The sequence below is a fragment of the Pseudomonas sp. LY-1 genome (assembly GCF_053502595.1).
Map to the genome: position 1 here is coordinate 5372643 of NZ_CP094353.1, position 226895 is coordinate 5599537.

At 60.3% G+C, this 226895-nt stretch carries 207 protein-coding genes, 5 tRNA genes, 5 pseudogenes and 1 riboswitch (2 of these 218 cut by a window edge); of the genes and pseudogenes, 107 read left to right on the top strand and 110 right to left on the bottom strand.

Features of this window, described 5'->3' with window-relative positions; all coding sequences use genetic code 11:
* A protein-coding gene (locus tag MOQ67_RS24565) for a UvrD-helicase domain-containing protein (RefSeq protein WP_448675646.1) crosses the window boundary here: on the top strand, positions 1-2783 show its 3' portion. 67 nt of this gene lie to the left of the window's left edge; only the last 2783 of its 2850 coding nucleotides appear in the window; its start codon lies off the left edge, out of view; the stop codon is at positions 2781-2783.
* Between the two features lie 610 nt (positions 2784-3393).
* Here the strand turns inward: MOQ67_RS24565 and MOQ67_RS24570 are convergent.
* The 3 genes from MOQ67_RS24570 to MOQ67_RS24580 all read right to left on the bottom strand — a co-directional run bounded on the left by MOQ67_RS24570 (position 3394) and on the right by MOQ67_RS24580 (position 4759).
* Positions 3394-3774 carry a hypothetical protein gene (locus tag MOQ67_RS24570; protein ID WP_236454974.1) on the bottom strand — a complete coding sequence of 127 codons (381 nt, stop codon included), beginning with the start codon at positions 3772-3774 and terminating at the stop codon, positions 3394-3396.
* An 88-nt stretch (positions 3775-3862) separates the two neighbouring features.
* On the bottom strand, positions 3863-4309 hold the full coding sequence (locus tag MOQ67_RS24575) for a hypothetical protein (protein WP_329605977.1): 447 nt from the start codon (positions 4307-4309) through the stop codon (positions 3863-3865).
* Between the two features lie 54 nt (positions 4310-4363).
* Positions 4364-4759, bottom strand: a complete 396-nt coding sequence (locus MOQ67_RS24580) for a DUF6957 family protein (protein ID WP_236454978.1) — start codon at positions 4757-4759, stop codon at positions 4364-4366.
* A 186-nt stretch (positions 4760-4945) separates the two neighbouring features.
* On the opposite strand from MOQ67_RS24580, the gene MOQ67_RS24585 reads away from it, so the two are divergent.
* Positions 4946-5443 carry a helix-turn-helix domain-containing protein gene (locus MOQ67_RS24585; RefSeq protein ID WP_095039445.1) on the top strand — a complete coding sequence of 166 codons (498 nt, stop codon included), beginning with the start codon at positions 4946-4948 and terminating at the stop codon, positions 5441-5443.
* 339 nt (positions 5444-5782) lie between these two features.
* Here MOQ67_RS24585 and MOQ67_RS24590 read toward each other — a convergent pair.
* Positions 5783-5854: transfer RNA gene (locus tag MOQ67_RS24590), tRNA-Arg, on the bottom strand.
* Between the two features lie 547 nt (positions 5855-6401).
* Between MOQ67_RS24590 and MOQ67_RS24595 the strand changes: the two genes are divergently transcribed.
* The 3 genes from MOQ67_RS24595 (at position 6402) to MOQ67_RS24605 (ending at position 7536) form a co-directional block, all read left to right on the top strand.
* Positions 6402-6629, top strand: coding sequence for a hypothetical protein (locus tag MOQ67_RS24595; protein WP_017849198.1), 228 nt, complete (start codon positions 6402-6404; stop codon positions 6627-6629).
* Positions 6630-6640: 11 nt separating this feature from the next.
* On the top strand, positions 6641-6820 hold the full coding sequence (locus MOQ67_RS24600; RefSeq protein WP_126587263.1) for a PA3371 family protein: 180 nt from the start codon (positions 6641-6643) through the stop codon (positions 6818-6820).
* A 389-nt stretch (positions 6821-7209) separates the two neighbouring features.
* Positions 7210-7536, top strand: a complete 327-nt coding sequence (locus MOQ67_RS24605; RefSeq protein WP_017849200.1) for an Arc family DNA-binding protein — start codon at positions 7210-7212, stop codon at positions 7534-7536.
* Between the two features lie 102 nt (positions 7537-7638).
* Here the strand turns inward: MOQ67_RS24605 and mgtE are convergent, their stop codons facing one another.
* From mgtE to ltaE, 8 genes are all read right to left on the bottom strand, one after another.
* A complete protein-coding gene (gene mgtE, locus MOQ67_RS24610; protein ID WP_448675647.1) occupies positions 7639-9081 on the bottom strand; it encodes a magnesium transporter in 1443 nt (480 codons plus the stop codon).
* A gap of 336 nt (positions 9082-9417) precedes the next feature.
* A tRNA-Arg gene (locus MOQ67_RS24615) sits at positions 9418-9494 on the bottom strand.
* A 72-nt stretch (positions 9495-9566) separates the two neighbouring features.
* Positions 9567-9643: transfer RNA gene (locus MOQ67_RS24620), tRNA-Arg, on the bottom strand.
* 108 nt (positions 9644-9751) lie between these two features.
* A tRNA-Ser gene (locus tag MOQ67_RS24625) sits at positions 9752-9842 on the bottom strand.
* Positions 9843-9904: 62 nt separating this feature from the next.
* Entirely contained in the window at positions 9905-10093 is a 189-nt protein-coding gene (csrA, locus tag MOQ67_RS24630; protein WP_003175645.1) for a carbon storage regulator CsrA, read from the bottom strand.
* A 173-nt stretch (positions 10094-10266) separates the two neighbouring features.
* Complete coding sequence (locus tag MOQ67_RS24635) at positions 10267-11508, bottom strand: aspartate kinase (RefSeq protein WP_017849202.1); 1242 nt, start codon at positions 11506-11508, stop codon at positions 10267-10269.
* A 97-nt stretch (positions 11509-11605) separates the two neighbouring features.
* Positions 11606-14224, bottom strand: coding sequence for an alanine--tRNA ligase (gene alaS, locus MOQ67_RS24640; protein ID WP_198718212.1), 2619 nt, complete (start codon positions 14222-14224; stop codon positions 11606-11608).
* Positions 14225-14370: 146 nt separating this feature from the next.
* Positions 14371-15375, bottom strand: coding sequence for a low-specificity L-threonine aldolase (gene ltaE / locus MOQ67_RS24645; protein WP_079444548.1), 1005 nt, complete (start codon positions 15373-15375; stop codon positions 14371-14373).
* A 190-nt stretch (positions 15376-15565) separates the two neighbouring features.
* Positions 15566-15735, top strand: a riboswitch (FMN riboswitch).
* A gap of 113 nt (positions 15736-15848) precedes the next feature.
* On the opposite strand from ltaE, the gene MOQ67_RS24650 reads away from it, so the two are divergent.
* On the top strand, positions 15849-16358 hold the full coding sequence (locus tag MOQ67_RS24650; RefSeq protein ID WP_017849205.1) for a 6,7-dimethyl-8-ribityllumazine synthase: 510 nt from the start codon (positions 15849-15851) through the stop codon (positions 16356-16358).
* 132 nt (positions 16359-16490) lie between these two features.
* On the opposite strand, the gene astE is transcribed toward MOQ67_RS24650, so the two are convergent.
* The 7 genes from astE to MOQ67_RS24685 form a co-directional block, all read right to left on the bottom strand.
* Positions 16491-17495 (bottom strand): succinylglutamate desuccinylase, encoded by a 1005-nt coding sequence (gene astE, locus MOQ67_RS24655; protein WP_017849206.1) that lies wholly within the window; start codon positions 17493-17495, stop codon positions 16491-16493.
* 11 nt (positions 17496-17506) lie between these two features.
* The gene (locus tag MOQ67_RS24660) at positions 17507-17797 is read right to left on the bottom strand and encodes a topoisomerase II (protein ID WP_253398268.1); all 291 of its coding nucleotides are present in this window, start codon (positions 17795-17797) and stop codon (positions 17507-17509) included.
* 23 nt (positions 17798-17820) lie between these two features.
* Positions 17821-19167, bottom strand: a complete 1347-nt coding sequence (gene astB / locus MOQ67_RS24665) for an N-succinylarginine dihydrolase (RefSeq protein WP_247395953.1) — start codon at positions 19165-19167, stop codon at positions 17821-17823.
* 88 nt (positions 19168-19255) lie between these two features.
* On the bottom strand, positions 19256-20725 hold the full coding sequence (gene astD, locus MOQ67_RS24670; RefSeq protein ID WP_448675956.1) for a succinylglutamate-semialdehyde dehydrogenase: 1470 nt from the start codon (positions 20723-20725) through the stop codon (positions 19256-19258).
* Positions 20722-21747: an arginine N-succinyltransferase gene (gene astA / locus MOQ67_RS24675; RefSeq protein ID WP_247407690.1), complete on the bottom strand. Its 1026-nt coding sequence runs from the start codon at positions 21745-21747 to the stop codon at positions 20722-20724. The genes astD and astA overlap by 4 nt, the downstream gene beginning before the upstream one ends.
* A gap of 50 nt (positions 21748-21797) precedes the next feature.
* A complete protein-coding gene (gene aruF, locus MOQ67_RS24680; RefSeq protein WP_253398272.1) occupies positions 21798-22817 on the bottom strand; it encodes an arginine/ornithine succinyltransferase subunit alpha in 1020 nt (339 codons plus the stop codon).
* A 204-nt stretch (positions 22818-23021) separates the two neighbouring features.
* Positions 23022-24242: an aspartate aminotransferase family protein gene (locus tag MOQ67_RS24685; protein ID WP_253398274.1), complete on the bottom strand. Its 1221-nt coding sequence runs from the start codon at positions 24240-24242 to the stop codon at positions 23022-23024.
* A gap of 309 nt (positions 24243-24551) precedes the next feature.
* Between MOQ67_RS24685 and MOQ67_RS24690 the strand changes: the two genes are divergently transcribed.
* Positions 24552-30473, top strand: coding sequence for a dermonecrotic toxin domain-containing protein (locus MOQ67_RS24690; protein WP_448675648.1), 5922 nt, complete (start codon positions 24552-24554; stop codon positions 30471-30473).
* 15 nt (positions 30474-30488) lie between these two features.
* Here MOQ67_RS24690 and argR read toward each other — a convergent pair whose 3' ends face one another.
* The 7 genes from argR to acs form a co-directional block, all read right to left on the bottom strand.
* Entirely contained in the window at positions 30489-31469 is a 981-nt protein-coding gene (gene argR / locus MOQ67_RS24695; RefSeq protein WP_253398278.1) for a transcriptional regulator ArgR, read from the bottom strand.
* 132 nt (positions 31470-31601) lie between these two features.
* Complete coding sequence (locus tag MOQ67_RS24700; protein WP_247402131.1) at positions 31602-32366, bottom strand: ABC transporter ATP-binding protein; 765 nt, start codon at positions 32364-32366, stop codon at positions 31602-31604.
* 27 nt (positions 32367-32393) lie between these two features.
* Positions 32394-33506: a succinylglutamate desuccinylase/aspartoacylase family protein gene (locus MOQ67_RS24705; protein ID WP_448675649.1), complete on the bottom strand. Its 1113-nt coding sequence runs from the start codon at positions 33504-33506 to the stop codon at positions 32394-32396.
* Position 33507: 1 nt separating this feature from the next.
* Positions 33508-34206, bottom strand: a complete 699-nt coding sequence (locus MOQ67_RS24710) for an ABC transporter permease (RefSeq protein ID WP_247402126.1) — start codon at positions 34204-34206, stop codon at positions 33508-33510.
* A complete protein-coding gene (locus MOQ67_RS24715; protein ID WP_010566615.1) occupies positions 34203-34892 on the bottom strand; it encodes an ABC transporter permease in 690 nt (229 codons plus the stop codon). Before MOQ67_RS24715 ends, MOQ67_RS24710 begins: the two co-directional genes overlap by 4 nt.
* A gap of 91 nt (positions 34893-34983) precedes the next feature.
* Positions 34984-35769 (bottom strand): ABC transporter substrate-binding protein, encoded by a 786-nt coding sequence (locus tag MOQ67_RS24720; RefSeq protein ID WP_247402124.1) that lies wholly within the window; start codon positions 35767-35769, stop codon positions 34984-34986.
* Positions 35770-36337: 568 nt separating this feature from the next.
* Positions 36338-38293, bottom strand: coding sequence for an acetate--CoA ligase (gene acs, locus MOQ67_RS24725; RefSeq protein WP_253398282.1), 1956 nt, complete (start codon positions 38291-38293; stop codon positions 36338-36340).
* Between the two features lie 394 nt (positions 38294-38687).
* Between acs and MOQ67_RS24730 the strand changes: the two genes are divergently transcribed.
* The 9 genes and pseudogenes from MOQ67_RS24730 (at position 38688) to MOQ67_RS24770 (ending at position 48235) form a co-directional block, all read left to right on the top strand.
* Positions 38688-38957 carry a DUF2790 domain-containing protein gene (locus MOQ67_RS24730; protein ID WP_247402121.1) on the top strand — a complete coding sequence of 90 codons (270 nt, stop codon included), beginning with the start codon at positions 38688-38690 and terminating at the stop codon, positions 38955-38957.
* Between the two features lie 522 nt (positions 38958-39479).
* A complete protein-coding gene (locus MOQ67_RS24735) occupies positions 39480-40730 on the top strand; it encodes a ribonucleotide-diphosphate reductase subunit beta (protein WP_253398284.1) in 1251 nt (416 codons plus the stop codon).
* A gap of 225 nt (positions 40731-40955) precedes the next feature.
* Positions 40956-41501 (top strand): annotated as a pseudogene (locus MOQ67_RS24740) (transposase); the annotation flags it as partial.
* Positions 41502-42057: 556 nt separating this feature from the next.
* Positions 42058-43440, top strand: coding sequence for a saccharopine dehydrogenase C-terminal domain-containing protein (locus MOQ67_RS24745; RefSeq protein ID WP_448675650.1), 1383 nt, complete (start codon positions 42058-42060; stop codon positions 43438-43440).
* Between the two features lie 17 nt (positions 43441-43457).
* On the top strand, positions 43458-44189 hold the full coding sequence (locus MOQ67_RS24750) for a hypothetical protein (protein WP_448675651.1): 732 nt from the start codon (positions 43458-43460) through the stop codon (positions 44187-44189).
* Positions 44186-45097, top strand: coding sequence for an EamA family transporter (locus MOQ67_RS24755; protein WP_253398290.1), 912 nt, complete (start codon positions 44186-44188; stop codon positions 45095-45097). The genes MOQ67_RS24750 and MOQ67_RS24755 overlap by 4 nt, the downstream gene beginning before the upstream one ends.
* Positions 45098-46021: 924 nt before the next feature.
* Complete coding sequence (locus MOQ67_RS24760) at positions 46022-46666, top strand: HAD-IB family hydrolase (RefSeq protein WP_253400431.1); 645 nt, start codon at positions 46022-46024, stop codon at positions 46664-46666.
* Positions 46667-46749: 83 nt separating this feature from the next.
* On the top strand, positions 46750-47703 hold the full coding sequence (locus MOQ67_RS24765; protein ID WP_448675652.1) for a hypothetical protein: 954 nt from the start codon (positions 46750-46752) through the stop codon (positions 47701-47703).
* Positions 47704-47860: 157 nt separating this feature from the next.
* Positions 47861-48235, top strand: a complete 375-nt coding sequence (locus tag MOQ67_RS24770) for a helix-turn-helix transcriptional regulator (RefSeq protein ID WP_253398294.1) — start codon at positions 47861-47863, stop codon at positions 48233-48235.
* 64 nt (positions 48236-48299) lie between these two features.
* Here the strand turns inward: MOQ67_RS24770 and MOQ67_RS24775 are convergent, their stop codons facing one another.
* From MOQ67_RS24775 to MOQ67_RS24785, 3 genes are all read right to left on the bottom strand, one after another.
* Positions 48300-49805: an amidase family protein gene (locus tag MOQ67_RS24775; protein ID WP_448675653.1), complete on the bottom strand. Its 1506-nt coding sequence runs from the start codon at positions 49803-49805 to the stop codon at positions 48300-48302.
* Between the two features lie 139 nt (positions 49806-49944).
* Positions 49945-50598 carry a hypothetical protein gene (locus MOQ67_RS24780; RefSeq protein WP_448675654.1) on the bottom strand — a complete coding sequence of 218 codons (654 nt, stop codon included), beginning with the start codon at positions 50596-50598 and terminating at the stop codon, positions 49945-49947.
* Positions 50599-50795: 197 nt separating this feature from the next.
* The gene (locus tag MOQ67_RS24785) at positions 50796-51854 is read right to left on the bottom strand and encodes an MBL fold metallo-hydrolase (RefSeq protein WP_448675655.1); all 1059 of its coding nucleotides are present in this window, start codon (positions 51852-51854) and stop codon (positions 50796-50798) included.
* A gap of 124 nt (positions 51855-51978) precedes the next feature.
* Here MOQ67_RS24785 and MOQ67_RS24790 point away from each other — a divergent pair, with 124 nt between their 5' ends.
* From MOQ67_RS24790 to MOQ67_RS24800, 3 genes are all read left to right on the top strand, one after another.
* Positions 51979-52605 (top strand): TetR/AcrR family transcriptional regulator, encoded by a 627-nt coding sequence (locus MOQ67_RS24790; RefSeq protein WP_253398303.1) that lies wholly within the window; start codon positions 51979-51981, stop codon positions 52603-52605.
* 191 nt (positions 52606-52796) lie between these two features.
* A complete protein-coding gene (locus tag MOQ67_RS24795; RefSeq protein WP_321861751.1) occupies positions 52797-53855 on the top strand; it encodes a diguanylate cyclase in 1059 nt (352 codons plus the stop codon).
* 116 nt (positions 53856-53971) lie between these two features.
* A complete protein-coding gene (locus MOQ67_RS24800) occupies positions 53972-54496 on the top strand; it encodes a DUF1003 domain-containing protein (protein WP_253398308.1) in 525 nt (174 codons plus the stop codon).
* A gap of 28 nt (positions 54497-54524) precedes the next feature.
* Here MOQ67_RS24800 and MOQ67_RS24805 read toward each other — a convergent pair whose 3' ends face one another.
* Complete coding sequence (locus MOQ67_RS24805; protein WP_448675656.1) at positions 54525-55406, bottom strand: LysR family transcriptional regulator; 882 nt, start codon at positions 55404-55406, stop codon at positions 54525-54527.
* Positions 55407-55486: 80 nt separating this feature from the next.
* Here MOQ67_RS24805 and MOQ67_RS24810 point away from each other — a divergent pair, with 80 nt between their 5' ends.
* Both MOQ67_RS24810 and MOQ67_RS24815 read left to right on the top strand, forming a co-directional pair.
* Complete coding sequence (locus tag MOQ67_RS24810) at positions 55487-56194, top strand: CTP synthase C-terminal region-related (seleno)protein (RefSeq protein WP_321848749.1); 708 nt, start codon at positions 55487-55489, stop codon at positions 56192-56194.
* Complete coding sequence (locus MOQ67_RS24815) at positions 56191-56511, top strand: antibiotic biosynthesis monooxygenase family protein (RefSeq protein WP_253398314.1); 321 nt, start codon at positions 56191-56193, stop codon at positions 56509-56511. The genes MOQ67_RS24810 and MOQ67_RS24815 overlap by 4 nt, the downstream gene beginning before the upstream one ends.
* 58 nt (positions 56512-56569) lie before the next feature.
* Here the strand turns inward: MOQ67_RS24815 and MOQ67_RS24820 are convergent, their stop codons facing one another.
* Entirely contained in the window at positions 56570-56893 is a 324-nt protein-coding gene (locus MOQ67_RS24820) for a DUF2025 family protein (RefSeq protein ID WP_247407529.1), read from the bottom strand.
* Between the two features lie 232 nt (positions 56894-57125).
* Between MOQ67_RS24820 and MOQ67_RS24825 the strand changes: the two genes are divergently transcribed.
* Together MOQ67_RS24825 and MOQ67_RS24830 are read left to right on the top strand one after the other, a co-directional pair.
* Complete coding sequence (locus tag MOQ67_RS24825) at positions 57126-58277, top strand: glycerophosphodiester phosphodiesterase family protein (RefSeq protein WP_321848752.1); 1152 nt, start codon at positions 57126-57128, stop codon at positions 58275-58277.
* An 87-nt stretch (positions 58278-58364) separates the two neighbouring features.
* Entirely contained in the window at positions 58365-58673 is a 309-nt protein-coding gene (locus tag MOQ67_RS24830; RefSeq protein ID WP_253398317.1) for a PepSY domain-containing protein, read from the top strand.
* 57 nt (positions 58674-58730) lie between these two features.
* Here MOQ67_RS24830 and MOQ67_RS24835 read toward each other — a convergent pair whose 3' ends face one another.
* Positions 58731-59498 carry a methyl-accepting chemotaxis protein gene (locus MOQ67_RS24835; protein WP_448675957.1) on the bottom strand — a complete coding sequence of 256 codons (768 nt, stop codon included), beginning with the start codon at positions 59496-59498 and terminating at the stop codon, positions 58731-58733.
* A 165-nt stretch (positions 59499-59663) separates the two neighbouring features.
* Positions 59664-60359, bottom strand: a pseudogene (locus tag MOQ67_RS24840) (methyl-accepting chemotaxis protein); the annotation flags it as partial.
* Between the two features lie 259 nt (positions 60360-60618).
* On the opposite strand from MOQ67_RS24840, the gene MOQ67_RS24845 reads away from it, so the two are divergent.
* Entirely contained in the window at positions 60619-61641 is a 1023-nt protein-coding gene (locus MOQ67_RS24845) for a transporter (protein WP_253398321.1), read from the top strand.
* Between the two features lie 171 nt (positions 61642-61812).
* Positions 61813-63429 (top strand): inorganic phosphate transporter, encoded by a 1617-nt coding sequence (locus tag MOQ67_RS24850; RefSeq protein ID WP_448675657.1) that lies wholly within the window; start codon positions 61813-61815, stop codon positions 63427-63429.
* A 62-nt stretch (positions 63430-63491) separates the two neighbouring features.
* Here MOQ67_RS24850 and MOQ67_RS24855 read toward each other — a convergent pair whose 3' ends face one another.
* Genes MOQ67_RS24855 through MOQ67_RS24865 form a run of 3 tightly spaced genes read right to left on the bottom strand, consistent with a single transcriptional unit; the run spans position 63492 to position 66156 of the window.
* A complete protein-coding gene (locus MOQ67_RS24855; RefSeq protein ID WP_253398326.1) occupies positions 63492-64466 on the bottom strand; it encodes a 5-oxoprolinase subunit C family protein in 975 nt (324 codons plus the stop codon).
* Positions 64463-65341, bottom strand: coding sequence for a 5-oxoprolinase subunit B family protein (locus tag MOQ67_RS24860; protein ID WP_448675658.1), 879 nt, complete (start codon positions 65339-65341; stop codon positions 64463-64465). Before MOQ67_RS24860 ends, MOQ67_RS24855 begins: the two co-directional genes overlap by 4 nt.
* A gap of 56 nt (positions 65342-65397) precedes the next feature.
* Positions 65398-66156 (bottom strand): 5-oxoprolinase subunit PxpA, encoded by a 759-nt coding sequence (locus MOQ67_RS24865; protein WP_253398330.1) that lies wholly within the window; start codon positions 66154-66156, stop codon positions 65398-65400.
* A 104-nt stretch (positions 66157-66260) separates the two neighbouring features.
* Between MOQ67_RS24865 and MOQ67_RS24870 the strand changes: the two genes are divergently transcribed.
* Complete coding sequence (locus MOQ67_RS24870) at positions 66261-67178, top strand: LysR family transcriptional regulator (protein ID WP_321848759.1); 918 nt, start codon at positions 66261-66263, stop codon at positions 67176-67178.
* Here the strand turns inward: MOQ67_RS24870 and MOQ67_RS24875 are convergent.
* Positions 67175-68071: a LysR family transcriptional regulator gene (locus tag MOQ67_RS24875; protein ID WP_321848761.1), complete on the bottom strand. Its 897-nt coding sequence runs from the start codon at positions 68069-68071 to the stop codon at positions 67175-67177. The two genes, MOQ67_RS24870 and MOQ67_RS24875, sit on opposite strands and share 4 nt — an antisense overlap.
* Before the next feature lie 105 nt (positions 68072-68176).
* On the opposite strand from MOQ67_RS24875, the gene MOQ67_RS24880 reads away from it, so the two are divergent.
* On the top strand, positions 68177-68935 hold the full coding sequence (locus tag MOQ67_RS24880; protein WP_448675659.1) for an SDR family NAD(P)-dependent oxidoreductase: 759 nt from the start codon (positions 68177-68179) through the stop codon (positions 68933-68935).
* Here MOQ67_RS24880 and MOQ67_RS24885 read toward each other — a convergent pair.
* Positions 68834-69346 (bottom strand): multidrug/biocide efflux PACE transporter, encoded by a 513-nt coding sequence (locus MOQ67_RS24885; RefSeq protein ID WP_448675660.1) that lies wholly within the window; start codon positions 69344-69346, stop codon positions 68834-68836. The two genes, MOQ67_RS24880 and MOQ67_RS24885, sit on opposite strands and share 102 nt — an antisense overlap.
* An 88-nt stretch (positions 69347-69434) precedes the next feature.
* Between MOQ67_RS24885 and MOQ67_RS24890 the strand changes: the two genes are divergently transcribed.
* The 4 genes from MOQ67_RS24890 (at position 69435) to MOQ67_RS24905 (ending at position 72504) form a co-directional block, all read left to right on the top strand.
* Entirely contained in the window at positions 69435-70289 is an 855-nt protein-coding gene (locus MOQ67_RS24890; RefSeq protein WP_253398340.1) for a LysR family transcriptional regulator, read from the top strand.
* Between the two features lie 201 nt (positions 70290-70490).
* Positions 70491-71000: a GNAT family N-acetyltransferase gene (locus MOQ67_RS24895; protein ID WP_448675661.1), complete on the top strand. Its 510-nt coding sequence runs from the start codon at positions 70491-70493 to the stop codon at positions 70998-71000.
* 48 nt (positions 71001-71048) lie between these two features.
* Positions 71049-71303 (top strand): helix-turn-helix domain-containing protein, encoded by a 255-nt coding sequence (locus tag MOQ67_RS24900; RefSeq protein ID WP_253398345.1) that lies wholly within the window; start codon positions 71049-71051, stop codon positions 71301-71303.
* On the top strand, positions 71296-72504 hold the full coding sequence (locus MOQ67_RS24905) for a type II toxin-antitoxin system HipA family toxin (protein WP_253398347.1): 1209 nt from the start codon (positions 71296-71298) through the stop codon (positions 72502-72504). Before MOQ67_RS24900 ends, MOQ67_RS24905 begins: the two co-directional genes overlap by 8 nt.
* Before the next feature lie 83 nt (positions 72505-72587).
* Here MOQ67_RS24905 and MOQ67_RS24910 read toward each other — a convergent pair whose 3' ends face one another.
* Positions 72588-73067 (bottom strand): GyrI-like domain-containing protein, encoded by a 480-nt coding sequence (locus MOQ67_RS24910; protein ID WP_253398348.1) that lies wholly within the window; start codon positions 73065-73067, stop codon positions 72588-72590.
* Between the two features lie 195 nt (positions 73068-73262).
* Here MOQ67_RS24910 and alaC point away from each other — a divergent pair, with 195 nt between their 5' ends.
* Positions 73263-74480 (top strand): alanine transaminase, encoded by a 1218-nt coding sequence (gene alaC, locus MOQ67_RS24915; protein ID WP_253398350.1) that lies wholly within the window; start codon positions 73263-73265, stop codon positions 74478-74480.
* Between the two features lie 79 nt (positions 74481-74559).
* Here alaC and MOQ67_RS24920 read toward each other — a convergent pair whose 3' ends face one another.
* Positions 74560-75912 carry a GntP family permease gene (locus MOQ67_RS24920; RefSeq protein ID WP_321861768.1) on the bottom strand — a complete coding sequence of 451 codons (1353 nt, stop codon included), beginning with the start codon at positions 75910-75912 and terminating at the stop codon, positions 74560-74562.
* 84 nt (positions 75913-75996) lie between these two features.
* Positions 75997-76530, bottom strand: a complete 534-nt coding sequence (locus MOQ67_RS24925) for a gluconokinase (protein WP_448675662.1) — start codon at positions 76528-76530, stop codon at positions 75997-75999.
* A 213-nt stretch (positions 76531-76743) separates the two neighbouring features.
* Between MOQ67_RS24925 and MOQ67_RS24930 the strand changes: the two genes are divergently transcribed.
* The 5 genes from MOQ67_RS24930 (at position 76744) to MOQ67_RS24950 (ending at position 80627) form a co-directional block, all read left to right on the top strand.
* On the top strand, positions 76744-77775 hold the full coding sequence (locus MOQ67_RS24930) for an HTH-type transcriptional regulator GntR (protein WP_253400432.1): 1032 nt from the start codon (positions 76744-76746) through the stop codon (positions 77773-77775).
* A gap of 135 nt (positions 77776-77910) precedes the next feature.
* Positions 77911-78543 carry a glutathione S-transferase family protein gene (locus MOQ67_RS24935; RefSeq protein WP_321848771.1) on the top strand — a complete coding sequence of 211 codons (633 nt, stop codon included), beginning with the start codon at positions 77911-77913 and terminating at the stop codon, positions 78541-78543.
* Between the two features lie 188 nt (positions 78544-78731).
* Positions 78732-79160, top strand: coding sequence for a hypothetical protein (locus MOQ67_RS24940; RefSeq protein WP_321861771.1), 429 nt, complete (start codon positions 78732-78734; stop codon positions 79158-79160).
* Positions 79161-79383: 223 nt separating this feature from the next.
* Positions 79384-79887, top strand: coding sequence for a hypothetical protein (locus tag MOQ67_RS24945; RefSeq protein WP_448675663.1), 504 nt, complete (start codon positions 79384-79386; stop codon positions 79885-79887).
* Between the two features lie 323 nt (positions 79888-80210).
* Complete coding sequence (locus MOQ67_RS24950; protein ID WP_253398362.1) at positions 80211-80627, top strand: GNAT family N-acetyltransferase; 417 nt, start codon at positions 80211-80213, stop codon at positions 80625-80627.
* 34 nt (positions 80628-80661) lie between these two features.
* On the opposite strand, the gene def is transcribed toward MOQ67_RS24950, so the two are convergent.
* From def to MOQ67_RS24965, 3 genes are all read right to left on the bottom strand, one after another.
* On the bottom strand, positions 80662-81201 hold the full coding sequence (gene def, locus MOQ67_RS24955; RefSeq protein WP_253398364.1) for a peptide deformylase: 540 nt from the start codon (positions 81199-81201) through the stop codon (positions 80662-80664).
* A gap of 3 nt (positions 81202-81204) precedes the next feature.
* Entirely contained in the window at positions 81205-82155 is a 951-nt protein-coding gene (locus tag MOQ67_RS24960) for a YihY/virulence factor BrkB family protein (RefSeq protein WP_253398366.1), read from the bottom strand.
* A 181-nt stretch (positions 82156-82336) separates the two neighbouring features.
* On the bottom strand, positions 82337-82522 hold the full coding sequence (locus tag MOQ67_RS24965) for a CsbD family protein (RefSeq protein WP_448675664.1): 186 nt from the start codon (positions 82520-82522) through the stop codon (positions 82337-82339).
* Between the two features lie 198 nt (positions 82523-82720).
* On the opposite strand from MOQ67_RS24965, the gene MOQ67_RS24970 reads away from it, so the two are divergent.
* Positions 82721-83098 (top strand): hypothetical protein, encoded by a 378-nt coding sequence (locus MOQ67_RS24970; protein ID WP_247398473.1) that lies wholly within the window; start codon positions 82721-82723, stop codon positions 83096-83098.
* Positions 83099-83214: 116 nt separating this feature from the next.
* Here the strand turns inward: MOQ67_RS24970 and fadD1 are convergent, their stop codons facing one another.
* Entirely contained in the window at positions 83215-84906 is a 1692-nt protein-coding gene (gene fadD1, locus MOQ67_RS24975; RefSeq protein ID WP_321848779.1) for a long-chain-fatty-acid--CoA ligase FadD1, read from the bottom strand.
* Positions 84907-85290: 384 nt separating this feature from the next.
* Positions 85291-86979, bottom strand: coding sequence for a long-chain-fatty-acid--CoA ligase FadD2 (gene fadD2 / locus MOQ67_RS24980; protein WP_247398466.1), 1689 nt, complete (start codon positions 86977-86979; stop codon positions 85291-85293).
* A 210-nt stretch (positions 86980-87189) separates the two neighbouring features.
* Between fadD2 and MOQ67_RS24985 the strand changes: the two genes are divergently transcribed.
* Together MOQ67_RS24985 and MOQ67_RS24990 are read left to right on the top strand one after the other, a co-directional pair.
* The gene (locus tag MOQ67_RS24985; RefSeq protein ID WP_448675665.1) at positions 87190-88134 is read left to right on the top strand and encodes an alpha/beta hydrolase; all 945 of its coding nucleotides are present in this window, start codon (positions 87190-87192) and stop codon (positions 88132-88134) included.
* 57 nt (positions 88135-88191) lie between these two features.
* Positions 88192-88662: a MaoC family dehydratase gene (locus MOQ67_RS24990; protein WP_247407665.1), complete on the top strand. Its 471-nt coding sequence runs from the start codon at positions 88192-88194 to the stop codon at positions 88660-88662.
* Between the two features lie 54 nt (positions 88663-88716).
* Here MOQ67_RS24990 and MOQ67_RS24995 read toward each other — a convergent pair whose 3' ends face one another.
* The gene (locus MOQ67_RS24995; RefSeq protein ID WP_253398374.1) at positions 88717-89184 is read right to left on the bottom strand and encodes a ferritin-like domain-containing protein; all 468 of its coding nucleotides are present in this window, start codon (positions 89182-89184) and stop codon (positions 88717-88719) included.
* A gap of 207 nt (positions 89185-89391) precedes the next feature.
* Between MOQ67_RS24995 and MOQ67_RS25000 the strand changes: the two genes are divergently transcribed.
* Entirely contained in the window at positions 89392-89628 is a 237-nt protein-coding gene (locus MOQ67_RS25000) for a DUF3820 family protein (protein WP_003213031.1), read from the top strand.
* Between the two features lie 11 nt (positions 89629-89639).
* The gene (locus MOQ67_RS25005) at positions 89640-90815 is read left to right on the top strand and encodes an aminotransferase class V-fold PLP-dependent enzyme (RefSeq protein ID WP_448675666.1); all 1176 of its coding nucleotides are present in this window, start codon (positions 89640-89642) and stop codon (positions 90813-90815) included.
* 458 nt (positions 90816-91273) lie between these two features.
* Here MOQ67_RS25005 and MOQ67_RS25010 read toward each other — a convergent pair whose 3' ends face one another.
* Genes MOQ67_RS25010 through zwf form a run of 3 tightly spaced genes read right to left on the bottom strand, consistent with a single transcriptional unit; the run spans position 91274 to position 94123 of the window.
* Complete coding sequence (locus tag MOQ67_RS25010; protein WP_253398378.1) at positions 91274-91939, bottom strand: bifunctional 4-hydroxy-2-oxoglutarate aldolase/2-dehydro-3-deoxy-phosphogluconate aldolase; 666 nt, start codon at positions 91937-91939, stop codon at positions 91274-91276.
* A 17-nt stretch (positions 91940-91956) separates the two neighbouring features.
* Complete coding sequence (gene pgl / locus MOQ67_RS25015) at positions 91957-92670, bottom strand: 6-phosphogluconolactonase (RefSeq protein ID WP_253398380.1); 714 nt, start codon at positions 92668-92670, stop codon at positions 91957-91959.
* Positions 92657-94123 (bottom strand): glucose-6-phosphate dehydrogenase, encoded by a 1467-nt coding sequence (gene zwf, locus MOQ67_RS25020; RefSeq protein WP_253398382.1) that lies wholly within the window; start codon positions 94121-94123, stop codon positions 92657-92659. The genes pgl and zwf overlap by 14 nt, the downstream gene beginning before the upstream one ends.
* 219 nt (positions 94124-94342) lie before the next feature.
* Here zwf and MOQ67_RS25025 point away from each other — a divergent pair, with 219 nt between their 5' ends.
* Positions 94343-95203, top strand: a complete 861-nt coding sequence (locus MOQ67_RS25025) for a MurR/RpiR family transcriptional regulator (protein ID WP_253400433.1) — start codon at positions 94343-94345, stop codon at positions 95201-95203.
* A 132-nt stretch (positions 95204-95335) separates the two neighbouring features.
* Here MOQ67_RS25025 and MOQ67_RS25030 read toward each other — a convergent pair whose 3' ends face one another.
* The 10 genes from MOQ67_RS25030 to MOQ67_RS25075 form a co-directional block, all read right to left on the bottom strand.
* Complete coding sequence (locus MOQ67_RS25030; RefSeq protein WP_448675667.1) at positions 95336-96181, bottom strand: D-hexose-6-phosphate mutarotase; 846 nt, start codon at positions 96179-96181, stop codon at positions 95336-95338.
* Positions 96182-96284: 103 nt separating this feature from the next.
* Complete coding sequence (locus MOQ67_RS25035; protein WP_253398386.1) at positions 96285-97631, bottom strand: carbohydrate porin; 1347 nt, start codon at positions 97629-97631, stop codon at positions 96285-96287.
* An 84-nt stretch (positions 97632-97715) separates the two neighbouring features.
* Entirely contained in the window at positions 97716-98876 is a 1161-nt protein-coding gene (locus MOQ67_RS25040; RefSeq protein WP_253398387.1) for an ABC transporter ATP-binding protein, read from the bottom strand.
* Positions 98877-98878: 2 nt separating this feature from the next.
* Positions 98879-99724 (bottom strand): carbohydrate ABC transporter permease, encoded by an 846-nt coding sequence (locus tag MOQ67_RS25045; protein WP_046382285.1) that lies wholly within the window; start codon positions 99722-99724, stop codon positions 98879-98881.
* Positions 99717-100625 carry a carbohydrate ABC transporter permease gene (locus MOQ67_RS25050; protein WP_003175732.1) on the bottom strand — a complete coding sequence of 303 codons (909 nt, stop codon included), beginning with the start codon at positions 100623-100625 and terminating at the stop codon, positions 99717-99719. The genes MOQ67_RS25045 and MOQ67_RS25050 overlap by 8 nt, the downstream gene beginning before the upstream one ends.
* Before the next feature lie 77 nt (positions 100626-100702).
* Positions 100703-101989: an ABC transporter substrate-binding protein gene (locus tag MOQ67_RS25055; protein WP_253398389.1), complete on the bottom strand. Its 1287-nt coding sequence runs from the start codon at positions 101987-101989 to the stop codon at positions 100703-100705.
* 104 nt (positions 101990-102093) lie between these two features.
* Entirely contained in the window at positions 102094-103353 is a 1260-nt protein-coding gene (locus tag MOQ67_RS25060) for a D-mannose isomerase (RefSeq protein WP_448675668.1), read from the bottom strand.
* A gap of 113 nt (positions 103354-103466) precedes the next feature.
* The gene (locus tag MOQ67_RS25065; RefSeq protein ID WP_253398393.1) at positions 103467-104312 is read right to left on the bottom strand and encodes an ATPase; all 846 of its coding nucleotides are present in this window, start codon (positions 104310-104312) and stop codon (positions 103467-103469) included.
* Between the two features lie 126 nt (positions 104313-104438).
* The gene (locus MOQ67_RS25070; protein WP_253398395.1) at positions 104439-105437 is read right to left on the bottom strand and encodes an NAD-dependent epimerase/dehydratase family protein; all 999 of its coding nucleotides are present in this window, start codon (positions 105435-105437) and stop codon (positions 104439-104441) included.
* Positions 105438-105489: 52 nt separating this feature from the next.
* Positions 105490-106383 (bottom strand): LysR family transcriptional regulator ArgP, encoded by an 894-nt coding sequence (locus MOQ67_RS25075; RefSeq protein ID WP_253398396.1) that lies wholly within the window; start codon positions 106381-106383, stop codon positions 105490-105492.
* 100 nt (positions 106384-106483) lie between these two features.
* On the opposite strand from MOQ67_RS25075, the gene MOQ67_RS25080 reads away from it, so the two are divergent.
* From MOQ67_RS25080 to MOQ67_RS25100, 5 genes are all read left to right on the top strand, one after another.
* On the top strand, positions 106484-107086 hold the full coding sequence (locus MOQ67_RS25080) for a LysE/ArgO family amino acid transporter (protein WP_253398398.1): 603 nt from the start codon (positions 106484-106486) through the stop codon (positions 107084-107086).
* A 175-nt stretch (positions 107087-107261) separates the two neighbouring features.
* On the top strand, positions 107262-107858 hold the full coding sequence (locus tag MOQ67_RS25085) for a superoxide dismutase (RefSeq protein ID WP_017847176.1): 597 nt from the start codon (positions 107262-107264) through the stop codon (positions 107856-107858).
* Between the two features lie 127 nt (positions 107859-107985).
* A complete protein-coding gene (locus MOQ67_RS25090) occupies positions 107986-108198 on the top strand; it encodes a hypothetical protein (RefSeq protein ID WP_253398400.1) in 213 nt (70 codons plus the stop codon).
* A 187-nt stretch (positions 108199-108385) separates the two neighbouring features.
* Positions 108386-110437 carry a putative bifunctional diguanylate cyclase/phosphodiesterase gene (locus tag MOQ67_RS25095; RefSeq protein ID WP_253398407.1) on the top strand — a complete coding sequence of 684 codons (2052 nt, stop codon included), beginning with the start codon at positions 108386-108388 and terminating at the stop codon, positions 110435-110437.
* A 127-nt stretch (positions 110438-110564) separates the two neighbouring features.
* Positions 110565-111908, top strand: a complete 1344-nt coding sequence (locus MOQ67_RS25100; protein WP_448675669.1) for an imelysin family protein — start codon at positions 110565-110567, stop codon at positions 111906-111908.
* A 76-nt stretch (positions 111909-111984) separates the two neighbouring features.
* Here the strand turns inward: MOQ67_RS25100 and MOQ67_RS25105 are convergent, their stop codons facing one another.
* Complete coding sequence (locus MOQ67_RS25105) at positions 111985-116199, bottom strand: dermonecrotic toxin domain-containing protein (protein ID WP_448675670.1); 4215 nt, start codon at positions 116197-116199, stop codon at positions 111985-111987.
* A 157-nt stretch (positions 116200-116356) separates the two neighbouring features.
* On the opposite strand from MOQ67_RS25105, the gene MOQ67_RS25110 reads away from it, so the two are divergent.
* Positions 116357-117811 carry a TrkH family potassium uptake protein gene (locus MOQ67_RS25110; RefSeq protein ID WP_253400434.1) on the top strand — a complete coding sequence of 485 codons (1455 nt, stop codon included), beginning with the start codon at positions 116357-116359 and terminating at the stop codon, positions 117809-117811.
* Here the strand turns inward: MOQ67_RS25110 and MOQ67_RS25115 are convergent.
* A complete protein-coding gene (locus MOQ67_RS25115; RefSeq protein ID WP_253398413.1) occupies positions 117768-118826 on the bottom strand; it encodes an AraC family transcriptional regulator in 1059 nt (352 codons plus the stop codon). The genes MOQ67_RS25110 and MOQ67_RS25115 overlap by 44 nt on opposite strands.
* Before the next feature lie 160 nt (positions 118827-118986).
* Between MOQ67_RS25115 and MOQ67_RS25120 the strand changes: the two genes are divergently transcribed.
* The 3 genes from MOQ67_RS25120 (at position 118987) to MOQ67_RS25130 (ending at position 121145) form a co-directional block, all read left to right on the top strand.
* A complete protein-coding gene (locus MOQ67_RS25120) occupies positions 118987-119298 on the top strand; it encodes an Mpo1-like protein (protein WP_247403333.1) in 312 nt (103 codons plus the stop codon).
* Positions 119299-119662: 364 nt separating this feature from the next.
* Positions 119663-119845, top strand: coding sequence for a hypothetical protein (locus tag MOQ67_RS25125; RefSeq protein WP_247403331.1), 183 nt, complete (start codon positions 119663-119665; stop codon positions 119843-119845).
* Between the two features lie 103 nt (positions 119846-119948).
* Complete coding sequence (locus MOQ67_RS25130) at positions 119949-121145, top strand: MFS transporter (RefSeq protein ID WP_448675671.1); 1197 nt, start codon at positions 119949-119951, stop codon at positions 121143-121145.
* Here MOQ67_RS25130 and arfB read toward each other — a convergent pair.
* Complete coding sequence (gene arfB / locus MOQ67_RS25135; protein WP_016975416.1) at positions 121142-121555, bottom strand: alternative ribosome rescue aminoacyl-tRNA hydrolase ArfB; 414 nt, start codon at positions 121553-121555, stop codon at positions 121142-121144. The two genes, MOQ67_RS25130 and arfB, sit on opposite strands and share 4 nt — an antisense overlap.
* Before the next feature lie 110 nt (positions 121556-121665).
* Positions 121666-123087: an amino acid permease gene (locus tag MOQ67_RS25140; protein ID WP_448675672.1), complete on the bottom strand. Its 1422-nt coding sequence runs from the start codon at positions 123085-123087 to the stop codon at positions 121666-121668.
* A 646-nt stretch (positions 123088-123733) separates the two neighbouring features.
* Between MOQ67_RS25140 and MOQ67_RS25145 the strand changes: the two genes are divergently transcribed.
* Both MOQ67_RS25145 and MOQ67_RS25150 read left to right on the top strand, forming a co-directional pair.
* A complete protein-coding gene (locus MOQ67_RS25145) occupies positions 123734-123871 on the top strand; it encodes a hypothetical protein (protein WP_003175756.1) in 138 nt (45 codons plus the stop codon).
* A 73-nt stretch (positions 123872-123944) separates the two neighbouring features.
* The gene (locus MOQ67_RS25150) at positions 123945-124904 is read left to right on the top strand and encodes a leucyl aminopeptidase (protein ID WP_448675673.1); all 960 of its coding nucleotides are present in this window, start codon (positions 123945-123947) and stop codon (positions 124902-124904) included.
* A 56-nt stretch (positions 124905-124960) separates the two neighbouring features.
* On the opposite strand, the gene rluB is transcribed toward MOQ67_RS25150, so the two are convergent.
* The 5 genes from rluB to MOQ67_RS25175 all read right to left on the bottom strand — a co-directional run bounded on the left by rluB (position 124961) and on the right by MOQ67_RS25175 (position 129760).
* Complete coding sequence (gene rluB, locus MOQ67_RS25155) at positions 124961-126205, bottom strand: 23S rRNA pseudouridine(2605) synthase RluB (protein ID WP_276194599.1); 1245 nt, start codon at positions 126203-126205, stop codon at positions 124961-124963.
* Positions 126206-126495: 290 nt separating this feature from the next.
* Entirely contained in the window at positions 126496-127422 is a 927-nt protein-coding gene (gene scpB / locus MOQ67_RS25160) for an SMC-Scp complex subunit ScpB (protein WP_253398423.1), read from the bottom strand.
* A 12-nt stretch (positions 127423-127434) separates the two neighbouring features.
* Positions 127435-128133 (bottom strand): segregation and condensation protein A, encoded by a 699-nt coding sequence (locus tag MOQ67_RS25165; RefSeq protein ID WP_178115112.1) that lies wholly within the window; start codon positions 128131-128133, stop codon positions 127435-127437.
* A gap of 120 nt (positions 128134-128253) precedes the next feature.
* Positions 128254-128883, bottom strand: coding sequence for an L-threonylcarbamoyladenylate synthase (locus MOQ67_RS25170; protein ID WP_017847159.1), 630 nt, complete (start codon positions 128881-128883; stop codon positions 128254-128256).
* 13 nt (positions 128884-128896) lie between these two features.
* On the bottom strand, positions 128897-129760 hold the full coding sequence (locus MOQ67_RS25175; protein ID WP_247406132.1) for a PHP domain-containing protein: 864 nt from the start codon (positions 129758-129760) through the stop codon (positions 128897-128899).
* An 87-nt stretch (positions 129761-129847) separates the two neighbouring features.
* On the opposite strand from MOQ67_RS25175, the gene MOQ67_RS25180 reads away from it, so the two are divergent.
* From MOQ67_RS25180 to MOQ67_RS25210, 7 genes are all read left to right on the top strand, one after another.
* Positions 129848-130444 (top strand): septation protein A, encoded by a 597-nt coding sequence (locus MOQ67_RS25180; protein WP_253398425.1) that lies wholly within the window; start codon positions 129848-129850, stop codon positions 130442-130444.
* A gap of 1 nt (position 130445) precedes the next feature.
* Positions 130446-130745, top strand: a complete 300-nt coding sequence (locus MOQ67_RS25185; RefSeq protein ID WP_247406136.1) for a YciI family protein — start codon at positions 130446-130448, stop codon at positions 130743-130745.
* 106 nt (positions 130746-130851) lie between these two features.
* A complete protein-coding gene (locus MOQ67_RS25190; RefSeq protein WP_247406139.1) occupies positions 130852-131259 on the top strand; it encodes a translation initiation factor 2 in 408 nt (135 codons plus the stop codon).
* A gap of 7 nt (positions 131260-131266) precedes the next feature.
* The gene (locus MOQ67_RS25195; RefSeq protein ID WP_169883602.1) at positions 131267-131944 is read left to right on the top strand and encodes a response regulator transcription factor; all 678 of its coding nucleotides are present in this window, start codon (positions 131267-131269) and stop codon (positions 131942-131944) included.
* A 169-nt stretch (positions 131945-132113) separates the two neighbouring features.
* Entirely contained in the window at positions 132114-132581 is a 468-nt protein-coding gene (locus MOQ67_RS25200) for a Spy/CpxP family protein refolding chaperone (protein ID WP_448675674.1), read from the top strand.
* Positions 132582-132648: 67 nt separating this feature from the next.
* Complete coding sequence (locus MOQ67_RS25205) at positions 132649-133992, top strand: sensor histidine kinase (RefSeq protein ID WP_321861803.1); 1344 nt, start codon at positions 132649-132651, stop codon at positions 133990-133992.
* Between the two features lie 40 nt (positions 133993-134032).
* Positions 134033-135382, top strand: a complete 1350-nt coding sequence (locus MOQ67_RS25210) for a CoA transferase (RefSeq protein WP_448675675.1) — start codon at positions 134033-134035, stop codon at positions 135380-135382.
* Positions 135383-135441: 59 nt separating this feature from the next.
* Here MOQ67_RS25210 and arcD (MOQ67_RS25215) read toward each other — a convergent pair whose 3' ends face one another.
* Positions 135442-136869 (bottom strand): arginine-ornithine antiporter, encoded by a 1428-nt coding sequence (gene arcD / locus MOQ67_RS25215; protein WP_321848806.1) that lies wholly within the window; start codon positions 136867-136869, stop codon positions 135442-135444.
* A 448-nt stretch (positions 136870-137317) separates the two neighbouring features.
* Here arcD (MOQ67_RS25215) and arcD (MOQ67_RS25220) point away from each other — a divergent pair, with 448 nt between their 5' ends.
* The 12 genes from arcD (MOQ67_RS25220) to MOQ67_RS25275 all read left to right on the top strand — a co-directional run bounded on the left by arcD (MOQ67_RS25220) (position 137318) and on the right by MOQ67_RS25275 (position 151639).
* Positions 137318-138745 (top strand): arginine-ornithine antiporter, encoded by a 1428-nt coding sequence (arcD, locus tag MOQ67_RS25220; protein WP_448675676.1) that lies wholly within the window; start codon positions 137318-137320, stop codon positions 138743-138745.
* 24 nt (positions 138746-138769) lie between these two features.
* Positions 138770-140026 (top strand): arginine deiminase, encoded by a 1257-nt coding sequence (gene arcA, locus MOQ67_RS25225; RefSeq protein WP_253398437.1) that lies wholly within the window; start codon positions 138770-138772, stop codon positions 140024-140026.
* A 69-nt stretch (positions 140027-140095) separates the two neighbouring features.
* Complete coding sequence (locus MOQ67_RS25230; protein ID WP_253398439.1) at positions 140096-141106, top strand: ornithine carbamoyltransferase; 1011 nt, start codon at positions 140096-140098, stop codon at positions 141104-141106.
* A 175-nt stretch (positions 141107-141281) separates the two neighbouring features.
* On the top strand, positions 141282-142211 hold the full coding sequence (arcC, locus tag MOQ67_RS25235; RefSeq protein ID WP_253398441.1) for a carbamate kinase: 930 nt from the start codon (positions 141282-141284) through the stop codon (positions 142209-142211).
* A gap of 18 nt (positions 142212-142229) precedes the next feature.
* Positions 142230-142592, top strand: coding sequence for a DUF5064 family protein (locus MOQ67_RS25240; protein ID WP_253398443.1), 363 nt, complete (start codon positions 142230-142232; stop codon positions 142590-142592).
* A 104-nt stretch (positions 142593-142696) separates the two neighbouring features.
* A complete protein-coding gene (locus tag MOQ67_RS25245) occupies positions 142697-144205 on the top strand; it encodes a sigma-54-dependent transcriptional regulator (protein ID WP_253398446.1) in 1509 nt (502 codons plus the stop codon).
* Positions 144206-144516: 311 nt separating this feature from the next.
* Entirely contained in the window at positions 144517-144900 is a 384-nt protein-coding gene (gene gcvH / locus MOQ67_RS25250) for a glycine cleavage system protein GcvH (RefSeq protein ID WP_253398448.1), read from the top strand.
* Between the two features lie 10 nt (positions 144901-144910).
* Complete coding sequence (gene gcvP / locus MOQ67_RS25255) at positions 144911-147751, top strand: aminomethyl-transferring glycine dehydrogenase (RefSeq protein ID WP_448675677.1); 2841 nt, start codon at positions 144911-144913, stop codon at positions 147749-147751.
* Positions 147752-147900: 149 nt separating this feature from the next.
* Positions 147901-149277, top strand: a complete 1377-nt coding sequence (locus tag MOQ67_RS25260) for an L-serine ammonia-lyase (protein ID WP_253398452.1) — start codon at positions 147901-147903, stop codon at positions 149275-149277.
* A 39-nt stretch (positions 149278-149316) separates the two neighbouring features.
* Positions 149317-150441, top strand: coding sequence for a glycine cleavage system aminomethyltransferase GcvT (gcvT, locus tag MOQ67_RS25265; protein WP_253398454.1), 1125 nt, complete (start codon positions 149317-149319; stop codon positions 150439-150441).
* 388 nt (positions 150442-150829) lie between these two features.
* A complete protein-coding gene (locus tag MOQ67_RS25270; RefSeq protein ID WP_017847139.1) occupies positions 150830-151045 on the top strand; it encodes a cold-shock protein in 216 nt (71 codons plus the stop codon).
* A 105-nt stretch (positions 151046-151150) separates the two neighbouring features.
* Positions 151151-151639 carry an RDD family protein gene (locus MOQ67_RS25275; RefSeq protein ID WP_253398456.1) on the top strand — a complete coding sequence of 163 codons (489 nt, stop codon included), beginning with the start codon at positions 151151-151153 and terminating at the stop codon, positions 151637-151639.
* A 130-nt stretch (positions 151640-151769) separates the two neighbouring features.
* Here the strand turns inward: MOQ67_RS25275 and nadA are convergent, their stop codons facing one another.
* Positions 151770-152828, bottom strand: a complete 1059-nt coding sequence (gene nadA / locus MOQ67_RS25280; RefSeq protein WP_247400491.1) for a quinolinate synthase NadA — start codon at positions 152826-152828, stop codon at positions 151770-151772.
* A gap of 190 nt (positions 152829-153018) precedes the next feature.
* Positions 153019-153432: pseudogene (locus MOQ67_RS25285) on the bottom strand (lactate dehydrogenase); the annotation flags it as partial.
* A gap of 461 nt (positions 153433-153893) precedes the next feature.
* Between MOQ67_RS25285 and MOQ67_RS25290 the strand changes: the two are divergent.
* Complete coding sequence (locus MOQ67_RS25290; RefSeq protein ID WP_253398458.1) at positions 153894-154082, top strand: hypothetical protein; 189 nt, start codon at positions 153894-153896, stop codon at positions 154080-154082.
* Positions 154083-154259: 177 nt separating this feature from the next.
* Here MOQ67_RS25290 and MOQ67_RS25295 read toward each other — a convergent pair.
* The 18 genes from MOQ67_RS25295 to MOQ67_RS25380 form a co-directional block, all read right to left on the bottom strand.
* Positions 154260-154335, bottom strand: a tRNA-Lys gene (locus MOQ67_RS25295).
* 63 nt (positions 154336-154398) lie between these two features.
* On the bottom strand, positions 154399-155073 hold the full coding sequence (gene queC / locus MOQ67_RS25300; RefSeq protein ID WP_448675958.1) for a 7-cyano-7-deazaguanine synthase QueC: 675 nt from the start codon (positions 155071-155073) through the stop codon (positions 154399-154401).
* 16 nt (positions 155074-155089) lie between these two features.
* A complete protein-coding gene (queE, locus tag MOQ67_RS25305) occupies positions 155090-155737 on the bottom strand; it encodes a 7-carboxy-7-deazaguanine synthase QueE (protein WP_017847133.1) in 648 nt (215 codons plus the stop codon).
* Positions 155738-155901: 164 nt separating this feature from the next.
* Complete coding sequence (gene ybgF / locus MOQ67_RS25310; protein ID WP_046490075.1) at positions 155902-156726, bottom strand: tol-pal system protein YbgF; 825 nt, start codon at positions 156724-156726, stop codon at positions 155902-155904.
* Between the two features lie 6 nt (positions 156727-156732).
* Complete coding sequence (pal, locus tag MOQ67_RS25315) at positions 156733-157233, bottom strand: peptidoglycan-associated lipoprotein Pal (RefSeq protein WP_003209827.1); 501 nt, start codon at positions 157231-157233, stop codon at positions 156733-156735.
* A gap of 52 nt (positions 157234-157285) precedes the next feature.
* Positions 157286-158566, bottom strand: coding sequence for a Tol-Pal system beta propeller repeat protein TolB (gene tolB, locus MOQ67_RS25320; protein ID WP_174555573.1), 1281 nt, complete (start codon positions 158564-158566; stop codon positions 157286-157288).
* A 17-nt stretch (positions 158567-158583) separates the two neighbouring features.
* On the bottom strand, positions 158584-159657 hold the full coding sequence (gene tolA, locus MOQ67_RS25325) for a cell envelope integrity protein TolA (RefSeq protein WP_448675678.1): 1074 nt from the start codon (positions 159655-159657) through the stop codon (positions 158584-158586).
* A complete protein-coding gene (gene tolR / locus MOQ67_RS25330) occupies positions 159657-160109 on the bottom strand; it encodes a protein TolR (RefSeq protein WP_161630238.1) in 453 nt (150 codons plus the stop codon). Before tolR ends, tolA begins: the two co-directional genes overlap by 1 nt.
* A 23-nt stretch (positions 160110-160132) precedes the next feature.
* Positions 160133-160828 (bottom strand): protein TolQ, encoded by a 696-nt coding sequence (tolQ, locus tag MOQ67_RS25335; protein WP_017847129.1) that lies wholly within the window; start codon positions 160826-160828, stop codon positions 160133-160135.
* Position 160829: 1 nt separating this feature from the next.
* Entirely contained in the window at positions 160830-161285 is a 456-nt protein-coding gene (gene ybgC, locus MOQ67_RS25340; protein ID WP_247400512.1) for a tol-pal system-associated acyl-CoA thioesterase, read from the bottom strand.
* Positions 161286-161424: 139 nt separating this feature from the next.
* Positions 161425-162483, bottom strand: a complete 1059-nt coding sequence (gene ruvB, locus MOQ67_RS25345) for a Holliday junction branch migration DNA helicase RuvB (RefSeq protein WP_024077146.1) — start codon at positions 162481-162483, stop codon at positions 161425-161427.
* A complete protein-coding gene (ruvA, locus tag MOQ67_RS25350; protein ID WP_253398460.1) occupies positions 162484-163095 on the bottom strand; it encodes a Holliday junction branch migration protein RuvA in 612 nt (203 codons plus the stop codon).
* Between the two features lie 67 nt (positions 163096-163162).
* The gene (gene ruvC / locus MOQ67_RS25355) at positions 163163-163687 is read right to left on the bottom strand and encodes a crossover junction endodeoxyribonuclease RuvC (protein WP_448675679.1); all 525 of its coding nucleotides are present in this window, start codon (positions 163685-163687) and stop codon (positions 163163-163165) included.
* 157 nt (positions 163688-163844) lie between these two features.
* A complete protein-coding gene (locus MOQ67_RS25360; protein ID WP_253398462.1) occupies positions 163845-164591 on the bottom strand; it encodes a YebC/PmpR family DNA-binding transcriptional regulator in 747 nt (248 codons plus the stop codon).
* A 135-nt stretch (positions 164592-164726) separates the two neighbouring features.
* Positions 164727-166502, bottom strand: coding sequence for an aspartate--tRNA ligase (gene aspS, locus MOQ67_RS25365; protein WP_247401618.1), 1776 nt, complete (start codon positions 166500-166502; stop codon positions 164727-164729).
* Between the two features lie 109 nt (positions 166503-166611).
* Positions 166612-166833 carry an FmdB family zinc ribbon protein gene (locus MOQ67_RS25370; RefSeq protein WP_100938824.1) on the bottom strand — a complete coding sequence of 74 codons (222 nt, stop codon included), beginning with the start codon at positions 166831-166833 and terminating at the stop codon, positions 166612-166614.
* Positions 166834-167015: 182 nt separating this feature from the next.
* On the bottom strand, positions 167016-167357 hold the full coding sequence (locus MOQ67_RS25375) for a ribbon-helix-helix domain-containing protein (protein ID WP_247401619.1): 342 nt from the start codon (positions 167355-167357) through the stop codon (positions 167016-167018).
* A 181-nt stretch (positions 167358-167538) separates the two neighbouring features.
* A complete protein-coding gene (locus MOQ67_RS25380; protein WP_104902566.1) occupies positions 167539-168012 on the bottom strand; it encodes a Dps family protein in 474 nt (157 codons plus the stop codon).
* A 427-nt stretch (positions 168013-168439) separates the two neighbouring features.
* Here MOQ67_RS25380 and MOQ67_RS25385 point away from each other — a divergent pair, with 427 nt between their 5' ends.
* Positions 168440-169042, top strand: a complete 603-nt coding sequence (locus MOQ67_RS25385) for a cold-shock protein (protein WP_276194623.1) — start codon at positions 168440-168442, stop codon at positions 169040-169042.
* A gap of 70 nt (positions 169043-169112) precedes the next feature.
* Here MOQ67_RS25385 and MOQ67_RS25390 read toward each other — a convergent pair whose 3' ends face one another.
* Positions 169113-169319 carry a SlyX family protein gene (locus MOQ67_RS25390; RefSeq protein WP_017847119.1) on the bottom strand — a complete coding sequence of 69 codons (207 nt, stop codon included), beginning with the start codon at positions 169317-169319 and terminating at the stop codon, positions 169113-169115.
* Positions 169320-169322: 3 nt separating this feature from the next.
* Positions 169323-169748 carry an HIT domain-containing protein gene (locus tag MOQ67_RS25395; protein WP_321848831.1) on the bottom strand — a complete coding sequence of 142 codons (426 nt, stop codon included), beginning with the start codon at positions 169746-169748 and terminating at the stop codon, positions 169323-169325.
* Between the two features lie 172 nt (positions 169749-169920).
* Between MOQ67_RS25395 and MOQ67_RS25400 the strand changes: the two genes are divergently transcribed.
* Both MOQ67_RS25400 and MOQ67_RS25405 read left to right on the top strand, forming a co-directional pair.
* The gene (locus MOQ67_RS25400; RefSeq protein ID WP_448675680.1) at positions 169921-170205 is read left to right on the top strand and encodes a hypothetical protein; all 285 of its coding nucleotides are present in this window, start codon (positions 169921-169923) and stop codon (positions 170203-170205) included.
* Between the two features lie 286 nt (positions 170206-170491).
* Positions 170492-171790 (top strand): OprD family porin, encoded by a 1299-nt coding sequence (locus MOQ67_RS25405; RefSeq protein WP_448675681.1) that lies wholly within the window; start codon positions 170492-170494, stop codon positions 171788-171790.
* 191 nt (positions 171791-171981) lie between these two features.
* Here MOQ67_RS25405 and MOQ67_RS25410 read toward each other — a convergent pair whose 3' ends face one another.
* Both MOQ67_RS25410 and MOQ67_RS25415 read right to left on the bottom strand, forming a co-directional pair.
* Positions 171982-172824 carry a mechanosensitive ion channel family protein gene (locus tag MOQ67_RS25410; protein ID WP_253398469.1) on the bottom strand — a complete coding sequence of 281 codons (843 nt, stop codon included), beginning with the start codon at positions 172822-172824 and terminating at the stop codon, positions 171982-171984.
* Positions 172825-172959: 135 nt separating this feature from the next.
* The gene (locus tag MOQ67_RS25415; RefSeq protein WP_247401629.1) at positions 172960-173445 is read right to left on the bottom strand and encodes a YajQ family cyclic di-GMP-binding protein; all 486 of its coding nucleotides are present in this window, start codon (positions 173443-173445) and stop codon (positions 172960-172962) included.
* 123 nt (positions 173446-173568) lie between these two features.
* Between MOQ67_RS25415 and MOQ67_RS25420 the strand changes: the two genes are divergently transcribed.
* Genes MOQ67_RS25420 through MOQ67_RS25430 form a run of 3 tightly spaced genes read left to right on the top strand, consistent with a single transcriptional unit; the run spans position 173569 to position 177150 of the window.
* Positions 173569-174486 carry a putative 2-dehydropantoate 2-reductase gene (locus tag MOQ67_RS25420; RefSeq protein WP_448675682.1) on the top strand — a complete coding sequence of 306 codons (918 nt, stop codon included), beginning with the start codon at positions 173569-173571 and terminating at the stop codon, positions 174484-174486.
* A 46-nt stretch (positions 174487-174532) separates the two neighbouring features.
* A complete protein-coding gene (locus MOQ67_RS25425; RefSeq protein WP_253398473.1) occupies positions 174533-176569 on the top strand; it encodes a sensor histidine kinase in 2037 nt (678 codons plus the stop codon).
* A 2-nt stretch (positions 176570-176571) separates the two neighbouring features.
* On the top strand, positions 176572-177150 hold the full coding sequence (locus MOQ67_RS25430; protein ID WP_253398475.1) for a cob(I)yrinic acid a,c-diamide adenosyltransferase: 579 nt from the start codon (positions 176572-176574) through the stop codon (positions 177148-177150).
* A 115-nt stretch (positions 177151-177265) separates the two neighbouring features.
* Here MOQ67_RS25430 and MOQ67_RS25435 read toward each other — a convergent pair whose 3' ends face one another.
* The 3 genes from MOQ67_RS25435 to secA all read right to left on the bottom strand — a co-directional run bounded on the left by MOQ67_RS25435 (position 177266) and on the right by secA (position 182307).
* Positions 177266-178210: a Nudix family hydrolase gene (locus MOQ67_RS25435; protein WP_253398477.1), complete on the bottom strand. Its 945-nt coding sequence runs from the start codon at positions 178208-178210 to the stop codon at positions 177266-177268.
* Between the two features lie 19 nt (positions 178211-178229).
* Entirely contained in the window at positions 178230-179447 is a 1218-nt protein-coding gene (gene argJ, locus MOQ67_RS25440; protein ID WP_321848838.1) for a bifunctional glutamate N-acetyltransferase/amino-acid acetyltransferase ArgJ, read from the bottom strand.
* A gap of 124 nt (positions 179448-179571) precedes the next feature.
* Positions 179572-182307 carry a preprotein translocase subunit SecA gene (gene secA / locus MOQ67_RS25445; RefSeq protein WP_253398481.1) on the bottom strand — a complete coding sequence of 912 codons (2736 nt, stop codon included), beginning with the start codon at positions 182305-182307 and terminating at the stop codon, positions 179572-179574.
* A gap of 294 nt (positions 182308-182601) precedes the next feature.
* Here secA and MOQ67_RS25450 point away from each other — a divergent pair, with 294 nt between their 5' ends.
* Positions 182602-183057, top strand: coding sequence for a DUF721 domain-containing protein (locus tag MOQ67_RS25450; RefSeq protein WP_017847108.1), 456 nt, complete (start codon positions 182602-182604; stop codon positions 183055-183057).
* Positions 183058-183061: 4 nt separating this feature from the next.
* On the opposite strand, the gene MOQ67_RS25455 is transcribed toward MOQ67_RS25450, so the two are convergent.
* Positions 183062-184540, bottom strand: coding sequence for a helicase HerA-like domain-containing protein (locus MOQ67_RS25455; RefSeq protein WP_247399675.1), 1479 nt, complete (start codon positions 184538-184540; stop codon positions 183062-183064).
* A 264-nt stretch (positions 184541-184804) separates the two neighbouring features.
* On the opposite strand from MOQ67_RS25455, the pseudogene MOQ67_RS25460 reads away from it, so the two are divergent.
* A pseudogene (locus tag MOQ67_RS25460) lies at positions 184805-185278 on the top strand (HAMP domain-containing protein); the annotation flags it as partial.
* A pseudogene (locus MOQ67_RS25465) lies at positions 185271-185391 on the top strand (TIGR00374 family protein); the annotation flags it as partial. The pseudogenes MOQ67_RS25460 and MOQ67_RS25465, both read left to right, overlap by 8 nt.
* Positions 185392-185625: 234 nt before the next feature.
* Here the strand turns inward: MOQ67_RS25465 and purU are convergent.
* Positions 185626-186474, bottom strand: a complete 849-nt coding sequence (gene purU, locus MOQ67_RS25470; RefSeq protein ID WP_247399654.1) for a formyltetrahydrofolate deformylase — start codon at positions 186472-186474, stop codon at positions 185626-185628.
* A 345-nt stretch (positions 186475-186819) separates the two neighbouring features.
* On the opposite strand from purU, the gene mvaT reads away from it, so the two are divergent.
* Positions 186820-187194, top strand: coding sequence for a histone-like nucleoid-structuring protein MvaT (gene mvaT, locus MOQ67_RS25475; RefSeq protein WP_005790963.1), 375 nt, complete (start codon positions 186820-186822; stop codon positions 187192-187194).
* An 89-nt stretch (positions 187195-187283) separates the two neighbouring features.
* Here mvaT and sbcB read toward each other — a convergent pair whose 3' ends face one another.
* Positions 187284-188711: an exodeoxyribonuclease I gene (gene sbcB, locus MOQ67_RS25480; RefSeq protein WP_321848845.1), complete on the bottom strand. Its 1428-nt coding sequence runs from the start codon at positions 188709-188711 to the stop codon at positions 187284-187286.
* 167 nt (positions 188712-188878) lie between these two features.
* Between sbcB and MOQ67_RS25485 the strand changes: the two genes are divergently transcribed.
* From MOQ67_RS25485 to MOQ67_RS25510, 6 genes are read left to right on the top strand one after another with little or no spacing between them, the layout of a single operon-like run.
* The gene (locus tag MOQ67_RS25485) at positions 188879-189571 is read left to right on the top strand and encodes an RDD family protein (protein ID WP_253398491.1); all 693 of its coding nucleotides are present in this window, start codon (positions 188879-188881) and stop codon (positions 189569-189571) included.
* The gene (locus tag MOQ67_RS25490) at positions 189568-190548 is read left to right on the top strand and encodes a stage II sporulation protein M (protein ID WP_253398493.1); all 981 of its coding nucleotides are present in this window, start codon (positions 189568-189570) and stop codon (positions 190546-190548) included. Before MOQ67_RS25485 ends, MOQ67_RS25490 begins: the two co-directional genes overlap by 4 nt.
* Complete coding sequence (locus MOQ67_RS25495) at positions 190535-192064, top strand: DUF4129 domain-containing protein (RefSeq protein WP_448675683.1); 1530 nt, start codon at positions 190535-190537, stop codon at positions 192062-192064. The genes MOQ67_RS25490 and MOQ67_RS25495 overlap by 14 nt, the downstream gene beginning before the upstream one ends.
* Positions 192061-193218 carry a DUF4350 domain-containing protein gene (locus MOQ67_RS25500; RefSeq protein ID WP_448675684.1) on the top strand — a complete coding sequence of 386 codons (1158 nt, stop codon included), beginning with the start codon at positions 192061-192063 and terminating at the stop codon, positions 193216-193218. The genes MOQ67_RS25495 and MOQ67_RS25500 overlap by 4 nt, the downstream gene beginning before the upstream one ends.
* Positions 193215-194210, top strand: a complete 996-nt coding sequence (locus MOQ67_RS25505) for an AAA family ATPase (protein ID WP_448675685.1) — start codon at positions 193215-193217, stop codon at positions 194208-194210. Before MOQ67_RS25500 ends, MOQ67_RS25505 begins: the two co-directional genes overlap by 4 nt.
* Before the next feature lie 7 nt (positions 194211-194217).
* Entirely contained in the window at positions 194218-195549 is a 1332-nt protein-coding gene (locus MOQ67_RS25510) for a DUF58 domain-containing protein (RefSeq protein ID WP_253398499.1), read from the top strand.
* Between the two features lie 58 nt (positions 195550-195607).
* On the opposite strand, the gene MOQ67_RS25515 is transcribed toward MOQ67_RS25510, so the two are convergent.
* Positions 195608-195967 carry a PilZ domain-containing protein gene (locus tag MOQ67_RS25515; protein ID WP_448675959.1) on the bottom strand — a complete coding sequence of 120 codons (360 nt, stop codon included), beginning with the start codon at positions 195965-195967 and terminating at the stop codon, positions 195608-195610.
* Positions 195968-196194: 227 nt separating this feature from the next.
* Entirely contained in the window at positions 196195-196569 is a 375-nt protein-coding gene (locus tag MOQ67_RS25520) for a tetratricopeptide repeat protein (RefSeq protein WP_247399671.1), read from the bottom strand.
* A 172-nt stretch (positions 196570-196741) separates the two neighbouring features.
* Between MOQ67_RS25520 and pyk the strand changes: the two genes are divergently transcribed.
* A complete protein-coding gene (pyk, locus tag MOQ67_RS25525; RefSeq protein ID WP_253398501.1) occupies positions 196742-198193 on the top strand; it encodes a pyruvate kinase in 1452 nt (483 codons plus the stop codon).
* 92 nt (positions 198194-198285) lie between these two features.
* Here pyk and MOQ67_RS25530 read toward each other — a convergent pair whose 3' ends face one another.
* Positions 198286-199230: an iron-sulfur-binding ferredoxin reductase gene (locus MOQ67_RS25530; RefSeq protein WP_253398503.1), complete on the bottom strand. Its 945-nt coding sequence runs from the start codon at positions 199228-199230 to the stop codon at positions 198286-198288.
* Positions 199231-199448: 218 nt separating this feature from the next.
* On the opposite strand from MOQ67_RS25530, the gene MOQ67_RS25535 reads away from it, so the two are divergent.
* From MOQ67_RS25535 to MOQ67_RS25555, 5 genes are all read left to right on the top strand, one after another.
* Entirely contained in the window at positions 199449-200972 is a 1524-nt protein-coding gene (locus MOQ67_RS25535) for a fumarate hydratase (protein ID WP_253398505.1), read from the top strand.
* A 105-nt stretch (positions 200973-201077) separates the two neighbouring features.
* On the top strand, positions 201078-202844 hold the full coding sequence (locus MOQ67_RS25540) for an ATP-binding protein (RefSeq protein ID WP_321848856.1): 1767 nt from the start codon (positions 201078-201080) through the stop codon (positions 202842-202844).
* On the top strand, positions 202838-204163 hold the full coding sequence (locus tag MOQ67_RS25545) for a sigma-54-dependent transcriptional regulator (RefSeq protein WP_448675686.1): 1326 nt from the start codon (positions 202838-202840) through the stop codon (positions 204161-204163). The genes MOQ67_RS25540 and MOQ67_RS25545 overlap by 7 nt, the downstream gene beginning before the upstream one ends.
* 216 nt (positions 204164-204379) lie before the next feature.
* Positions 204380-205699, top strand: coding sequence for an MFS transporter (locus MOQ67_RS25550; RefSeq protein ID WP_321848858.1), 1320 nt, complete (start codon positions 204380-204382; stop codon positions 205697-205699).
* 189 nt (positions 205700-205888) lie between these two features.
* Positions 205889-206521: a flavin reductase family protein gene (locus MOQ67_RS25555; protein WP_448675687.1), complete on the top strand. Its 633-nt coding sequence runs from the start codon at positions 205889-205891 to the stop codon at positions 206519-206521.
* Positions 206522-206628: 107 nt separating this feature from the next.
* On the opposite strand, the gene MOQ67_RS25560 is transcribed toward MOQ67_RS25555, so the two are convergent.
* The gene (locus MOQ67_RS25560) at positions 206629-206907 is read right to left on the bottom strand and encodes a hypothetical protein (RefSeq protein ID WP_253398523.1); all 279 of its coding nucleotides are present in this window, start codon (positions 206905-206907) and stop codon (positions 206629-206631) included.
* 8 nt (positions 206908-206915) lie between these two features.
* A complete protein-coding gene (locus MOQ67_RS25565) occupies positions 206916-207257 on the bottom strand; it encodes an antibiotic biosynthesis monooxygenase family protein (protein WP_253398525.1) in 342 nt (113 codons plus the stop codon).
* A 327-nt stretch (positions 207258-207584) separates the two neighbouring features.
* Between MOQ67_RS25565 and MOQ67_RS25570 the strand changes: the two genes are divergently transcribed.
* Positions 207585-208514, top strand: a complete 930-nt coding sequence (locus MOQ67_RS25570) for an AraC family transcriptional regulator (RefSeq protein ID WP_247404449.1) — start codon at positions 207585-207587, stop codon at positions 208512-208514.
* Between the two features lie 130 nt (positions 208515-208644).
* Here MOQ67_RS25570 and MOQ67_RS25575 read toward each other — a convergent pair whose 3' ends face one another.
* From MOQ67_RS25575 to edd, 4 genes are all read right to left on the bottom strand, one after another.
* On the bottom strand, positions 208645-210072 hold the full coding sequence (locus tag MOQ67_RS25575) for an ATP-binding protein (protein WP_162231530.1): 1428 nt from the start codon (positions 210070-210072) through the stop codon (positions 208645-208647).
* Between the two features lie 31 nt (positions 210073-210103).
* Positions 210104-210838 (bottom strand): response regulator, encoded by a 735-nt coding sequence (locus MOQ67_RS25580; protein ID WP_448675688.1) that lies wholly within the window; start codon positions 210836-210838, stop codon positions 210104-210106.
* A gap of 123 nt (positions 210839-210961) precedes the next feature.
* Entirely contained in the window at positions 210962-211921 is a 960-nt protein-coding gene (locus tag MOQ67_RS25585) for a glucokinase (RefSeq protein WP_253398531.1), read from the bottom strand.
* Positions 211918-213744 carry a phosphogluconate dehydratase gene (edd, locus tag MOQ67_RS25590; protein ID WP_247406374.1) on the bottom strand — a complete coding sequence of 609 codons (1827 nt, stop codon included), beginning with the start codon at positions 213742-213744 and terminating at the stop codon, positions 211918-211920. Before edd ends, MOQ67_RS25585 begins: the two co-directional genes overlap by 4 nt.
* A gap of 221 nt (positions 213745-213965) precedes the next feature.
* Here edd and gap point away from each other — a divergent pair, with 221 nt between their 5' ends.
* From gap to MOQ67_RS25625, 7 genes are all read left to right on the top strand, one after another.
* Positions 213966-214967 carry a type I glyceraldehyde-3-phosphate dehydrogenase gene (gene gap, locus MOQ67_RS25595; protein WP_253398534.1) on the top strand — a complete coding sequence of 334 codons (1002 nt, stop codon included), beginning with the start codon at positions 213966-213968 and terminating at the stop codon, positions 214965-214967.
* A 199-nt stretch (positions 214968-215166) separates the two neighbouring features.
* Complete coding sequence (locus tag MOQ67_RS25600; RefSeq protein ID WP_253398536.1) at positions 215167-215685, top strand: RNA polymerase sigma factor; 519 nt, start codon at positions 215167-215169, stop codon at positions 215683-215685.
* 74 nt (positions 215686-215759) lie between these two features.
* Positions 215760-216728: a FecR family protein gene (locus MOQ67_RS25605; protein WP_448675689.1), complete on the top strand. Its 969-nt coding sequence runs from the start codon at positions 215760-215762 to the stop codon at positions 216726-216728.
* A 116-nt stretch (positions 216729-216844) separates the two neighbouring features.
* Positions 216845-219406 (top strand): TonB-dependent receptor, encoded by a 2562-nt coding sequence (locus MOQ67_RS25610; protein ID WP_448675690.1) that lies wholly within the window; start codon positions 216845-216847, stop codon positions 219404-219406.
* Between the two features lie 141 nt (positions 219407-219547).
* Positions 219548-220156: a biliverdin-producing heme oxygenase gene (locus MOQ67_RS25615; protein WP_253398543.1), complete on the top strand. Its 609-nt coding sequence runs from the start codon at positions 219548-219550 to the stop codon at positions 220154-220156.
* Between the two features lie 99 nt (positions 220157-220255).
* On the top strand, positions 220256-220657 hold the full coding sequence (locus tag MOQ67_RS25620; RefSeq protein ID WP_448675691.1) for a YbaN family protein: 402 nt from the start codon (positions 220256-220258) through the stop codon (positions 220655-220657).
* Between the two features lie 135 nt (positions 220658-220792).
* A complete protein-coding gene (locus MOQ67_RS25625) occupies positions 220793-222931 on the top strand; it encodes a methyl-accepting chemotaxis protein (RefSeq protein WP_448675692.1) in 2139 nt (712 codons plus the stop codon).
* A 91-nt stretch (positions 222932-223022) separates the two neighbouring features.
* Here MOQ67_RS25625 and MOQ67_RS25630 read toward each other — a convergent pair whose 3' ends face one another.
* Positions 223023-223586 carry an NAD(P)H nitroreductase gene (locus MOQ67_RS25630; protein WP_253398549.1) on the bottom strand — a complete coding sequence of 188 codons (564 nt, stop codon included), beginning with the start codon at positions 223584-223586 and terminating at the stop codon, positions 223023-223025.
* A 140-nt stretch (positions 223587-223726) separates the two neighbouring features.
* Between MOQ67_RS25630 and MOQ67_RS25635 the strand changes: the two genes are divergently transcribed.
* The 3 genes in view from MOQ67_RS25635 to MOQ67_RS25645 are tightly spaced (at most 31 nt apart) and all read left to right on the top strand, a layout consistent with a single transcriptional unit that may run on beyond the window.
* A complete protein-coding gene (locus MOQ67_RS25635) occupies positions 223727-225154 on the top strand; it encodes a di-heme oxidoreductase family protein (protein WP_321861841.1) in 1428 nt (475 codons plus the stop codon).
* 31 nt (positions 225155-225185) lie between these two features.
* Entirely contained in the window at positions 225186-226250 is a 1065-nt protein-coding gene (locus MOQ67_RS25640) for an imelysin family protein (RefSeq protein WP_321848873.1), read from the top strand.
* Positions 226251-226252: 2 nt separating this feature from the next.
* Positions 226253-226895 carry the 5' portion of a DUF1513 domain-containing protein gene (locus tag MOQ67_RS25645; RefSeq protein ID WP_253400437.1) on the top strand. 455 nt of this gene lie beyond the right edge of the window, so the window shows 643 of its 1098 coding nt (coding positions 1-643); it begins with the start codon at positions 226253-226255; the stop codon falls past the right edge of the window.

A 226895-nucleotide genomic window follows, 5' to 3' on the forward strand; every position in this document is an offset into this window, starting at 1 on the left:
CCATACAAAAAAACTCACTTATATGTTTAAATAAAGACACCTCATTCGAGTCTGATTTAATTTTCGACAGCACCGAGTTCGCAATATTTAAAAAGGGCTTTTGGGGTTGCACTCTAATAATTAACACTGGCATCTCCACTCTAAAATATCGCTTTCTTAAAAGCAACGGCTCCGATATATTTCTTGAAACGCTGAATACAATTATTGCTGAACACATAAGCGAACGCCTGGACAGGGTTTTCACCGAATTCAACACTTATGTAATTCGTGAGTATCCTAGGGACTCGCGAATAGACCTAATTTTCAACCTTTGCAAGACATTAAGCAGTCGTTACAGCGCTCAAGCTGATCTTTGGGACACCTTACTTAAACCAAACTATATAAGTAAGATCAAGGAGATAATTAGCTTTCACCCCGTCACTTCTGAGTTTCTTCGTCAGCACCACGAGAAAATTCAGTTGGAAAATCGAGCGGCGTTTTTTGATCTGGTTGAATCAAATCCTTTAACCCATGAGCAGCGCCTAGGTGTCTTACGCTCCAATGACAAGAATATGGTTCTGGCAGCTGCTGGAACTGGTAAAACCTCTGTCATGGTCGCTAAAGCACTAGATCTAATTGAACGTCAATTGGCGAAACCTTCGGAAATTTTGGTACTTGCATACAACCGATCTGCCGCTGAAGAGCTTAAAGAACGATTGAGTGATAAAGCTAATAAAAGCAATATTACGCTCGAGTCGCTTCCGCAAATATCAACTTTTCACGCGCTTGGAAGAAAGCTTCTTCGGGATTCAGGCATATCAACTCACATGAGCGCTTTCACTGAAGATGAAATAAAATTCAAGCAGTGGGTCACATCATGGCTGGAGACATATCTTAAGTCAGACAACTCAAGACTGCTTAACTTTGTTAACTTATTCCCTGAGCCAACGAACCCTTTCGATTTCAAGACTCAGGCTGAGTACGAGAGATATGTTAGGGACAATGAACTCAGAACACTTAACGGAGAGAGGGTTAAAGGCTATCAAGAGCTTTTAATTGCTAACTTTATGTACCTAAATGGAGTTGAATACACATACGAAGCACCTTACGTAAGTAAGCGACGTATAGAAATCGGCTTTGACTACCGCCCGGATTTTTACATCAAAGACACGAGCATCTACATAGAGCACTTCGGTGTAGATCGAAATGGTGGTACTCGACCCGACATTGATTCGGCAAAGTACAACGAGTCCATGCTTAGCAAGCGGGCACTGCATATCGAATGCGAAACAAATCTTATAGAGACGTTTCACTACGAGTGGATCGAAGGAACTTTGCTTGAAGGCTTGGAGGCAAGACTTACAGTGCACGGTATCGTTTGTAAGCCAAAGGATCCAGAAGAGATACTTAAAAAGCTTCGCGAGGAAGGGCGCATTGCAACCTGGAGTGACCTAATGACGAAGGCGCTGCAGGCAATTCGTGTGGAAAGGCTGACCAAAGAATCTATGATCGACAGATTCAACAAGGCAGGCATAGCCCAACCCAATCAAATCGCAGAAATATTAGATGCCATACACGCAGGATATATCCAGGAACTAAAAGATCAAAACGCTATCGATTTCGATGACATGATTATCCGTGCAATCCATTCTATCAATAGCGAACAATACATCCCCAAATGGAAGTATATTTTAGTAGACGAGTTTCAAGATATTTCAGTCGCGCGCATGGAGCTTATTACATCCCTTATCGAAAAAGGGCCACAACCGTCCCTGACCGTAGTAGGGGACGACTGGCAGTCTATCTATCGCTTCTCTGGCGGCAAATTAGAGCTGACCACTCGTTTTGGTGAGCTAGTCGGAAATTATACGGAGACAAAACTGCAAAAAACTTTCCGCTACAACAATAGCATCGCCAATACTGCAGGGCAGTTTATTATGGAGAACCCTGAGCAGTATAAGAAACATATCGAAACCCACATCAAGCTGACCCAGTCACAGGTATACTTACTTGACGACAAATCCACTGGAAAAGACGGCGTATACGAAAGAGTTAAAGAGGTGGTTCAAAAGATCAGAGCCAATGACACTAACGGCAGCATCGCAGTTATTGCTCGATATAACTATTTACTAGAATCCGCAAAATTAAATTTAACTAGCGCAAAACTCCAGGCAAATATTAGCTTCTGGAGCTTTCACAAGTCAAAAGGCCTTGAGGCCGATTACTGCGTACTGATTGGCTTCTTTCAAGGGCGCTTGGGATTCCCCAATGAAAACAAAGACGAAGCAATCATAGAGGCTCTACTCCCTTCGTTGGACTCGTTCCCTCATTCTGAGGAAAGGCGGCTACTGTATGTCGGAATTACGCGTGCCAAGAAGAAGCTGTACATAATTGCCGACCCACAAGCTCCTTCTGACTTTATTAGTGAGATGCTCAGCCCTAAGTACGAATTGAATATTGCATCCAACGCATTCCAAGATAAATACCGTAAAATCTTCAAATGTCCCAACTGTCAAGATGGATACTTCAGACTCAAAAATGGCGTGTACGGAGAATTCTACTTTTGTAGTACGGGCCGGGGTTGCCAGGTTGGAAAGGCAAGGGTTTGCTCTAATTGTCGCGCCCCCTCAGTTGACTCACGGAGTGCTAGCACCTGCAATAACGTAGCCTGTGGTCTCTCAATTAAAATATGTGAGAAGTGTGGGCGCCCCATGAAATTACGTAAAGGTGCATTTGGAGAGTTTTGGGGGTGCACGGGCTACGGAATTAAAGAAGACCAATGCAAACAAACGAGAAATCATTAGACTACAAACTTCATAGTCTCATGGCCAATTAGACTCTTCGCCTTACAACTCCAACGAAGATTGAACATTTTGAACTTAAGGCAGGAGCACTGATTGGAGTACGGTAAGATATAGTGGATCCACCAGGCCCCTTTGAGTCCAGTCTTGCGCTACTCATAACATGGAACAAGTCCAGCCGACACAAGAACTTAGTATTCATCTAGGTGAGGATGCCTTACTGGACAACACTGTACTCAAACCCCGAACGGAAAAGACAGTTCACTGCCTCGGTCACAGCCTTGTCATCAGCCTGACGTCATTGCTTGGGTATGCGGTGAGCTACGCCGCCCTTCGCGTAACGCAAGCGGAGCGCGCAGGCCACAGGCCGAAGGCGTGCGGATGGAAGCCCGTTAGGGCCGAGGCCCGGCACGGGACTTGGTTCACGACAGCCAGCCCGCAGGGCACGCCAATAAACGCTGATGAAAGACAAACTCAATCCGCGAGAACCACGAGTACGGGGGCGACCGCTCAAAGAGGAAGTGTTCTCAAAGTGTCGTACTTCTCGAACCTAACACCGATATCCCCATAGATCGGAGGTAGGTTCTTCGACATGGCAACTCCCCTCCGAACATCACTGCAGTATCGGAGGTGTCTGATGAATCGCCTGAGAAAGACGAAGGTAATCGCGCAAGCTAGTACGTCCATTTTCCCGTTGAAAAGTAGCGAGCACGTACCGAGAATTTACGGTCGTCATCACCCAGAATCTCCCCTCGCGTTCGACTTTCAGAACATCAGAAGTACGGATCAAATGGCCGTCACCAAACCGCCCATACTGGTCTTTTCGCTTGTGGCCAAAAACTACACCGATACCTGATCGTGACCTGATGGAAACACCGCAGAGGTACGCGGTCACTGGCACTTCAAAGCCTTGCTCCTGGGCTTTGATTATTCGCTTGAGATCGAAATCTGTATGGCGCTTTCCATGAAAGTTTACATCTAAAGTGTCCAGCATCATTGCGCTCCGGTGGCAGTCCGTACGGCGTTAACAGAATTCCGCACGGAACCAGGCGCGCTAATACCGTGCAGGATTATTGGTAGCATCAATGTCCTTGAATCATGCTCAAGAGAAAGATGGGTCTCAGATTTGTCAGCGCTTCGACTTTGAAATCTGGCTGGTGCGAGGTGTGATACACCGCCCCCTCACCCACTTCCAGTAAGCAGACCTCAGAGCCCATACTGTCCTCACCTACGGTTACTCTGGTTAACCGCTCCATCTGCCAGCCTCCGGACTTATTCATCCAAGATGGCGTCACAGCCATAATCTCAGTGATAGCTAAATCCGCACCTTGGCTTACCAACATTTTCTGAAGCTGGTGGGTGTCGTCAATCATCACCGCGCACTCGCTGAGCCGACCCTCGTTTTCGACGCTAAGGGTTAAGTGATACCAAGGCGTTCGGAGCAGCCTTGAGACTCCACGCCAATGGGACACGCCTTCCCCGAACATTCCTGGGACGCCTATCAGGTCGTTGTCTAAGGTTCTGAACATGTGTCGCCTCAAGCTGCTGGAGCACGTCAGTTGCCCAGCAGAACCGGTTGGTAATCAGAAAAGGGAAAATATCGCTTCGATAGAAGCAGACTTACGATGCCCTGGGCCCAGCAGCACGTAGACGGAATTCCGAGTTTCGAACAGAAAACCGTCGTTGAACGCAGTACCCATACTCGACCTCACCCAATGGCCTGGCTCGAAACGCCTCTGCTCATCGTCAACAACTTTGTGGGCAAACATAAACATTGGTTGGCAGCCTGCGGCGGCTACTTTGGCTCGCTCTTCGTCGGTGACGATGGCGTCTAGGATGATCCACTCCTCGACGGCGCATAAGGGCATCCATTTATAGCGCTTTCTGGCTGCAGCCATCACGGCTTCGAGACCTAGGTCAGAACCCATCAGGCTGACACCGGGATCGCCCAGCAGACTGTCTTGAATGGGACTATCCACGTCCACCTCCCCGCTCACTGAATTTTTCATAAATTGTCAGACCCGTGTCGCTACCAACTCCCCCCAAATGGAGGCTTTGACCTTAGGAAGCGGGAGTGGAGTTGCCATGACATATACAATAATACCTCATATTGATGTTTATCGGAAACCCTGTGGTATGGCTATATCCTGACTTTTGGCCAACCCATGCACCTCAAAATTGCCCTAGCCGGCGCCCTAAGGGCTCTTAGGCTGAATCGCCGCTTTCGGTATGAAAAGCTTTCTGACGCCAGCGCGAGATCGAAAATCAGCGCTCTCGAGCGTGGAGAAACGAGTATTACGCTCGAAAAATTTGAAAGCTTGGCTGAAGCACTCGAGATTGATCCGCTTGCCCTGATGGCTTTGTGCATGTCTGCACGCCTTGGAACGCCCTACCCTCGCCTCATAGAAGAGGCACTAGAGCAGCTTCGAACATTTGAAGCTGAGGGGGGTATAGGGCTGCTAGCAGAGCAATTCGCGGATGGAGCGCTGATTCAGCGTACGCGTGGAAAACCTCAGAAAATTGAAAACCTCGAGGCCGTCAGGAAGCTCAAGGCGGAAGGTATGACACAAGCGCAGATCGCTCAGGAATTGGGTTTCTCCCCTAGCGTTGTCAATCGTCACTGGAAGCGGATTTTGAGCCAGGAGCAGCAGGTCAATCGATAGGCGTGAAGGAGCGTCGCATTTTCGATCACCTACAACTAGCCTCTACCGGTCATACGCGCCCGGCATGGGTTGGCTCACTGGCTTAACGAATCTTGAGGCAACCTCTAACGCGAGCATGTCAATCAACTGTATCCATGGAGTCGAGCAAATGCTCATTTTCAGGAACCAGGGATCTGACGAGAGGCGAGTTAAGGAGAGGCTTTAGGCAATTCGGCTAGACCGCGAATCGTGTCATTACGCAAAAAAATAAATCACGGGCCGGCTTGACCAAGCCGTCGGAGGGGATGGCTCTTGTCTAAGAAAAACCATAAAAAACAGCTAGCTACTGAAGCGAGGATATGTCCCCTGCAGGAATCGAACCTGCACCTAGCCCTTAGGAGGGGCTCGTTCTATCCGTTGAACTAAGAGGACACGACAGCAGAATTTTCCTTCACATTTGCTTCAAAAACAAGATGAGCGGCAATGCTCACCAATGCGCAGCAAACTCAGACAGATCCTGACGGAACTAGGCTGAGCTCCCCCAGCAGCAGGGGCTGATGCTCTCTCTCCAATGTGCAGCAGATTTTTGTCCTGATAAGAACGGCCAACCTTCCCCTTAGGAGGGGGATGCTCTATCCAATTGAGCTACTGGGACAAATGACAACCATCGGGCCAACGGCGCTGCGATGGACGGCGTGCATGTTAACGGCCGAGGTGGGTTTTGTCATGTCGTCCGTGGGCTTTTTGAGTGTAAGCCAATGCTTGCGCCACGGATCACGGTTTCGCCCAGCAAACCCGGGCATCCGAGGCCATCGTGCAAAATGCACTACACCAAAATGCCAGCATTGCAAATTGCAACCCGAGCGCTGTTTAGATTAAACTCAAACCATTGATTTTATTGAAATAAAACATTGGCACGGCATCTGCAATACTTCTCCTACAAAACCATTCGGCTGGACCCGTTGCGGAGAAGATGACGATGAACAGCACCCTTCTGTTGGCTCTCAATACCGTCGCCCTGGCCGCACTGGTGATGTTTCATTTTCAGTCGAACGGTAGCGATGACACCGCGCAGATCCGCCAGCCCGTGCCGCATCATCTGCAACAACGTCCGCAATTGGCGGTGATGACGGCCAACCCGCAATCGCCCGTGCGCCTGGCCCAAAGCACTCAGGCCGCGCCCGCAACTGAACACTGGGTTTTCTGAGGAAGCCTTCCATGTCCAAAGCCGCCTGGCTGTTTTTGTGCCTGACCGTCATGACTGCCGTGCTGGGCATGTCTACCTCGTCCCAGGACGCTCGCACCACCGCCCTCATCACCAGCGTCGTGTTCGGCAGCTTCCTGCTGTTGACGCTGATCGTCGGCCGCCGAATCAGATTCGACCCCGTGCTGCGCTGATTTTCGCTCGCCGGCACACCTACCTTATGTCGCCTCGCACTAGTAAATCGGCAAATTGCCACTAGTCTTAAAAACAAGGGCAAAAGGCCATATCACGATACGATATGCGCCCCAAACCCCTTGGCAGCAACGGCTTGCGGGACGATGAATTGTGACGATCACTCGCAAAAAAGTTTTCCAACCAGTCCGCAAAAAAGCAAATCAGTACTGGCATAAAGCCTTTAGGCAGTTCAATATTTGTCACAGAATTGACGCCAAGGAACCGGCAAAACTGAGGCATGATGCGGCCTCTTTGCAATTCAGGTTGAACTTTGGTCGTGAGCCTTGTCTTAACACTCATCTTGCGGCCAATTCCAATAACCGCTCCCCTGAACTAACCGGTTAAATATATGCGCCCATTGAAACAGGCAATTTATTCCAGCCGCACGGCTGACAAGTTCGTCGTACGTCTGCCAGACGGAATGCGGGAACGCATTGCCGAGGTGGCTCGCAATCATCACCGCAGCATGAACTCCGAAATCATCGCGCGCCTGGAGCAGAGCCTCATTCAGGAAGGTGCGTTGGGCGAAGAGCTAAGCATGCGCCTGGACAGCCCAGAGCTGTCACTGCACGAACGCGAACTGCTGCAGCGTTTTCGTCAGCTCTCCCACCGCCAGCAAAATGCCCTTGTCTCGCTTATTGCGCACGACGTTGAGGCGGCCGCAGAAGCCGAATGATCTGTTCCTGAAAGCCGAAGCCAGCCATGTGCTGGCTTTTTTTTGCGCGCAATTCGGGAAGGCGGTACTGGGCGGGGGCTGGGTTGCCCCCGCCGCGAGGGGTCAGAGCAGGAAGATCGTCGCCAGGCCAAGGAAGATGAAGAAGCCGCCGCTGTCGGTCATGGCGGTAATCATCACACTGGCGCCCATGGCTGGGTCGCGCCCAAGGCGTGCCAGGGTCATGGGGATCAGCACCCCCATCAAGGCCGCCAACAGCAGGTTGAGGGTCATGGCGGCAGTCATGACCACCCCCAGCGACCAACTGTCGTACAGCAAGTAGGCCACGATCCCGATCACCCCGCCCCACACCACGCCATTGATCAGCGCCACCGCCAATTCCTTGCGCATCAGGCGCGAGGTGTTGCCGGTATTGACCTGGTCGAGCGCCATGGCGCGCACGATCATGGTAATGGTCTGGTTGCCGGAGTTACCGCCGATCCCGGCAACGATTGGCATCAACGCCGCCAGTGCCACCAGCTTTTCGATCGAACCTTCGAACAGCCCGATCACCCGCGAAGCGATGAACGCGGTGATCAGGTTTACGGCCAGCCACGCCCAGCGATTACGCAGGGAGCGCCAGACCGAGGCAAAAATATCTTCCTCTTCACGCAGACCCGCCATGTTGAGGACTTCGGTTTCACTTTCTTCACGGATCAGGTCGACCATTTCATCGATGGTCAGACGGCCGATCAGCTTGCCGTTCTTGTCGACCACCGGGGCCGAGATCAAGTCGTAACGTTCGAAGGCCTGGGCGGCGTCGTAGGCGTCTTCATCCGGATGAAAACCCACCGGATCACTGGCCATCACGTCCGCAACCTTCTTCTCCGGGTCATTGACCAGCAGGCGCTTGATCGGCAGCACGCCCTTGAGAATGCCTTCGTAGTCGACCACGAACAGCTTGTCGGTGTGCCCTGGCAGCTCTTTCAGGCGGCGCAGGTAACGCAGTACCACTTCCAGGCTGACGTCTTCGCGGATGGTGACCATCTCGAAGTCCATCAGGGCGCCGACCTGATCCTCGTCATAGGACAGCGCGGAGCGCACGCGCTCACGCTGCTGACTGTCGAGGGCCTCCATCAGCTCATGGACAACATCACGGGGCAGTTCGGGGGCCAGGTCGGCCAGTTCGTCGGCGTCCATCTCCCGGGCCGCGGCCAGGAGCTCGTGATCATCCATGTCGGCGATCAGGGTTTCACGGACGGAGTCGGATACTTCGAGCAGGATGTCGCCGTCGCGGTCGGCCTTGACCAACTGCCAGAGGGTCAGTCGATCATCCAACGGCAAGGCTTCAAGGATATAAGCGACGTCGGCGGAGTGCAGATCATCGAGCTTGCGTTGCAACTCGACGAGGTTTTGCCGATGAACCAGGTTTTCGACGTGGTCGTGGTGCGGACCTTCCTGGCGGTGCGTGAGCTCTTCGACCACGCGCTGGCGCTGCAGCAGCTCAATGACTTGAGCCAGGCGATCCTGCAGGCTTTCTTGTGTTTTCTTTACTTCTACTTCGGTCATAGGCGAACTCCACTCCCAGCAGCGGGGCACGCCGGAAGGATCAATCAGTCAATTCATGATTGGTAAAACGGGATACTGAGTAACTACTGGGTAAGTCCATGGAGGTGTTCCACAAGCCCCGGCGGGGCTGACGGGCGCAATGATACACCGCCCGCCGCTTTTAACGTCAAAAAACTGGTAAGAACAAGCGCTTGCGCGCCAAAGCTGAGAATTGGCCGCATCTATGAATTGCGACGCTGCCACGCGACTGGAAAACACATGGCGCGGGAAGAAAAGGTTAAATCCTACAAACCCCAGACGGCAAAAAGCCCGCACTAGGCGGGCTTTTTGTTTGTATGGTGCACTCGACAGGATTCGAACCTGTGACCGCTCGGTTCGTAGCCGAGTACTCTATCCAGCTGAGCTACGAGTGCAGATTGTGTTTTTAGACCAGATCACAACTGGTTGTAACCGAATCACCTGCATTGCTGCAACTGACTCTTAAATGGTGCACTCGACAGGATTCGAACCTGTGACCGCTCGGTTCGTAGCCGAGTACTCTATCCAGCTGAGCTACGAGTGCATTTGTTGCCGCGCATTATAGGCCGTTCAATCTCTATGTAAAGCGATTTTTTCGATTAATTTCAACAACTTATCGATAAATCCAGATTGCAACGTACTAAGCAAATAATGGCGGAGAACGGGGGATTCGAACCCCCGACACCCTTTTGAGGTGTACTCCCTTAGCAGGGGAGCGCCTTCGGCCACTCGGCCAGCTCTCCGCAACACGGGGCGTATATTAACCACGTTCATCCCCGTTTGCAAACATAAAAAACGATAAAAATTAAAGGCTTGGTTCTTCGTCCTTCTCTTTCTTGATCCGCAGATAGATTTCCTCGCGGTGAACCGCTACCTCTTTCGGAGCATTTACCCCAATACGCACTTGATTGCCTTTGACGCCGAGCACGGTCACGGTGATTTCTCCATCACCAATAATCAGGCTTTCTGCGCAACGACGAGTCAGAATCAACATACCTTTCACCTCACGCACTTCAGTTCAGGAACAACAGTCTGCAAAAAAAGGCCTTCGACCTACGGCTCATCGGCCATAGCCCTACCAGCTAAGTATTGTCGAGCCCACGCAAAACAACATGCGCCCTACAAAAAAATGAAAGGCGCGGTAAACCGCGCCTTCCTGGCCTTGCATCACTCGCCCTGTCGGGCCGGAGCGTCCAGCTCAAAAGCGGTATGCAGTGCGCGTACAGCCAGTTCCAGGTACTTCTCTTCGATCACCACCGAGACTTTGATTTCCGAGGTGGAGATCATCTGGATGTTGATGCTTTCCTTGGCCAGGGCCTCGAACATGCGGCTGGCAACGCCGGCATGGGAACGCATGCCCACACCCACGATCGACACCTTGGCGATCTTGGTATCGCCGACCACTTCACGCGCGCCAATCCCGCTCGCAGTGTTCTGCAGGATACGCTCGGCCGCTTCGTACTCGTTGCGGTGAACGGTGAAGGTGAAATCAGTGGTGTTATCGTGCGAAACGTTCTGCACGATCATGTCGACTTCAATGTTCGCGCCACTGATCGGGCCGAGGATCTTGAATGCCACGCCCGGGGTGTCTGGCACGCCACGGATCGTCAGCTTGGCTTCATCGCGGTTGAAAGCGATGCCGGAAATGATCGGCTGTTCCATGGATTCCTCTTCATCAATAGTAATGAGGGTGCCCGGACCCTCTTTGAAGCTGTGCAATACGCGCAGCGGAACGTTGTACTTGCCGGCGAATTCCACCGCACGGATCTGCAACACCTTGGAACCGAGGCTGGCCATTTCCAGCATCTCTTCGAAGGTGATCTTGTCCAGGCGCTGGGCCACGGATACCACGCGCGGATCGGTGGTGTAGACGCCATCCACATCGGTGTAGATCTGGCATTCGTCAGCCTTGAGTGCGGCCGCCAGGGCCACACCGGTGGTGTCCGAACCGCCACGCCCGAGGGTGGTGATATTGCCGTGCTCGTCGACGCCCTGGAAACCGGCGACGACTACCACACGACCGGCCTTCAGATCAGCGCGAATCTTCTGATCATCGATCTGCAGGATACGCGCCTTGGTGTGCGCGCTGTCGGTGAGGATACGCACCTGACTGCCAGTGTAGGACACTGCCGGCACACCGCGCTTGTTCAGCGCCATGGCCAGCAGGCCAATGGTCACCTGCTCGCCGGTGGACACGATCACATCCAGCTCACGCGGCAGCGGTTGTTGATCGCCGCTGATAGCCTTGGCCAGTTCGATCAGGCGATTGGTTTCGCCGCTCATGGCCGACAGCACCACGACGAGGTCGTCGCCGGCATCGCGGAATTTCTTAACCTTGTCGGCGACCTGCTCGATTCTTTCGACAGAGCCGACCGAGGTGCCTCCAAATTTCTGTACGATCAAAGCCATTTCTAAGCCGCCTCAGCCCGTAAAGGGGCGCCCAATAAACCAATCTTCCAGCAACCGAGCGAGCCCGCGACTAGACCACGGGCTCATTCACAGCGCCTTAAATGCCAGCCTCGACAAACGGCACGGTCAGGGCCAGGGCCGCGTCCAGGGCACCGGCGTCTACACCACCGCCTTGTGCCATGTCCGGACGACCACCGCCCTTCCCGCCCACTGCCGCAGCGGCTTGTTTCATCAAATCACCGGCTTTGAGTTGGCCAGTCAGGTCTTTGGTTACACCGGCAACCAGAACGACCTTATCCTCATGGACACTGCCGAGCAGGATCACTGCGCGGCCGAGCTTGTTCTTCAACTGATCGACCAAGGCCAACAACGCCTTGCCGTCCTGGCCGTCCAGGCGCGCCGCCAGGACGTTCACGCCCTTGACGTCCTGGGCGGAAGCCGACAGATCGTCGCCTGCCGCGCTGGCCGCCTTGGCCTGCAACTGTTCCAGCTGTTTCTCCAGGGCGCGGTTGCGCTCCAGCACGGCGGACAGTTTGTCGATCAGGTTGTCACGGCTGCCCTTGACCAGGCTGGCCGCTTCCTTGAGTTGCTCTTCGGCCGCATTGAGGTAGGCCAGGGCCGCAGCGCCGGTCACCGCTTCAATACGACGCACACCGGACGCCACGCCACCTTCGCTGATGATTTTCAGCAGGCCGATGTCGCCGGTACGGTTGGCGTGGATCCCACCGCACAGTTCCACCGAGAAGTTGCCGCCCATGCTCAGGACGCGCACGTTGTCGCCGTATTTCTCGCCGAACAGCGCCATGGCGCCCTTGGCCTTGGCGGTCTCGATGTCGGTTTCCTCGGTTTCCACCGCGGTGTTCTTGCGCACCTGGGCGTTGACGATGTCTTCCAGGGCCTTGATCTGCGCAGGCTTGATCGCTTCGAAGTGGCTGAAGTCGAAACGCAGGCGCTGGCTGTCGACCAACGAACCCTTCTGCTGGACGTGCTCGCCCAACACCTGGCGCAGTGCCGCGTGCAGCAAGTGGGTGGCCGAGTGGTTCAGCGCAGTGGCGTGGCGCACGTCGGCGTCCACCTGGGCGTCCACCGGCGAACCGACGATCAGGCTGCCCGACGCCAATACGCCGTGGTGCAGGAATGCGCCGCCGGTCTTGGTGGTATCACGCACATCGAAACGACCGGAAGACGCCTTGAGGAAACCGCAGTCGCCGATCTGGCCACCGGATTCGGCATAGAACGGCGTCCGATCCAGGACCACCACACCGTCATCGCCTTCATTCAGGACGTCGACCGACTGGCCGTCTTTATACAGCGCGATCACTTTGGCCGAACCGTGGGTGGCCTTATAGCCGGTGAACTCGGTGGCCACGTCAACCTTGACCAGGCTGTTGTAGTCCATGCCGAAGGAACTGGCGGAACGGGCGCGCACGCGCTGGGCTTCCATCTCGCGTTCGAAACCTTCCTCGTCGAGGGTCAGGTTGCGCTCACGGGCGATGTCGCCGGTCAGGTCCATCGGGAAACCGTAGGTGTCGTAGAGTTTGAACACCACATCGCCCGGCACCACGCTGCCCTGCAGGCCGGCGAGGTCTTGCTCGAGGATTTTCAGGCCCTGTTCCAGGGTCTTGGCGAACTGCTCTTCTTCGGCCTTGAGCACGCGCTCGATGTGCGCCTGGTTCTGGGTGAGTTCCGGGAAGGCTGCGCCCATCTCGGCGACCAGCGCCGCGACGATCTGGTAGAAGAAGCTGCCGTTGGCGCCCAGCTTGTTACCGTGGCGGCAGGCGCGACGGATGATACGGCGCAGCACGTAGCCACGGCCTTCATTGGACGGCAGCACGCCGTCGGCAATCAGGAAACCGCAGGAACGGATGTGGTCAGCCACCACTTTGAGCGATGCCTGGTCTTCATTGGCACAACCGATAGCCTTGGCCGCAGCGGCCAGCAGGCTCTGGAACAGGTCGATCTCGTAGTTGGAGTGAACGTGCTGCATCACCGCACTGATCCGCTCCAGGCCCATGCCGGTATCCACCGACGGTGCCGGCAGCGGGTGCAACACGCCATCGGCGGTGCGGTTGAACTGCATGAACACGTTGTTCCAGATCTCGATGTAACGGTCGCCGTCTTCTTCCGGCGAACCCGGTGGGCCGCCCCAGATATCGGCGCCGTGATCGTAGAAAATCTCGGTGCATGGGCCGCACGGGCCGGTGTCGCCCATGGTCCAGAAGTTGTCGGAGGCGTAAGGCGCGCCCTTGTTGTCGCCGATACGCACCATGCGCTCAGGCGGCACGCCGACTTGCTGGGTCCAGATGTCGTAGGCCTCGTCATCGCTGGCGTAGACGGTGACCCAGAGCTTTTCCTTCGGCAGTTTCAGCACGCCAGTGAGGAAGGTCCAGGCGAAGTTGATCGCGTCTTTCTTGAAATAGTCGCCAAAGCTGAAGTTGCCGAGCATTTCGAAAAACGTGTGGTGACGGGCGGTGTAGCCGACGTTTTCCAGGTCGTTGTGCTTGCCACCGGCGCGCACGCATTTCTGGCTGCTGACCGCGCGGGTATAGGCGCGCTTTTCCTGGCCCAGGAAGCAGTCCTTGAACTGGTTCATCCCCGCGTTGGTGAACAGCAGGGTGGGGTCATTGCCTGGGATCAAGGAGCTGGAGGCGACACGGGTGTGGCCTTGCTCTTCGAAGAAGCGAAGGAAGGCTTCACGGATTTCTGCGCTTTTCATTAGGTTCTTCCACGGAGTCTGAGGCCAAAGGCCAGTGCGCAACATCATCAGACGGAGCGACGGCAAAGGCCCGCATTATATCGGCCCTTTGCCGGTGGTACAGCGTGTTTATGTGATAGAAACAGTCAATTAGACAGTCTGCACGGTCATTTCCGAGAAAACTCGACGAATGCCTGCACCACTTGCTCGATCTGCGCACGGCTCACGTCCAGGTGCGTGACCATGCGCAGGCGCGGTGCGGCGCTCAACTTGATGCCGCGCTCGGCGGCAAACGTCTTCAGGGCCTGCGCCCGGTCGCCGAGCTGCACGTAGACCATGTTGGTCTGCACCGGCTCCACCGCATACCCGGCCTTGCGCAGTTCATCCCCCAGCCATTGGGCGTTGGCGTGGTCGTCGGCCAGGCGCTGCACCTGATGGTCAAGGGCATACAGCCCCGCCGCCGCCAGGGAACCGGCCTGGCGCATGCCGCCGCCGACCATCTTGCGCAAACGCCGCGCCTTGGCGATCAGCGCCGTGGAGCCGCACAACACCGAGCCAATCGGCGCGCCCAGGCCCTTGGACAGGCACACCGACACCGAATCGAAATGCTGGGTGATCTCCCGCGCGTCCACGTCGAGCCTGACCGCCGCGTTGTAGAGCCGCGCGCCGTCCAGGTGCAGGGCCAGGCCATGTTCACGGGTAAACGCACGTGCCCTGGCCAGGTACTCCAGCGGCAACACCTTGCCCTGCATGGTGTTCTCCAGCGCCAACAGGCGGGTGCGGGCGAAGTGGAAATCATCGGGCTTGATCGCTTCCAGCACCTGATCCAGGTCCAGGGAACCGTCCGCCTGCACTTCCAGTGGTTGCGGCTGGATCGAACCCAGCACCGCCGCGCCGCCGCCTTCGTACTTATAGGTGTGGGCCTGCTGACCGACGATGTATTCCTCGCCACGCTCACAGTGGGCCATCAACGCCAGCAGGTTGCTCATGGTGCCGGTGGGCACGAACAACGCCGCGGCGAACCCCAGGCGCTTGGCCAGTTCGGCCTCCAGGCGGTTGACACTGGGGTCTTCGCCATACACGTCATCGCCGCTGACGGCGCTGGCCATCGCATCGAGCATGCCGGGGGTGGGCTGGGTCACGGTGTCGCTGCGCAGGTCTATCACGGTCATCAAACTGGCCTCTGATGGGTTGGGCGTTTTTTCGTACTGATGATTACTGCGGGTAAAGCCACGGAATATCAAGCCCTATGCTGCGTCAATCGAATATCAATCAAACAAACCGATATAGGCTATCGATACGGCAATCGTGCAGTTTCTGAAAAACCATGTTAAAAACTCTCCGCCGCCAGGGTTCTGGCGGCAACGTTCTCAGGGCGGGGTGCAATTCCCCACCGGCGGTAATTGCGCGCAATGTGCATAGCCCGCGAGCGCTTGGCGCCTCGAACTGCTCCGGCAGGACGGCGACAAGGTCAGCAGACCCGGTGTGATCCCGGGGCCGACGGTCATAGTCCGGATGAAGAGAGAACGGGATTGGCGCAAAAGGGCCGCGCGCTGAGTTCATGCCTGCATGACCCAGCTGTTCGTACCCTTAAATCCCATTCGATTCATAACGCCCTGTTTTTTTCTTAAACAGGAGTCAGAACATGCAACCCACCGCAATCGACAGCAAAAGCAAAAACCATCACGGCGAGCGCGTCGCGTTTATCCAGGCCTGCTGGCACAAGGATATTGTCGACCAATCGCGCAAAGGCTTCCTCAGCGAAATGATCGCCCTGGGTTACCAGGAATCGGACATCGATTTCTTCGAAGTCGGCGGCGCCTTTGAAATGCCCCTGCACGCCAAGCTGCTGGCCAAGACCGGCCGTTACGCCGGCATCGTTGCCGCGGCCCTGGTGGTGGACGGCGGCATCTACCGTCACGAGTTCGTGGCCCAATCGGTGGTCAGCGGCCTGATGCAGGTGCAGCTGGAAACCGAAGTGCCGGTGTTCTCGGTGTCCCTGACCCCGCACCACTTCCACGCGGGCAGCGAGCACCATGCGTTTTTCCATGATCATTTCGTACACAAGGGCCAGGAAGCGGCGCGTACCTGTGCCGACACCTTGCACAAGGTGCGTGCGATCCGCCGCAGCGAGCCGCGTGCGGTAGCAGTTTAAGCAACACCGCAAAACAAAATGTGGGAGGGGGCTTGCCCCCGATGGCGGTGTCTCAGCTACAGATGAGCTGACTGACACTCTGCTATCGGGGGCAAGCCCCCTCCCACATTTGGATCCGGTTAAGGCTGAGATCTACGCCAACCCGGCGTCCGTGGTCGGCACGATCAATATCCCTGCGCGCAAGCCATTCTTCACCTTCGGGTTCGGGAAAATGATGCGTGCGCCCTCCTCCTCGATCACCCAGCGGGTCTTGGCGACGTCTTCGGCGAGCAGATAGCCCTGGGCCAACGGCGAAAAGTTTTCCACGTCCGCCGGCAGGTGCAACAGGAATGCATCGCTGTGCTTGATGACTTCGCGGGACACGGCAAACAGCTGCAGGCCATCCAGGCTGCCGGTGTCCGGCTCGGTGCCTTCGATGATCTGCGTCAGCCGGGTTTCCAGGCGCGACACGTCCACATCCTGGTTCTGCCCGAATGGCCGCGCCTTGCCCAATTCCAGGGTAAAGGCCTCGGCGCCCAGTTGTTCATAGGTAAAGGCGGAGAAGGTGATCGAAGCTTTGTTCTGCAGCAGCACCGCCTGCATACCGGCGGCGCGCAAGCGGGCCAGTTCGTGGCGCGAATGCTGGCGCCCGTCCTTCCACGGGTAGAGGGCGAACTGCTCGACCTTCGAACCGCGAATGGCGGTGTGCAGGTCGTAATGCAGGCGCGAGCGGCCAGGCAGGCTGAAGAAGCTGCGGGCCAATTGTTCCAGCTCGGCGGCGCGCATGGCTTCAGGGCCGATATTTTTTTCGTGACGGCCGTTGAACAGCCGGTTGACGTCCAGTTCGAGGTAACGCTCGCCGCGGCGCATGGCCTCGGGGTTGCCGAACAGGAACAGAATACGGGTGCGGGGTTTGATCTGCCCACGGGCGATGCCATGCAACAGGCGGTCGAGCAGTTCGATCGGCGCGGTTTCGTTGCCATGGATGCCGGACGACAGCAGCACGTCGCTGCCGTTGTCCCGCGCTTGCGGCGGGCGCACTTCAAGCGCGCCTTCGCTGAGCCAGCGCATCTGCACGCCGTCGACAGTCAGTTGAATTTTTTGCGCCGGTTCACGACCGGCGAGCGTCAGTTCAAGGAGTTTGCCGAGGGCGAGCATAAGCAGCTTCCTTAGTGGTTGCAGCCTGGGCCGTGGACGTGATCGTCGTCATCACCCTCAACGTCGGCCGGTTCCATTTCCAGTTGCAGGCTCATCAGGTTGGTGGCCAGTGGGCGCATCAGCAGGTTGGCGTACTCGGCGTCGCCTTCTTCCACATCCACACCGATCAGCAGTTGGCCACGGCCGTCGTGCTGAATCCAGACTTCCTTGCCCTGCCAGATCACGGCAACGCGGGTGCAGGAGGTTTCCAGTTGGGTGCCGTCGGTGTCTTCAAGGATCAGTTGCAGGGTATCGGTGCTCATAAATAGCTCTCAGCCGTGTGGCGTTAATTGATCTGGAAAGGATATACCGCGCCCAGTTTAAGGATTTGCGTCAGTTCATCCAATGCCGTCCGGCACTCAACCAGCAACTGCGGGTCAGCCAGATCGCTTTCGCGCAGGCTGTCGCGGTAGTGCTTGTCGACCCACTGGGTCAGCGTCTCATACAACGGCGCGGTCATGATAACCCCAGGGTTCACCGCCGCCAGCTCGGTTTCGTTCAACGCCACGCGCAAACGCAGGCACGCCGGGCCACCGCCGTTCTGCATGCTTTGCTTGAGGTCGAAGACCTTGACCTCGCGGATCAAACCACCAGCAGCGGTGAGGCCCTGCAGATACTGCCAGACGCGCGTGTTGGCGCGGCACTCTTCCGGCACGATCAGCAGCATCGAGCCGTCGGCGCGGGTCAGCAATTGGCTGTTGAACAGGTAGGAACGCACGGCGTCTTCGACGCTGACCTGGGCACGCGGCACACACACCGACTGGAAGTTACCGCCCAGCTTGCCCAACTTGGCCTGCAGCTCGCCAAGCATCTGCTCGGTGTTGAGGAACGCGTCCTCGTGATAGAACAGCACTTCGCCATTGCCCACCGCGATCACGTCGTTATGGAACACGCCGGCATCGATCACCGCCGGGTTCTGCTGGGCGAAGACCACGCCGTCATCATTCAGGCCGTGCAGGCGGGCGACGGCTTGGGACGCTTCGAGGGTCTGGCGCGCCGGGTACTTCTGCGGCGCCGGGTAACGGGTGTCGAACGCGCTGCGGCCGAACACGAAAAACTCGACGCCCGCCTCGCCATAGTCACGGCAGAAACGTGTGTGGTTGGCCGCGCCTTCGTCGCCGAACTGCGCCACCGCCGGCAACGCGGCGTGGTGGGCGAAGTGTTTCGCATCGGCAAACATCGCCCCCAGCACGCGGCTGGTGGTCGGGTGTTCGATGCTGCGGTGGTATTTGCAGTTGAGGTTGGCGGCGGTGAAATGCACGCGGCCATCTGCCGTGTCGGCGCTCGGGCTGACGGTGGCGGCGTTGGCCACCCACATGCTCGACGCGGAGCAACTGGCGACCAGCAGCGGCATGGCCTGCTTGGCCGCTTGCTGGATGACCTGGGCATCGCTGCCGCTGAAGCCGAGGTTGCGCAAGGTGGCTACGTCCGGACGTTCCTGCGGTGCGAGCACGCCTTGCACAAAGCCCATGTCCATCAGCGCTTTCATTTTTTGCAAGCCCTGCAACGCCGCTTCCTTCGGGTTGGACGCCTGCTGGCTGTTGCTCTGGGACGCGACGTTGCCGTAGGACAAACCGCCGTAGTTATGGGTCGGCCCCACTAGACCGTCAAAATTGACTTCATAGGATTTCATCGGCGAGGCTCCACGAACATCTGTTTTTATAGGCAATCTTCAACACACCACGGGTCAAATGTGGGAGGGGGCTTGCCCCCTCCCACATTTAGGCCAGCGTTACGCCTGGGGTCAATGTGGCTGGCAGCACCAGGCTCGGGGTCTCCAGCGACGCCACCGGGTACGCACAATAATCCGCCGCGTAATAGGCGCTGGCGCGATGGTTGCCCGATGCCCCGACACCGCCGAACGGCGCGGTACTGGCGGCGCCGGTCAATTGCTTGTTCCAGTTGACGATCCCGGCGCGGCTTTCCAGCCAGAACTGCTGGTAACGCGCTTCGGAATCCGACAACAAACCGGCGGCCAGGCCGTACTGGGTGTTGTTGGCTTCGGCAATCGCCGCTGCGAAATCAGCGTAGCGGATCACCTGCAACAGCGGGCCGAACAGCTCTTCGTCGGCACGTTCGCTCACCTCGGTGACGTCAATGATGCCCGGCGTCAGCAACGCAGCCTGATCCTGCGGTTGGGTCATTTCCAGCAGCGCCACGGCGCCGTTGGCCAACAGCAATTCCTGGGCGTCCATCAAGGCTTTCGCCGCCGCCAGGGAAATCACCGAGCCCATGAACGGCGCCGGTTGCTGGTCGAACGCACCGACGGCAATCGTCGCGCTGACCGCCACCAGCCGCGCCAGCAACGCATCGCCCCAGGCGCCTTCGGGCACCAGCAAGCGACGGGCACAGGTGCAGCGCTGGCCGGCCGAGATAAACGCCGATTGAATGATGGTGTACACCGCCGCATCCACGTCGGCCACTTCATCCACCACCAGCGGGTTGTTGCCGCCCATTTCCAGGGCGAGGATCTTGTCCGGGCGCCCGGAGAACTGCTGGTGCAGGTGGTTGCCAGTGCGGCTGGAGCCGGTGAAGAACAACCCGTCGATACCCGGGTTGGCCGCCAGGGCGATCCCGGTTTCCCGCGCACCTTGCAGCAGGTTCAACACGCCCGCCGGCAGGCCCGCTTCGATCCAGCATTGCACGGTCAACTCGGCGACTTTCGGGGTCAGCTCGCTTGGCTTGAACAACACGGTATTGCCCGCCAGCAACGCCGGGACGATATGGCCGTTAGGCAGGTGGCCGGGAAAGTTGTAAGGGCCAAACACCGCCACCACGCCGTGGGGCTTGTGACGCAACACAGCGGTGGCGTCGCCCAGCGGGCCGCTCTTCTCGCCGGTACGCTCGCGGTAGCTTTGCACCGAGATCGCGATCTTGTTGGCCATGCTGGTGACTTCGGTGGCCGATTCCCACAGTGGCTTGCCGGTTTCTTCACCGATGCAGCGGGCGATTTCATCGGCGCGGTTTTTCAAGGCAGTGGCGAAGGCTTCGAGCACGGCGATGCGCTCTTCCAGCGAACGCCGGGCCCACGCCGGAAACGCCTGGCGTGCGGCCTGCACGGCGGATTCGACCTGCTCGGCGCTGGCGCCATTACCGGCCCACAGCACGTGCTGGGTCACCGGGTTGCGCGACTCGAACAGTTCACCCTGGCCAGCCAGCCAGCTACCGGCGATATACAGCGAATTCATTATTTCGACTCCCGAGCAGCAGACAACGGTACGGCACGCACTTGATCGCCCACCACCAGTTGCAGGCGTTTGGCGGTCAATGGATCGACCACCAGCGTGCCTGCCGCCAGGCGGGCCGGTGCGGCGGTGATGCGGCACTCTTCGCGCTTGCGGTTATGGATCAGGAACGGCGTGGCGTCGTCCCCCGGCGTGCCGATGGCCAACACCAGCGACTGGCTGTCGCGCACCGCACGAATCTTGCTGGTCTCACATTCCACCGCCGGGCCGGCGTCGAAAATGTCGACATAGCCCTGGTAGCTGAACCCTTCGCTCTTGAGCATGCTCAGCGCCGGCTCGGTGTCCGGATGGACCTTGCCGATCACGTTGCGCGCATCCTCGGACAGGAAGCAGCTGTACAGCGGAAATTTCGGCATCAGCTCGGCGATAAAGGCTTTGTTGCCCACGCCGGTGAGGTAGTCGGCCTGGCTGAATTCCATCTTGAAGAAGTGTCGGCCCAGGCTTTCCCAGAACGGCGAACGCCCGGCTTCGTTGGACACACCGCGCATCTCGGCGATGATCTTGTTGCCGAACAACTGCGGGAACTCCGCGATAAACAGCAAGCGCGCCTTGGCCAGCATGCGGCCGTTGAGGCCGTTGCGGTAATCGGCGTGCAGGAACAACGAGCACAGTTCGGAGTTGCCGGTGAGGTCGTTGGCCAGGAACAGCGTCGGGATCTCGCGGTAGATATTCAGCTCCTGGGAGGCGCTGACAGTCAGGCCGACCCGGAAGTTGTACCAGGGCTCGCGCAGACCGACGGCACCAGCGATGGCGGAAATGCCCACCACTTGGCCTTCGTCGTTTTCCAGCACGAACAGGTAGTCGGCATCCCCGCGCCCGGCTTCGCCGCGGAAGGTTTTTTCCGCCCAGCCAACCCGGTGGGCCAGGCGTTCTTCGTTGGCTGGCAAGGTGGTCAGGCCGGTGCCGGTGCTGCGCGCCAGATCAATCAGGGCCGGTAAATCGCTGCTGCGTACGGGACGAACGATCATGCTATCTCCTCAGACGGGCCGCCCGTTCAGGCCACCCGCAAAACTCTGCTTTAAACCGCAACCAAACGCACGCTGGCGCCTTCACCGACGCCCAGGGCTTCGGCCGCTTCCAGGTCCAGGATCACCGGTTTACCGGGCGCGTAGTCCAGTTCCAGCATCACCGCGCGGTAATCCTGCAACTGCGCGTTACTCACCAGGTACTGGCGACCGACACCCTTGACCCGCTCGCCGATCTTCACTGGCACCACGCGGCTCTGGGCGATCGAACGAATGCCCGAAATACGCGCGTGCAGCGTCGGGCCGCCGTCGAAGATGTCGATGTAGTGATCGGTCTCGAAGCCTTCGCGCATGAGGATGTCGAAGGTGATCTGCGCACGCGGATGCACCTGGCCCATCGCTTCCTGGGCTTCATCCGGCAGCAGTGGCACATAGATCGGGTAGTGCGGCATCAGCTCGGCGAGGAACGTGCGGCTTTTCAGCCCGCACAGGCGCTCGGCGGCGGCGTAGTTGAGGTCGAAAAAGTTGCGCCCAATGGCGTCCCAGAACGGCGAATCACCGTGCTCATCGCTGTAGCCGACAATCTCGGTCACCACCGAGTCGGCAAAGCGCTCGGGGTGGCTGGCGACGAACAACAGGCGGCCACGGGAGTTGAGTTCCGACCACGGCGAACCGACCAGCTCCGGCACCACGTAGAAGCTGGTGAGCAGGCTGTTGCCGGTGAGGTCGTGGCACTGGGAAAGCACGTGGATCTTGTTGTGGATCTTCAACTCGCGGGAGGCGTGGACGAAGGTCTCGTTACGGAAGCTGTAGAACGGCTCCGAGTAGCCGGCCGAGGCGACGATGGCCGAGCAGCCTGCGAGCTTGCCGGTCTCGGTGTCTTCGAGCACGAAGAAATAGCTTTCTTCACCGTTGAAACTGACCTCGGCGGCGAAGGACGCTTCGCTCGCGGCGATCTTGTCGCTCAGGCGTTCCACATCATCCGGCAAGGAGGTGACACCAATCGGGCTGTCCGCAGCCAGACGCTGTACCTCGCCCAGATCAGCCATTTGCGCGGGGCGCATCACCAGCATGGTGTCACTCCTTAACTCGAAAAACTCATAGGAAAAAGTACCGGACGGGTCAGGAACAACACATATCCAATGTGGGAGGGGCGGTGCGACGATTCGACTTGCCCCCGATAGCAGTCTGTCAGTTGATACATCTGGTGACTGATACACCGCTATCGGGGGCAAGCCCCCTCCCACATTTGACCCAGTCCGGCAGATAAATGTGTATCAGGCTTGGGTCAGTGTTTTAACAGCACGCTCAAAACGGTCCAGACCTTCATTGATGTCCGCATCCTCCACCACCAGGCTCGGCGCGAAACGCACCACGTCGGGGCCGGCTTGCAGGATCATCAGGTTTTCTTTCTCGGCCGCGTTGAACACGTCCTTGGCCTTGCCTTTCCAGGCGTCGCTCAACACGCAACCGAGCAGCAGGCCCAGGCCACGCACTTCGCTGAAGATCCCGTATTGTTTGCCGATCTGTTCCAGGCGGGCCTTGAACAGGTCGTGCTTGGCGTTGACGCCGGCCAGCACTTCAGGCGTGTTGATCACGTCGAACACCGCCCCCGCCACCGCGCACGCCAGCGGGTTGCCGCCGTAGGTGGTGCCGTGGGTGCCGACCACCAGGTGCTTGGCCAGCGCCTCCGTGGTGAGCATGGCGGCAATCGGGAAACCGCCGCCCAGGCTCTTGGCGCTGGTGAGGATGTCCGGCACCACACCGTAGTGCTGGTAGGCGAACAGGTGGCCGCTGCGGCCCATGCCGGTCTGCACTTCGTCGAACACCAGCAGCGCGTCGTGGGCGTCGCACAGTTCGCGGGCGCCTTGCAGGTAGGCCAACTCGGCCGGCAGTACGCCGCCCTCGCCCTGGATCGGTTCCAGCACCACGGCGCAGGTCTTGTCCGACACGGCGGCTTTCAGCGCGGCCAGGTCGTTGAACGGCACGTGGGTGATGCCGGTGATCTTAGGCCCGAAACCGTCGGAGTACTTCGACTGGCCACCGACGTTGACGGTGAACAGGGTGCGGCCGTGGAAGCTGTTGAGGGCGGCGATGATCTCGTATTTCTCGCTGCCGAAGCGGTCGAACGCCACGCGACGGGCCAGCTTGAACGCGGCCTCGTTGGCTTCGGCGCCGGAGTTGCAGAAGAACACACGCTCGGCAAAGGTGGCGTCGATCAGCTTGTGGGCCAGGCGCAGGGCCGGCTCATTGGTGAAGACGTTGGAAACGTGCCACAGCTTGTTGGCCTGTTCGGTCAAGGCACCGACCAGTACCGGGTGGGCATGGCCCAATACGTTGACCGCGATGCCGCCGGCAAAGTCGATCAGCTCGCGACCCGCCTGGTCCCACACGCGCGAACCTGCGCCGCGCACGGGGATGAATGCGGCAGGTGCGTAGTTGGGCACCATGACCTGGTCGAAATCGGCACGTTGCACCGGGGCTTGCTCAACGGACATCGGAGTCTCCTGAAGAGGAACGCCTGCCTGGAACTGGCGGGCGATGCAGGGATTGTAAGGACAGTTTTCAGTGCGGCCTTGCCGCCAAGCGACAACTTCTTATAGCGCCAACCCGCGATTTTGGCGGGTTTACGCCAATGCGACAAATAGCATCGCAATGGCGCAGTTTAAACGCTCGCGGGTCACAGCGGCAGGTGGTCAAGCAGGATAGCCATAACTTGGTTGGCGGCCTGCTATCTATCTACCCCCCGTCGGCCGCCCGATGTTGTTTTGCTGATACGCCTGTTCATCATGCAAAGGCGTTTCCCTGTGACTCAACCCACCCCGCCCATCCAACTCGCAGACCTGTCGACCTACCGCGACCTGCACATGGATATCCTCGAGCAAGCCGTACCCGCCTGGCTGCCCACCACCTCCGCCGCCAAGCGCGCCGCACTGAGCAACGTGCAGCCAGCCATCCCGGCCTGGTACAAAAGCGCCTCCGCCCAGGACCACGACACCCTGAAAAACCAGGTCAATAGCGCCTGGCTCGCACAAAACCAGGTCGACCAGGCGATGGCCAACCTGAAATCGCCGCAAGACTTCGGCGCGCCGCTGCTGCAACAGCGGCTCAAGCAACGGTTCGGTATCGAGTTGGATGTCAGGACCACCTATCTGCGGCTCTATATTGCGCAGACCATCCCGTGGTTTCCCGTGCGCACTGGGGCCGCAAGGACGTGGACCGTCTCACTGCTCGAGGCGGCCCTGCACAACTTCGAAGCCAACGAACACTATGAAGCGCACTCCGGCTTCATCACCCCACCCACGAGCAGCGGGCAATTCGAGCCCCTGCGGGCCGTCGACGCGCAGATCAGCATCGCGCAGTTCACCGCGCTGTGCCGCGAACTGGACATCGGCGGCCAATACCAGCGCTACCTTGAGCAGTACTTCGACTTCAACAACCCGGTGGCCGCCGCGCGCCTGCAAGGCAAGCTCAAGCACAGCCAGGCGGCGGACTTGAGCGTCGCGCTGCACATGGCGCGAATGAAAAAGGACCTGCGCGACGATCAGTCCTTCACGCTGCTGCAACGCCTGCTCAACACCGACGACAGCCGCAGCACCTGCTACCCGCTGCTGTGTTATGACCTGACGATCATGTCGAGCACCCTCACCGGCATCGTGCTGTTCGCCGAGAACATCGGCAGCCGCCACCCGGTCGGCGTCATCGCCTACATCCCGGACGACCCATACGCCCCGCTCAAACAGTACCCCACGCTCGTCGCCTTCATGACCGCCCTCGGGAACAACCTGCGCAGCGCCGAGTACCAGCAGTTCTTCAGCCGCTTCGTCAATCACGCAGAGCGCGGCCCGTTCTTCGCCGACCTCAATCGCAGGCTGTCCAACGTCCGCTGGCACCCGCATACACGCGGCGATCCCTTGCCGTCCTGGCGCGAAACACCGATCGACCAGCCGCACCTGGCGTTCCAAGCGACCGCCATCAGCGGCGACCTGTTCAGCCACCTGTTCCAGCGCAAACTCAGCAAGGTATTCAACGATGCCCGCAGCCTCGCCGTGTCCACCGCCAGCGCCGATCAGAAAGCGCGCTGGGAACGCTGGGACATCGTGCGCAAGATCGCCTCGACGCTGCTGCAGATCGCCGCGTTCGTGGCCGCGCCCTTCGTGCCCCCGGTCGGCCTGTTGATGCTCGGCTACAGTGCCTACCAGATGCTCGATGATGCCTTCGAGTGGATCGTCGACTGGGCCGTGGGCGACGTGAGCGAAGCCTTCAAGCACCTATTGTCATTCGTGGAGCAAGGCTTGCAATTGGGCCTGTTCATCGCCGGAGCGCCCCTGGCCAGCGGCGCGCTGCGCGCATTGCTGCCCGCCGAAACACTGCGTTTTTTCGAAAGGCTCAAGCCGGTGACGCTGCCCGATGGCAAGGCGCGCCTGTGGAAGCCCGACCTGACGCCCTACGCCCACGACCTGCAACTGGCGCCGCATGCCTACCCAAACGCGGAGGGCCTGCACGCCCACAATGGCACGCAGATCCTCAAGCTCGCGGACCAACCGTTCGTGGTCCAGACCGATCCCGTCACGCAACAGCCCTACCTGCAGCATCCCACGCGCACCAACGCCTACCGCCCGCCCCTGAGGAGCAACGGCAAGGGCGCCTGGCTGACCGAACTGGACAACCCGCTGAGCTGGGACAGCCTCACCCTGATGAAACGCCAAGGCCCTCACACCCAAGGCCTCAGTAACGATCAGTTGACGACAGCGCAGCGCATCAGCGCCACCGACGACGGCGCGCTACGCAGCCTGTACCTCAATCGCCACACACCGCCGCCGCTGCTGACCGATACGCTGCAACGGTTCAAGATCGACCAGGCCCTGCAAGACTTCGTCGAGCAAATGAACAGCGACGACCCGGCGATCTACGCACGGGCCGATGGGCAGACCCAACTGCACCTGCTCGCCAACCTGGGCCTGTGGCCAAAAACCAAGACGTTGCGCTTTTTGGATGCTCAGGGCCGAACCCTGTGGGAGCTGCCCGGCGAACCCAACGCCAGCGTGGTGCAACTGCACGACGCCCAACTCAGCAACGGCGACTTGCTGAAAACCCTGCTGGAAAGCCTCGACGAGGCGCAACGCAAGACCTTGCTCGGGGAAGCCTTCGGCGACCCGCTCACCTCCCTGCACAATCAGGCGCTCAAACTCAGGAAAAAGCTGGCGGGCCTGGCCCAGGCACATCGGCGCGAACTGTTCGATGCGCGCTATCAAAGGCTCGACAGCCCCACCAACCCTCGGCAGCGGGTCCTGCGCGAGCACACGCCCGGCCTACCGCTCAGCGCCGCCGATGCCGTGCTGGAACACGCCAACAGCCTGGAACTGCAGGAAGTCGACCAAGGCAAAGTCCCGCCGCGCCTGCACCAGCTGGCTCAAACCCTGCGCGACGAAGCACAGATCACCCAGGCCTACGAAGGGCTGTACCTGAACTCGACGGACACGCTGGGCACCCATCGACTGGCCTTGCATTCCCTGGAGCGCCTGCCGGGGTGGGCCAGGAAAAAGCTACGCATTGAAATCAGAGACGCTAGCGATAACCTGATCGATGCCGTTGGCAAACCGAAGGCGCGCATCAAACGCGTGCTGGTGCGCTCCGCCGAAGGCCGTTACACGCCGCAAGACCGCCAGGGCCCGCTGTCGGCGGAAACCGACCTGTACAGCGCCATCCTGCAGGCGCTGCCCGACACCGAGCGCGATGCCCTGGGCCTGCGCATCGGCCAAGGTCCCGCCCTGCGCCAAGCGCTGCGCAGCCATGCGTTGGAACGCCAAGCCTCGCGCCCGCTGATCAGCGCCCACGCGATCCGCCCGCCCACCGACACACGCACGCACCTGCGCCTGCTCGGCCTGGACAACTATGCAGCGGCACCCGCAGCGCCAGCGGCCGAACCGGATTTGCATGGGTTGGCCCGCGAGCTGTTTCCGGCGCACACCGACGAACAGATCGGTGAACTGCTGCAAGACCTCGGCAGCCGTCCGGGCGGGGCCTTGCCGATCCTCACCGCGCTGCGCCAGGAGTACCTGCAGCTCGGCCAGGACCTGGCCGCCTGGGAGGCCGCCACGCCAGGGCGCTACCCGCACAGCGAGGTGAATATGAGCCGCCAGGAGTATGTCGATGTGCGGCAAAATCGCCACCTCTTCTCGCGTGAACTCCTACGCTGCTGGCGCCGCGAAACCGAGGCAGACCGCCACTTCGACCCACCCGCCCGCAATGGTCAGAAACTCCGGCTGCCCTTCCCGCTCCATGGTGAGTTGCCGGCACTGCGCGCCAACTTCGAACACATCTCCTTCCTGGAACTGCTTGGCGACCAGCGCGCATTGAATGTCGACGCGTTCCTGGGCAACTTTCCCCGGCTGCGTTACCTGAGCATCAGCTATGCCCAACTCGGCCATCTGCCGCCGGCCGTGAGCAGCCTGCCTCATCTCAACGCCTTGATTCTCAGCGACTGCGGCATCCGCCTGACGCCCGAGGACCTGAATGCCCTGACGACCATGAACCGGCTGCACACCCTGGACCTGTTCAACAACCCGCTGGGGTTCACGCCCAGTGTTGCCAACATGCCACAGCTGCAATACCTGGACCTCTCCCATACCGGCATTTCGGCGCTGCCGGACGGCCTGCTCAGCCGCGCGGCGCTGGAGCTGGCGGTGCTGTCCAACAACCGCATCACCGAGCTGCCTGCGGCGCTGTTCGAGCTGCCTGCAGACACCGGCAACCCTCTCGACCTGTCCAGCAACCCTTTGTCGCGAGCGAGCCTGGAGCAGGTCAAAGCCTACTACCAGCGCACGGGTCGCTATTGGGAAGTCGACGCGTCAGACGTCGATACCCAGCGCGTCAAAGCGCTGTTCCCGGACTTCAGCGTGAACGAAGTCAACCGCTTCATTTTCGGCCTGCCGGGCAACCTGGAAATGGGCCAGATCGAATTGGCCCGCCTGGAAGCGGACTACGCACAACTGTCCGCCGGACTCGACAGCTGGACGCGCCAGGCCGCGGCGCCCGAGGAGCAAGCGCGGCGCCAAGCATTCAGCCACTCGCTGCAGGCCTGCTGGCGCCGGGAAAGCCCGTTGGATGAGCGCCACCCCCAGGTCATTCCCACGTACACCCTGGAAAACCCGTTACCGTTCACGGGAGAATTCCCCGCGCTCAACAGCGTCTTCAGTCATGTTTCTTCATTGCGTCTGCTCGGCGCAGGGGAACCGTTCCCGTTGCAGTCGTCACTGTTTTTCCGCGGGTTCCCGACACTGAGCCAACTGTCCATCGAACAGTATGGGCTGGGCGATATCCCCGCTGCGGTATTCGACCTGCCGCAACTGTTGACCCTGCGCCTGCCCCACTGCCGAGTCACGCTGTCAGCCGAGAGCGCCGCGTCCCTGGCGATGCTGGACCACCTGGAGCAATTGGACCTGAGCCACAACCCACTGGGGCGGCTGCCGGACTTCGCTTCACTGCCCAGGCTGACCAACATCAACCTGCAAGCCACCAGCCTGACAACCATCCCCGACCGCCTGTTGACCGCCGTCGAGCGCCAGCACGTCAACCTGAGCAACAACCTGATCAGCGAGATTCCCGCCAGTGCGTTCCGTTTACCCAACACCGTCACCGGCGCCTTCGACCTCTCGCGCAACCCGCTTTCGAGGGCGGCGCTGATGCAGATAAAACACTACAGCCAGCACATCGGCGGGCATTTCCAGGCCGACGCGCCGGCCGCCCTGCGAGATCGGATCAAAGCGCTGTACCCCACGTTCACCGACGGCGAAGCCAACCGCTTTTTCTTCGAATTGCCCGGCGACCTGGACGCGGCCGAGCCGGCCCTCAAAGGCCTGGAGGACGAATACACAACACTGTGCGAAGACCTGCGACTGTGGATGCTGGACGTGCCGACCCGCCACCCGATCCTCGATGCGCCGCTGGACGAACAAACGCGCGCGCAGGATCAGCTCAACCGCCTGGCGTTCAAAACCTTCCTGGAAGACGCCTGGCGCCGCGAAAGCGAACTGGACGACGACCACGACAGCCTCGAACCCACCCATAAGCTGGCGTATGAAACCAACATCCTGGGCAACCTGCCGGAACTGCGCGCGCGGTTTGACCACGTGTCGTCCCTGGAAATCGAGGGTGAAGGCAGCATCACCGGGGTCGACGGGTTCCTGCGGTGCTTCCCGAAACTACGTAGCCTGACGCTTTCCAAATTCAGCCTGGGCACGCTGCCGACCTCACTGTTCAGGCTGTCCGAGTTGACCACCCTGAGCCTGACCGAGGCTGCCGTGCGCTTGACGCCGCAGAGTGTCAGTGCGTTGGCCGAGATGAAGAGCCTGGTGTATCTGGATTTGAGCGAAAACCCGCTGGACCTGCCACCGGACGTCAGTCGCCTGAGCGACCTGGAATCGCTGTACCTGCCCGACACCAACCTGCGCGAAATGCCTCACGGCGTGTTTGCCTTGCCTGAACTGCGCACCCTGGACATAAGCGACAACCTGATCGAGGAACTGCCCGCCGACTTTCTGGAAATGGCCGCGCCCCTCGATGACATATCGGACTTCAGCGGCAACCCCTGGTCGGCGCCAAGCCTCAACTACCTGCGCCAGCACTACCTGCAAACCGGCAATGACCTGGCGGTCGATGAGGCGCGTCTGGATTCAACCGGCACTGCGCTGGTCAGGCCCGACTCGACCGAGCCGATGGAGGAATAACGCGCCAGCCGGCACTCAGCCGCGCTCGGACGGCACCGACGACAGCTCGAACGGGCTGCTGCTGCGCCGCTGGTTGCGGTCTTCGCGAGGGGTGGCGCCAAAGAAATTGCGGTAGGCGCTGGAGAAATGCGGCCCCGAGGAGAAGCCGCAGGACAGGCCGATCTGGATGATCGATTTGCTGGTTTGCATCAGCATCTGGCGGGCCTTGTTCAGGCGCAGTTCCAGGTAATACTGGCTGGGAACGCGATTGAGGTACTGCTTGAAGATGCGCTCCAGTTGTCGTCGCGACACGCAGACGTGCTGGGCGATTTCGTCAGTGGTCAGCGGCTCTTCGATGTTGGCTTCCATCAACAGAACGGCCTGGGTCAGCTTCGGATGGCTGGACCCCAGGCGGTTTTGCAGGGGGATGCGCTGGCGCTCGCCGCCTTCGCGGATGCGTTCTACCACCAGTTCTTCGGACACCGCACCGGCCAGCTCGGCGCCGTGATCGCGGGCCAGTACCGCCAGCAACAGGTCGAGTACCGACATGCCGCCACACGCGGTCAGGCGATCGCGGTCCCAGTCGAACAAATGGCTGGTGGCGATAACCTTGGGGAAACGCTCGGCAAAATCGTCTTGCCAGCGCCAATGGACGGCGGCGCGGTAGCCGTCGAGCAAACCGAGCTGGGCCAGCGGGTAGACACCGGCCGACAAACCGCCGACCACGCAACCGGCGCGCACCAGTTGCTTGAGCGCGGCGCTGAGCGGGGAAGCGATCACGGTGGGCGGTTCGTCGGCCACCAGGAACAGCTTCTGGAAACCTTCCAGCTTGCCGGCCCATGGCCCGCCCGGCAGTTGCCAGGCGCCTTCGGTCTGCGGCTCGGCCTGCAGAAACGACAGTTCGTAGACCACCTCCGGGTGCACCCGCTGAGCAACGCGCAAGGCCTCCTCAGCCAGCGCAAGCGTCAGGGCTTTTGTGCTGGGCCAAATCAGGAAACCAATTCGATGGGCAGTCATGGAGGGCTATCCGAAGCAAAAACAGTGAAAGAAGCCGTGGGCCAATGCTAGCCCGTAAATGAACACAAATCTCAAAAACGATGAACATCCAATGTGGGAGGGGGCTTGCCCCCTCCCACATAAAAGGAGTGGCTACTTCAAGCTGCCGGAAAGAAACTGCTGAAGGCGCTCGGACTGGGGATTGACCAGTACTTCGCGCGGGTTGCCGCGCTCTTCGACGATGCCTTTGTGCAGGAACACCAGTTGGTTGGACACTTCACGGGCAAAGCCCATTTCGTGGGTCACCACCACCATGGTGCGGCCTTCCTGCGCCAGGTCCTGCATGACCTTGAGCACTTCGCCGACCAACTCCGGGTCCAGCGCCGAAGTGGGTTCGTCGAACAGCATCACCTCCGGCTCCATCGCCAGCGCTCGGGCAATCGCCACGCGCTGTTGCTCGCCACCGGACATATGGCCCGGGAACGCGTCCTTACGATGGCCCACGCCGACTTTGGCCAGGTAGTGCTCGGCCTTTTCCCGTGCGTCTTTTTTCGACATGCCGAGTACATGCACCGGGGCTTCCATCACGTTTTCCAGTGCGGTCATGTGCGACCACAGGTTGAAATGCTGGAACACCATGGACAGGCGCGAACGCATGCGTTGCAGCTGTTTCGGGTCGGCGGCCCGCAGGGCGCCGTCCTTGTTGGCCACCAGTTTGAGCTCTTCGTTATTGAGCAGGATCTTGCCGGCGTGGGGTTGCTCCAGCAGGTTGATGCAGCGCAAAAAGGTACTTTTGCCCGAACCACTGGAACCGATGATGCTGATCACATCACCGGCCGAGGCGGCCAGGGACACGCCTTTGAGCACTTCATGACTGCCATAGCGTTTATGCAGGTCTTGGACTTCAAGTTTGTACATGCGGTCGGTTCTCACAAAAACAGGTGGTCAGTCGTTGAGCAAGCGCCCGTGACGCAGCGCTTCGCGCCCCGCCACCTTGGCCAGCCAGAAACCCGCTTGGGCATAACGTAGCCGTTCAACGGCAAACAACACCCCCGAAGTGCCGGCGCAGATGATGCTCACGCGGTCTTCCAGAGGGTCAATCACTTCAAAAATCGGTTCGCCGGCGTCCACCCAGTCACCGGCTTTACGCAGGTAACTGATCACACCGGCATGGGGCGCAAACAGCAATTCGGTGCCTTCGAAGGGCACCCCTTCGCAGGGTTCGTACTGTGGCGCCGGCCACTCACCGTGAATCAGGCCCTGTTCGGCGAGGAACGCGAGGATGCCTTCGGCGTGGAAGATCGCTTCATCGCGGCCGGTATCGGCTTGGCCGCCCAGTTCCAGGGTGGTCGCCAGGCATGCCAGCGGAATCTGCGCCTCGGGGAACGCCCGCGACACACGCAGCCAGGGCAGCGAGCAGGCTTCATCGAATGAGCTGCCGCCGGAGTCTTCCGCCAGCAGGCCGACTTTCACATTCAAATGCGCCGACAGCGAACGCCACTGCGGCCAATGCTGGGGCAGCGCGTACATGTGCAGCGCGGCTTCGGCGTCGCAGTGCAGGTCGAGGACGATGTCTGCGCTGCAGGCGTGGCTCAGCAGCACGCGCTGCATGCCTTGCAACTGGCTGGCCGGCGCGGGCAACGCGTCGAACGTATCGCGCATTGCCTGGCGGATCACGCGCACGTTGGCATGGGGATCATCGCCGAGCTTGCCGTGCAGTTGCGCGATCACCGGCTCGCTCAACTCGACGAAATCGCGGTTGAAATTCTTGCCGCTGCCAATCTCGAAACGCCCCTGGTGGCTGCCTTGCAGCAGTTGGCCGAGGCCCATCGGGTTGGCCACCGGCACCAGCTCGATCACGCCGTTGAGGGCGCCTTGCTGTTCCAGTTCAGTCAGGCGCTTTTTCAGCTCCCACGCGGCACGCATCCCCGGCAGCTCATCGGCGTGCAGGCTGGCCTGGATGTAGGCCTTGCGCTCGCCGCTGCCGAAACGGAACACGCTCAGTTGGCGCTCGCAGCCCAGGTGACCCCAGGGCAACAGGTGATCGATACGTTCCATATCAGTGCTTCCGTGGAGCCAGGTAGCTCAGCCAGCGGCGCTCGGCCAACTTGAACAGGCGCACCAGGATAAAGGTCAGGCACAGGTAGAACGCGCCGGCGGTGATATAGGCTTCGAACGGCAAATAGTACTGGGCGTTCACCGTGCGCGCGGCGCCGGTGATGTCGATCAGGGTGACGATGGATGCAAGGCTCGTGGTCTGCAGCATCATGATCACTTCGTTGCTGTACTGCGGCAGCGCACGGCGCAAGGCCGACGGCAGCAGGATGCGGCGGTACAGCTTGTAGCGCGACATGCCCATGGCCTTGGCCGCTTCGATCTCGCCATGGGGGGTGGCCTTGAGGCTCCCGGCAATGATCTCGGCGGTGTAGGCGCTGGTGTTGATCGCAAAGGCCAGGCACGCGCAGAACGTGGCGCTGGACAACAGCGGCCACAGGAAGCTCTCGCGCACCGCCTGGAACTGGGCCAGGCCGTAGTAGATCAGGAACAGCTGCACCAGCATCGGCGTGCCGCGGATCACATAGGTGTAGAGCCAGGCGATACCGTTGACGACCGGCTGCTTGGACACACGCATCAAGCCCAGCGGCAAGGCGGCGAGCAAGCCGAAAAACAGCGACATGGCCAGCAATTTCAGGGTGGTCAGCAAGCCGCCAAGGTACAGCGGCATGGCCTCCCAGATGACGTTGTAGTCGAAGATCATAGATCAGCCGCCCTTACGCCTACCGAGTAGCGCTTCTCAAGATGACGCAAGGCCAGCAACGACACGCTGGTAATCACCAGGTACATCGCCGCCACTGCGAGGAAGAAGGTAAAAGGCTCGCGGGTGGCATCCGCCGCCTGCTTGGCCTTGAACATCATGTCTTGCAGGCCCACCACCGAAATCAGCGCGGTGGCCTTGGTCAGTACCAGCCAGTTGTTGGTGAAACCGGGGATCGCCAGCCGAATCATCTGCGGCACCATCACCCGGAAAAACACCTGAAAAGGGCTCATGCCATACGCCAGGCCGGCTTCAGCCTGGCCCTTGGGGATGGCCATGAAGGCGCCACGGAAAGTTTCCGAGAGGTAGGCACCAAAGATGAAACCCAGGGTGCCGATACCGGCGGCCAAGGGGTTCAAGTCGATATAGTCGTCATAGCCAAGCATCGGCGCGACGCGGTTGAGCAGGTCCTGACCACCGTAGAAAATCAGCAGGATCAGCACCAGGTCGGGAATCCCACGGATCACCGTGGAGTACAAGTCACCCAGCCAGGCCAGCCAGCGCACCGGCGACAGGCGTAACGCGACCCCGATCAGACCCAGAACAATGGCCAAGGCCATGGACGACAAGGCGAGCTGAAGCGTCAACCATGCGCCATCGAGGATGACGGCCCCGTAGCCTTTCAACATGATTCAGGTCCTCGAAAAGGGGGATGAAAAAATGGCGCAAACCTCAGGAATTCTGTTGCTTGCGCCATTCTGGACAGACCGCTGCGACGATTTACTTGGCGTCTGGGCCGTAAATATCGAAGTTGAAGTACTTGTCCTGGATTGCCTTGTACTTGCCGTTGGCACGGATCGCAGTGATCGCAGCGTTGATGCGGTCCAGGTTTTCCTTGTCGCCTTTACGTACCGCGATACCGATGCCATCGCCGAAGTATTTGCTATCGGTAAAGGCTGGGCCGGTGAACGCGTAGCCTTTACCGGCAGGCGTATCGAGGAAACCTTCCTGCAACAGGGTGGCGTCAGCCACGGTGCCGTCGAGGCGACCGGCTTCCACGTCCAGGTAGATTTCGTTCTGCGAGCTGTAAGGAACCACCGTGGCACCTTTAGGCGCCAGTACTTCCTTGGCAAAACGGTCGTGGATCGAACCGCGCTGCACGCCGATCTTCTTGCCTTTCAACTCATCCAGGCTGTCGCTGACAGTCGTGCCTTCCTTCAACACCAGGCGCGCCGGGGTCAGGTAGTAGCGGTTGGTGAAGTCCACAGACTTCTTGCGGTCGTCAGTGATGGACATGGACGACAGGATCGCGTCGATCTTGCGCACTTTCAGCGCGGGGATCAGGCCGTCGAACTCTTGCTCGACCCAGGTACACTTGACCTTCATCTCTTCGCACAGAGCGTTGCCGATGTCGTAGTCAAAACCGACGATACTGCCATCCGGCGCCTTCGAGGCAAACGGAGGGTAAGCCGCTTCGATACCAATTTTCAGAGGCTTGCCTTCAGCGAAAGCCTGCATGGACAGCACGGACAGCGCCAGGGCGCCCAACAGCACGAGTTTCTTCATCTTGGGACTCCATCGGTATAGGGCAAAACAGCAGTATGAGCCATGGCCCACGATGCGACTGAGTGAAACCGAATAGCGGTGCTGCGTCCTACGCCGATTCAACAGCGGCGACGACGAGCGAGTGATGGGCATTCTAACGACAGGCCGGAAGCCGATATTTCCTCAATGCGACAACAATTTACAGAAGCACTGAGAAAGCAGTTCCAGCACATTGACAGCCCCTGTTTTTTATGCAGAGACAAAAGATATTAAACCTGTTGATACTGCAAATAGCGGGCCTATTATTCGCAAACCCTTCTAGCACGGCAAGTCTGGCGTTTAATCTAATATCCCGGGGCGTCTAAAACACGGCTTTTCGGGGCAAGCCCGTAGCACTTTGCCTCATGTTAGGGCGAAGGGTTACACATTTGCGCCTATCGGTAACATTCAGAAACGTCCTCTGCGATAAACCGATATTTATTGGACTGCGGGTTGTGTAGACCCATGTGGGATCTTCAGTGGTTTTGAGAGACCACAAAAAAGCCCCACCCGGCTCACGCCGAATGGGGCTCTGTCCCACCAACCCGCCTTATGCGGCGTTCATGGTCTTGTGCGTTTCAATCAAATGCGCCACCACACTCGGGTCGGCCAGGGTGGAGATATCGCCCAAGCCATCGTACTCAGCCGTGGCAATCTTGCGCAGAATCCGCCGCATGATTTTCCCCGACCGCGTCTTCGGCAAGCCCGGCGCCCACTGGATCACATCCGGCGAGGCAATCGGTCCGATTTCCTTACGCACCCAGTTCTTCAGCTCCAGGCGCAGCGCTTCGGTCGGCTCTTCGCCGTTTTTCAGGGTGACATAGACATAGATGCCCTGGCCCTTGATGTCGTGCGGCACACCCACCACCGCCGCTTCCGCGACTTTAGGGTGGGCGACCATGGCACTTTCGATCTCGGCGGTGCCCATACGGTGGCCGGACACGTTCAACACGTCATCCACACGACCAGTGATCCACCAGTAGCCATCTTCATCGCGACGGGCGCCGTCACCGGTGAAGTACATGCCACGGAAGGTCTTGAAGTAGGTATCGACGAAACGGTCATGGTCGCCGTACAGGGTACGGGCCTGGCCTGGCCACGAATCGAGAATCACCAGGTTGCCTTCGGCAGCGCCTTCGATGATGTTGCCCAGGTTGTCCACCAACGCTGGCACCACGCCGAAGAACGGCCGTGCCGCCGAACCCGGCTTGAGCGCATGAGCACCCGGCAGCGGGCTCATCAGGGTGGCACCGGTCTCGGTCTGCCACCAGGTATCGACGATCGGGCAACGGGATTGGCCGACGTTCTTGTAGTACCAGTCCCACGCTTCCGGGTTGATCGGCTCACCCACCGAACCCAGTAGGCGCAAGCTGCTGCCATCAACCCCTTCGCAGGCGGCGGTGCCGGAAGCCATCATCGCGCGGATCGCCGTCGGCGCGGTGTAGAGAACATTGACCTTGTGCTTGTCGACGATCTTGCCCACCCGAGTGATGTCCGGGTAGTTAGGCACGCCTTCGAACATCAGCGTGGTCGCGCCATTGGCCAGTGGCCCGTAGACGATATAGGTGTGGCCGGTGATCCAGCCGACGTCAGCGGTACACCAGAAGATTTCGCCCGGACGGTAGTCGAATACGCGCTCATGGGTCAGGGCCGCATACAACAAGTAGCCGCCAGTGGTGTGCTGCACGCCTTTAGGCTTGCCGGTGGAGCCGGAGGTATAAAGGATGAACAGCGCTTCTTCGGCGCCCATCTCTTTCGGCGCGCACACGGTGCCCGCCACTTTCATCAGGTCTTCGTACCAGATGTCGCGATGCTGGTTCCACTTGATGCTGCCACTGGTGCGCTTGCACACGATGACTTTCTGGACGCTGTTGGTTTCCGGGTTGGTCAGAGCGTCGTCGACGTTGGCCTTCAACGGAATCTTCTTACCGGCGCGCACACCTTCGTCGGCGGTGATCACCACTTTCGACTTACAGTCGATGATGCGACCGGCCAAGGCCTCCGGCGAGAAACCGCCAAACACCACCGAGTGGATCGCACCGATGCGGGCACAGGCCAGCATGGCGACCGCAGCTTCGGGGATCATCGGCATATAAATAGTCACCACGTCGCCGCGGTGTATGTCCTGGCCACGCAGGGCGTTGGCGAGTTTGCAGACTTGTTCGTGCAACTCGCGATAGGTGATGGTGCGGCTTTCGGCAGGGTCATCACCCTCCCAGATGATCGCCGCCTGGTCGCCGCGCTCGGCGAGGTGACGGTCCAGGCAGTTGTAGGAAACGTTCAGGGTGCCATCGGCAAACCACTTGATGTCGACATGGTGATCGTCGAAAGATGTCTGCTTTACCGTGGTGAAAGGTTTGATCCAGTCCAGACGCTTGGCTTGCTCACGCCAGAAACCATCGGGATTGACCACCGACTGCTGGTACATGGCCTTGTAGGTCGCCTCGTCAGTCAGCGTATTGGCTACTGTTTCGGGGCGAACGGGGTACAGGGAAGCCGCACTCATCTTTCTTACCTCGGTGATATAGTTGTTTTTGTATGACCCCAGTTGTAGCCGGGGTGAGCCTATAGAACCATTCGACGATGGTAGTAACAAGACCCTACAAATTGCCCTGATATCCCTTTTACCCCTCTGGCCCGCAGCCTGCAACGCCTGGCGGGCACGTAAAAAACCTTCAGCGAGGGATTGTTACAAAAACCACCAATAGTGTTTATCAAAAGCACGGGTATATGAATATAACCCGCAGGCCTAAAATCGATTTCGCCAACAAGGCAACCTGATTAACACCGTAACAGCCCCCACGAAGGCACGTTAATCCGAACTAAACAACCCTAAGTTACACACGTGGCCTCCAAAAGGCCCCGTGGCCCCTTTCGCCCTAAAGAAGGTAAATAGAGAAATGAAAGCTTTATTAGTTATGGCCCTCAGCAGCTTGTGCGCCACCGCCGCTCTGGCCGAGGAAGCCCCGACTGACGTAGCCGGCCAGAAAGCCCCGATTGTTGAGGACTATACCTACAGCACTCACTTGGACATCGCCAAAGTAGTGTCCATGAGCAGCATTCCAGATGTATGTGAAGTAGTCCCGGCAAAAATGGAATATGAAGATTCCAAAGGTCAGCGCCACATTCTTAACTATCACGTGATGGGTAACGGTTGCTCTAACGGGTAACAACTTCGTTAGCTCACACTGACGGTGATCTTATTTGCCGCAAGAAATTGCTCTTGCGGCCAAGAACCGGCCTCACACCCACCACACCTTCCCTCCTCTCAAAACCCCCTCGTTTGCCCCTCGCTATAAATAGCCCACCGTCCGTCAAAAAAATCCTCCTGCACCAAACCCCTGTAAACCCTCACGCTGGCTCAAATACCAGGCTTTTTGTCTACGGTCCAAGCGCATGCGCAGCAACACAAAGCCGATTTTTTCCCTATAATGCGCGGGTAAATCGGGCCTGCAATATCCCTTTACATGGGGATGAAGAGCCAGACCTGAGGCCTCCGCAGGAGCATGCATCTATCGCTCCGCCCCTCAGCCTCACGCAGAGCACCCGTTACCCCATTGCGTTTAATGCCTGCGCTAGCTGTTGCAACAAACGATTCCTTAAGATCCACCGCGGCCCGAGGGCCGTGTGAACCCCCAACCATCCGGTTTCACACGGGCACCTTTGAGCCCTCACGCAGGAGACGACACGTCATGCTGAGCTGGGACGAATTCGACAAAGAAGAAGACGGCGAAGTAGCCACCAAAGGCGCCAACGCCGGCCACGCCACCGAAGCCAACATGGACCGCCTCGACGGTGCCGGCGCCGCCGCTGCCATCGAAGCCCGCGCCGTCACCGCCAACGACTCCGCCGCGATCATCCGCGCCAAGGCCGCTCTCGACAAACTCGACATCGCCGAAGGCCTCGCCGAGCTCGAAGGCGCCTCCGCCCGTGTCGCCGTTGACGAAAAGCGCATGATCAACTGCCGCGCCGACCTCAACCAACTCGTGCCCTTCAAGTACGACTGGGCCTGGCAGAAATACCTCGACGGCTGCGCCAACCACTGGATGCCGCAAGAGGTCAACATGACCGCCGACATCGCCCTGTGGAAAGACCCCGATGGCCTGACCGACGACGAGCGCCGCATCGTCATGCGCAACCTCGGCTTCTTCTCCACCGCCGACTCGCTGGTCGCCAACAACCTGGTCCTGGCCGTGTACCGCCTGATCACCAACCCGGAGTGCCGCCAGTACATCCTGCGCCAGGCCTTCGAAGAAGCGATCCACACCCACGCCTACCAGTACTGCATCGAATCGCTGGCGATGGATGAAGGCGAGATCTTCAACATGTACCACGAGATCCCATCGGTCGCGAAAAAAGCCGCCTGGGGCCTGAAATACACGCGCTCGATCTCCGATCCGAAATTCGAAACCGGCACCGTCGACACCGACAAGGAACTGCTGCGCAACCTGGTCGCCTACTACTGCGTACTGGAAGGCATCTTCTTTTATTGCGGCTTCACCCAGATCCTGTCCATGGGCCGCCGCAACAAAATGACCGGCGTGGCCGAGCAGTTCCAGTACATCCTGCGCGATGAGTCGATGCACCTGAACTTCGGGATCGACGTGATCAACCAGATCAAAATCGAAAACCCACACCTGTGGGACGCCGAGATGAAAGAAGAAGCGACCCAGATGATCCTGCAAGGGACGCAACTGGAGATCGAATACGCCCGCGACACCATGCCACGCGGTGTACTCGGCATGAATGCGGCGATGATGGAGGACTACCTCAAGTTCATCGCTAATCGTCGTCTGTCGCAGATTGGCTTGAAGGAAGAGTATCCAGGGACGACCAACCCGTTCCCGTGGATGAGCGAGATTATGGATTTGAAGAAAGAGAAGAATTTCTTCGAGACTCGTGTGATCGAGTATCAGACTGGCGGTGCGTTGAGCTGGGATTGATTCCTGAACCCCACTTGTCGCGATGACTTGACACTTTAACTTCCGATTTGGCAAAGCCTGATTTTTTCAGGCTTTCGGATTGCGATAGGGATCTAATAGAAATAGCCGCAACGCAGCGCCGACTCCGGATTAAGTTGCATCAACTATCTGCAGGCCTCTGGTCGGAATGGTAACACCAGCATATTGACACGAAGTCAGAGCGAGCCAGGTGGAGTGTTTGCATTTTACAGCGACATCGAGGCCAGTCGTTCACTTGGCGTCGGTGAGTCGGCCCTGCGCCGTTGGGTTGACCAGGTTCAGACAGAACGCCAAGGTGTCACCCCGCCAAGCAAAGCGCTGCCCCCGGAACAGCAAAAAATTCAGGCCCTTGAGGCCCGGATCGCCCGCCTTGAACGGGAAAATCGATATTAAAAAAGCTACCGCGCTCTTGATGTCAGAAGATCACGAGCTTTGATTGAACGCCGAACGCCTGATGTTGAACGGCTTCGATTGCGCAGCCGGGTGAGCGAGTTTTTTCACAAAGTCGCTGCGCTGCCGGCAGCCGTAGCATTCTCTCGTAGATGCGTGACAATGGTAAGCAATACAGTCGATTCAAAGTGCGCAACTTAATGCGTGAGCTTGATCTCGTCAGAAAACAGCCAGGTTCTCATGCCTGTAAACGAGCGACGGTTGAACAGTTGGATATCCCGAACTCTTGAATCGGGAGTTGAATGTCTCGGCCCCAATCAGGTGTGGTGCGGCGACATCAATTCAACGGTGGACTGGCGCCAGCTCGAGCAGAAGCGCTTTCCGAGTCGTTCCGGCTGACGGTTGATCTAGCCAGCTACCCGAACGGTCAGATTGGGCGCTCGTGGGATATAGAGGGCATGCCTCTCAAATACCCTTATCAGCAAAGTAGGTTCTGCGTAATGTTCCGTCGCAGCGAGCTATAACCGCCTGATCCATCGGGATTTTTTTCTTACATATGTTTGGGTAACCAGGCGGTATCGCCGCTGTCGTAATTTCGGTGTTGACTCACGAAAAAAATTTGGTTAGAAATATTTTGTCGACACAAGGATTTCAGCGCTGCCGCAATTCGAAGCACGTGATGCATGTGTTGAGAAGACTTAGCTTAGTCATAATTAAAAAGCATAAGGAAATGCCATGATTAGCTCTCTCTTGCGTCGCCCCCCTACACATCGCTTAATTACAGGTACACCTGTAGGTAAGTGTTTTCCGCGCTTGCCCCACTAAGCTCTCCGCAAAAATACACTTAGCAACCAGCTTTTAGCCTGGATGCCGAGATATATTCCTGCCCGCTCGTATACACTATCAAGGAAGAAAGTTTATGAACGTTGTGTTGATTGGCTACGGAACCATTGCGTCTGCGCTTATGCCGAACTTGCTCAGCGAGTTCGAGGGAGAGATTAAATGCCTTAAGGTAATAGATCCATATGGGGTCAAGAAGCTCAGCGCAGATTTCGATTGTCCTGTGGTGTGGGTGACGACGAGTGTCACTAAGGAAAACCTTGACTATTTGCTGAGCGAACTCGATTCCGACTCTTTTTTAATAAACTTGTCTGTTGATGTCTCAAGTGTCGATCTGGTTTCATTTTGCCAGAAGAAAGGGGCAAGATATATTGATACATGCATTGAGCCATGGGCCGGCTATTATGTAAATGCAGATGCAGAGCCTGCAGATCGCACCAACTACGCCCTCAGGGAAGCGATGCTGGCATTGAAGGCTGAATGCCAAAATGGCCCTACCGCTATCGTAGCGCACGGCGCGAATCCGGGTCTGGTGTCCCATTTCGCAAAGCAGGCTCTTCTGAACATTCGTGATGATATTTACGGGATAAGCCAGCCTATCCCGCAAACTCGCCAGCAGTGGGCGAAGCTGTCTGCAGATCTGGGTGTGAAAACAATTCATATTGCGGAGCATGATACCCAGGTTGCAAAACTGCCTAAGCGGCCTGGCGAGTTTGTTAATACTTGGTCGATTGATGGATTTATTGGCGAAGGTTGCCAGCCTGCTGAGTTAGGCTGGGGGACTCATGAACTTCGTTTGCCGCCAGAGGGGCAGCGGCATACGACAGGCCGCAATAGCGCGATCTACTTGAATCGTCCGGGAGCCTCGGTCAGATTGAAAACGTGGACTCCTGCTTTTGGCCCTTGCTTAGGTTTTTTGATCACACACAATGAAGCAGTTTCTCTTTCGGACTATCTAACCTGCTTTGAAGGTGAACAGGTCACTTATCGGCCTACGGTCAACTACGCTTACCATCCTTGCAGTGACGCTATACTTTCCATCCACGAACTAAGTGGCTGTTCATGGCATTCACAGCCACAAAAGAGAATTTTGCAGGGACGAGATATCACCTCGGGAGGGGATTATCTTGGCGTGCTTCTGATGGGGCATGAGAAAAATGCATATTGGTTCGGTTCTTATCTAGAGAACTCGGCTGCTCAAAAGCTCAACCCTGAAAGTTCCGCTACTTCCTTGCAAGTCGTGGCCGGCGTGATTTCAGGTATGAAATGGGCAATTGCTAATCCTTGTTGCGGGATCGTTGAGGCCGAAGAAATGGATTTTAGGTTCGTTCTCGACAATGCAAGGCCCTACCTAGGTGAAATGCTGGGGGAGTACACCGATTGGAGTCCAGTAGAAGAAGATAAAGGTCTATTTTCCATCGCCTCATCAGATAAGTGGCAGTTTGAGAATTTCATGGAATAATTGCAGGGAGCGCAATCGTGAGCTATTTGAAATCGTCTATCGGTTTAAAAAGTTATGACTGGTCTTCAGTTGATTTACTCAAAAATTTGCCCCCTGAAAGCATCACCGGCTCCAGGGAGGTCATTAAATCACGACAAGAACACTTCTGGCATGACATGAGTTCTGAGTTCGACTCTAAGCACTTCTTAATATACCTTATGAATCGAAGTGATTTGGACTTAAGCGATGAGCTTTTGGAGTTCGTATGTCTCTGGCATCTGGATGAACAGAATCACTACAGAGGCCTTCGAAAGATTAATAGTGTTTTGTATGGATTCAGAGAAGAAGATATCGATAAAGAGATTAAGTCCAGGCAGCCAGAGTTTGAATTGATTTCATCGTTCATGGTTGATGAGTTCACCATATTGGTATCCATTGCATTTGATGAGGTTACCAGCACTCGGGCGTATAAACAGGACTTTAAACTTTTTGATAGTCTTGGGCCTGATTGTCTGTCCGTATGGATTCGTAATGCTGCTAAAGATGAAGCGGCGCACTACGGAAATGCAATGAAACTTTTGAAGAAAAACCACTCATCCCGATTTGAAGAGCTTCCAGAACTTCTTGACAAAATAGTCAGCTTCGAAACTTCTGATGGCTTCGGGTATAACAATACGTTTATTTTTGATCACGATACTGATGATTTCTCGAATGAGCTATTGATCGATAGCAAAAACACGATTCTTGAGGTTCTCGGGAGAGAGCAATGACCTGGTTATATTTTGCCCTTTTGGCGCCGCTATTTTGGAGCCTTTCAAATATTGTTGATAAGTTCGCCATCAATAATATTACCTCCAATTGCATTTCGTTCATTTTCTTGCTGAGCATCGGTAATATTTTTTTTGCGGCGGCCATTTATGCCTATTTTCAGCCTGCTGATCTAGACTTATATATGGTTGCAATAAATATCTGCTCTGGCCTCGCAATATTTTTGCAATACTTTGCTTACAGCTACTCCTTGGAGGATATGGATGTATCGGTTGTGATTCCGATCCACCAATCTGAACCAATATTTGTATTGGCAGCATCAGTGTTGATTTTTCATGCTATCCCGACATCTTGGCAAGTGACAGGCTTTGCTTTGATAGTCGTTGGCATTCTAATACTCTGCATGTCTAGGCGAACGATTAGAGGGCTGGGCCATCCCAGACACGTAGTGGTCTTGTTGATTTCTGCTTTTTTTGGGGCCGTTTCAACCGTGATTTCAGACGAGATATTGCAAGTCAAAAGCTTGGACTCGGTACTGATTTTTAACTTTGCCGGCTATGCCCTTGGTGGGATGTTTCTTTTATTGGTACCGACGTGGAGAAAGCTCATTATTGATGATCTGAAAGTCTTGAATTATAAGCAATTTGGCATTTTTGGGGTGACGAACATCTTTGATGTTGGAGGTTATGTGTTTTTCATGGCCGCTCTGGCTGCGGGAGGAGGTGCAGCCTTGGTTTCGGTAGTCGTCAGTATCCACCCGCTATTCGTTTTGGCTTTTGGGTTCCTGGCAACGAAGCTGTTTCCAAAATTTATCGCCGAGGATATTGCACCGGGAGGCGTAGTGAGAAAATTTTTCTCGATCATCGTGATCGTGGTCGGAGTAGCAGTGATATCACTCCAGGACATGTAAGGCCGCCCCCCCAAAAGCATCACTTGTCAAACAAACCATTGGCCCAGCGAACCTGTTGGGCCAATGGCTTTTTAGCTATATGGTTAGTGTCCCCCCGCTGCCACTTACCCCTGTCTGTCCGACGCTTACGCGGGCATGCAGGCGAGATACCGGTTCCGCTGTGGGGTTAGCCACGGCGACTGGTGTGTATATCCACAAGGGTTCCTGGTGCCCGCACAGTGCGGTTGCTGCTAGAGTTATCGTTTGGCGGATGGGCTGGAGTGTAAGCAGTCGGGCATCCCGTCTTGCTTAATGATCAGCGTTTGTCTGGAAGCAAGAAGTCTACCTCGTAGATACCCCGCGCCGCACGGATGAATAGGCGGACATCATCGCCCTTAAAAAGCCCTGAGCAGCTCAGGGCTTTTTTATATTTGAATAAAGTATGCTTTAAATCCCTGTCGACGGTTCGTCCGGTGATACCCAGACGAACCGTTCAAAACCACCCTCTCAACTCCTTTTCCACAGGAAAAGCACGTGCATGGATAAATGCAGAAAATGGCGATATCGCTGATAAAAGGATAATCCGCTATCAAATCCGGTCTGAACCCCAGTATCGGAAATTCGCGCAGTTTAACGATCCGCCCGCATCAGCAGCCTTTGTACCCGGCCCCATTCGTGTGTAACTGCGAACGTAATCAGTCGTCCGAACTGTCTGCGTTCACTCAAGAATTGGCTCGCTGGAGTCTCAGAAATCCCAATCCAGGCTCTGGAGTAGTAAACTCCTACGGCCATGAAAGGGTGAAATTCCCTCACGCAGAAATACAGAGCGCAGGCCCTGACCCGCCGTGATCGGACAGAACCATTAACCTGAACCCGACAGGCAGGCGCCAGTCAGAACGCTATGAACCCGCTCCACCTGATCAAGGACCACCCGTGACCCCAGACATGCTCGAAGCCGGCCCCGTGGATGCCAAAGTACTTTCCGTCTTTGATTTCGACGGCACCCTGACCCATCACGACAGTTTCGTGCCGTTCCTCAAGTTTGCCTTTGGCCCCGGCGAGTTCTATGGCCGGATGGTCAAGCTGGCACTGCCAGGGCTGCGGTTTCTGGTGCGGCAGATCAGCCGCGACGAGTTGAAGGCGCAGTTGATCCGCACCTTTATGACCGGGGTGGAGAAGGCGTGGGTGCAGCAAAAGGCCGAGGAGTACTGCCAGCGCAATTGGGCGCGGTTGATGCGGCCGGCGGGGGTGCTTTCGGTGGAGCAGGAGCTGGGCTCGGGGGCGGTGGTGACCTTGTGTTCGGCGTCGCCGGCGTTGGTGTTGCAGCCGTTTGCCGATCGGCTTGGGATCAAGTTGATCGGGACCGAGCTTGAGGTGCTCGACGGGGTATTGACCGGCAGGCTCACCGGGAATAACTGCCGGTGCGAGAACAAGGTGCTGCGGCTTGAAGCGGTGTATGGCGACCTGGGGGAGTATCGGCTCAGGGCCTGGGGCGATACGCGCGGGGATCGGGAGTTGCTGGCGGCGGCGCAGGACGCGCATTTTCGGCATTTTCATGGGAAGAAGCAGCAGGCCAGGTTGCAGCGCTGATGCGGGCGCCGGGTTGCGGTTTCCTAGCGATATCTGCGTAATATCCGGCTATCAATAGCCAAACCTCTCACGGACCCGAGCCCATGAAATTCGACACGGCCTACAGCCTGAGTCTCGACGACAAGCTGTCGATCTACGACGTGCGAGAGTTGAATTTCGACGAAACCGACGCCTACGACTCCGACACGGACCGTTTCCTCTGCCCCAACGATGAATGCCGCGCGGCCTTCGAAGCAGGCAATGTGCTGAGCACTTTCAACGCGAAAAATGTCAATTACCGGCGCACCCCGCATTTCAAAAACACCCCAGGCACCCGGCATATCGAGGGTTGCCGTTACGCCAGCAGCCACAAACCGGCTACGGACGACGGTGAGGACGAGCGCGAGGAACACTTCCCATCGGAATTTGTCCTGAGCCGGCGCACCTACCCGCGCAAACCCCCGCTGGCGGGCACTGAAGGGCAAGCGCCACAAGACCCGGCGAATTCCCCTTCAACCCGCACCAGCGTGTCTGTCGGTTCCAACGACACTACCCCGGATAAAACCAGCGTGTTCGCCCACCCGGTGGAATGCTATGTGTCGAACCTCGACGACAAGGACAAGCTCAAGGCGATGCCCTTGAAGATCGGCGAGCATACCGCGACGTACTGGACGTTTTTCAAGAAGATCGAGTACCTGCAGGACAATCAGGGCCTGATCTACTGGGGCCGGATCAAAGCGATCAAGGACTACACCAGCAGCTTTCGCATCGACTTCGAAAAGAAGGTATGGCTCGACAAGAAGCCCTACTCGGTCAACGTCTACCTGAGCAAAAAACTCATCGAGAGTTACCGCAAGCGCACAGCGTTCCTCGAGCAGATCAAAGCTGCAGCCAGCAGCGAACGGCCGTTATATTGCTTCTTTTACGGGGTGACGCCGCAGTTGAAGCAAGTACCGAGCAAGAAAAACCCCGAGCAGACGTTCGGGGTGTTCAGTGCGGATATCGAGAATCTGGATCATTTGATTATTCGCGAAGTGCCGGCGGCGCAGGCGAGTTAGCCGAGACCGTACTCGACCTCGAACACGAATACCATCGTGCAAGCCTCAAAATAGAACGGTGTCGGCGCTGGAGAAAATTCCAGTTGATGAGCGGTCAAAACAACTGTACAAAAACACAGTATAGTTTGCCCTCCCCGTCGAACCCTGGAGACACCCCATGTCCTCTCTGGCAATGAGCTCTTTCGTAGAACAGCAGATCGTCCTGCATCAATTCACCGCCAAGCACAGCGTGCAGGCCCGCGTCATGCTCGGCTGGAGCCGCGAAGAGTTGTCGCGCCAGGCCGGGGTGACGGTGGATGCGATTCAACGGTTTGAAACCCAGGGCGCCGTGGAAGACGACGTGCGCCTGACCCTGGCGTTCCGCCTGGAGGCCGAAGGGTTGGTGTTTTTCCCAGGGTTTGCGCCTGGCTGGGGGATGCGTGCGCGCAAGTTGAATGCCCCCTGCGCGGAACCTGCTGCACAAAACATCCTGTCTCGATTGATGGGTTCAACAGCGGCGTCAGTTGATTCACCCACCCCGCAGGCGCAGTAACGCGATGGCACTGAGTGTGAACCCCGGCGTTGGCTACGCCAGGGTGTGAACATTGCCTGACGGCTTAAAGGCTGGGCTTGGCGACCTTCTTTGCTGCCTGCTCATAGCCATGGCCCACTGCAAGCAGTGTGGGTTCAGACCCACGGGCGCCGAAGAAGTATGCACTGGTCGGCACACCGTCCTCATGCTTCCCGGACGGCACGCTGATCCCTGGGTAGCCGGCCACCGCAACCGCAAAGTAGCTGTTCGTATCAAAGTCCGACACCATGGCGTCGAGGTTTTCCCGCTCGATCAGTTCATCCACCGTGCCACGGAAATCCTCGATCATTGCGTCCCATAGCGGCTGGCGCTCGTCGGCGGTGAGGGTGGACGCGTCGATCTCCTTGAGTGTCGGTTGGTGATCGGTGTCGGTGCCATCGCGTTTTTCGTTGAACGCGATCAACTCGGACACCGACTTGACCGGCAGGCCCTCGCGCTTGGCCAGGTAGTCGTTCAACTCGTCCTTCACGTCGGCGTACAAGAGTTCGCCATAGCGTGAAGCGTCGGCCAAGCGCATATCGACCGGCACCAGCACCGCGCCTTGCGTGCGAAGCACTTCAAGGGTTTGGCGAAATTGCGGGCTGTTGTCCACCGGCAGGCTTTCGCCATTCGCGGAAAAAGTCACGGGATAACCGATACGCTTGTCCTGCAGGGCTCCGGGCTTGAGCAACGCGGTGTAATCAATCCCGTGGGGGGCGTCCACACTCGCGGGATCAAGAGGGTCGCGGCCCGACATCGCGTTAAGCATCAACGCAGCATCGAACACCGAGCGCGTCATCGGACCTGGCGTGTCCTGTCGATGGCTGGCTGGAATGATGCCGCTGCGGCTCAGCAAACCCACGCCAGGCTTGAAACCAACCACCCCGTTGAACGCCGCCGGCACGATGATCGAGCCATTGGTCTCGGTGCCCACCGCCAAGGGCGCGAAGCCTGCGGCGACCGCGGCGGCCGACCCAGAACTTGAACCGCCCACCTCTGCGCCCGCTTGATGCGGGTTACGCGTCTGCCCGCCCCGCGCACTCGAACCATCGGGACCACCGCGAAAGCCCGCCAGTTCAGTCAAGTTGGTTTTACCCAGGATCACGGCACCCTGCTCGCGCAGACGCTCGACGATGAAGGCATCCTTGGGCGCCGCACTGCCCACCAAGCCAAAGGCGCCGGCACTGGTTTGCTGGGTATCCCCCGTCTCGATAGTGTCCTTGAGTAACACCGGAATGCCATGCAGCGGGCCACGCACCTTGCCATTGGCGCGCTCCAGATCGAGCTCGCGGGCAATCTGCAAGGCCTCGGGGTTCAGTTCAATGATCGAGCTTAATTGCGGGTCCAGCTTACGAATGCGCTCTTGCAGGTAACTGACCAGATCGACCGAAGTGAATCCACCCGGCCGGGCCATTTGCTCGCCGAGTTCGCGAACACTGGCGTATTCCGTTCCCGGGGGAACCGGCGCTGAAGCCCCCGGTGAAGGCTGCACAGGCAGCAACCGCTGCACCTGGTTGACAAACACCCCCACGCCATAACCAATACCCAACATGAAGCACCTCCCGGAGGGGTAAGAAATGATGAAGGACCAACCTTGATCCGTACACCAGTCTAAAAACCCCGCTCCACCGAAGCTGCGCGACGCAGGTCTTTCAACCTGTGGGATTGTTCAACGCCGTTGGTAGCTTTGCCTACCCCATAGCCAGGCCACGGGCGTTGCGATAGCCCTGCACCAGCACCCTCAGCGAGTCTTTCGACCACTGCGCGCCATAAAACCACAGCGTCGCCCCGTCCCCCAGCGGCTCCCCCAGGCTCGGGTAGCCGCTCCAGCACGCGGCATGGAACGCGGCGCTATGGCTCTCGGACACCAGCGCATCCAGCCGATATTCGCTCACACGCTCATCGATTTCATTGCGCGAATGCAGGGTGAAGCACAGGGTGTCATCAGCTCGCTCCGCCGGCACCGCCACCAGTTGGGCACCGGCCTGACGCAGGAAGCCCAACGCTTCCAGGAAGGATGCGCTGTGTTCAATCGGCTCCTGATCATTGCCCCGCACAAGGCGGTCGGCGAACCCCACGCGAGTGCCCGCCAACGTGTAGGGGACGGCGCAATTGCTGGAGTGTTGCACCAAGGCAGCTTCCACCTTGCCCGATTCAGTGGGCTCGACACCACTCAAGGCGATCAATGACAGCGCGGGGTCGCGCACAGGTTTCAGAGGCAGGGCCGGCACGTTATAGCCAGGGATTACAACGCCAGCACCAAGATGTGCATCGGGGACGTAGCCGATACCCAGTGCCGTCGTGGTCCCCGTTTCGATGTGAGCGTTGGAGGGCGCCTGCGCCAAACAAACCGGTTCCGCAGAGGGGGGTAAAAACGCTTCCCGCCGACAAGACATAGGCGATAGCAAAGACTTCCCACATTTATTGTCCATCAGAGCCGACTCCCGGAAATTGACGTTCCCAAGATCATCGCACTCTCATCTGGCGTTTGTCGTAGGCCTGCAACACCTTGAAAATTCCTTTTTTCCGATCTCCCCGAGCGTCAGTTCACAAGCGCGTCTTCGCCGCCCAGAACCTCCACCTCCAACCACCACGCGAAGCCTCGCGTGGGCTGGCTCAAACTGAACGCCTGCCCCATGGCCGGCGTGGCAATCGACACGTTGCGCTCCCACGCCAACGCCATGATGCGGTCGAACGGCTCGTGCCAGGCGTGGAAGGCCAGGTCGAAGGTGCCATTGTGAATCGGCAACAGCCAGCGGCCCTTGAGGTCGATGTGCGCCTGTAAGGTTTGCTCCGGTTGCATGTGTACATGAGGCCAGTCGACGTTGTAAGCACCTGTTTCCATCAGGGTCAGATCAAACGGCCCGTACTGTTCGCCGATGCGTTTGAAACCGTCGAAATAGCCGGTGTCGCCGCTGAAAAACACGCGACGCGCGCCGTCGATCATCACCCAGGAACACCACAGCGTCTGGTTGCTGTCGAACAAGCCGCGCCCGGAAAAATGCTGCGCGGGAGTGGCGACAAAATGAATGCCATCGACTTCGCTGCCCTGCCACCAATCCAACTGCCGCACTTGGTTGGCGTCCACGCCCCACTTCACCAGGATGTCGCCCACGCCCAGCGGCGCGAGGAAGTAACGGGTCTTGTCGGCCAGTTGGATGACGGCCTTGCGGTCGAGGTGGTCGTAATGGTTGTGGGACAGAATCACCGCTTCCAACGGCGGCAAATCTTCGAGGCTGATCGGCGGTGCATGGAATCGCTTGGGGCCGGCCCAACTGAACGGCGAAGCGCGTTCGGCGAAGACCGGGTCGGTCAGCCAGAATTTACCGCGCATTTTCAGCAGCACGGTGGAATGCCCCAGGCGGAACACACTATGGTCGGGGGCGGCCGACAGCTGTTCGCGGGTCAGCGAATGTACCGGAATCTCCCCGACCGGCCGCGTGCTGCGCGGCTTGTGAAACAGCATCTTCCAGAAAATACGCAAGGTTTTGCCGAAGCCGGCACGCTGTACGGGAGCATGGTTACTGAAGGTGCCTTGCTTCTGTTCGGCAGGCTTGCGCACCACAGGCGAGGGATCGAGACGGGTTGAAATCGTGGCCATTACCAGGTAACTCCTACGGACCGCTCATGAAATTACACTACACAGTGTAGTTTCAAGATTGCAACAAAACCCGGAGCAAGTAAACTACCGAGTGTAATTTTCCTCTTAGAGTCGATCCCTGTCCATGTCTGTCCCTCAACGCCTCACCGACCGCAAGCGCGAAGCCATCCTGGCCGCCGCTATCGCCGAGTTTCGGGTCAACGGGTTCGAGGTCACCAGCATGGACAAGATCGCCGCCACCGCCGGCGTTTCCAAGCGCACGGTGTACAACCACTTCCCCAGCAAAGAAGAGTTGTTCGCCGAAATTCTCAACCAACTCTGGGCCAGCAGCGTCGCGCAACTCGACGTGAACTACGCCAGCGATCGCCCGCTGCGTGAACAACTGCGCGGCTTGCTGCAAGCCAAGATGAAGATGATGTCGGACGCTAACTTCCTCGACCTGGCCCGGGTCGCCATCGCCGCCACCATTCACTCGCCAGAACGCGCCCAGGACATGGTCAACCGCTTGAGCATGCGCGAAGAAGGTTTCACTCAATGGGTGCGCGCCGCCCAGGAAGACGGCCGGCTCACGTGTACCGACCCGGCCTTCGCCGCGCACCAGATTCAAAGCCTGCTCAAGGCGTTCGCCTTCTGGCCGCAGATCACCCTCGGCCAACCCACCCTCGACGCCGCCGACCAGGCCCGCGTGATCGAGTCGGCAATCGATATGTTCCTGGCCGGCTACGAAGCAGGCGCTCGCCGCTCGCAGTAAACAACCGTTGCATATGCGACATCCCTGGTCGTTTTTGGCCTATTTGCCCTCTGTTTTGCGCGAATGGCCTGGAAGGCCACTGATTATTCCTACGCAAATAACTGACAATATTCACAAGTATTATCCGATCAACGGTTCTCCCTGCACGCGCGCGCGGCCGAATCTGCGAAAAAAAGCTGACCCGGAAATCTATGGAAAACAGACGAGGCAAAGGGCTTTCATTTGCCAGGCGTATTTACAAGCCAAGGATCATCGGCCTGGGTATCGGCTGCATCAGTGTCTTCGGCGGCTTGTACCCGCTCGCGATGCCGGGCTGGGTGTGGGCGTTCCTGCTGTTCAATGGGCTCGCGTGGGCACATGTGGCGTACCAGCTGTCAATCCGCTCCCCCTTCCCCTACCAGGCCGAACAGCGCAACATTTTGTATGACTCGTTGTGCGGCGGTTTCTGGGCCGCCGCCGCTCAGTTCACGCCGCTGACGACCGTGACCATCCTTTCGATGATGACCATGAACAACTTCGCCGCTGGCGGCAGTCGCCTGTTCCTGCGCGGTTTGCTCGCGCAGGGCGCAGGGATCGGGGTGGCATGGGCGCTGTTCGGCATGCGCTTCAACCCCGACGTCAGCCCGCTCCAGGTCTACACCTGCCTGCCGATGTTGACGTTGTACCCCATGGCCATCGGCAGGGTCTGCTACGAGTTGGCGATCAAACTGTCGGAACATAAACGCGCCCTCAGCGCCCTGAGCCGCACCGACAGCCTCACCGGCCTGCTCAACCACGGTTCGTGGAAAGATCTGCTGCACCTCAAGTTCCACAAGTGCCAGCAGCAACAAAGCCACGCCACCATCGCGCTGATTGATATCGATCACTTCAAACAGATCAACGACACTCACGGCCATATCGTCGGCGACGCCGTGCTGCGGCAACTGAGCCTGGAGATACGGCGTAACCTGCGGAAAAACGATTTGGCCGGCCGTTACGGAGGCGACGAGTTCTGTGTGATTCTTCCGCAAATGCCCTTGGAAGAAGCCGCACGGGTCATGGAGCGCATACGCGAAACCTTCAGCAATTACCGTAACCCGCAAATCCCAGAGCTGCGCGTGAGCCTGAGCATTGGCCTGGCCGATTTCCAACTCATCTTCACCGATGCCGCCACCTGGCTGAATGCGGCGGATCGCGCGCTGTACGCGGCCAAAGACACCGGGCGTAACCGGGTCAATGCCAGCAACTACGCGATCGCCCATTCCGCCTGAAGTTTTCACACGACTCCTCGTAGGCAACCATGTCGTCCCCGGGTTATTCATGCGTAAGACAGATCGCCAAGGCTATAGTGGACACCTGTCTTAAACACTGATGACCCGAGTTTTCCATGACCCCAACACCCGACAAACCCAAAGCCGCCCCCGTCGATTATCTGCGCTTCCATCGACGCCACGCCCACCTGGCGCCGACCTTTGGCACCGACACCTTCGCCCTCAAGGCCGAGGCTTTCGCACGCTTCTTCGGCACACCGACTTTCCTCGGCGCACAAACCTTGATCGTGGCCGTGTGGATTGTGCTCAACGTCACCGGCATCACGCACTTCGACGTCTACCCGTTCATCCTGCTCAATCTGGCCTTCAGCCTGCAAGCGGCCTACGCGGCGCCGCTGATCCTGCTGGCCCAGACACGCCAGGCCGCTCGCGACAAAGCCCAGTCCGACGCCGACGCGCAGCACCGTGAAGCGCTGGCCGTCGCCAATGCCGAGCGCCAGGCCGAGACGCAGAACACCAGCAAACAGCTGTTGGAACTGCTGGAGCTGAACACCCGGCTGACAGAAATGACCAAGCAACTGACCGAGCGTATCGAGACCCTAACGTGTGAGATGCATGAGCAGTTTGTGCGAAAACCATAAGTCCCCCAGACATTCAGCCGGCGGGGTGTCAGGGGCTCAATCGCACATGCCGCCCCAGTTGATCAAACAGCGTCACCACCGAGCGCAATGCCCGGCAATCGGGGCGCGTCAGCAGCCATAGCGCCGTGTCATGCCCCGCCAACGCGGGGCCCAACGGTTGCAGGCGTTCATCCAACAGAAAGTCCGGCAGCGCCGCCACGCCCAGCCCCGCCCGCACCAGTTCGGTGACCGACAACATGCTGTTGCAGCGATAGCTGGGACGCACGCCCGGCAACTGCGCACGGCGCCAGGCGACGGTGGGGTGATCGGGCAGGAAGTCATCCGGCGCGATCCAGGCCAACTCCGCCAGCTCGCGTCCTGCGTGCTGACGCGCAAAATCTGTGCTGGCGCACACCTGATACTGCACGGTGCCGAGGCAACGCCCTACCAGATGCTCCGGTGGTGTCCGGGTCAGGCGCAGGGCGATGTCGGCATCGCGGCGGCTGAGGTTGGCGAAATCATTCGAGGTGCTCAGCTCCAGGGTCAGCGCCGGGTAATCCGGCATGAACTGCGCCAGCGCCGGCAGCAACAAGCCTTGCAGCACCGAGTCGGTGCAGGTCAGGCGCACCGTGCCGCTGATCACTTCACCGCCCTGTTCCACGCCGATGCGCGCGGCCTCCAGGGCTTGTTCGGCGCGTTCGGCCTGCTGCGCCAGGTGGCTGGCCAGGCTGGTCGGCAGGTAGCCGGCGCGGCTTTTTTCAAACAACGTCTGGCCCAGCGCAGCCTCCAGCCGCCGCACGGCGCGGAACACCGTCGACACATCCACCCGCAACAACGCCGCCGCCCGCGCCAGGCTGCCACCGCGCACCAGGGCGAGGATCAGCGACAAGTCGGGGTAATCGATCTGATAGTGCGCAGCTGCATTGAACATGTGGGTAAACGCCAATATTGATTGCGTGAACGCCAATCTATAGTGCGCACCAGGACACGACAAGCCAGGGGAAGCCTCAAATGAAAGCCAGCACGCTGCACCTCGCCCTGATCGGCGATTACAACCCCGATGTGATTGCGCACCAAGCCATTCCCGTGGCGCTGCAACAGGCCGCCGACGCCTTGGGCCTGACGGTTCACCTTCAATGGCTGGAGACCGACACCCTCAGCGCCACCTCCGAACTACAAGGTTTCGATGGTTTTTGGTGCGTGCCCGCCAGCCCGTACCGCGACACCGATGGCGCACTGCACGCGATCCATTTTGCCCGCGAACAGCGGCGCCCTTTCCTCGGTACCTGCGGCGGCTTTCAACACGCGGTGCTGGAATATGCCCGCAATGTGTTGGGCTGGGCCGATGCCGAACACGGCGAGTTGGTCCCGAATGCCCAACGTGCAGTGATCGCGCCACTGAGTTGCGCTCTGGTGGAGGCCAGCGACACCGTGCGCCTGGCCGCCTACACCCGTATCGCCGACGCCTACGGCACACTCGATATTCATGAAGGCTATCGCTGCCGCTACGGCATCAACCCCGACTTCGCCAGCGCGCTGCTGGAAGGCGCTCTGATCCCCAGCGGCCACGACTCGGCCGGCGACCTGCGCGCCGTGGAGCTGCTGGACCATCCGTTCTTCGTCGCCACCCTGTTCCAGCCCGAACGCGCCGCGCTCCAGGGCGTCACGCCGCCGCTGGCGATTGCCCTGCTCAAGGCCTGCCAGGAGACCTCGGTATGATTGCCCACACCCCCGCCCCGCCTTACTACGCGGTGATTTTCAGCTCACTGCGCACCGCCGGTGACCACGGTTACGGCGAGGCGGCCACACGCATGCTGGAACTGGCGCGTGAGCAACCGGGCTTCCTCGGGGTTGAATCGGCGCGGGAGGATGGCGTGGGGATCACCGTATCGTACTGGCGCAGCGAGGCCGACATCCTCGCCTGGAAACAGCAGGCCGAGCATCGGGCGGTACGCGAGCAGGGGCGTTCCACCTGGTACTCGGCGTTTCACACACGCGTGTGCAAGGTGGAGCGCGCCTACGCGTTCCCGCATTGAGAGGCGACCGCAAGCCCTCGCACAGGTGATCCTCAGCGACGAGACACAGGCTGTCGGGCTAGCTGACGAGGCTGCGCAACGCACTGATCTGCGGGATCTCCACCCGCCGCATGTACACACGCAGCGGCTCGGTGATGTTGATGCGGTCGTCGATGTTCTGATCGAGCAGCAATTGCAGGCGCTCACGGGACAACGTCATGGCGTGCTCGGGGGCCGGTAGCCAGACAAATTCGGCAGTGGGGATGATGCCGTCATCGGCCACGTCCATGCCGAAGGAGTCTTCGCTGAAACGCACGATGTACTGGCCGGTCTTGCGGTTGAGGCCGACAAAACCGTGAAGCTGGTCGGCGGCCTGGCAGATAAGCTCGGAGGTGATGCGCATGGTAAACCTCACTGAAAAGTCCCACAGGGACTGGAAAGATGGTTTACACGCGTGGCGGAAAGTACTGCCCTCTTACGGGGCGGTTTGCGGCAAGAGTACTGCAAAGTCGCGCAAAAAAACCCAGAAAATTGGCGCGTGCGCACGTTAATGTCGGTTTGGTGATAGCGCCTTGCGTTATCAATTGTTAAAAAGGAGGCCTTCTCAAAGCTCTCTCCACGAAAGGACTCCGCATATGCCTGTCACGTTTACCAACGGCCCGGTGCCCGCCACTATAGGGAGCGCCTTGCTGCTCGCCCTGATGCTCGGCCTTGGCCAGGCGCAGGCTGCCGACCCGATCAGCCCGGCTGAATTGGCAACTAACGAAGGCATTCCCTACCCTGCCGTGATCGCCCACCGTGGTGCGTCCTACGACGCCCCTGAGTCCACCGCTGCCGCCTACAAGGTCGCACGCGACCTGGGCGCCGACTACCTGGAGTTGGACCTGCAGCGCAGCAAGGACGGCGTACTGTTCGCCCTGCACGACAACAACCTGCAACGCACCACCGACGTGGCCACCAAGTTCCCCGAGCGCAAAGACGCCCCGGCCAACGAGTTCACCTGGAAAGAACTGCAAACCCTCGACGCCGGCAGTTGGTTCAACGCCGCCTACCCGGACCGCGCACGCCCCGGCTTCGTCGGCCTGAAGATCCTCAGCCTGGACGACATCATCAAGATCGCCGAAGGCAACCCGCAGCACAAACCGGGCTTGTACATCGAAACCAAAGAGCCCAAGCAATTCCCGGGCATCGAAGCCGACCTGAAAAACAAGCTGCTGGATAAAGGCTGGTTGAGCTCCGCCGGCTCCAAACTGGGCAAGAGCAACACCGGTGTCGGCCAGGGCAAGGGCCGCGTGGTGCTGCAAACCTTCGAAACGGCCAGCCTGAAAGAGCTGCAGAAAGAGATGCCGAACACCCCGAAGATCCTGCTACTGTGGGTAGGTGAAGGCAGCATCGAGCCGAAATCCAAGCAAACCTTCGCCGAATCCGGCGAACCGACCAAGGCGGCTTACTACGCCAAGCAAGAACCGAAAGACGCCGCCGAGTTCGAAAAATGGCTCGACGAAGCCAAGAGCCTCGGCGCCATCGGCACCGGCCCGTCGGCGGAGCTGACCGCCCACGGCGACCAGAGCTACACCGACCTGGTGAAGCCTGAAATGAACACGCTGACCCACGACAAGGGCCTGCTGGTGCACGTCTACACCGTGGATGAACCCGTGGACTTCGAGAAAGTGATGAAAAACGGCGTCGACGGCATCTTCACCAACCGCGCCGCCGAACTGCTGAAGTTCTACAAGCGCTGGCCGTCGTCCAGCGTGCAGGATTTGCTGAACGACCATAAGTACTGAATAAGTCAGTGTGCCATTAAGGATGAATTAAGTTGCGCTGGTTAATCTGGCGCCACTTAAACAGCTCACCAAAAAAGGATACACACCATGAAAACCTTGACCGCTCTGTTCGCAGCGACTGCCCTGACCCTGACCGCCGGCCTGGCCCAGGCCGATGTCCGCCCGGATCAAATCGAAGGTCTGCTCAAATCCGGTGCCGTAATGCCTTTCGAGAAACTCAACGCCGCCGCCGTGGCCAAACATGCAGGCGCCAAGATTACCGACACCGAGCTGGACCACAACAACAGCGGCGTGCTGGTCTACGAAGTTGAACTGACCGACACCGCCGGCAAGCGCTTTGAAGTGAAACTCGACGCCAAGACCGGCACCGTACTGGAAGACAAGCAAGACACCTGAGTAAAAACCTAAAAAACGCGCCACCTTCGGGTGGCGCGTTTTTTTATGGCCGCCTGATCAAGCGCCCAGTCGCGCCGTCACCTCGTTCAACTCGCCGGACAAACCACGCAGATTCTGGCTCGCCGCTTCGGTGCGCTTCACGTTGTCGAGGTTGGCGGTGGCCACGGTGGTGATCTGGGTGATATTGCGCGAAATATCCTCGGCCACCGACGTCTGCTCCTCGGCCGCCGTGGCGATCTGGCGGTTCATGTCGCGAATCGCTTCAATAGCCTGGGTGATGTGAGCGAGCATCGCGCCGGCCTGGGTGACTTTTTCCACGCTGTCATCGCTGCACGACTGGCCCGTGACAATCGCCTCGGCCGCATCGACCGCGCCGGTTTGCACGGCCTGGATAATCTGGTTGATCTCGATGATCGACGCCGCCGTGCGTTGCGCCAGGCTGCGCACTTCATCGGCCACCACCGCGAACCCACGCCCCGCCTCGCCTGCCCGTGCCGCCTCGATCGCGGCGTTGAGCGCCAGCAGGTTGGTCTGCTCGGCGATCCCGCGAATCACTTCCAGCACTTTACCGATGCGCACACTGTCGGTTTCCAGACGGCGGATGATAGTGCCGGTGTTGAGGATCTCAGTGCGCATCTGGCCGATGGTGGCGATAGTGACTTTCATCACTTCGCCGCCCTCGCGGGCCGAGTGGTCCGCATCATCGGCCGCATGTGAGGCACTGGCGGCGTGACGCGCCACTTCCTGGGCGGTGGCCGACATTTCGGTCATGGCCGTGGCCACCTGGTCGGTGCGGCTGAATTGATCATGGGTACCGGTCGCCATCTGCCCGGCGATCGAATTCAACTCACTGCTGGCGCCGACCAAGTCAGTGGCACTGCGCTGCAGGCGGCTGAAGGTTTCGGCCAAAAAGTCGCGCAAGGTGTTCGCCGCCTCCGCCAACTGCCCCAGTTCGTCCTGGCGACGACTGGCGACACGCTCGGCAAAACGACCGTGGCTCAGTTGGCTCACATAGCCGATCAAACCTCGGATCGGCAGGATCAGGTTGCGGTTGATCAACCACAGGCTGAACAAGCCAATCAACACGCCGGACAGCAACATAATCGTCAGGCCCACCATCACCGTGCGCTCGACATGGGCGCTGATGGTCTGGGATTGTTGGGTGCTTTGGGCGCGCAAGTCGCTGACCAGGGCGCTCATCTGTTCACTGGCGGCGCGGTCCACGCCCTTGACCGCGGTGTCGCCGACGCTCGGGTCAGCGCCGGCGGCCACGTAGGCATCGCGCCCCTTCTGGTAGGAAACGCCAAGCTGCTGGTGTTCTTGACGCAGGTTCTGGATCCGCTGGTTCAGCGCCGGGTCACCGGCAGTCTGGGTGACCAACCGCGCGAGAATGCCTTGTACATCGCGTTGCCGGTCCTGGAACTGGCCCCAGTATTTCTCCAGGTCCTGAGGCTGTTTGCCGCGTAACAGCACGTTTTTCCATTCCTGCACCTGCACCTTGAACTGCAGGTTGGCCTCATCGATCAGCTGTGAAGTGAGCAACGGCCCTTCGAGCAAACTGCGGTAACTCTGCACCCCGTTGGAGAGGAAGTTGAAACAGGCCAGGGCGATCAATAACATCGCCAGCAGGCTGCCACCGAGTAGCGACAAAATCTGTGCCCGCAGGGATGTTCGCAAAAAAGTCATCGGAAAAAGCCTCGAAACAAGGAAAAATGCAAATACGTCATGACTTCCCTGTCATCAAAGGTGCCGCCATCCGCAGCGGTTCTTGTGCTCTGAATCGGCCGTTCTAGACGCTTCTTGAGCCCACTTCGACAAGCGGTCAATAAAGTGTCACCAAAGCGAAACAAGTCGAAAACCGTCACAAAACTGTCAAACTTCCTTGCAATGATTCGCCCACGCGAACCTGTGAAACGTCCTACAGGTCCTTTCTCTGTGAGACGCCATGAACCACAGCATCGACCACAGCCACCAGGATTCCGATCTGTTTGGCTTGCTTTACGGTTTCCGTTTTCGCCCTGGCGAGAAAGGTGAGCAAATTGACTCAGCCACCGCCCTCCAGGCCTTGCAGCAACCGCAAGACCCGGAAGAGTTTCTATGGCTGCACCTGAACCTGGCCCACGCCGGATGCGAGCGCTGGATGCAGGCGCACCTGGCCTTGCCTGAAGAGTTTTTCGAAGCCCTGCATGAGGGCTCGCGCTCCACCCGTATCGAACACGTCGACTCGGCCTTGCTGGCGGTGGTCAACGACGTGGTGTTCAATTTCAGCAGCATGGTCTCGTCGGATATTTCCACGTTGTGGGTCTGCGCCCGCAGTCGCTTGCTGATCAGCGCGCGCCTGCAACCGCTGCACTCGGTGGATAAGTTGCGCTCATCGGTAAAAGCCGGTGAACGCTTTCGCTCGCCGCTGGAGTTGCTGGTGCACCTGCTGCGCGACCAGGGCGAGGTGCTGACGCAGATCGTGCGCAAGACCAGCATCAGCGTCGACCATATCGAAGATCAATTACTCTCCTCGCGCTTGTCCACCAACCGCGCCGAGCTGGGCGCCATGCGCCGGGTGCTGGTGCGCCTGCAACGCCTGCTGGCGCTGGAGCCGGGCTCGCTGCTGCGCCTGCTCAACCGCCCGCCGCAGTGGTTGCAAAAGGAAGACGTCAAGGAATTGCGCAAATCCACCGAGGAATTTGCACTGATCATCAACGACCTGACGGCCCTGGGCGAACGCATCAAGTTGTTGCAAGAAGAAATCGCCGCCAACCTCAACGAACAAAGCAACCGCACACTGTTTACGCTGACGGTGGTGACGGTGCTGGCATTGCCGATCAATATCATCGCCGGCTTTTTCGGCATGAACGTGGGCGGGGTGCCGCTTTCCCAAGATCCGGAAGGCTTCTGGATTCTGGTGGCGCTGGTCGCGACCTTCACCTTGATTGCCGGGCGCTGGGCCTTCAGAAAGCGCACAGACTACTGAAGCTGAAATGCGCTGAACACCTGTGTGCGGGCTTGCTCGCCCGCACATTGACGTGTGGTGTTTATCGACCAGCGGCCAATCCAATCAGCTAAACACTGACCTATCGCAGCATCTCCGTCACATTCTGCAATGATCATGGGCGACATCCTCCCCGATACTGGATGCTGCGGCATGGCCACCCCTTCCCTGACTGCTTCAACGCATACGTCATCCGTTGATACCCAACCCAGGCTGGACAAAAAACCCGGACTGGTAACGGTGATCATCTTCTTCGCCGTGCTCGCCATGGGCCTGTTGTTCACCGCCTACAGCCTGATGCATGACATGCGCGAATTGGGCACGGTGGTCACCACCTGGACGCCGTTCCTGCTGCTGGGCGTGGCACTGCTGATTGCCCTGGGTTTCGAATTCGTCAACGGCTTCCACGACACTGCCAACGCCGTGGCGACGGTGATCTACACCAACTCGCTGCCGCCGCAATTCGCGGTGCTGTGGTCGGGTTTTTTCAACTTCCTCGGGGTACTGCTCTCCAGCGGCGCAGTGGCGTTCGGCATCATTGCCCTGTTGCCGGTCGAGCTGATTTTGCAGGTGGGTTCCTCGGCCGGTTTCGCGATGATCTTCGCCCTGCTGATCGCGGCGATCCTGTGGAACCTCGGCACCTGGTGGCTCGGCCTGCCGGCCTCGTCCTCCCACACCCTGATCGGTTCGATCATCGGCGTCGGCGTGGCCAATGCCCTGATGCACGGGCGTGATGGCACCAGCGGCGTGGACTGGAGCCAGGCGATCAAGATCGGTTATGCCCTGCTGCTCTCGCCGCTGATCGGCTTCGCGTTTGCCGCGTTGCTGGTGCTGGCCTTGCGCGCGTTCGTGAAAAACCGCGCACTGTACAAGGCGCCGAAAGGCGACACCCCGCCGCCGTGGTGGATTCGCGGCATGCTGATCGTCACCTGCACCGGCGTGTCGTTCGCCCACGGCTCCAACGACGGGCAAAAAGGCATGGGCCTGATCATGCTGATCCTGGTCGGCACCCTGCCAATGGCGTATGCGCTGAACCGCGCCATGCCCGCCGAACAATCGCTGCAGTTTGCCGCGGTGGCCGAAGTGACCCAGGTCGCACTGATGAAAAGCGCGCCGCAAGCGCTGCCGGGCGACCCGCGCCCCATCCTCTCGACCTACGTGCGCACCAAGGACGCCACGCCCGAGTTGATCCCGGCCCTCGCCGCCCTCGCCGGCCAGATCGGTGACGAAGTCAAAGGCTACGGTTCTTTGGCCAAAGTCCCCGCCGAGGCCGTCCGCAACGTGCGTAACGACATGTACCTGACCAGCGAAACCATCCGCTTGATGGACAAGGCCAAGGTCGGCAATTTCGACGCCGACACCCAAGGCAAGCTGCAATTGTTCAAGCAGCAGATCGACAACTCCACGCGCTTTATTCCGCTGTGGGTGAAGATCGCCGTGGCCATCGCGCTGGGGCTCGGGACCATGGTCGGCTGGAAGCGCATCGTGGTGACCGTGGGCGAGAAGATCGGCAAGACACACCTGACATATGCCCAAGGCGCCTCGGCCGAGACGGTGGCGATGCTGACCATTGGCGCCGCGGATATGTTCGGCTTGCCGGTGTCGACCACCCATGTGTTGTCGTCCGGCGTGGCGGGTACCATGGTGGCGAACGGTGCGGGTTTGCAGATGAAGACCATCCGCAATTTGCTGATGGCCTGGGTGTTGACGTTGCCGGCGGCGATTCTGCTGTCGGGTAGCCTGTACTGGCTGTTCACCCAGATCTTCTGACACACCGCAGAATCAAATGTGGGAGGGAGCTTGCTCCCTCCCACATTTTGTTTGGTGGTGTTTCAGGTACTGAAGAGTCCGGCCATTGCCTTCAAGCGCTTCTTGTACACCCGCCGCGCCTCCAACGCCTGCTCCAGGCTGACCGCGACAAACCCCGCCCGCTGGTTCGGCTGCATCTGCCCGATCAAGTCCAGGTCCGCACTGATCACCGTGCCGATCATCGCGTAGCCACCGCCCGACACCGCGTCCCGATGCAGCACAATCGGCTCCAGCCCGGCCGGCACCTGGATCGAGCCGATCGGGTAGCAACTGTCGACGATGTTCGACGGATCGGACCCCGCACCAAACGGCTGCTCCCGTGGCTGAAAGCTCAATGCACTGCCGCCCTTGAAGCGATAGCCGATACGGTCCGCCTCGGAACCCACCGTCCACGGCTCGGCAAAAAAGCTGCTTTTGGCCGCCGCCGTCAGGCGTTCGTAATACAGGCCGGGCACCACGCGCAAGGTCACATCGCCGCCAACTGAACGGCGCAAGGCCATCGGTAAACTGTTGCCCGCCCGCCCCTGCCCAGTGGGCTCGCCAATAGGCAGCTCATCCCCCGCCTGCAAGCGCCGCCCGTGAAAACCGCCGAGTGCGCCGAGGGTGTAGGTCGAGCGACTGCCGAGCACCAACGGCACGTCGATGCCGCCGGCGACCGCCAGATAAGCGCGCGCACCGGCCTTGGGAAATTCAAAGCGCAACACCTGCCCGGCGCGCACGTGGAACGCGGTGTCCTGGTGGACCACTTCACCGTCCAGGTGCGGCGACATCAAGGCGCCGCTGAGTGCGACCAAGGCGTCCGCTTGAAATTCCAGCTCGGGGCCGATCAGCGTGCATTCGAGGCCGGCCGCGCCCGGCGGGTTGCCCACCAAATGGTTGGCCGCGCTCAGCGCGTACTGGTCCAACGCGCCCGATGGCGGAATGCCCAAGTGGTAGTAGCCTTCGCGGCCAAGATCCTGCACGGAGGTGGCGAGGCCGGGTTTGAGCACCTTGATCATGCCAGCGCCTCCTGCAGGGTTTTCGGGTAGCCGATGGGGTCGGCGAGAAACGCATCCAGGGAAAATTCCAGCGGGCGGATGCGCAGGTCGAAACGTCCTGCGTCGACCTCGGCGACGGCTAGGTCGTAGGCCGCACGGTCAATCGGTTTGAACTGCACAATGTCGCCCGGCCGGAAGAACACCATGTGGTCCTTGAGGTAGGCCAACTGCTGCGCCGGGTCGTAGATCGGGGCCGGGGTGACGCCGAACATCTGGTAGCCACCGGCGCCGCGCACCGAGTAGATACAACCAAAGCAGCCGCCATGGCCGAGGGTCAGTTTCGGCGTGTCGGTGCGCGGGCGCAGGTACTTGGGCACCTGCAACTGCCGTTCGCGCTCGACCATCTGGAACATGAACGGCAAGCCCGCGACAAAGCCGACCATCGACACAAACCACGGCGCGCCACTGTGGGCCGCGATGAAGGCGTCGACATCGGCCAGGCCGTTGATCCGCGCTGCGTATTCCAGATCGGTGCCGCTGGGGTCTTGATGGCGGTCGCGAAAGCGCATCAAGGTTTCGTGGGTCCAGGGGTCGTTGTAGAGCACCGGGATTTCGATGATGCGCGTGTGCAAGGTGCGTTCGGCCACGGCCTGGGCTTCGGCGCTTTGCACCGCGTCGAGCAGCACATGGGGCGCAATGCGGTCCGGGTCGAAGCGGATCTGGAAGGAGGCGTTGGCCAGGCATACATCCAGCACACCGTCCAACGCCAGGCGTTCCACGGCGCGGGTCACGGCCATGCCTTTGAAAAAGGCCTGCAGGGACATGCTGTCGCTGACCTCGGCGAACAGGTGTTCATCGGCGCCGAAGCTGTAGCGGATGGGGGGCGTTTCAGCCATGTCTGTTCCTCTTGGAATCGTTATAGAAAGGCAGGCAAAAAAGTGTCGGTTCGATCTTATTTGGGTGTTCTGACCACAATGCCCGCTTGGTCCAGGGCTTCACGGGTCGCTTCGACCAATTCCAGGGCGCCGGGGGTGTCGCTGTGCAGGCAGATGGAATCGAATTCGATAAACAGGTCTTCGCCTTCTACGGTGCGTACAAGACCCGTCTGACAAGCCCGTAGGACCCGCGCCGCGACGGTGGCAGGGTCCAGCGCGCGCACTGTGCGGGTGAACACGATGGAGCCGCTCAGGTCGTACTCGCGGTCGGCGTAAAACTCGCGCACCACCGGCTGCCCCAGTTCCTTGGCAATGCGCCAGATCACTGAATTCGGCATGCAGTACAGCAACAGCGTCGGCTCGATGACTTGCAGGTTTTGCACCAACAGCCGCGCGGCGTCTTCATCGCGGGCCAGGTGCATGTAGAGCGCGCCGTGGGGCTTGATGTGTTGCAGGGGCACGCCCTGGGCGCGGGCGATTTCGCGCAGGGCGCCGAGCTGGTAGAGCATGTCGTCCACCAGTTCCTGGGCCGGCGCGTGAATATGGCGGCGACCGAAGCCCACCAGGTCACGAAAGCCCGGATGAGCGCCGATGGCGACCCCCAGTTGCTTGGCGCGTGCGACGGTGCGGCGCATGGTGCCGGGATCGCCGGCGTGGAAGCCGGTGGCGATATTGGCCGAGCTAATATAGGCCATCAGCTCCGAATCGACGCCATCGCCGATGGTCCAGGGGCCGAATCCTTCGCCCATGTCTGAATTGAAATCCACTGCCCGCATGAAAAGGCGCTCCGCCAAAGGTGATGCTGAAAAGTAGGCTGCGGCTTGACCCCTTGGGAAGATCTATTATCAGATGACCTATCTTCTGAAAAACAGATATCGCCATGTCGCTGACCTTGCGCCAAATCCGCTACTTCGTCGCCACCGCCGAGATCGGCCAGATTTCCCAGGCAGCGATTCACCTGAACATCTCCCAGTCGGCCGTGACCACGGCGATCAAAGAACTGGAGGCGATGCTCGGCGTGCAGTTGTTCGTGCGCACCGCGCACGGCATGAACCTGACCGACGCCGGGCGGCACTTTCTCAACCGCGCCTATGTGATCGTGCGCAGTGTCGACGACGCGCTGAACAGCCCGCTGCCTGACTACCGCGCCAGCGGCGTGCTGCGGGTCGCCGCCAGCTACACGGTGCTCGGTTACTTCCTGCCGCACCACCTGCAGCGCATGGAACACTGGCACCCGGACGTGACCATCGAGGTGTTCGAGCAGGAGCGCCAGGCCATCGAACACGGCCTGCTCGACGGCCAGTTCGACATGGCCGTGGTGCTCACCGCCAACCTCACTCACCCGGACATCGTCTCGGAAATTCTCTTCAACTCCGAACGCCGCCTGTGGCTGCCCAGCCATCACCCGCTGTGTGAACGCGGCGCCGTCAGCCTGGCGGATGTGGCCCGTGAGCCCTACATCCTGCTGACCGTCGATGAGGCCGAACACAGTGCCATGCGCTACTGGGAACAGGCCGGGCAAACGCCCCAGGTGCGGCTGCGCACCAGTTCGGTGGAAGCGGTGCGCAGCATGGTCGCCAATGGCAGCGGCGTGGCGATCCTGTCGGACCTGGTGCATCGGCCCTGGTCCCTGGAAGGCAAGCGCATCGAAACCCTGACCGTGACCGACCCGGTGACGCCCATGAGCGTCGGCCTGGCCTGGCACCGCGAGCGCGCATTCACCCCGGCGATGCAGGCGTTCCGGGACTACTTCCACGACGCCTTCCTGGCCCCGCAGCAGTTGTCGGCGCGGCGTTAGAGCTGGGCTTGCAGCGTCGCGGCCAACCAGTCCATGAACACCCGCACCCGCAGCGGTAAATGGCGCTGCCCGGCGTAGAGCAGGGACACGTCCAACGGCGGCGCCGGGTAATCCGGCAGGACCGCCACCAGTTCGCCACTAGCCAATTGATCGCCAATGCCCAGGGCCGGCACCTGGATGATCCCGAAGCCGCCCAGGCAGGCGGACTTGTAGGCATCGGTGCTGTTGACCGTGACCCGCCCGGCCATGGGCAGGCGCTGCACCTTGTTGCCCTGCAGGTATTCGAACCCCGCCGAGCGCGAACCCAGCGGGCGCACGTAATGCACCAAGTGGTGGTCGGCCAGGTCTGCCAGGGTCTGCGGCACGCCATAGCGCTGCAGGTAGCCGGCGCTCACGCAGTTGATCATCGGCATGCTGCACAACAACCGCGCGACCACCGACTGGTCTGGCTGCGCACCGACGCGCAGCACGCAATCGAACCCCTCGGCCAGCAGGTCGACCTGACGGTCGGTGGTGCTGATTTCCAGCTCGATCAACGGGTGCGCGTCCATGAAGTGCGGCAGGCGCGGCAGGATCAAATCCCGCGCCATCATGGTCGGCAGGTCCACCCGAATGCGCCCGGTCAGTTGTGTTTCGTCCTGACGAAACAAGCCTTCCAGTTCCTCCATGTGCGCGAGCAAGTCCTTGCTACGCTCATACAGCACGCGACCGTCCTGGGTCGCCTGCACCTTGCGCGTGGTGCGCTGCAACAGGCGCGCGCCGAGCAGTTCTTCCAGCGCCTGCACATGCTCGGACACGGTGGAACGCGGCAGGCCCAGGCTCTCGCCGGCGCGGGTAAAACTCGACAATTCGGTGACGCGCACGAAGGTGCGCAGCAACTCCAGTTTGTTCATGGGATTGTTCGCCTTATCCGGCCAGTGATTTCGCTTTACCGCTGTTTATCACGTTACAGGCGGACAAATACACTCATTCCCTCGATCACCTCAGAGGACTGCACCATGACCCGTAAAATCGCACTGATCACCGGCGCCAGCCGCGGCCTGGGTAGAAGCGCCGCGCTGCGCCTGGCCGCCCAAGGCGTGGATATCATCGGCACTTACCACAGCCAGGCGGATGAGGCCCAGGCGGTGGTCGCGCAGATCGAACAATGGGGCGGCCGCGCCGCCATGCTGCAACTGGATGTGAGCCAGAGCGCAAGCTTCGACGCGTTCGTCGAGGAAGTGGCCGGCGTGCTCAAGCGTGTTTTCGCACGGGATGACTTCGACTTTCTGATCAACAACGCCGGCATCGGCATCCACGCCAGCTTTGCCGAGACCAGCGAAGCGCAGTTCGACCAACTGGTCGCGATTCAATTCAAAGGCCCGTTTTTCCTGACCCAGAAACTGCTGCCGCTGATCCGTGACGGTGGCCGCATCCTCAATATCTCCAGCGGCCTCGCCCGTTTCAGCCTGCCCGGCTATGCCGCGTATGCGGCGATGAAAGGCGCCATGGAAGTGCTGACCCGCTACCAGGCCAAAGAACTCGGCGCGCGCGGTATCAGCGTGAATATCCTCGCGCCGGGCGCCATCGAAACCGACTTCGGCGGCGCCGCCGTGCGCGACAACGCCAACCTTAACGCGATGGTCGCCAACAACACCGCCCTGGGCCGCGCCGGGTTACCGGATGATATCGGCGGGGCCATTGCCAGCCTGCTGGCGGACGGCAGCCACTGGATCACCGGCCAGCGGATCGAGGCGTCGGGCGGCATGTTTCTGTAGGAGCTTTTCGCGCACCACGTCGTAGCCCCAGTGGTACACGTAGGTGTACGGCAGGAAAAACAGCAACACGCCGATATCGAGGATAAACGCCTGCAGCAGGCTGATGTTCAGCCACGCGGCAATCAACGGCACGCACACCAGGACCAGCCCGCCTTCAAACAGTAAGGCGTGCAGCACCCGGGTCCAGCTGTTGTTGGCCAGTTGCAGGCGTGCCTTGAGGCGGTCGAACAGGCCGTTGAAAATCACGTTCCAGGTCAGCGCCATCAGGCTGATCGCCAGGGTGACCATGCCCATTTCCACGGCGGGCTTGTCCATGATCCACGCCAGCAACGGCGTGCAGATCAACAACGCCAGGGCCTCGAAACCGATGGCCTGGCACACGCGTTCAGTAATCGACTTGGTAGGGTTCATGACCCGGCTCCGTGAGTGACTGTGGTTGCCATCATTGCGCTTTGTATCGATACTTCATAATCAATAACCATCGATCAAGGCGATAGTCATGGCCTCCCATGAAGTGCTCCAGGCCTTTGTTCAGGCCGCGACCCAAGGCTCGTTTTCGGCGGCGGCGCGCAAGTTGGGCAAGAGCCAATCCACCGTCAGCGCGGCGGTGGCGAGCCTGGAGATTGACCTCGATGTGCTGCTGTTCGACCGCAGCAGCCGCAAGCCAACGCTGACCGCCGCCGGCCATGTGCTGCTGCAACGTGCCGAGCAGGTGCTGGAGGCGAGCAGTCGGCTGGAATTGGCGGCGAGCCAGCTATCCCAGGGGTTGGAGCCGAAGCTGAGTATCGCCATGTCCGATACTTACCAGTCCGACCGATTCGAGATCGCCCTCAGTGCCTTTGAACAGCGCTACCCGGACCTTGAACTGGAATGTTTGATCGCCGAATGCGATGACTTGATCGCCCTGGTGCAAAGCGGCCGGGCGCAGATCGCGTTTATCGAGAAGCAGGAAACCTATCCGCCGGACCTGACCTGTTCACCGGTTGAAGAACGCACGGAAATCGCGCTGTTCGTCTCGCCCAAACACCCGTTGGCGCAGCAGGACAACATCAGCGTCCAGGCCTTGCAACAACACCGGGAACTGCGCCTGGCGAGCATCATCAACCCCAACGAAACCCGGGCAGCCGGACGGGTGTGGTCGGCGCCCAGTTATCTGATGCTGATGGAGATGGCGCAGTTGGGGTTTGGCTGGGCGCCGATTCCGCGCTGGCTGGTGGAGCGTTTTGGCGGTGGCCAGTTGGTCGAACTCAAGGCGCGCAGTTGGCCGCGCTCGGTGGCGGTGGATGCGCTGTGGTCGCGGCAGCATCCGCCGGGGCCGGCGGGGAGTTGGTTGTTGGGCAAGATGCTCGACTGAGCCCGTCCAGGCCATGCCGATCAAACGGTGGGAGGGCTGTGGATAATTGCGGCGCGTCGGTGCCAGCAGGTGCCATTCGCGGATCACCACTCCCGCACGTTCCGCCGCCAGTGACTGCGGCAAACACCCCACTGAAAACCCATTTCGCACGGTGCAAACCCGATAGACTGCGCCCTTCTTTGCAGCCGTTCGGACACTCCGATGCAAACCCGCCTTGTCGCCTACGAGGCGCTGAATGCTGTGCAAACGCAGCAAGTCGGCGCCATCGAAGTTCACCCTGAGCAGTTGCCGTTTTGCGGCGACATGTATTGCGCACTCAACACCCTGCTGGTCAACCCAAGCCCCGGCGTCAAGGGCTTCGTGCTGCTGGCCGACGATATTCCCGTGGCCTTCCTTCTGCTCAAGCGCCCGCCGTGCCTGCCCCATTGGGCCGATGCACACAGCGCCACGCTGCACGCGTTACAGGTGGACCGAACCCAGCAGGGCCGGGGATTTGGCAAAGCCTGCTTGCAGGCGCTACCCGACGCCGCGCTTCAGGCCTGGCCGCAGATCAAGGCGCTGGAATTGTCGGTGGACACCCACAACGTCGCGGCGATGGGCTTGTACCTCGGGCTTGGCTGGGTGGATCGCGGGGAGGCGTATAAAGCGCGGGTTGGGTATGAGCGCAGGTTGAGTTGGGGGTTTGGTCGGGATGGTCTTGACACACCTTAAATGTAACGTATACATAACCTATCAAATCTAAAGTAATGAATACGCTACATGGACATTTCAGTTATCACCCAACGACTCGGCAAACAAATCCGCTCCATGCGCCTCAATCGTGGCTATAAACAGGTGGACCTGGCAAAGCTGTCGGGAATTACCCGGCAAAAACTTATTGAAATCGAAAAAGGCAGCCTCTCGGTTTCCATCAATGCCTATGCCCGTGTGATTGCGGCGTTGGGCAGCGAGATCAAATTAGTGCCCGTGACCATGCCGACCTTGGAGGAACTGGAGGACTTGTTCAATGAATAGCCCCACTCTGCGCGTTCATACCCCTCAAGGCGAGAGTGGAAGCGTGCGGGTAAGCGCCGACGACTATCTGTTCCGATACAGCGACAAAGCAAAGGCACAAAGCGCAATAAGCCTCTCGATGCCCGTTCGCGTGGATGAGTATCGTCGTAGAGACTTGCACCCCATCTTCCAGATGAATCTGCCGGAAGGTTACGTGCTTGAGCAGTTGCGCAATCGTCTCGCCAAGACGGTGAAAGTCGACCCAATGTTGCTGCTTGCGTTGTCAGGTAGCAGCGCACCCATTGGCCGGGTTTTCGTCTGCTCGGATCAAGTGAGCGAGTTGATCCAACGTAACAGCCCTCCTTCGAGTGGCGAGAACCTCGACGAGATTCTCGCCTGGGACGGCACGGAAGATCTGTTCGCTGACCTGGTGGATCGCTACATCTTGCGAGCAGGCATTTCTGGCGTACAACCCAAAGTACTGGTGCCCGAAAAACGTCAAACGCCCGAGCAGAGAGTCACCTCGAAAACCAATGACCTGATTATCAAGAGCGGGCGCGACGAGTTTCCGGGGTTGGCCATCAATGAGTACCTGTGCATGTCCATCGCCAGGGATGCAGGCATACCCACACCACCGTTTTACCTGTCGCAGAACCAGAAACTCTTCATCATGCGACGCTTTGATCGGGACGAGCAGCTCAACCCACTGGGCTTCGAAGATATGACCACGCTGATGGGCCTGTCTGCCGAGCAAAAATACACCAAGAGCTACGGCGCTATGGCCAAGGCTGTGCGTGTCTTCTGTTCACCTGCCCATCAACGCAGCTCGCTCGACCAATTATTCGACAGCGTGGCGCTCAGTTGCATAGTGGGCAACGGTGATGCGCATCTGAAGAATTTCGGCGTGCTCTACAACGACCCGGTCAACGCCGATACACGACTAGCACCGGCTTACGACATTGTGAATACCACGGCGTACATTCCCGACGACACGCTCGCATTGGACATGGTCGGCAACAAGTCCTTTTTCGCTTCACGTCTGGGCATCCTCGAGTTTGCAAGAACCTGCGAAGTCGAAAAGCCTGAAGAACGTATTCAAGCACTGCTGCAAACCCTTGAGATCGTGCTTAAGCGTGAAGACGATTACTGCCGATTAGCACCTGATGTTGCGAAAGCCATACGGCAATCCTCTCAGGGCTACCAACTGAGTTTTGGCGGTTGAACACAACCTTCGTCATTCGCGATTGCAGCCCCTCGCAGGAGCGAGCGACGCCAGGTTCTTGCTCGCGCCTACAGTGGGAGCCCCTATTCAGGCGCTACCGGCAACCAGACCTCTACAGTGCCGAGGCCTTTACTTACATCAAAATCCGCGCTGTACCGCTCAAAATCCGGGCCGGCGATTGTGTAGCCGGAGTGCGGCAACCATTCGAACATGATCCGCTCGTAGGTCTGCGGTAACGCCTGTACCGGGCCGTAGTGCGGGAATACGGCGTAGCGATGCGCCGGGATTTCGATGGACTTAAAATTACTCGGCGCATCGCCCTTGGCCGGTACTTCAACCCCGGCGAGGTAGTCGAACTCATCGTGTTTCGGGTTATGGCAAACCCCGTAGGTAAAACCGCCTACACGCTTTTTGATGTATTTGACGCTCTCGTCAAACACCCCCCACAACTTGGGAATATCCCCCACGGTGGCCTTTGAATAGCGCCCCTGCACCCCAGCGATCACCAGGGCCTTGCCCTCTTCCATGCGCGGCTCTAACGGTTGTTGTGTCTGCTGATCCATCTGAACAGTCTCCTTCTTATGAGGGAACAAACCCGTATCGAGTATAGGGGTATATCCAGACTGCACTCCATGTAGAATTTTTTCCTACGTATCTGGACAACTGGCCATCATCGACCGTATTGTCTGCCCGCAGGCCACCGCAGTGGCCGACGTCGCTCGGACGGTTCCGGGCGCTTACGTACTCTCGAGGCAACAATGGCCGACCAAGGTTCGCCGCGCCGCTTTGCGCGCATAGATCGACTCCCCCCCTACGTTTTCAATATCACTGCCGAGCTGAAGATGGCTGCGCGTCGGCGCGGCGAAGACATCATCGACTTGAGCATGGGTAATCCTGACGGCCCGACCCCACCGCACATCGTGGAGAAAATGGTCACCGTCGCCCAGCGTGAAGACACCCACGGTTACTCCACCTCCAAGGGCATTCCGCGCCTGCGCCGGGCGATTTCGCGCTGGTACAAAGACCGTTATGAAGTGGATATCGACCCCGAGTCGGAAGCCATCGTCACCATCGGTTCCAAGGAAGGCCTGGCGCACTTGATGCTGGCCACCCTGGACCAGGGCGACACCGTGCTGGTGCCCAACCCGAGCTACCCGATTCATATCTATGGTGCCGTGATTGCCGGCGCCCAGGTGCGTTCGGTGCCGTTGATTCCGGGCGTGGACTTTTTCGCCGAGCTGGAACGGGCGATTCGCGGTTCGATTCCCAAGCCGAAGATGATGATCCTGGGGTTCCCGTCCAACCCGACCGCGCAGTGCGTGGAGCTGGATTTCTTCGAGCGGGTGATCGCCCTGGCCAAACAGTACGACGTGCTGGTGGTGCATGACCTGGCCTACGCCGACATCGTCTACGACGGCTGGAAAGCCCCGTCGATCATGCAGGTGCCGGGCGCCAAGGACATTGCGGTGGAGTTCTTCACCCTGTCCAAAAGCTACAACATGGCTGGCTGGCGCATTGGTTTCATGGTGGGCAATGCGGAACTGGTCAACGCCCTGGCGCGGATCAAGAGTTACCACGACTACGGCACCTTCACCCCGCTGCAAGTTGCGGCGATTGCCGCACTGGAAGGCGACCAACAGTGCGTGAAAGACATCGCCGAGCAGTACCGCCAGCGCCGCAATGTGCTGGTCAAGGGCCTGCATGAACTGGGCTGGATGGTGGAGAATCCCAAGGCGTCGATGTACGTCTGGGCGAAGATTCCCGAGGCGTATGCCGCCATGGGTTCGCTGGAATTTGCCAAGAAGCTGCTGCTCGAAGCCAAGGTCTGCGTATCGCCAGGGGTTGGCTTTGGTGAATATGGCGACGATCACGTGCGCTTTGCGCTGATCGAGAACCAGGACCGGATTCGCCAGGCGGTGCGCGGGATTCGCGGGATGTTCCGGGCGGATGGGCTCTTACCAAAAACCGGCGTCTAACTCGGTCAAACATGTGGGAGGGGGCTTGCCCCCTCCCACATTTGCATTGGGTTTGCACCCTTGCCTTATGGTGTGTCTGTCACACCACCAACGACAGCAACATGATGAAAATCAGCGCCACCACCGACAGAATGGTCTCCATCGCCGTCCAGGTCTTGAACGTCTCGGCCACAGTCATGTTGAAGTACTGCTTCACCAGCCAGAACCCCGCATCGTTGACGTGAGACAGGATCAACGAACCCGCCCCCGTCGCCAACACCAGTAGCTCGCGGTTAACCCCCGGAATCATCCCCACCACCGGCACCACGATGCCTGCGCCAGTGATGGTCGCGACCGTCGCCGAACCGGTGGCAATACGAATCACCGCCGCCACCAGCCACGCCAGCAGGATCGGGTTGATCTGCGCGTTCACCGCCATATGGCCGATCACGTCGCCCACGCCGCTGGTCACCAGCATCTGTTTGAAACCACCACCGGCACCAATGATCAGGATGATCGCGGCAGTCGGCGCCAGGCTGGCGTCGAGCAGCTTGAGGATTTGCTTGGCGTGTATGCCCTGGCGATGGCCAAAGGTGTACAGCGACAGCAACAACGCGAGCAGCAGGGCGCTGATCGGGTGACCGATCATGTCCATCCAGTTGCGCACCACATGACCGTCGGCCAAGGCGATGTCGGCGAAGGTTTTGAGCAGCATCAGGAACACCGGCAGCAGCACGGTGATCAGGGTGATGCTGAAGCTCGGCAGCGTCTTGTGCTCCGACTCGCGGGCCAGTTGGTCGACCAGTTCCTGGGACGGATTGCCCGGGATGTACTTGGCGATGAACGTGCCGAAGATCGGGCCGGCGATGATGGCGGTCGGCAGCGCGACGATCAGGCCGTACAGAATGGTCTTGCCGATGTCCGCGCCAAACACGCCGATGGCCAGCAGCGGCCCCGGGTGCGGTGGCACCAGGCCGTGGACCGCCGACAGGCCGGCGAGCAACGGGATGCCGATCTTGATCAGCGACACGCCAGTGCGGCGCGCGACGATAAACACCAGCGGGATCAGCAACACAAAGCCGATCTCGAAGAACAGCGGGATGCCTACCAGGAACGCGGCGAACATCATTGCCCACTGGACCTTTTCCTTGCCGAAGGCGCGGATCAGGGTCTGGGCGATCTGATCGGCACCGCCGGATTCGGCCATCATCTTGCCGAGCATCGTACCCAGCGCGAGGATGATGCCGACAAAGCCGAGCACCCCGCCGAAGCCGTCCTGGAAGGCCTTGATGATCTTGTCCACCGGCATGCCCGAGGTCAGGCCGAGGAAGCCTGCGGCGATGATCAACGCGATAAACGGGTGAACCTTGAACTTGGTGATCAAAAAGATCAGACCAATGATAGTGACCACTGCATCAAGCAGCAGGTAGGACTCGTGGGACATGCCAAACATGGGGGGTCTCTCCTGTTTGTTGTTGTTATTAAAGCCAGTGTTGAATTTGTCGCCAGGGATAGCGCTATCTTATCCGGCAAAAAATTAACGAGTAGGTTCAAAACCGTGTTTGAGCCACCAGGCATGGGTTTGCTCGGCCAACGCCTTGACGCTGTCTTCGCTGGCATTGAGGGCCAGGGTCAGCGGCTCGCCGATGGGCGATTCAAGGGTGGCGAACTGGCTGTCGATCAGGCTGGCCGGCATGAAATGGCCGGGGCGATGGGACACGCGGTCGGCGGCGACTTCGCGGCTCAGCTCCAGAAATACAAAGCCCAGGCCCGGCGCAGCTTCGCGCAGGTGGTCGCGGTATTTCTTTTTCAGCGCGGAACAGGTGAGCACCGGGTGTTCACCGGCCTTGAGCGAACGGCGCAATTCATCGCACAGGATGTCGAGCCAGCCGGCGCGGTCGTTGTCGTCGAGGGGGTGGCCGGCGCTCATTTTTTCGATGTTCGCGGCGGGGTGAAAGCTGTCGCCTTCAATGGGCGTGGCACCGTTCAGGCGGCAGAGGGCCTCGCTGACGCTGGTCTTGCCACAGCCGGCAACACCCATGATGACCAGGGCAGTAACAGGTTGACTCATGAAACACCTCAGGACGCAGATAGCGCTACCTTTGCACGCTGTAAGGCTAGTGCAAAAACAGGCTTTTCCCGCGCCGTCTTGTCTTTTTTTATGGAGTGACGCGTGCATCCGCTCCAAGCGTTTGAACCGGATCAGGCAACCCAGCACTCAAGCATTTGCAGCCGTTTGGAGACAGCGCTACCTTAGTGCCTCGATTTTTGTTTGGCAAGCCGCCTGATGACCTCCAAGAACGATAAAAATACGCGCACCACGGGTCGTCCGACCCTCAATGAAGTCGCCCGCCTGGCCGGCGTCAGCCCGATTACCGCCTCCCGCGCCTTGCGTGGCATCAGCACCGTGGCCACCGAACTGGTGGAAAAAGTGCAACGGGCCGCCGCCGAGCTGAACTACGTGGTCAACCCCGCCGCCCGCGCCCTGGCCTCGGCCCAGAGCCATTCGGTGGTGGTGCTGGTGCCGTCGCTGTCCAACCTGCTGTTTATCGAAACCCTCGAAGCCATCCATCAGGTGCTGCGGCCCAAGGGCTTTGAAGTACTGATCGGCAACTCCCACTATTCGCGCGACGAAGAAGAGACCCTGCTGCGCAACTACATGGCCTATCAGCCACGGGGTTTGCTGCTGACCGGGTTCGATCGGACCGAAAGCGCGCGACGAATGGTCGAGGCCAGTAATGTGCCGTGCGTGTACATGATGGATCTGGACCCCAACGCGGGCGTGAACTGTGTGGGCTTTTCGCAGTTGGCGGCGGGTGAGACAGCGGCAGCGCATTTGATCTCGCGGGGGCGCAAGCGCCTGGCGTATATCGGCGCGCAACTGGACCAACGCACCTTGCTGCGCGGCGAAGGCTTCCGGCGTGCGCTGCAACAGGCCGGCCTGTACGACCCGGCGTTGGAACTGTTGACGCCACGCCCCTCCTCCGTGGGCCTGGGCGGCGAACTGTTCCTGCAGTTGCTGGCGGCGCATCCGGATGTGGATGCGATCTTCTTCGGCAACGACGACCTGGCCCAGGGTGCGCTGCTCGAAGCCCTGCGTCACGGCATCAACGTACCGGCGCGCGTGGCCGTGCTGGGCTTCAACGACCTGCCAGCGTCCTCGTTCATGGTGCCGCGCCTGAGTAGCATCAGCACGCCACGCGAGGCCATTGGTCGGCGCGCGGCGGAGCATTTGCTGACGATCATGGCGGGTAACAAGATCGCCAAGCCGGTGGTGGACATGGGATTTGAGTTGCAGGTGCGGGAAAGTACGTAGGACGCTTGTAGGACGCGACTGGCATTGCGCAAAGCGCCTTGCCTGCTCCCACCGTTTGACCGTGCGCGCTTAACATCCTCGCCGTCATCCCCCTCCCCTGCTAGATTGACTGTTCTCCACTGCCAGGGAAGCACCATGGGACACTCACTGAAAATCTTGGGGCGCGCCTCTTCCATCAACGTGCGCAAAGTGCTCTGGACCTGCCAGGAACTGGGCATCGACTACGTGCGCGAAGACTGGGGCATCGGCTTCAAGCCGACCCAATCCGCCGAATTCCTTGCCCTGAACCCCAACGCCCAAGTGCCGGTGCTGATCGACGACCACGGCGTGTTGTGGGAATCCAACACCATTTGTCGTTACCTCGTCAGCCTCTACCAACGCCACGACCTGCTGCCTCTCGACCCCGCACCCCGCGCCCGGGTCGAACAGTGGATGGACTGGCAAGCCACCGAGCTCAACCCTTCCTGGGGCTATGCCTTCCAGGCCCTGGTGCGCAACAGCCCCGACCATCAGGACCCGCAACGCATCAAAGCCGGCGTACAAGCCTGGAACGACAAGATGGGCCTGCTGGAACAACAGTTGGCAAAGACCGGCGCCTACGTGGCCGGCGACGAATTCACCCTGGCCGATATCCTCATCGGCCTCTCGGTTCATCGCTGGCAGATGACCCCCATGGAACGCCCGCTCTACCCGGCGGTTGCGGCGTATTACCAGCACCTCGGCCAGCATGCCGGCTTTAAGACCTTCGCCCTCGACGGTCACGACTAAGCCCAAGAACTCAACGTACTGCGCCGCACCGGGGCCTGCGACAGCAAAACGCTCGCTTCGTACCGCCCATCGGATACTGCGGCCTACCTGTCAACATTGACAGTAGACGCTACCCGTTACCGACGTTTGACTGACAGCGAAGTGATTGGGCGCTCCCAATTCCTATAACCTCTCAGAGGCATCCGCTCATGGATAACGATCGGTCACGGGCCCTGAAATCGCAGCCTGCAGATGGCTTGGTAACAGCGAACATCAACGATCCCATTGGAAACTTCACATCCGAAGACATCCAATTTCACGAGTTTCCTGAAGCTATTTTTATCGACGCCAAGAGTAATCAAGGCCAGCGGCTGATGAGCTTTCAATTGGCTAACGATATCCAGCCTGGCACATATGATGTTGCCCAAGAAAAAAGCAAGGTTCAGGTCTATTACTACCATGCGCTTGGACCGACCCCATGGACTTACCAGCCCAGCAGCGGGGAATTGCACCTCACGGTGATCGATCCGGAACATCGGCACGTCACTGCGACATTCTCGTTCACCTCTCTACGGGTGCCCGAGGGGGAAGAACCGCTGGAGGTCACCCAAGGCGAGTTGAATCTTACAGGCGCTTAAACCCATCATCGACTGAACCCTCGTGCGATTAGTCAGCGAATGTCCAGGAGTGCCATACGCCACCGGGCGTTGGAAAACATCGCCCATTGACGGCAACGCTTGGCCGTCGACGGGACAATCCTTGCCGCGATGGCCACGTCAGCTCCAGTAAAACCAGGGGGTTGGCACCCGGCATGCTATTTGCTCCAGCTGAGGCACCGAACATTTACACAGGTGACCGATCATGCTGGTTAACAACAACACTCAGGCCTTGTCGACCGTCCAACAGCTCAAGCGCCCCGACATGGACCCCGCCAACGCCGCCGCCAGCACGCTGTACAGCGGCGCCTTGCAAACGGCGCAGCAAAGCGTGACCGTACCGGTTGTGCCGAAAGATCTGGACAAAGCCTCCAGCCGCATCGATGAAGCCTTCGCCAAGACCCGTGTGCAGTTGCAGACCTCAAAGGCGACCACCACGGATGTGCCCGCCGCCGACTCTACCACCAGTTCCGCCCGCGCAGACTTCACCGATTACATAAGCAAAACCCCGGCCGAACGCATTCGCGAACAGTTGCTCAAGGAGCAGGGGTTGACCGAGGCAGAAGTGCAGGCAATGCCGCAGGAAAAACAGGATGCAATCGCCAAGCAAGTGGCTGATCGCGTGAAGCAGCAGCAAGAGCAACAGGTAGCGGCGAAGACGACAGAACCGCAGGCGCAGGCGGTGAAAGAGACCCTGGCCGCGATCTAAGCGATACGGACTTGACGCGAGTTGGCTATCGACAGCTCAGAGCAGGTATGTCCTGCTCTGTGCGGTGAGGCGGGAACAGCTTACAAAGCGTAGGTTTTTAACTCAGTGACCGAACAGCCCTGTCTCGGATTTTTTGGTTTTCTTGTCCGCGCGTTTTTCATCGGCGGTCTTTGCCGGTTTCTTCTTCGCGGCTTTCTTTGAATCCATACCTTTGGCCATGATGCATGCTCCACTTACAGGGGATGTAACATTGGGTATACCACCTATTGCCACACATTAGGCGCTTATAATCCCCGGCCCTTGATAACGCCTGCCTGAACACCATGCCCGAATTGCACATCGAACCGCTGGCAGAGCCCCTGTGGCCGCTGCTGAACAAGTTTTACCGCCACCACGATTCGCCGATGAAGGCACTCAAGGGCGGATGTCTGTGGGTGGCGCGGGACCGCGAGATCGTTGCCGGTTTATGCCTGACGCCGGTGGTGGGCGGGCAATGGCTGACCGGGGTGTTTGTCGACCCGGCCTATCGTGGTCAGGGGCTGGCGGCGCGCTTGATTCGTCGAGCGGTGGCCGATGGGGTGGGTACGGTCTGGCTGATGTGTCATCCGGACCTGGAGGGTTGGTATCAACGCATGGGTTTCACCCAGGATACCGTGCTGCCCCAGTCCCTCAGCGAACGGTTGGTGCGCTACAAGCGCAACAAGCCGATGATCGCGATGGGCTTGGAACGAGCCGTATAACCTCCCCTGGTTGGCGTTGTGTTGTGTCGGGAGGCTAGTCGTCGGCCGTCGGGTCCATGTCGGGGAACATCACCTCGATGAACCCGAACTTGCTGAAATCGGTAATCCGCGACGGGTACAAGCGGCCGATCAGGTGATCGCACTCGTGCTGCACCACCCGCGCATGGAAACCATCGGCAATGCGGATGATCGGCTCGCCCTTGGGGTCGAAGCCTTCGTAGCGGATCTGCTGGTAACGATCCACCGCGCCGCGCAGGCCGGGCACGGACAGGCAGCCTTCGTAACCCTCTTCCATGAGCGGACTGAGCGGTGTGATCAGCGGGTTGATCAGGATCGTCTGTGCCACAGCCGGGGCATCCGGGTAGCGTTCGCTGCTCTCGAAACCAAATATCACCAGTTGCAGGTCAACGCCGATCTGCGGTGCGGCCAAGCCGACACCGCCGACGTGTTCCATGGTCTGGAACATGTCATCGATCAGTTGCCACAACTCAGGGCTGTCGAACATTTCCGGCGGGACCGGCGGGGCGATACGCAGCAGGCGCTCGTCGCCCATTTTCAGGATTTCACGGATCATCGATCAGACTTCGTCGGGAGTGGGCTTGGAATGGTCCCGGCCAAGGCCGGAGACGTGCTTTTTTTCACCTGCGTGGGTGTTTTCATCGAAGGTCTTTTCCCCTGGATCCTTGCCTTCGGCCGACATGTGCTCGATCACGGCATTCATCTCCGCCCCCAGCAACAGCACGGCGGCGGAAATATAGAAGTACAGGAGCAAAACAATGATCGCGCCGATGCTGCCATACATGGCGTTGTAGTCGGCGAAGGTTTTGACGTAGTAGCCAAAGCCCAGGGACGCAACGATCCACACCACCACCGCCAGCACCGAGCCTGGAGTGATGAAGCGGAATTTCTGCTGCACGTCGGGCATCACGTAATACATGAGAGCCACGGCGAACATCAGCAGGATCACAATCAGCGGCCAACGCAGGATGGTCCACAGCGTGACCACGAATTCCTGCATGCCGATCTGCCCTGCCAGCCATTCCATGACCTGCGGGCCGAGCACCATCAGCGCGGCGGCGGCGAGCAACATGCCGGCGATGCCGACGGTGTAGAAAACCGACAGTGGGAAACGCTTCCAGATCGGTCGCCCTTCGACCACGTCGTAGGCGGCGTTCATCGCGCTCATCATCAGGCGCACACCGGCCGACGCGGTCCACAGGGCAATCACGATACCCACCGAGAGCAGGCCGCCCTTGGACTGCTGCAACTGGTCGATCACCGGGTTGACCTGCTCCAGGGCCTGGGGCGGCAACACCAGCTCCGACTGCAGGCGCAGCCAGGTGAAGAAGTCCGGTAAATGCAGGAAACCGATCAACGCAATGAGGAACAGCAGGAACGGAAACAAGGAAAACAGCATCTGGTAGGCCAGCGCCGAGGCGTAGGTGGACATCTCGTCGTTGACGAACTCCGTGACCGTGCGCACCAGCACTTTGTGCAGCTTGAGACCATCGAGTACCGGAAAAATCATAGCGTCTCCTTTCGCCGCAAAAAGATCAGGTTCATGGGCGACTCAGGGGCCGTTTTCTACATCAAGGTAGCCTATTTGGCGACCTTGAAACAATTTCGAAAGATTAACCGCATCAGGTGACACAAAAACGGCCATCCGTGGATGGCCGTCGGGCTGGATGAACTCAGCCAGCGATCGAGGATCACTTGATCGCTTTCTTCACCGCATCCTTGGCATCACCTACGGCTTTCTGCACTTCGCCTTTCTTTTCCTGGACCATACCTTCAGCGCGCAACTTGTCGTTGCCGGTCACTTTGCCAATACCTTGCTTGATGTTGCCGACAGCTTCGTTCGCGACGCCTTTTACCTTATCCGATGTACTGCTCATGGTATTTCTCCTGGAACAATCGAGGGGTTTTGGTCATTACGTAGAGATTGACCCGAGGCTGTTCGGCAGAGTTTCAATTATTTTGTGCGCGCATTTCATCGCCGGCAGCAGGTTTGGCTTTATGTTTTGCGGCCAACCCACGAGAATGCGCGGCACATTCAGGCTACAACGCTGAATAACAGATCCCGTAGGAAGGTTATGAAACTCAATAAAGCACAGGCCATCGCCCGCAGAAACCAGGAACTGGGCGGTGCCGTACTCGGCGTCAACAACTGCCACTTCACCGACCTGGACCGCAAACGCAACATCTGGTGGTTCGACCTGCCGGTGGCACGGATCGCGGTGGGCCAGTACGAGTGGATTCACTTGTTGCTGCACAACGCCGAGACTGACCAGTTGCTGCACCTGAAGGTGCCGACGGTGTTCCTGCGTGAAAAGCTCGAAGGCCTGGTGGTGCGCAATGCCGGCAAGCGCAAGCCGGAAATCACGCTGGAACTGAGCGCAGACAAGGACTCGTTCCTCAAGGATGTGCGCCCAGCCGGTGCGGGCGTGAGCTTCGCGCAGCTTGCCCTCTAAGCACTGTATTTCAAATGTAGGAGGGGGCTTGCCCCCGATAGCGGTGGATCAGTCACCCGATGTAGTGACTGTCACTCTGCAATCGGGGGCAAGCCCCCTCCCACATTTGGGCCGGGTTACTTTTTCAGGCCCAGCTTCTTCAGCTCTTCATCGCGCAACTCTCGACGCAGGATCTTACCCACGTTGGTGATCGGCAAGACATCACGGAATTCAACGGCCTTGGGCACCTTGTAGCCGGTGACGTTAGCGCGCATATGCTCCATCACCTGGTCCTTGGTCAGGGTGGCACCTGGCTTGACCACGATGAAGATCTTGATGTGCTCCCCGGACTTCTCGTCCGGCACACCGATGGCAGCGCATTGCAGCACGCCCGGCAGAGTCGCCAGCACATCTTCCAGTTCGTTGGGGTAGACGTTGAAACCGGAGACCAGAATCATGTCTTTTTTGCGGTCGACAATGCGCATGTAGCCATCCGGCTGGATGATCGCAATGTCACCGGTCTTCAACCAACCTTCGCTGTCGAGGATTTCGGCGGTAGCGTCTTCACGCTGCCAGTAGCCCTTCATGACCTGCGGGCCTTTGACGCACAGCTCGCCAACCTCGCCCAGGCCCAGCTCGACGCCGTCGTCGGTGATGACTTTGCACAGGGTCGACGGCACCGGAATGCCGATGGTGCCGATCTGGATCTTCTGGATCGGGTTGACCGTCGCCACCGGGCTGGTCTCGGTCATGCCGTAGCCTTCGCAGATGTCGCAGCCGGTCACGGCTTTCCAGCGCTCGGCCGCCGCCAGTTGCAGGGCCATGCCGCCCGACAGGGTGACTTTCAACCCAGAAAAGTCCAGCTTGCGGAAGCCTTCGTTATTGCACAGCGCGACGAACAGCGTGTTCAGGCCGACAAAACCGCTGAACTTCCACTTCGACAGTTCCTTGACCATCGCCGGCAGGTCACGCGGGTTGCTGATCAGGATGTTGTGGTTGCCGATCAGCATCATCGCCATGCAATGAAAGGTGAACGCATAGATGTGGTACAGCGGCAGCGGGGTGATCAGGATCTCGCAGCCTTCGTTGAGGTTGGAGCCCATCAGCGCCTTGCACTGCAGCATGTTGGCCACCAGGTTACGGTGGGTCAGCATCGCCCCCTTGGCCACGCCGGTGGTGCCGCCGGTATATTGCAGCACCGCCACGTCGCTGCTGGCCGGGCTGACGTCATTGACCGGTTGGCCGTGCCCCTTGGCCAGCACGTCGTTGAACTTGATCGACTTGGGCAAGTGATAGGCCGGGACCATTTTCTTCACGTACTTGATGACGCTGTTGATCAGCAGGCGCTTGAGCGGCGGCAGCAGGTCGGCGACTTCGGTGACGATCACGTGTTTGACGGCGGTCTTGGGCACGACTTTTTCAGCCAGATGCGCCATGTTGGCCAGGCAGACCAGGGCCTTGGCCCCGGAGTCATTGAATTGGTGTTCCATTTCCCGCGCGGTGTACAGCGGGTTGGTGTTGACCACTATCAGGCCGGCACGGATGGCGCCGAACACAGCGACCGGGTATTGCAGGACGTTGGGCAGTTGCACGGCGATTCGATCGCCGGGCTTCAAATCGGTATGCTGTTGCAGGTACGCAGCGAAAGCGCCGGACAATTCGTACAACTCACCGTAGGTGATTGTCTTGCCCAGGTTGCTGAAAGCCGGTTTGTTGGCGAAGCGCTGGCAGGACTGTTTCAGTACCGCCTGAATATTTGGATACTCGTCTGGATTGATGTCTGCAGCAATCCCGGCGGGGTACTTATCCTTCCAAAAGTCTACGTTCATGGAAGCCCACTCCTCAGCGACGCGAATTCATCATCGCATTTGATGCGATTATTATTGGTGTGTGTTTTTTAGGTGAGTCTGGCGCGTTTAAGCAGGCCGAGAGGTCACAAAGCGCGCCGAGAGTAGCAGCTTTGCCAAGGGCCGACTAGAGCCAAAAGAGGCCCCTACAGTCATAAACATGACTCATGAATAACTAATAGTCATTTTTAGAGCAAAAATTCTATACGCTTGAAAATGGCTCTAGAACAGGGCTTAACGAGATAAACGCAGACAAATGTGGGAGGGAGCTTGCTCCCGATGGCGGTAAATCAGCCAACACATTTGGTGACTGATTCACTGCCATCGGGAGCAAGCCCCCTCCCACATTGTTGACTGCCTTTCAAATCAGGCGATGTCGCGCAACTCGCGCCGCAGGATCTTGCCCACCGGCGTCATCGGCAACGACTCACGCAACACGATGTGCTTGGGCACTTTGTACCCCGTGAAGTTGGTCTTGCAGTAGCTCTTCAACTCCTCAAGGCTCACGCCTTCGGCACGCGCCACCACAAACAGCTTCACCGCCTCCCCCGTGCGCTCATCCGGTACGCCGATCACTGCGCAGTTGGCCACCGCAGGGTGAGCCATCACCACGTCTTCAATCTCGTTGGGGTACACGTTGAAACCCGAGACGATGATCAGGTCCTTCTTGCGATCCACGATGCGTATAAATCCATCCTCGTCGATCACGGCAATATCGCCAGTCTTGAGCCACCCCTCGGCGTCCAGCGCCTCGGCGGTGGCGGCCGGTTGCTGCCAGTAGCCCTTCATCACCTGCGGGCCCTTGATGCACAGCTCGCCGCGCTCGCCCAGGGGCAACTCGACGCCGTCGTCATCGATCACCTTCATCGCCGTGCCCGGCACAGGGATGCCCACGGTGCCCAGGCGTGACTTGTTGCCATACGGGTTGGTGCTGGCCACCGGCGACGTTTCCGTCAGGCCATACCCTTCGCCAATCGCACAGCCGGTGAGCTGCTCCCAACGTTCGGCGGTGGCCTTGATCAGCGCCGTGCCACCGGAGTTGGTGAGTTTGAGATGGGAGAAGTCCAGGCTCTTGAAATCGGGGTGGTCCATCAACGCCACAAACAACGTGTTGAGCCCGAGCAAGCCGGTGAAGCGCCAGTTTTTCAGTTCCTTGATAAAGCCCGCGATATCCCGCGGGTTGGTGATCAACACGTTGTGGTTGCCGGAGACCATCATGCACATGCAATTCGCGGTGAATGCATAGATGTGGTAAAGCGGCAGCGGCGCGATCATCACTTCCTGGCCCTCCTTGATCAGCGGGTGGCCATCCTCGCCGGTCTGCGACATGCAGGCGCGCACCTGCTGCATGTTCGCCACCAGATTGCCGTGAGTGAGCATCGCGCCCTTGGCCAAGCCGGTGGTGCCGCCGGTGTATTGCAGCACGGCGATGTCATCGAGAGTCACCGGATGGCGCGTCACGCCCTGCCCTGCGCCCATGCGCAAGGCGCGCTTGAACGACACTGCACGCGGCAAGTGATAGGCCGGGACCATCTTCTTCACTTTGTCGACAAGGGTGTTGACCAGCCAGCCTTTGGCTGCCGGCATGAAGTCGCCCATCTTCGCTTCGATCAGGTAGTCGATCTCGGTGTCGGTGCAGACTTCCTGCACCCGTGAACCGAACAGGTTGAGGTAGACCAGGGCACGAATGCCGGCGTCCTTGAACTGGTGTCGCATCTCCCGCGGGGTGTACAGCGGGTTGGTGTTGACCACGATCAGCCCCGCGCGCAACGCACCGAACACGGCAATCGGGTAATGCAGCACGTTGGGCATCTGCACCGCGATGCGATCGCCCGGCTTGAGGTCGGTGTGCTGCTGCAGGTAACCGGCGAACGCCGCACTCTGGCGCTCAAGCTCGGCGTAGGTCAGGGTGACGCCCATGCTGCTGAACGCCGGACGGTCGGCAAAGGCCTTGCAGGAACGCTCGAAGACTTCGATCACTGACGTGTAGGCGCTCAGATCGATCTCGTTGGGAACGCCCGCCGCGCGTTTGTCATTCCAGAAATCAGGTTGCATTATTCTTGTCCTCTTACCTGAATGTGCCCAGCCGCTTTTCTGCTGCTATAAAAAGCGGAGCTTCGGGGACGTTAGCAGCTATGGCCAAACAGGCAAATACAGGAAAGAGCGTCATTAATTGCGTGAATCTTCCTACAAGGGTCTGTACTGATCAGACGGCTGTCCGAGGATGAGCTATACACTGCAACGACCCTGAGTAAAGGAAGCGCCATGAACCACACCACTTTCTGGCTGACCGCGAATGACCACAGCCGCCTGTACGTCAATCAATGGCTGCCGGAAGCGCCGCCGAAGGCGTTGATCATGGTGTCTCATGGCATGGCCGAGCACGGCGGACGCTATGTGCGCCTGGCCGAAGCGTTGTGCGGGACGGGCTACGGTGTGTTTGCCCTGGACCAGCGTGGTCATGGCCGCACCGCCGACGAGGGCACCCTGGGCCTGTTCGCCGAGCAGGACGGTTGGAACAAGGTGGTGGGCGACCTGGCCAGCCTCAACCAGCACATCGGCCAGCGGTTGCCGGGAGTGCCGATCATTTTGCTGGGCCACAGCATGGGCAGCTATATCGCCCAGGCCTACCTGCTGCACCACAGTGCCAGCCTGCATGGGGCGGTTCTCAGCGGTTCGAATTTCCAGCCGGTGGCGCTGTACCGCGCCGCGCGGCTGATCGCCCGTGCCGAACGCCTGCGCCAGGGCTTGCGCGGTCGCAGTGCGCTGATTGAGTGCCTGTCGTTCGGCTCGTTCAACCAAGCGTTCAAGCCCAACCGCACGGCTTTCGACTGGCTCAGCCGTGACCCGGATGAAGTCGACCGCTACCTCCACGATCCGCTCTGCGGGTTCCGCTGCACCAACCAACTGTGGTTCGACCTGCTGGGCGGCTTGCAGCAAATCAGCAAAGCGTCCAATCTCGCGCAGATCGATCCGGGCTTGCCCATTCTGGTGATCGGCGGCGAATGTGATCCGGTGAGTGAAGGCAAGCGTCTCAAAAGCCTGGCCCATGCCCTGCGTGAGGCCGGCTGCCAGAACCTGCAACTGAATATCTACCCGCAGGCGCGTCACGAAGTGTTCAACGAAACCAACCGCGACGAAGTCACCGCGGATGTGCTGACGTGGCTCGACCAGGCCCTGACCTTGCGCAGGCCGGCTCGCTGCGAATAATTTTTCGTTTAAAATCAGCCAATTAAATTATCGATTAGCCACAGGATGCACCTTTAGATGACCCAGGTAACCAACACCCCTTACGAAGCCCTCGAAGTCGGCCAGACCGCCAGCTACAGCAAGACCGTCGAAGAGCGCGATATCCAGTTGTTCGCCGCCATGTCCGGCGACCACAACCCCCTGCACCTGGATGCCGAATTTGCCAAGGCGACCATGTTCAAGGAGCGAATTGCCCACGGCATGTTCAGCGGCGCCCTGATCAGTGCGGCCGTTGCCTGTGAGCTGCCTGGGCCGGGCACAATCTATATCGGCCAGCAGATGAGCTTCCAGAAGCCGGTGAAAATCGGCGACACCCTGACCGTGCGTCTGGAAATTCTCGAGAAGCTGCCGAAGTTCCGCGTGCGTATCGCCACCCGCGTGTTCAACCAGCGCGATGAACTGGTGGTGGATGGAGAGGCGGAGATCCTCGCGCCACGCAAGCAACTGGTCGTGACGTTGACCGAGCTACCGGCCATCACCATCGGCTGATCAGCCCCCATAAAAAATCCCCGCATCGGCGGGGATTTTTTATTCAGCGACGACTCACGACTGAGCGCGAGCCTGGTTACGCAGGGCTTTCACTTGATCGTGATTGCGTTGCACGCCGTGGTACTGACGCTCAACCAGGTCACGAATACCCAGCAGGTTGTGCTTGTCGATCTTCTCGATCGCTTCTTTGTAAGCCTTGAGTGCGTGGTCTTCACCGCGCTCGGCTTCGTTCAATACGGCCTCTTCGTCTTTGCCAGTCACCATCGACTTCACATCGACCCAGCCACGGTGCAGGGCGCCGGCAACGCTGCCGGAATTTTCCGGGTCGCCACCCAGGGCACGCACGGCGGTTTTCAGCTCGGCCGCAGCGGTGGTGCAGTCTGCGGAGCGCTTGGCAAACAGCGCTTTGAGTTCTGGATGCTTGATGTCGTCAGCGCACGCTTTAAAACCTTTTTGACCGTCGATGCTGGTTTCGATCAGGTCGTTCAGTACCGAGATGGACTCTTTATTGATATCAGTCATTTTTCAGTTCCTTATGCCGGTTGAGAAAGGTTGTCTGAATGGTTGCAGCGCCCGTGCCAGGTTTTAAAAAACGACTTTCTCTTTTAATTTCAACATTTTAAAAATATATGAAGGTTCTGTATGTGCGTTATTTGCATGATCTGTCATTTGGCCTTCATGCAGAATGCCTGTATTTTCGAAGACCTCGATGCAAACGCCTGAGCCGTCATGAATCCCGAAAAACTCGAACTGCTGATTACCCGCGAAATGCCCTTCGGCAAGTACAAGGGACGGATCATCGCCGACCTGCCTGGCCCCTACCTGAACTGGTTCGCCCGTGAAGGTTTCCCCCACGGCGAGCTGGGCGGGTTGCTGGCATTGATGCAGGAAATTGACCACAACGGCCTGTCCGAACTGCTGGAACCGCTGCGCGCCAAGCACGGCAAACCCGCGCCTCGCCATTAGGAACCCACGCCATGCCATGGAATGCAGCCAACGAACCCCACTGGCAGGCCATCGCCGAGCACTATGAGCTGGAGCCTGGCCCGATCAACCTGGAAAATGGCTACTTCGGGCGCATGAGCCGCGCGGTACAGGCGCAGTACCTTGAGCACGTCGCGTTTATCAACCGCAGTAACGCGGTGCATGTGCGTCAGCGTTTCGAGCAAGGCGAAAACGTCGAGATCCGCCACCAACTGGCCGAGCTGATCGACGCCGACCCCGAGTCGGTCGCCTTCACCCGCAACGCCACCGAAGCCTTGCAGTCGCTGATCCGCAACTACAACCGCCTGCAGCCGGGCGACCAAGTGCTGATCAGCGACCTGGAGTACGACACGGTCAAGGGCGCCATGCGCTGGTTGGCCAGCTACAGGGGAGTGGAAGTGATCGAAATCTCCCACACCCACCCGGCCAGTTTCGACAGTTTGCTGCAAAGCTATCGCGATGCCTTCATCCAATACCCCCGCCTGAAACTGATGGCGTTGACCTACGTGACCCACCGCACCGGCCTGGTCATGCCGGTCGAGGCCATTGCCAAAACGGCGCGCGAACACGCTGTCGATGTGATCCTCGACGGCGCCCACGCCCTCGGCCAGATCGAGTTCAACCTCGCCGAGCTGGGTATCGCCTTCGCCGGCTTCAACCTGCACAAATGGATCGGCGCGCCGCTGACTCTAGGCTTTCTTTACATAGCCACCGAACGCCTGGCAGACATCGACCCGGACATGGGTGAGTTCCACTACCCCGCCACCGACGTGCGCGCCCGCACGCCGTACAGCACGCCGAACTTCCCGGCGCTGATGACCTTGCCGCGGGTATTTGAAGAACACCGCGCATTGGGCGGCGCGGCGGCCAAAGGCGCACGCGTGAATTACCTGCGGGATCTGTGGGTGCGCCAGGTGCGGCCATTACCGGGAATTGAAGTGCTGACCTCGGATGACCCGCGATTGTATTGCGGGATCACGGCGTTCACGTTCATCGGGCGCGATCAGCAAGTGATGGCAGACCGCCTGCTCAGGGACTACAACCTGTTCACCACCACTCGAGTGGGCGCGTCGTTTGGCACCTGTATCCGGGTGACGCCGGGCTTGGTGACGTCCGCGGCGGACATCGATTTACTGGTCAGCGCCATCACCGCACTGAGCGCGGACTGAAAAATGTGGGAGGGGGCTTGCCCCCGATAGCAGAGTGACAGTCAGCGAAAATATTGGCTGATAGACCGCTATCGGGGGCAAGCCCCCTCCCACATTTGGATGTGTGTTGGGTTCAAGGTTTTGCGCAGGCAAAAAAAGCGCCACGCCGGCCAAGCCGCACCGTAAAGTATCCGGATGACGCGGGGGTGGGTGACATCAACCGCAGACATCCACGCACAGATCAAAGCCATCACCGCACTGAGTGCGGACTAAAAATGTGGGAGGGGGCTTGCCCCCGATAGCAGAGTGTCAGTCAGCGAAAAAATTGGCTGATAGACCGCTATCGGGGGCAAGCCCCCTCCCACATTTGGATGTGTGTTGGGTTCAAGGTTTTGCGCAGGCAAAAAAAAGCGGCACACCGACCAAGTGCACCGCAAAAAATGCCGTTAAGCACAGCAACAACGATTCGATAAATCAGCTCAGTCCAGCAGTGCCAGCGCCTCAGCGGTGACTTCCTGGATACGTGCCCAGTCGCCGTTCTTGACCCACTCGGGGTCGAGCATCCAGCTACCGCCCACGCACATCACGTTTTTCAACGCCATGTAGCTCTTGATATTGGCCGGGCTAACGCCGCCGGTCGGGCAGAATTTCACTTCGCCAAACGGGCCGCCCAGGGCTTTGATGGCTGCGACGCCACCGCTGACTTCCGCCGGGAACAGCTTGAAGCGGCGATAACCCAGGCCATAGCCTTCCATGATCCCGGAGGCGTTGCTGATACCCGGCAGCAGCGGGATCGGGCTGTGTACCGAGGCTTCAAGCAGGTCGCGGGTAATGCCGGGGGTGACGATAAATTGCGAGCCGGCAACGGTGGCCGCTTCGAGCATATGGCGATCAAGCACGGTGCCGGCGCCGGTACACAACTCCGGACGCTGCTCGCGCAGGACCTGAATGGCCTTGAGGCCAAACTCGGAACGCAGGGTCACTTCCAATGCGGTCAAACCACCGGCTGCCAGGGCGTCGGCCAGCGGTAGGATGTCCTGTTCACGGGCGATGGTGATCACTGGCAGTATCCGCGCCTTGGCGCAGAGACTGTCGATCAGGGCAACTTTATCCGCCATGGACACGGTCGATTGAGGGCTTTTCATCGCGGCTGATCCTTGGCTCATGGGCACCAGTAAATCTCTAAAGTAGGTTGCAAAAACGCGCGAATCGGCATGGCAGCAACGTCGTCACTGGCCAGCGCGGCGCTCAAGGTGGTCAATTTCGAACTGCCGGAGATCGACAGTACGGTGTAGTTCGCCGTGGCCAGCAGCGCGCGACTCATGGTCAGGCGCTGGCGCGGCACGGTCGGCGCCAGCATCGGCCAGCAACGGCGGGTACCGTCGGCCTGCAGGGCCTCGCTCAGGTTCGGGCTGTTGGGAAACAGCGACGCGGTGTGGCCGTCGTCGCCCATGCCCAGCACCAGCACATCAATGGCCGGCAGTTCGGCCAGCAGGCGATCGGCCTGCTCGGCGGCGTCTTCAAGATTGGCCGCGGCGGCGTACAGGCTGAGGAATTTGGCCTTGGCTGCCGGACCTTGCAACAGGTATTTCTTCAACAGGCCGGCATTGCTGTCGGCGTGTTCCACCGGCACCCAACGCTCGTCGGCCAGGCTGATGGTGACCTTGGACCAGTCCAGGCCCTGCTTGGCCAGGTTCTGGAAAAACGCCACGGGGCTGCGGCCACCGGACACCACCAGGGTCGCTTCGCCACGAGCACTGATGGCCGCGCGCAGTTGCTCGGCCACGTCATTGGCCAGGCCATCCGCCAGCAACGCGGGCGAACGGTACTCATGGGCAGTGACGCCCTGAGGCAGTTTCAATTCAGATATCGCCATACCACGACCTCCCATCCCGCGTGATCAGTGCAATGGAGCTCATCGGCCCCCAGGAACCCGCCGCATACGGCTTGGGCGCATCACCGGATTTTTTCCACCCGGCGATCAACTGGTCACACCACTTCCACGCGGCTTCGATTTCATCTTTGCGAACAAACAGGTTCTGATTGCCGCGCATCACTTCCAGCAACAACCGCTCGTAGGCATCGGGAATCCGCGCGCTGCGATAGGTGTCGGAAAAATTCAGTTGCAGTGGCCCGCTGCGCAGTTGCATGCCCTTGTCCAGGCCCTGCTCCTTGGTCATCACGCGCAAGGAAATACCTTCGTCCGGTTGCAGGCGGATGATCAGTTTGTTGCTGATCTGCAGGCGCTGCTCGGGGGCGAAGATATAGTGGGACGGTTCCTTGAAGTGGATGACGATCTGCGACAACTTTTGCGGCATGCGCTTGCCGGTGCGCAGGTAGAACGGCACGCCGGCCCAGCGCCAGTTGCGGATATCGGCACGCAGGGCGACGAAGGTTTCGGTATCGCTCTGGGTGTTGGAATTCTCTTCTTCGAGGTAACCCGGCACCGGCTTGCCGGCGCTGTAGCCGGCGATGTACTGGCCGCGTACCACTTGGGTGGTCAGGCCATCCGGGCTGATCGGCGCCAGAGCCTTGAGCACCTTGACCTTCTCGTCACGGATGCTGTCGGCGGACAGGTCGGCCGGCGGGTCCATGGCGATCAGGCAAAGCAGTTGCAGCAGGTGATTCTGGATCATGTCCCGCAGTTGCCCGGCCTTGTCGAAGTAACCCCAGCGGCCTTCGATGCCGACCTGCTCGGCCACGGTGATTTCCACGTGGGAAATGTAGTTCTGGTTCCACTGGGTCTCGAACAGGCTGTTGGCGAAACGCAGGGCGATCAGGTTCTGGACGGTTTCTTTGCCCAGGTAATGGTCGATGCGGTACGTGCGGTTTTCCGGAAAAAACTGCGCGACGGCGTCGTTGACCTTGCGCGAAGATTCCAGGTCCGAGCCGATGGGTTTTTCCAGCACCACGCGGGTATTGTTCGCCAGGCCGACCTTGGACAGGTTTTCGCAGATTGCCCCGTACACCGCCGCAGGCGTGGCGAAGTAGGCGATCAGGCGTTGCGCGGTGCCGGCTTTTTCAGCCAGGACCACGTAGTCATCCGCATTCATGAAATCGACGTGAACATACGTCAGGCGCGCCAGGAAACGCTGGGCGATAGCCTCGTCCAGTTCCTTGCCGACGTAGTTGCGCAATTCCGTTTCAATATGCGCCAGGTGCTGTTGCTCGGAACCGGCTTCGCGGGCCAGGGCCAGGATGCGCGTGTCGTCGTGCAAGAGCCCGGCACCATCGAGTTGATAGAGGGCAGGAAATAACTTGCGCAGCGCCAGATCACCCAACGCGCCAAACAGGGCAAAGGTGCAGGGTTCTACGGTTATCGAAGGCATGATGTTTGTTCTTTTATCAAGTTAAGCTACAAATACCTTTTTTCAAGGCATCACTCAAGGAAAAATGTAGTAATAACCACAACATTTTCCCGAAATACGCATTCCGAGTGGTGGTGTTCAGCTACCCTCAGTAGGATAGGCCACCGCAAAGAGCCACTCGTCGATTGATGACCGCCCTTTATTTGCTTCGTCGCCCCAAGGAAAGACTGTATGGACCGCGTGCGAAATCTTCTGGAACAGATCCGGAACCGCCTCGAAGAATTGAACAAGGCTGAGAAAAAAGTCGCCGAGGTCATCCTGCTCAACCCGCAGCAGGCGACCCGCTTCTCGATTGCAGCCCTCGCCCAAGCCGCCTCGGTCAGTGAACCGACGGTCAACCGTTTCTGCCGTTCGTTTGGTGTCAGCGGTTACCCTGAACTCAAATTGCAACTGGCGCAAAGCCTGGCCAGCGGTGCGGCGTATGTCAGTCGCGCAGTGGAGGCCGATGATAACCCCGAGGCCTACACCCAGAAGATCTTCGGCAGCGCCATTGCCTCTCTGGACAGCGCCTGCCAGGCCCTCGACCCGAACCTGATCAGCAAGGCCGTGGACCTGTTGATCCAGGCGCGCCAGATCCACTTCTTCGGCCTCGGCGCGTCGGCACCGGTGGCCATGGATGCGCTGCACAAGTTTTTCCGCTTCAACCTGTCGGTGACCGCCCATGCCGACGTGCTGATGCAACGCATGATTGCTTCGGTGGCGCACACCGGCGAGCTGTTCGTGATCATCTCCTACACCGGACGTACCCGCGAGCTGGTGGAAGTGGCGCGTATTGCCCGGGAAAACGGCGCATCGGTGCTGGGCGTGACCGCCGAGAACTCGCCGCTGGCCAAGGTCAGCACCGTGAGCCTGAACATTCCGCTGCCGGAAGACACCGACATCTATATGCCGATGACCTCGCGGATCATCCAACTGACGGTGCTGGATGTACTGGCAACCGGCATGACGTTGCGCCGTGGCGTGGATTTCCAGCCGCATCTGCGCAAGATCAAAGAGAGCTTGAATGACAGCCGGTATCCGGTTGGAGATGAGTTCAACTGAGGCAGACAATGCCTCCAGCAGTCCCGGCCTTTTCGCGAGCAAGCCCGCTCCCACATTTTGACGAGTCCTGCCTTGGAATGCGGTTCAAATGTGGGAGCAGGCTTGCTCGCGAAGACGCTATCAGCAACAGCGCTAAACCCCAGCCCTGGCCTGCAAACTCAAATGCGCCCGCTCTCCCGGCGCCAGGCTGGCCCCGGCCATTGCCGACTCCACGCACACAAACCCCGAGGCCTCATTAAAACTGACGCCCAACAGCGGCCGACTGCCCGGGTGCCACACCACGGTGTCGGCGCTGTCGCCGGTGTCGATGCACAATTCGCGCTGCCAGGCGTGGTCCTTGAGCTGTAACTCGCCCTCATGCTGGAACACCCGCTGACACCCGCCCTCCACGCGCAGTTCGCCTTCCTGCTGGCAAGCCTGGCGATTGAGCTGGTCATACCCTTGCGCGCCGTCGAGCCCAGACAGCGCTATCTCACCGACATTGCCAATACGCCAGTAAGCGTGCAAAGCATGGCTCAGTTGGCACGGCAGCTCATCCTGATGCTCGGTACTCAAGCGCAGTTCCAGGGTTTCGCCCAGGTGCGCGTGCAAGTCCACCTGCCAGTCGCACAACCGCAACTGCCAGTGCAGGCGCACGCCGTCGTCGTCGGTGCTGCTGTCGAGCAGTTTCCAGTCGATCAGCCGCGCCCAACCATGGGACGGCCACGCATTTTCGCTGGGATGCCGGCCATACCACGGCCAGCACACCGGCACGCCGCCACGAATAGCGCCGACTTGCGGCCACTTGGCCGCGCACCATAACCAGGGTTTCTGCCCACGGGGCTGAAAATGCAGCAATTGCGCGCCCTGCCGGCTGAATACCGCCTGGCACAGCGGATGGTCGATCACCAACACGTCACGCACCTGGAAGCGCTCCCAGGCGAATACCGGACGCTCGCGCAGGGATTTGAAAAAGCGTTGCAGTGGATGCTCATGCATGTGCCACGGTCCTGAATATCTTCACAGTGCAACCCAAAAAAAAGCGGATAGCCATGGCTATCCGCAAAATGCGCACAGAGAGAAAGAGCTTATCGCAACCGCGTTAGAACACCGACTGAATTTTCAGACCGGCCACCAAGGCGTTGTCGACTTTATCCACGCCGCCCGGATGAGTGACGTATTGCAGGTTGGGACGCACGGTCAGCCAGTTGGTGACGTGGAAGCCGTAGTTGATTTCGTAGTTGTATTCGGTGCTGCGCAGTGGCGCGTAACCGGCTTGGCTGTAATCGGTGAAACCGCCAGCCTCGTTCGCCAACTCAGCGTTTTTGCGCACGTCATCGTTAACGTGCAGACGAGCGGCACCGATCCCCACATCGTCTTTTGGACGCGCGTCGAAAGGCCCTTTGTACACCAACATAATCGACTGGTAGTTATCGACGGTGTTGGTGTCCTTGTCGTGGAACGTGGCGTTGGCCGCGATGTTCAGGCCGCGGGAAGCGTCGCCGTTATGGGTAGTGAGTTGCTGCTGCGCAACGAACCAGTAGCCTTTTTTGCTGCTGTGGGTGCGGTAGGCTTTGCCAGTGGTGGCCGCATCGTTACCGTCGACGTCTTCACGTACATCGGCAGCATCGGCGGCGCTTTTGTAGTAACCCACACGGTATTCGCCCGGCAGGTTATTGACCTTCGGCGACCAGACCAATTCCACCGGGATCACGGTGCCCTTGGTGCCACTGCCGCTGAGTTTGAAGCCGTTACCGTGCTCCAACTGCGACGGGTTCTGATTGTATGCACCGATCTGCGCATACAGCTCAGGCGTGATGTTGTACTTCACGCGGATAGCGGCCTGGGCGACCGGCCAGTTGTACCAGGTGTTCACATAGTTACCGACCTGGGAGCCGCAGAACGACAGGTTCTGGAAGTCGCACGGGAAGGTGTTGAAGTCTTCGCCTTCACCGAAGTAACCGAGCTTCACGTCCAGCTTGTTGTCGAACATCTGGTGCTGAATCCAGAACTGGGTCAGACGCACCATGTGGCCGCGACCGTACACTTCTTGAGATGAGCTCAAGGTGCCGGCACGCGGATCACCGACACGGTCGTTGGAGATGTTCTGGCCATTACGGTTGGTCAACTGGATCTTCGCCTGGGTGTTATCCCAGCCCCACAGCTTTTGCAGGTCCAGTGCCACGCCCAGACCGAACTGGTCAGCGTAACGCCCTGTTTTGTCGTTGTTGTAGCCGCCGTGCGCGTTGTAGCCGGCTTCCCCAACGTAGTCGGCCTTGATGTCGATACCTTGCTCGATCAGCTTGGTCCGCTCGCCGCCCCAATCGCCGGTCATCCACTTGGAGTCGGCGCTGAACGCATCGGCCGCCATCGCATTGGCGGACAAGACCAGGGCTGCCGCTGCTGACAATTGGCAGATCAACCGAGTGTTGTTGTGTTGCTTTTTCATCCCTACATCCTCGTCTTTATTGTTATTAAACTGTTTTTATCTAACGCGGTTCATTTTTTCTTTCAAAAACAACAACTTATCTTTTTATCGACCCTTGAACTGGGCCACGTTGTCGGCGCGGTCCTGGGCGGGCAAAGACGCGGCAGTACCCAGGCGCTCGCCGGTATTGGCGTCGAACAGCAGCACTTTGGCCGGATCGAATTGCAGGGTCAGGGTCTCGCCCACCTGCGGTGCCACATCGGGCGCCAGGCGGCAGCAGACCTTGGTGTCATTGAGCTGCACGAACACCAGGGTGTCCGGACCGGTCGGCTCGGTGACCTGGACTTCGGCACGAATGCTCGACGAACCGTTGCCCTCACCCGCCGCCAGCACGATTTGCTCCGGGCGCAGGCCGAGGATCACGTCACGGTCTTCAAGGCCGGCAGTGCTCATGCTCAGCGGCAGCTCGCAACGCGCCTGGCCGCTGTCGAGCAGGGCCACCAGGCGGCCATCCTTGCGTTGCAGGCGCAGGGGGATGAAGTTCATCGGCGGCGAACCGATAAAGCTCGCCACGAACAGGTTGGCCGGGTCGTTGTAGATCTCTTTCGGTGTGCCGAACTGCTGGATGATGCCGTCCTTCATCACCGCCACTTTGTCACCCAGGGTCATCGCTTCGATCTGGTCGTGGGTGACGTAGACGGTGGTGGTTTTCAGACGCTGGTGCATCAGTTTCATTTCGGTACGCATCTCGACGCGCAGCTTGGCGTCAAGGTTGGACAGCGGTTCGTCGAACAGGTAGATCTTCGGCCGACGCGCCAGGGCGCGGCCCATGGCCACCCGCTGTTGCTGACCGCCGGAGAGTTGGCCCGGCTTACGGTTGAGCAAGTGTTCGATCTGCAACAGCTTGGCCACCCGCGCCACTTCGGCGTCGATATCGGCCTGCGGCATCTTGCGAATCTTCAGGCCGAACTCGATGTTTTCACGCACGCTCATGGTCGGGTACAGCGCGTAGGACTGGAACACCATGGCGATGTCGCGATCCTTGGGGCTCATGCCGCTGACGTCCTGGTCGCCGATCATGATCGCGCCGCCGGTGATGGTCTCAAGGCCCGCGATGCAGTTCATCAGCGTGGACTTGCCGCACCCCGACGGGCCGACCAGGATCAGGAACTCGCCTTCCTTGATCGACAGTTCGATGTTCTTCAAGGTGTCGGGCAGGCCGGCGCCATAGGTCTTGTTTACATTGCGAAGTTCAAGCGTAGCCATGATTACCCCTTGACCGCGCCGGCCGTGAGGCCGCGCACGAAATACTTGCCTGCGATCACATAGACCAGCAGGGTCGGCAGCCCGGCGATCATCGCCGCCGCCATATCCACGTTATATTCCTTGGCCCCGGTGCTAGTGTTGACCAGGTTGTTCAGCGCCACCGTGATGGGCTGCGAGTCGCCGCTGGAGAACACCACGCCAAACAGGAAGTCGTTCCAGATCTGGGTGAACTGCCAGATCAGGCAGACCATGATGATCGGGGTCGACATCGGCAGGATGATCAGACGGAAGATGGTGAAAAAACCTGCACCGTCCAGGCGCGCCGCTTTGATCAGCGCATCCGGAATGCTCACGTAGTAGTTACGGAAAAACAGCGTTGTGAACGCCAGGCCGTAAACCACATGGATAAACACCAGGCCGGTGGTGGTGCTGGCCAGGCCCATTTTGCCGAGGGTGAACGAGGCCGGCAGCAGCACGGTCTGGAACGGCAGGAAGCAGCCGAACAGCAACAGGCCGAAGAACAACTGCGAACCACGGAAGCGCCAGAACGACAGCACATAGCCGTTCAACGCGCCGATGGCGGTGGAAATCAGCACGGCCGGCACGGTGATCTTGATCGAGTTCCAGAAGTAGCCATCCACCGTGGCCCAGGCCTTGACCCAGCCGATGCCGGTGACCACAGTCGGCCAGCTCAACAGGTTGCCGGTGCTGATGTCTTCCGGGGTCTTGAAGCTGGTGAGCAACATCACCACCAGCGGCACCAGGTACAGCAGCACCGCGAGGATCAGCACCGCGTAGATCGCGATGCGGCTCAGGCTGATGGCAGGTTTTGCGGCAAGACTAGTCATTACGCTTGGTCCTCAGCTCGGAGTACAGGTACGGCACGATGATCGCGAGGATCGCACCGAGCATCAGGATTGCACTGGCCGAGCCCATGCCCATCTGGCCACGGCTGAAAGTGAACGAGTACATGAACATCGCCGGCAGGTCGGACGAGTAGCCCGGGCCGCCAGCGGTCATCGCCGCCACCAGGTCGAAGCTCTTGATCGCGATGTGCGCCAGGATCATCACCGCACTGAAGAACACCGGACGCAGGCTCGGCAGCACCACGCTCCAGTAGATGCGCGGCAGGCTCGCGCCGTCGATCTGCGCGGCACGAATGATCGATTGATCCACACCCCGCAGGCCGGCCAGGAACATCGCCATGATGAAGCCGGAGGCTTGCCACACGGCAGCGATCACCAGGCAATAGACCACGCGGTCCGGGTCGATCAGCCAGTCGAGACGGAAGCCTTCCCAGCCCCAGTCCCGCAGAAGTTTGTCCAGGCCCATGCCCGGGTTGAGCAGCCATTTCCAGGCCGTACCGGTGACGATCATCGAGAGCGCCATCGGGTACAGGTAAATGGTGCGGATAAAGCCTTCGCGGCGGATTTTCTGGTCGAGGAAAATCGCCAGCGTCACGCCAATCACCAAGGTGATACCGATGAACATCCCGCCGAACAGCGCCAGGTTCTTGCTCGCGACCCACCAGCGGTCGTTGTCGAACAACCGCTCGTACTGCGCAAGGCCCGCCCATTTATAGCTGGGCAGGAACGTGGACGTGGTGAACGACAGCACGAACGTCCACAGGATGTAGCCGTAGAAGCCCACCAACACGATGAACATGCTCGGCGCCAGCACCAGTTTGGGTAGCCAGCGCTGCAGTGCATCGAACGGCGAGGCTTTGCTGAACACAGCAACAGAACTCATGGGGAAATCCAATACAAGGGAAAAGGACTACAGGAACATGCCGGGCGGGGGCCAGGGCTCCCCCACCCGGTCAACCGTTACTTGGCAGACTTGATCGCAGCGCCAAGTTTCTTGGCGGTATCGGCCGGGTCGGCTTTCGGGTCGTTGATGTAGTTGGTCACGACATCAAAGAACGCGCCTTGCACGGCCAGCGTGGTGGCCATGTTGTGCGCCATGCTTGGCTGCAGGCCGCCGGACTTGGCGTCAGCCAGGAAGTCTTTGGCCGCGGTCTGGGCGCAGGAGTCGAAACCGTAGGATTCCATTTTGTTCAGCATGTCGTTACGCACAGGGATCGAACCCTTGTTGATGCTGAACACTTTCTGGAAGTTTTCACCCAACACGACTTTGGCGATGTCCTGCTGACCGGCTGCAGTGCCTTTGTCTTTCTGCTTGAACACCGCCAGGGAGTCGATGTTGTAGGTGAAGGCTTTTTCAGTGCCCGGGAAGGCTACGCACTCGTAGTCTTTACCGGCGACTTTCTTCGCGGCGGTCCACTCGGACTTGGCCCAGTCACCCATGATCTGCATGCCAGCCTTGCCGTTGATGACTTTGCCGGCTTCGAGGTTCCAGTCCTGGCCTTTGCCATCGACGTCCATGTAGGTCGCGACTTTCTTCAGCTCGGTCAGCGCCTTGACCATTTGCGGGCCAGTCAGCGCGCCGTTGTCCAGGTCAACCAGGGCTTTCTTGTAGCCATCGGCGCCCATCACCGACAGAACGACCGCTTCGAACACGGTGCTGTCCTGCCACGGCTGGCCACCGTGGGCGAGCGCAATGAAGCCGGCGGCCTTGAGTTTGTCGCCGGCGGCGTAGAATTCTTCGAGGGTGGTCGGGTTCTTGGTGATACCGGCTTTCTTGAAGACTTCCGGGTTGATCCACAGCCAGTTCACGCGGTGGATGTTGACCGGTACGGCGACGTAGTCACCTTCGTACTTCACGGTGTCGGAGACTTTCTTATCGAGCAGGGAGTCCCATTTTTCTGCTTTGGCCACGTCTTTGAGGACGTCGGTGTCGAGCAAGCCGGTGGAGGCCCATTCCTGGATGTCCGGGCCTTTGATCTGGGCTACGCCGGGTGGGTTGCCGGCGACCGCGCGGCTTTTCAGCACGGTCATGGCAGTGGCGCCACCGCCACCTGCGACAGCACCGTCTTTCCAGGTGAAGCCGTCTTTTTCAACTTGGGCCTTCAGGACATCTACAGCCGCTTTTTCACCGCCCGAGGTCCACCAATGCACAACTTCAACCGTGCCTTTCGAGTCGGCGGCAAATGCACTGAGGGGAAACAACGAGGCAATGGAAATAGCGACGGCGAGGCGATTAATCGCGTTCATCTGAGTACCTTTTCTTGTTGTTATGCATGCAAGTCTAGAGCTTGCGCTGCACGGAGTTTAAACAGGGATTTTTCAAGCGCAGGTAACAAAGGGATGCACAAATGTCACAACCCGGTGACATAGCACCCGCGACCCAATGCACTGGCCATGCTGGGCGCCAAGGGTAGCGTCGGCAGCAAGACCGCTTGCCAGGCGTGGTACAGGTCCGGTTTGCCGCCCCAGATCTTGCTGCTGGGTTGGTTCTGCGGGCTGAGTTCGTGGTGCCAACTGCCGTGGATACGGTCGATGAAATGGGCGTCGCAAAACGCCCAAAAACGCCGATACCAGGTTTCGTAATGTGGATCGAAGGTGCGTTTCAACAGGGCCTGCGCGGCGGCGCTGGCTTCGGCGTGGGTCCAGTGCAGGCGTTCACGCACCACTGGGCGCTGGTTCCAGTCCAGGGTGTAAACGATGCCGGGCGCGCCATCCACGGCCCAGGCGTAGTCACAGGCGCTGGCGAACAGGCCCTTGGCGTCAGTCACCAGCCAGTCTGGCGTGGCCAGCCCGGCTTGCAGGCGTGCAGCCTCCAGGTGCAACACCAACCGCGCCCACTCGAAACCGTGGCCTGGGGTGATGCCATAGGGGCGGAAGCCGTCGGCGGGGTTGTCTTCGTTGTAACCGAACAAGGGTGTCCACTGAGCGTCGAAATGCTCGATCACCATGAACCGGTTGCTAGCGGCGTGGGTGTGGATCACGCGCTCGACGATGCGCAGCGCGCGGTCCAGCCAGCGCGTGTCGGCGGTGACGTCAGCCAGGGCAAGGAACGCTTCCGTCGCGTGCATGTTGCTGTTGGCGCCGCGATAGGCTTCGACGCCGCTCCAGTCTTGGGCAAAGGATTCGAGCATGACGCCCTCCTCCTCGCTCCAGAAAAACTGCTCGATGATCTGGATCGCGTCGTTCAACAGGGCTTGTGCGCCGGGGGCGCCAGCGACCACCGCAGAACTGGCGGCCAGGGCGACAAAGGCGTGCAGGTAGGCAGCCTTGCCGGTATTGCCATCCACAGCGTGGGGCGCGGCGAACCAGCCACCGTGCGTGTTATCGCGTAGCGGGCCGCTGAGGGCGGCAACCCCGTGCTCGACCCGCTCGGCATACCCCGGCAGCCCCATCGCGTGGGCCATGGCGAAGCTATGGGTCATGCGCGCGGTGTTCATGGTTTCGGCAATGGCATTGGCCGGCAACTGGCCGTTATCGTCCAGATTGCCGAAACCGTCGGCCAGGCGCGAGGCCTTGGCGAATGACAGCAGGCGCTGGCCTTCGCTGGCGAGCCAGGCATGGTGGGCAGGTGCGTTCAGCCAACTGCCGGCAGGCAGTGGTTGGATGGTCATGGCAGGCCCTTATTATTGTTGGGGGGATGACCGGAGTCTAAACAAGGGCGGCGCGAGGGCATGTAACGAAGGACAAGGGAAATGTCACCAGATGGTGACATTCCCCAAGACCTTTACTGACCGATCGGCGTGGCTGCGGCCGGCGAATTGAGGCGCTGGTTCAGGTTCTGCACCTGACTCTGCAAGGTGGTGATATTGCGGGTGGTCTGAATGCGGAACACGTCGAACTCTTTATTGGTCGGTGCGTCGCTATTGGCCGGCTGGTTGTCCTGCGCGCTCTTTAGCACCACCATGTCTTGTTCAAGACGGGCGATGGCGGCGCTCGGGCTGCCCTGTTTCTTCAGGGCAGCCACGTCAGCGACCAGATCCCTGATCTCGCTATCGCGCTTGGCGGCCTCCCCTTGCGCCGCCTTGAGGCCGGCCACAGCGTCGGTCAACGCTTGCACCTGGCCTTGCAACTTGGCGTTGGCGTTGGACAAGTCGGTGGTGCCGGCGGTCATTTGGGCCAGGCGCTTGTCCAGCTCGGTGGCCTGGCCGGCCACACCGACTTGCTGCTTGCCCTGCTCCAGCAACTGGGTTTCCAACTGCCTGATCTGCAGTTTCAGCGCTTCGCTGCCGTTGTTCACGCTGGCTTCACTGGCGACGAACTTGCCGGAAATATCCTGCAGGCGCCCTGCCGCTTCTTCGCTGATGCGCGCAAAACTTTCCTGGGTGGCAACCAGTTGCTGGCCCATCAGCGAAATCTGCTGGAAGCTCCACCAGGCCAGGCCGGCAAAGGCGATCAGCAGCGCGCCGACCAAGGCCCACAACGGGCCGGTACTGGCGCTTTTGACCTTGACCACGGGAGTGTTGCGCGAGCGCACGGAGGTGGCGGCGGTCGGCACGAAATCATCATCGTCCAAGGTGTCGGCCCGCAGGCTGGGAACATTGTCGAAATCGTCGTTGGCATCGTTGCGCATGAATCAACCCTGAATCGTGAAATGGCTACCTGGAAAGCCGGGCGACGGGAGTATAAACCGCTGTCCCGCCGCACTGATCGACCCGGAACGCTGAATTCGGTTCCCGATGTGTTGCCGCTTGTGAGCTTACTTCAGCCCCGGTTCCTGAGCTTTCCACCAGTGGCAGAACTCGTCGAGCGCGGTCCACAGGCTGACCTTGGGCTCATAGTCGAGATAATGCCTCGCGCGACTGATGTCGAGGGTGAAATCTTTGTTCATCACCTGCATGCCCAGACGCGACAACGCCGGTTCCGGGCGCCCAGGCCACAGCGCGCAGAATGCCTCGTTCAACGCCGCGACGCTGTAGGACAAACCGTAGGACCGATACCGCGTGACCTGAGGCAAATCCATCTGGCGCATCACGTAGTTCACCACATCCCACACCGGCACCGGGGTGCCGTTACTGATGTTGTAGGCTTTGCCCAACGCCGAGCCGGTGGCGAGCAAACTGCTGAGCAACGCTTCATTAAGGTTGTGTACGCTGGTGAAATCGACCTTGTTCAGGCCGTCGCCGACGATGGCCAAGCGGTTCTTGCGCTGCATTTTCAGCAGGCGCGGGAAGATGCTCATGTCACCGGCGCCGGTGACAAAACGCGGACGCAGCGCCAGGACTTCGAGGCCGAATTCCTGGGCACCGAAGACCTTTTGCTCGGCCAGGTACTTGGTGGCGGCATAGGGATGCTTGAAGCGCTTGGGCACTTGGTCCTCGGTCAGCCCCAGGTGGTCGCGCCCGTCGAAGTAGATCGACGGCGAGGACAAGTGAACCAGGCGCCCAACCCGTTGCTTGAGGCAGGCTTCGACGACGTTTTCGGTCACCAGCACATTGCCTTGATGGAAATCCTGATAGCGCCCCCACAGCCCGACGGCGCCGGCGCAATGCACCACGGCTTCGACGTCGCGGCACAATTCGCGCACCAGGTCGGCATCATTCAAATCACCCTGGATAAACTCGGCACCGCGCCGTACCAGGTGTTCCACACCCTCGGCGCGCCGCCCGTTGACCCGCACGTCCAGGCCCTGCTCCAGGGCGAAACGCGCAAAGCGCCCGCCGATGAAGCCGCTTGCGCCGGTGACCAGAATCTTCATGTGTTACTCCGTGTTCTTTCGTTTTTCATCGCTGTTGCCTTGACGCCCGCCATCAGTCCAACGGCACCAACCATTGACCACAGGCCTGAGCCAGATGGTCAGTCAACAAACCCAACAGTTGCCCGCCACTGCGCCAATGATGCCAGTACAGCGGCACATCGATGGGCTTATCTGGTAATAACTCGACCAATATGCCCCTTTGCAATTGGTCGCCGACCTGCAGTTCAGGCACCAGGCCCCAACCGAGTCCGGCTTCCGCCAAGCGGATAAACCCTTCGGACGAGGGGCACAAATGGTGCTCGAAACCGCCGTCCACCCCGAGCGCGGCCAGGTAGCGGTGTTGCAGGAAATCGTCCGGGCCGAATACCAAGGCCGGCGTGCGCGCCAGTTGATCGGCGCGCACACCGCTGGGGAAGTGCCGGGCGATAAACGCCGGGCTCGCCAGCGCCCGATAGCGCATGGCGCCCAGCAACAGGCTGCGCGCACCGGCCACCGGGCGTTCACTGGCGCAGATACAGGCCGCCACTTCACCGGCACGCATGCGCTTGAGGCCGACCGTCTGGTCTTCCACCACCAGGTCCAGCAGCAAATGCTGCTCGGCGCAAAAGTCGCTGACGGCCTCGGCCCACCATGTGGCGAGGCTGTCGGCATTCAACGCGATGCGCAGGCGCTCGGGCATGCCTTCTTCATCCAGCGCCGGCACCTGGCTTTGCAAGTCGCGCTCCAGCAGCCGTACCTGTTGCACATGGTTGAGCAGCCGCCGGCCGATATCGGTGGGCGTCGGCGGTGTGGCCCGCACCAGCACCGGCTGGCCGATCCGAGCCTCCAGCAGCTTGATACGCTGGGAGATCGCCGATTGCGACAACCCCAGCACCTGGGCGCCGCGCTCGAAGCCGGCTTGTTCCACCACCGCCGCCAGGGCGGAGAGCAATTTATAGTCGAACATCAGTTTCTCTAATGGGCGATCAGCAATATTTGTTTTTCTTATACAGCCATGCCAGGGAAGATAGCCAGCATCGTTTCGGCCTGAGCAAGGATCTTCAACTATGTGGCAAAGCTATCTGAACGGCCTACTGGTCGCCTTGGGGCTGATCATGGCCATCGGCTCGCAGAATGCCTTTGTGCTGGCGCAAAGCCTGCGTCGTGAACATCACCTGCCGGTGGCGGCCCTGTGTGTCGTCTGCGATGCGCTGCTGGTGGCCGCCGGGGTATTCGGACTGGCAACGGTACTGGCGCAAAGCCCGATTCTGCTGGGGATTGCCCGCTGGGGCGGCGCCGCGTTCCTGCTGTGGTACGGCGCCTGCGCACTGCGGCGGGCCTGTTCGAAACAGAGCCTGGACCAGGGCGACACCCTCAAGGTGCGCTCATTGCGCGCCGTGTTGCTCAGCGCGTTGGCGGTCACGCTGCTCAACCCCCACGTTTACTTGGACACGGTGCTGCTGATTGGCTCGCTGGGCGCCCAACAGACCGAACCCGGCGCCTACGTGGCCGGCGCGGCCAGCGCTTCGTTCCTGTGGTTCGCCACGCTGGCGCTGGGCGCCGCCTGGCTGGCCCCGTGGCTGGCACGTCCGGCGACATGGCGTCTACTCGACCTTTTGGTGGCGGCAATGATGTTCAGCGTGGCTTATCAATTGATCAGCGCCCGATAGATATTCCAAAACGCTCTGGAACCTCTATCCCACACAGTTGTTGCGTGGTTTTGCCACACCCCGGGTGCTATGATCCGGACCCTGCGCCGCAAAGAGTACAAACTCCCCGGCGCTGGTTTGGCCGCCCGTGATCGGCCTTGCGCTCACCGCAACTGACCTGATTAGGAGAATCATCATGGCTTTCGAATTGCCGCCGCTGCCCTACGCACACGATGCCCTGCAGCCGCACATTTCCAAGGAAACCTTGGAATACCACCACGACAAGCATCACAACACCTACGTCGTGAACCTGAACAACCTGGTGCCTGGCACCGAGTTCGAAGGCAAGACCCTGGAAGAAATCGTCAAATCTTCTTCGGGCGGTATCTTCAACAACGCCGCTCAGGTCTGGAACCACACCTTCTACTGGAACTGCCTGGCGCCAAACGCCGGCGGTCAACCAACCGGCGCGCTGGCTGAAGCCATCAACGCTGCGTTCGGTTCGTTCGACAAGTTCAAAGAAGAATTCACCAAGACGTCCGTCGGCACCTTCGGTTCCGGTTGGGGCTGGCTGGTGAAAAAGGCTGACGGTTCCCTGGCCCTGGCCAGCACCATCGGCGCCGGCAACCCGCTGACCAGCGGCGACACCCCGCTGCTGACCTGCGACGTCTGGGAACACGCTTACTACATCGACTACCGCAACGCCCGTCCAAAGTATGTGGAAGCGTTCTGGAACCTGGTCAACTGGAAGTTCGTGGCTGAGCAGTTCGAAGGCAAGGCCTTCACTGCCTAAGCACCCCTTGCAGTAAAAAGAGCCCGGCGATTGCCGGGCTTTTTTGTGCGCGATGGAACCGAGCGGCCGGCACCCGCCACCCAGGCGGGGGAGGAATTCGCCTCTCACACCTGTCAGAGAAATAATCATGTCGATTGGAGCACTCGCAGCACTGCCTGTAGTCGGTGAAGTGGCCAAGGCCGCTGGAGACATCACCAAAGCGGTCGCACCGCTCGTTCAACCCTTCGCCGATGTGCTGGCCAAAGCCCTGGGCGACACCCTGGAATCTCAAAACAAACCCGTGGACTTTTCGAGCGCACAGGAGACTGCTAAACGCAAAGTGAACCTCGCAAGCGCCTAGTCATGGCACCACTGAACCGAGCAGGCGGACACAAATCCGCCTCGTCTCGCCTTGCTCCCGCGCCCATGTAACCCTTCCTCCCATATTCAAACCCGTGTTTGCCCTAATGTTCCTTTGACTGCCATCACCAGATTGCCAATACTCATGGCATATTGAAGGCCACCCGCATGAGACAAGGAATGCCCCTTTGAAGCTGGAACTCAAAAACAGCTTGTCGGTGAAGTTGCTACGGGTTGTGCTGCTGTCGGCATTGATCGTGGGCGTGGCGCTGAGCGTGGCGCAGATCGTTTTCGATGCCTACAAGACGCGCCAGGCCGTGGCCGATGATGCCCAGCGCATCCTCGACATGTTCCGCGACCCCTCGACCCAGGCCGTCTACAGCCTGGACCGCGAGATGGGCATGCAAGTGATCGAAGGTCTGTTTCAGGACAGCGCAGTGCGCATGGCCTCCATCGGCCATCCCAACGAAACCATGCTCGCGGAAAGAAGCCGCGCCTTGCAACAATCCTCCAGCCGCTGGTTGACCGACCTGATTCTCGGCCAGGAACGCACGTTCACCACCGCCCTGGTCGGCAAAGGCCCCTATAGCGAATATTACGGCGACCTGAGCATCACCCTTGATACGGCCACCTACGGCAAGAGTTTTATTGTCAGCTCGGTGATCATCTTTATTTCCGGCGTGCTGCGCGCATTGGCCATGGGCCTGGTGCTGTACCTGGTGTATCACTGGCTGCTGACCAAGCCGCTGTCGCGGATTATCGAGCACCTGACGTCGATCAACCCCGACCGCCCCAGCGAGCACAAGATCCCCCAGATCAAGGGCCACGAGCGCAATGAACTGGGGCTGTGGATCAATACGGCCAACCAGTTGCTCGAGTCCATCGAACGCAACACCCACCTGCGCCACGAGGCGGAATCCAGCCTGCTGCGCATGGCCCAGTACGATTTTCTCACCGGCCTGCCGAACCGCCAAAAACTGCAGGAGCAACTGGACAAGATCCTGATCGACGCCGGCCGCCGGCAACGTCGCGTGGCGGTGTTGTGCGTGGGCCTGGATGACTTCAAAAGCGTCAACGAGCAGTTCACCTACCAGGCCGGTGACAAACTGCTGCTGGCCCTGGCCGATCGTCTGCGCGCCCACAGCGGCCGCCTCGGCGCCCTCGCCCGCCTCGGCGGCGACCAGTTCGCCCTGGTGCAGGCCGACATCGACCAACCCTACGAAGCCGCCGAGCTGGCGCAAAGCATCCTCGATGACCTGGAAGCGGAGTTTGCCCTCGACAGTGAGCAGATTCGCCTGCGTGCCACCATCGGCATTACCTTGTTCCCGGAAGATGGCGACAGCACCGAAAAACTGCTGCAAAAAGCCGAACAGACCATGACGCTGGCCAAGAGCCGCTCGCGCAACCGTTACCAGTTCTATATCGCCAGCGTCGACAGCGAAATGCGCCGACGCCGCGAACTGGAAAAAGACCTGCGCGACGCCTTGAGCCGCAACCAGTTTTACCTGGTGTACCAGCCGCAGATCAGCTACCGCGACCACCGTGTGGTCGGCGTCGAGGCGCTGATCCGTTGGCAGCACCCGGAACACGGCCTGGTACCGCCAGACTTGTTTATCCCCCTGGCGGAGCAGAACGGCACCATCATTGCGATTGGTGAATGGGTGCTCGACCAGGCCTGCCGCCAATTGCGCGAATGGCATGACCAGGGCTTCACCGACTTGCGCATGGCCGTCAACCTGTCCACCGTGCAACTGCACCACACCGAATTGCCGCGGGTGGTGAATAACCTGATGCAGATCTATCGCTTGCCGCCGCGCAGCCTGGAACTGGAAGTGACCGAGACCGGCCTGATGGAAGACATCAGCACCGCCGCGCAACACCTGCTGAGCCTGCGCCGCTCCGGGGCACTGATCGCCATCGATGACTTCGGCACCGGCTATTCATCGCTGAGCTATCTGAAAAGCCTGCCGCTGGACAAGATCAAGATCGACAAGAGCTTCGTACAAGACCTGCTCGACGATGACGACGACGCCACCATCGTGCGCGCGATTATCCAATTGGGTAAAAGCCTGGGCATGCAGGTGATCGCCGAAGGCGTGGAAACCGCGGAACAGGAGGCTTACATCATCTCCGAAGGCTGCCATGAAGGTCAGGGCTACCACTACAGCAAACCGTTGCCGGCACGGGAGTTGGCGGCGTATTTGAAGCAGGCCGAGCGCAATAACGCGGCGATTATCTGAAACGATAAAACGAGACTTCATATTTACCGCGTATTACCCCTTTACACAGAATGCAAATCCTTCGCATTATGTTGCAGTTTTGCGCGCGCCCACGCGCCCCATCAACAACCGAAGCAGGATGTTCACCATGATTCGTATGCCCCTGGCCACCGCCAGTCTGTTGGCCATTGCCATTTCTCTCGCCGGTTGCGGCGAAGGTAAAGACAAGGCCGCCGCGCCCCAGGCGCCGACCCCGGCCACCAGCACTGCCGCTCCAGCGGCTGCCACTTCCGCCGGTCAGGTCGACGAAGCCGCCGCGAAAGCCGTGGTCGCGCATTACGCTGACATGGTGTTCGCGGTGTACAGCGATGCCGAATCCACAGCGAAAACCCTGCAAACTGCGGTCGACACCTTCCTCGCCAATCCGAACGACGAGACCCTCAAAGCCGCCCGTACCGCCTGGGTCGCCGCCCGCGTGCCGTACCTGCAGAGCGAAGTGTTCCGCTTCGGCAACACCATCATCGACGACTGGGAAGGCCAAGTGAACGCCTGGCCCCTGGACGAAGGCCTGATCGACTACACCGACAAATCCTACGAACACGCCCTGGGTAACCCAGGCGCCACGGCCAACATCATCGCCAACACCGAGATCCAGGTCGGCGAAGACAAGGTCGATGTCAAGGACATCACCCCGGAAAAACTCGCCAGCCTCAATGAGCTGGGCGGTTCCGAAGCCAACGTCGCCACCGGCTACCACGCCATCGAGTTCCTGCTGTGGGGCCAGGACCTGAACGGCACCGGCCCGGGCGCCGGCAACCGTCCTGCGTCGGACTATATGACCGGCGACGGTGCAACCGGTGGCCACAACGAGCGTCGCCGCACTTACCTGCGCGCCGTGACTCAATTGCTGGTCAGCGACCTGGAAGAAATGGTCGGCAACTGGAAACCCAACGTCGAAGACAACTACCGCGCCACCCTGGAGGCCGAACCGGCCACCGACGGCCTGCGCAAAATGCTGTTCGGCATGGGCAGCCTGTCCCTCGGCGAACTGGCCGGTGAGCGCATGAAGGTTTCCCTGGAAGCCAACTCGCCGGAAGACGAGCAGGATTGCTTCAGCGACAACACCCATAACTCGCACTTCTACGACGCCAAGGGCATCCGCAACGTCTACCTGGGCGAATACACCCGCGTTGACGGCAACAAAATGACCGGCGCGAGCCTGTCGTCCCTGGTGGCCAAGGCCGACCCGGCTGCCGACGCCGCGTTGAAAGCGGACCTGGCGGCGACCGAAGCGAAGATCCAGGTCATGGTTGACCACGCCAACAAGGGTGAGCACTACGACCAACTGATCGCCGCGGGTAACGACGCGGGCAACCAGATCGTGCGCGATGCCATCGCCGCACTGGTCAAGCAGACCGGCTCGATCGAAACGGCTGCCGGCAAGCTGGGGATCAGCGACCTGAACCCGGATAACGCCGATCACGAGTTCTGATCACGGCCGACATCCTAAGCGTCATCCAGAATGCCCCGACCTGCTCGGGGCATTTTTACATCGGCAGTCGAAGGCATCACACCCGAATGATAAAAATCTGCGGCGACGCGGCGGGCGTCGTCAATTGAATGCCGCCCATCAACGGCACAAGGTTATGACTGGCCTCAGCCTGCGTGACCAGTCTACGCGTCGGCTCATCCATCAAGCTGTGGTAGGGCGTAACCTGGGCGTCTGCGGCGATTCGATCCCCCACCACACGGCGCAATCGCAGCCAGTACAGCCTGACATCTCCAGGGCGCCTGAACAGCAACTCTCCGGGAAAGTCATAACCGCTCAGGACACCGTAGCGACAGCGGGTTACCACCTCACTCATCAAGGTTCTCAAGCGGCCGCCGGCGCCAGGCGAGAGCGCATTGAACAGCGACACCACGACGGGCTCCTGACGAAAGTCCAGACGGCGATAATGCCCCGGCGCATTCGGTAGCTGCCAACTGCCGTCGCTGAGTGTGCGGGTGGGTGGAAGTAACGAAAACGGATCGGCCAGTCCTGCGTATGTCATGGTCCGCCAAAACTGCCAGTCGCGCAGGGTGCGTATCAGCGAATGCTGGCCCACTTGGGTCAGGCCTCTCGGGTTGGCCCGATTGAACAGGGCCTGGGCGAGCTCCGCCTGACTGCGGGTGGTCAGCAGCGCGTAGGCCTCGCGCACATACATCGAGAGCGGTTTTTTCAAGGCAACCTCACTGGCAATCACCCACAGCCCGTCCCCGGTGGCGAACTTCACCTGTCGGGGCTGATTGTAGATGCCCGAACGCAGCAGATTTTCCAGGTCCATGAAGTACGTGGCCGGTCGTGCAGGGTCGCGAATGAATACGTCATTGGGAGCCGCTGTATCCCGGGGCAAAATCGCGAAATAGCGCTGGTCCATCTTGATGTACTCTTGCCCCAGCCACTGCGGATCGCCTGCAATCCGCCGATAGATGCCGCGTGTCGCATCCACCACCTCAAGCTCGGCCTCGTCGAGGGTTCTGCCCCATTCAATGAATCGTTCGTTTGCAGGCCGCACGACGGGCGCCTCGGGGGCCGGGGTGCGGGGCGGCGCCAGTGGCGGTTCGACGGGCGCTGGCGGCCGGGTGATCACTGCGGGCACGTCCGGCAGATCGATGCCGTCCAGACGCAACTGAAACCGCAGGAGCGGCACGTTCAGATAGGGCTCAAAGGCCGCCGTGGAGAGCCTCAACCGCATGTTTTCGACCAGCGCCAGCCGGTATTCGATTTCGCGCCCCGCCGGGAAGTTGAACGACTCAAACACCCGCCTGGCCTGCACGTCATCCAGGCGCGGGTAGAGGTCCCTGAGGACGCGCTCCGGCGAGTTGCCCCCCTTGAGTCCGCCGACCGGATGAGAACCTATTTCCCACTGCCCCGCCGCACTTTGCCGGATCGGCGCGTAGTGGTATTGCGTCAGCTTGCGTGCGTCCCTGAGCCGCCAGGCGGCTTTGTCGCCGTCATCGAGGAGCGAATACCAACGCCCGCCGTCATTGAGGAAGTAGTGCTCGGCGCCCGCCGCGTTCGAGGCCGAGTGATACACGCCCTTGCCTTCCCATCCGGCCAACGGCAGCACGCCGTCGGGCTTTTTCCCCAGCGCCATCTCCGCCGGCAACGCCCTTGGCCTGGCGCCCGCCACGGGCGCACCGGCCCCGACCGCGCCGTCCACCAGCGCCCCGACCAGCTCGCCCAGCGACCGCACGAAATACTGCGCAGCGCCGGCACGGTCGCCAAGGTCCAGCGCCTCGACGGCGTTGAACACCGAAAACAGGCTGCGCGCCAGGCCGATCGGCAACATGATCCTGACCGGCAGCACCATGGACAGGACGTCGAAGACCAGAGTCGCCACGCTCAGGCCGGTTTCGACGTTGACTTGCTGGGTACTCCTCGATTGCGCGGCGGCGTCGTTGATCACGAAGTTCGCTTCAACCTCGTAGGCCTCCTCGAAAAGGTCGTCGGCAATCCGGCTCATGCTCACCATCGACACGTCGCCGCGCCCCCTGAGCACGGCGCGGACCTGGGCTTCGAAGGCCCGCTCCACGCGCCCCAGCAGGTAGGCGCGCCAACTGCTGTTCATGACGAAGTCGGTCATCAGGCGGTCTTTGGCGTACTCGTGGAACACGCGACCGTCGGGCGCCTGGGGGGTATACACCACGATCGAGCCGACCCCGGCGGAGGCCGAGGCGAACAGCAGTACCCCACGCACGCGCTGACCGCGCAGTTTCAAGTGCTGCACCAGAATCCGGTGGCCTTCGACACGCGCGCGCCGATCACTGTCGACGGGGGCGTCAAGCACCGCCTGCACCCAATTGAAGCCTCGGTTCAGACGGTCCGGGAGAAAGTCGCCGTTGATCTTGGCCTCGATGGCGTCGAGTCGCAGTTGCAGACGCATGACCTGAGCGTAGGTCTGCTTCAGTGCGAGCGCGCCGGGCGAGGTGATGAGGCGGTCTTTCAGAAAGGTGTCGTAGCTTTGTCCGACATTGACCGCGCGCACCAGGTCCTTGACCTGTTGCAGGGTCAGCCCGTCATAGGCCGGGGCCGGCGTCAGATCTTCCGGCAGCAAGGCTTCATCAGGCTGTTTGCGCGTGTTTTCACTCAGCCTGGAAAAGTGCGTGAAGTTAAAATCCAGCCCGCCGACATTCTCCAGCGCCAGTTCGCTCAGCGTGCGGCTTCGATGCCGGAACAACGGCGTGCCGGGCTCGCGCGGCGCCGGAGCAGGCGCGCCCGGAACCACGACAGTCGCAGGAACGAACGGCTCTTTGGTATGCACGCGGACCGTGTCGGGGTCGATGTCCAGTGCATAGTCAGCCTTGAGGCGGATGCGCAGCTGTTCGTTGGCGTATGCCAGCAGCGCCGGTTTATCGCTGAATTGCGCCAACGACGGCAACCCCTCGGCGTCCGGCAGGCTCGCCAGCAGGTCGCAGTAGTCCGTCATCGCGACCCGCCACGCGTCTTTATCGGCAAGGGAGGCATCATGCAGAAAGGTCCTGATCTGTGCCTGCCCGCGCTTGATCTCGCGCCCCCATAACACCCCGCTGGCACTGAAGAGCCGACCGGGGTCCGTCACCCGGTCCAGCACCTGCGGCAACTCGGCCATCTCGATGGGGTCGACCGGTGACGAGTAGTGGGAAAGGGTTGAGGTGAAGTTGTCGAGCATCAACCGGCATTGCGCCTCGACGCTCGCCTCGAACGGCGAACCGAGCTGTTCATGGTAGACCACCTGCCCCGTGGCCTTGAGCTGACGATGCAGGGCCAAGCCTTGCGCCTGGTCGGCCACGGCCAGGCCATCGAGCACCGCGGCGAATTCGACGGGGTGGTTCAAACGCCGGTGCAACTCCTGATCCAGGCTGGCCAGAGAGTCAAACGCTTCAAGGCCGGAGTCCGGCAGAAACAGCAATACCGTGCCGACGTTCATGCTCGGGTCCACGGGCCGCACCCGGGCCGGCGTGATCTCCTCCTGCGCCCTCACCACGGCTTGTTCCGGGTCTCTGGCGGTCAGCACAAAGGCGCCGCGCAAGGTCAGATCCGCCGCGCCGGTCGCGCCCTTGAGGGCTACCTCGTAGACACATGGCCGGTCGGCGCGCAGTGCTTGTCGTGCCTGGGCTTGCGGGTGACGCAGCACCAGGGCGAACAGGTCCTGGTCGGCGGGGCTGAGCAGGCGATCGGTAGCGAGTAGCGCCACTTCGGCTTTCAGCAGTTCGATACGGGTGTACACCAACCATTGTTTCTGCGTGCGCGCATCCGTCAGGCTGCGCGCACGCGTCCAGAAGGCTTGCACAAAAGCGCTGTAATAAGCGGTCAGCCCAGCGGCCAGGCGGTCGAGGAATTTATCCAGCCCGGCCGGGGTGATACCGCTCAAGGGCAGCAACGCTTCGCCAGTCGCCGGCAGCCGCAGCAGAGTCGCCATGCGCTTCGCATAACTCGCAGGCTGGCCAGCGACGATACGTTGCACCACCGCCTCGAACAACGTGGGCAGCAACTCGGTCTCGGTGGACGGTAGCGCTGCCGAGGTCGCTGGCGGGATGGTCGTCGCGGGCAGTCGGATGAAGGCCTGACGCACATCGAGGCTGGGCGTCACGGTCGGGAATGCTTGCTCGAACTCATGCTGCACGAACGAATGGAACGTCGGTGGTGACTGAAACTGCTCGGCGATCTGGCGATCGAGCGCCATTAACTGTTCGCGCAACGCGACCTGTTGCGGTGCGTCCTTGACACTTGGCGGTGCAGATAACAATGAATCAGACGGCATGGTGGCCTCTCGAATAGGAAACAGACCGGCCCATCGTGCCGTAGCGCCCCCTGAACCATGCGCTACATAGCTACGCGCCGCAGATCGGCGCCCAAGGTTTACATGCCCGGCACCCCAGGTAGAATGGCGCCTTTCCCCTGTGACCCGAGCAGACTTCATGGCGTTGCCGACCCTTCGCATCATTGGTTTCATCATCGGCATCTTCCTGATCACCCTCGCGATCGCCATGGTCGTGCCGATGGCCATCCTGGTGCTCTTCGAACGCACCAGCGACCTGCCGTCGTTCCTGTGGGCCAGCCTGATGACCTTTATCGCCGGCCTGGCCCTGGTGATTCCGGGTCGCCCGGAACATATCCACCTGCGCCCCCGGGACATGTACCTGCTGACGGTGAGCAGTTGGGTGGTGGTGTGCATCTTCGCCGCGCTGCCGTTTTTCCTGACCCAGAACATCAGCTACACCGACTCGTTTTTTGAAAGCATGTCTGGCATCACCGCCACCGGTTCCACGGTGTTGAGCGGGCTGGACACCCTGTCGCCCGGCATTTTGATGTGGCGTTCGCTGCTGCACTGGCTCGGCGGTATCGGTTTTATCGGCATGGCGGTGGCGATCCTGCCGCTGCTGCGCATTGGTGGCATGCGCCTGTTCCAGACCGAGTCCTCGGACCGTTCGGAAAAGGTCATGCCGCGCTCGCACATGGTGGCGCGGCTGATCGTGGCGGCGTATGTGGGCATCACCATCCTCGGCAGCCTGGCGTTCTGGTGGGCCGGGATGGGCTTGTTCGATGCGATCAACCATGCGATGTCGGCGATTTCCACCGGTGGGTTTTCCACCTCCGATGAGTCCCTGGCGCACTGGAAACAACCGGCGGTGCATTGGGTGGCGGTGGTGGTGATGATCCTCGGCAGCCTGCCGTTCACCCTGTATGTCGCCACCTTGCGCGGCAACCGTCGGGCGTTGATCAAGGATCAGCAGGTGCAGGGTTTGCTCGCATTACTGCTGGTGACCTGGCTGGTACTCGGCACCTGGTATTGGTGGACCACCAACCTGCATTGGCTGGATGCGCTGCGCCATGTGGCGCTGAACGTGACGTCGGTGGTGACGACGACCGGTTTTGCACTTGGGGACTACAGCCTGTGGGGCAACTTCTCACTGATGCTGTTTTTCTACCTGGGCTTTATCGGCGGTTGCTCGGGTTCAACGGCCGGCGGGATCAAGATCTTCCGCTTCCAGGTCGCCTATATCCTGCTCAAGGCCAACTTGAACCAACTGATTCACCCGCGCGCGGTGATCAAGCAGAAGTACAACGGCCACCGCCTCGACGAAGAGATCGTGCGTTCGATCCTGACGTTCTCGTTTTTCTTCGCCATCACCATCAGCATGATCGCGCTGGCCTTGTCGCTGCTCGGCCTGGACTGGATGACCGCGCTGACCGGCGCCGCCAGCACGGTGTCCGGTGTCGGCCCGGGCCTGGGCGAAACCATCGGCCCGGCCGGCAACTTCGCCAGCCTGCCGGATGCGGCCAAGTGGATTCTGTCGCTGGGCATGCTGCTGGGCCGGCTGGAAATCATTACAGTCTTTGTTCTGTGCATCCCGGCGTTCTGGCGTCACTGACCGTCGACACCTCCAGCAACCGCGCGCGGTACTCGCCGGGCGTGGCATCGAACCAGCGGCGGAAGGCGCGGAAGAAGTTGCTCGGGTCGGCAAAGCCCAACAGGTAGGCGATCTCCAGCAGGCTCATGCCCGGCTGCGCCAGGTATTGCTCGGCCAGTTCGCGACGGGTGTCGTCCAGCAGCGTCTGGAAACTGGTGCCCTCTTCCTGCAGACGCCGCTGCAAGGTGCGCTGAGACAGGTGCAGGGTCTGGGCCACCACTTCACGCTTGGGTTCGCCTTGGGGCAACAGGCGGCACAGCACCTGCCGCGCCTTGTGGGTCACGCGGTTTTCGGAGAAGCGCGCCAGGTATTCACCGGCAAACCGATCGTGCAACAGCGCCATCGCCTCGTTGGCCGTGGGCAGCGGCGCATCCATATCGGCGCGCTCGAAAATCAGTGCGTCATACACCGCGTTGAATTCCAACGGCGCATGAAACGCATGTTTGTAGGGCGCGAGATCGACGGGTTGCTCACCTTGCAGCAGCACCTTACGCGGATGCAGGGTACGCCCGGTCAACCAACCACACAGCGCCAGCGCGCAGGCCAGCGAGGCTTCGGCGCTCTGCCGGGTGGGCGGCAGGTGATCGCCATGCACCGTCAGAATCAGCGCATAGCCTTCGGGTAATAGTCGGAAACTCAGGTCAGCGCTTTCGGCGATGATCCGCTGGTAGCGCACCAGCCGCATAAAACCTTCCGCCAATGTGTTGCTGGACATCAGCGCATAACCGGCCACATGAAACGATGCCGGGCGCACCACTTTGCCCATGTTCAGGCCAATCGCGGGGTTGCCCGACAGTTCCACGGCGCGTTGCCAGAGCCGAGTCATGGAGTCTTGCGGAAAACGGGCATCGGGATCGTCGAGGGCGGCATAGTCCAGACCCAGTTGTTTGAACAACACCTGGCAATCCAGACCGTCCATTTCCAGTGACTTGACTATCCCCATCACCCAGCTTGCAGAAGTTGTTCGTTCGCTCATGGCGTCTTCTTAATAAAGCAGGCTGAAACAGCAGCCAGAAAGCCAAGGATACTAAAGTGGCATCTAATGTCACTGGCTGTTACCACTGATCACTCTAGACTCAAATAAGCTCCCCGCCGAACAACTGTTCGACGGCATAACAATCAAAGGGCCCGCTGCCGTGGAAAACATCAAGCGATTCAATAGCTTCGCCGAGTTTTACCCGTACTACCTGAAGGAACATGGCAACAGCACCTGCCGGCGCCTGCACTTTATCGGCACCACGCTGGTGATTGGGCTTTTGGCGTATGCCCTGGGCAAAGGCGCCCTCGGCCTGCTGCTCGCGGTGCCCATCGCCGGCTACGGCTTCGCCTGGGTGGGTCACTTCTTCTTCGAAAAGAACCGCCCGGCGACCTTTCAGCATCCGTTCTACAGCCTGCTGGGGGATTTCGTGATGTACCGCGACATGATCCTGGGGAAGGTGCCGTTCTAGCGGTGTGACGTCTTGTCACTTGCGCTTGAACGCTGAAGGTTTGTCCATTCGTCGATATAAAAGTCTTTTTGTCATTTACAGTGCTGTATCCTGCCAAGGCTTTTTGAGAGCGCGGAATCACCTGCGATTGAAAAAAACAGACTTTGCAAGGAGCGACGACGATGCACGAGATACCTAATCTCCCCTTCCCAAGCCTGCACCCAACAGAGCAGCACGCACCGCAGCAGGCCAGCGCCAAGCAGCCTGAGGCCAAAGAAGCAAAACCAGTCGACCGCAAAAGCCAGGACTGAAGCCGTAGCAGACCGTGTGGAAAGCGCAGCTTTGAGCGCTTTCCACACTGCCTGAATTTGCCGAGATACCCGCCATGACCGATAACCACCCCGATCGCCCCGACACCGCCGTACTCGACACTGCCCTGCAGATGGTCGACGTTTGGAACCGCCTCAGCGCGGACAAACAAGCCATCCTGCTCAAGCGCTTCGGCACCCAGGAAAACGCCTTGGCCGCCCTGGTCACCACGCAATTGCTCGCCCCTGCCCGGTCCTGACGCCGTTTAGATTGGCGCGTTGGTTTTTTACTGCCCTGCGCGGGCCAAAGCATCGGTATGATTAGCAGCCTATCTTTACCTGCTGCGACAGTGGACCCTTCCCATGCCAGATACACAGCGCCCCATGGCGGTCACGCTGCAAGTTGTTTCCATCGTGCTGTTCACCTTTATCGGCTACCTGAATATCGGCATTCCCCTGGCCGTGTTGCCGGGCTATGTCCACAGTGAACTGGGCTTTGGCGCGGTGATCGCCGGGCTGGTGATCAGTGTGCAATACCTGGCCACCCTGCTGAGCCGCCCGTATGCCGGGCGCATCATCGATAACCTGGGCAGCAAGCGCGCTGTGCTGATCGGCCTGGCGGGCTGCGGCCTGAGTGGGGTGTTCATGTTGCTCGCGGCGTGGTTTTCCAGCCTGCCGGCGCTGAGCCTGGGCAACCTGCTCATCGGTCGCCTGGTGCTCGGCAGTGCTGAAAGCCTGGTGGGGTCCGGCGCCATCGGCTGGGGCATTGGCCGGGTGGGTGCGGCGAACACGGCGAAGGTCATTTCGTGGAACGGCATCGCCAGCTATGGCGCCCTGGCAGTCGGCGCGCCGTTGGGGGTGCTGCTGGTCAGTCACCTCGGTTTGTGGAGCATGGGCGTGAGTATCCTGCTGCTGGCGGCGGTGGGCCTGCTGCTGGCGTGGTGTAAAGAGCCGGCACCGATTGTTGCCGGGGTGCGCCTGCCCTTCATGAACGTGCTGGGCCGGGTACTGCCCCATGGTTGCGCACTGGCGCTGGGCTCCATCGGTTTTGGCACCATCGCCACCTTCATCACTCTGTACTACACCACCCAGCATTGGGATAACGCGGTGTGGGCACTGAGCCTGTTCGGCGCCAGTTTTATCGGCGCGCGCCTGCTGTTTGGCAATTTGATCAACCGTATCGGCGGCTTTCGCGTGGCCATTGCCTGCCTGTCGGTGGAGGTGCTTGGCCTGCTGTTGCTGTGGCTGGCGCCGGATGCCCAGTTGGCACTGGCGGGCGCGGCGTTGAGCGGCTTTGGCTTTTCCCTGGTGTTTCCGGCGCTGGGGGTAGAGGCGGTCAATCTGGTGCCTGCATCCAGCCGGGGTTCGGCGGTGGGTGCGTACTCGCTGTTTATCGACTTGTCGCTGGGGATCACCGGCCCGCTGGCCGGGGCCGTGGCGGCCGGCTTTGGCTTTGCGTCGATTTTCCTGTTCGCCGCCCTCGCCGCCTTGGGCGGGTTGCTGCTGAGTGTCTACCTGTACCGGCAAGCGCCCAAGGCCCGCAAGGCGCGCGACGCCTAGAAGTCGACCTTGCCGCGCCCGGCCTTGATGCTGCCGCGCTTGGTCTTGGATTCCAGGCGGCGTTTCTTCGAGCCCAGGGTCGGTTTGGTCGGACGGCGTTTCTTCTCCACCTTGGTGGCGCTGAGGATCAGCTCGACCAAGCGTTCCAGCGCATCGGCGCGGTTCTGTTCCTGGGTGCGGTATTGCTGGGCCTTGAGCACCAGCACGCCTTCGCTGGTGATCCGACTGTCGCGCAGCGCCAGCAAACGCTCCTTGTAGAACTCCGGCAACGACGAGGCCGGAATATCAAAGCGCAGATGCACCGCGCTCGACACCTTGTTGACGTTCTGCCCGCCGGCGCCCTGGGCGCGAATGGCGGTCAGCTCGATCTCGGCGTCGGGCAGGTGCACGTTGTTGGAAATCACCAGCATGAGCAACGGGTTCCTCTAAGGGGAGCCCAAGGATACGCGAATGCGCCCCGCCCATCCCTTCAAACAACAAACCCGGCACAGGGCCGGGTTTGCTCGACAGCATCGAACGGTTACTCCACCGCCGGCACTACCGTCGCCGGGCGCTGATCCGCACTGCGCTTGTTCTTGATCCAGTAACACAACCCCATGAACGCCACCCACACCGGGATCGCATACACCGAGACCTGAATCCCCGGGATCATCAACATGATCACCAGGATAAACGCCACGAACGCCAGGCACAGGTAATTGCCATACGGATACCACAGCGCCTTGAACAACGGCACCTGGCCGGTGCGGTTCATGTGCTGGCGGAACTTGAAGTGGGAGAAGCTGATCATCGCCCAGTTGATCACCAGCGTGGCCACCACGAGCGACATCAACAGTTCCAGTGCATGTTGCGGGATCAGGTAATTCATCAGCACCGCCACCAGGGTGATCGCCGCCGAGGCGAGGATCGAACGCACCGGCACGCCGCGTTTGTCGATCTTCGCCAACGCCCGCGGCGCGTCGCCCTGCTCGGCCATGCCCAGCAGCATGCGGCTGTTGCAGTAGGTGCCGCTGTTGTACACCGACAGCGCGGCGGTCAGTACCACAAAGTTGAGGATATGCGCGGCGGTGTTGCTGCCGAGCATCGAGAACACCTGCACGAACGGGCTACCGCTGTAGGCATCGCCGGATGCGTTGAGGGAGACCAACAGGCTGTCCCACGGCGTCAGCGACAACAGCACCACCAGGGCGCCGATGTAGAAGATCAGGATGCGGTAGATCACCTGGTTGATCGCCTTGGGGATCACGGTGCGTGGCTGGTCGGCTTCGGCCGCGGTAAAGCCGAGCATTTCCAGGCCGCCGAAGGAGAACATGATGAGCGCCATGGCCATCACCAACCCGCCCACGCCGTGGGGGAAGAAGCCGCCGTGTGCCCACAGGTTGCTCACCGAGGCTTGCGGGCCGCCGCTGCCGCTGACCAGCAGGTAGCTGCCCAGGGCGATCATGCCGACGATGGCCACCACCTTGATGATGGCAAACCAGAATTCGGCCTCGCCGAAGACTTTGACGTTGGCCAGGTTGATCAGGTTGATCAACACGAAAAACGCCGCCGCCGACACCCAGGTCGGGATCTCCGGCCACCAGTAATGCACGTATTTGCCGACAGCCGTCAGCTCCGACATACCCACCAGGATGTACAGAATCCAGCAGTTCCAGCCCGACAGGAAGCCAGCGAAACCGCCCCAGTATTTGTGGGCAAAGTGACTGAAGGAACCGGCCAACGGCTCTTCGACGATCATTTCGCCGAGCTGGCGCATGATCATGAAGGCGATAAAGCCGCAGATGGCATAGCCCAGGATCATCGACGGGCCGGCGGATTTGAGCACCCCGGCCGAGCCCAGGAACAGGCCGGTGCCGATGGCGCCACCGAGGGCGATCAACTGGATATGACGGTTTTTCAGGCCACGTTTCAGTTCGCCTGAAGAGGAATCGGGTCCACTCATGAAAAGGCTCTCACGCAAGGTTTGATGATGTTGAATGCAGGTTGCTGCCTTGATGTGCGACTCAAGCAGCGCCGCTCAAACCCCAGCGCAGGCACCAGGAATACAGCGTCGTTCTAACGGTCATGCGTCACCTGTTTGTTTTTATCTGTGACGAAATCGAACCCGTCTGGCTCGTGGCCAGGCGGAGTGATCAGGGTGGATAAACCCTGAGGTCTTGGCCTTTTGCGTGGTTACGCAAGGGGGTCACAGTAAAACGCGGCGCATTGTACACCGCTCGACCGCTTGCGGACGGCCCTGGCGAGCATCCGCGACAATCTGTCAGGTATTCCTTACAGCGCGGTGCCGGCCCGATACCGCAGGCATTTTGCGTAAATCAATCGTTACAGCGCGGAAAATCGGCGTTACACCCAGCCAGTATCTGTCAGCTCACAAAAATTGGCGGTAGGACATATCCGAACACTCGCCTGCCCCAGTGCGCTGTTTTGCATGGGGAAAAAATCGCGCACTAAAACAGAACAAAAAATCCAAATGAGACCGTGTCAATAAATTTTTTGCATTCCGAAACACTCTCACCTAGGTTCTTTCACTTGCCCAGCGAAGCCCGCGGGCAAGCCGTTCTCAAACAACGTCCTCTAGGAGATACACCATGCAAGCACTGGAAAACGACCTGGAAACCGAACTGCAACTCGACGATTGGTTTGAAGCGCCGACCCATGAGGCCGCCGTTGAAATGATGCAAGCCGATGCCGTCGTGCCCTTTGGCACGGCGATGTGGCCTTTCTAATCCCCGGCAGGCATCCGGCAGGTGCAGTGCGCTGCACCTGCCCCCTTACCCAAGGCACAGAAGGACACTCGTCATGGACAAGGCCCGCGCCGTCGAACACTTTCTCTACTACCTCGCCCACCACCCGGCCCTCAGCGGCTTGAGCTGTCCGACCGTGCTGTTGGGCCATACCGAACGCTACGAGGCCATTGCCCAGGCGATCACCCACAGCAGTGCCGCGCGCTTCAACCTCCAGGTGCAGCGCCTGGACCTGGCCCCCAGCGCCGCCCTGGCCGAGGCCATCGACAGCTGCGACCTGTACCTGTTTTTCTACGACGCCTCGACCCTGCCCAACCCCCGCGCCGAAGGCCCGGACTTTATCCACGCCTTGCACGGCGTAATGGCCGAGCACTGGAAGAAATCCCTGCTGTTCAAGGACTACGGCGACTATTTCTACGACACCTTCAGCGTCGAGCCACAACGCATCGCCGACCTCAACGCCACGCTGATCCGGCGCATGTCCCAGGCCACGCTGCTGAGCTTTACCGACCGGCACGGCTCACGCCTGCAAGCGCCGCTGAGCAGCATCAGGAAGTGGACCAATATCAACGGCATCGGCAACCACGACCTGGCCCCCGGCGAGATCGCCACCCACAGCGAGGCCATCAGTGGCCAGGTGCGGTTTGTCGGCACCTTCCTCAGCACCATCCCCTTCGCGCGCAAATATGGCGTGCTGCAATCACCGCTGGAGCTGTGGATCGAAAACTCGACCATCTGCAGCGTCGCCAGTGAAGTCCCCGGGCTGGCCGACGACTTCAACAAGTACCTGAACGCCAACCCATCGAACCGCCGCGTGGAGGAACTGGGGATCGGTACCAATGAAGGGGTCAAGGCTCTGTATGCGCGCAACGCCGGGTTCGAAGAACGCCACTGCGGCTTGCACCTTGGGTTGGGTGGCGGGCAGAAAGGCAGCCATCATCTGGATTTGATCTTCGCCAGCGGGGTGTTGGCGCTGGATGACAAGCCGGTGTTCGATGGCACCTTTGCGTTCTGATCAAATCCAAAAAAAAACGCCAACCCGAGGGTTGGCGTTTTTATGCAGCGCTTACATCACTGCGGCTTCTTGCGACCAAAACCCGGGCGCTGACCGGAACCGGCCGGTGCGCCACGGCGCTTGCCCGACGGCTCGTCCGCCACCAGTTTCAGGCCTGGGCGCTTTTTCGGCGCGGGCTTGGCTGGGCGCTTGGTGCTGGCGTTGTCTGCCGGGCGACCTGCGGGCTCACCGCGACCGGCTTCACCACGATTACCACGACCGCCGCTTGGCGCTTCACCACGGCCGGCAGGGCGCGGCGTGCGGGGCGCACGTTCGCCTTCCTGACGCGATGGCGCGGTTGGACGACGCTCACCTTCAATGTGCGGCTCACGGGAAATACGCCCGCCGGTAGCCGGTGCATTCAGGGCCGGGCGCAGGGTGCGAGCCACGCGTTCGGTGCGCGCAACCGGGCGCGACGATTTACGCTGCATACGGTCGAGCTTGTCTTTGCTCTTGGCGTTCATCTGCGGCATCGCGACTGGCGTCAGGCCGACTTCGGCACTGAGGATGTCGACTTCGTACTGGCTCATTTCGCGCCAGCGGCCCATCGGCAGGTCGGAGTTCAAGAACACCGGACCGAAACGCACGCGCTTCAGGCGGCTGACCACCAGGCCCTGGGATTCCCACAGGCGACGTACTTCACGGTTACGGCCTTCCATCACCACGCAGTGATACCAGTGGTTGAAACCTTCACCGCCTGGAGCCTGCTTGATGTCGGTGAACTTGGCCGGGCCATCTTCCAGCACGACGCCGGCCTTGAGGCGCGCGATCATCTCGTCATCGACTTCGCCACGCACACGCACGGCGTATTCGCGGTCCATCTCGTAGGAGGGGTGCATCAGGCGGTTGGCCAGCTCACCGTCGGTGGTGAACATCAGCAAGCCGGTGGTGTTGATGTCGAGACGACCGATGTTGATCCAGCGGCCTTCTTTTGGCTTAGGCATCTTGTCGAACACGGTCGGACGGCCTTCCGGGTCGTCACGGGTGCAGATTTCGCCATCGGGCTTGTTGTACATGATCACGCGGCGCACCGATTCGGCGGCCTCTTCACGCTTGATGACCTTGCCATCAATGGTGATTGCATCGTGCAGGTCAACGCGCTGGCCGAGGGTGGCCTCGACGCCGTTGACCTTGATGCGCTTCTGGGTGATCCAGGCTTCGACGTCGCGGCGCGAGCCCACGCCGATACGCGCCAGCACCTTTTGCAGTTTTTCGCCTGCAGGGCCGATTTCCTGGCTGTCGTTCTGGTCTTTGTCGTTCATCTTAAGCACCTCCCGGTGGGTCGATTCAGGCGTGGCCTGAAGAGTGTTGAAAGCGGGGCTTTGGGCGAATACATCGCCAAAGGGTCGCGAATCATACGCGCATGGCGCGCGCTGCGCATCAGAGACTAGTCGATAAGTGCCGAGTCAGCGGCTTTTCCGCCGACCGGTGGCGCCCACCGGCTGTAGGAGCGAGCTTGCTCGCGAAAATCGTCAACGATAACGCGGGGAATCTGGTTGTCTGCGGTGTTCTTGGGTTTTTCGCGAGCAAGCTCGCTCCTACAAGGTGGTCGTCAGTCGTCGAACTGGCGGCGCTCGGCCTCGATGGCTTCGGCCAGGGCACGGGCTTCGTCTTCTTCGTCGCTCAGCGGTGGTTGTTCGAGGGCGGCGACGGCAGCCAGGAGTTTTTCGCGGGCTTGGGCGACGCCGAGAATGTCTTCCTCAGGTTCCGCTTCGGGCTCTGGCTCGACTTCAACATTCACCTGGCTTTCGGGCTCGGCCGCGCCATCACGCAGCAAGTCATCGAAGTCGGTCTTGATGCCCTGCTCCATGTCGTCCAATTCCAGCAGCAAGGTGTGGAAACTGGTTTCGTCCTTCGGCTCTTCCGGCTCGGCGGTGGCGTCGGCCAGTTCCTGCAGGCTCGCCGGGACCGGGGCGTCGTCGAAGTCGAGTACCGGCTCGGTTTCCATCTCGCGCAATTCGGCCAGCGGTGGCAGGTCGTCGAGGTTTTTCAGGTTGAAGTGGTCGAGGAACACCTTGGTGGTAGCGAACATCGCCGGTTTGCCGGGCACGTCGCGGTAACCGACGATACGAATCCACTCGCGCTCCAGCAACGTCTTGACGATATGGCTGTTGACGGCCACGCCGCGCACGTCCTCGATTTCGCCGCGGGTGATCGGCTGGCGATAGGCGATCAGCGCCATGGTTTCCAGCATCGCCCGTGAGTAACGCTGCGGGCGTTCTTCCCACAAGCGGCCGACCCACGGGGAAAATTTCTCTCGGATCTGCAGGCGATAACCCGACGCCACTTCGCGCAGCTCAAAGGCGCGGCCGTCGCAGGACTTGCGCAGGATCTCCAGGGCTTTCTTGAAGACCGGCGGTTCAGGGCGTTCGGCCTCTTCAAAGAGTTCGAACAGGCGCTCCAAAGATTGCGGCTTACCCGAGGCCAGAAGAAAGGCCTCCAGCAGCGGGGCCAGTTCGCGGGGTTCAGTCAGATTCATCGATTCAGCTCGTTATTCGGCTCGCGCCCGCACGTGGATAGCCGCAAAAGGCTCATTCTGGACCAGCTCGACCAAGGACTCCTTGACCAGCTCGAGGATCGCCATAAAGGTCACCACCACCCCCAGGCGCCCTTCTTCGGCGGTGAACAGCTCGACAAACGGCACAAAACCGCCGCCCTTGAGGCGTTCGAGCACATCGCTCATGCGCTCGCGGGTCGACAACGCCTCGCGGCTGACCTGGTGGTGTTCAAACATGTCGCCACGGCGCAGCACCTCGGCCATGGACATCAGCAACTCTTCCAGACTCACGTCCGGCAACAGCTTGCGCGCCCGGGCTTCCGGCGCATCGAGCTTGGGCACCACCACATCGCGGCCCACGCGGCTGAGGCCGTCGATGCCTTCGGCGGCGGCCTTGAAGCGTTCGTACTCCTGCAGGCGTCGGATCAGTTCGGCGCGCGGGTCGTCTTCTTCGGCCTCGACCGTCTCCGAGCGCGGCAACAGCATGCGCGACTTGATCTCGGCGAGCATCGCGGCCATCACCAGGTACTCGGCGGCCAGTTCCAGGCGCACCGACTGCATCAGCTCGACATAGCCCATGTACTGGCGGGTGATTTCCGCCACCGGGATGTCGAGGATGTTGATGTTCTGCTTGCGGATCAAATACAGCAGCAAATCCAGCGGGCCTTCGAAGGCCTCAAGGAACACTTCCAGGGCATCCGGCGGGATGTACAGGTCCAGCGGCATTTCCATGACCGCCTGGCCATACACCATGGCAAACGGCAGTTCCTGCTGGGCGCCGGCCTGGCTGTCGACGGTTTCCACGGCCGACATTCAGGCCTCGGCCATAAACGGCGCGGGGTCGCCGCAGCCGACACGGATCACTTCGGGGTCGCCGTCGGCCAGGTTGATCACGGTGGACGCCTTGCCGCCGCCGAAACCGCCGTCGATGATCAGGTCGACGTGTTTTTCCAGCAGTTGGCGCATTTCGTAGGGGTCTTCCAGCGGTTCGGTGGCGCCGGGCATGATCAGCGACACGCTCATCAGCGGCTCGCCCAACTCGGCCAGCAGCGCCAGGGCGATCGGGTGTTCCGGCACGCGCAGGCCGATGGTGCGCTTCTTCGGATGCAGCAGCAGGCGCGGCACTTCGCGGGTGGCGTTGAGAATAAAGGTGTACGGCCCCGGCGTGTGGGCCTTGAGCAGGCGGAAGGTGCCGGTGTCGACCTTGGCGAACAGGCCCAATTGGGACAGGTCGCTGCAGATCAGCGCGAAGTTGTGCTTGTCGTCCAACTGACGCAGGCGTCTGACACGCTCGACCGCGTTTTTGTCGCCGATCTGACAACCGATGGCGTAGGACGAATCAGTTGGATAGATCACCACGCCACCGGCGCGAATGATCTCCACGGCCTGTTTGATCAGGCGTGGCTGAGGGTTTTCCGGATGAATCTGGAAGAATTGACTCACGTGCTCTACCTGTTCAGACGGTGGCAATAATGGGGTCATGCTTGAATCGCCCCCACAAGAGCGGCAAGTCTTCCGGGACCGGGCGATATTCGCCGATCTCGGACCAGCCGCCTGGGCCATGAAAGTCACTGCCGGCGCTGACCAGCAGACCAAATTCGCGGGCAAGAATCGCCAGGCTGCCAACCTGTTCGGCGGGTTGATGCCCGTTGACCACTTCAATTGCGTGGCCGCCCGCACCAATATAGTCGCCAATCAGCTTGCGACGCTTGCTGCGGGTGAAATCGTAATGCCAGGGATGTGCCAGGCTGACCCAGGCCCCGGAGGCCCGCAGGGTCTCGACGGTGTCGTCCAAGGTCGGCCAATGCTGCTTGACGTCGCCCAGTTTGCCGGCGCCCAGCCATTTGCGAAAGGCTTCGGCGCGGTCCCGGACAAACCCTTCACGCACCATCCAATCGGCGAAATGCGGCCGGGCCGGCGCGTTGCCGCTGTCGCCCAGTTCCTGCTGGATAGCCCGGGCGCCATCGAGGGCGTTGGGCATGCCTTTAAGGCCGAGCTTGCGGCTTATTTCTTCGGAACGCAGCCAGCGGCCAGCGTGCAACTGAGCGATGGCCTCCACCAGCGCGGGGGCTTTTTGGTCAAAACCGTAGCCGAGCACATGAATGGTGGCGCCGCCCCAGGTGCAGGACAATTCCACGCCGTTGACCAGTTGCATGCCCAGGGCCTGGGCGGCTTCGCGGGCCTCGTCGAGGCCTTCGAGGGTATCGTGGTCAGTCAACGACAGGACTCGCACGCCTTTTTCAAACGCACGCGCAACCAATACCGCAGGCGCCAGGGCGCCATCGGAGGCCGTGCTGTGGCAGTGCAAATCAACATTCACGGAAGTGTGTAACCTCAAGTCAGGTGGCGCTTTCGCTACCAAGGATGTTTGTTATTATGCCGCCACATCCAGCTTCTGGCTCTTACTGTGAAACAATTCATCGACTTCATCCCGCTGTTGCTGTTTTTCATCGTTTACAAACTCGACCCCAGGGTCATCGATCTCGCCGGCCATGAACTGACCTTCGGAGGCATCTACAGCGCCACCGCCGTGCTGATCATCAGCTCCATCGTGGTCTACGGCGCCATCTTCATCTCCCAGCGCAAACTCGAAAAAAGCCAATGGCTGACCCTGGTCGCCTGCCTGGTCTTCGGCAGCCTGACCCTGGCTTTCCACAGCGAAACCTTCCTTAAATGGAAAGCCCCGGTGGTGAACTGGCTGTTCGCCCTGGCGTTTATCGGTAGCCACTTCGTTGGCGATCGCCTGTTGATCAAGCGCATCATGGGCCATGCCCTGACCCTGCCGGAACCGGTGTGGACACGCCTGAACGTGGCCTGGATCGTGTTTTTCCTGTTCTGCGGCGGCGCCAACCTGTTCGTGGCCTTCACCTTCCAGGACTACTGGGTCGACTTCAAGGTGTTCGGCAGCCTGGGCATGACCGTATTGTTCCTGGTCGGCCAGGGCATCTACCTGTCGCGCCACCTGCATGAAACCGACTCCACTACGCCGAAAACCGAGGACTGACATGCTCTACGCCATCATTGCCACCGACGTTGCCAACTCGCTGGAAAAACGCCTGTCCGTGCGCCCGGCCCACGTCGAGCGCCTGAAAGTGCTGCAGGCCGAAGGCCGCATCGTGTTGGCCGGCCCGCACCCGGCGATCGACAGCAACGACCCGGGCGCCGCCGGTTTCACCGGTAGCCTGATCGTTGCCGAGTTCGCGTCCCTGGCCGATGCCCAAGCCTGGGCCAAGGCTGACCCGTATGTGGCGGCCGGCGTCTACGCGGATGTAGTGATCAAACCGTTCAAGCAAGTCCTGCCTTGACCCCGGTCGCGCCGAACCAATTCGGTTCGGCGCACTCCTAATTGCTCATTATTCTGGGTAACCTGCCGACAACGTTCTGAATATTCGTGTGGAATCAGGAGTTCCGATGCGCTTACGTCAGTTGTGTCTGTTGGCAGTGTTAATGATCGGGGCTACGGCCCACGCTGAAGAAACCTCGAACACCGGCAGTTCTACGCCCCTGTCCTTGAGTGCCGGCAGCCAGATCACCGAATTGCAGCAACGCTTGAAAGAAAGCGAACGGCTGCGTGAAGAACTGAGCAAGCAACTGCAAACCACGGATGCTGCCCGGGAAAGCGCCCAACTGAGTCGCTTGCGCCAAGAGAATCAACGCCTGGCCCAGCAACTCAAAGAGACACAGGGCGGCGGCTTGACCCGATGGCTGACCGAGCAACAGCAGTGGTTTGTCACCGGCGCAGCCGTCGCACTGATCGCCTTGCTGTGCGGGATCTTCGCCAGTGGTGGGCACCGTCGCCGTCGACAATGGCTAAATTGAGTGAGTCATGAGCGAGCTGTTACTGATAGATGATGACCAGGAGCTCTGCGAGCTGCTGACCAGTTGGTTGAGCCAGGAAGGCTTCCAGGTGCGCGCCTGCCACGACGGTTTGAGCGCCCGCAAAGCCTTGGCCGACAGCGCCCCGGCGGCCGTGGTGCTCGACGTGATGCTGCCCGACGGCAGTGGTCTGGAGCTGCTCAAGCAATTGCGCAACGACCATCCGGAGCTGCCGGTGCTGATGCTGTCGGCCCGGGGCGAGCCGCTGGACCGTATCCTCGGCCTGGAACTGGGCGCCGACGACTACCTGGCCAAGCCCTGTGACCCACGGGAGCTGACTGCCCGCCTGCGCGCAGTGTTGCGCCGCAGCCACCCGGCCGCCGTGTCGACCCAGCTGGAACTGGGCGACCTGTGCTTCAGCCCGGTGCGCGGCGTGGTCAGCATCGACAATCAGGAATTCACCCTCACCGTTTCCGAAAGCCGCCTGCTCGAAGCCTTGCTGCGTCAGCCCGGCGAACCGCTGGATAAACAGGAACTGGCGCAGATTGCCCTCGGCCGCAAGCTGACCCTCTATGATCGCAGCCTCGACATGCACGTCAGCAACCTGCGCAAAAAGATCGGCCCGCACCCGGATGGCCGGCCACGGATCGTGGCGTTGCGCAGCCGCGGCTACTACTACAGCCTATGAGCCCAGCAACACTCTGATCCCACATTTGATCTGCTCGGCCCCCAGGGTTTTGTCAGCTTCCAGCAAAACCCTCTTTACCCAAGCTTTACCCACACCTGACCGCCGCTGACCTTGATCTCCGTAATCTACTCACATCCGGACTCACCGGAATAGAGACAGGAGAATCACCATGCGCAAGACCCTAATCGCCCTGATGTTCGCCGCAGCCCTGCCCACCGTGGCCATGGCAGCAATGCCTGAAGGCCCAGGCCCGATGATGGGCGGCCCCGAAGGCCACATGATGGGTGGCCCAGGCTTTGACGGTGAACACGGTCCGCGTGGCAAAGGTGGCCCGTTCAGCCAGCTGGATTTGAGCAAGGAACAACGCCAGCAGATCGGCAAGCTGATGGGCGACCAATGGCACGCTCGCAAAGACCTGGTCAAAAAGTACCTGGACAAACTCCCGGCCGCTGACCAGAAAGCCATGCAGGATGAAATCGCCGCCGGCAGGCAGAAAACCCAGGCCGACGTCCGTGCCGTGCTCAAGCCCGACCAGCAGAAGAAATTCGACGAGATCGTCAAGAAGCAAGAACAACGCCGCGCCGAGTGGAAGGAATTCCAGGCATGGAAAGCGCAGCAGCCGCAAAAAGCGCAATAATGTTCTAGCTTCACTGCCCCAGCCCAGCGGTTCGCGCCGCTGGGCTTTTCCTGTTTGAGGGTTTCCTGTGCGTTCATTGTTCTGGCGTATCCTGGCCAGTTTCTGGCTGGCCATCGCCTTGGTTGCCGGGCTGTCGATCCTGCTTGGGCATATGCTCAACCAGGACGCCTGGATTCTCAGCCGCCATCCCGGCCTCAATAACCTGGCCCAAGAGTGGACCCAACTCTACGAAGCCCAGGGCGAAGACGCCGCGCAGGACTTGCTGCAACAGCGCAAGCGCCAGTACCACATTGACGTGCAAGTACTCAACGAAAGCGGCGAGCCCGTGGTACGCGGCACCTTTCCGCGCCGCGCCGCCGCCTTCGAAGCCCGGCAGAACGACAGCAAGGACGGCCACCTGCCCTGGCGGCGCCTGACCGCCGAGTACACCAGCGAGAAAACCGGCGACACCTACCTGTTGATCTACCGCATCCCCCATCCGGAACTGGACGCCTGGCACCGCAGCAGCCTGGCGTGGCCGTTGAGCGCATTGGCGATTGCCCTGGTGGTGCTGACCCTGTTCAGCCTGCTGGTGACGCTGTCCATCACCCGCCCCTTGAGCCGTCTGCGCGGCGCGGTGCATGACCTCGGGCAGGCCACCTACCAGCAGAACAGCCTGGCGCAACTGGCCAACCGCCGCGATGAGTTCGGCGTCCTCGCCAACGACTTCAACCGCATGGGCGCGCGCCTGCAGAGCCTGATCGGCAGCCAGCGCCAGTTGCTGCGGGACGTGTCCCACGAACTGCGCTCGCCCCTGGCCCGCCTGCGTATCGCCCTGGCCCTGGCCGAACGTGCCGGCCCCGAGGAGCGCGAAAAACTCTGGCCACGCCTGACCCGCGAGTGTGACCGCCTGGAAGCGCTGATCAGCGAAATCCTGGTACTGGCCCGGGTCGATGCCGACAACGCCAGCGCCGAAGAGGTGGACCTCATCGCACTGCTCAAGACCCTGCAAAAGGACGCCCAACTCAGCGCGCCGGACCAGGTGGTGCAACTGAACACCGATCCCGACCTGCGCCTCAAAGGCTGGCCGACCATGATCGAACGCGCCGTGGATAACCTGCTGCGCAATGCCCAGCGCTTCAACCCGCCAGGCCAACCGATCGAATTGCAGGCGCGCCGCCTGGGCGAACGCATTCTGATCAGCGTGCGCGATCACGGCCCCGGCGTCGAAGCCGAGCACCTGAGCCAACTAGGCGAGCCGTTCTACCGCGCCCCCGGCCAAACGGCGCAGGGCCACGGCCTGGGCCTGGCGATTGCACGGCGTGCAGCGGAACGCCATGGCGGCAACCTGATCCTGGCCAATCATCCCGACGGTGGTTTCAGCGCCAGTATCGACCTGCCATTGACGCCGGGAGTTGTCACACCGGTGTGATGATCTTCTATAGTGGCCCTTCTCTTATGGAGGGCCTTCGATGACTGACCTGCTGACGCCCATCCAAGCCGCACTCGATCTACCGCGCACCCCGCTGACCTCGACCGGGGCCGGCGCCCTGCCGTCGATCTTCGCCGTGAGCGACCTGGCCTGCGCCAGCATCGGCGCCGCCGGCCAGGCGGTTGCCCAACTCATCCTGCAACAGACCGGGCGCTTGCCCAGCGTGAGCGTGGACCGACGCCTCGCCTCGTTCTGGTTCTCTTCTTCGATCCGCCCCACAGGCTGGCAAGTACCGCCACTGTGGGACCCGGTGGCCGGCGACTATGCCAGCGCCGACGGCTGGATTCGCTTGCACACCAACGCGCCCCATCACCGTGCGGCTGCCGAGCGGGTGCTGGACCACGTCGCTGACCGTGCCGAGATGGCGAGCAAGGTCGTCGCGTGGAACGCTGCCGAGCTGGAACAGGCGATTGTCGATGCCGGCGGTTGTGCCGCGCAGATGCGGTCGTGGCAGGCCTGGCAGCAACACCCCCAAGGCTTGGCGGTGAATGCCGAGCATCTGGTTCAGCGCCAAACTTTTGAACCCGCTGCCAACAGGCCCTGGCGCGGCTCGGCGGCCCGCCCGCTGGCCGGCCTCAAAGTGCTGGACCTGACCCGCGTGCTGGCCGGCCCCGTGGCCAGTCGTTTTCTCGCCGGGCTGGGCGCGGACGTGTTGCGCATCGACTCGCCGACCTGGAACGAGCCGGGCGTGGTGCCGGAAATGACTCTGGGCAAACGCTGTGCGCGCCTGGACCTGAAAACCGCCACAGACCGCCAGGTTTTCGAAGGGTTGCTCAAAGACACCGACATCCTGTTCCACGGTTACCGCGCCGATGCCCTCGAACAATTGGGCTACACCGCCAGCGCATTGCAACAGCTCGCCCCCGGCCTGATCGACGTGAGCCTCAACGCCTATGGCTGGAGTGGCCCGTGGCGCAACCGCCGGGGCTTCGACAGCCTGGTGCAGATGAGCTGCGGCATCGCCGACGCGGGCATGGCATGGAAACACACGGATAAACCTGTGCCGCTGCCGTTGCAGGCGCTGGATCACGCCACCGGCTACTTGATGGCGGCCAGCGCGATCCAGGCCCTGCGCGAGCGCTTGGCGTCCGGCCGTGGCGGCTCGGCGCGATTATCGTTGGCGCGCACGGCAAAATGCTTGATGGAGGCCGGGCCGGTTCCGGAGCAACCGCCATTGCGGGCCGAAGCCCTCGAAGATCAGGGGCTGGTGGTGGAGCAAACCGCCTGGGGACCGGCGCACCGATTGCTCGCGCCGCTGACCATCAGCGGCACACCGTTGCAGTGGGATTTGCCGGCAGGGGAATTGGGGTCGCACCGGCCTCGCTGGTGACCTGAGACCGCCATCACGGGCGTGCCCGCGATGAGGCCCACACGATCAAGCCACCCTGCTCATAACGACAACACCCCGCTATACAGCCCATACGCCGCCAACCCCGCGCCCGCCATCACACAGGCGAAAATGCCTTTTTCCACATGGGTAAACAACGGCTGGCCTTGCTCGCGCTTGGCCAGGGCAAACAACACCACGCCCGGCGCATACAGCAACGCCGACAGCAGCAGGTACTTCAGCCCACCGGCGTAGAGCAGCCACACCGCGTAGCTCAGTGCAATCAGGCCCACCAGCAGATCTTTCAGGCGCTGGCGCTGGGCACCTTCGTAGGTTTCTCCGCGCCCGCTCAACAACACCGCGTAGGCCGCCGACCACAGGTAAGGCACCAGGATCATGGACGAGGCCAGGTAAATCAGGGTGGTGTAGGTGCTTTCGGAAAACAGCGTGATGACCAGGAATATCTGGATCATCACATTCGTCAGCCACAGGGCGTTGACCGGCACCTGGTTGGCGTTTTCCTTTTTCAGGAAGGCCGGCATGGTCTTGTCATGGGCCGTGGCGTAGAGAATTTCCGCGCAGAGCAGCGCCCATGACAGCAACGCGCCCAACAGCGATACCGCCAAACCGATGCTGATCAGCAGCGCGCCCCACGGCCCGACGATGTGCTCCAGCACGCCGGCCAGGGACGGATTCTGCAATTTCGCCAGTTCCGGCTGGCTCATGATGCCCAGGGAGAGCAGGTTCACCAGCACCAGCAGCGCCAGCACGCCGAGAAACCCGATCACCGTGGCCCGGCCCACATCCGAACGTTTCTCCGCCCGTGCCGAATACACGCTGGCGCCCTCGATGCCAATAAACACGAACACCGTGACCAGCATCATATTGCGCACCTGGTCCACCACACTGCCGAATTGCGGCTTGCCCAAGCCCCATATGTCAGCCGTGAAGATATCCGCCTTGAATGCCACGCCGGCGATGACCACAAACATCAGCAACGGTACGAGCTTGGCCACGGTGGTGATCTGGTTGATGAACGCCGCCTCCTTGATCCCGCGCATCACCAGGAAATGCACGGCCCACAGCAACAACGAGGCGCAGCCGATGGCCACTGGCGTATTGCCCTCGCCGAACACCGGAAAAAAGTAGCCAAGGGTGCTGAACAGCAACACGAAGTAGCCGACATTGCCCATCCACGCACTGATCCAGTAACCCCAGGCGGACGAGAAGCCCATGTAGTCGCCGAAACCGGCCTTGGCGTAGGCATACACCCCGGAATCCAGCTCGGGTTTGCGGTTGGCCAGGGTCTGGAACACAAACGCCAGGGTCAGCATGCCCACGGCGGTGATCGCCCAGCCGATCAATACCGCGCCGACTTCGGCGCGCGCGGCCATATTTTGTGGCAGGGAAAAAATCCCCCCGCCGATCATGGAGCCCACCACCAGGGCGATCAAGGCGCTGAGTCGAAGCTTTTCAGACGATTGCGACATGAACTCTCCAGAGTCAAAAACAAATGAGCGAACGACTGTGTACTCAACTAATTTGCACGAGAGCTCCTGCGTTTATCAGGTATCGCGAACAAAACGCGGGTTCTAATAACCCAAAGGCATGTCAATAACTAGAGTTTAGGCAAATTTATAAATTAAATAAGTATTGAATTTTACGAACATCAGCGGTTTGCCGAGTCACCCTGGAAAAAGTTTGCACATTCACAGAAAGGGGCTAGCTTAAATCGTCTCTGCAATCAGCAAACCTTAACAATAAAAGCGCATAAAGGCTCTGCTACGAGGGTCTGCGCCAGGCTATTGCGCCCGCACTGTTTTCGGCCTAAGTCATTAATTCACAATGGAATGTGCCAATGATGTGATCTAAGTCAGTTGCTTGAATAGCACGCAGAATTATTCTGTGCTCTCTCTTCTCCTGCATTGGAGTTATGCAATGTCTGAATCTCCCGGAAAACTTCGACTTGGTGCACTGGTTGCACTTGTCGTGGGCTCAATGATTGGCGGCGGGATCTTCTCTCTGCCGCAAAACATGGCAGCCAGCGCCGATGTCGGTGCCGTTCTGATCGGTTGGGTGATTACCGCTGTAGGTATGTTGACCCTGGCGTTTGTGTTCCAGACCCTGGCCAACCGCAAACCCGACCTCGACGGCGGCGTATACGCCTATGCCAAGGCCGGTTTCGGCGACTACATGGGCTTCTCGTCTGCCTGGGGTTACTGGATCAGCGCCTGGCTGGGCAACGTCGGTTACTTCGTACTCTTGTTCAGCACCCTCGGCTACTTCTTCCCGATCTTTGGCGAGGGCAACACCCCGGCCGCAGTGATTGGCGCCTCGGTGCTGCTGTGGGCCGTGCATTTCCTGGTACTGCGCGGGATCAAGGAAGCGGCGTTCATCAACCTCGTGACCACCGTCGCCAAGGTCGTGCCGCTGGTGCTGTTCGTGCTGATTGCGGTGTTTGCATTCAAGCTGGACATCTTCACCGCTGACATCTGGGGCCTGAAAAACCCCGACCTGGGCAGCGTGATGAACCAGGTGCGCAACATGATGCTGGTCACCGTATGGGTGTTCATCGGCATCGAAGGCGCGAGCATCTTCTCGGCGCGGGCCGAAAAACGCACCGACGTGGGCAAGGCCACCGTGATCGGTTTTATCACCGTGCTGCTGTTCCTGATGCTGGTCAACGTGCTGTCACTGGGCATCATGACCCAACCGGAACTGGCCAAGTTGCAGAACCCGTCGATGGCTGCCGTGCTGGAGCACGTCGTGGGCCACTGGGGCGCGGTGCTGATCAGCGTCGGCTTGATCATCTCGCTGCTCGGCGCACTGCTGTCGTGGGTGCTGCTGTGTGCGGAGATCATGTTCGCCGCCGCCAAAGACCACACCATGCCGGAGTTCCTGCGTAGGGAAAACGCCAACCATGTACCGGCCAACGCGCTGTGGCTGACCAACGCGATGGTCCAGGTGTTCCTGGTGATCACCTTGTTTTCCGCCAGCACGTACCTGTCGCTGATCTACCTCGCCACCTCGATGATCCTGGTGCCTTACCTGTGGTCGGCAGCCTATGCGCTGTTGCTGGCGGTACGTGGCGAAACCTACGAAAACGCCTCGGCCGACCGCAGGAAGGACCTGATCATCGGCGCGATCGCACTGATCTACGCGGTCTGGCTGCTCTACGCCGGCGGCACCAAATACCTGCTGCTCTCCGCCCTGCTCTATGCCCCTGGCGCGATCCTGTTCGCCAAGGCCAAGCATGAACTGGGCAAACCGATTTTCACCAACGTCGAGAAGCTGATTTTCGCCGCAGTGGTTGTTGGCGCCCTGGTGGCTGCCTATGGCCTCTACGCCGGCTTCCTGACTATGTAATTATTGTTCACTGGAGGATCTGTAATGACCACGGAAAAAGTGAAGTACGGCGTACATTCCGAAGCCGGCAAACTGCGCAAAGTCATGGTGTGCTCCCCAGGTTTGGCCCACCAGCGGCTGACCCCCAACAACTGCGATGAACTGCTGTTCGATGACGTGCTGTGGGTGGCCCAGGCCAAGCGCGACCATTTCGACTTTGTCACCAAGATGCGCGAGCGGGACATTGATGTGCTGGAAATGCACAACCTGCTGACCGATATCGTCGCCATGCCCGAAGCTCTGGACTGGATTCTGGAACGCAAGATCACCGCCAATACAGTGGGTCTGGGCCTGGTCGATGAAGTCAGCTCCTGGCTGCGCAGTCTGGAGCCGCGCAAAACCGCCGAGTTCCTGATTGGTGGCGTATCGGCCGATGACCTGCCGAGCAGCTTCGGCGGCAAGACCATCGAGATGTTCCGCGATTTTCTCGGTCACTCCAGCTTCATTCTGCCGCCGCTGCCCAACACCCAGTTCACCCGCGACACCACTTGCTGGATCTACGGTGGCGTGACGCTGAACCCGATGTACTGGCCGGCGCGACGTCAGGAAACCCTGCTGGCCAGCGCCATCTACAAATTCCACCCCGAGTTTACCAACGCGGACTTCCAGATCTGGTACGGCGACCCTGACCTGGAACACGGTGCCGCCACGCTGGAAGGCGGTGACGTCATGCCAATTGGCAATGGCGTCGTGTTGATCGGCATGGGCGAGCGCTCGTCCCACCAGGCCATCGGCCAGTTGGCGCGCAACCTGTTCAAAAACAAAGCCGTGGAACGGGTGATCGTTGCCGGCCTGCCAAAATCCCGCGCGGCGATGCACCTGGACACCGTGTTCAGCTTCTGTGACCGCGATCTGGTCACCATCTTCCCTGAAGTGGTCAACCAGATCGTCGCCTTCACCCTGCGCCCTGACGAAAGCAAGCCGCACGGCATCGATATCCAACGGGAGAAAACCAACTTCCTCGATACCGTGGCCGCAGCGCTCAACCTCAAGGCCTTGCGCGTCGTCGAAACCGGCGGCAACAGCTTCGCTGCCGAGCGCGAGCAGTGGGATGACGGCAACAACGTCGTGGCCCTGGAGCCTGGCGTGGTGATCGGCTATGACCGCAACACTTCCACCAACACCCTGCTGCGCAAGGCCGGCGTGGAAGTCATCACCATCAGCGCCGGTGAACTCGGCCGTGGCCGTGGCGGCGGCCACTGCATGACCTGCCCGATCATCCGCGACCCTATCGATTATTAATTTTCCGGCCTTGGCCGCCGCTCACAAGGCGTCGGCCAAGGGGATAACCTAAACAGAAGGAGATCCACCATGGCTTTCAACATGCGCAACCGCAGCCTGCTCTCGCTGATGCACCACACCACTCGCGAGCTCAACTACCTGCTGGACCTGTCCCGCGACCTCAAACGCGCCAAATACACCGGCACCGAGCGTCCGCACTTGCAGGGCAAGAACATTGCGCTGATCTTCGAAAAAACCTCGACCCGCACCCGTTGCGCATTCGAAGTAGCGGCCCACGACCAGGGCGCCCACGTCACCTATATCGACCCGGTGTCGTCGCAGATCGGCCATAAAGAAAGCATGAAAGACACCGCCCGCGTCCTCGGCCGGATGTTCGATGCCATTGAATACCGTGGCTTCGCGCAGGAAATCGTCGAAGAGCTGGCCAAGTTCGCCGGTGTGCCGGTGTTCAACGGCCTGACCGCCGAATTCCACCCGACCCAAATGATCGCCGACACCCTGACCATGCGCGAACACTGCGACAAGCCGCTGCATGACATCAGCTACGCCTACCTGGGCGACGCCCGCTACAACATGGGCAACTCGCTGCTGATGATCGGCGCCAAGCTGGGCATGGACGTGCGCATCGGCGCGCCAAAAGCCCTGTGGCCACACGAAGATTTCATCAAGCAGTGCCAGGCCTTTGCCGAGGAAAGCGGCGCGCGCATCACCATCACCGAAGACCCTGTCGCGGCGGTGAAAGGCGTGGACTTCATCCACACCGATATCTGGGTGTCCATGGGCGAGCCGGTGGAAGCGTGGGACGAGCGTATCGAGCAACTGCTGCCGTACCAGGTCAACGCCAAGATGATGAAAGCCTCGGGCAACCCTCGGGTGAAGTTCATGCACTGCCTGCCGGCCTTCCATAACAGCGAAACCAAGGTTGGCAAGGACATCGCCGCGCGTTATCCGAACCTGGCCAATGGCGTGGAAGTGACCGAAGAGGTGTTTGAATCCCCGGCCAACATCGCCTTTGAGCAAGCGGAAAACCGCATGCACACCATCAAGGCGATCCTGGTATCGACGTTGGCGGATATCTAAACGATCCACTGTCGAAACACGGTCAAATGTGGGAGGGGCGGTGCGACGATTCGACTTGCCCCCGATAGCGGTGTATCAGTCGACACAAGTATTGAATGTTAGCCCGCCATCGGGAGCACGCTCCCTCCCACACTTAGTCCTGTGTTCACACGCTGAACTCTAGAAGGATTGCATTATGCGTATCGTCGTTGCTCTGGGCGGTAACGCCCTACTCCGCCGTGGTGAACCCATGACAGCGGACAACCAACGCGCCAATATCCGAATCGCCACCGAACAGATTGCCAAGATCCATTCCGGCAACGAGCTGGTGATCGCCCACGGTAACGGCCCGCAAGTCGGCCTGCTGTCGTTGCAGGCGGCGGCCTACACCAGCGTCTCGCCGTACCCGCTGGACGTGCTCGGCGCGGAAACCGAAGGCATGATCGGCTACATCATCGAACAGGAACTGGGCAACCTGCTGGACTTCGAAGTCCCGTTTGCCACCCTGCTCACCCAGGTTGAAGTGGACGCCAACGACCCGGCCTTCAAGAAACCCAGCAAACCGATCGGCCCCGTGTACTCCCAAGCCGAAGCCGAGAAACTCGCGGCTGAAAAAGGCTGGACCATCGCCCCGGATGGCGATAAATACCGTCGCGTCGTCGCCAGCCCGCGGCCGAAACGCATCTTCGAAATTCGCCCGATCCAATGGCTGCTGGAAAAAGGCAGCATCGTGATCTGCGCCGGCGGTGGCGGTATCCCGACGATGTATGGCGAAGACGGCAAGCTCAAGGGCATCGAGGCCGTGATCGACAAGGACCTGTGCTCATCGCTGCTGGCTTCGCAACTGGAAGCCGATTTGCTGGTGATTGCCACCGACGTCAATGCCGCCTTTATCGACTTCGGCAAGCCGACCCAGAAGGCCATCGGCCAGGCCCACCCGGATGAAATGGAAAGGCTTGGTTTCGCCGCCGGTTCCATGGGGCCGAAAGTGCAAGCAGCCTGCGAGTTCGCGCGTCAGACTGGCAAAACCGCAGTGATCGGTTCACTCTCCGACATCGAAGCCATCGTCCAGGGCCTGGCAGGCACCCGTATCAGCACGGCGACCCCAGGCATCCGTTATCTGTGAAGTAGAGGAAAAACGCCTATGGCTACCTTTGAACCCGGGCATTTGCACATCGAACGCCACGCGCTGAACGACGCCGACTACAGCTACAACCTGCACATCGACTATGAAGTCAGCCAGCACCCCAATGAAGGCCAGGGGATGCTGTTCACGCTGCATGGCTCGGTGCAGGACAAGGACCTCAAGGAAGAGTTCTTCCTGCCCAAGGACCAGGCATTCGACTTTGCCCGGCATGCGATGAATATCGCGCAGAAGTATGGGATGCCGAAGATCGCGACGCTCAACGGCGACATGCACAAGCAGTACGACTTGATGTTCGAGGACGTGCGGCATCAGTTGAATGTGAAACCGGGCGATCCGGTCAAACCCGAACACCTCGCATAACACGATCCAAATGAGGGAGGGGCTTGCTCCCTCCCCCATTTTTGATCTCCCCCCCTGTCTGGCATACTTGCCGCCTCTCGCTCCCCAGAATTGTCAGCCGCCCCATGCGTATCCACGTCAGCTTCATCGACCGCGTCGGCATTACCCAGGAAGTCCTGGCCTTGCTCGGTGGGCGCAATCTCAACCTGGACGCGGTAGAAATGGTGCCGCCGAATGTCTACATCGACGCGCCGACCCTGAGCGCCGAAGTCCTCGAAGAGCTGCGGGACGCGCTGTTCAGCGTCAACGGTGTGCAGACGGTGACGGTGGTGGACATCCTCCCCGGCCAACGCCGCCACCTGCAACTCGACGCCCTGCTCGCGGCCATGACCGACCCGGTGCTGGCCCTGGACAGCGCGGGTAAGATCCTGCTGGCCAACCCGGCGTTGATCGCCCTGTACGGTCGCGAGCCGGCCGGGGAAAGCATCAGCGAACTGTTCAACGATCCGGCCTTGCTCGACACCTTGCTGGAGCAAGGCTTTCGCTTGCCGCTGCGCGAGATCAGCGTCAACGGCCAGACCTTGCTGCTGGAGGCCACGCCGATCACCGATGCCGGTGCCCTGCTCAGCCTCTACCAGCCCAACCGCATCGGCGAACAGTTGTCGGCCCTGCACCATGACCATGCCGAAGGCTTCGATGCGCTGCTCGGCGATTCGCCGGCGATTCGCACCCTCAAGGCGCGTGCGCAGCGGGTCGCGGTGCTCGACGCACCGCTGTTGATCCAGGGCGAGACCGGCACCGGCAAAGAACTGGTGGCGCGAGCCTGCCACGCCATCAGCGCGCGCTGCAGTGCGCCGTTCCTGGCGTTGAACTGTGCGGCGCTACCGGAAAACCTCGCCGAAAGCGAACTGTTCGGCTACGCCCCCGGCGCCTTCACCGGGGCCCAGCGCGGCGGCAAGCCGGGGCTGATGGAACTGGCCAACCAGGGCACGGTGTTTCTCGATGAGATCGGCGAAATGTCGCCGTACCTGCAGGCCAAGCTGCTGCGTTTTCTCAATGACGGTAGTTTTCGCCGGGTAGGCGGCGACCGTGAAGTGAAGGTGAACGTGCGCATCCTCAGCGCCACCCACCGCGACCTGGAAAAGATGGTCGCCGAGGGCACCTTTCGCGAAGACCTGTTCTATCGCCTCAACGTCCTCAATGTCGAAGTGCCGCCCCTGCGCGAGCGTGGCCAGGACATCCTGCTGCTGGCGCGCTACTTCATGCAGCAGGCCTGCGCGCAGATCCAGCGCCCGATCTGCCGCCTGGCGCCGGGCACTTACCCGGCATTGCTGGGCAACCGCTGGCCGGGCAATGTGCGGCAGTTGCAGAACGTGATCTTCCGCGCCGCCGCCATCTGCGAAAGCAGCCTGGTGGACATCGGCGACCTGGACATCGCCGGCACCTCGGTCGCACGCCAGAGCGACAGCGAAATCGACAGCCTGGAGCAGGCCGTGGAAGACTTCGAACGCAGCCTGCTGGAGAAGCTCTACACCAGCTACCCCTCGACCCGCCAGTTGGCGAGCCGCCTGCACACCTCCCACACCGCTATCGCCCATCGCCTGCGCAAATACGGCATCCCCAACAAACCCTGATCTGGGCGCCTACAGGGCTCGCATTCCAAATCGGGTCTGAGAACGACATCAACTGTACTGAAAGCGCTACAGCGTAACGATATCGCTACAACCCTGTTTTTTGCGCGCCATGCAAGGCTTTGATCCACATAGGCTTTTTTTCTTGCGGCGAAGTGTAGCGAAATCGCTACAGCCTCAGCCGGCAACGCATTCGTCACTTTCATCAAGTCATTGATTTATAAGTAATTAATGACATTGGCCGCGATATTGCTAAGTAACTCCCCATTATTCCAATCCCGTCCACCAGACGAATCTGGCCCCGAGGAGTTTCCATGAGCGAGTTGCGTTTCACTGAAGATCACGAATGGCTGCGCGCCGAAGCTGACGGCAGCGTCACCGTGGGTATCACCGCGTTCGCGCAAAACGCGCTGGGTGATGTGGTTTTCGTGCAACTGCCGGAGTTGCAGGCCTACGACAAGGGCGCCGAAGCGTCCACCGTGGAATCAGTCAAAGCCGCCAGTGGCGTGTACATGCCGTTGGACGGTGAAGTCCTCGAAGTGAACGCCGAGCTGGAGGGCCGCCCGGAACTGGTCAACGAAGACCCGATGGGCGAAGGCTGGTTCTTCCGCTTTAAACCCGCCGATGCCGATGCAGTGGCTACGCTGTTGGATCAGGATGCGTATGACCGCCTGATCAAAGCCAACGCACAAGCCTGAGGAGCGCGCCATGACGATCAACTTGAGCACCGCCAACGAATTCATCGCCCGCCACATCGGCCCGCGCCAGGAAGATGAGCTGCAGATGCTCGCCAGCCTGGGCTTTGATTCCCTGGAAGGCCTGAGCGCCAGTGTGATCCCGGAAAGCATCAAGGGCACCAGCGTGCTCGGCCTGGAAGATGGCTTGAGCGAAGCCGAGGCCCTGGCCAGGATCAAGGCCATCGCCAGCCAGAACCAACTGTTCAAGACCTACATCGGCCAGGGCTACTACAACTGCCATACGCCGTCGCCGATCCTGCGCAACCTCTTGGAAAACCCGGCCTGGTACACCGCCTACACCCCGTACCAACCGGAGATTTCCCAGGGTCGCCTGGAAGCGCTGTTGAACTTCCAGACCCTGATCAGCGACCTCACCGGCCTGCCGATTGCCAACGCTTCACTGCTCGACGAAGCCACCGCCGCCGCCGAAGCCATGACCTTCTGCAAACGCCTGAGCAAGAACAAAAGCAGCAATGCCTTCTTCGCTTCGATCCACAGCCACCCGCAAACCCTCGACGTGCTACGCACCCGTGCCGAGCCGCTGGGCATCGACGTGGTGGTGGGCGATGAACGCGAACTGAGCGATGTCAGCCCGTTCTTCGGCGCCCTGTTGCAATACCCGGCCAGCAATGGCGACGTGTTTGATTATCGCGAACTGACCGAACGCTTCCACGCCGCCAATGCTCTGGTGGCCGTGGCCGCCGACCTGCTGGCCCTGACCTTGCTGACCCCACCGGGTGAGTTCGGCGCCGACGTGGCCATCGGCAGCGCCCAACGCTTCGGCGTCCCGCTGGGCTTTGGCGGCCCGCACGCGGCGTATTTCTCCACCAAGGATGCGTTCAAGCGCGACATTCCGGGCCGTCTGGTCGGGGTTTCGGTCGACCGCTTCGGCAAGCCGGCCCTGCGCCTGGCCATGCAGACCCGCGAGCAACATATCCGCCGCGAGAAAGCCACCAGCAACATCTGCACCGCCCAGGTCCTGCTCGCCAACATCGCCAGCATGTACGCCGTGTACCACGGCCCGAAAGGCCTGACCCAGATCGCCCAGCGCATTCACCAGTTGACCGCGATCCTGGCCAACGGCCTGCGCGCCCTGGGCCTGAAGGTCGAGCAAGAACACTTCTTCGACACCCTGACCCTCAACACCGGCGCGCGCACCGCCGCCCTGCACGACCAGGCCCGCGCCCAGCGCATCAACCTGCGTGTGGTGGACGGTGAGCGTCTCGGCCTGTCGGTCGACGAAACCACCACCCAGGCCGATATCGAAACCTTGTGGGCACTCTTCGCCGACGGTAAAGCCCTGCCGGACTTCGCCGCCAAGGTCGAAGGCAGCCTGCCGGCCGCGCTGCTGCGTCAGTCGCCGATCCTCAGCCACCCGGTGTTCAACCGTTATCACTCCGAAACCGAGCTGATGCGCTACCTGCGCAAGCTGGCCGACAAGGACCTGGCGCTGGACCGCACCATGATCCCGCTGGGCTCCTGCACCATGAAGCTCAACGCCGCCAGCGAAATGATCCCGGTGACCTGGGCCGAGTTCGGCGCCCTGCACCCGTTCGCCCCGGCCGAACAAAGCGCCGGCTACCTGCAACTGACCACCGAGCTGGAAGCCATGCTCTGCGCGGCCACCGGCTACGATGCCATCTCGCTGCAACCGAACGCCGGTTCCCAGGGCGAATACGCGGGCCTCTTGGCGATTCGTGCCTATCACCAGAGCCGTGGCGATGAGCGTCGCGACATCTGCCTGATCCCGTCATCGGCCCACGGCACCAACCCGGCCACCGCCCACATGGCCGGCATGCGCGTGATCGTGACCGCCTGCGACAGCCGCGGCAACGTCGACATCGAAGACCTGCGCGCCAAAGCCATCGAGCACCGCGACCACCTCGCCGCGCTGATGATCACCTACCCGTCGACCCACGGCGTGTTCGAAGAAGGTATCCGCGAGATCTGCGGGATCATTCACGACAACGGCGGCCAGGTGTACATCGACGGCGCCAACATGAACGCCATGGTCGGCCTGTGCGCGCCGGGCAAGTTCGGCGGCGACGTGTCCCACCTGAACCTGCACAAGACCTTCTGCATCCCCCACGGCGGTGGCGGCCCGGGCGTTGGCCCGATCGGCGTCAAATCGCACCTGAGCCCATTCCTGCCCGGCCACGCGGCCATGGCACGCAAGGAAGGCGCGGTGTGCGCGGCGCCGTTCGGCAGCGCAAGCATCCTGCCGATCACCTGGATGTACATCAGCATGATGGGCGGCGCGGGCCTCAAGCGCGCTTCGCAGTTGGCGATCCTGAATGCCAACTACATTTCCCGTCGCCTGGAAGAGCACTACCCGGTGCTCTACACCGGCAGCAACGGCCTGGTGGCGCATGAATGCATCCTCGACCTGCGCCCGTTGAAAGACAGCAGCGGCATCAGCGTAGATGACGTGGCCAAGCGCCTGATCGACTTCGGTTTCCACGCGCCGACCATGTCGTTCCCGGTGGCCGGCACCTTGATGATCGAGCCGACCGAAAGCGAATCCAAGGAAGAACTGGACCGCTTCTGCGACGCGATGATCGCCATCCGCGAAGAAATCCGCGCAGTCGAAAACGGCACCTTGGACAAGGACGACAACCCCCTGAAAAACGCCCCGCACACAGCCGCGGAACTGGTGGGCGAATGGAGCCACCCTTACAGCCGTGAACAAGCGGTGTACCCGGTGGCGTCGTTGATCGACGGCAAGTACTGGCCGCCGGTTGGCCGGGTCGACAACGTGTTCGGCGATCGCAACCTGGTGTGCGCGTGCCCTTCGATCGAGAGCTACGCATAACCCGATCAAAAATGTGGGAGGGGGCTTGCCCCCGATAGCGGTGGATCAGTTATCTATTGATCGACTGACACACCGCCATCGGGGGCAAGCCCCCTCCCACACTTTGATCGGGTACACCCGACACCTAATAAGAAACCGGAGAACAACTCATGTCGTTAAGCGTGTTCGACCTGTTCAAGATTGGCATCGGCCCCTCCAGCTCCCACACCGTCGGCCCGATGCGCGCCGCCGCCCGCTTTGTCGAGGGGTTGCGCCGTGACGACCTGCTGAGCGCCACCACCTGCGTCAAGGTGGAACTCTATGGCTCACTCGGCGCCACCGGCAAAGGCCACGGCAGCGACAAGGCCGTGCTGCTCGGCCTGGAAGGCGAACACCCGGACACCGTGAACACAGAAACCATCGCCGCACGCCTGGCACAGATGCGCAGCGACGGCCGCTTGAACCTGCTCGGCGAACACAGCATTGCGTTCAACGAGAAAGAACACCTGGCGATGATTCGCAAACCCCTCGCCTATCACCCCAACGGCATGATCTTTCGCGCCTTTGACGCCGCCGGTATCCAGATCCGCAGCCGCGAGTACTACTCGGTGGGCGGCGGTTTTGTGGTGGATGAAGACGCCGCCGGCGCCGACCGGATCGTCGAAGACGCCACCCCCCTGACCTTCCCGTTCAAGAGCGCCAAGGACTTGCTCGGTCATTGCGCCACCTACGGGCTGTCCATCAGCCAGGTGATGCTGACCAATGAAAGTGCCTGGCGCCCCGAAGCCGAAACCCGCAACGGCCTGCTGAAGATCTGGCAGGTGATGCAGGACTGTGTGGACGCCGGCTGTCGCAATGAAGGGATCTTGCCGGGCGGCTTGAAGGTCAAGCGTCGTGCCGCCGCCCTGCATCGCCAGCTATGCAAGAACCCGGAGTCAGCCCTGCGCGACCCGTTGTCGGTACTTGATTGGGTCAACCTGTACGCGCTGGCGGTCAACGAAGAAAACGCCAATGGCGGGCGCGTGGTTACGGCGCCCACCAACGGTGCCGCCGGGATTGTGCCGGCGGTGCTGCATTACTACATGCGCTTCATCCCCGGCGCGAATGAAGACGGCGTGGTGCGCTTTCTGCTCACCGCCGCCGCCATCGGGATTCTGTACAAGGAAAACGCATCAATCTCCGGCGCCGAAGTCGGCTGCCAGGGTGAAGTCGGCGTGGCCTGCTCGATGGCCGCCGGTGCGCTGTGCGAAGTGTTGGGCGGCAGCGTGTCCCAGGTGGAAAACGCCGCCGAAATCGGCATGGAACACAACCTCGGCCTGACGTGCGACCCGATTGGCGGCCTGGTGCAAGTGCCGTGCATCGAGCGCAATGCCATGGGCTCGGTCAAAGCCATCAATGCAGTGCGCATGGCCTTGCGCGGTGATGGGCAGCATTTTGTGTCGCTCGACAAGGTCATCCGCACCATGCGCCAGACCGGCGCCGATATGAAAAGCAAATACAAGGAAACCGCCCGTGGCGGTTTGGCGGTCAACATTATCGAGTGCTGACGCTTAGACACGCGTCCGCACGTTTTTCAGGAGCTGAATATGTCCACCGAAACCCTGTTGAAAACCCCATTGCACGCGCTGCACATCGAACTCGGCGCGCGCATGGTGCCCTTCGCCGGCTACGACATGCCGGTGCAATACCCGCTGGGCGTGATGAAAGAACACCTGCACACCCGTGATCAGGCCGGGCTGTTCGACGTGTCCCACATGGGCCAGATCCGCCTGACCGGCGCCAATGCCGCCAAGGCCCTGGAAACCCTGGTGCCGGTGGATATCATCGACCTGCCGGTCGGCATGCAGCGCTACGCCATGTTCACCAATGACCAGGGCGGCATTCTCGACGACCTGATGGTGGCCAACCTGGGTAACGACGAACTGTTCCTGGTGGTCAACGCGGCCTGCAAGGACCAGGACCTGGCGCACCTGCGCGCCAAAATTGGCGACCAGTGCACCATCGAGCCGTTGTTCGAAGAACGCGCCCTGCTCGCCCTGCAAGGCCCTGCAGCCGTGAAAGTACTGGCGCGCCTGGCCCCTGAAGTGACCAAGATGACCTTCATGCAATTCGCGTCCCTGCGCCTGCTGGGTGTGGACTGCTACGTCAGCCGCTCCGGCTACACCGGTGAAGACGGCTTTGAAATCTCGGTGCCCGCCGCCCACGCCGAAAGCCTGGCCCGCAGCCTGCTGGCCGAGACCGAAGTCCAGGCCATTGGCCTGGGCGCCCGCGACTCGCTGCGCCTGGAAGCCGGCCTGTGCCTGTACGGCCACGATATGAACACCGACACCACCCCGATCGAAGCCAGCCTGCTGTGGGCGATCTCCAAGGCCCGTCGCGCTGACGGCGCACGTGCCGGCGGCTTTCCCGGCGCAGACCGGATCTTTACCCAGCAGCAAGCCGGTGTAAGCCGCAAACGTGTCGGCCTGCTGCCTCAAGAGCGCACGCCAGTGCGTGAAGGTGCGGAAATCGTCGACGAACACGGCACCGTGATCGGCAGCGTCTGCAGCGGCGGCTTTGGCCCAAGCCTCGGCGGCCCATTGGCGATGGCCTACCTGAACAGCGCGTTCACCGCGCTGGATACCGAAGTGTCTGCACTGGTGCGTGGGAAAAAGGTGCCTCTACGTGTAAGTAAAATGCCATTTGTGCCGCAACGTTACTACCGCGGCTGATTGACTGTTCCTATAAGTAACGCGGTCGCAATAACGCGCACTAAACTGTAACGCGACCGCCATAAAACAGTGCATTTCCGATAGTCATTGTTATAGGTATCAACCTATAACAAGTGACTAATTCTATCGAATAAGTCGGTACATGAGTATTCAACGAAATGTCATGAGGCCTAGCAAAAGCTGGGCTTTTTGCAGGGCTTGTTTTTTCTGCATTAGTTGTCGTAGAGTTTGTCCACTGTGTTTGCATGGGTCGCTTGAAACCTGACCTGGGCAGTAGCCAAAGTTTGCTACAACCCGTTCGACGTCTCTTACTTTCCTGCAACCCAGCCCAGTACTCTTTCATGCGAAAGGGACTGTCATTCATTTTTAGCGTCAAGGAAATAAGAAAATGTCGGATAAACGTCAGAGCGGTACCGTCAAGTGGTTCAACGACGAAAAAGGGTTTGGTTTTATCACTCCAGAAAGCGGTCCGGATCTGTTCGTGCATTTCCGCGCTATTCAGGGCAACGGCTTCAAGAGCCTGAAAGAAGGCCAGAAAGTGTCTTTCGTCGCCGTGCAAGGCCAGAAAGGCATGCAGGCTGACGAAGTGATCGCCGAAGGCTGATCCCTCCTGCGACAAAAAGCCCCTGATGGTGACATCAGGGGCTTTTTTATGGGCGCGGTAAGGGCATTGCGCCGTAAAATGCTTTTTTTCTTCAGAGAGCCGGCCATGTCCAAACCCCTGCTGAGCCCCCAAGGCGAATTTCCCGCCGTTGGCCTGGGCCGTCGTCTGGCAGCGATGTTCTATGACTTCCTCCTCTGCACTGCGCTGCTGATTGTCACGGCCTTTATCTACAAGCTGGTGTGGATCGCGTTCGTGGGCGAAGCCAAAATGCGTACCCTCACCGAATCCGGCACGCTGGACGGCGACCCGTTGCTGTCGACGATTCTGTTCTTCGTGCTGTTTGGCTTCTTCGCCAAGTTCTGGACCCATTCCGGGCAGACCCTGGGCATGCAGGTGTGGGGCGTGCGCGTACAGAACGCCGACGGCTCGCGGATCAGCCTGTGGCAGGCGCTGTTGCGCTTTGTGGTGTCGATCGCATCGTGGTTGTGCGTGGGGCTGGGGTTTATCTGGTCGCTGTTCGACAAGCAGAAACGCAGCTGGCATGACATCTACTCGGACACGCAGTTGGTACGGATTCCGAAGCAAAAAAAATAACGCCCTGCTGGTGCGGATCAAAATGTGGGAGGGGGCTTGCTCCCGATAGCGGAGTGTCAGTCACCAGATACATCGACTGATTTACCGCTATCGGGGGCAAGCCCCCTCCCACATTTTTTACCGCGTTCGACTATGCGTTGCCGGCCAGCTTCAGGCGCGCCGCTTGGGTGAAGTCGAGCATGCGCTTGAGCGGGCGCACAGCCTGCGGGATCACCGAAGGCTCGACGAAGATCTCGTTACTGCCCTCACGCAGGCACTGCAGCGTGCGCTCCAACGTATTCATCGCCATCCACGGGCAGTGCGCGCAACTGCGGCACGCCGCGCCGTTGCCGGCGGTAGGCGCTTCGATGAAGACCTTGTCCGGGCACAGCTGCTGCATCTTGTAGAAAATGCCGCGATCGGTGGCGACGATGAACGTTTTGTTCGGTAAACGCTGAGCAGCGGCAATCAGTTGGCTGGTGGACCCCACCGCATCCGCCAGCTCGATCACCGACGTCGGGGATTCCGGGTGGACCAGGATCGCCGCATCCGGGTACAGCGCCTTCATGTCTTCCAACTGCTTGGATTTGAACTCTTCGTGGACGATGCAGGCACCGTCCCACAGCAGCATGTCGGCACCGGTCTGGCGCTGAATGTAAGTGCCCAGGTGTTTGTCCGGCCCCCAGATAATGGTCTCGCCGTTGTCCATCAGGCTTTCGACGATTTCCAGTGCGCAACTGGAGGTCACCACCCAATCCGCCCGCGCCTTGACCGCCGCCGAGGTGTTGGCATACACCACCACGGTGCGCTCAGGGTGCTGATCGCAGAACGCCGAAAACTCATCCACCGGGCAGCCAAGGTCGAGGGAGCACGTAGCTTCCAGGGTCGGCATCAGGATGCGTTTTTCGGGGGTGAGAATTTTGGCGGTCTCGCCCATGAAACGCACGCCGGCGACCAGTACGGTCTTGGCCGGGTGGGCGGCGCCGAAGCGCGCCATTTCGAGGGAATCGGAGACACAGCCGCCGGTTTCTTCGGCCAGGGCCTGAATCACCGGGTCGCAATAGAAGTGGGCGACCAGCACCGCGTCCTGAGCCTTCAGCTCGGCGGCGATGGCAGTACGCAGGCTGGCCTCTTCCTCGGCGCTGAGGGCCTTGGGCTGCTTGGCGTCGAGGTGGGCTTGAACCAGAAGGCGTTCGGAAATTTGCGTCATGTTCGCAAGACCTGCAGGCGCCGTTGCGCGAAAGTCGAGTGTACCACCGGCTCTGGAGCCCTTCGGGCGCCGCCGGACGAAGTGATGTGTCATCAAGCACGGGTTAAGGTGAAGCTGCGCAAGGCTACAGAATATCGAATGGATTCAAAAGCCTAATCTGGCATGGCGCGACGCATCTGGCCATCACCTACTTCTGCGTGTGGGTATTCTGGGAAGCCGACTGTGTGACCGAAGCACGGGTCAATTGGCCGTCTTTATAGGCAAAGCTCGCGGTGCCGCTGGCCCTGCCCTGTACTTGCACATACAGGTAATTCTGCAATTCGCGACTGCCATCAAACACCTGCGGTTTCCCACCATCAAGGCCTTTGTGGAAGCTCGCCGAAAGCACCGATTGCTGGTTCTGGGTGACGCTGCGATCCGCACTGCTGCGGCCATTGACTTGGGTTTTTTGCGACACATTGTAGGAAAAGCCGTCGACCTCTGAAGCGCGCATCGGGTTGGAGCTGTCTACGGTCTGCTTGATGGAAGCCTTGAAGTCAGCCAGACCGGTCAGCAAGCCTTTGTCGCTCGGATTGTTGCTCAAGGCTTCCACGGCGCCAGCGCCTTAAAGCTGGTGTTGATGATCTTGCTGACGGCGTCCTGGCTGCTATTTTCCCAGGCCCGCACACTTTCCCGACCCGGCATCTGCCCGTCTCGAGAGTAGATATCAACGACATCGGCAGCCGGATTACCGAGGCTGACCACCGACGCAGGTCGAACCGGCGAGACATTGACAGTGTTCGCCGAAATGGCGAGCGGTGTGGCTGCAGCGCGAACAATGAGGGGATTGCTAGCGATGATCGGAGTTAGCGTAGTCGTGACTGTCCGTGTCTTAAAAGCTTAGCAGCCTCCAATCTAGCCAAGATACGCGCGATTGACAGCATTAAAGCCGAAATAAGTGGCAAAGAGCCATATCAAAAAACTGCCTCTTTGCCGCATCGCGCAGACTCAGGAGCTGTAAGTCAACGCAACACATACCGCGCGATCGCTCGTAGGAATATGTACAGAACGTGCCGGCATTATCGAATGCCCTACCACAGCAAAAGCAGTGCGGTGCGTAAGGAAATCGCTGGTGGGGGGAGGTACGCGTGCATCGCCCAGGAAGAAACCAAGCGCTTTGTGCTGCTGCAAAAGCCCTACGCCACTGAGACGTTGGCCTTACTCCTGCAAAAGGTCGTCAAAGGCCGGCTGGGCCGCTCGCTGGGAGAGGAATAGGTCGAAGCGACCTCAGCGCCAGCACGCACGCAGGCGTAAGCTGAGCCGCGTTTGAGCATCGGAAGGCGGATAGCGTGCGGTGGAACATGCCACGTTGCGCGATCTTTTCACAAGGCAAAAAAAAACCCGGAAATCCTCACTTGCGTGGGCCTTCCGGATTTTCTAAACCGCCAAAAATGGTGGGTCGTGTGGGATTCGAACCTACGACCAATTGGTTAAAAGCCAACTGCTCTACCAACTGAGCTAACGACCCGCTGTGTTGTGGCGCGTATAATACTGATTTCTAAGGATTATTCAACACCTTATTTGAAATAAATCAGAAATAACGCGTTGGGTCCGTAATTCCGGCCGCTTGGAAGCCTTCTGCGCGCAGTCGGCAGCTGTCGCATTTCCCACAAGCGCGGCCGTCATCGTCTGCTTGATAGCAGGAAACAGTCAGCGAGTAATCGACGCCAAGTCCTACGCCAGCCTTCACGATATCGGCCTTGCTGAGGTTCTGCAGCGGCGCCAGGATACGGAAGCCCTGCCCCTCTACGCCGGCCTTGGTCGCCAGGTTGGCCATACGCTCGAACGACTCGACGAACTCTGGGCGGCAGTCCGGGTAGCCGGAATAATCCACCGCGTTAACGCCGATAAAGATATCGCGGGCATTCAGCACTTCTGCCCAGCCGAGGGCCAGGGACAGGAACACGGTGTTGCGCGCCGGTACATAGGTGATCGGGATGCCTTCGCTGGGCGCTTCCGGCACCTCGATGCTGCTGTCGGTGAGGGCCGAGCCGCCGATACCGTTGAGGTTCAGACCAATGACCTTGTGCTCGGCCACCCCCATTTCGCGGGCGATGCGGGCAGCGGCGTTCAGCTCGGCGCGATGGCGCTGGCCGTAGTCAAAGCTCATGGTGTAGCAGGTATAGCCTTCAGCCTGCGCCATGGCCACCACCGTGGCGGAGTCGAGGCCACCGGACAGCAGGATTACTGCGCGTTTTTGATCAATCGGTTGGTCGGTCATTTCAGCGTCCTGGCTCGTCGTTCCAAAGGTATTTATGCAGCTGCAGTTGCAGACGGACCGGCAGGTTATCAGCCACCACCCAGTCGGCCAGGTCGCGTGCGTTCAGGTCGTGATGGCTTGGCGAGAACAGCACCTCGCCCGCGCGGCGGTCCAAACCATACTGAATCAGCTTGGAGCTCGCCCAGTCGTAATCGTCGCGCGAACAGATCACGAACTTGACCTGATCGTTGGCTGTCAGCAGGTCCAGGTTCTCGTAGAGGTTGCGATGCGCCTCTTTGGAGCCCGGGGTCTTGAGGTCGACCACTCGGCTCACACGTGGGTCCACAGCGGAAATATCCAGGGCGCCGCTGGTTTCCAGGGACACCTCGTAACCTGCGTCACACAGCTGCTTGAGCAAGGGGATGGCGTTGGGTTGCGCCAACGGCTCGCCGCCTGTCACGCAGACGTAGCGCGGCCGGTAACCGGCAACCTGCTCCAGGATGTCTTCAAGGGTGCGCACGGTGCCGCCACTGAAGGCGTAGGCGCTGTCACAGTACTGGCAACGCAGAGGGCAACCGGTCAGGCGCACAAACACTGTGGGCAGGCCGGCCGTTCGCGTTTCACCCTGTAACGAGTAAAAAACTTCGGTGATGCGTAATGTGTCTTGCATAGTCGCCACGGGCGTAACAGCTAAACAGGCTGTCCGCCTCCGTCAGGCACTTCAAGGAATTGCGCCAACGCGTCAACCCCAGGAAGCGTGTTTCATAAAAGGGCGTGGATTCTAACGAAAAAACCCGCGCCAGGCGCGGGTTTCTTCTAAACGGACTGTATCGCTTACAGGCGCTGCAGGTCGCGTTGAGCCAACTGCGCAGCGGAAGTCCCCGGATACTGGGCAACGACCTGCTGCAGAATGCCTTTGACCTTGTCGGTGTGACCCAGGCGGCGTTCTACGTCAGCGAGTTTGTACAGTGAATCCGGCACCTTGGCGTGCTTGGGGTACAGCTGGCTGACCTTGGCAAATGCCTGGCCTGCCCCCTGCAAATCACCCTTTGCCAGGTTTACCTCACCCAGCCAGTACTGGGCGTTGCCCGCATACTGACTGTTTGGGTAACGACCGAGGAATGCGGTAAAAGCCTTGCTGGCCTTATCGAAATCCTTGGCTTTGATCAGGTCAAAGGCTGCGTCGTAATACAGTTTTTCCTTCGCCGGATCACCCGGTTCACTGCTGGCTGCAGGGGCTGCGGCCCCTGCTGCTGCTCCACCGGCGGCGGCACTTGGCGCGCCACCGGCAGAAGAATTATCAGGAGTAGCGGCAGGTGTAACGCCGGCTCCTATACGTCGATCAAGATCCTGGTATCGCTCCAGGCCTTCTTGCTTCAGCTGGTTCACTTGATTCTGCAGAACTTCAATGGCGCCTTGTTGCTGCGACAATTGATCCTGCATGCGTTGCAGCTGGTTGAACAGTTCGCCCTGTGCCGAGGGAGCGGACGTAGCCGCCCCCCCAGCATAGGCGCCGTTCGTGCCATAACCCGCTGGCGGATAACTGCTCCCGCTATTGTTATAGCCTGAGTTGCTATCTTCCACAGGAACCGCAGCCCACACCGCAAGCGGCGCGAGGCTGAGAGCCAATACAGTTAGAGCACGACGGCACGTTCGCATGACGAATTACTTACGCAGTTCGACGCGACGGTTTTGAGCCCAGGACTGCTCGTCGTGGCCAGTAGCAACTGGACGCTCTTTACCGTAGGAAACCAGTTCCAGTTGGCCTGGAGCAACACCTTGCAGTACCAGGTAGCGCTGAACGGCTTTCGCACGACGCTCGCCCAGTGCCATGTTGTACTCGCGAGTACCACGTTCGTCAGTGTTACCTTCCAGAACAACGCGAGCGCCGTTAGCTTTCAGGTCTTTCGCGTGAACGTCCAGAGCGCGCATGGCTTCTGGTTTCAGGTCCGAACTGTCGTATTCGAAGTAGAAAGTGGTGATTGCGCGCAGAGCAGCTTCTTCGCTCAGGGAGCCGTCAACTGCACCAGTGTTAGCGCCGTAACCAGCGTTTGGATCAACAGCTGCGCCTTCACCGGCATTGTCGCCGCCTTTAGACGAGCAACCAACGGCTACGGACAGAGCCAGAGCCAGAGCAGCAAACTTACCAAACTTCAGCATTTCCATCGTGAAACTCCTAATGAACCCCAGTGTGTTAAGCAAATCATGTAGCGCCGCGTCAGTTCAGGTAAGGGGACCAGGATGGTTCTCTGACTTCGCCTTGTGCGGTAGGAAGCGGGAGCCTTACGCGTCCATTAATGGACACGAGCATCAAGACTCCCCGGCCCTGCTGGCGGGTGGCGTAGATTACCATGGTGCCGTTGGGCGCAACAGTGGCTGACTCATCAAGGTTGGTATCTGTAAGGATTTTTACGGTTCCGCGCTGCAAATCCTGGGCCGCAACCCGGAAATTAGTGAAACCATCCTGACGGTGAATCATCACCAACGTCTTTTCATCAGCCGAAAGCTTAGGGTTGGCGTTGTAGTTACCAATAAAGGTCACGCGTTCCGCGCCACCGCCACCCACGCTCGTTTTATAAATTTGAGGCTTGCCGCCACGGTCGGAAGTGAAATAGATGGTCGAACCATCTTTACCCCAGAACGGTTCGGTGTTGATACCAGGACCGCTGGTCACGCGGCTGATCTGGCGCGAAGCCATGTTCATCACGTAGATATCCGGGTTGCCGTCTTTGGACAGCACGAATGCCAGGCGCGAACCATCCGGCGACCAGGCTGGCGCACCGTTAAGGCCTTCGAAGTTGGTGATCTGCTCACGACGGCCAGTATCGATGTGCTGGACGAAGATGCGCGGACGTCTCTGTTCAAAGGACACGTAGGCAATGCGCTTGCCGTCCGGCGCGAAGCGCGGCGACAGGATTGGCTCACGCGATTGCAGCAAGGTCACCGCCCGCGCGCCATCATAGTCGGAACGCTGCAGCGTGTAGCGCGTGTTATCTACGGAGAAACGCTCAGCCGTTACATAAAGCAGACGCGTCGAGAAAGCACCCTTGATACCGGTGAGTTTTTCAAACGACTGATCCGAGATGTAGTGGGCCATGTCTCGCAATTGCTCGGCGGTGCCCGATACGCTGCCGGTCAAGACCTGCTGCTCGGTCGCCACGTTGAACAAGGTGTACTGGATCTGCAGGCGACCGCCGGCCGGCACGATGCTGCCGACCATCAGGTACTGGGCGCCTACGGCTTTCCAGTCACGGAAGATGACTTCGCTGGCCTGGGTCGGCTGGCTGATCATGTTGCCTTTTGGAATCGGCGCGTAATAACCGGAGTTGCGCAGGTCGTCGCTGACGATCTGGGCCATGTCGTCCGGCAGCACGCTGCCGCCCTGCCAGCCGAACGGTACAACAGCGATCGGGGTGGCCCGATCGCTACCGCTGGTGACCAGGATGTTCTTTTCATCCGCCGCCGCTATCCCTGCCATACAGCAAATAACGACAAGCATTCCTCGAAGAAGGTTTCTCACAAGGCTAAATCCTCAGGTGTGAATGTCATCTTGAATGAACGATAGGGAGCGAAGTCGCTTGGTTTCATTCCCTGCATCTCGGTCAACCGGCCAATATTCTTGACCGCCGCGACCGCCGAACTGTCGAACGAACCGTCACCACTGGACTTGGCCACGCTGACCGAAGTCACCGTACCGTCCGGCAACATGCCGATCTGCAGCACTACTGTCATGCCTTTGCGTGCCGAAGGTGGACGCGTCCAACCTTCTGCTGCCCGTGCCCGAATCAGGTCGTCGAAACTGCCCGCGACTTCATCGCCACGCTCATCGGCCAAGGCTTGCTGACGCTGCGGCGTGTCGGAGAGCAAATCTGCCAAGGCCTGGGCCTTTTTCTCTTCGGCGGATTTACGCGCTGCTTCCTGGGCCTTTTTCTTGGTGGCATCGGCGGCAGCTTTCTTCTTCGCGTCGTCGGCGATTTTCTTTTTCGCCTCGTCTGCTTCAGCTTTTTTCTTGGCGTCTTCGGCGGCTTTCTTCTTCGCGTCTTCGACTATCTTTTTCTTGGCTTCTTCAGCGGCCTTTTTCTTGGCCTCTTCTTCGGCAGCCTTTTTGGCTTCTTCTTCAGATTTCTTCTTGGCTATATCAGCCAATTGTTTCTCTTCAGCTTTTTTAGCTTCGGCAGCTTTCTCGGACTTTTTGGCTTCATCAGCCTTTTTCGCCTCGTCAGCCTTCTTCGCTTCGTCAGCCTTTTTCGATTCCTCGGCCTTTTGAGCCGCCTCTTCTTTCTTTTGTTCCGCAGCAGCCTTCACCGCTTCCTGCTCGACCTTCTTCTGTTCCATCTGCTCGACTTCAGTCTGGCGCGCAGCCGACTTCTGGGCCTCACCCGCAATCTTCTGATTGGTCTGGGTGGTGGCCTGACTTTTCGATTTCAGCTGATACAGGGTCGCCTGCACGATCGGCTTGGCTGGCGGCAGGTCCGGGGTCATGGCAAAGCTGACGAACAGCATGCCAAACACCAGGACGTGCAGGGCAATTGCCCAGACGCTAGGCCAGAAGTAGCTTTCCGAGGCGGACGGCTCTCGCTGTTGGTGCATCAGGGCGCCTCGGTAATCAAGCCAACGTTACCGACGCCGGCCTTCTGCAGCCCGCCCATGGCGCCCATGACGGAGCCATAGTCGACGACTTTATCGCCGCGAATGAACACCTGGGTGTGCTTGCCGCCCTCGTTGCCGGACCGGATGATCTTGGTCACGGCGTCGGTCATCTGCGGCAAGGTCATGGCCTTGTCCTGCTGTTTCTGGGTGTCGACTTCGCTGCCAAGGTTCCAGTAATAGGTCTTGTCAGCCTTGATCGAAATGGTCAGGACCTGAGTGTTGTTGTCTTGCGGCAAGGCTTCGCTGGAAACCTTGGGCAGATCAACCTTCACGCCCTGATTGAGCATCGGCGCGGTCACCATGAAGATCACCAGCAGCACCAGCATCACGTCGATGTAAGGCACTACGTTCATCTCGGCGACCGGCTTGCGCTTTTTGCGAGCTCGAGCGATTAAAGCCATTGGGAATTACCTGCTTATTCTTCGCTGGTGTGCACTTTACGGTGCAGGATCGCCTGGAATTCGTCGGCGAAGGTGTAGTAACGGCTGATCAAGGTTTCACCGCGCGCGGCGAAGCGGTTGTAGGCGATTACCGCCGGGATCGCAGCGAACAGGCCGATCGCGGTGGCGACCAGGGCTTCGGCGATACCCGGGGCCACGGTGGCCAGGGTCGCTTGTTGGGCCTGGGCCAGGCCGCGGAAGGAGTTCATGATCCCCCACACGGTACCGAACAGGCCGATGTACGGGCTGACAGAACCCACGGTGGCGAGAAACGGCAGGCTCTGCTCCAGCTTCTCTTCTTCGCGGGAGATGGCCACACGCATGGCACGGGCCACGCCTTCCATGACCGCTTCCGGGTCGACGCCCGGCTGCTGGCGCAGGCGGGAAAATTCCTTGAAGCCGGCACGGAAGATCTGCTCGACGCCCGAATCCGGGTCAGGGTTGCTGCCAGCCTGGCGATACAGTTTGGACAGGTCGATACCCGACCAGAAGCGCTCTTCGAAGCTCTCCAGGGCTCGTCGACCGGCACGCAGCAGGTTGCTGCGCTGAAAAATCATGACCCAGGATGTAACCGATGCGGCTAACAGGATCAGCATCACCAGTTGAACCACGACACTGGCATTACTGACCAGGCTCCACATGGAGGAATGGTCGACGACGGTAGGTTCCACGCTAAATCTCCTGCTTTGATTGTTTACCCGCGCCGCTCACGGCAGCAAAGGCCGCACGTAGAGTTTCGGGAATGGCCCGAGGTTTCAAACTATTGGTGCGCACACACGCCACCAGAAACTGCCCCTCACAGAGCAGCGTTGCATCCGTAGCCCGCCTGACCTGCTGTTTAAAGCGCAGGCTGACCCGGTTCAATTCGATTACTTCAGCGCTGACCAGCAGCTCATCGTCCAATCGCGCGGGTGCGTAATAACGCGCCTCGCTGGAATGCACGACAAACAACAGGTCCTCTCCTGCCAGCTGGGATTGGGCAAAGCCCAACTCCCGTAGCCGCTCGGTTCGAGCCCGCTCCATGAACTTGAGGTAGTTGACGTAATACACGATGCCGCCAGCATCGGTGTCCTCGTAATAAACGCGACAGCGATGTGCGAACGACTGATCCCCATTTTGCGCGCGCATACTCTAGTGCTTACTCCTCAGGTTGCCAATCCGCTCAGGCAACTGTTTTTTCATTCGCTGAAACATTTTCACTGACTGAATGACGACGCCAGCCACTAGGACAGCACAAACCTCGAATAAATCGACGAACAAAGCGCTTTTAATCGTCCACTGCATCGAGGAATTCGTCTACTACAGGCATCTCGCCCAATCGTGAGGGAATGTTTAGCCCAAAGTGCAAATAGGCATGCCGGGTAACCACCCTGCCCCGCGGCGTGCGCATGATGTAGCCCTGCTGGATCAGGTACGGTTCCAGCACATCCTCAATGGTATGGCGCTCTTCACTGATGGCGGCCGCCAGGCTGTCCACGCCCACCGGGCCACCGTCGAACTTCTCGATCATGGTCAGGAGTAGCCGTCGATCCTGGTGATCGAAGCCGTGCTCATCCACGTCCAGCAGGTTCAACGCCAGGTCGGCCACAGGCTTGGTGATATGCCCCTTGGCCCGCACTTCGGCAAAATCGCGCACGCGTCGCAGCAAGCGGTTGGCGATCCGTGGCGTGCCCCGCGCCCGACGGGCGATTTCAAACGCGCCTTCGGGGTCCAGGGGCAGGCCAAGAATGCCGGCCGAACGGCTGACGATGGTCGCCAGGTCTGCGGTGCTATAGAACTCTAGACGTTGGACGATGCCGAAACGGTCTCGCAACGGGTTGGTCAGCATGCCCGCGCGCGTGGTCGCGCCCACCAGGGTGAACGGCGGCAGGTCGAGCTTGATCGAGCGGGCCGCGGGGCCTTCACCGATCATGATGTCGAGCTGGAAGTCTTCCATCGCCGGGTACAGCACTTCCTCGACGATGGGCGACAGCCGGTGGATTTCGTCGATGAACAGCACGTCGTGCGGTTCGAGGTTGGTCAGCAGCGCCGCCAGGTCGCCCGGACGCTCCAGCACCGGGCCGGAGGTGGACTTGATCGACACCCCCATTTCCTGGGCGATGATGTTGGCCAGGGTGGTTTTACCCAACCCCGGCGGGCCGAAGATCAAGGTGTGATCCAGGGATTCACTGCGTCCACGCGCAGCCTGGATGAACAACTCCATCTGCTCGCGCACCGTGGGCTGGCCGATGTAGTCGGCCAGGCTCAGGGGGCGGATGGCGCGATCTTGGATTTCTTCACGGTCACGGGGGCCGGTGGCCGCGATCAGACGATCAGCTTCAATCACTTAAATCATTCCCTTCAGGGCTCGGCGGATCATGTCTTCGCTGCTCAGGTTCTTGTCCTTGATGGCCGACACCGCTTTGCTGGCTTCCTGCGGCTTGTAGCCCAGGGAGATCAGCGCGCTGACCGCATCGCTTTCGGCACTGGCCACCTGACCCGCCGGCTGGTTCGGCTGGTTCGGCACCAGGGCGAACATGCTCGGGGCGACTTCCCAGGCCTTGAAACGGTCCTTGAGCTCCACCAGCAGGCGTTCGGCGGTTTTCTTGCCGACCCCCGGCACCTTGGTCAGCGCCGAGGTGTCCTGGGCCGACACCGCGCGTACCAGTTCGTCCACTTCCAGGCTCGACATCAGCGCCAGGGCCAGTTTCGGCCCTACGCCATTGAGGCGAATCAATTCGCGGAAGAAGTCGCGGTCACGCTTGCCAATGAAGCCATAGAGCAGTTGCGCATCTTCGCGCACCACAAGGTGAGTATGCAGGGTCAATGGCTCGCCAACCGACGGAAGGCGATACAGGGTGGTCATGGGCACTTCCAGCTCATACCCCAGCCCGTTGACATCCAGAATCAGGTGCGGCGGCTGTTTCTCAGCCAGGGTGCCGCGCAAGCGTCCAATCACGGTTCAAATCCTTAAGGCTTGGGGTCAGATCGAGGCCTGACCGGAAATAACGATTGCGCCGATGCTATCAGAGACGTAGCCGCCCGCCACGACTGCGTGCCGCCCCCAGGCCGTGAGGCAGCAGGCTGGAACGGGTGTGCGCGTGGCAAATGGCGATGGCCAGGGCGTCGGAGGCGTCGATCTGCGGCTTGGAAGTGAGTTTGAGCATGTGCATGACCATCATCTGCACCTGTTCTTTATTGGCCGCACCGGTGCCGACCACGGCCTGCTTGACCTGGGTGGCGGTGTACTCGGCGATTTCCATGGCCTCTTCGGCACCGGCCACGATGGCGGCGCCACGGGCCTGACCGAGCTTGAGGGCCGAGTCGGCGTTTTTCGCCATGAACACCTTTTCGATCCCCATCGTCACCGGTTTGTAGGTCTGGATCACTTCACGCACACCGCGATAGACGATCTGCAGGCGCTCGGCCAACTCGCCCGAGCCAGTGCGGATACAGCCCGAGGCAACATACACGCAGCCGCGCGGGGTGTGTTGCACCACGCCAAAGCCGGTGATGCGCGAACCGGGGTCGATACCTAGGATTAAAGTCATAACGCCTGCAGGTCGGGTAAACACAATTTTTGATACAGGGAAGATCCAATGTGGGAGGGGGCTTGCTGCCGATGGCGGTGGTTCAGTCGATTTATAAATGACTGACACACCGCCATCGGCAGCAAGCCCCCTCTCACATGTTGATCCACATCGCCCTTCAGCCCAGTTGCTCGGCTACCGACTCTGGAATGTCAGCATTAGAGTAGACGTTCTGCACGTCATCCAGGTCCTCAAGCATATCCAGCATCTTCAGCACTTTCTGCGCGCCGTCCAGGTCCAGTTCGGCGCTGGTGGTCGGCAGCATCACGATTTCCGCGTCGGTGCCTTTGAAACCGGCGGTTTCCAGCGCGTTACGCACCGCATAGAACCCGGCGAACGAGGTGAACACGTCGATGGAGCCATCTTCATTGGTCACCACGTCGTCAGCATCCGCTTCCATCGCGGCTTCCATCAACGCGTCTTCATCCACATCCGGCGCAAAGGAAATCTGGCCCTTGCGCTCGAACAGGTAGGCCACCGAGCCATCCGTGCCGAGGTTGCCACCGCACTTGCTGAACGCGTGGCGCACGGCCGCGGCGGTACGGTTGCGGTTATCGGTCATGCACTCGACCATCACCGCCACGCCGCCCGGGCCGTAGCCTTCGTAGGTCAGCTCGACCATGTCGTCGGTATCGGCCGCACCGGCGCCACGGGCCACGGCGCGGTCGATGATGTCGCGACTCATGTTGGCGCCGAGGGCCTTGTCCAGCGCCAGGCGCAGACGCGGGTTGGAGCCCGGGTCACCGCCACCCTGGCGGGCGGCGACGGTCAGTTCGCGAATCCACTTGGTGAAAATCTTGCCTTTCTTGGCATCCTGACGCTCTTTGCGGTGCTTGATGTTCGCCCACTTGGAATGGCCAGCCATAACACAACTCCGAAATTCTCTAGAAACCTTATCAACCCCGCCCCTGGCGGGATACAACCCTTGTAACGCAAAGGCGCATCCGAAGATGCGCCTTTTTGACTGCGTAAAACCTTATCGCGCTTTCACGCAGCGGCCTTACTCAGCCTTCGGCGCCTCGCGCAGGCGGATATGCAACTCGCGCAGTGCCTTGGCATCCACAACACCCGGGGCCTGGGTCATGACGTCCGCAGCGCTCTGGGTTTTCGGGAAGGCGATCACTTCGCGGATCGACTGGGCGCCGGTCATCAGCATCACCAGACGGTCCAGGCCGAAGGCCAGGCCGCCGTGGGGCGGTGCGCCGTATTTCAGGGCGTCGAGCAGGAAGCCGAATTTCTCTTCCTGTTCCGCTTCGTTGATGCCCAGCAGACGGAATACCGCTTGCTGCATTTCCTTGCGGTGGATACGGATCGAACCGCCACCCAGCTCAGTGCCGTTCAAGACCATGTCGTAGGCGCGGGACAGAGCGCCCGCCGGGTTGGCTTCGAGCTCTTCTGGCGAGCACTTCGGCGCGGTGAACGGGTGGTGCAAGGCGCTGAAGCTGCCGTCGTCGCTCTCTTCGAACATCGGGAAGTCGACGACCCACATCGGCGCCCACTTGCAGGTCAGCAGCTCCAGGTCGTGGCCCAGCTTGATCCGCAGCGCACCCAGGGCTTCGCTGACGATCTTGGCCTTGTCGGCGCCGAAGAACACGATGTCACCGTCGACCGCGCCCACGCGATCGAGGATCACATTGAGGTTGGCTTCCGGGATGTTTTTCACGATCGGCGACTGCAGGCCTTCAACGCCCTTGGCGCGCTCGTTGACCTTGATGTACGCCAGGCCCTTGGCACCGTAGATGCCGACGAACTTGGTGTAATCGTCGATCTGCTTGCGCGGCATGCTCGCGCCGCCAGGCACGCGCAGGGCGGCGATGCGGCATTTCGGGTCGTTGGCCGGGCCGCTGAACACCTTGAAGTCGACGTCCTTGAGCTGGTCGGCCACGTCCACCAGTTCCAGCGGGTTACGCAGGTCTGGCTTGTCGGAACCGTAGCGGCGCATGGCTTCTTCGAAGGTCATGTGCGGGAATTCGCCGAATTCCAGGTCCAGCACTTCCTTGAACAGGTTGCGGATCATTTGTTCGGTGATGCCCATGATCTCTTTTTCATCGAGGAAGCTGGTCTCGATGTCGATCTGGGTGAATTCAGGCTGGCGATCAGCACGCAGGTCTTCATCACGGAAGCACTTGGCGATCTGGTAGTAACGGTCGAAGCCGGCCACCATCAGCAGTTGCTTGAACAGCTGCGGCGATTGCGGCAGGGCGAAGAAACTGCCGGCGTGGGTACGGCTCGGCACCAGATAGTCACGCGCGCCTTCCGGAGTGGCACGGGTGAGGATCGGGGTTTCGACGTCGAGGAAGCCGTTTTCATCGAGGAAGCGGCGGATGCTGGTGGTCATGCGCGAACGCAGACGCAGCTTCTCGGCCATTTCCGGGCGACGCAGGTCCAGGAAGCGATAGCGCAGGCGGGTTTCTTCGCCAACATCGGAGTATTCGTTCAGTGGGAACGGCGGGGTTTCCGACTCGTTCAGCACTTCCAGTTCGTAGCCCAGCACTTCGATCGCGCCAGAAGCCATGTTCGGGTTCACCGCACCGGCCGGACGCAGGCGTACCTTGCCGGTGATCTTCACCACGTATTCGCTGCGCACGCGGTCGGCGGCGGCGAAGCTCTCGGCGCGGTCCGGGTCGAACACCACCTGGGCCAGACCATCACGATCACGGATATCGAGGAAGATCACCCCGCCGTGGTCGCGGCGACGGTGAACCCATCCGCAAAGGGTGATTTCCTGACCTTCCAGGGTCTCGTTCAGTTGGCCGCAATAATGGCTGCGCATCATGGTAGTGGTTTCACTTCTCGTAATTCGAAATTCGGTGGCAGGCTTGGCCTCAGTCACCGCACATAAGTCAGGGGACGGATAATGCAGGAGCCTGCGCGTAGAGTTCAACTCAGTCTGCTTTGTCGCCGCCCGCCAGATTCTTCTTCGAGCCGGTCTTGAAGTCGGTCTCGTACCAGCCGCTGCCGCTCAGGCGGAAGCCCGGCATGGACAACATCTTTTTAAGCTGCGGCGCCTGGCAGGCTGGGCAATCGACCAGCGGCGCGTCGCTGATCTTCTGGATGGCTTCCAACTGATGACCACAGGAAGCGCATTGATAGTCGTACATGGGCATGGAGATGTCTCGGCGATCAGATCGTTACTGTGCCGCGCCTGCCTCCGGACAGAGGGCACTGCGCAGAAAGCGCTGGCAGCAGCAAAGCGCGGGATTATATCTGGTAAATCGAGGCAGCGCAGCCGGCTTTCTGCCCGAGGCCCGGCCCGCGTGCACGTTGGGCCGGCCCCGGAACCTCCGGATTACTCAGGGTTTGACAGGCAAGCACGGCCTTTCAATACGTGAACCACGCACACCACTCGGACCAGCCCGCTGAAGTTCTTCACGCCGCCATAGCGCAAATGCACTTCCCGATCGACATAAGACAACAACGCACTGACTGAACAGGCATTGAGCCTGGCTATTTCCGTGAGGATATTCCAGTAGATCTGTTCCAGCCGCAGGCAAGTGGAAAACCCATTGAGCCTTACCGATCGGGACAGCGGCCGCGCCAGCCCCATATCGAACCCTTTGACAAAGGGATCGACGTTTATCTTTTGAAAACCACAGGTCTCCATCACTCTACTACCCACTCCACGTGACATACAGCCGACACTCCATTGCCAAACAGCGGTCCATGGGTTTCTCCCATTGGACGGTGGGCCTATCAAACAGCAGGAGGACGGGGGCAGCCAGAAGACGGGGAGTTGATAGTCGTAGGACAACGCCAGGAAACACGGAGAAACAAGCGAGCGGCGCCAGGACGGCGCCACCCGGGGTCGACGTCTACTTGCTTTCGAGCAGGGAACGCAGCATCCACGCGGTTTTTTCGTGAACTTGCATACGCTGGGTCAACAGGTCGGCCGTCGGTTCATCGCTGACCTTGTCGAGCAGTGGGAAAATGCCGCGCGCGGTGCGCGTAACCGCCTCCTGGCCCGCCACCAACTGCTTGATCATCTCTTCAGCGCTGGGCACGCCCTCTTCTTCCTTGATCGAAGACAGACGCGCATAGATCGAATAGGCACCCGGCGCCGGGAAGCCCAGGGCACGAATTCGCTCGGCTATCAGGTCCACCGCCAGCGCCAGTTCGTTGTACTGCTCTTCGAACATCAAGTGCAGCGTGCGAAACATGGGGCCCGTGACGTTCCAGTGGAAATTGTGGGTCTTCAGGTACAGCACATAGGTATCGGAAAGCAGACGCGAAAGCCCGTCGACGATGGATTTGCGATCTTCTTCACTGATACCGATATCGATTGCCATGTTTATCCCCTTCAATTGAACAGCATTCATTGATCAGGTGCCGGACCACTCTAGCAAGAGTACTCACCGTGTGCAGCCCGACGCACCGAGGCGACGTGCGGCAAATCGCCCTGCTCGGCCTTGCTGGCCCGCGACGGTGAAGGCTTTGGGCGCTATAGGAAGTTTCCCGACAGCAGGCAAAACGCCTGCAACTGTCTAGGACAAGCGTTTGACGCAGAAATGCCCTGCCCCCTTGCAACGCCCGGAAATGCTTGATTTGAGTAGGCACAGCCTTTGCTGTTAAATAGGCAGCGTGTCGCTGTCGTTATTTTCTTCGGCCAGCGCATAGGCTGATACCCGCGCACGTGCTCAACGCCTCCCATTGTTCAGAAGCGAACCGTGCCAGTCAGCTCTTCCTTGTGATCCGTCTTAACGTGAGTTAATCAAAATGTTGAAAATCGTCCACCTGCTAACGGGCGTTGCAGCTTTGCTGCTGTCCTTTATCCCGAGCCTGCAGCCTGAAAGCCTGCCTTACCTGCAACAACATGACGCTCTGTACCTGGCCTTGTTCGGCCTTCTCAACCTGACGCTGGCGCCAGTGATTCCTTACTGGAACAAAGGCACGCGTCATCAACTGCAAAACCTGGTCAGTGCGCTGCTGGTGCTGACTGTTGTCGTACAAACCCTCACCCTCCTGGCGCCCATGCCTGAAGTCGGCGGCCACCCGGCCATCCTGCTCAGCCTGGTGATTGCGCTGGTCGCCATCGTTCTTCACCTGGCCATCAGCTTCTACCGTTCGTCCCCTACGGCCGCGTCGCAAAACTACGACATGACCAATCGGGATACCGGGACCGTCAAGTGGTTCAACACGTCCAAAGGCTTCGGCTTTATTTCCCGCGATTCGGGCGACGATATCTTCGTCCACTTCCGGGCCATCCGTGGCGAAGGCCATCGCGTTCTGGTCGAAGGCCAGCGTGTGGAATTCTCCGTCATGAACCGCGACAAAGGCCTGCAAGCCGAAGACGTGATCGCCGCCTTGCCGCGTCGCTGATTCCAGGCTAAGCAGTAAAAAAAACCGCGATCCGGCGCAGGCTGGATCGCGGTTTTTTATGGCGCGGCTATTAATAGTGAGGCGGCGGCGCTTCTTCTTCGGACGACTCGAACTGGCCGCCCATTTCTTCCTGACGCTTGAGCAGCGCAGTCATCTGCAGTTGCAGGCGTTCGACCGCCCGCTGCTGGGTGACCAGGATATCGTTGAGGGTTTCGATGGTGTCGTCCTGAAAGGCCAGGCGGCTTTCCAGGTCGGTCACGCGGTCTTGCAGATCCATGGTTCAGTCCTGGGTAAAGATGAAGTCGGCAGGCAACAGCTCGCGCAACCGCGCACGAATGGCAGCCACTTGTTCTTCCGTATACGGCCGCGCCGGGTGCTTGCCCCAAACTGGCGCAGGCCAGGCAATGTCGTCGCGTTTGCGCACGATCACATGCACATGCAACTGACTGACAACATTCCCCAGCGCGCCGATGTTCATCTTGTCGGCCACTAAGCCTTCGCTCAGCAATTGCGCCAGGGCCGTGGTTTCTTCCCACAGCTTCTGTTGATCTGCGACACCCAGTTGAAACACTTCGCTGATACCGTTGATACGCGGCACCAGAATGTACCAGGGGTAATTCGAGTCATTGGACAGCAGCAGGCGGCACAACGGGAAGTCCCCGATGGCCAGTGTGTCTTGTTGCAGGCGTTGATCTAAGGCGAACACCGCGGGCACTCCGTTCGGCAGGTCAGATTCTGGAGCCCAGCATACCTTCGAACGCTTGCGGCTTCACTTCGAATGCAGAAGCCAACGCACATCCCGATAAAAAACCTGCCCCCTTTCGAGGCAGGCGAATAATTGAGCTACGCTAACTCGGGCCTCACCGGGATGCACCAAAATGACCCGCCCGTGCATCAAAGAGATCCGCCAAGTACCCACCCATGAGGGTGAATCGGTAACGTTTCTCTCTGGCACGGGATTCATGCACCACCGGAGCAAGAGAATGCATGGCCGTCAAGAGCAAACAAAACGGCGTAAAAAGCCCGTGCTTATAGGTTTTTTACAGCGCAGCAAGGCTTTTCACGAAAAAATGACATTCAGTTACCGGTTTGGGCGCGCTTGTTGCATTCACACCCACATCGTCGGCAACGGCACCCTTCAGGAAGCGGGTGTTTCGCGATAAGAACAGCAGCGAGTCAATGCGGAACAAGGACGCATTCAAACTATGAAAGGGGTTTGAAAAGAGCATTGAAGTTGTCAGTCCGGTTGCATTCGGACTGTGGATTTGCGACACGGATCTAGCAATTTACGACAGCCTCGTAAAGAAGCTGAAAGGAAAGATGGGTAAGTATCGTCATTAGAGTCAGCGTGATATAACTTTACGCGGACACAAAAAAAGAAAGAGCCGCCCAGATAAAAATACAGGTGGGACGGCAGTACTCTTCCTAAAACCAAAGGAGCAAATCACGATGCGCGTGATGAAGTGGAGCATGATCGCCCTGGCTGTTTCAGCAGGCACCTCGCAGTTCGCAATGGCGTCCGCCCAGGACGACTCCAAGGGCTTTGTTGAAGACAGCACTTTCGGTATTAATACCCGTATGCTGTATTTCAGCCGCGACTTCCGCAATGAGCAACTGGGTGGCTACGATAAAGTCAACGGCAAGAACAAGAGCCGCGCCGAAGAAACCGGTCTAGGCTTCAACGCCCTGTACCAATCGGGCTTCACTCAAGGCACCATCGGTGTTGGTGTTGACGTGATCGGTCTGCTGGGCGTTAAGCTCGACAGCGGCAAGGGTCGCGCCGGTACCGGTCTGTTCCCAACCGGTTCCGATGGTCGCTCGCAAGACGATTACTCCAAAGGCGGCGGTGCGGTTAAGTTCCGCCTCTCCGACACTGTTCTGAAAATCGGCGACCAGTACACCACCGCCCCTGTGTACGCTTCCGACGACAGCCGTTTGCTGCCGGAGCTGCCGCAGGGTATCTCGATCACCAGTAACGAGATCAAGGGCCTGAAACTGGAAGGCGGTCACTTCACCTCCAGCGTAGCGCAGAGCCAGACCTACCATGACAGCCTGGGTCTGACGAAGACCGACTTTGTCGGTGGCGTCTACTCCTTCACCCCAGAGTTCACCGGTAGCCTGTACTACGCGAAAACCGAAGATTACTTCCGTAAGTACTACAGCAACCTGAACTGGACCCATGCGCTGAGCGAAGATCAGTCCTTCGCGCTGGACTTCAACATCTACGACACGAAAAGTGACGGTGAAGGCAAGCAACGCGCCTACTACGACAAAACCACCAAGCTTGATAACCGTGCATTCAGCTTGCAAGGTGCGTACACCATCGGCGCGCACACCTTCACCCTGGCAGCTCAGAAGGTTACCGGCGACGGCGACTATGGCTACGGCGTAGACGGCGGCGGCACGGTCTTCCTGGCCAACTCCATTGCCCGTTCCGACTTCAACGCCGAAGGCGAAAAGTCCTACCAGGCTCGTTACGACATCAACATGGCGAGCTTCGGCATTCCTGGCCTGAGCTTCATGACTCGTTACGTAACCGGCAGCGGCGCCCAGACCGCCGTGACCTCGAACGGCAAAGAGTGGGAACGCAACATCGAAGCCAAATACGTGATCCAGAGCGGCCCAGCAAAAGACCTGAGCCTGCGCGTCCGTCAAGCCACCTATCGTTCGTCTGACGGCGTGTACTACGGTTCGTCGTCTATCGACGAACTGCGTCTGATCGCGCAATACCCGCTGAACATCTTGTAATTGCCCGTTCGATTACAACGATGACTTAAGGCTTCGGCCTTAAATGAAAAGCCGCTCCCTTGCATGCAAGGGAGCGGCTTTTTTATTGCAGTATTATTTCAGCAGCAAAATAACTAGCAAGCTAACTAACGAGATTAACGCTCGCGCACTTGACCTGACCTGTCAGCCAAGTTAAGTGCAAATGCCTTTCATTACTTCGCCGCTGTTTCCTGCATCACGCGAATAACCCGCTGCGGAAATGGAATATCGATCCCCGCCGCTTTCAAACGATCACGTGCCAGTTCATTGAACATGAACATCACGTCCCAATAATCCGCCGTCTGGGTCCAGCACCGCAAAGACACCGTGATCGAACTATCGCCCAAGGTCGAAACTACGGCCACTGCCGCCGGGTCAGCCAATACCCGTGGGTCTTTCGCCAGTTCCAGCAGCACTTCGCGGGCTTTCTGCAGGTCGGCCTCGTAGTCCACCCCCACATCGAACACCACCTTGCGGGTCGGCTGACGGTTGGTGTTGGTGATGAGCCCGTTGGACAGGCTGCCATTAGGGATGATCACGGTCTTGTTGTCACCGGTGCGCAGCACGGTGTGGAAGATCTGGATGCTGTCGACGGTGCCGGACGTGCCCTGGGCTTCGATCCAGTCACCAATACGGAACGGGCGGAACAACAGAATCAGCACGCCGCCGGCGAAGTTCGCCAGGCTGCCTTGCAGTGCCAGGCCGATGGCCAGGGTGGCGGCACCGATCGCGGCCACGAACGAGGTGGTGGCTACACCGATCATGGAGGCCACGTTGACCACCAGCATGACCTTGAGCGCAATGTTCGCCAGGCTGGTAATGAAGTGTTGCAGCGCCAGGTCGGCGTTACGCAGGGCCAGCAAACGTCCCACACGGTGGGTCAATACGTTGATCAGCCACCAACCGATGGCCAGGGTGACCACTGCCAGCAAAAACCGGCTGCCGTATTCCATGATCATCGGCAACCACGATTCTGAGGTCTTGATCAGGTGATCCACTTCAGCGTTCAAATCCATCTACATGCTCCTGTTTACCGGGTGTGCGGCGTTATTGAGTGCCCATTACGCAATTGAGCCCGGAAGGGCTCAATGTGAGGCGCGGTTTCTGGGGCGTGGGACGTCAAAAACGTCCTCAGGTTCCCCAAAATGCCATCAGTCGCGGAAGTTATTGAACTGCAGCGGCATGTCGAAGGTCTTGGCGCGCAGGGACGCGATGGCCTCTTGCAGGTCATCACGCTTCTTGCCGGTGACGCGCACCTGTTCACCCTGGATGGCGGCCTGGACTTTCAGCTTGGCATCCTTGATATGGGCCACGATCTTCTTCGCCAGCTCCTTGTCGATGCCTTCCTTGAGGACGGCCTCCTGCTTCATCAACTTGCCGGAAGCGTAGGCGTCCTTGACTTCAAGGCACTGTGCGTCGATCTTGCGCTTGACCAGGGCCAGCTTGAGGATCTCGATCATCGCTTCCAGTTGGAAATCGGCTTCAGCGGTCAGGTTGACGGTCAGTTCCTTTTCCTTGAATTCGAAACTGCCCTTGCCTTTCAAGTCATAGCGACGGTCCAGCTCCTTGACGGCGTTCTCGACGGCGTTGGTGACTTCGTGTTTGTCCAGTTCGGATACCACGTCGAACGAAGGCATGTCATTTCTCCAATATAAGGGGCGGGCTCAGTAGAGATGGAGCGCGCCCAAGCTAAAATGCCGGAGCATTATAGCGGTTCTTTCGCCCTATTCGCTGTGAGCGACCCTACGGAGCACAAACTGATGTCGACCACCTGGCATATTCTCGGCGCCGGCAGCCTTGGCACGCTGTGGGCCACCCGCCTGGCCCGTGCCGGCGTGCCGGTGAAGCTGATCCTGCGTGATGCGGCACGCCTGGCCAGCTATCAGACGGCCAGCGGGCTGACCCTGGTGGAGCACGGCGTAGCGCACACTTATCCGATACTCGGCGAAACACCCGACAGCCCCGAGCCGATTCATCGCTTACTGGTGGCGTGCAAAGCCTACGACGCTCAAAGCGCAGTCGCACAACTGCAACCGCGTCTCGCACCGGGCGCCGAATTGATCCTGCTGCAAAACGGCCTGGGCAGCCAGGACGCCGTCGCCGCGCAGTTACCTCAGGCCCGCTGCATTTTTGCCTCCAGCACCGAAGGCGCATTTCGCGACGGCGATTGGCACGTGGTGTTTGCCGGCCACGGCTACACCTGGCTGGGGGACGCCAGTCACCCCACTGCCCCGCTGTGGCTGGACGATTTGTGCGCCGCGGGCATTCCTCACGAATGGAGCAGCGACATTCTTACGCGCCTATGGCGCAAGCTCGCACTCAATTGCGCCATCAACCCGCTGACCGTGCTGTACCAATGCTGCAATGGCGGCCTGCAAACCCATCAGTGTGAAGTCGCGACCCTATGCGCCGAACTGGCCGAGTTGCTGGAATGCTGCGGCCAGCCAGCAGCAGCGCAGGACCTGCACACGGAAGTGGAACGGGTGATCCAGGCCACGGCGGCCAATTACTCCTCGATGTTCCAGGACGTGGCCAGTGCGCGGCGCACCGAAATCAGCTACCTGCTGGGCTATGCCTGCAAAGCCGCCGCTCGGCATCGGTTGACGCTGCCGCATCTGCAACAGGTGCAGACGCGCCTCGTCGACCAACTGATTGCACGCGGATTGCCCAGCGACTGAGGCACGCGCTACCCTGCCTACTCGTCTATTACCTGTGAAACCCCTGATGCCACTGCGCCAGCGTCTTGAAAACCTACCGGTAGGGCAGAAACTGCTGGCCGCCCTGTTGGTGCTGCTGACCACCGTATTGCTGGTGGCCAACCTGACTTTTATCAGTGCCGCCTACTGGATCTCCCAGGAGAGCATGGCGCCCCAGGCGCTGCAGGCGATCGGTCGACTGGTGTCCAACCCGGCGCTCGCCGCCGAAGCCCTTGAGTCGCCCGACAAGGCCGACGCCCTGCTCAATGAGCTGACCAGCTATTCGCCGCTGCGCGCCGCCGCGTTGTACGACGCGGAGGGCAATCGCCTGGCGCAGATGCAACACGGCGACCGCCTGCATCTGCCGGACAACTACCGGCATATCGAGGCCTGGCGCGTCACCGAGTTTCGCAGCAACCAGGTCATCACCCTGCCCCGCCCCGGCCAACCTTCCGGGCATTTATTGCTGGTCGCCAGCAGTGAGTTACCGGTGGCGTTCTACACCGGCACGTTGACAGCCAGCCTGGGCATCCTGATTTTCAGCGTGCTGCTGTGGCTGGTCATCGCCCGGCAGATCAAACGCCTGATCACCCGGCCGATCCATGAGCTGGAAGAGCTCTCGCGCCAGGTCACCCGCGAAGAGAACTACGCCCTGCGCGCCGGCCGTGGAAACCGTGACGAAATTGGCAGCCTGGCAGAGGCCTTCAACACCATGTTGTCGCGTATCGAGGCCCGCGAGCAGCAGCTCAAGCGGGCGCGCGATGAGGCTCAGGCGGCTTACGACCAGGCACAGGGTCTGGCCGAAGAGACCCGCCATACCAACCGCAAGCTGGAGCTGGAAGTCCAGGTTCGTAGCAAGATCGAGAAAAAACTCACCGGTTTCCAGAACTATCTGAACAGCATTATCGACTCGATGCCCTCGGCGCTGATCGCCCTGGATGAGCAGCTCTATGTCACCCAGTGGAACCAGGAAGCCACTGCGCTTTCCGGCACGCGGCTGGATGAAGCGCTGAACCAGCCGATCTTCCTCGCCTTCCAACCGCTCAAGCCCTACCTGCCGCAGATCAAGGCCACGGTCGAGCAACACACGGTGGAGCGCATCGAGCGCGTCACCTGGGTCAAGGACGATGAGCCCAAGCATTACGCCCTGACGTTCTATCCGCTGATGGGCGGTGCCGGGCGCGGTGTGGTGATCCGGATCGATGACATCACCCAGCGCCTGTCCCTGGAAGAAATGATGGTGCAGTCGGAGAAAATGCTCTCCGTCGGCGGCCTTGCCGCAGGCATGGCCCATGAAATCAACAACCCACTGGGGGCGATCCTGCATAACGTGCAGAACATCCGCCGCCGCCTGTCCCCCGACCTGCCCAAGAACCAGGAACACGCCGAACAGGTGGGCATCGAACTGCAGACGGTCAACCGCTACCTGCAAAGCCGCGAAGTCCCGCAATTGCTCGACGGTATCCAGCAGGCCGGCGCACGGGCGGCGAAAATCGTCACCCACATGCTCAGTTTCAGTCGCCTCAGCAACCGGCAGATGGCCCCTTGTGATTTGCCAGCGTTGATCGACCAGGCGGTGGAAATCGCCGGCAACGACTTTGACCTGGCCATCGGCTTCGACTTCAAAGGCCAGGCGATCATCCGCCAGTTTGACCCACAGCTCGGCCCGGTGCCGGGCACCGCCAACGAGTTGGAACAAGTGCTGCTCAACCTGCTGAAAAACGCGGCGCAGGCCATTCACCAGCGCGAAGACGACCGTGAGCCGGGGCGCATCATCCTGCGCACCCGCCTCAACCCGCCCTGGGCGGAGATCCAGGTCGAAGACAACGGCATCGGCATGAGCGAGAACGTGCGTAAACGTACCTTCGAGCCGTTCTTCACCACCAAGGAAATCGGCCAGGGCACCGGGCTGGGGCTGTCGGTGTCGTACTTCATCATCACCAACAACCACAAAGGGCAGATGGAAGTGCATTCCACCCTGGGCCAAGGCACCTGCTTTACCTTGCGCCTGCCCCTGGCCGGCAGCCAATTGCCCCCCGCTGAACTTACCCAACTGGAGCACTGACCATGGGCTTTCGCCTGTCGAAGATTTACACCCGTACCGGCGACCAGGGCGAAACCGGCCTCGGCGACGGCCGCCGCGTGCCCAAGGACCACCCACGGGTGGAGGCCATCGGCGAAGTCGATACGCTGAATAGCCAGTTGGGGTTACTGCTGGCTTATCTCGAAGCACTCGGCGGGCAGCATCCAGGCTTACAAGACGTCATCGAGGTGCTTACACCTTGCCAGCATCGATTGTTCGATCTGGGCGGCGAGTTGGCGATGCCAGAGTACAAGGCACTGAACGCGGCAGAAGTTGATCGGTTGGAAGCAGCGATTGATCGCTGGAACGAAGAGGTCGGGTCGCTGGAGAACTTCATCTTGCCCGGTGGCTCAGCACTGATCGCCCAGGCCCATGTATGCCGTAGCGCGGCGCGCAGTGCGGAGCGACGCTGTCAGCACCTGAATGCGCTTGAACCGTTGGAAGGGGTGAGTTTGGCGTATATCAACCGGCTGTCGGATTTGCTGTTTGTGGCGGCGCGGGTGATAGCCAAGCGCCAGGGTGTTGCGGAGATTTTGTGGCAGGCGGCGTCGAAGCCCCACTGATTATTCGGCGCCTGGTCTGGCGCCATCGGGGGCAAGCCCCCTCCCACATTTGGATTTGTGAACACCTTCCAATGTGGGAGTGGGCTTGCCCGCGATGAGGCCAGCAAACGCTACATCAATCTTGCGGCCAGAACGCCCGAATCCCTGCAACACCTTGGGCGCCAGCATCCCACGCCTGCTCGCGCTCAGCCGGCCCAACGCCACCCAACAGATACACCGGCTTGCTGAACCCGCGGATCAGCTCTGCCGCCTGCTCCCAACCCAACGGCTGGGCATCGGGATGGGTCTGGGTCGGCTGCACCGGCGACAGCGTGACAAAATCCACGTCCATCATTTCCGCCAGCGCCAGTTCCTCAGCGTTATGGCAGGACGCTGCCAACCAGCGATCCTTCGGCAGCGGTCGGCCCTTGCTTGCGTATTTGCGCAGTTGCGCCGACGTCATGTGCCAACCGGCTGCAGGAAAATCCCCCAGCCATTCGAACGGCCCCTTGAGCATCAACTGCGCCTTGCCAGCACACAGGCCCACGGCGTCTACCGCCAGGTCACGGTACTTGGGGTCGTAACCGTTGGGCGCGCGCAGTTGAACCAGTTTGATACCGCCCGCGATGGCTTTCCGGATACCGCACAACAGCGGCGCGGTTTCCAGCTCACCCGGCGTGATCAGGTAGTCACCGGGCAACCGTGCGGCGGCAACGATCGGCGCATTGGCTGCAGGGAACTCATAGTTGAGCAAGTCCCGAGGGGCCACCCACTCCAGCGGCTGCCCTTCGGCACCATGGGGCTCGCCGGTAAAGGCCGAGACTTCCCAGACATCCAGCAACACCTGCTTATCCGGATAGTCATGCTGCACCTTGATCAGCGGCCGCGCCGTGGTGACCTGGATGCCCAGCTCTTCCTGCAACTCGCGGGACAGCGCCGTGGCGACCGACTCTTCGGCCTCCACCTTGCCGCCGGGAAACTCCCAGAGGCCGCCCTGATGCTGGGTATCGGCACGGCGCGCCAGCAGGATTCTGCCGTCGACGCCGCGGATCACCGCTGCTGCTACATGCACTCGTTTCACCGCGCTTATCCTCCGGGCTTCAGGTACGGTATTCCGCATTGATCTTCACGTACTCGTGGGACAAGTCCGTGGTCCAGATGGTTTCGCTGCACTCGCCGCGACCCAACTCGATGCGGATGGTGATTTCTTCCTGCTGCATCACCGCCGAACCCTGGGCTTCGGTATAGCTCTCGGCGCGGGCGCCACGGCTGGCGATGCACACGTCACCGAGGAACACGTCGATCTTGCTCACGTCCAGGTCCGGCACGCCGGCACGGCCGACGGCGGCGAGGATACGGCCCCAGTTCGGGTCGGAGGCGAACAGCGCGGTCTTGATCAGCGGCGAGTGAGCCACGGTGTAACCAACATCCAGGCATTCCTGGTGGTTGCCGCCGCCGTTGACTTCAACCGTGACGAACTTGGTGGCGCCCTCGCCGTCACGCACGATGGCCTGGGCCACGTCCATGCACACTTCGAACACCGCTTGCTTCAACGCGGCGAACAGCGGGCCGCTGGCCTCGGTGATTTCGGGCAGGTTGGCCTGGCCGGTGGCGATCAGCATGCAGCAGTCGTTGGTCGAGGTGTCGCCATCGATGGTGATGCGGTTGAACGACTTGTTCGCACCGTCCAGGATCAGGCTGTGCAGCACATCGCGGGAGACTTTGGCGTCGGTAGCGATATAGCCAAGCATGGTGGCCATGTTCGGACGGATCATGCCCGCGCCTTTGCTGATACCGGTCACGGTGACGGTGACGCCGTCGTGCACGAACTGGCGGCTCGCGCCTTTTGGCAGGGTGTCGGTGGTCATGATGCCAGTGGCGGCGGCCGCCCAGTTATCCACAGACAGGTCATCCAGTGCGGCTTGCAGGGCGCCTTCGATTTTTTCCACAGGCAGCGGCTCACCGATCACACCGGTGGAGTACGGCAGCACCTGGTTGGCATCCACGCCAGCCAGTTGCGCCAGTTTGGCGCAGGTACGCGCAGCCGCGACCAGGCCCGGCTCGCCGGTGCCAGCGTTGGCATTGCCGGTGTTGGTCAGCAGGTAACGAATCGGGCCGGCCACGCGCTGCTTGGCCAGGATCACCGGCGCTGCGCAGAAGGCGTTGAGGGTGAACACACCGGCGACGGTCGAGCCTTCAGCACAGCGCATCACCACGACATCCTTGCGCCCCGGGCGTTTGATGCCGGCCGAAGCGATACCGAGCTCAAAACCGGCAACCGGGTGCAATGTGGGCAAAGGACCAAGACCAACAGCCATGAATGCGCTCCTTAAAAATAGATGATGTCTGTGCCGTCGCGTTCGACGGTGGGAATTAATGGCAAAACGCCGCGACGGCTGATGCCGGTCGCGGCGCGGGGTGTTACAGCGTCAGGCGAAAATCTTAGTTGATTTCGCCGTGGCAGTGTTTGAACTTCTTGCCCGAGCCGCACCAGCACAGCTCGTTACGACCCAACTTCTGTTCGTTGCGCACCGGGGTCTGAGCCAGGGCCACATCGACCTCTTCGCCCAATTCCTCAGGTGCATCAAGACCTGGCGCTTCGTCATGCTGGAACTGCATGCGCGCCGCCAGTGCCTCGGCTTCCTCACGCAGGCGCGCTTCTTCCTCGACCGGGTCTTCGCGACGCACCTGAACGTGGGACAGCACGCGAATCGAATCGCGCTTGATCGAATCCAGCAGTTCGGAGAACAGCGTGAACGACTCGCGCTTGTACTCCTGCTTCGGGTTCTTCTGGGCGTAGCCACGCAGGTGAATACCGTGACGCAGGTGGTCCATGGTCGACAGGTGGTCTTTCCACAGGTCGTCCAGCACGCGCAGCACGATTTGTTTCTCGAAGGTGCGCAGCGCTTCGGCACTCGCCTGCTCTTCTTTCTCGTTGTACGCGGCCAGCAATTCGGCCATCAACTTCTCACGCAGCGTCTCTTCGTAGAGGTGATCGTCTTCGTCCAGCCACTGCTGAACCGGCAAGTCGACACCGAAGTCGCTCTTCAACGCAGCTTCCAGGCCGGCAACATCCCACTGTTCTGGCAGGGACTGCGGCGGAATGTGCGCGCTGACTGTCGCGTTGAGCACGTCCTGACGGAAATCGGCGATGGTCTCGCCAATGTTGTCGGCGGCCAGCAACGTGTTACGCATGTGATAGATCACTTTACGCTGTTCGTTGTTGACGTCATCGAACTCGAGCAGTTGCTTACGAATGTCGAAGTTACGGCCTTCGACCTTGCGCTGGGCCTTCTCGATGGCGTTGGTCACCATGCGGTGCTCGATCGCTTCACCGGACTGCATGCCCAGCGCCTTCATGAAGTTCTTCACCCGATCCGAGGCGAAGATGCGCATCAGGCTGTCTTCCAGGGACAGGTAGAAACGACTGGAACCGGCGTCACCCTGACGACCGGCACGACCACGCAGTTGGTTGTCGATACGGCGCGATTCGTGACGCTCGGATGCGATCACCTGCAAGCCGCCGGATTCCAGCACGGCCTGGTGGCGTTTCTGCCAGTCGGCCTTGATCTGGGCGATCTGCTCAGGTGTCGGATTGTCCAGAGAAGCCACTTCCACTTCCCAGTTGCCGCCCAACAGGATGTCGGTACCACGACCGGCCATGTTGGTGGCGATGGTCAGCGCGCCGGGGCGACCGGCCTGGGCGATGATCTCGGCTTCTTTTTCGTGGAACTTGGCGTTGAGAACCTTGTGCTCGATGCCTTCCTTGTTCAGCAAGCTGGACATGTGCTCGGACGTTTCGATGGTGGCAGTACCCACCAACACCGGACGGCCCTGGGTCATGCATTCCTTGATGTCGGCGACGATGGCAGCGTATTTCTCGTCGGCGGTCAGGAACACCAGGTCGTTGAAGTCTTTTCGCGCCAGCGGCTTGTTCGGCGGGATAACCATCACCGACAGACCGTAGATCTGGTGGAATTCGAACGCTTCGGTGTCGGCCGTACCGGTCATGCCGGACAGCTTGTTATACAGACGGAAGTAGTTCTGGAAGGTAGTGGACGCCAACGTCTGGCTTTCGGCCTGGATGTTGAGCACTTCCTTGGCTTCGATGGCCTGGTGCAGGCCCTCGGACAGACGACGACCCGGCATGGTACGACCGGTGTGTTCGTCAACCAGGACGACCTGGCCGTCCTGGACGATGTATTCGACGTTGCGATGGAACAGCTTGTGCGCGCGCAGGCCGGCATACACGTGGGTCAACAGGCCCAGGTTGTGTGCCGAGTACAGGCTTTCGCCCTCGGCCAGCAGGCCGATCTGGCTCAGCATGTCTTCGACGAACTGGTGACCGGCTTCGTTGAGTTCGACCTGGCGGGTCTTCTCGTCGATGGTGAAGTGACCTTCTTTGGTCACCACGCCTTCCACTTCCTCGATGTGCTGCTCAAGGCGCGGGATCAACTTGTTGATCTCGGTGTACAGGCGCGAGCTGTCTTCGGCCTGGCCGGAGATGATCAGCGGGGTACGGGCTTCGTCGATGAGGATGGAGTCGACTTCGTCGATCACGGCAAAGTTGAGTTCGCGCTGGAATTTTTCTTCCATGCTGAACGCCATGTTGTCGCGCAGGTAGTCGAAACCGAATTCGTTGTTGGTGCCGTAGGTGATGTCGGCAGCATAAGCCGCACGCTTCTCTTCCGGTGGCTGGAACGGTGTCACGACGCCGACAGTCAGGCCGAGGAATTCATACAGCGGGCGCATCCAGTTGGCGTCCCGGCGGGCCAGGTAGTCGTTCACCGTCACCACATGCACGCCTTTGCCGGACAGTGCATTGAGGTAAACACCCAGGGTTGCGACCAAAGTCTTGCCTTCACCGGTGCGCATTTCGGCGATCATGCCTTCATGCAAGGTCATGCCGCCGATCAATTGCACGTCGAAGTGGCGCATGCCCATTACGCGCTTACCGGCTTCGCGGGCGACCGCAAAGGCTTCGGGAAGCAGCTTGTCGAGGGTTTCACCTTTGGCTATGCGGGCCTTGAACTCTTCGGTCTTGGCGCGCAATTGCTCGTCCGAAAGGGCAACCATCTGCTCTTCGAAGGCATTGACCAGCTGCACCGTCTTGAGCATGCGTTTAACTTCGCGCTCATTCTTGCTTCCAAAAAGTTTCTTTAACAAAGGCGCAAACATATCGGCAGGTTCTTCCACACATAGGGATGGAGGGCGCACCGTGAGTGGCCCGAGCAGCCCTCACGGCCGCATGCGAACGCGCATTCTACCCGGAATCGTGGGTGAGGAAAGTGGCGTTGTTCCCCAATGCAGGCATGAGCCCGTGAGAGGGCTTATTTAAAATAAGGGCTTTTACCGGAACTTCAACCCATGGAGGGCATTGATTTTGCGGGCAAAGCCCCACAAATGCATTGCCTGGGGGTCCACAGGCGGTTTCTGCTAAGATGGCGGCTCTGTTACCTAAGGTGTCTGATCATGGCGTTTCGCCCTCTTACAGCCCGCGCCCCCAGCGTGTTGCTTCGCGAAGCCAAGCCGTTGAAAGCCATCTTCAGCCATGCGCAACGCTTGGGCCATCTGCAACGCCTGGTTGAAAGCCAATTGCAACCGGCGGCACGGGAACACTGCCATGTCGCTTCGTGGCGCGAGGGCAACCTGCTGCTTATTGTCACAGACGGCCATTGGGCGACACGCTTGCGCTATCAGCAAAAACGCCTGCAGCGGCAGTTGATGGCATTTGACGAGTTCGCCAGCCTGACGCGCATCCAGTTCAAGGTGCAGCCGCCGACCGTTCCGCAAGGCGCTGCGGGGCACACCATGGATTTATCGGCGAACGCGGCCGAAACCATTCAGGCAACGGCCGACGGTATCAGCGATCCGGGTTTGCGCGCGGCGCTGGAGCGGTTGGCCGCCCATGCCAAGCCCAAAGCCTGACCCCCTATTTGCGCTTGCTGCCGCCCAGCAACGACCCCAGCAAGCCGCGCACTAATTGGCGCCCCATCTGATTGGCGGCTTGTTGCATGGCTGACTTGAGCGCCTTGCCAGCCGCCGTCCCGAGAAACGCCCCGGCCCTGTCGGTAAAACTCGGTTCATCGCTCACAGGCTGGGCTTCTTCGGCCGGGCCCAACGCCTTGCGCGCCATCAGCACTTCATAGGCAGACTCCCGGTCAACCGGCTTGTCATAGCGACCCTGCAACGGCGAACTGGCGACCAGCGCGACCCGTTCGGCGTCGCTGAGCGGCCCGATCCGCGATTGCGGAGGTGCGACCAGCACGCGCTGGACGACTTCCGGCGTGCCCTTTTCCTGCAAAGTGCCCACCAGTGCTTCACCGGTGCCCAGTTCTGTCAGGACCGACAAGGCATCAAATGTCGGGTTGGGCCGAAAACCGTCCGCCACCGCGCGCAGTGATTTCTGCTCTTTGGTGGTGAATGCGCGCAGACCATGCTGGACACGCAAGCCAAGTTGCGCCAGTACGCTGTCAGGTAAGTCCCCCGGAGATTGCGTGACGAAATACACGCCCACGCCTTTCGAGCGAATCAATCGCACCACCTGTTCCAGGCGGTCCTGCAAGGCCTTGGGCGTATCGGCAAACAATAAATGCGCTTCGTCGAAAAACAGCGCCAGCAGCGGTTTGTCTGCATCGCCGCGCTCGGGCAACTGCTCGAACAGTTCTGCCAGCAGCCATAAAAGGAAGGTTGCGTACACCTTGGGCGCTTCGTGTACCAGGCGGCTGGCGTCAAGCAAGTGGATACGCCCACGACCATCACTGGCAGGTTGCAAAATATCCTCAAGCTGCAGCGCCGGCTCGCCGAACAACGCTTCGGCGCCCTGCTGCTCCAGCACCGCCAGGCGCCGCAACAGCGCCTGGCTGGAGCCGGTGGTCATCAGCGCCGCATCTTCACCCAGCAGCTCCGGGTTATAGCGCAAGTGGTTGAGCAGCGCCTTGAGATCCTTGAGATCCAGCAGTAACAGGCCTTCGCGGTCCGCAACCTTAAACGCGGCATAGAGCGCTGATTGCTGGCTGTCGGTGAGCTCCAACAGGCTACCGAGCAACAACGGGCCCATTTCACTGATCGTGGTGCGCAATGGATGACCGGACTGACCGTGGATATCCCACAGCGTCACCGGATACGCCTTGGCTGTGTAATTCAGGAAGGGCATGCCGGCGATGCGCTCGGCCACCTTGCCCTGGGGGTTGGCTGCAGCGCCGAGACCACAAAGGTCGCCCTTGATATCCGCGGCGAATACCGCCACGCCCGCGTCGCTGAAGGCTTCCGCCAAACGTTGCAAGGTGACGGTCTTGCCGGTGCCCGTGGCACCGGCAATCAACCCGTGACGATTGGCCAGGCGCATGGCCTGGGCGATGGGCTGGCCGTCGAGGCCGGCGCCGATAAGCAGTTGCGTGGAGTCAGGCATTTCGTCACCCATGGTTAATTTTTCATGCCGCCAGGTCGATAGAGATAAATGTGAGACCCACAAAGTCTAAAAATAGGTCAGATAGTTCTTACAGGGCTCCATCAGAGCTATCACCAGAAGTAGCACACCTTTTTTGACGCTGCCATGAATGGTTCAGCCCTGACCTAGCCCTATATCAATGCCGCGACGGGGCAATTGATCACTTCCATCGCCCCCCAGCGCCAAGGGCAGCCAGAGCATCGCCGTGGTGATCATCATCGCGCTCTGATCCGAGTGCTGATGCAACCGCTGCACGTGATGACCCGCGCCATGCAGGACATCGCCGATGGCGAGGGTGAAATGACTCGCCGCCTGCCCCTCCAGAATCACGACGAATTCGGCATCCTGGGTAATGCGTTCAACCGTTTCGTAGAGCGAATTCATACGTCGATCCGCGAAGTATCCTCGGCCACCGGGCAAGTCAATGAAGTAGCCCTGCGGGTGGTCAGCGCTTCCAACTCATCGATGATCAACTCCGACGAGCAGGCCGACCGCACCAACAGCGCCGCCGCCATCAACCAATTGGGGGCCGCCGCCCAGGAGTCGGCACAACAGGTGCAAAAGATGATTGAGGAACTGCAAGTCGGCGCCCGGGACTCGGTCAGCACCATGAGCGAAAGCCAGCGCCACAGCCTCGACAGCGTCGAAATCGCCAACCTGGCCGGCGAACGTTTGAGCAGTGTGACCCAACGCAGCGGCAGTGATTTTGATCTGGCGGGCGGTGACGCTTCTATCTACTGGCCGGCGAGCCGATGTTTCTGCTGATGCTCGGCGAGCCGCAGCTCAAGCGTCTGCTTCAGGGGAAGCAGGCCGTTTCTGCAACTCATCCCACAATTGGGCAGCCCCAGGAAAGTCAGTACCGTCCTCGGCATCCAGCGCATCCGGATCATAGCGACTCAGACACCCCTCGCCCAACGTAGCGGGCGCCCTGGATGTAGCTTTATCGAGTGGGTCGGTCATGGGCTTGTCCTGATGGCAGATCAATGAAAAAAGGCCTGGAACGATTTAACGCCCAGGCCCTTCATTCTTCAATCAAAACGCGTTGATCAGAACACCACAGTCTTATTGCCGTGTACCAGCACGCGGTCTTCCAAGTGATAGCGCAGGCCACGGGCCAGGACCATCTTCTCGACATCACGGCCGAAACGCACCATGTCTTCAATGCTGTCGCTGTGGCTGACACGCACCACGTCCTGCTCGATGATCGGGCCGGCGTCCAGTTCTTCGGTGACGTAATGGCACGTTGCGCCAATCAACTTCACGCCACGCAGGGAAGCCTGGTGGTACGGTTTGGCACCGACAAACGACGGCAGGAAGCTGTGGTGAATATTGATCACCTTGCCGGCGTATTCACGGCACAGTTCCGGCGGCAGGATTTGCATGTAGCGCGCCAGCACCACGACGTCGGTTTCGTGCTGCTTGACCAGGCGAGACACCTCGGCGAACGCCGGTTCCTTGTCCTGCGGGTTGACCGGCACATGGTAGTACGGGATGCCATGCCACTCGACCATACTGCGCAGGTCGTCGTGGTTGGAGATCACGCAGGCGATCTCACAGTCCAGTTCGTCGCTGTGCCAACGGTGCAGCAAGTCGGCCAGGCAGTGGGATTCACGGCTGGCCATCAACACCACACGTTTTTTCTGCTCGGTATCGCTGATGTGCCAGATCATCGAAAACTCTTCGGCGATCGGCGCAAACGCCTCGCGAAAGGCCTCAAGACCAAAGGGCAGCGTATCGGCACGGATCTCGTGGCGCATGAAGAACCAACCGCTGAGATTGTCCGAGTGATGGCTCGCCTCGGTGATCCAGCCGTTGTGGGAGGCCAGAAAGTTACTGACTTTGGCAACGATGCCAACCCGGTCCGGGCAAGCAATCACCAGCCGAAAAGTGCGCATTAGGGGAAAACTCCAGAACTTCGCAAAGGTCGCCATTCTAGCGATTACGCAGAAAAACTGCAGTATCCGTTGACGCTTATTCTGCCCTCGCCTTGGCCACACCGCTTAATGGCGTAAGGTTTTACCACCGCTATATGCATGCGCATCGGCAAGCTCAGGCAGTTAGTGGAAATTAAGCAGGTTATCTTTAGCCATCCCCCTGCCAATTAACTCGTTTGCTTAGATTTGCCACAAACATTCAAAGTAATTCACATAAATATCCCCTTAAATGTTTACTTGGGGAAATAGCCTGACTATTATTGGTCACTGTCCCTGCCAATCAGCGCTCTACATAAGGTAGTCCACATGTCCCTGATCAACGAATACCGTGCCACCGAAGAAGCTATCAAAGAGCTGCAAGCCCGTTTGAAGAATCTGTCCCAAGACGACAAACTGCAAACCGAGCTGGAATTCGAAGGCAAACTGCGTACCCTGATGGGCGAATACTCCAAATCCCTGCGTGACATCATCGCGCTGCTGGACCCAGAGTCGAAAGTTAAAGCACCGCGCGGCGCCGTAAAAACTACCGGCACCAAGCGTGCGCGCAAGGTCAAGCAATACAAAAACCCGCACAACGGCGAAGTGATTGAAACCAAAGGTGGCAACCACAAGACTCTGAAAGAGTGGAAAGCCAAGTGGGGCGGTGACGTGGTTGAAGGTTGGGCTACCCTGCTGGGCTAAGCCTCGCCAGGCTCTCGCCTGATACGCGATATACAAAAACGCCAGCTTGCTGGCGTTTTTTATTGTCTGAATAGTCTGCAATTACCCGGCTACAGATTCAGCCGAGCGGCTAAAGAGTCGGCATACTCCTGCCATTGATCCAGCACCTGGCACTGAAACGGTGTGGCACTAACAGCCAACTCATTACGCGCCCGTTTAAATGCTTCCAAGGTATTGGGGGCGCCCCATTCACCCTCTGACAAGCGTTGTTGACAGAAAAGTTTCCAGCGTTGTTGCTCCTCGCTATTCAAGGTTTCAGGAAAGTTGCGCGCACGGTAGCGAAATAATAATTCGGGCAAACGCTGATCATCAAAGGGCCACTGCTGCCGCGCCAATTGCGTCGGCTCTGCCGCGCGGACTTGTTCGCATAAACGACGGTCGCGATCACCGATAAAACCATCGTAGAGCTGCTGCTCCGGGTCCGAACTCGGCGCAAAATCCTCCTCGGCATAAATCGCCGCTAACTTGTCGCGCCAAACTTCCTGTGCGTCAGTTAGCCGCAGCGCCCGTGCCTGATAAGCGTCCATATCCAATTGCAGCCGTTCACGGTCTTGCGCCCGCAGCACATTCAATGGGGCCACCACCGGGCAGCGGTTGATATGCAACAACTTGAGCGGTACCGGCAACTCGCCTTCGGCCAGATCATCACGACGGGTGTAGAGGCGCTGACGCAAGGTATCGGCGTCGAGATCCAGCAGCCCCTGCGGATCAAGGCCCAAGTCACAGACGATCAATGCGTTGCGATTGCGCGGGTGCCAGGCCAGGGGCAGTACGACACCCAGGTAATGGCGCTCGGCAGAAAAACGCCCGGAGATATGCACCATCGGTTGCAACAGCCGCACCTGATCCATCACCCGTTGCTTGCTGCGCAACTGGAATAGCCAGTCGTACAGCTTGGGCTGTTTTTCACGGACCAATCGGGCCAAGGCAATGGTCGCGCGCACATCGGACAACGCATCGTGGGCCTGGCCATGGGCGATACCGTTGGCGTCGGTCAAACGCTCCAGCTTGAGCGTCACGCGCCCATCCTGCTCGGGCCAGACGATCCCCTCCGGACGCAGCGCGTAGGCGGTACGCACCACATCGATCAAGTCCCAGCGGCTGTTACCGCCCTGCCATTCACGCGCATAAGGGTCGAAGAAATTGCGATAAAGACTGTAACGGGTCATTTCATCGTCAAACCGCAGGGTGTTGTAACCCACCCCACAGGTACCGGGAGCCGCCAGTTCGGCATGTACCCGCGTCATGAAATCGGCTTCGGCCAAGCCCTTTTCCGCCAGTATGCGCGGGGTGATGCCGGTGATCGCACAGGCTGCCGGATGGGGCAGGATATCGTCGCTGGGATGGCAATACAGATTGACCGGCGGGCCAACCTCGTTGAGGTCGACGTCGGTGCGAATACCGGCGACCTGGAGGGGACGATCGCTGCGCGGGTTGATACCGGTGGTTTCATAGTCGTACCAAAAAAGAGTGGTCACGGTCTATTCCTGTGCTGAAGATCGACGAAGTCTAGGCGCTGGAAGGTGCCTGAGGCCAGAGTCATATGTACTGTATAAACATCCAGCAAAACCTTGAGTGGTTGCTTCCCTCACCGACACTGCTAGCATCCGTATCTTCCAACCGCCCTGCGCTGCCAAGGATCGCGATGCCATCAGCTCCATTGGATACCCGTTACCAGATCGAGACCCCGGAGGGCATCGACCTACCCTTGCGCCCGGCCGGCCTGCTACCACGTGTACTGGCCTTCGCCTTCGACCTGGGCGCGCGCGGGTTGCTCATGGGCATCCTGCTGGTTCCGTTGGCCCTGCTCGGCAATATCGGCATAGGGCTGGGCTCATTGCTGCTGTTCCTGGTCAGTTGGTGGTACATGGTGCTGTTTGAAGTACTCAATCAGGGCTGCTCGCCAGGCAAGCAAGTCATGGGCTTGCGCGTGGTACAGGATGACGGCACGCCCGTCGGCTGGTCAGCCTCACTCATCCGCAACCTGCTGCGCTTTGTCGACATGCTGCCTTTCGGCTACTTTCTCGGCGCCATCAGTTGCCTGCAGCATCCTAACTTCAAACGGCTCGGCGATCTGGCGGCCGGCACGCTGGTGGTCTACCGCGAACTACCATTGGCACGCCCCAGGGTGCCGCAGGCCCCTGCCCTGCGCCTGCCATTTGCCCTGGACCTGAGCGAACAGCGCGCCATTCTCAATTTCGCCGAGCGCCAGGGCGAACTGTCCGCCGAGCGAGTGCAGGAACTGGCCTCGATCCTCGCCACGCCCCTGCAGGTGTCCCCGGCTCGCGCCGTCGAGCAGCTCAACGGCGTGGCCCGTGGTTTGCTGGGGCCGACATGAAACAGAGCCTGTTCGAAAGTCGTCACCAGCCCCAATGGCAAGCATTCGCCGAACAACTGACGCAGTTGGAACAAGGCAAGGCCAAGGCCGAAGAGCTGGCTGACTTCCCTCACCACTATCGGCGCCTGTGCCAGCACCTGGCCCTGGCTCAGGAGCGCGGCTATAGCAGTTACCTGGTCGACCCGCTGCAACAACTGGCCCTGCGCGGCCACCAACAGCTGTACCGCCACCGCAGCCAATTGGCGGCGAACGTATTGAGTTTCCTGCTGGCCGATTTCCCCCGGCTGGTACGTGAACAGTGGCGCTTCGTGTTGATCGCCAGCCTGCTGTTCTTCGGCAGCCTGGTGGGTATTGCGCTGCTGGTGTACCTGTTTCCCGAACTGATCTACAGCATCGTCAGCCCCCAGCAGGTGGCCGAGATGCAGAGCATGTATGACCCCGACGCCAGTCGCCTGGGCCGCGTCGCCGAACGTGCATCCAGTGAAGACTGGATGATGTTCGGCTACTACGTGATGCACAACATTGGCATCGCCTTCCAGACCTTTGCCGCCGGCTTGCTGTTTGGCCTGGGCAGCGTGTTCTTTCTGATTTTCAACGGTCTGATCATCGGCGCGATTTCCGGGCATCTCACTGAAATCGGCTACGGCCAGACCTTCTGGTCGTTTGTCATCGGCCATGGCGCCTTCGAACTCAGCGCGATTGCGCTGGCTGGCGCGGCAGGCTTGCAGTTGGGCTGGGCGTTGATCGCTCCGGGGCACCTGACACGAGGGGAGTCGCTGCGGCTGGCGGCGCGTAAAAGCGTGCAGATGCTCTGCGGTGTCATGCTGTTCCTGCTGATCGCAGCTTTTATCGAAGCCTATTGGTCCTCCACCACCGCGATCGCGCCTTGGGTCAAATACCTGGTGGGTGCCGGACTCTGGCTACTGGTGGCCACCTACCTGACCTTTGCCGGACGGACTCGCCATGCGCCTGAGTGATTCCAGCGTGGTGATTCGCCCTCGAACATCATGGGAAGCCATGGACTTGGGCGTGTTAATGGCCCAGGAACATCGACTGCTGCTGATGACCAGTTGGGCGTTGGTGAGCCTGCCGATATTCATCGTGCTTAGCGTCCTGTTATGGCAATACCCGTCCACGGCCATGTTCGTATTCTGGTGGTTGAAGCCGGCCTTCGACCGTTTGCCCCTGTATATCCTGTCCAAGGCTCTGTTTGGCGAAACGCCTAGCCTCAAGCAGGCCGTGCGTCACTGGCCGCGCCTGCTCAAAGGCCAACTCCTGGCCAGCCTGACCTGGCGGCGACTGAGCCTGAGCCGCAGCTTTTTGATGCCGGTCAGCCAACTCGAAGGCCTGGATGGCAAGGCGCGTCAAAAACGCCTGGGTGTGTTGCAACAACACAACGCCGGCGCGGCGCGCTGGTTGACCACCCTCGGGGTACACCTGGAGATCGGCCTGTGGTTCGGCTGCATGGCACTGTTCTATCTATTCATCCCCCAGCAGGTTGAACTGGATTGGGACTGGCAGCGGCTGGCGCTGGCGACAGGCCCGGAGGGGCTGTGGCTGGAACACCTGAGCAACGCCTTCTACGCGCTGGTCCTGGTGTTCTGGGAACCGATCTACGTCGCCTGCGGTTTCAGCCTGTACCTCAACCGCCGCACCGTGCTGGAAGCGTGGGACCTGGAACTGGCCTTTCGCCGCCTGCGTCAGCGACTGAGCAGCGTGGCGCCACTGGTACTGCTGGTGATCGGGCTGATGCTGCTGCCGCTGGGCCGGCCCGCCATGGCCGATGACTCGACCCCCATCCGGCAAGTCACCCCCCAATCCGCCAACCAATCGATCAAGACGCTGCTGGACAAGCCGCCGTTCAAAAATCCGGAAACCGTGACCCGCTATCGCTTCGGTGACGAAAAAACCAACGTCAAGCCCAAGGCACACGGTGACGGCAAGCTACCGGCCTGGCTGCAAGCACTGCTGGACAACTTCAACAGCAACACCTTCAAGCACCTCGCCCAAGGCCTGGAGTTGCTGCTGTGGAGCCTGCTGGCGGGCGGCGTGGCCCTGCTGATCTGGCGTTATCGCGAGTGGCTGCACACCTTTGTCAGCCGGCGCGGGCCACGCAAACCCAAGCTCGCCAAACCGGTACCCACGCAATTGTTCGGCCTGGAACTGGGCGCCGAAACCCTGCCCGCTGACATCGCCAGCACCGCCGAGCAACTATGGCCCACGCACCCCCGGGAAGCCTTGGGCCTGTTGTATCGCGGGCTGCTCAGCCGGTTACTGCACGACTTCAACCTGCCACTGAAAAACGCCGACACCGAAGGCCAGGTACTGGAACGCGTTCAGCGCTTGCAACAACCGCAACTGCAGGCATTCAGCGATGAACTGACCCGGCACTGGCAAAACCTTGCCTACGGGCACCGCCTTCCTCCCGCAGTGGTGCAGCAGCAACTGTGCAGCGATTGGCGCGCCCTGTTCAACCCGGGAGCAGCCCGATGAACCGGCCATTGTTGTGGGTGGGGTTGTTGCTCGCATGCCTGCTGGGGGCAGGCGGCCTGTATGTGTGGCACAAGGCAATTCCTTATGACGAAGTCGTGGATCGCGGCCCTTCACCGGAGGCGTTGGGCAATCCCTACCTGGCGGCCGAACACTTTCTGCGCGAGCAAGGCCTGGTGGTGGACCACGCCAACGGCCTTGAACGACTGTCCGATCTGCCCCCAAAAGATCGCAGCCTGTTGCTGCTGGCCGAACGCGGTAACATGACCCCGCGCCAGGTGGATCAACTGCTGGACTGGGCAAAGTCTGGTGGCCACCTATTGGTGGTGGCCGAAGCGCTGTGGGATGAAGAAACAGATAAAAGCGGCGACCTGCTGCTCGATCGCCTGTACATCCACCAGACCTTGAGCGACGAACCCGACCAACTCGCTCCGGCACGCAAAAAGAAAGGGCCAGACCTGACCAAACTCTATGTCGACAATGAAACGGCCCCGGCGTATTTCAGCTTCGATACCGACTTCAACCTGACCGATCCCAAGCATCTGGCCCAGTTTTCGGCCAACAGCGCCAAGTCCAGCCACCTGATGCAACTCAATCTCGGGCAAGGCAGTGTGACAGTAGTCACCGACAGCGACTTATGGAAAAACCCGGGAATCGGCAAACACGATAACGCCTGGCTGCTGTGGTACCTGAACCAAGGCACGCACGTGACCCTGCTGTTCAACAGCGACGTGGACGATCTGTTCACCTTGTTGATGCGCTATTTCCCCCAGGCGCTGGCGGCACTCGCCGCGCTGATCGCCCTGGCGCTCTGGCAGGCCGGCATACGCCAAGGCCCGATCCAGGCGCCAGCGCCCAAGGCACGCCGGCAACTGCAGGAACACTTGGAGGCCAGCGCCGACTTCCTGCTGCGCCGCAGCGGCCAGGGTCCCCTGTTACACGCCTTGCAGCGCGATATCCTGCGCGCCGCCCGGCGGCGCCACCCAGGCTTTGAACACCTCGACACCGCAGAACAGTGGCAGGTGCTTGAACACCTGACGCGCCAACCCTCTCACGTGATCAGCCAGGCCCTCGGCCCACTTGCGGCAAAACGGCTTTCCAGCGCCGATTTCAGCCGCCAGGTGGCGTGCCTGCAAACTCTCAGGAATGCCCTATGAGCGAACTTCCAACGGCCACTGCCCTGACCACCGACACCCTGCAACACGCCAGCCGCCAAGCCCAGGCCTTGCGCGTTGAACTGCGCAAGGCGGTGATTGGCCAGGACCAGGTGATCGATGACGTACTCACCGCCTTGATCGCCGGCGGCCACGTGCTGCTTGAAGGCGTACCCGGCCTGGGCAAGACCTTGCTGGTGCGGGCCCTGGCCCGTTGCTTTGGCGGCGACTTTGCGCGCATCCAGTTCACGCCGGACCTGATGCCCAGCGATGTCACCGGCCACGCGGTGTACGACCTGCACACCGAACAGTTCAAGCTGCGCAAGGGGCCGTTGTTTACCCACCTGTTGCTGGCGGACGAGATCAATCGAGCACCGGCCAAGACCCAGGCCGCCTTGCTCGAAGCCATGCAGGAGCGCCAAGTCACCCTTGAGGGTGAAGCGCTGCCCATCGGCCAACCGTTCATGGTGCTGGCCACCCAGAACCCTATTGAGCAGGAAGGCACCTACCCGCTACCCGAGGCCGAGCTGGACCGTTTCATGCTCAAGGTGCGCATGGACTACCCTGATTCCCAGCAAGAGCTGGAGATGGTGCGCGAAGTCACGCGCTCATCTCGGGCCGACATGCTCGACGTACAGCCGCTGCGCACCGTGCTGCAAGCCGAGGACGTGCTGCAATTGCAACAGATCGCCAGCGAACTGGCGCTGGATGAGCAAGTGCTCGATTACGCCGTGCGCCTGGCACGAGCCACCCGCAGTTGGCCGGGGCTGATCATCGGTGCCGGCCCACGCGCCTCCATCGCCCTGGTGCGCGGCGCCCGAGCCCGCGCCTTGCTGCGCGGGGGCGAGTTCGTCACCCCGGACGACATCAAGGGCTGCGCCCTGGCGGTGCTGCGTCATCGGGTTCGCATCGCCCCCGAACTGGATATCGACGGGCTGGAAGTGGATCAGGTACTCCAACAACTGCTGGACCAGATTCCGGCACCTCGGCAATGAACCCTCCATGAAGCCGACCCGTCTGCTGTTGATCTGGCTTGGCGTGCTGCTGGGCCTGAATATTCTGCTGGGCACTGCACAGGCGTTGCAGTTGCGGGTGCCTGACAGCCTGCATTCGGTGGCCTGGGGCCTGCTGCTGGCCCTGTTGCTGCTGGCGCTATTGGACGCCATGCGTCTTCGCCGCCGTCCGTCCCCACGGGTCCAACGGCAGATGCCCGGCAGCCTGGCACTGGCTCGCTGGGGCGAAGCACGCCTGACGCTTGAACACGATTACCCACAGCCGCTGACTGTACGGGTGTTCGATCACGTCCCCGACGGCCTGAGCATGGAAAACATGCCGCAGTCCATCGAACTGCGCCCCGGTGAGCGCAGCGAACTGGGCTATCGGCTGCGCCCCTTGCGGCGTGGCCACTTCTGTTTCAGTCGTTGCGAACTTCACCTGCCCAGCCCCTTCGGGTTGTGGTCCGCGCGGCGCTTTGTCGAGGTCAGCGATGCAACCCGGGTCTATCCGGATTTCGCCCGTCTGTATGGCGCACAGCTATTGGGTGTGGATAACTGGTTGAGCCAGTTGGGCGTGCGTCAGCGCCAACGACGAGGGTTGGGACTGGAGTTTCATCAACTGCGCGAGTTTCGGGAGGGCGACAGCCTGCGGCAGATCGACTGGAAAGCCACCGCGCGCCAACGCACGCCGATCGCTCGGGAATACCAGGACGAACGCGACCAGCAGATCGTGTTCATGCTCGATTGTGGTCGGCGCATGCGCAGCCAGGATGCCGAACTTTCCCACTTCGATCACGCCCTCAACGCCTGCCTGCTGCTCAGTTACGTCGCCTTGCGCCAGGGCGATGCGGTCGGGCTATGCACCTTCGCCTGTGACCAGCCGCGCTACCTGGCTCCCGTCAAGGGCACCGGGCAATTGAACCTGTTGCTCAACACCGTCTACGACCTGGACACCACCCGACGCGCGGCCGACTACGAGGCCGCGGCCAACCAACTGCTGGCTCGGCAGAAACGCCGGGCGCTGGTGATCGTGGTGAGCAACCTGCGGGATGAGGACGATGAAGCGTTACTGACGGCGGTCAAACGCATCAGCCGGCAACACCGGGTACTGGTCGCCAGCCTGCGTGAAGAAGTACTCGACCAACTGCGCCTGTCGCCCGTGCAAACCCTGCCCGAAGCGCTGGCCTATAGCGGCGCCGTCGACTACCTCAATCAACGCGACGAACTGCATGACCGCCTGAGCGCTCACGGGTTGTCGGTACTGGATACGCCACCCTCGGAATTGGGCGCCGCCCTGGTGACACGCTACCTGGGCTGGAAAAAAGCTGGCGTACTGTGAAAGCAACACACCCCGGCGTGGGTCGCCACACCCAAGTCGGGGTGACTGCGCGCAATGTCTAAGCGGACGCCTGTAAGGGGTCAAAACTGAAGTACCGCAGCAAGGCTTTGATCAGTTGACCGTATTCTGCAGGCGCCTCAACCACACTGAAGCCTGAGTCGTAATGCTGGGGATTGATGTCCTCATAGCTCCATAAACAGGTCGCCGTGAAATCAACTGCCTGGAAATCGCCGTCAGCCGTGGGAATCTTCAAGCGCAGCTCGAACTCCGCGTCGACCATCATCGGCAATTGACTGATCAACATCAGCCCTTCTGCAGAGACGTTACCCAAGTAACCAATGGGCTTGTCCGTAAGCCGGTTGAACACTTGCAGGAAACAAGACAATTGATGCCGCTCAATTCGTCGGTTGGTAAACATGCTGATATCGCCATCCATTGGCCATAACTCTGGCCGCGCCAGTGATTCGGAACGGGCCTAACACCCCCGCTCTCCCTGGAGATCGGTGCGACAACAGCTAGCGCTTTGCCACTCTACCGCCTGCCAACCCCAAGTATTCCATCCGCTCGAACACAAACTTGTACAAACGAACATTCAAAGAATAGCCCAAGACTGGTGACGAGCCAGCTATAGAATGACAAATATCATCACAACGACGCAGGACGTGGCTGCGCAACGCTCGCACCAGGGTAATGCCCCAGTTGCTGCAGGGTATCGAGGCGCGCGCGGGCCCGGTAGGCGTACTCGCTGGACGGATACTGGTTGATGATGAACTGATAGGTTTGCACCGCGTCGACGAACAGCTTCTGCCGCTCCAGACACTGCCCGCGCAACATCGAGACCTCCGGCTGCACATAGCGCCGAGTGCGACTTTCACGGTCGACCTGGGACAATTCCAGGGTGACGCGCTCGCAGTCACCGACCCCATACGCACGGTAGGCGTTGTTCAAATGGTGGTCCATCGACCAACGGGTACAGCCGACAACACTGACGGCCAGGGCAGCAATGAGCAAAATTCGCATGAGGGTTCTCCTGTCTCGTGCAGTGTATCGACCCCTCGTCAAAAATCTTCAAGGATGTTCATCTAATCAATCATAGCGAAAAGCGAATCGCCGATAAGTAGTGCAAACGAACAATGACTACAACCAAAGAGCATAGTAGCCTTCCCCAGCGCTTGAACTCAGGAGTCTGTGCATGTCCGTCCGTCGCACCAAAATCGTCGCCACCCTTGGCCCGGCCAGTAACTCGCCGGAAGTCCTCGAACAGCTGATTCTGGCTGGTTTGGACGTTGCCCGTCTGAACTTCTCCCACGGCACCCCGGACGAGCACAAGGCTCGCGCCAAGCTGGTGCGTGACCTGGCCGCCAAGCATGGTCGCTTCGTCGCACTGCTGGGTGACCTGCAAGGCCCGAAAATTCGTATCGCCAAATTCACCGACAAGCGGATCGAGCTGAAGATCGGTGACACGTTCACCTTCTCCACCAGCCACCCGCTGACCGAAGGCAACCAGCAAATCGTGGGTATCGACTACCCGGACCTGGTCAAGGATTGCGGCGTCGGCGACGAACTGCTGCTGGACGACGGCCGCGTGGTCATGCGAGTCGACACCGCCAGCGTCACCGAACTGAACTGCACCGTGATCATCGGCGGCCCGCTGTCGGATCACAAAGGCATCAACCGTCGCGGTGGTGGCCTGACGGCGCCGGCCCTGACTGAAAAAGACAAGGCCGACATCAAGCTCGCCGCCGAAATGGAAGTGGATTACCTCGCGGTGTCCTTCCCTCGCGACGCCGCCGACATGGAATACGCCCGCAAGCTGCGCGACGAAGCTGGCGGCACTGCCTGGCTGGTGGCGAAGATCGAACGCGCCGAAGCCGTGGCCGATGACGAAACCCTCGACGGCCTGATCATGGCGTCCGACGCCGTGATGGTTGCCCGTGGCGACCTTGGCGTGGAAATCGGTGATGCTGAACTGATCGGTATCCAGAAGAAAATCATCCTGCACGCACGCCGCCACAATAAAGCGGTGATCGTGGCGACCCAGATGATGGAGTCGATGATCCAGAACCCGATGCCGACCCGCGCCGAAGTGTCCGACGTGGCCAACGCCGTGCTCGACTACACCGACGCCGTGATGCTCTCGGCTGAAAGTGCCGCTGGCCCATACCCGCTGGAAGCCGTCCAGGCCATGGCGCGTATCTGCATCGGTGCCGAAAAGCACCCGACCAGCAAGACCTCCAGCCACCGCATCGGCAAAGTGTTCGAAAGCTGTGACCAGAGCATCGCCCTGGCCGCCATGTACACCGCCAACCACTTCCCTGGCGTCAAAGCGATCATCGCCCTGACCGAAAGTGGCTACACGCCGTTGATCATGTCCCGCATCCGTTCCTCGGTGCCGATCTACGCGTTCTCCCCGCACCGCGAAACCCAGGCCCGCGCGGCGCTGTTCCGTGGCGTCTACACAGTACCGTTCGACCCGGCGTCGTTGCCGCCTGAGCAAGTCAGCCAGGCTGCCATCGACGAACTGCTCAAGCGTGGCGTAGTGGAGAAAGGCGACTGGGTCATCCTGACCAAGGGCGACAGCTACCACACCATCGGCGGCACCAACGGCATGAAAATCCTGCACGTTGGCGACCCAATGGTCTGAGTGATCCGCTGAAAAACCAAAGCCCCGCCCTGTGAATGGCGGGGCTTTTTGCTTTGCAGCGCACGGTAATGGGCTTGCCTGCGATGGCGTCATCAGCGCCCGGCAATCGACCGGGACAGGAACACATCGGCCAGCAGTTGATTGCGCGGCAGCCCCGCCAGGAACAGGCGCTTGGAAAACGCCTCGACGCTGGCCGGATGCCCGCAGAGCAAGGCCAGCGTTTGCCGGGAAACCAGCCGCAGTTGCGCCAATGCCGGGGTCAAGTCCGCCGCCGTCCACAGCTCCACCGTCAGGTTCGGATGGCGGGCGGCCAGCGCTGCCAGGGGCTCGGCCAAGTAGTGACCGCTGGCATCGTGGGCCAGGTGAATCACGCGGATCGCGCCTTGATGATCCTGGCGCAATGCCTCCCGTAACACCCCCCACAACGGGCCCAGGCCGGTGCCGGAAGCCAATAGCCACAGCGGCCGGGATTGCCAGTCGGGGTCGTATTGCAGCGCGCCGCCGCGCAGTTCGCCCAGGCGCAGGCGGTCACCGACGCGCAACTGTCGAGCGGCATCGCTGAATGCGCCGGGCTGACGGCAATCGAGATGAAACTCCAGGAACGGATCTTCCTGAGGCAGGCTGGCCAGGGAATACGGGCGCGCCACCGGCCCCGCCCACAGCACCAGATGCTGCCCGGCCCGGTAGCGCAGGCCACGCTCCGGTTGCAGGCGCAAGCGCAACACCTGCGCGCTCAACCAATCCACGCCCACCACCTCGGCCGACACGCCGTCACGGCTCGGATCAAACGCTTCGACCTGCAGGTCCGCCGTCACCCGGCACTGGCAGGCCAGGCGCCAGCCATCCTGGCGTTGCGCCGGGCTGAGGGCGTCGGGCTGCAGGTCCTCGACCTCGCCCCGGCAACGTACCAGGCATGCATGGCAACTGCCGGCGCGGCAACTGTAGGGCACGGCGACGCCGGCCTGGTTCAGGGCATCCAACAGGTTGCTGCCGGTGGAGACCGACCAGTGGCGTTCGCCGACGTGCAGTTCAGGCATACAAGGTCTCGGATCAAAAAATGCGTACACAGGGAATCACGCCCGGCAGAGTTTGACCATAGTCGGGTGTATCGGCCACCGTGCCGGGTTATACTGCCGCGCCTTTTTAGCGTCGCGCCAGCATCACTCGGCGTGCCTTGGAAAGGTGGTTTCAGCCGACCGATACACCCCACTGAAGCCACCTTTATTGAATGTTCCCTTATAGAGGAGCGCGACTCATGACCGTGATCAAGCAAGACGACCTGATTCAGAGCGTTGCCGACGCCCTGCAATTCATTTCCTACTACCACCCCGTTGACTTCATCCAGGCAATGCACGAAGCCTACCTGCGCGAAGAATCGCCAGCAGCCCGTGACTCCATCGCCCAGATCCTGATCAACTCGCGCATGTGTGCCACCGGCCACCGCCCGATCTGCCAGGATACCGGTATCGTCACCGTGTTCGTGCGCGTGGGCATGGACGTGCGTTGGGACGGCGCCACCATGGGCCTGGACGACATGATCAACGAAGGCGTGCGTCGCGCCTACAACCTGCCGGAAAACGTCCTGCGTGCTTCGATCCTCGCCGATCCGGCGGGCGCGCGTAAAAACACCAAGGACAACACCCCGGCGGTGATCCACTACTCCATCGTCCCGGGTAACACCGTGGAAGTGGATGTGGCCGCCAAGGGCGGTGGTTCCGAGAACAAGTCGAAAATGGCCATGCTCAACCCGTCCGACTCGATCGTCGACTGGGTGCTCAAGACCGTTCCGACCATGGGCGCCGGCTGGTGCCCACCGGGCATGCTCGGCATCGGCATCGGCGGCACCGCCGAGAAAGCCGCCGTCATGGCCAAGGAAGTGTTGATGGAATCCATCGACATCCACGAGCTGAAAAAGCGCGGCCCGTCCAACCGTATCGAAGAGATGCGCCTGGAGCTGTTCGAGAAGGTCAACCAACTGGGTATCGGCGCCCAGGGCCTGGGTGGCCTGACCACCGTGCTCGACGTGAAGATCATGGACTACCCGACCCACGCCGCCTCCCTGCCGGTGTGCATGATCCCCAACTGCGCCGCCACCCGTCACGCGCACTTCGTGCTCGACGGTTCGGGCCCGGCATCGCTGGAAGCACCCTCGCTGGACGCCTACCCGGAAATCGTCTGGGAAGCCGGCCCGTCGGCCCGTCGCGTCAACCTCGACACCCTGACCCCGGAAGACGTGCAGAGCTGGAAGCCGGGCGAAACCGTATTGCTCAACGGCAAGATGCTCACCGGTCGCGACGCCGCGCACAAGCGCATGGTCGAGATGCTGAACAGGGGCGAAACCCTGCCAGTGGACCTCAAAGGTCGCTTCATCTACTACGTTGGCCCGGTTGATCCGGTGCGCGATGAAGTGGTTGGCCCGGCTGGCCCGACCACTGCGACGCGGATGGACAAGTTCACTCGTCAGATCCTCGAGCAAACCGGCCTTTTGGGCATGATCGGCAAATCCGAGCGCGGCCCGACCGCCATCGAAGCGATCAAGGATTACAAGGCCGTGTACCTGATGGCCGTGGGTGGTGCTGCTTACCTGGTGGCGCAAGCCATCAAGAAGTCGCGCGTTGTCGCCTTCGCCGAACTGGGCATGGAAGCGATCTACGAGTTCGAAGTGAAAGACATGCCGGTCACCGTCGCGGTGGACAGCAAAGGCGAATCCGTCCACATCACCGGTCCTGCCATCTGGCAGAAAAAGATCAGTGAAAGCCTGGCGGTAGAAGTGCAGTAAGCGCTTCTTCGCACCGATAAAGGCGATTGCGGCTACACAGCCCAGTCGCCTTTTTTATGGCGCATGCTATGGTGCTCCCCCCTAATTGCAGCTGTTCATACCCGTATGATCGCAATCCCCCGTCCACTGCGCCTGACCGCCTACTCCCTATTGATCATCGCCGGTGCGGTGCTGGCCGCCGCCTTGGCCACGCGCCACGCCGAACGCCAGGCCCTGGTCGACGATGCCGCACGCGCCAATCAGCAGCTCATGCTATACGGCAACTCGTTGCACACCCTGATCGAACGCTACCGCGCGCTGCCCGCCGTGCTGGCGCTGGATTCGGAAATGATCAGCGCGCTGAAAGGCCCGCTGGATGCCGCGACCCAGGACGTGCTCAACCGTAAACTGGAACGTATCAACGGCGCCGCACAGTCCTCCACATTGGAACTGATGGACCGCACCGGCCTGGCCGTGGCCGCGAGCAACTGGAACCTGCCGAGCAGCTACGTCGGGCACAATTACGCGTTCCGGCCATATTTCAGCCAGACCCGGAGCCAGGGCACCGGGCGCTTTTATGCGGTCGGGGTGACCACCGGCGTGCCGGGGTATTTCCTTTCCAGCGCAGTGCTCGATGAACACGAGCAGTTCCTCGGTGCCATGGTAGTCAAGCTGGAATTCCCCGAACTCGAGCGTGAGTGGGCCCAGGGTAACGACCTGCTGCTGGTCAGCGACGCCCGCGGTATCGTGTTTATCGCCAACCAGCCGGGCTGGCGTTATCGCAACCTGCGCCCGCTGTCGGCTAGCGACCTGGCCGAACTACAGGCCACCCGCCAATACGACAAGAAACAATTGCAACCGCTGAAGACCCAGACCCTGCAACGTTTCGACGAAAACAGCCACCTGATGCGCGTCAACGGCCCCGATGGCAACGCCAATTACATCTGGGAATCCCTGCCGCTGAAGGCCGAAGGCTGGACCTTGCACCTGCTGCGCAAACCTCAGTTCCCCTTCGAAGACCAACGCAACGCCGGCCTCGCTGCCGCCGGTTCGTGGCTGGCGCTGGTGTTCCTGGTGCTGTTTCTGACCCAGCGCTGGCGTCTGGCCCGCATGCGCCAGCGCAGCCGCGAAGAGCTCGAACAGCTGGTCGAGGAGCGCACCCAGGCGCTGCGCACGGCCCAGGATGGCTTGGTGCAATCGGCCAAGCTGGCGGCGCTGGGGCAGATGTCTGCGGCCCTCGCCCATGAAATCAACCAGCCACTCACCGCGCAGCGCATGCAATTGGCGACCCTGCGCCTGCTGCTGGACCATGGCCGCGTGGGCGATGCCTACAAGGCGCTCACGCCACTGGACGACATGCTCACGCGCATGGCCGCGCTAACTGGCCATCTCAAGACATTCGCCCGCAAGAGCCCCAGCGGCCTGCGCGAACGCCTGGACCTGGCCAAGGTGGTCGACCAATCCCTGGAGTTGCTCGACGCACGCCTGCGCGATGAAGGCATCGGCACCGTGCTGGACCTGACCCGTCCCGCCTGGGTCCGTGGCGACGCGATCCGCCTGGAACAGGTACTGATCAACCTGCTGCGCAATGCCCTCGACGCCATGGCCAACAAACCGCGCAAACGCCTGGAAATCCGCCTGCACGCCGATGAGCAACTGTGGCAGTTGACCGTCAGCGACAGCGGCGGAGGCATCGCCGAAGAACACCTGAACAGCGTGTTCGACCCCTTCTTCACCACCAAACCCGTGGGCGATGGGCTCGGCCTGGGGCTGGCGGTGTCCTACGCTATCGTGCACGAACTGGGTGGGCGCCTGTGCGTCGCTAACCGTGGCGACGGAGCGGTGTTTACCCTGACCCTGCCTATCGCGCTGGAGACGCCGGAGCTATGTTGAATGCGGTGATTGTGATCGATGACGAAGCCAGCATTCGCACGGCCGTCGAGCAGTGGCTGAGCCTGTCGGGGTTTGAAGTGCAGTTGTTCAGTCGCGCCGAGGCCTGCCTGGCGCAACTGCCCAAGGACTTTCCCGGGGTGATTTTGAGCGACGTGCGCATGCCCGGCCTCAGCGGCCTGGAACTGCTGGCCGAAGTGCGGCGGCGCGATGCCGACTTGCCGGTGATCCTGCTGACCGGCCATGGCGATGTGCCGATGGCCGTCGAAGCCATGCGCGACGGAGCCTACGACTTCCTGGAAAAACCCTTCAGCCCCGAAGCCCTGCTCAACAGCCTACGCCGCGCCCTCGATAAACGCGGGCTGATCCTGGAAAACCGCCGCCTGCATCAACAGGCCGATCATCGGACACAATTGGAAAACAGCCTGCTGGGCGTGTCCCGCAGCTTGCAGAACCTGCGCCGCCAGGTGCTGGACCTGGCGACACTCCCAGTCAATGTACTGATCCGCGGCGAGACCGGCAGCGGCAAGGAACTGGTCGCCCGCTGCCTGCACGACTTCGGCCCGCGGGCGAAGAAAGCCTTTGTCGCGCTCAATTGCGCGGCGATCCCCGAGCAGTTGTTTGAAGCCGAGCTGTTTGGCCACGAGAGCGGCGCGTTTACGGGGGCCCAGGGCAAGCGTATCGGCAAGCTGGAATACGCCCACGGTGGCACGCTGTTTCTGGATGAAATCGAAAGCATGCCCCTGGTCCAGCAAGTCAAATTGCTGCGCGTGTTGCAGGAGCAGAAGTTGGAGCGGCTGGGCTCCAACCAAAGTATCCACGTCGACCTGCGCATCATTGCCGCGACCAAGCCGGACCTGTTGGACGAGGCCCGCGCCGGGCGTTTTCGCGAAGACCTGGCCTATCGGCTGAACGTCGCGCAACTGCGCCTGCCGCCCCTGCGCGAGCGTCGTGAAGATATACCGCTGCTGTTCGATCACTTTGCGCAAAGCGCCGCCGAACGCCTGGGCCGCACCGTTGAACCGCTGAGTGGCGCGCAACTGGGGCGCCTGCTCAGCCATGACTGGCCGGGCAACGTGCGCGAACTGGCCAACGTCGCCGAACGCCAGGTGTTGGGGCTTGGCGAGCCAGAGCCCGAAGGCATCGAGGCCGGGCAATCATTGGCGGCGCAACAGGAAGCCTTCGAGGCCCACTGCCTGAAAGCCGCACTGACCCGGCACAAAGGCGATATCAAGGCAGTGCTGGCCGAGCTGCAACTGCCCCGGCGCACCTTCAATGAGAAGATGCAGCGGCATGGGTTGGTGCGGGAGATGTTTCTCTAGGCCATGCTGTGGGTTGCTTTCAAAGACCCCATCGCCGGCAAACCATAAGCGGATTTCCGCTCAACCAGCCCAAAACCATCAGCGGCTTTCCGCTCAAAAAAACCTGCAAACCCTTCTAGACCGGGCCTTCCCCCACCTGGCACAGCTCCTGCTACAGCCCCAATCAGGCTGTGCTCAGGCACGCTCCATAAAAACAACTATCTGAAGGATCCTTCAATGGATAACTCCAATACCTTGCCTCTGGGGTCGGCGGCTGCGCCGGCGAAAGAACGCACCACCTCCAGCCGCATCAAATCGATCTTCAGCGGATCGGTCGGCAACATGGTCGAGTGGTACGACTGGTACGTCTACGCGGCGTTCTCGCTGTACTTCGCCAAAGCCTTCTTCCCCAAAGGCGACACCACCGCCCAACTGCTCAACACCGCTGCGATCTTCGCCGTGGGCTTCCTGATGCGCCCGATCGGCGGCTGGTTGATGGGCCTGTATGCCGACCGCGCCGGGCGTAAAGCCGCGTTGATGGCCTCGGTACTGTTGATGTGCTTCGGCTCGCTGATCATCGCCCTGAGCCCGGGCTATGAAACCATCGGCGTCGGTGCGCCGATCCTGCTGGTGTTCGCCCGCCTGCTGCAAGGCTTGTCGGTCGGTGGCGAATACGGCACCTCGGCCACTTACCTGAGTGAAATGGCGACCAAGGAACGTCGCGGTTTCTTCTCCAGCTTCCAGTACGTGACCCTGATCTCCGGCCAGCTCATTGCCCTGGCGGTGCTGATCGTGCTGCAACAGACCCTCACCACCGAGCAACTGTACGATTGGGGCTGGCGTATCCCGTTCGCCATCGGCGCCCTGTGCGCAGTGGTCGCGCTGTACCTGCGGCGCGGCATGGAAGAAACCGAGTCGTTCACCAAAAAGGAAAAAGCCAAGGAAAGCGCGATGCGCACCTTGATGCGCCACCCCAAGGAACTGATGACCGTGGTCGGCCTGACCATGGGCGGCACCCTGGCCTTCTACACCTACACCACCTACATGCAGAAGTACCTGGTGAACACCGTCGGCATGAGCATTTCCGACTCCACCACCATCTCGGCGGCGACGCTGTTTCTGTTCATGTGCCTGCAACCCCTGGTCGGCGCGCTGTCGGACAAGGTCGGCCGGCGTCCTATCCTGATCGCCTTCGGCATCCTCGGCACACTGTTCACCGTGCCGATCCTCACCACCCTGCACACCATCCAGAGCTGGTGGGGCGCGTTCTTCCTGATCATGGCGGCGCTGATCATCGTCAGCGGCTACACCTCGATCAACGCGGTGGTGAAGGCAGAACTGTTCCCCACCGAAATCCGCGCGCTGGGCGTGGGCCTGCCGTATGCATTGACCGTATCGATCTTCGGCGGCACCGCTGAATACATCGCGCTGTGGTTCAAGAGCATCGGCCTGGAAACCGGCTACTACTGGTACGTGACTGCGTGTATCGCGGTGTCGTTGGTGGTCTACGTGACCATGAAGGACACCCGCAAGCATTCGCGGATCACCACTGACTAACGGCTGGATGCGGTAACACATGTGGGAGCAAGTCGAATCGTCGCACCGACCCTCCCGCACGTTGCTCTTCAGGACACGTGAACAGTGCTTCGCTCAGGGTGGAATGAAAATTCCATAAGGCCGATGGAAATTCGCCGCCATGGCTTGCACTATGACGGCCCCCAGAAAAGCGCAGCAGGAACCCCGGCGATGTCTGACGATAGCTACTACTACGAACCCGCCAACGGCCACGGCCTGCCCCATGACCCGTTCAATGCCATTGTTGGCCCACGGCCGATCGGTTGGATTTCGTCCCACGACAGCCAAGGTCGCCTGAACCTGGCGCCCTACAGTTTCTTCAATGCGTTCAACTACATTCCGCCGATCATTGGGTTTTCCAGCGTCGGGCGCAAAGACAGCCTGAACAATATCGAACAGACCGGCGAGTTTGTGTGGAACCTGGCCACCCGCCCGTTGGCCGAGCAGATGAACCAGAGCTGTGCCGCCGTACCGCCAGAGGTGAATGAGTTCGAGTTGTCCGGCCTGACGCCGGTGGCCTCGAAGATCGTCGGCGTGCCGCGGGTGGGCGAGAGCCCGGTGTCGTTCGAGTGCAAGGTCACGCAGATCATCCAACTGCAGCGCGCCGACCAGGTATTGGTACCCAGTTGGCTGGTGCTGGGCGAGGTGGTCGCGGTGCATATTGCCAAGTGGCTGCTCAAGGATGGGATCTACGACACCGCCGCCGCCGAACCGATCCTGCGTGGCGGCGGCCCGGCGGATTACTTCCAAGTGGGCCCTGAGGCGCTGTTCAAAATGTATCGCCCAGGCGCCAACAAACCCTGACTGCAGTGCAATAAAAAATGTGGGAGGGGGCTTGCCCCCGATAGCGGAGTTGAAGCTACAGATAGGCTGACTGACACACCGCCATCGGGGGCAAGCCCCCTCCCACATTAGTTGGCGCCGGTTGCCCAGGCCAGTTGGCCGTCTTGATCCACATCGACCAGACACTCAAGTTGCAGCGTCGCCGCATCGTCGGCATCGGACGCCGTCTTGAACCTCTGTCCATCCAGGATCTTGTGAAACTGCGGTGCGCCCATACCATCCAGCGCCTTGACGGCGACGGCGGCGCTGTAGCCCCCTTCGCCCGGTACTACGGCGGAAACGGCTTCGTGGTGAGCAAATTGTTTACGTGCCATGTTGCAGGTCCTGGCCAATGGAAAGTCGGCCATTCTAAACCCTAACCGGCGAGTTGCAGGTACTCGCCGTAGGCATTGGCGGCGGATGCATCGGTGAAGGTCTGGAAGTCCATACTGCGCACGACCATGTCGTTCAACAGCTCGGAGAAGATCATCAGGGCCGGCGAGTTGAAGTAGGCACTCATCGCCTGTTCGCTGCTCCAGAAGCCCGAGACCAGCCAGACATCAGGGTCGACCTGGGAATGCTGCAACGAAAATTGCAGGCAACCCTGAGCCTGACGGCCCGGTTCGATCAAACTGCTCAAGCGAGCACCGAGTTCGGTGCTGCAACCGCTGCGGGCGCGGATAAAGGCCATATGGCTCGCGGGAATGGGGGTGGACATGTTCGACTCTCCCGTTGAGAAGTGATGCTCGGCAAGCACGGTGAGGGCGTGTTGCCACAGGATCAAAGATAACGGCGCAGGTCGAGGCGCGGTTAGTCGATTCCTGCCGGCTTATTGCACAATCCTGCGAAAAGCGTAGACAGAACGATTGCCCGCCGGTTTTATTCCACAGGCAGACGCCATATTTCAGGGCGATGACCGTTCTCCTGCTTGCCTGATTCACGATGTGTCGCAGGATCAGGCAAGGATTGTGCAGAATCGACATACCATGGTTTGAACAGCCGCCGCTAAGCTGAGCCCATCAAAAAAGCCTGCAGAGGACGTCCCATGTCGTCGCCCGAACCCAAGTCCATGCCCCTCGATGCCGAGATGGAAAAACAGCGCGCCGAACTGGCCAGCATCGTGCATCGGCATACCTGGGAAGACGGCTCCTACGGTACGGCGATCACGTCACTGTTCCTGAACCGCCACAACACGCCGCGCGACTTCAGCCCGGTGCTGGTGGAACCCGCCTTGTGCATCCTGGCCAACGGCCGCAAGGAAGTGCGCCTGGCTGACGAAATTTTTGCCTATGACCCGCTCAATTACCTGGTGTTTTCGGTGTCGATGCCGGTGGCCGGGCGGATCATCGATGCCACTCCGCAAGACCCTAACCTGTCGATCCGCATCAACATCGACCCGGCGCAGCTCACCGCCCTGATCGCAGAAGCCGGGCCGATGGGGGTGCCGTCGCGCCCGACCCCGCGTGGGATGTACGTCGACCGCATCGACAACCAACTGCTCGACGCCGTACTGCGCTTGACGCGCTTGCTCGATTCGCCCAAAGACATTGCGATGCTGGCGCCGTTAATCAGCCGCGAAATTCTCTACCGCTTGTTACGTGGGCCGCAGGGCTACCGGCTGTATGAAATCGCCGTGGCCAACAGTCAGAGTCATCGGGTCAGCCAGGCGATCAAATGGCTCAATGGCAACTATGAACAGCCGCTGCGCATCGATGACCTGGCCAAGGAAGTGAACCTGAGCGTCTCGACCTTGCACCACCGTTTCAAAGCCATCACCGCCATGAGCCCGCTGCAATACCAGAAGCAGTTGCGCTTGCAGGAAGCGCGGCGGCTGATGATTGCCGAAGGGCTGGAAGCCTCCGCGGCGGGGTATCGGGTGGGGTATGAAAGCCCGTCGCAGTTCAGCCGCGAGTACAGCCGGTTGTTTGGTGCGCCGCCGCTGCGGGATTTGGCGAGGTTGCGTCAGAGCGTGTGATTCACTGCCGATCAGATGTGGGAGGGGTGGTGCGACTTGCTCCCGATGGCGGTGAGTCAGCTAAAGATAAGCTGACTGTTGCACCGCTATCGGGAGCAAGCTCCCTCCCACATTTGCCCGATGGTGTTCTTTAGTCGAGGGTTCGGGGCAGTTGCAAGGTGACCCGCAAGCCACCCTCGCGCAAATTCTGCAAACTCACTTCGCCGCCATGGCTGTGCGCAATGTTGCGCGCGATGCCCAGGCCCAGGCCGTAGCCCTGCTGCTGGCCGGCGAGGCGGAAGTGCGGTTCGAAGACTTGCTCCAGGCGCTGTTCCGGCACGCCGGGGCCTTCGTCGTCGACGTGCAGGATGAACTCCGCGCCATCGTCCTCGATATGCAAATGGGCGTTCTGCCCGTACTTCAATGCGTTGTCGATCAGGTTGCCGATGCAGCGCTTGAGCGCCAGCGGCTTGCCCGGATACGGCGCCAACGCGCGCCCATGCTGGGTCACGCGGCCGTTGCCGTTGGGCGCCAGGTACGGTTCCACCAGGCAGTCGAGCACATGGTTGAGGTCGACCGGCTCGATGTTTTCGTGGATGTCGGTGTCTTTCACGCACTGCAGCGCGCCTTTGACCAGCAACTCCAACTCATCCAGGTCGCGGCCGAATTTGGTTTGCAGGTTTTCATCTTCGAGCAATTCGACCCGCAGGCGCAGGCGTGTGATCGGTGTGCGCAAGTCGTGGGAAATTGCACTGAACAACTGGCTGCGTTCGGTGAGGTAACGGCTGATGCGTTCGCGCATGGCATTGAAGGCGCGCCCCACTTCCACCACTTCACTGCCGCCGCCTTCGGCCACCGGCTCCACGTCGGCGCCCAGCGACATGTCCCGCGCTGCCCGCGCCAGGCGCTTGAGCGGCCGGCTCTGCCAGTGGACCAACAGGCCGATGAACAGCAGCAAAAAGCCGCTGGTCAGCACGATAAACCACACTTGCTGCGACGGCAGACCTTGCTCTTCGAGGCTGGTGTACGGCTCGGGCAACAGCGAGGCGATGTACAGCCATTCGCCGGGAGCGAGTTGGATCTGGGTGACCAGCACCGGCGGGTTCACCGGCTCCAGGGTCAACGCGTAATGCGCCCAGGAGCGTGGCAGCTCATCGAGTTTCAATCCGGCATTGAAGATGCGCAGGTCTTCGGCGCTGACGAACTCCACCGAGATATGCACATCGGCGCCCAAGGTCTGGCGCAACACTTCATCGACCGCTTTGAGCACCGCTTGCTTGCGCGGGGTCTGCGGCAAGATCGCCATGTCCAGCGGGCGGTCATTGAGCGTCACCACAAAACGTGTGCCGCCCATGCTGCGCAATTGGTCGAGGACCAACGGGCGATAAGCCACCGGCAGCGAACGGAAATAGCTCACGCTGGCCGTCATCGAATGCGCCAGGCTACGGGCGCTGGTGACCAGGCCTTCGAGCTGGGTGGCGCGCAATTGCGAAACCCAGATCACGCTGGACAGCGCCTGGGCGAACAGCACCGCGAGCAAGGTCAGCAGCAGCATGCGCCCCAGCAGCGAGCGCGGCACCGGGAAGCGGCGGCGCCGTTCGCTCAGGTGTTCAATGGGCATTGCCGGCAACCACGCTGGCTGCCAGTTGATAACCGCTGCCGCGCACGGTGCGGATCAGCCTCGGCGGTTTTTCCGTGTCGCGCAGGCGTTGGCGCAGGCGGCTGACGGCCATGTCGACGATCCGATCGAGCGGCATCAGGTCGCGGCCACGGGTGGCGTTGCCGATGGTGTCGCGGTCGAGGATTTGTTGCGGGTGGTCGAGAAACAGCTTGAGCAGGGCAAAGTCGGCACCGGAGAGGATCACCTCTTCACCGTCGACGTGAAACAGTCGGTGGCTGATCGTGTCCAGGCGCCATTCATCGAACGCCAACACGTCGCCACTGCCGCCGCGCTCCTGGCCGAACTGGCAGCGGCGCAACAGTGCCTTGATCCGCGCCTGCAACTCGCGGGGGCTGAAAGGCTTGCCGATATAGTCGTCGGCGCCCAGCTCCAGGCCGATCACGCGGTCGGCTTCGTCGGAACTGGCGGTGAGCATGATGATCGGCACCTGCGCCTGGCGCGGGTGCTGGCGAATCCAGCGACACAGGCTGAAGCCGTCTTCGTCCGGCAACATCACATCGAGGATGACCAGGTCGCACGGCGCCTCGTCCATCGCCTGACGGAACCCCGCACCGTCCGGCACGCCACGTACCTGGAAACCGGCGCGACTGAGGTAGGTTTGCAGCAATTCGCGGATTTCCTGGTCGTCGTCGACGAGGAGAATCGATTTACTGAATACGCTCACGGGGCCCTCCTTGTTGTTATGGCCATGCTGTAGGAGCGAGCTTGCTCGCGAAAATCCTGAGGCTGCCGCGTATCACCTGATGCGCTTCGTTATCGTCAACATTCTTCGCGAGCAAGCTCGCTCCTACATGGCGAATGCCTGTTCAAGCGCCACACCCGCCCCGGTCAACCCGGAATACGGCGCCGTCACCAGCCACACCGGAATGCCCTTGAAGTAGTCACTCATGCAGCCTTTGTCACTGAAGCTCTTGGCAAAATCGCTGTGGATAAAGAAGTCGGCAAACCGCGGGATCACCCCGCCGACGATATACACACCGCCCCGTGCGCCGGTGGTCAGCACGTTGTTACCGGCTACGCGGCCCAGCCAGATACTGAACTGGTTCAACACTTCCATCGCGACAGGGTCGCCGGCCAGGCCTGCCGCCGTGATCGCTTCCGGCGTATCCAGCACCGGCGTGTGACCATCCACCGCACAGATCGCCCGATACACCCGTGGCAAACCTGCACCACTCAAGGCGCTTTCGGCGCTGACATGACCGATCTCAGTGTAAATGTGCTGCCACAGCTGGGCTTCCCGCGGGCTGCTCAGGGGCAGGTCGACATGCCCGCCCTCCCCCGGCAACGCGGCCCAACGGCCGCCGCCCAGGTCGAGCAAGGTGCCGACGCCCAGGCCGGTGCCCGGACCGATCACCACCGCCGGGCGCAACGGTTCCGGCGTGCCAGGGCAGACCACGCGGAATTCGTCGGGCTTCAAGCGGGTCATGCCCAGGGCCATGGCCGAGAAGTCATTGACCAGCAGCAGTTCATCCACCTGCAAGGTCTTGCAAAACGCAGTCTTACTCAAGCGCCAGTGGTTGTTGGTGAATTTAAATTCATCACCGCTCACCGGCCCGGCCACCGACAGGCACACCGCACCGATGTCGCCGATCGCCAGGCCTTCTTCCTTGAGGTAGACCTTGATCGCGTCCTCCGGGCATTTATGATCCGCGGTGGCATGCACCCGGATCGAATGCAGTGCCTGATCCCGCCACAACGCAAAACGGGCGTTGGTACCGCCGATGTCACCGACCAGCGCAAGTTTCACTTAAGCGTCTCCAAGGCACAGGTAAAGGCGCTGGCGCCTTGCTCTGCGGAGCTTGCGGCCAAGCGCATAAAGGCAAACAGCTCGCGACCGGCCCCCACGTTATTGCCCAACAGGCCCGTGGCAGGTGTGCGCGCTGCAAATTCTGCGGCGTCCACCTTAAGCTCCAAGGTGCCTTTGACGCCATCCACGCGAATGATATCGCCATCGCGCACGCGCGCCAGCGGCCCGCCGCTCTGGGCTTCGGGGTTGACATGGATCGCGGCGGGGATCTTACCCGAGGCGCCGGACATGCGCCCGTCCGTCACCAGCGCCACGTTGAAACCACGGTCCTGCAACACGCCAAGGAACGGGGTCATCTTGTGCAATTCGGGCATGCCGTTGGAGCGCGGCCCCTGGAAGCGCATCACCGCGACAAAGTCTTTTTCCAACTGGCCGGCCTTGAACGCATCGGCCAGATCCTGCTGGTCCTGGAACACCACCGCCGGGGCTTCGACGATTTGGTGCTCGGGGGCCACGGCGGAGACTTTCATCACGCCACGGCCGAGGTTGCCTTCCATCACGCGCAAACCACCTTCCGGCGAGAACGCACGGGCCACGGGGCGCAGGATGGCTTCGTCGAGGCTTTCGATCGGGCCGTCGCGCCAGATCAGCTCGCCGTCGACCAGGAACGGTTCCTGCGTGTAGCGGCTCAGGCCCTTGCCGGCCACGGTGTTGACGTCTTCGTGCAGCAGGCCGGCTTCGAGCAGTTCGCGGATCAGGAACGACATGCCGCCCGCCGCCTGGAAGTGGTTGATGTCGGCCTTGCCGTTTGGATACACGTGCGACAGGGTCGGCACCACTGCGGAGAGGTCGGCCATGTCCTGCCAGGTCAGGATGATACCCGCCGACATGGCGATGGCCGGCATGTGCAGGGTGTGGTTGGTGGAACCGCCGGTGGCGTTGAGCGCGACGATGGCGTTGACGATGGATTTTTCGTCGACGATCTCGCCGATCGGCGTGAAGTTGCCGTTGGCCTTGGTCAGACGCGTGACCTGATGCGCGGCTTCGCGGGTCAGCGCGTCACGCAGCGGCGTGTACGGGTTGACGAACGAGGCGCCGGGCAAATGCAGGCCCATCACTTCCATCAGCAACTGGTTGGTATTGGCGGTGCCATAGAAGGTGCAGGTGCCGGGGCTGTGGTAGGACTTCATCTCCGATTCCAGCAGCTCTTCGCGGCTGGCCTTGCCTTCGGCGTAGCGCTGGCGCACGTCGGCCTTCTGCTTGTTGGAGATGCCCGAGGGCATTGGCCCGCCGGGGACGAAGATCATCGGCAGATGGCCGTAGCGCAGGGCGCCCATCATCAGGCCGGGGACGATCTTGTCGCAGATGCCCAGCATCAGCGCCGCATCGAACATGTTGTGGGACAGCGCTACCGCCGTGGACATGGCAATGACTTCGCGGCTGAGCAGGCTCAGCTCCATGCCCGGTTCGCCCTGGGTCACGCCGTCGCACATGGCAGGCGTGCCGCCGGCGAACTGGCCGACCGAACCGACTTCGCGCAGGGCCTTTTTGATCTGTTCAGGGAAATGTTCATACGGCTGGTGCGCCGAGAGCATGTCGTTATATGACGAAACAATTGCCACGTTGGCGGCGTTCATCATGCGCAGGCTATTTTTATCTTCGGTGCCGCAACCGGCCACGCCGTGGGCAAAGTTGGCGCATTGCAGCTTGCCGCGCATCGGGCCGTCGCTGGCTGCGCCGCGAATGAGTGCAAGGTAAGCCTCGCGGGTAGCACGACTGCGGGCGATAAGCCGTTCGGTGACCTCAAGAACGCGGGGATGCATGTGTAGAACTCCAGGCTAGCGGATGTGGCGACCTGAGCGTCTATGCTGATCAAACGCCCGCAGCACATGGGATGGCAGGGAGTCGTTTGGATCATCGGACCAGTTGATTCAGGTCACTCGTTGTAGATTGAACAAAATATTGCCATTAAAAAGGCTTGTTTTCTATTTTTATGCGAATAATCTTGTAATTCTTACAACAAATCGACGACAGGCAGCTTCCAATGACTCTTCGAATCGCAATCAATGGTTTTGGCCGTATCGGCCGCAATGTCTTGCGCGCACTGTATACCCAAGGCTATCGCCAGGATTTGCAGATCGTCGCCATCAATGACCTGGGCGACAGTTCGATCAATGCCCACCTGCTCAAATATGACACCGTCCACGGTACTTTCGATGCAGAGGTCGCCCACGATCAGGAAAGCCTGACCGTCAATGGTGACCGGATCGCCGTCAGTGCCATTCGCAACCCGGCCGACCTGCCCTGGGCTGCGCACAATATCGACGTGGTGTTCGAATGCACCGGCCTGTTCACCGACCGTGCCAAGGCTGCCGCCCATATTAGCGCCGGCGCGCGCAAGGTGATCATCTCCGCCCCGGCCAAAGGCGCGGATGCCACCGTGGTCTACGGGGTAAACCATGACATTTTGCGTCAATCCCACCAGATCATCTCCAACGCCTCCTGCACCACCAACTGCCTGGCGCCGGTGGCCCAAGTGCTGCACCGCGAGCTGGGCATCGAAAGCGGCCTGATGACCACCATCCATGCCTACACCAACGACCAGAACCTGACCGACGTCTACCACACCGACCCCTACCGCGCGCGCTCGGCCACCCAGAACATGATCCCGAGCAAGACCGGCGCCGCCGAAGCGGTCGGCCTGGTGCTGCCGGAACTGGCGGGCAAGCTGACCGGCATGGCCGTGCGGGTGCCGGTGATCAACGTATCGCTGGTGGACCTCACCGTGCAGTTGAAAAAAGACGCCACGGCCGAGGAAGTCAACGCGCTGCTCAAGGAAGCCAGCCAGCACTCGAAAATCCTCGGCTACAACACCCTGCCGCTGGTTTCCAGTGACTTCAACCACAACCCGCTGTCGTCGATCTTCGACGCCAACCACACCAAGTCCAGCGGCAAACTGCTGAAAGTACTGGCCTGGTACGACAATGAGTGGGGCTTCTCCAACCGCATGCTGGATAACTGCCTGGCGCTCTGCAGCGCCGAGTAATCTTTTGTGGGAGGGGCGGTCCGACGATTCGACTTGCTCCCGATGGCGGTGTATCAGTCATGCATGTGTTGACTGACATTCCGTAATCGGGAGCAAGCTCCCTCCCACATTTGATCGGTCGAGGCCCAGAGAAACAGTCACTTGCCATTTTCGTTGATGATACGCATTATCATTAACTGCAAATCGGTCCGGTATCGCTGTGAGCCAATCTCGCTTCAACCAAGTCTTTCTCACCCAACGGGTGATTCTGCTACGCACCTTGCAGCGGATGGTGAACAACCACAGCACCGCCGAGGACCTGTTGCAGGAAACCTACCTGCGCGTGACCCGGGCCCTGGGCGAGCGGCCGATCGATCACCTCGAACCCTTCGTCTACCAGACCGCGCGCAACCTCGCGCTGGATCACTTGCGTTCGCGCAGGATACAGGCGCGCACACTGCAGGAAGATGTCCCGCTGGACGTCCTGCAAAGCGTCGCCGCCCCCATCAGCACGCCCGAAGACGCGACCCAGGCCGAGCAACTGCTTGAGCACCTGAGCATCAGCCTCGGCCAGTTGAGCGCGCGCCAGCAGCAGATCTTCATCCTCAGCCGCCTGCACGGTTGCAGCTACCAGGAGATTGCCGATCAGTTGGAAGTGTCCTTGAGCACGGTGCAAAAGGAACTGAAATTGATCATGGCCATCTGTGTAGGTGTGGCCGAACGGCTGGATCAGCCTTAAGCTTCATCCGACAGAAATGTCGATCCAGGCTGTAGGAAAGATAAATAGAACGCGGCGAAGACCCGAGGCACACCGTGACGGACCCGAATAAACTGCGCCCCCATGCGCTGGCTCATGAGGTGTTGCAAGACCCGGCGATGGACCAGGCCCTCGACTGGCTGATCGCCTTGCAGTGCCCGCAACCCGGGCAGCAGGCCGCGTTCGAAGCCTGGCTGGCCGGCGATCCGGCGCGCGCCCAGGCCTTCGGCAAAGCCCAGGCGGCCTGGGCTGGCGCGCCCGTCCACAGCGCCGCCGTCGCCTTGGCGGCACCGCGCAAGCCCAGCGCCTGGCGCCGCATCAAGCCGCATTGGAAACCACTGGCCACCGCCGCCGTATTGATGCTCGGGCTGTTCAGCTTCAGCAACCTACCGGTACGCCTGCAAGCCGACCACCTCACCGTGGTGGGTGAACGCCAGCGCCTGCAATTGGACGAGGGCTCGAACGTCTTGCTGAACACCGATTCGGCGTTCTCCAGCAGCATCAAAGACCACCAGCGCATCGCCCGCCTCTACCAGGGCGAAGCGTTTTTCGAGGTGACGCCCAACCGCGGCCTGCCCCTTGAAGTCGACGCCGGCCCCGTGCGCGCCAGCGTGCGCGACACCGCGTTCGCCGTGCGTTACCTCAATGGCGAAGCCCAGGTGCAGGTGCAGCGCGGCGATGTCGACCTGAGCAACACCTTCGACGATGCCCGCGTGCGCCTGAGCGCCGGGCAAAGCATCCGCATCGGCCCCAAGGGTTTCGGCCAACCCGCCAGACTCGATGCCAACAAAGACCTGGCCTGGGTCCAGGGCCGGCTGATTTTCGAAAACTGCCCGATGAGCGAAGTGCTCGCCGAATTGCGCCGCTATTACCCAGGCTGGATCGTCAACACCAACGAGCAACTCGCCAGCGTCGCCGTCACCGGCAACTACCGCCTCGACCAGCCGTTGGACGTGGTGCGCTCCCTGGCCCACATCACCTCGGCCAAGCTCTCTGAATACCCGGCACTGGTGATCCTGAACTAAATGAGAATTATTTTTACTCGATAACGCTCGGCGGTACGTCTCGTCTTAGCCAATGCAACTGATTCCCATTTGAATCGGTTCGCAACTATAAGATTCGTATCTCCGGAGCGCTTTCGATGTCCTCTCGTTTCAATCGCCGGTCTTCTTCGCCCGTGCTGTCCTTGCTGACCGCCGCCATCCTGCTGGCCGGTGCGCCGGTGATGGCCGCCGCCGCCGAACCCACCGCCCGCAGCCAGGGCAACTACAGTTTCAGCATCGAACAGCAGCCGCTGGTTGCGGCACTCAATGCCTTCACCGCCGTGACCGGCTGGCAAGTCGGCCTGCCGGCGGAGCTGGGCCAGGGTGTGTCGTCGCCTGGCGTGCGCGGTGCGCTGTCGCCGGAAAAAGCCCTGGAGCGCTTGTTGATGGGGACCAACCTGAGCTACCGCAAACTCGGCAACAGCAGCATCGCCCTGGAAAAGCGCGCTGCCGGCAGCGTCCTCAACCTGCAACAGTTGACCATCAGCGCCACCCGTAACGAGCAGGACGTCAACAGCGTACCGAACACCGTCAGCGTGCATGAGCGTGAAGCGCTGGACCGCCAGAACGTCAACAACATCCGCGAGTTGGTGCGCTACGAACCCGGCGTCTCGGTCGGTGGCGCCGGCACCCGCGCCGGCAACGCGGGCTACAACATTCGCGGTATCGACGGCGACCGCATCCTCACCCAGGTCGATGGCGTGGAAGTGCCGGACAACTTCTTCAACGGCCCCTACGCCAAGACCCGTCGCAACTACGTCGACCCGGAAATCGTCAAGCGCGTGGAAATCCTGCGCGGCCCGGCGTCAGCCCTGTACGGCAGCAGCGCCATCGGCGGCGCGGTGAGCTATTTCACCCTCGACCCAGACGACATCATCAAGCCCGGCCAGGACGTCGGCGCCCGCCTCAAGACCGGCTACAGCTCCGCCGATGAAAGCTGGCTGACCTCCGCCACCGTCGCCGGCCGCGTACAGGACGTCGACGGTTTGCTGCACCTGAGCCAACGCAATGGCCATGAAACCGAAGCCTACGACGGCAACAACGCCACCGGCCTGGCCCGTACTGGCGCCAACCCCGAGGAGGCGCGCACCACCAACGTGCTGGCCAAGCTGGGCTGGAATTATGGCGATGACAACCGTCTGGGCCTGACTTACGAGAAGTACAAGGACGATCGCGACGTCAACCTGAAGAATGCGGTGGGAGGCCCGTTCGTCGGCGGCCAAGGCTTCAATCTCTACCGTGACCGACGGGGCAACGACACCATCACCCGCGAACGTTTCGGCCTGGAAAATACCTTCGCCCTCAACTCGCCCATGGCTGATCGCATCAAGACCAGCCTCAATTACCAGATCGCCAAGACCGACCAGACCACCGCAGAAATCTACCAGGCGGGCCGTCGGGTATTGCGCACCCGCGACACGCTTTACGAAGAAAAGCAGTGGATATTCGATGCCCAGTTGGACAAGGCTTTCAGCCTCGGCGACACCGATCACCAAGTGACCTACGGCACCACGCTCAAGCAGCAGAAAGTCACCGGCTCCCGCGAGGGCGCGGCCACTTGCCTCGCCGTCGGCGCCGGTTGCACAGCCATTGGCGCGCCCAGCCCAACGGCCAGCGACAGCGTGACGAAGACCAGCGACTTCCCGGACCCAACCATCAACACCTATTCGCTGTTTGCCCAGGATCAGATCGCGTGGGACAAATGGACCTTCCTGCCCGGCGTGCGTTATGACTACACCCGGCTCAAACCCAAGCTGACCCAGGAATTCCTCAGCAACGTCAACCCGACCGGCCAATACCCGGTGAGCGACAAGGAAAAAACCTGGCACCGTGTCACCCCCAAGTTCGGCCTGACTTACGCCCTGACCGATCACTACACCGTGTTTGGCCAATACGCCGAAGGCTTCCGCACGCCCTCGGCCAAGGCGCTGTACGGACGCTTTGAAAACCTGAACCTGGGCTACACCGTCGAGCCCAATCCCGACCTCAAGCCGGAAACCAGCAAAGGCATTGAAACCGGGATTCGCGGCAAGTTCGACGCGGGCTCCTTCGACATCGCAGTGTTTTACACCAAGTACCGCGACTTTATCGACGAAGACAACGCGGTCGTCGGCGGCACCGTCGAACAGTTCCAGGCCGTCAATATCAAGCGCGCAACCATCAAGGGCGCGGAAGCCAAGGGCCGCTTGAACCTCGACGCCTTCGGCGCGCCTCAGGGCCTGTATACCCAGGGGTCGATTGCCTACGCCTACGGGCGCAACGACGACAGCGGCGAGCCACTGAACAGCGTCAACCCACTCAAAGGCGTATTCGGCCTGGGTTACGAACAGGACAACTACGGTGGCCTGTTGAGCTGGACGCTGGTGAAAAAACAGAATCGCGTCGACAGCAGCAGCTTCCACGCTCCCGACGGCAGCACCGACGGCCCGTTCAAGACCCCTGGCTTCGGTGTGGTCGACCTGACCGCCTTCTACAAAGTCACCCAGGACGTGACGCTCAACGGCGGGCTCTACAACCTGACCGACAAGAAGTACTGGAACTGGGATGACGTGCGCAGCTACGACAGCGTCGGCGAAGCCGGTGTCACCGGCCCGGCCAACCTTGACCGCCTGACCCAGCCCGGTCGCAACTTCGCGATCAATGTGGTCTGGGACATCTGATCAACCCGCCTCGCCTCGTCGGAATTAATCAGCGATGAGGTGAGGATTTTTTACTGTGCCGCGTCTTCTTGTTCGTCTAGTTACTAACCGCCCAGCCACGCCCCAGGGCATCACGGCGCTCCCCTTCTCAAGGACTTTTTCATGACCGCTTCTCCTTCCGCAGAACGCCCAAGCCTGCGCTCCCAGCGCCTGAACCAGATCACCACCGCGCCGCACACCCGGCTCGACGCGCTGGTCAAGGCGCACGCGCCGTTTGAAACCCAGCCCAACTTCGCGCGTTTCGTGGTGGCGCAGTACCTGTTCCAGTCGGAACTGGTGGCGCTGTACAACGATGCCGACCTGATCAAGATCGTTCCCGACCTGGCCGAACGCTGCCGCGCCGACGCCGCCAGGCTGGACCTGGCCGACCTGGACACCGACGTCCCGGCCCCTGTCCCCGGTGCCGTGCAGAACCCGAGCAAAGCCGAAGCCCTGGGCTGGTTGTTCGTCTCCGAAGGCTCCAAGCTGGGCGCCGCGTTCCTGATCAAGCGTGCCGTGGGCCTGGGCCTGAGCGAAACCTTCGGCGCCCGCCACCTCGGCGAGCCGGCCGGCGGTCGTGCCGAAGGCTGGAAGCGCTTCACCCGCACCCTCGACAGCCTGGAATTGAGCGCCGAAGAAGAGGCCGATGTGGAAAAAGGCGCGATCAATGCGTTTATGCGCTTCACGGTGTTGCTCGAACAGGCTTACGCTACAGCCCCTGAACTGGCCTGATACTCGATTGAAATGCGATCGGTGGGAGGGGCTTTCTCCCTCCCACAATTAGATCTCATTCCAAGCCGATTTTTTGTTATCCCTACGTTGCACGCACCCATGACCGGCAAACCCCAATCCACCTCGAAAATCGCCCAGCTCCTCTTCGGCCTGCTGGCCTATGTCAGCCTGGGCATCGGGTTGGTCGCGATTGTCGTGCCGGGTTTGCCCACCACCGAATTCATCCTGCTGGCCGCCTGGGCTGCCACTAAAAGCTCGCCGCGCCTCAGCGCCTGGCTGGAAAACCACCGCCTGTTCGGGCCGATCCTGTTCAACTGGCGCAACGGCAAGATCATCGCGCGCCGTGCCAAAATCAGCGCCACCGCCAGCATGCTGCTCTGCGCCGGCCTGATGCTGGTGATGCTCGATCACGGCTGGCCGATCTACCTGACCATCGCCGGAATGAGCCTGGGCAACCTGTGGATCTGGTCCCGTCCGGAACGGCTCGCACGCCCCGTATAACGCGGAATGTAGGCGTTTTCCTACCGTTCATCGCCTCCCCCTCATGAAACCCCTGGCTGCGCCGATGTTCCGGATAAGGCGCCGAATGGACTTGGCCCAGCTCGCATACCAACAAGTCCATCCGTGAGTGAAGCTATGTTCGATACCCTCTCCATCCGCTTGAAAATCGTGCTGCTGTCCGGCCTCTGCCTGCTGGGAGTGATTGGGCTGGTGGTCGGCATCAATATTTACAACACCGCGCAGAACGACGCGTTGGTCAGCGACTCAAGCTCACGAATGCTCACCGCCAGTGTCGAACAACTGCTGCAAGCCAAGGCCGCCGAACAGGCGGTGCAACTGCAGAGAACCTTCGGCGACAGCCTGGTGGCGCTGACTGCTCTCGCCGATCAGGTCAAAGACCTGCGCAACCTGGGCGCCAAGCGGTCCCTCGAACCCGGCGCGCTGCGCGAAGAACTCAACCAGAGCCTGAAAACCGCGTTCGAACGCAACAGCAAGGTGCTGGGGATCTGGCTGGCGTTCGAGCCCAACGGGCTGGAGGGCAAGGACAGCGAGTTTATCGACGACAAGGCGCATGCCTCCAACGACAAAGGCCGTTTCTCCAGCTACTGGAGCCGCGCCGGCGGCGAAGGTTTGAACACGATGCTGGCCGAAGAGGACCTGAACAAGACCACCCCTAACCTCAACGGCACGCCCTACAACATCTGGTACACCTGCCCACGCGACACCCGCCGCACTTGCCTGCTGGACCCGTATGAAGACACGGTGGCCGGCAAGCTTGTGCTGATGACCACCATTGCCCTGCCGCTGCTGGTGGACGGTAAAGTCATCGGCGTCATCGGCGTCGACATTGCCCTCGGTGCCTTGCAAGCGACCACCGATGCCGCGCAGAAAGACCTGTTCAACGGTACGGCGCAGCTGGGAATTATCTCCAGCACCGGTTTGATCGCCGCCTACAGTGGCGAACCGGCCAAAGTCGGCAAGAACCTGATCGACACCCTGGGTGCCGAAGGCAAAGACATCGTGCAACTGCTGGCCAGCGACAACCGCACGATTCACGAACAGGACGACACCATCCGCGCGGTGTACCCGGTCAAACCGCTTGCCGACGCCAAGTCCTGGGGCGTGGTGATCAAGTTGTCCAAGGCCGTTTTGCTGGCCGATAACGTCAAGCTGCAAGCCGTACTCGACAAGGCCCACGCCAACGGCACGCTAAAGGCCTTGCTGGTGGCGGCCGTCGCCGCATTGCTCGGCCTGCTGCTGATCTGGCTGACCGCCACCGGCGTGACCCGGCCGATCAACAGCGTGGCCGCCATGCTCAAGGACATCGCCAGCGGCGACGGCGACCTCACCCAGCGCCTGGCCTATGCCAAGAAAGATGAACTGGGCGAGCTGGTGATCTGGTTCAACCGTTTCCTCGACAAGTTGCAACCGACCATCGCGCAGATCAAGCAAAGCATCACCGAAGCCCGTGGCACGGCCGACCAGTCTTCGGCCATTGCGCGCCAGACCAGCGAAGGCATGCAGGTGCAGTTTCGCGAGATCGACCAGGTAGCCACGGCGTCCAATGAAATGAGCGCCACCGCCCATGACGTCGCCAACAGCGCCTCCAACGCCGCCAGCGCGGCGCGCGGGGCCGATCAGTCGGCACGTGAAGGCATGTCGATCATCGAGCAGAGCACTCGAGATATCACCACGCTCGCCAATGAAGTCAGCAAGGCCGTGGGCGAAGTCGAAGCGCTGGCCGTCAACAGCGAACAGATCGGTTCAGTGCTGGAAGTGATCCGCAGCATTGCCGAGCAGACCAACCTGCTGGCGCTCAACGCCGCCATCGAAGCGGCACGCGCCGGGGAAAGCGGCCGCGGGTTTGCGGTGGTGGCCGACGAAGTGCGCAACCTGGCCAAACGCACCCAGGATTCGGTGGAGGAAATTCGCCAGGTGATCGAACGCATCCAGAGCGGCACCCGTGGCGTGGTGGCGACCATGCATTCTAGCCAGCAGCAGGCCCAGAGCAACGCCGGGCAGATCCATCAGGCCGTGCAGGCGCTGGGCAAGATCAGCGACGCGGTGACGGTGATCAGCGACATGAACCTGCAGATCGCCAGCGCCGCCGAACAACAGAGTGCCGTGGCCGAAGAGGTCAACCGCAACGTGTCGGCGATCCGCACCGTGACCGAGACCCTCACCGGCCAGGCCACGGAGTCAGCGGCCATCAGCAGCCAACTCAATGCACTGGCCAGCCAGCAGATGAAACTGATGGATCAGTTCAGGGTGTAAACAACACTGTAGGAGCGAGCTTGCTCGCGAAGAACGTCAACGATCACGCGTGCATCCTGGATGAACGCGGTGTCCGCGAGCAAGCTCGCTCCTACAGGCCGGTCCAGGCCGTGACAAACGCCGCCACATCCTCTTTCGGCGCAGTACGCGGCGGGTTCTGCGGCGTGCCCAGGTACAAGAAGCCAATGACTTCCTCGCCCTCTTTGAGTCCCAGCCCCTTGGCCACATGGGCCGAGTAGGACAAATCCCCGGTGCGCCACACCGCACCAATCCCCTGGGCATAGGCCGCCAGCAGGATGCCATGGGCCGCACACGCCGCCGCCAGCAACTGCTCGGATTTCGGCACCTTGAAATGTTCCTGCAGGCGAGCAATCACCACCACCACCAACGGCGCGCGCATCGGGCCGTTCTGGGCCTTGTCGAGGGCGGCCTGCGGGGCGTCGGGGTCTTGCACACGGGCGGCTTCGACCAGCAACGTGCCCAACTGCTCACGGGCCGCGCCTTCCACGGTGAGGAACCGCCAAGGACGCAACTGGCCGTGATCGGGCGCACGCATGGCGGCGGCGAACAGCACATCACGCTGCTCCTGGGTCGGTGCCGGTTCCAGCAGGCGCGGCACGGAAACACGGTTGAGCAAAGCGTCGAGAGCCTGCATTGGCCACCTCCAGAGAAAAATGTGCGGTCATTCTAGCGGGAATGAATCGGCATGCCATCAAACGATAATTGCTCTTATTCAAACCGCCCCGCCCTGTTAGACTTTGCGGCCTTGTTTTTCGCCTTTTTTCAGGAAACTCGATGTTCCGTTCGCTTCTTCGCCTGTCTGCAGGACTGATGGCCATGAGCCTGGTTGCCTGCGATGACGCCCCCCGGTTTACCCAGGCTGATCCGGGAGAAGCGCGGGCCGGCGGTGCAACGACGGTGAACAAGCGCGACCAGAATGCCTTTTCCCTGCCCTCGGCCAACCTGTCGCCGACCCGCCGCCTGGATTTCAGCGTCGGAAATAGTTTCTTCCGCAGCCCCTGGGTGATCGCGCCGTCCACCACCACCGCACGCGATGGGCTGGGGCCGCTGTTCAACACCAATGCCTGCCAGAACTGCCATATCAAGGACGGCCGTGGCCACCCGCCGCTGGCCGACGCGCAGAACGCGGTGTCGATGCTGGTGCGCCTGTCGATCCCGGATGCGCCGCCATATGCCAAGCTCATCGAGCACCTCGGCGTGGTGCCCGAGCCGGTCTACGGCGGGCAATTGCAGGACATGGCCGTACCCGGCGTAACGCCAGAGGGCAAGGTGCGGGTCGACTACACGCCAGTCAACGTCACGTTCAAGGACGGCAGCGTCGTCGAACTGCGCAAGCCCAACCTGCAGATCACCCAACTCGGCTACGGCCCGATGCATCCGGACACACGTTTCTCCGCACGCATCGCCCCGCCGATGATCGGCCTGGGCCTGCTTGAAGCGATTGCCGACGCGGACATCCTGCGCAACACCGACCCGAAGACCGCCGACAAGGAAGCCATCGTCGGCCGCGCGAATTGGGTCTGGGATGACGCCCGGCAGAAAACCGTGCTCGGGCGTTTCGGCTGGAAAGCCGGGCAACCCAACCTCAATCAACAAAACGTTCACGCCTTTTCCGGTGATATGGGCCTCACCACGTCGCTGAGGCCCGTCGATGACTGCACCGACGTCCAGGTCGCCTGCAAGCAGGCGCCCAACGGCAACGGCCCCGATGGCGAGCCGGAAGTCAGCGATAACATCCTGCGCCTGGTGCTGTTCTATACCCGCAACCTGGCGGTGCCCGTGCGTCGCGACGTCAACGCGCCCCAGGTGCTGGCCGGGAAAAACCTGTTCTACCAGGCCGGTTGCCAGGGCTGTCACACGCCGTCGTTCACCACGGCTGCCAACGCCGCCGAACCTGAACTGGCCAACCAGGTGATCCGCCCCTACAGCGATCTGCTGCTGCATGACATGGGCGACGGCCTGGCCGATCACCGCAGCGAATTCAAGGCCAGTGGCCGCGACTGGCGCACGCCGCCGTTGTGGGGCATCGGCCTGACGCAAACCGTCAGTGGCCACACCCAGTTCTTGCATGACGGCCGCGCCCGCAACCTGCTGGAAGCCGTGCTGTGGCATGGCGGTGAAGCACACGCGGCGCAGCAGCATGTGTTGTCCTTCAATGCCGAACAGCGCGCTGCGCTGCTGGCGTTCCTGAATTCTCTATAAGCTTCGACCCACCTACCGAAGGGAGCTCGACATGTTCCGTCCCAAGTTGTTGTTCACCAGCCTGGCCGCCCTCGCCCTCGGCGCCTGCTCACCGCAAGACCCACAAGCGGTGACCTCGGCAGCCATCGCCAAGCAAGTGATCTTGCCGACCTACAGCCGCTGGGTGGAAGCCGACCGCCAATTGGCCGTCAGCGCCCTGGCGTACTGCCAAGGCAAGGAAAGCCTGGACACCGCACGTGCCGACTTCCTTCACGCCCAAAAAGCCTGGGCCGAACTGCAACCGCTGCTGATCGGCCCGTTGGCCGAAGGCAACCGTTCGTGGCAGGTGCAGTTCTGGCCCGACAAGAAAAACCTCGTGGGTCGCCAGGTCGAGCAACTGGTCACCGCCCAGCCGCAGATCGATGCGGCTGCCGTGGCCAAGTCCAGCGTGGTGGTGCAGGGCCTGTCGGCCTATGAATACATCCTCTACGACGCCAAGACCGACATCGCCGACGCCGCGCAGAAAGCCCGGTACTGCCCGCTGCTGATGGCCATCGGCGAGCGCCAGAAAGCCCTGGCCGAAGAGATCCTCGCCAGTTGGAACAGCACCGACGGCATGCTCGCGCAGATGAGCAAGTTTCCCAACCAGCGTTACGCTGATTCCCACGAAGCCATCGCCGACCTGCTGCGCGTGCAAGTGACCGCACTGGACACCCTGAAGAAAAAGCTCGGCACGCCGATGGGTCGCCAGACCAAGGGCGTCCCGCAGCCGTTCCAGGCCGATGCGTGGCGCAGCCAGTCGTCCCTGCAAAGCCTGGAAGCCAGCCTCGCTGCGGCCCAGACGGTATGGGTCGGCGTCGACAACAAAGGCCTGCGGGGTTTGTTGCCGTCCGATCAAAAGGCGCTGGCCGAGAAGATCGACGCCGCCTACGCCGCGTCCCTGAAACTGTTCGCCAGCAACCAGCGCACCCTCAACGAACTGTTGGGTGACGACGCCGGGCGCCAACAGCTCAACGATCTCTACGACAGCCTCAACGTCGTCCACCGCCTGCACGAAGGCGAGTTGGCCAAGGCGCTGGGCATCCAACTGGGCTTTAACGCCAACGACGGTGACTGATGATGCTCAGGCGACAGGCTTTGGCCATTGGCAGCGCGCTGCTCGGCGCACTCACGTTGGGCGGCTGGACGTTGTTCAAGCACAACGACAAGGGCCCGCTGCTGCTGTCGGCGCGCGATGATGCAGACGGCAAGCACTATGCTGTCGGCTATCGCCTGGACGGCCAGCGGGTGTTCGCCACCCAGGTCGGTCAGCGCTGCCACGACATCATCAACCACCCGACGCTGCCGATCGCGCTGTTTGTCGCCCGTCGCCCGGGCACCGAGAGTTACCTGATCGACCTGCGTGATGGCGCGCTGCTGCAAACCATCACCTCGAATGCTGGCCGACACTTCTATGGCCACGCGGTGATTCACAACAGTGGCGACTGGCTGTACGCCACCGAAAACGACACCTCCGACCCGGGCCGTGGCCTGCTCGGTGTGTACCGGTTCGAAGGCGAGCGGCTGGTGCACAGCGGCGAGATTTCCACCCATGGCATTGGCCCGCATCAGGTGTCGTGGATGCCCGACGGCGAAACCCTGGTGGTGGCCAACGGCGGCATCCGCACCGAAGCCGAAAGCCGCGTGGAAATGAACCTCAACGCCATGGAGCCGAGCCTGGTGCTGATGCAACGCGACGGCAGCCTGATCAGCAAGGAAACCC

Excerpts from the sequence above, each read along its gene's own strand:
- purU (WP_247399654.1), bottom strand. The coding sequence starts at position 186,474 with ATGCGCACTTTTCGGCTGGTGATTGCTTGCCCGGACCGGGTTGGCATC.
- MOQ67_RS24810 (WP_321848749.1), top strand. The coding sequence starts at position 55,487 with ATGAAAGCCAGCACGCTGCACCTCGCCCTGATCGGCGATTACAACCCC.
- MOQ67_RS24770 (WP_253398294.1), top strand. The coding sequence starts at position 47,861 with ATGTCCTCTCTGGCAATGAGCTCTTTCGTAGAACAGCAGATCGTCCTG.
- edd (WP_247406374.1), bottom strand. The coding sequence starts at position 213,744 with ATGCATCCCCGCGTTCTTGAGGTCACCGAACGGCTTATCGCCCGCAGT.
- MOQ67_RS25060 (WP_448675668.1), bottom strand. The coding sequence starts at position 103,353 with ATGACCATCCAACCACTGCCTGCCGGCAGTTGGCTGAACGCACCTGCC.
- ybgF (WP_046490075.1), bottom strand. The coding sequence starts at position 156,726 with ATGCGAACGTGCCGTCGTGCTCTAACTGTATTGGCTCTCAGCCTCGCG.
- MOQ67_RS25240 (WP_253398443.1), top strand. The coding sequence starts at position 142,230 with ATGGCTACCTTTGAACCCGGGCATTTGCACATCGAACGCCACGCGCTG.
- arcA (WP_253398437.1), top strand. The coding sequence starts at position 138,770 with ATGACCACGGAAAAAGTGAAGTACGGCGTACATTCCGAAGCCGGCAAA.
- aruF (WP_253398272.1), bottom strand. The coding sequence starts at position 22,817 with ATGCTGGTGATGCGCCCCGCGCAAATGGCTGATCTGGGCGAGGTACAG.
- MOQ67_RS25370 (WP_100938824.1), bottom strand. The coding sequence starts at position 166,833 with ATGCCCATGTACGACTATCAATGCGCTTCCTGTGGTCATCAGTTGGAA.
- arcD (WP_448675676.1), top strand. The coding sequence starts at position 137,318 with ATGTCTGAATCTCCCGGAAAACTTCGACTTGGTGCACTGGTTGCACTT.
- MOQ67_RS24600 (WP_126587263.1), top strand. The coding sequence starts at position 6,641 with ATGTCCAAAGCCGCCTGGCTGTTTTTGTGCCTGACCGTCATGACTGCC.
- MOQ67_RS25010 (WP_253398378.1), bottom strand. The coding sequence starts at position 91,939 with ATGAAAAGCCCTCAATCGACCGTGTCCATGGCGGATAAAGTTGCCCTG.
- MOQ67_RS24815 (WP_253398314.1), top strand. The coding sequence starts at position 56,191 with ATGATTGCCCACACCCCCGCCCCGCCTTACTACGCGGTGATTTTCAGC.
- MOQ67_RS24860 (WP_448675658.1), bottom strand. The coding sequence starts at position 65,341 with ATGGCTGAAACGCCCCCCATCCGCTACAGCTTCGGCGCCGATGAACAC.
- MOQ67_RS25360 (WP_253398462.1), bottom strand. The coding sequence starts at position 164,591 with ATGGCTGGCCATTCCAAGTGGGCGAACATCAAGCACCGCAAAGAGCGT.
- MOQ67_RS25040 (WP_253398387.1), bottom strand. The coding sequence starts at position 98,876 with ATGGCTACGCTTGAACTTCGCAATGTAAACAAGACCTATGGCGCCGGC.
- MOQ67_RS24570 (WP_236454974.1), bottom strand. The coding sequence starts at position 3,774 with ATGCTGGACACTTTAGATGTAAACTTTCATGGAAAGCGCCATACAGAT.
- MOQ67_RS25550 (WP_321848858.1), top strand. The coding sequence starts at position 204,380 with ATGGATAACTCCAATACCTTGCCTCTGGGGTCGGCGGCTGCGCCGGCG.
- pal (WP_003209827.1), bottom strand. The coding sequence starts at position 157,233 with ATGGAAATGCTGAAGTTTGGTAAGTTTGCTGCTCTGGCTCTGGCTCTG.
- MOQ67_RS25005 (WP_448675666.1), top strand. The coding sequence starts at position 89,640 with ATGCCATGGAATGCAGCCAACGAACCCCACTGGCAGGCCATCGCCGAG.
- MOQ67_RS25510 (WP_253398499.1), top strand. The coding sequence starts at position 194,218 with ATGAAGCCGACCCGTCTGCTGTTGATCTGGCTTGGCGTGCTGCTGGGC.
- MOQ67_RS24950 (WP_253398362.1), top strand. The coding sequence starts at position 80,211 with ATGCCCGAATTGCACATCGAACCGCTGGCAGAGCCCCTGTGGCCGCTG.
- MOQ67_RS25210 (WP_448675675.1), top strand. The coding sequence starts at position 134,033 with ATGACTGACCTGCTGACGCCCATCCAAGCCGCACTCGATCTACCGCGC.
- MOQ67_RS25635 (WP_321861841.1), top strand. The coding sequence starts at position 223,727 with ATGTTCCGTTCGCTTCTTCGCCTGTCTGCAGGACTGATGGCCATGAGC.
- tolA (WP_448675678.1), bottom strand. The coding sequence starts at position 159,657 with ATGCACCAACAGCGAGAGCCGTCCGCCTCGGAAAGCTACTTCTGGCCT.
- MOQ67_RS24805 (WP_448675656.1), bottom strand. The coding sequence starts at position 55,406 with ATGTTCAATGCAGCTGCGCACTATCAGATCGATTACCCCGACTTGTCG.
- MOQ67_RS24705 (WP_448675649.1), bottom strand. The coding sequence starts at position 33,506 with ATGGAACGTATCGATCACCTGTTGCCCTGGGGTCACCTGGGCTGCGAG.
- MOQ67_RS25615 (WP_253398543.1), top strand. The coding sequence starts at position 219,548 with ATGACCGCTTCTCCTTCCGCAGAACGCCCAAGCCTGCGCTCCCAGCGC.
- scpB (WP_253398423.1), bottom strand. The coding sequence starts at position 127,422 with ATGAATCTGACTGAACCCCGCGAACTGGCCCCGCTGCTGGAGGCCTTT.
- MOQ67_RS25540 (WP_321848856.1), top strand. The coding sequence starts at position 201,078 with ATGATCGCAATCCCCCGTCCACTGCGCCTGACCGCCTACTCCCTATTG.
- MOQ67_RS25390 (WP_017847119.1), bottom strand. The coding sequence starts at position 169,319 with ATGGATCTGCAAGACCGCGTGACCGACCTGGAAAGCCGCCTGGCCTTT.
- fadD1 (WP_321848779.1), bottom strand. The coding sequence starts at position 84,906 with ATGAACGTAGACTTTTGGAAGGATAAGTACCCCGCCGGGATTGCTGCA.
- MOQ67_RS25400 (WP_448675680.1), top strand. The coding sequence starts at position 169,921 with ATGACCCGCCCGTGCATCAAAGAGATCCGCCAAGTACCCACCCATGAG.
- MOQ67_RS25200 (WP_448675674.1), top strand. The coding sequence starts at position 132,114 with ATGCGCAAGACCCTAATCGCCCTGATGTTCGCCGCAGCCCTGCCCACC.
- MOQ67_RS25110 (WP_253400434.1), top strand. The coding sequence starts at position 116,357 with ATGGCGTTGCCGACCCTTCGCATCATTGGTTTCATCATCGGCATCTTC.
- MOQ67_RS25520 (WP_247399671.1), bottom strand. The coding sequence starts at position 196,569 with ATGCGAATTTTGCTCATTGCTGCCCTGGCCGTCAGTGTTGTCGGCTGT.
- MOQ67_RS25245 (WP_253398446.1), top strand. The coding sequence starts at position 142,697 with ATGCGTATCCACGTCAGCTTCATCGACCGCGTCGGCATTACCCAGGAA.
- csrA (WP_003175645.1), bottom strand. The coding sequence starts at position 10,093 with ATGTTGATTCTGACTCGTCGTTGCGCAGAAAGCCTGATTATTGGTGAT.
- astE (WP_017849206.1), bottom strand. The coding sequence starts at position 17,495 with ATGCTCGCCCTCGGCAAACTCCTTGAACTGACGCTCGCCGGTCGTGAA.
- MOQ67_RS24910 (WP_253398348.1), bottom strand. The coding sequence starts at position 73,067 with ATGGATCAGCAGACACAACAACCGTTAGAGCCGCGCATGGAAGAGGGC.
- MOQ67_RS24710 (WP_247402126.1), bottom strand. The coding sequence starts at position 34,206 with ATGATCTTCGACTACAACGTCATCTGGGAGGCCATGCCGCTGTACCTT.
- MOQ67_RS25230 (WP_253398439.1), top strand. The coding sequence starts at position 140,096 with ATGGCTTTCAACATGCGCAACCGCAGCCTGCTCTCGCTGATGCACCAC.
- MOQ67_RS24575 (WP_329605977.1), bottom strand. The coding sequence starts at position 4,309 with ATGTTCAGAACCTTAGACAACGACCTGATAGGCGTCCCAGGAATGTTC.
- MOQ67_RS24965 (WP_448675664.1), bottom strand. The coding sequence starts at position 82,522 with ATGAGCAGTACATCGGATAAGGTAAAAGGCGTCGCGAACGAAGCTGTC.
- MOQ67_RS25050 (WP_003175732.1), bottom strand. The coding sequence starts at position 100,625 with ATGAGTTCTGTTGCTGTGTTCAGCAAAGCCTCGCCGTTCGATGCACTG.
- MOQ67_RS25455 (WP_247399675.1), bottom strand. The coding sequence starts at position 184,540 with ATGCCTGACTCCACGCAACTGCTTATCGGCGCCGGCCTCGACGGCCAG.
- MOQ67_RS24720 (WP_247402124.1), bottom strand. The coding sequence starts at position 35,769 with ATGAAGAAACTCGTGCTGTTGGGCGCCCTGGCGCTGTCCGTGCTGTCC.
- MOQ67_RS24925 (WP_448675662.1), bottom strand. The coding sequence starts at position 76,530 with ATGAGTCAACCTGTTACTGCCCTGGTCATCATGGGTGTTGCCGGCTGT.
- MOQ67_RS24785 (WP_448675655.1), bottom strand. The coding sequence starts at position 51,854 with ATGGCCACGATTTCAACCCGTCTCGATCCCTCGCCTGTGGTGCGCAAG.
- MOQ67_RS24880 (WP_448675659.1), top strand. The coding sequence starts at position 68,177 with ATGACCCGTAAAATCGCACTGATCACCGGCGCCAGCCGCGGCCTGGGT.
- ybgC (WP_247400512.1), bottom strand. The coding sequence starts at position 161,285 with ATGCGCGCGCAAAATGGGGATCAGTCGTTCGCACATCGCTGTCGCGTT.
- MOQ67_RS24775 (WP_448675653.1), bottom strand. The coding sequence starts at position 49,805 with ATGTTGGGTATTGGTTATGGCGTGGGGGTGTTTGTCAACCAGGTGCAG.
- MOQ67_RS25125 (WP_247403331.1), top strand. The coding sequence starts at position 119,663 with ATGACCGATAACCACCCCGATCGCCCCGACACCGCCGTACTCGACACT.
- MOQ67_RS24935 (WP_321848771.1), top strand. The coding sequence starts at position 77,911 with ATGGGACACTCACTGAAAATCTTGGGGCGCGCCTCTTCCATCAACGTG.
- MOQ67_RS25500 (WP_448675684.1), top strand. The coding sequence starts at position 192,061 with ATGAACCGGCCATTGTTGTGGGTGGGGTTGTTGCTCGCATGCCTGCTG.
- MOQ67_RS24865 (WP_253398330.1), bottom strand. The coding sequence starts at position 66,156 with ATGCGGGCAGTGGATTTCAATTCAGACATGGGCGAAGGATTCGGCCCC.
- MOQ67_RS25115 (WP_253398413.1), bottom strand. The coding sequence starts at position 118,826 with ATGAGCGAACGAACAACTTCTGCAAGCTGGGTGATGGGGATAGTCAAG.
- MOQ67_RS24760 (WP_253400431.1), top strand. The coding sequence starts at position 46,022 with ATGCTCGAAGCCGGCCCCGTGGATGCCAAAGTACTTTCCGTCTTTGAT.
- MOQ67_RS24850 (WP_448675657.1), top strand. The coding sequence starts at position 61,813 with ATGGCCACCCCTTCCCTGACTGCTTCAACGCATACGTCATCCGTTGAT.
- aspS (WP_247401618.1), bottom strand. The coding sequence starts at position 166,502 with ATGATGCGCAGCCATTATTGCGGCCAACTGAACGAGACCCTGGAAGGT.
- nadA (WP_247400491.1), bottom strand. The coding sequence starts at position 152,828 with ATGACGCAAATTTCCGAACGCCTTCTGGTTCAAGCCCACCTCGACGCC.
- MOQ67_RS25075 (WP_253398396.1), bottom strand. The coding sequence starts at position 106,383 with ATGTTCGACTATAAATTGCTCTCCGCCCTGGCGGCGGTGGTGGAACAA.
- MOQ67_RS24700 (WP_247402131.1), bottom strand. The coding sequence starts at position 32,366 with ATGTACAAACTTGAAGTCCAAGACCTGCATAAACGCTATGGCAGTCAT.
- gcvP (WP_448675677.1), top strand. The coding sequence starts at position 144,911 with ATGACGATCAACTTGAGCACCGCCAACGAATTCATCGCCCGCCACATC.
- MOQ67_RS25560 (WP_253398523.1), bottom strand. The coding sequence starts at position 206,907 with ATGGCCGACTTTCCATTGGCCAGGACCTGCAACATGGCACGTAAACAA.
- acs (WP_253398282.1), bottom strand. The coding sequence starts at position 38,293 with ATGAGTGCGGCTTCCCTGTACCCCGTTCGCCCCGAAACAGTAGCCAAT.
- MOQ67_RS25530 (WP_253398503.1), bottom strand. The coding sequence starts at position 199,230 with ATGCCTGAACTGCACGTCGGCGAACGCCACTGGTCGGTCTCCACCGGC.
- MOQ67_RS24595 (WP_017849198.1), top strand. The coding sequence starts at position 6,402 with ATGAACAGCACCCTTCTGTTGGCTCTCAATACCGTCGCCCTGGCCGCA.
- MOQ67_RS25150 (WP_448675673.1), top strand. The coding sequence starts at position 123,945 with ATGGACAAGGCCCGCGCCGTCGAACACTTTCTCTACTACCTCGCCCAC.
- MOQ67_RS25625 (WP_448675692.1), top strand. The coding sequence starts at position 220,793 with ATGTTCGATACCCTCTCCATCCGCTTGAAAATCGTGCTGCTGTCCGGC.
- alaC (WP_253398350.1), top strand. The coding sequence starts at position 73,263 with ATGGCCGACCAAGGTTCGCCGCGCCGCTTTGCGCGCATAGATCGACTC.
- MOQ67_RS24735 (WP_253398284.1), top strand. The coding sequence starts at position 39,480 with ATGCTGAGCTGGGACGAATTCGACAAAGAAGAAGACGGCGAAGTAGCC.
- arcC (WP_253398441.1), top strand. The coding sequence starts at position 141,282 with ATGCGTATCGTCGTTGCTCTGGGCGGTAACGCCCTACTCCGCCGTGGT.
- MOQ67_RS24940 (WP_321861771.1), top strand. The coding sequence starts at position 78,732 with ATGGATAACGATCGGTCACGGGCCCTGAAATCGCAGCCTGCAGATGGC.
- MOQ67_RS25105 (WP_448675670.1), bottom strand. The coding sequence starts at position 116,199 with ATGCCGTCTGATTCATTGTTATCTGCACCGCCAAGTGTCAAGGACGCA.
- astA (WP_247407690.1), bottom strand. The coding sequence starts at position 21,747 with ATGATCGTTCGTCCCGTACGCAGCAGCGATTTACCGGCCCTGATTGAT.
- mvaT (WP_005790963.1), top strand. The coding sequence starts at position 186,820 with ATGTCCCTGATCAACGAATACCGTGCCACCGAAGAAGCTATCAAAGAG.
- ruvC (WP_448675679.1), bottom strand. The coding sequence starts at position 163,687 with ATGACTTTAATCCTAGGTATCGACCCCGGTTCGCGCATCACCGGCTTT.
- arcD (WP_321848806.1), bottom strand. The coding sequence starts at position 136,869 with ATGTCGCAATCGTCTGAAAAGCTTCGACTCAGCGCCTTGATCGCCCTG.
- mgtE (WP_448675647.1), bottom strand. The coding sequence starts at position 9,081 with ATGACCGAAGTAGAAGTAAAGAAAACACAAGAAAGCCTGCAGGATCGC.
- MOQ67_RS25415 (WP_247401629.1), bottom strand. The coding sequence starts at position 173,445 with ATGCCTTCGTTCGACGTGGTATCCGAACTGGACAAACACGAAGTCACC.
- MOQ67_RS24730 (WP_247402121.1), top strand. The coding sequence starts at position 38,688 with ATGAAAGCTTTATTAGTTATGGCCCTCAGCAGCTTGTGCGCCACCGCC.
- MOQ67_RS24900 (WP_253398345.1), top strand. The coding sequence starts at position 71,049 with ATGGACATTTCAGTTATCACCCAACGACTCGGCAAACAAATCCGCTCC.
- MOQ67_RS25385 (WP_276194623.1), top strand. The coding sequence starts at position 168,440 with ATGTTGAAAATCGTCCACCTGCTAACGGGCGTTGCAGCTTTGCTGCTG.
- arfB (WP_016975416.1), bottom strand. The coding sequence starts at position 121,555 with ATGCTGGTGATTTCCAACAACGTGCACCTGCCCGACGCCGAGATCGAG.
- MOQ67_RS25055 (WP_253398389.1), bottom strand. The coding sequence starts at position 101,989 with ATGAACGCGATTAATCGCCTCGCCGTCGCTATTTCCATTGCCTCGTTG.
- MOQ67_RS24790 (WP_253398303.1), top strand. The coding sequence starts at position 51,979 with ATGTCTGTCCCTCAACGCCTCACCGACCGCAAGCGCGAAGCCATCCTG.
- MOQ67_RS25090 (WP_253398400.1), top strand. The coding sequence starts at position 107,986 with ATGTCGATTGGAGCACTCGCAGCACTGCCTGTAGTCGGTGAAGTGGCC.
- MOQ67_RS24825 (WP_321848752.1), top strand. The coding sequence starts at position 57,126 with ATGCCTGTCACGTTTACCAACGGCCCGGTGCCCGCCACTATAGGGAGC.
- MOQ67_RS25190 (WP_247406139.1), top strand. The coding sequence starts at position 130,852 with ATGCGCTTACGTCAGTTGTGTCTGTTGGCAGTGTTAATGATCGGGGCT.
- MOQ67_RS25080 (WP_253398398.1), top strand. The coding sequence starts at position 106,484 with ATGTGGCAAAGCTATCTGAACGGCCTACTGGTCGCCTTGGGGCTGATC.
- MOQ67_RS24795 (WP_321861751.1), top strand. The coding sequence starts at position 52,797 with ATGGAAAACAGACGAGGCAAAGGGCTTTCATTTGCCAGGCGTATTTAC.
- MOQ67_RS25430 (WP_253398475.1), top strand. The coding sequence starts at position 176,572 with ATGGGCTTTCGCCTGTCGAAGATTTACACCCGTACCGGCGACCAGGGC.
- MOQ67_RS25070 (WP_253398395.1), bottom strand. The coding sequence starts at position 105,437 with ATGAAGATTCTGGTCACCGGCGCAAGCGGCTTCATCGGCGGGCGCTTT.
- MOQ67_RS25545 (WP_448675686.1), top strand. The coding sequence starts at position 202,838 with ATGTTGAATGCGGTGATTGTGATCGATGACGAAGCCAGCATTCGCACG.
- MOQ67_RS24945 (WP_448675663.1), top strand. The coding sequence starts at position 79,384 with ATGCTGGTTAACAACAACACTCAGGCCTTGTCGACCGTCCAACAGCTC.
- tolB (WP_174555573.1), bottom strand. The coding sequence starts at position 158,566 with ATGCTTGTCGTTATTTGCTGTATGGCAGGGATAGCGGCGGCGGATGAA.
- MOQ67_RS25065 (WP_253398393.1), bottom strand. The coding sequence starts at position 104,312 with ATGCGCAACGATGCCAACGACGATTTCGACAATGTTCCCAGCCTGCGG.
- MOQ67_RS24585 (WP_095039445.1), top strand. The coding sequence starts at position 4,946 with ATGCACCTCAAAATTGCCCTAGCCGGCGCCCTAAGGGCTCTTAGGCTG.
- MOQ67_RS24765 (WP_448675652.1), top strand. The coding sequence starts at position 46,750 with ATGAAATTCGACACGGCCTACAGCCTGAGTCTCGACGACAAGCTGTCG.
- MOQ67_RS24870 (WP_321848759.1), top strand. The coding sequence starts at position 66,261 with ATGTCGCTGACCTTGCGCCAAATCCGCTACTTCGTCGCCACCGCCGAG.
- MOQ67_RS24820 (WP_247407529.1), bottom strand. The coding sequence starts at position 56,893 with ATGCGCATCACCTCCGAGCTTATCTGCCAGGCCGCCGACCAGCTTCAC.
- MOQ67_RS24995 (WP_253398374.1), bottom strand. The coding sequence starts at position 89,184 with ATGACTGATATCAATAAAGAGTCCATCTCGGTACTGAACGACCTGATC.
- MOQ67_RS25035 (WP_253398386.1), bottom strand. The coding sequence starts at position 97,631 with ATGAAAAAGCAACACAACAACACTCGGTTGATCTGCCAATTGTCAGCA.
- MOQ67_RS25140 (WP_448675672.1), bottom strand. The coding sequence starts at position 123,087 with ATGAGTGGACCCGATTCCTCTTCAGGCGAACTGAAACGTGGCCTGAAA.
- MOQ67_RS25030 (WP_448675667.1), bottom strand. The coding sequence starts at position 96,181 with ATGCATGAGCATCCACTGCAACGCTTTTTCAAATCCCTGCGCGAGCGT.
- MOQ67_RS25270 (WP_017847139.1), top strand. The coding sequence starts at position 150,830 with ATGTCGGATAAACGTCAGAGCGGTACCGTCAAGTGGTTCAACGACGAA.
- MOQ67_RS24800 (WP_253398308.1), top strand. The coding sequence starts at position 53,972 with ATGACCCCAACACCCGACAAACCCAAAGCCGCCCCCGTCGATTATCTG.
- gcvH (WP_253398448.1), top strand. The coding sequence starts at position 144,517 with ATGAGCGAGTTGCGTTTCACTGAAGATCACGAATGGCTGCGCGCCGAA.
- MOQ67_RS25260 (WP_253398452.1), top strand. The coding sequence starts at position 147,901 with ATGTCGTTAAGCGTGTTCGACCTGTTCAAGATTGGCATCGGCCCCTCC.
- def (WP_253398364.1), bottom strand. The coding sequence starts at position 81,201 with ATGATCCGTGAAATCCTGAAAATGGGCGACGAGCGCCTGCTGCGTATC.
- MOQ67_RS25185 (WP_247406136.1), top strand. The coding sequence starts at position 130,446 with ATGCTCTACGCCATCATTGCCACCGACGTTGCCAACTCGCTGGAAAAA.
- MOQ67_RS24985 (WP_448675665.1), top strand. The coding sequence starts at position 87,190 with ATGAACCACACCACTTTCTGGCTGACCGCGAATGACCACAGCCGCCTG.
- MOQ67_RS24960 (WP_253398366.1), bottom strand. The coding sequence starts at position 82,155 with ATGATTTTTCCGGTACTCGATGGTCTCAAGCTGCACAAAGTGCTGGTG.
- MOQ67_RS25000 (WP_003213031.1), top strand. The coding sequence starts at position 89,392 with ATGAATCCCGAAAAACTCGAACTGCTGATTACCCGCGAAATGCCCTTC.
- MOQ67_RS25425 (WP_253398473.1), top strand. The coding sequence starts at position 174,533 with ATGCCACTGCGCCAGCGTCTTGAAAACCTACCGGTAGGGCAGAAACTG.
- MOQ67_RS25375 (WP_247401619.1), bottom strand. The coding sequence starts at position 167,357 with ATGTCACGTGGAGTGGGTAGTAGAGTGATGGAGACCTGTGGTTTTCAA.
- MOQ67_RS25495 (WP_448675683.1), top strand. The coding sequence starts at position 190,535 with ATGCGCCTGAGTGATTCCAGCGTGGTGATTCGCCCTCGAACATCATGG.
- MOQ67_RS25630 (WP_253398549.1), bottom strand. The coding sequence starts at position 223,586 with ATGCAGGCTCTCGACGCTTTGCTCAACCGTGTTTCCGTGCCGCGCCTG.
- MOQ67_RS25490 (WP_253398493.1), top strand. The coding sequence starts at position 189,568 with ATGAAACAGAGCCTGTTCGAAAGTCGTCACCAGCCCCAATGGCAAGCA.
- alaS (WP_198718212.1), bottom strand. The coding sequence starts at position 14,224 with ATGAAAAGCGCAGAAATCCGTGAAGCCTTCCTTCGCTTCTTCGAAGAG.
- MOQ67_RS25145 (WP_003175756.1), top strand. The coding sequence starts at position 123,734 with ATGCAAGCACTGGAAAACGACCTGGAAACCGAACTGCAACTCGACGAT.
- MOQ67_RS24905 (WP_253398347.1), top strand. The coding sequence starts at position 71,296 with ATGAATAGCCCCACTCTGCGCGTTCATACCCCTCAAGGCGAGAGTGGA.
- MOQ67_RS24920 (WP_321861768.1), bottom strand. The coding sequence starts at position 75,912 with ATGTTTGGCATGTCCCACGAGTCCTACCTGCTGCTTGATGCAGTGGTC.
- MOQ67_RS24970 (WP_247398473.1), top strand. The coding sequence starts at position 82,721 with ATGAAACTCAATAAAGCACAGGCCATCGCCCGCAGAAACCAGGAACTG.
- MOQ67_RS24835 (WP_448675957.1), bottom strand. The coding sequence starts at position 59,498 with ATGGCGACCGGTACCCATGATCAATTCAGCCGCACCGACCAGGTGGCC.
- gcvT (WP_253398454.1), top strand. The coding sequence starts at position 149,317 with ATGTCCACCGAAACCCTGTTGAAAACCCCATTGCACGCGCTGCACATC.
- MOQ67_RS25565 (WP_253398525.1), bottom strand. The coding sequence starts at position 207,257 with ATGTCCACCCCCATTCCCGCGAGCCATATGGCCTTTATCCGCGCCCGC.
- MOQ67_RS25420 (WP_448675682.1), top strand. The coding sequence starts at position 173,569 with ATGTCGACCACCTGGCATATTCTCGGCGCCGGCAGCCTTGGCACGCTG.
- MOQ67_RS24745 (WP_448675650.1), top strand. The coding sequence starts at position 42,058 with ATGAACGTTGTGTTGATTGGCTACGGAACCATTGCGTCTGCGCTTATG.
- MOQ67_RS25130 (WP_448675671.1), top strand. The coding sequence starts at position 119,949 with ATGCCAGATACACAGCGCCCCATGGCGGTCACGCTGCAAGTTGTTTCC.
- argJ (WP_321848838.1), bottom strand. The coding sequence starts at position 179,447 with ATGGCTGTTGGTCTTGGTCCTTTGCCCACATTGCACCCGGTTGCCGGT.
- MOQ67_RS25450 (WP_017847108.1), top strand. The coding sequence starts at position 182,602 with ATGGCGTTTCGCCCTCTTACAGCCCGCGCCCCCAGCGTGTTGCTTCGC.
- MOQ67_RS25380 (WP_104902566.1), bottom strand. The coding sequence starts at position 168,012 with ATGGCAATCGATATCGGTATCAGTGAAGAAGATCGCAAATCCATCGTC.
- MOQ67_RS25555 (WP_448675687.1), top strand. The coding sequence starts at position 205,889 with ATGTCTGACGATAGCTACTACTACGAACCCGCCAACGGCCACGGCCTG.
- MOQ67_RS24855 (WP_253398326.1), bottom strand. The coding sequence starts at position 64,466 with ATGATCAAGGTGCTCAAACCCGGCCTCGCCACCTCCGTGCAGGATCTT.
- zwf (WP_253398382.1), bottom strand. The coding sequence starts at position 94,123 with ATGCCTTCGATAACCGTAGAACCCTGCACCTTTGCCCTGTTTGGCGCG.
- MOQ67_RS24990 (WP_247407665.1), top strand. The coding sequence starts at position 88,192 with ATGACCCAGGTAACCAACACCCCTTACGAAGCCCTCGAAGTCGGCCAG.
- MOQ67_RS25100 (WP_448675669.1), top strand. The coding sequence starts at position 110,565 with ATGATTCGTATGCCCCTGGCCACCGCCAGTCTGTTGGCCATTGCCATT.
- astB (WP_247395953.1), bottom strand. The coding sequence starts at position 19,167 with ATGAAATCCTATGAAGTCAATTTTGACGGTCTAGTGGGGCCGACCCAT.
- argR (WP_253398278.1), bottom strand. The coding sequence starts at position 31,469 with ATGACTGCCCATCGAATTGGTTTCCTGATTTGGCCCAGCACAAAAGCC.
- MOQ67_RS24605 (WP_017849200.1), top strand. The coding sequence starts at position 7,210 with ATGCGCCCATTGAAACAGGCAATTTATTCCAGCCGCACGGCTGACAAG.
- MOQ67_RS25290 (WP_253398458.1), top strand. The coding sequence starts at position 153,894 with ATGCCCTACCACAGCAAAAGCAGTGCGGTGCGTAAGGAAATCGCTGGT.
- gap (WP_253398534.1), top strand. The coding sequence starts at position 213,966 with ATGACTCTTCGAATCGCAATCAATGGTTTTGGCCGTATCGGCCGCAAT.
- MOQ67_RS25275 (WP_253398456.1), top strand. The coding sequence starts at position 151,151 with ATGTCCAAACCCCTGCTGAGCCCCCAAGGCGAATTTCCCGCCGTTGGC.
- MOQ67_RS25405 (WP_448675681.1), top strand. The coding sequence starts at position 170,492 with ATGCGCGTGATGAAGTGGAGCATGATCGCCCTGGCTGTTTCAGCAGGC.
- MOQ67_RS25505 (WP_448675685.1), top strand. The coding sequence starts at position 193,215 with ATGAGCGAACTTCCAACGGCCACTGCCCTGACCACCGACACCCTGCAA.
- pgl (WP_253398380.1), bottom strand. The coding sequence starts at position 92,670 with ATGGCGATATCTGAATTGAAACTGCCTCAGGGCGTCACTGCCCATGAG.
- MOQ67_RS24875 (WP_321848761.1), bottom strand. The coding sequence starts at position 68,071 with ATGAACAAACTGGAGTTGCTGCGCACCTTCGTGCGCGTCACCGAATTG.
- MOQ67_RS25535 (WP_253398505.1), top strand. The coding sequence starts at position 199,449 with ATGACCGTGATCAAGCAAGACGACCTGATTCAGAGCGTTGCCGACGCC.
- MOQ67_RS24845 (WP_253398321.1), top strand. The coding sequence starts at position 60,619 with ATGAACCACAGCATCGACCACAGCCACCAGGATTCCGATCTGTTTGGC.
- MOQ67_RS25410 (WP_253398469.1), bottom strand. The coding sequence starts at position 172,824 with ATGGATTTGAACGCTGAAGTGGATCACCTGATCAAGACCTCAGAATCG.
- MOQ67_RS24885 (WP_448675660.1), bottom strand. The coding sequence starts at position 69,346 with ATGAACCCTACCAAGTCGATTACTGAACGCGTGTGCCAGGCCATCGGT.
- rluB (WP_276194599.1), bottom strand. The coding sequence starts at position 126,205 with ATGAACGACAAAGACCAGAACGACAGCCAGGAAATCGGCCCTGCAGGC.
- fadD2 (WP_247398466.1), bottom strand. The coding sequence starts at position 86,979 with ATGCAACCTGATTTCTGGAATGACAAACGCGCGGCGGGCGTTCCCAAC.
- MOQ67_RS25620 (WP_448675691.1), top strand. The coding sequence starts at position 220,256 with ATGACCGGCAAACCCCAATCCACCTCGAAAATCGCCCAGCTCCTCTTC.
- MOQ67_RS25570 (WP_247404449.1), top strand. The coding sequence starts at position 207,585 with ATGTCGTCGCCCGAACCCAAGTCCATGCCCCTCGATGCCGAGATGGAA.
- MOQ67_RS25195 (WP_169883602.1), top strand. The coding sequence starts at position 131,267 with ATGAGCGAGCTGTTACTGATAGATGATGACCAGGAGCTCTGCGAGCTG.
- MOQ67_RS24755 (WP_253398290.1), top strand. The coding sequence starts at position 44,186 with ATGACCTGGTTATATTTTGCCCTTTTGGCGCCGCTATTTTGGAGCCTT.
- MOQ67_RS24635 (WP_017849202.1), bottom strand. The coding sequence starts at position 11,508 with ATGGCTTTGATCGTACAGAAATTTGGAGGCACCTCGGTCGGCTCTGTC.
- queE (WP_017847133.1), bottom strand. The coding sequence starts at position 155,737 with ATGCAAGACACATTACGCATCACCGAAGTTTTTTACTCGTTACAGGGT.
- MOQ67_RS25610 (WP_448675690.1), top strand. The coding sequence starts at position 216,845 with ATGTCCTCTCGTTTCAATCGCCGGTCTTCTTCGCCCGTGCTGTCCTTG.
- MOQ67_RS24660 (WP_253398268.1), bottom strand. The coding sequence starts at position 17,797 with ATGAGCACCGATACCCTGCAACTGATCCTTGAAGACACCGACGGCACC.
- secA (WP_253398481.1), bottom strand. The coding sequence starts at position 182,307 with ATGTTTGCGCCTTTGTTAAAGAAACTTTTTGGAAGCAAGAATGAGCGC.
- MOQ67_RS24895 (WP_448675661.1), top strand. The coding sequence starts at position 70,491 with ATGCAAACCCGCCTTGTCGCCTACGAGGCGCTGAATGCTGTGCAAACG.
- MOQ67_RS25045 (WP_046382285.1), bottom strand. The coding sequence starts at position 99,724 with ATGACTAGTCTTGCCGCAAAACCTGCCATCAGCCTGAGCCGCATCGCG.
- MOQ67_RS25085 (WP_017847176.1), top strand. The coding sequence starts at position 107,262 with ATGGCTTTCGAATTGCCGCCGCTGCCCTACGCACACGATGCCCTGCAG.
- pyk (WP_253398501.1), top strand. The coding sequence starts at position 196,742 with ATGTCCGTCCGTCGCACCAAAATCGTCGCCACCCTTGGCCCGGCCAGT.
- ltaE (WP_079444548.1), bottom strand. The coding sequence starts at position 15,375 with ATGACCGTGATAGACCTGCGCAGCGACACCGTGACCCAGCCCACCCCC.
- MOQ67_RS25485 (WP_253398491.1), top strand. The coding sequence starts at position 188,879 with ATGCCATCAGCTCCATTGGATACCCGTTACCAGATCGAGACCCCGGAG.
- MOQ67_RS25515 (WP_448675959.1), bottom strand. The coding sequence starts at position 195,967 with ATGTTTACCAACCGACGAATTGAGCGGCATCAATTGTCTTGTTTCCTG.
- MOQ67_RS24890 (WP_253398340.1), top strand. The coding sequence starts at position 69,435 with ATGGCCTCCCATGAAGTGCTCCAGGCCTTTGTTCAGGCCGCGACCCAA.
- MOQ67_RS24830 (WP_253398317.1), top strand. The coding sequence starts at position 58,365 with ATGAAAACCTTGACCGCTCTGTTCGCAGCGACTGCCCTGACCCTGACC.
- MOQ67_RS25640 (WP_321848873.1), top strand. The coding sequence starts at position 225,186 with ATGTTCCGTCCCAAGTTGTTGTTCACCAGCCTGGCCGCCCTCGCCCTC.
- MOQ67_RS24685 (WP_253398274.1), bottom strand. The coding sequence starts at position 24,242 with ATGTCCGTTGAGCAAGCCCCGGTGCAACGTGCCGATTTCGACCAGGTC.
- MOQ67_RS24715 (WP_010566615.1), bottom strand. The coding sequence starts at position 34,892 with ATGTTGAAAGGCTACGGGGCCGTCATCCTCGATGGCGCATGGTTGACG.
- MOQ67_RS24650 (WP_017849205.1), top strand. The coding sequence starts at position 15,849 with ATGCAACCCACCGCAATCGACAGCAAAAGCAAAAACCATCACGGCGAG.